The sequence below is a fragment of the Campylobacter sp. JMF_06 NA1 genome (assembly GCF_027737785.1).
GTDB lineage: Bacteria > Campylobacterota > Campylobacteria > Campylobacterales > Campylobacteraceae > Campylobacter_B.
In genome coordinates this window covers 1-161,626 of the sequence record NZ_JAOVUA010000003.1, presented here as the reverse complement: position 1 = coordinate 161,626, position 161,626 = coordinate 1, and the positions used below count along the sequence as shown (strand labels likewise).

Here is a 161,626-nt window from a genome sequence, read left to right as displayed (position 1 = left end):
GGGGTTGGTAAGGGGGAGGGTAGCGTCTCCTAAAAAGCGCGCCCTCCCCCTTACAGAGAATTTCAAATTTCGCTTAAAATTTAAAAAATCGTTCAATGCAAAATTTAAGTAGAATTTTGCTTTAAATTTCTCTGGATTGCTTCGCTTTCTGCGAAAGCTCGCAATGACAGAGAATTTAGCGTTTTGGTGGTTTTTGCTCGTAGATTACTTCGGCGATAAAATCGCCTCGCAATGACAAATTTGGCAAATTTAAAATTTAAATCACATGCCTTAAAACTATAAACATCACCGCGGCTAAAAGCGATGAGGCAGGAAGTGTGATAATCCACGCTAGCCCTATTGGCTTCATCAAAGACCAGTTTGTGTTGCCATTGACCACGCCGATTCCCAAAATCGCGCCGATTAGCACATGCGTCGATGAAATCGGAAGCCCTAGCACAGAGGCTACCATGACTACGATTGCGCTGGCTAGCTCTGCGCTAAATCCAGAGGCAGGGTGTATCTCGGTCAGATTCGTCCCCACGGTGGCGATTACCTCTTTTCCCACAAACCAAAGCCCCACGATAAGCGCTACGGCAAACATTACCATGATTTGCGGCGGCACAGGGCTATCGCCGTTAATCGAACCACTCGCAAGCGTATCAAGTATCGCAGCAAAGGGCCCTACGGCGTTTGCGATATCGTTCGAGCCGTGCGAAAAGGCAAATCCGCACGCTGTTAAAACCTGCAACCAACTAAACATCAAAAATGTCGATTTATGCAGATCTGACCTGCGCAAAGTCTTGGCGAAAATAAACATCAAAAGCCAAGTTACCACCGTAACCATGCCGATAATTAGGTAATTGTGAATATCGCTTAGCCCTAAATCTAAATTTTGAAGTCCCTTAAAAATCAGCATCGATGAGATTACAAACGCGCCAATCCCTGCTACGGCTGGAATTCCAAATTCTAGCGCTCTATGCGATTTTAAGCCCTCTTTTTTCCTATCCAAATTTACGATTTTTTTATAATAATCGCTATCTAGCTCGCTCGGATCGAAATCAGGGTCTTTCATAGCGTAGATATCGTGATTGACAGCCTCTGCGTAGGCGATTTTTTGGATATCATCAAGCGTTTCAAATGTTTTTTTGTGTAGTTTGCGAAGTGCCTTTTTTTCGCGTTTTATGCGGTCAATGCGAATTTGCGCGTATTTGTTATAATCCAAAATATAGTGCTTAATCAGCCAAAACACCCCATACGAAATGAGCCCCCCAAGAAGTGGCGATAGCACCCATGAGCTGGCGATTTTGCCGATTTTGCCCCATTGCACTAAGCCTAGGGCTGAAATTTCAGGATTATTCATCAAAAACCCAAGCGTTACGCCAGAGCCGACAATTCCGCCTACAATCGCATGTGTGGTCGAAACCGGAAGTCCGTGCTTGCTAGCGAAAAGCAGCCACGCCCCAGCCGCAAAAAGCGCACTCATCATAATATAAATAAAATCGCTCGGGTGTATGTGAGAGCCGCCAAAATCAATAATCCCGCTTCTAATCGACGCCGTAACCTCGCCACCAGCGATGATTGCGCCACTTGCTTCAAACACAGCCGCGATACATAGGGCTTGCGTGATAGTCAGCGTCCCGCTTCCCACGCTTGTGCCAAAGCTATTTGCCACATCGTTTCCGCCGATGTTAAACGCCATAAAAACGCCCAAAAATACGGAGGTTACGAAGATCAGTTTATTAGCATTTCCTATAAATCCAAAACCCCAAATAAAAAAATAAATCAGTGCGCCAAGAGTTATGCCGATTAAAAGGAGGTTGATTTTTTGTGTTTTCAAAATTTATCCCCAAAAATTTAAAAATAACCTTTCAATTCTACCCTTTATCCATTTAAAAAAAACTAAAAAACAGGGGCAAAATTTATATTGACATTTTTTATCTTTTTTCTTAAATTTTTATGAAAAAGCTTATTTAAAACGCGAAGTAAGATTTTATAAATCATAAAATGATAAAATTAAGCCAAATTTTCAAATTTAAGGTAAAAAATGTCAAGACTTCCAAACGATTCGTCATATTTAGGCATTTTTATTATGTTTATTTTGGCGTTTTGCGTGTTTTCACTCACCGTGAAATTAAGCTCGGTCATCAGCAAAAAACTCGCCAATCGCAATGATGAGAGATTGAAAAATGATTTTTACGAAGCAGGCCCAGAAGCCGTAAAACAGCCAAATTCGATAAATTCACACTTTTACATAGTCGCGGTTTTGTTTATACTTTTTGATGTTGAGATTATCTTTATGTTTCCGTGGGCTGTGAATTTCAAACTCTTAGGCGCGTTTGGATTTGCCGAGATGATTTTATTCATCGCATTGCTTGGCGTAGGATTTGTTTATGCGTGGAAAAAAGGAGCGCTTTCATGGCAGAGCACAAAATAGACTACACCAAAGAAAATGGCCTTCCTATCGTGCTTACCACTGCCGATAAGCTGATAAATTGGGGCAGGTCAAATTCGCTGTGGGCTATGACCTATGGGCTAGCGTGTTGCGCGATAGAGATGATGGCCGCAGGCGCTGGCAGGTATGATTTCGACAGGTTTGGGACGATTTTTCGCGCCTCAGCCAAACAAGCCGATGTGATGATAATCGCAGGCACGCTTACGAAAAAACACGCCGAATTCACCCGCAGACTATATGATGCGATGCCTGAGCCAAAATGGGTGATTTCAATGGGTTCTTGCGCCAATACAGGCGGTATGTTTAACACATACGCCACGGTTCAGGGCTGCGATAGAGTGGTGCCTGTGGATATCTATCTGCCGGGCTGTGCGCCCAGACCAGAGACATTGCAGTTTGCGCTGATGATTTTGCAGAAAAAAATCCGCCGCGAAAGAGCAAACAGAACGCAAAAACCAAAAAGGCTGATTTGATGAGAAAATACACACCAAAGGGCGATAAAAGCGCGAAAAACTACTACAACGATAGATTTTTTGTCCCCAAAAAAAGCGAAAAATTTGACCCGAAAAATTCCAAATTTAGCGATGATTTTGAAAATTTATCAAATTTAGCCAAATTTGAAATTTTAAACGCTTATGTCGAATTTGACACCCTTGTAATTTACATACAAAAAGATGAAATTTTGCCAGCACTTAAAGCATGCAAAGAGCTAGGATATGAAATTTTATGCGAGCTAAGCGGGGTTGATTTCATAGCTAAAAGTGGCGGAATCGAGGTCTTTTATCAGTTGCTTGACATACACAGAGCGCGCCGTATGAGAGCCAAATGCTTCGTCCAAACCGGCGAGTATCTGCCAAGCGCGACAGGTATTTTTAAAAGCGCGAACTGGGCGGAGCGTGAATTATACGATATGATGGGGGTATGGATTGCGGGCCACCCAAATTTAGGGCGAATTTTAATGCCAAATGACTGGTTTGGCCACCCGCTTTTAAAATCATATCCGCTCCAAGGCGACGAATTTGCCAAATGGTATGAGGTGGATAAAATTTTCGGGCGCGAAAAGCGAGAATTAATCGGCGAGGAAAACCGCGATTCGGCTATGGTTGATGACAAAGATACCTTTAATTTCTCGCGCATAAATCACGAGACCCCTTACGGCGAGGCTAGACCGAGCAAAGCTAGCGCGCAAGAATACCAAGAATCTGGCGGAGTGCGCTTCATCAAAAAGGCCAAACGCGGCGCACACAAAATCATAACAGAGAGAAAATAATGCAAAAACCGACCAAACTTAGACCATTTTTCGAAAATGCCGAATTTACGCGCGTTGGAGGCAATATGATACTAAATTTCGGCCCCCAACACCCTAGCGCGCATGGTCAGCTAAAATTAGTCTTAGAACTCGACGGCGAGCTAATCGTGCGCGCACGCCCAGAGGTTGGCTTCATGCACCGAGGCGTGGAAAAAATGGCAGAAAATATGATTTATAGCGAGTTCGTGCCAGTAACTGATCGCATGGATTATATCGCAGCAAGCGCGAATAACTACGGATTTTGCGCTACTGTGGAGAAGCTATGTGGTATCGAGGTGCCACGCAGAGCCCAGATTATTCGCACGATTTTATTAGAGCTAAATCGCATTAGCTCTCACCTGCTTTTTTTGGGCACGCACGCCCTAGATATCGGGGCTATGAGCGTGTTTTTATACTGCTTTCGCTCGCGCGAGCATGTATTGGATCTCATAGAAAAATACTGCGGCGCAAGGCTAACGCACAATAGTATAAAAATCGGTGGCGTTTTTGTGGATTTGCCTGAGCTTTGGTGCGAGGAAATGCTTAGCTTTTGCGATGATTTCCCAAATGATATTAAAGAATTTGAAGATTTGCTAGATAATAATAGAATTTGGCTTTTGCGCACCCAAGATGTCGGTGTAATCTCCAAAGAAGACGCCCTAAATTTGGGCTGTTCTGGCGTCATGCTAAGGGCTAGCGGGCATAAATGGGATATCAGAAAAGAGGAGCCTTATCTCATCTACGATGAGTTAGACTTCGATGTGCCTTACGCGAACGCTGGGGATTGCTACGCTAGGTATAAATGCTATATCGCCGAAATGAAGGAAAGTCTAAAAATTTTGCGCCAGTGTGCGGGGCTGTATAAAAGCTCGCCAGCTGGAATTTTAGCCGATAATCCGGAATTCATAAGCCCTAGCAAAGAGCAGATTATGACGCAAAACTACTCGCTAATGCAACATTTTGTCCTAATTACACAAGGGCTAAAACCCCCTGCTGGCGAGATTTATCACGCTACCGAGACCCCAAAGGGCGAGCTTGGATACTACATTTACTCCACAGGGGATTCGCGCCCGTATCGGCTCAAAGTGCGCACGCCTAGCTTTTGGCACTGCGCGCTCTATGAAGAGATACTGCCAGGCCACTACCTAGCCGATGCAGCCGCGATAATCGGTAGTTCAAACATACTTCTTGGCGAGGTGGATCGATGAAACGATACGATTTGCGCCATTTACGGGGAAATTTCCTAAACCGCATGGGGGAAATTTTGAAAAACTCTGCCCCAAACGAGACTATGATTTTTATCTTTGAAATGGGCGAATTCGACCAAATCAAAGCCAGTGCAAACCTCGTGGAAGGGCTAAATTCGACACTTTTAAACTCACTTAGATACAACCAAGCCGACTGGATGATAGTCGCTAGAAAAGGAAAAAAATGAAAATACTAAATTGCGCTTCGTTGCTAAGATTGCAAGCACCAAATTTATGGGAAAAATTTAAAAATGATGAAATTTTAACCCTTTCTGCCCTGCAAGATGAGGGCTATGAAAATTTAATCAAATGCGAAATCGGCGCACAGGGCTATGTTTTGGCGCTTTTGTGTATGAGTTTGCCAAATTTGGACGCCACACAAAAGGCGTTTTTTGAGGATTTAGACGACGCGTTTATGAGCGCAGAGAGCAATGTCGGAGACGAGGAAATCGAGGTTTTGAGCGAATTTTTAAGCGGTTGCGAAATCCTCATTATAGATGACGCTCTTATCGACACTCACAGCGATAGAGCAAATATCCAAACATTTTTATCGCTTTTGCAAGATGAGTATAAATTTAAAATTTTGCGCCTAAATGGCGAGGAATTTTGCCCGCAAAAGCAAAATTTAACCGAGCTAAAAGAGCTAGAAAACTTTGACGGCGCCGTGGTTTTCAAACACAGCCTCGATGATAAATTCGTCGGTGGGGCGTATTTTAGCATGGTCGCAAAGATCAAAGACGGCGATATGTGTGAAATAAGCACGCCAAATTTTAGCGTAAAACGCAAATTTGAGTTAGACGCAAATTTAAAAGGCACGGTCGCAAGACTTGGTTTTGGGGGAGAAAATTTCAGTGGCTATGACTTCGAAATAGCCAAAATAAGCAGGGTTTAATGGCAAAAATTACAATTGACGGGCAAATTTGCGAATTTAGCGAAGGGCAGAGCATTTTAGAAATCGCGCGCGAAAACGGGATTTATATCCCGACTCTATGCTACCTGCATGGCGCATCGCCCACGCTAGCGTGCAGGCTGTGTATGGTCGAAGCCGATGAAAAGGTGGTTTATAGCTGTAACGCCAAGGCAAAAGAGGGCATGAGCGTGATCACAAACTCGCCAAATTTAAGCAAAGAGCGCAACGCCATAATGCAGGTTTATTGCATAAATCACCCGTTAGAATGCGGTGTATGCGATAAAAGTGGCGAGTGCGAATTGCAAAACCTAACCCAGCAAATGCGCGTTAGCACTCAATCCTTCGCCGTGGTTGATAGCGCGAAAAAAGTAGAGGATTGGGGGTTTTTGAGCTACGATCCTAGCCTTTGCATTGTGTGTGAGCGCTGCATAAAAACCGCCAAAGATCGCCTAGGATTTGACGCCTTTAAACTAGTAGCACGCCAGGGCGAGCCACTAAGTCCAAATTTAAAAGATAGCATGCCAAAAGACGCCTACGCCGTGCTAAATAAAATGCAAAAAAGCCTAATCGCGCGCGTTAGCGATGATGATGATTGCGTAAATTACGGCGAGTGCGCGGCCGCATGCCCTACTGGCGCGCTAAGCGTGAGTGCCTTTAAATACAGCTCAAATGCTTGGGAGCTTCGCAAAATACCAGCCTCCAACCCGCACACGAGCGATTGCGAACTGCTTTTTTACGAGGTAAAACGCACTTCAATTTCCGAGCCAAAAGAGAAAATTTACAGAGTTACTAGCGATATAAATTTTGCCCCTCTTCACGCTGGGGCGCGCTTTGGCTGGGATTTTTCAAACGGAAACGCGGTTAAAAATGAAGCCAAATTTAATGAAATTGTAGAAAAAATAAAAACTGGCGAGATAAAAAATATCAAATTTAATAGCTTCATTACAAACGAGGAAGCACGAATTTTAGAGCTTTTGCGCAAAAAATTTGACCTAAATTTGATAAACTTTGAAGCAAAAAGATATCAAAATTTTTTGCGAAATTTTAGCGAATATAGCGGTATGAAATTATACAGCGGGAGCGAACAAGCCGTGCGAAATAGCGATTTTATCGTGTGTGCGGGCAGTTTTTTGCGCTCGGACGCGCCGAATTTGGCTTACGCGCTAAATAACGCCCTAAAAGTGCGAAAATCGCGCGCTCTGTATTTTCACGCCGTGCGCGATAGCGGGCTAGACGCATTTGGCAAAAATCTCATCTCATGCCAGCACAAGGCGGGTTTGGAAGCGCAAATTCTGCTATGGATTTTGCAAAATTTCGGCGCGCAAATGCCAGAGTGGCTGGATAAAAAACTGGGCGCAAATTTTGAAATTTCAGGCGAAAATAAAGTTTCAAATTTCGCAAAAAACCTAAATTTAGACGAAAACACCCTCCGCGAAATTTGCCAAAACGCCCAAAATCCCGCCCTAATCATCGGCGAGGATTTTATCAAACACCCGCGCGCTGGCACCCTTGCGAAACTGCTTGGCATGGTTGAGCGATACACGAATTTTAGCGTCTTAATCATACCGCCTCGCACAAATAGCCTTGGCGTGGCGCTAATCTGCAATCTTGGCGAGAAGGGAGCTGGCGAGATTTTAGGATACAACGAGGACGGCGATTTTAAATTTGGCGTGAGTGAAGCAGATTTACACGCGCCCAGCCTAGTGCAACAAGAGGGCACATTTACTAACTACGACAAGCGCGTAGTGCCGACAAATGCGGCATTGGCATACGGCGGATACGAGCTAAACGATATCGCAAACGCCCTTGGCATTAATGCCCCTTTCGCGATTTCATACACGCCAAATTTGGGCGAGTATTTCGAAAAGATCAAATTTGATGATTTAGAGAATTTTTACGACAACTGCGGGGAAAATCACCGCGGATACGCTCTGCAAAACCGCCAAATTTCGCCAAATGCTGATAAATTTGACATTTTTGTTTCAGATGAGATTTGCGCTAAAAATGGCGAAATTTTAATCTATGAAGCAAACCCACTTCACCAATTTAACGCATTTACCGGCATTAGCGCAGCTCTTGGCGAAAATGGCGCGATATTTATGCACCCAAGCATTGCAAAAGAGCTAAATTTAAGCCAAAACGATATGGTAAAAATCGAGTGCGAGGGCGAAAAAATCGTAATTAAAGTCAAATTTGATGATAAATTTCACGGGATTTATCTAGGATATTTTGACGCAAAAATCTCTACGCAAAATATTTTTGTAAATTCGCGCTACAAAGCCGTAAAAATCGAAAAAATCGGAGGCAATAATGAGTGAGTTTACCCTAAATTTCGCATTTTCCTTTGCCAAATGTCTAATCATCATCGCTCTAATCGCCACAATGGCGGGCTTTGCGACATATATCGAGCGCAAGGTCATTGCCTATATGCAGCGCCGCTTAGGTCCTGCTATCGTTGGACCTGCTGGCGTGCTTCAAGTCGTAGCCGATATGATTAAACTAATCACCAAGGAAGATACGATTCCAACGCATGCAAATAAGTTTCTTTATAAAATTTCGCCGATTATCTCAGCTGCCGCTGCGCTTGTGGCTATTAGCGTGGTGCCACTTTTGCCCGAATTTAGCCTTTTTGGGCACACTATTCGCCCGATTATCGCTGATATAAATGTCGCGCTTTTGTTTTTGCTTGGAGCTAGTGCTGCTGGCGTTTATGGGCTAGTAATCGGAGGTTTGGCAAGCTATAATAAATACGGCCTAATCGGCTCATTTCGCGCGTTTTTACAGCTAATTAGCTTTGAGGTTATTAATGCTTTAAGCCTAATTCCGATTATTATGATTGTAGGCTCACTCTCGCTAATTGATATCGTAAATACCCAAAGTGGCGGGATTGAGAAGTGGTTTGTGTGGAAAGAGCCAGTATGCTTCGCGCTATTTTTAATCGCTTCGTTTGTGGAGTGTAACCGCACGCCACTTTGCCTTACAGAGAACGAAACCGAGCTTTTAGCAGGGGCTAGCACGGCGTATTCTGGGCTAAGGGGCGGTATGTTTTTTATCGGCGAATACGCCAATATGATAACCTACTCTATCGTAATCTCGCTCATATTTTTTGGCGGATACAATAGCTTTTGGTTTATTCCTGGCTGGGTGATGATAGCCTTTAAAGCGGGCTTTTTCTTCTTTTTGTTTTTATGGAGCAGAGCAGCATTTCCGCACCTGCGCCCAGACCAGCTAATGGCGCTTTGTTGGAAGGTTTGCATGCCACTAGCGCTACTTAGCATTTTAATCACTGGCATTGTGATTTTATAGGAAAGATTATGGGAATTTACAAAGAAATCGACAAACGAAAACCACTTTTAAACAACAAAGATAAATTTAGAGAATTTTTAATTCGCACATTTAGGGGCGAGCTTTTTGTGGGGCTTTGGGTCGTGCTTCGCCAAATGCTTACCAGAGGCAATACACACACTCTAATCTATCCGCAAGAAAAATTTGATTTGGGATTAAGGTATCGTGGTGTGCATAGGCTAATGAGATTGCTAGAAAGCGGAAATGAGCGCTGCATAGGCTGTGGGCTATGCGAAAAAATCTGCGTCTCAAACTGTATCGCCATGCAAACCAGCCTTGGAAGCGACGGACGCAAAAAGGTCGAAAACTACTCCATAAATTTAGGCAGGTGCGTGTATTGTGGGCTGTGTGCTGATGTCTGCCCAGAAATCGCAATCGTGCATAGTAGCGAATATGAGCTAGCAAGCGAACAGCGAGCATATTATGGATTTAAAGAGGATTTTTTAAGCAGGGGCGAGGATTTGTGCTTGGTAGAATCAAATAAAGAATTTGAGGGCTATGGAAGCTTAGATGCGGACGCAGGAGCGCGCGTGAAGCGCACGCCTACTGCGTATTTTAGCGATGAAAAGGAGAGCTTATGATAGAGGCTTTTGCGTTTTATTTTTTCGCAATCCTTACCTTGGGACTTTTTAGCGTGAGCGTGTTTTCGCGAAATTTGCTTTATGCTATGAGCGCGCTAGCTGGTGGCATGATATTTTTGAGCGGATTTTTCTTTTTGCTAGGGGCTGAATTTTTAGGCGTAGTGCAAATCATAGTCTATACGGGCGCTGTAATGGTGCTGTATGGATTTTCGCTTATGTTTTTTGACGCTAGCAAAAATGTTAAAGAGAGCGCAAAACATGCCAAAATTTTCTACACCTTAGCCGTTTTTATCGCGCTTTTGCTAGTGCTAATCATCTCAGGTGCGCTCATCGCAAATGATGCGCCAAGCCTAAAAATCCCAAATAGCGACAATATCCAAGCTATCGGAACTCTGCTTTTTACGAAATATTTACTGATTTTCGAGGTGGTCGCCATAATGCTACTTGTGGCGATGATTTGCGCCATCGTGCTAACTCACAAACAAATGGATATTTGCCAAAGCTACGAAGAGAGCGCGATAAAGGAGGAAGCATGAGCCTAAATCACTATTTAATCGTGGCAAGTCTTATGTTTGTTTTGGGGCTTGTGGGGGTTATGAAAAGACAAAATTTAATAATGCTATTTTTCTCAACCGAAATTTTGCTAAATTCGGCAAATTTAGCCCTTGTGGCAATCGCTAAATTTCACCAAAATTTAAATGGCGAAATTTTTGCCCTTTTTATCATCGCAATCGCTGCTAGCGAGATTGCCGTGGGACTAGCGCTTTTGATTTTGTGGTATAAAAAAACAGGCAGTATCGAAATAGATAGTTTTGTAAATTTTAAAATTCCACGCGGAGAAAAAAATGCTTGATACTATGTTTTTTTGGCTATTAATCGCACTTTTTGCCCCGCTAGTTTCGGCGATTTTCGCTGGGATTTTTATCAAATTAAAAGATAAATTATTCGTAGGCGTCATCTGCTCGTGCCTAATAGTGCTTGGCACAATCGCCTCTTTGTGGCTGGTGGAATTTGTCCTGCAAAACGGCGGTATGGACATTGCGCTAGCAAATTTCATAAGTGTGGGCGAACTAAATATAAAATACGGCGTGATGATTGACGCTCTTAGCACGATTATGGCGATTACCGTGGGGATTGTAAGCTCCGTGGTGCATATTTATTCGATTTATTATATGCAAAAAGACCCGGGCTTTGCCAAATTTTTCGCTTACCTTGGGCTTTTTGTCTTTTCAATGCTAGTTTTGGTGCTAAGCGATAATTTTATCGGGCTTTTTATCGGCTGGGAAGGCGTGGGGCTTTGCTCGTGGCTACTAATCGGCTTTTGGCACGATAAGGATAATAACGCCTGGTGCGCGAACGAAGCCTTTATCATGAACCGCGTAGCCGACCTTGCCATGCTACTTGGAATTTTTGCGATTTATCTAAATTTCGGCTCATTTGCCTATGATGATGTCCTAGCAAACGCTAGCAGTGCCGACAGGGGCGCACTTGCGCTCATTGCGGCCTTGCTTTTCATCGGTGCCATGGGCAAAAGCGCGCAGTTTCCATTTCACACATGGCTAGCTGACGCTATGGCAGGACCGACGCCGGTTTCTGCGCTAATTCATGCTGCGACTATGGTTACGGCTGGCGTTTATTTGGTGATTAGGGCAAATTCTATCTTTGCGCTCGCCCCTGATGTGGCGCAAGCTATCACCTATCTTGGGGCATTTGTAGCGATTTTTGCCGCCTCAATGGCGTGCGTGCATAATGATCTTAAAAAAATCATAGCCTACTCTACGCTCTCGCAACTTGGCTATATGTTCGTAGCAGCAGGGCTTGGGGCGTATGCTATCGCGCTTTTTCACCTTGTAACTCACGCGTTTTTTAAATCGCTTCTTTTCCTTGGGGCTGGAAATGTAATGCACGCTATGGCGGGCAAACTAAATATCCAAAAAATGGGCGCGCTGGCTAAATTTATGAAACCTAGCCTTGCGCTTATGAGTATCGGCTCGCTAGCACTTTGCGGATTTTATCCATTTTCTGGATTTTTCTCAAAGGATAAAATTTTAGAAACTGCCTTTGCTAGCGGGGCGCACTTTATCTGGGCGGTTTTGTTTTTTGGCGCGATTTTGACTACATTTTATAGTTTTAGGCTTTTAATGCTTGTCTTTTTTGGCGAGAAAAAATACGACCACCACCCGCACGAGGCGAAGTCTTATGCCCTGCTTGCAATGAGCGTTTTGGCGGTTTTAGCCATAATTTCTGGCTTTTTTGCGGCTGAGTTTTACGGCTTTGTGGGCTATGTCTTGCCAAGCTTTCATAATGAGATTTCGCACAACACTGAAATTTTGCTAATCGCTTTGACGCTAGGTGCTATTAGCGTCGTGGCAATCGCTACAATTTTTGCGTATAAAAACGCAAAATTTAGCCCAAATTTGAAAAATTCTAAAATTTACAAAATTTTAAGCGCGCAGTATTTCATACCGCAATTTTACGACATTTTCATAGTGGGAAGCTATAAAATCATAAGCCAAATTTGTGCCAAAATAGATAGCGCGATCATTGATAGCATTGTAGATCTAATCGCCAAAGCGCTACTAAAAATGGGCTTTGCGCTCCAAGGCGCAAACGACGGGACAAATTTGAGCGTAAATTTGAGATTGATGATTTTTGGCTTTTTTGCGCTTTTGGTTTTAGTATTTTTGATTTAAGGTAGATTATGGAGCATTTTTTAAGTTTAATTATATTTTTCCCAGCCGTCGCTGGGGTGCTTGGGGTTTTTATCGATGAGCGGAGCATAAAAACTTATGCTGTGATGATGAGCCTGATAGAATTTGCGCTTTCGCTCTTTTTGCTGGCTTTTTATGAGGGCGGGACCTCGTTTAGCACCTCGGCAAGTATCATTAGCGCGTATGGGATAAGCTATTTTATCGGCGTAGATGGGATTAGCCTATTTTTGGTGATTTTAAGCACGCTAATGACATTTTTGGCCCTAATTAGCCTAAGCATAAGAGAGAGGGTTAAAAATTTAATCATCTCGGTTTTGTTTTTAGAAATGACGATGATTGGGGTTTTTGTCGCGCTTGATGCGATATTATTTTATATATTTTGGGAGCTCTCTCTTATCCCAATGCTCTATATCATCGGCGCGTGGGGAAGCGGGCGCAGGATTTATGCTGGGGTGAAATTTTTTATCTACACATTTTTTGGCTCTATGTTTTTACTCGTGGGGCTAATCGCAATGGCGTATTTATACTACAAATCCACGGGCGAGTTTAGCTTTAATCTCATCGCGTGGCAGGGGCTAAATTTGCCAATAAATGCGCAAAATTTGCTATTTTTGGCTTTTGGAATTGCTTTTGCGATAAAAACGCCAATGTTTCCATTTCACACTTGGCTACCTTACGCGCACGGACAGGCCCCTACAATCGGCTCTGTTTTGCTAGCGGCTGTCTTGCTAAAAATGGGAACTTACGGCTTCGTGCGATTTTCATTGCCACTTTTCCCTGATGCGTGCATGCATTTCGCCCCTTTAATGTGCGTTTTAGCGATAATTATGGTGATTTATACTAGCTTCATCGCATTTGCGCAAAAAGACATAAAACAAGTCGTCGCTTACAGCTCTATCGCTCACATGGGCGTGATAATACTAGGCATTTTCTCGCTTGGAAGCGAGGGCGTTAGCGGGGCAATATTTTTGATGATTAGCCACGGAATCACCTCTGGCGGGCTTTTTATGCTTGTGGGATTTATCTATGATAGACGCCACACAAAGCTGCTAAGCGAGTTTGGCGGACTTGCCAAAATTATGCCAGTTTATGCCTTTTGCTTTGGCGTGGTTTTATTTAGTGGGATTGGACTTCCGCTTACGATTGGATTTGTGGGCGAGTTTTTAAGCTTGCTTGGCATTTATAAAATCAGCTTTTCGTATGCGCTTTTTGGCGGATTTGGTATAGTTATGGGGGCGATTTATAGCTTAAATTTATACAAAAAAACATTTTTTGGCAAAATTTGCGTCGAACAAAACAGAAGCTTAAAAGATTTGAAATTTAGCGAAATTTCAAGCATTGTTCCGATTTGTGTTTTGTGCATTTTCCTAGGTGTCGCGCCAAATTTTATGCTTAGTCGCATTTCGCAAAGTGTGAGCGAAAATATCGCTCTCATGGCGCACAACGCCCAAAATTTAGCCACCAAAAACTACATAGAAAAAGCAAATTTCAAGGCGGTGATAAATGCAAAATAGTCTTTTAAATTTAGCCGTAATCGTGCCAATGGCGATTTTGTGCGTGTTTGCGCTACTGATTTTAGCACTTTGCCTTTTTGGGCGCAAATTACCCCAAAACTTCTACGCCATAATCACACTTTTAGCCCTTATTTTGGACTTTGGCTTCGTTTTTGGATACAGTGGCGGCGCAAGAGGCTTTTTTGATATTATGCTAGTTGATAATCTAGCAATTCTTGCAACCCTCATAATTTTGGGTTGTAGCGTGTTTTATATCTGGCTAAGCCTTGGGGCTAAAAGCGCGCACGAATACAGCGTGGCGGAGTTTTTCGCCATTTTTCTTTTTATGATTTTAGGGTATGAATTTATGGTATCAAGCGAAAATTTAATGATGATTTTCGTTGGATTAGAGACCTCATCGCTAGCACTTTATACACTCATTGCCATGCACAACCGCGCGCGCTCTGCTGAGGCTGCGCTCAAATACTTCGTAATGGGCGCGCTGGGTTCAGCGTTTTACGCATTTGGCGCGGCGCTATTTTTCCTAATCACAGGCTCGTTTGAAATTTCGCAAATCGCTATGATTGCGCAAAATTCAGGCCTTAGCACGAGCGCGGCTCTGTTTGGCGCAAGCGCATTTATGATAGCTTCTATCGGCTTTAAGCTATCATTTATCCCATTTCACGCATGGATTATGGACGCTTACGAGGGCGCCAGCTCGGCCCTTAGTGGCTTTATGTCCGTCGCGCCCAAAATCGCAGCCTTCATTGTAGCCATTAGACTTTTTGAAGCATTGCAAAACATAGGCGTAGCGTGGCTTAACTCGGTTTTATACGCAATCGCCGTGCTTACAATTAGCGTGGCAAATGTCATGGCACTAGTCCAGCACGATGTCAAACGCATGCTATCTTACAGCGCGATTAGCCACGCTGGATTTGGGCTTTGCGCCATAGTTATCGGCACGACGGAAGCAAATTTAAGCCTTTTTGTTTATTGGGTTTTATACGCAATGGCGAATTTAGGCGCATTTGCCGTGCTTTGGAGCGCAAGAGAAAAAAGGGATTTGCACGGCGTCGGTAGCGAGATTTGGAGCCGTTTCGAGTATCCATACGAGAAATTTAACGGCCTTATCCACACATTTCCACTGCGCGCGATTGCTCTGGCTATTTTTATGCTGAGCCTTGCTGGGATTCCGCCGTTTGGGCTGTTTTGGGGTAAATTATATTTGCTTGGCTCTGCTATTAGGGGCGAATTTTACGGCTTGGCTGTGATAATGGCGGTAAATAGCGCGGTTGCGCTGTATTATTATCTGCGTTTAATCCTGTGTATGTTTTTGTGCGAGGCGGACTTTCGCTCGGCTAAATTTCGCGCCGCACTGCGCCAAAGTAGCGCGCCGATAAATTTCGCCGTGGCTTTGTGCGCGGTTTTGTGCGCTATAATGCCGTTTCTTGTGGATTTTATAAGTAGTAGTATGGGTAAGGTTTTGCTTTAAGATTAAAATTTTGGCTCAAATTTGAGCCAAAATTTAGTGAATTTGTGGGCAAATTTTACTCTGCCACCCTAGTTTCGTTTGGATCCATTTCGATGATTTCCCATGGTAAGCCTTGGCGATTTAGCTCGTCCATAAATGGCTTGGCGTCAAATTCTTCCATATTAAATACGCCTTTTCCGCTCCATTTGCCAGTTGCTATCATCATCGAGCCTATCATCGCAGGCACGCCTGTGGTGTAGCTAACAGCCTGTGCGCCAGTCTCTGCGTAGCACTCTTCGTGGTCGCAGACATTGTAAATATAAACTTTTCGCGCTTTGCCATCTTTAAAGCCCTTGATAACGCAGCCGATATTTGTTTTGCCTTTTGTGCGTGGTCCTAAACTTGCCGGGTCAGGAAGCAAAGTCTTTAAAAACTGAATCGGCACGATTTTCATGCCGTTATGCTCGACTTCGTCAATGCGAAGCATACCGACATTTTCTAGGCAACGCATGTGCGTTAGATAGCTTTGCCCAAAGGTCATAAAAAAGCGAATTCGCTTTAAGCCCTTGATATTTTTAACCAAACTTTCCATTTCTTCGTGATAAAGCAAATAGCTATCTTTCACGCCGACACGCGGGTAGTCCCATTTCATCATTATTTCAAGCGGTTTTGTGGTGATCCACGAGCCATTTTCCCAGTATCTGCCATTAGCTGAAACTTCACGCAAATTAATTTCTGGGTTAAAATTTGTCGCAAACGCGTATCCGTGGTCGCCTGCGTTGCAATCAAGTATATCAATCTCATTTATTTCATCAAATAAATTTTGCTGCGCGTAGGCGCAAAATACATTTGTAACGCCCGGATCAAATCCGCTTCCTAGAAGTGCGGGAATTCCTGCGTTTTTAAAATCATCATTTTTCGCCCATTGAAGTTTGTATTCAAAGTGCGCTGTGTCTGGGTGCTCGTAGTTTGCGGTATCGATGTATGGGATTCCCGCTTTCAAACAAGCGTCCATTAGTGTGAGATCTTGATACGGCAAAGCCACATTTAAAAGCAAATCTGCTCCGATTTCTTTGGCAAATTTTGCCACGGCTTCGGTATCGTCGGCGTCGATTTTGGCTGTATCGATTTCTACGCCAAGTCGTTCTTTGATAAATTTAGCGATTTCATCGCATTTGCTTTTGGTTCTACTAGCAAGAGTTATTTTGGTAAAAACTTGCGAGTTCATCGCGCATTTCACGGTTGCCACACGGCTTACTCCACCTGCTCCGATAATCAAAATATGGCTCATTTTTCTTCCTTTAAACAAAATTTGCAAATTTTATCAAAAACGCACTTAAAAGCTAAATTTTAAACAAAAATTCCGCTATCAAATACGCCATATAGACCATTATCACACCCACCACGCTATCTATGATCCGCCATGCTTTTTCGTTCGCAAACAGCCCAGCAAGCGCCCTAGCAGCGTATCCTAAGCTAAAAAACCACGCAAATGATACCAAAACCGCCCCGCAAAAAAACCAAATTTTTAGCTCGCTTGGCACGGGTGCTGATGTCGAGCCGATAACGACGATAGTATCCAAATAAACATGCGGATTTAGCACGGTTACGGCTAGGGTTTTTAAAACCACCGGAAGCAGTGAGGCGTTTTTAGCGTTTTTAATTTTGGCGAAGTGCGAGCCCTTGTATGCGCTACGAAATGAGGCCAGCGCGTAAGCAAGCAAAAACAAAATTCCACTCACACCCAAAATCAGCGTCAAAAGCTCGTTTTTAGCGAAACTCTCGCCCACGACAAAGACGCCAAAGCCCGTAAAAACGATATCAAGCAGGGTGCAAAGCGCGCAAACGACGAAAATATAGCTTTTGGCTAGGCCTTGCGAGATGACAAAGATATTTTGTGCGCCAATCGCCACAATCATCGATAGCATGAGCCCAGCCCCGCGCAAAAATGCGCTGGTGATGGCTGGGTCTATCATTTGCGTTTGCCGTGTTTTTTAGAATTTGCGCTAGGCTCTTCGGGTTCGTTTTCAAAGCCCATTTTAGCGCGCAAAATTTTATTTATTTCATAGATTGAGGTTTCGTAGATATCGGGCATCGTAGCCTCTTTATCAGTATAGAAATGCAAGAAATTATAAGTATCGTCCAAATTCAGAGCGCACTTGAATTCGAAATTTAAAAGTTTAACCTGCTTTTTGCCAGCGGTGAAAGTTTTGACATTGATATTTTTAATATCGGCGAATTTAAACTCCTGTTCGCGCTCATTTATAACGATTTTTAGAGCATCATCGGTGATTTCGATATGTTTTTTACTAAACATTTTTTTCAGACAAAACAGCGCACTCACAGCACAAGTCGCCGACATAAAAAGCGCGATCCCGCCATATCCGATATGATACAAATATCCGCCACAAACTGCCAAAATAATGGCAGCGACTAAGGTTGCTCTAACTGGTTTTTTATTTTCGTTTATTATCATTTTTACCTACTTAAAATTTGTTTTATATGTTCGTAAATTTTATAATTAAATGCGTCGATTGCGCGAGATTTTGACAAATTTGAGCTACTATTTTGATAGGTCAAATTCGTAGTGTAATCCTGCCAAGCTTTGCCCTCTTTCACGCTGATTAGCAAGCCAACCTGCGCGTCATAGAGCCTTTCAGGGACATCGTCATACCATGGATCATAAAACATCGGAAATCCCATACCTACGCCCCAGTGGCTGTGTCTATGACCTCTGCCACCACCAAAACCAAAGCCAAAACTAAACCTAGGTCTTGCATAATAATCCCCACCAACGCTTAGCAAGCGAAAATAATTTATATTTCCACCCACCTTAATCGTGGCGTCTTTTTCGTTTTTTACTACCACAAATCCGTCTTTTACCAGATACTCGCTCACAGCCGAGGTTAGATTTAAATCACTCGTGCTGGTGTTTGTAAAACTCACGCTGATGAATTTTTTCTCTGGCATTTTGGTGATAAAAATCGGCTCGCTCGTGCGCACGATCCCGCTATTTACCGGCGCTTTTGCGCAACCTGTAAAAAACGCAAAAATACAAATCGTAAAAACGCTTAAAATTTTAATTTTCATCAAATTTCTCCGAAAAAATTTCAGAGATTGTAGCAAATTTAGGATTAAGAATTTATAGAATTAAGAAATTTTGGGAGATTTCTCTCCCAAAATTTTATAAATTTGTGCCCCGAGTAAGCACGCGTTTGCGATAAACTTCCGAAACTTTCGTGCTATCGCCGACTAAAAGCGCATTTGTGCAACAAATCGCCGCGCACATTGGCACCTTGCCCTCAGCTATGCGGTTTTGGCCGTATTTGTGAAGCTCGGCACTAGAAAATGTCTCCTCAGGACCTCCTGCACACATTGTGCATTTATCCATTGCGCCTTTTATGCCAAAAGCTCCGTCTCGTGGGAACTGCGGCGCACCAAACGGACACGCATACAAGCAGTATCCGCAGCCGATACATTTATCTTTATCATGCAAGACAATCCCGTCAGCCCTGATGTAAAAGCACTGCACCGGACAAACCTGCGCACATGGCGCGTCTGTGCAGTGCTGACATGCGATCGAGCTAGCCACCTCTTTGCCAGGAACACCCTCATTTAGGATTAAAACCTTGCGTCTATTAATACCCACAGGGACTTCGTGCGCATTAGAGCAGGCCACTTGACAGCCGTAGCATGCGATACATCTTTGAACATCTACATAAAATTTCATTCTTCCCATTATCTACTCCTTACGCTTTTTCCAAACGGCAAAGTCCGGCGTTAAATTCCGAAATTTGCGTATTTATATCAAAGCCGTAATTCGTGATAGTGTTCGAACTCTCACCGATGACATAAGGTTTCGCCCCCTCTGGATAGCGCGAGCTTAGATCCACGCCCTGCATAATTCCAGCGAAGTTATACGGCAACACTATGCGATCTGGCGTAACAGAGTGCGAATATATACATTTGACCTTGATTTTCGTGCCTTGTGGCGAGTGTATCCACATCATCGCCCCGTCAGCTATACCATAATCTGCCGCTAGTTTTGGATTGACATGAGCAAACATCTCTGGCGTGATTGCTGCAAGGTATTTGCTAGTGCGCTCTAACATACCAGCACCGCTTAAATTTACAAGTCTCATTGAGCTCATAATCGTAGGGAAATCCTTGCTCCAATCCTGCTTTTTCTGCTCGCTGATAAATTTAACCTCGACACGGAAATTTTTAGCCTGATCGTCAAATGTAGGGTATTTTTCTACCAAATCCCAGCGCGGAGAGTGCAACGGCTCTCTGTGTTTAGGGATAGGATCGGCAAACTCCCAAACTTTCGCCCTAGCCCTTGCGTTTCCACAAGGACAAATTCCAAATTCGCGCGCTTTTTGGTTGATGATTCCGCTATAATCATCACTCCAACTAGGCCCCATTTTCGCCTTTTCTTCCTCGCTAAGCGTGATTCCTAACATTTCTTCGATATTATCTTTTAGCAAATGTGCATGTCCGCCAGAAATCTTCGCTCCTGGCAGAGTTATGCCCTCGCCTGCTAGCTGCGAAACGCCGTCGTGCTCTAAGCCAAAGCGATTTCTAAATCCCATACCGCCCTTTTCATAAGGTTTGCTTAAATCATACAAAATAGGCGTGCCTGGGTGCTTAATATCCCAGCAAGGCCACGGAAGTCCGAAGTATTCGCCCTCGACTTCGCCACCAATTCCCATTAGCGTATCAGGATCGAAAAATTCCCAGTTTCTTTGGTGTCGTCTTAATCTCTCTGCGGTTCTACCTTGTGCGCCGATACTATGACCGCACCTTGCGATCTCGTTTGTAGCGTCATCTGGCCAGATGAAAGGCTCATTATCGGCTTTTACCTGCTTGATTTCGCCATTTACGACTTCCATTTTCATACCGCGAGTGTATTCATCATAAAAGCCAAATTTTTTGGCGAACATAAACATTACCTCGTGGTCTTCCTTGCTCTCATAGATTGGTTTGATGACCTGAGTGCGCCACTGACCAGTTCTGTTTGTAGCCTGCAAATGCCCCTCTGTCTCAAACTGCGTGCAAGTAGGAAGGACATAAATGCCGTCCTTTCTATCGCTTAAAATCGCAACTTCGTTTAAGAAAGGCTCGGCTACGACGAGCATATCTAGCTTATCAACAGCTTGTTGAATTTTAGTCAAATGCGCCATAGAGGTGATTCCTGTGCCTTGAACCCAAAGCACGCGTAAATTTCCGCTCGAATATGTCTTTTCCTCTTTTAACACGCCTTGCCACCATTTAGAGAGCGAATAGCCTTTTTCATTGCGCCAAGTTATCTCTTTCTCGGCGTTTGGATCGACATGGAAATACTCATCAAAATTTGTTCCAGCAACTTTTCCGCCTTGTTTTGGCTCTTTAATGGTCGTAGCGAAGCGTTTGACAAATGTATCAAAATCCACGCCCCAGCCCTTGCAGTAGTGTTTCCACGCCGCGTCGCCTAGTCCATAATACATTGGCAGTGTATCAGCCAAATCGCCCATATCGGTTGAACCTTGAACATTATCATGACCACGAATAATATTCGTTCCACCGCCCGGTTTGCCCATATTTCCTAAAACTAATTGCAAAATCGAAAGAATTCTAGTATTCGAGCTACCCACAGAGTGCTGAGTGATACCAAGAGCCCAAATCAGCGTAGCTGGCTTGGTCGTAGCAAACATTTTTGTAAATTCGAGCAACTCTTCGATCTTACAGCCTGTAACATTTGCTGTCTCTTCTGGCGTCCATTTTTCAGCCTCCGCGCGAATTTCATCAATTGCATAAGATTGATTTGCGATGACATCTTTATCTTCCCAGCCGTTTTTGAAAATCAGATGAAGCATACCATAAATAAAAGCTATGTCCGTTCCTGGGCGGATTCTGATATACATATCAGCCTTGGCCGCAGTTCTAGTAAATGCAGGATCTACGACGACGATTTTCGCGCCGTTTCTATCTTTGGCTTGCAGAGCGTGTTTCATGCCACCAACTGGGTTTGCCACGGCTGAATTTGCACCGATGAAAAGTATCATTTTTGAGTTTGCTGCCATATCACCGAAGTGATTTGTCATAGCGCCATAACCCCATGTATTCGCCACACCGGCGACTGTTGCGCTATGTCAAATTCTAGCAACATGGTCTATATTATTAGAACCCCAAAATGCTGCAAATTTTCTAAAATAAAATGCCTGTTCGTTGCAAAATTTAGCTGAACCTAGAAATTCTACGCTATCTGGACCATCTTCTTTTCGCACTTCTAGCATTTTTGCTGAAATTTCATTAACTGCTTGCTCCCAGCTTATGCGCTCCCATTTGCCACCAACTTTTTTAAGTGGGTATTTTAAACGCATTTTTGACTTGGTTAAATCGATTTGATCGATTCCCTTACAGCAATGGCTTCCTTGCGAAATCGGGTGATCTACCGCCATGTCTTGGCGAATCCAAGTGTTTGTGCTCTCATCGACCTGTGCGATAATACCGCACCCTGCCGAACAAATCGAGCAAACCGTCTTTTTATAAACCGAATTTGGAAAAGGGTTTTTAATCTCTTGCTCTGTCGCCTCGCGAAGTGTGTCGTTAGCTCCAAACGCACTTACGCTAGCACCGCCCAAAGCAGCGAGTTTTAAAAACGACCTTCTGCCGATCGTATTTTCACTCATAATCTACTCCTAATACGCTACTTTGTAGTATTTTTGCCACGCTTCACTTTCAGAGTAAAGCACCTCTTTTTTTGGTGATTTTCCGCGAACTGTGTTTGGTTGGGGAGTGTCTTTATCACCGTTTGCACTAGCCACGCTAGCAGCTATACCTACGGCACCGACGGCGCCGACTTTTAGAGATTTTTTGAGAAAATCTCTGCGTTTGCTTTGCATAATCTCTCCTTTAAAAGGAAATTTTATTTTAATCTTTGTCGTAACGCCTGCTACATATCTTAAAATAGCTGATATTAGCGAAAAGTTAATAATAAAGCGGTTAAAAATAAAATTATAATTTAAGATTAATTTTATTTTAAGAAAGGCTAAAATTCGGCGAATTTAGCCAAATTTCGCCAAAATTTTAGCGAATTTACTCGTCAAATTCAAAATTGTGCTTCGCGTTTTTGAAATTTCCGCGATAAAGCTTGGCATTAATTGATTCTTTGGCGATATTTTTATCTTTTTGCGGTTTTGGCAGGGCCAAAAGCGAACGCTCCAAAGCAAAAAAACTCTCCATAATCCCAGCCAACGCCTTAAAAAATTTCGAGCTTTTGTGCTCCTTTAAAAGTCCCATAAAATGGTCGCAAAACTCATTTATCACGCTTGCAAAAAGCTCGGTTGAAAGGAAAATATTTCCATTTTGCGCCTCCGCCTCATCGCGCAAAAGCGAAGATTGCAGATAAAAAATAAATCCCACGAAATCCTCGCTATCCTTGCAAAGCTCGCTGTTACGGCGAAATTTGCTCTTTTTAAGGGTGTTTGTGATGAGGATTTTCATTCTGCCCTCGTCCCTGCCCTCGTCGTAAAAACTAGCTGTCGTTGGGACATTGACAAAGGAAAAATCAAACAAAACATCGTTTTGCTCGCGCCTAAACTCCTCAAAACTAAAATTTTGCAAAATTTCAAAATTCTTAGCGTCTGCTTCGCTAATCGGCGATGATTTTAGAAATTCGAGTTGCTCTTTCCACAGGCTAAATTTAGCCCCGTTTTCGTAGAAAAAAAACGGAATTGCGAAAAATTCATAATAATACGACCTAGCCTTAATCAAATTTAAATCCATTTTCAAATCTCCTCTTGCATTTGCTTTAAAATCATAATTTTCGCCTTGCAATCAGCGCAACAAAACAGCGTTTTTGCCTTATCTGCATCGTCCGCGAAGTGCGCGCTCATCAAATTTGCGATTTTCATAATCGCCTTTTTTGTGGCAAATTTTTTGCCGCACTCAATACACTCAAACAGCTCGTCGCGGGCTAAAATTTGATACTCGAAAAACTCTTTTTTAAGCTCTACGCCACACAAATCAAGCGCCATAGTATCTTTTTCGGCGCAACTTCGCACGCAGTAATCGCACCCCACGCAAAGCGAAGCGTTAAATTTGAGCGAATTATCGCTTTTATCGGCAAAAAGTGCGCCTGTGTTGCACGCGCCCGCGCACGATAGGCACAGCGTGCAGGTTTGCTCGTTTATGCTGATTTTAGCGTGGCTTTGCGACGCGCCGTTTGCGACCACGCCGTAATCGCCCTCGCCCACCATAAATGCCATGCGAGCTGAGAAAATTTCAATTTTGCTTAAATTTGTCTCATTTAGGCTAAATTTCCATTTTTGCCCGCTTTTAGCCAAATTTAGCGCAGTTTTTAGCTGGGCTTCATTGCTAGCCACAAACACTCCCTGCACGCCATAAATCGCCATTGTAACGCTATTTATGAGATTTATCGCATCTTTTGTGGCTTCGCAAATCTCGCCCTCAAAAAGCACAACCTGCGAGCCTGTTTCTTGCATTATGCTAAGCAAAGAAATCTCATCAAGCTGAAATTTAGCAAAAATTCCAAATAGAAGCACCCCACAGGGCAAACTCACGCCCGAAATCTCGCCAAGGCTCGCCTCATGGGCAAGAAGCGGAATTTTGCCGGCGTAGAGTTTTGCCATTTGGCTAATCGCGATTGGTGGCTGTTTTGCCGAGCTAATCGCACCTGTGGGGCAGACGCTCACACACCTACCACAGGCTATGCAATCAATATGCGAAATTTCAAGCTTGCGATTTTGCTCATCTTTCAAAAGTGCCACGCTAGGGCAAACCTCCACGCATTTGGCGCACAGCTCCACTCTCCTGCCCTCGTATTGACAGAGATTTGCGTTAAATGAAATGTTGTTTTTGTAAGTGTAAATCGGCGATTTTTCGGATACGAGAGCTAGAATTTCATCATCATTTAACCCTGCGATTTCATAGCAACCACTTTGGCGAAGTTGATAGCTTTTTGCATTTTCTACTAAGAAAAAATCGGCCTCGACCTCGTATTCATCGGTGTTACTTAGCACGCTTACACTCAAATCCCCAATCCCACCATAGACAAATTTCACCTCAGCGTGAGTTAGGCAAATCACCTTAAATCCAGCGTTTTTGAGCGCATTTACACTGCTTTTGCGCTCATTATCGCTTACGAAAATTATATTTTTTCCCACTGGTTTTTGATAGGCATTATCCGCGCCATAATCAAACATCACCGCCTTTGCTTCGTATAAAATTTCGACATTTCTAGCGATTTGAAGCATTTCATCGTTTGTGGAATTTATATAAAAATTTATCTCTGGCGCGTAAATTTCAGCCTTTAAGCTAGGCGAATTTGCCACGACAAAGTGTTTTTCGCTATCAGTGCAAACCTCTATGCTATCGCCTAAAATAGCCTCTTTTACGCCCACTGGGCTAAATCCGTATTCGCTCATTTTCTATCCTAAAAACAAAATTCGCATTTTTTACACTCATTTTCTAAACAATCGTTAAATGTAAATTTAAACTAAACATAAGTTAAATTTGTAATTTTTTTGGCATGTTAAATTTTAATAAAAATAGTGATAAAAATGGTCCGTAAAAACAAAATTTATAGGATTTTTTAAATGCAAATCAAACTTCCCAAAGTCGATAAAATCGCAAATAGCGCGGAATTTCACGGACTTTTGAAGCCTGTGGTTTTGCGGATCGCAAAAGAGGTAATCGCCGAATTTAGAACCAGCCTAGTAAATGGCGAAAATTCGTGCGCTAGCGAAGAGCAAATCATCGCGCAAATCAAATCTCGCTACGAAAAATTCGCAAATCTCGCACTTCGTCCGCTCATCAACGCAACTGGCGTCGTGCTTCACACCAATCTCGGTCGTAGCGTGATTTCGCCTGAAATTTTATCTCGCGCGCAGGGGGCGATTTGCGCCTATTCTAACCTCGAATTCGACCTAGATAGCGGAACGCGCGCCAATCGCTACGATTATACTAGCGCGCTTTTGGCTGAGCTTTTTGGTTGCGAGAGCGCACTTGCGGTAAATAACAACGCAGCGGCTGTATTTTTGGTGCTAAATACCTTTGCTAGGGGGCGCGAAGTCGTGGTAAGTCGTGGCGAGCTAGTCGAAATCGGCGGGAGTTTTAGGGTAAGCGAGGTCATGGCGAACTCTGGGGCGATTTTGCGCGAGGTTGGCACCACGAATAAGACTAAAATTTCGGATTATCAAAATGCCATAAACGAAAATACGGCAGTTTTGATGAAAATTCATCGTTCAAATTTTGAAATTTCAGGTTTCACACAAAGTGTGGAAATAGACGAAATTTCGCGTTTAGCAAAATTTGCGAGCGAGAAAAAGGCTGAATTTTACGAGAAAAAAGAGCTGGAATTTAAAATTTGCGAAGAGGAAAAATTTAGCGAAATCATTGATTATTACGATCTTGGAAGTGGGAGCGTAAATGATTTAGGCGCGAATTTAGCTAAAAACGAGCCAAAAATTGGCGAAATTTTAGCCTCCGGGGCTAGGCTGATTAGTTTTAGCGGGGATAAACTTTTTGGAAGTGTGCAGTGCGGAATTATACTAGGTGAGAAATCCTTAATCGAAAAATTGCGCAAAAATCAGCTTTTGCGTATGCTTCGGGCTGATAAAATCACCCTTGCGATTTTAAACGAAACGATTAAGGCTTACATTAATAAAGAATTTTCGCTAATTCCTACGATTGATCAAATTCATCTGCCCCTTAGCGAGCTTGAAAGGCGCGCGCAGGGTGTTTTGGACGCGCTAAAAAATACTAAATTTCAAGCAAGCCTTATTCGCACAAAAACCTTTGTGGGCGGCGGGAGTCTGCCTTGCAAAAACTACGATAGCGTCGCTTTGGTGCTTAGCCAAAACGCTAGCCCAGAGGAAATTTCGGCGAAATTTAGGGCGCGCGGGATTATCGGGCGCATTGAAAACGATAAATTTTTGCTTGATTTTCGCGCCATTTTAAAACACGATTTACAAAAACTAATAAAAATTTTAAAGGAAATGTATGAATAGCGTCATAATCGGCACAGCAGGGCATATCGATCATGGCAAAACCGCACTCATAAAGGCGCTAAATGGCGTCGATGGAGATAGATTGGCAAGCGAGATTAAGCGCGGAATCACGATTGATTTAAGCTTTTCAAATTTAAAATCAAAAAGCGCAAATATCGCATTTATCGATGTTCCGGGACACGAAAATTTAGTAAAAACCATGATTAGTGGGGCGTATGCGTTTGACTGCGCGCTTTTAATCGTCGCTAGCGATGACGGGCTAATGCCCCAAAGCAGGGAGCATATCGAAATTTTATCGCTTTTAGATGTAAAAAGCGTGGTTTTGTGTATCACAAAGTGCGATCTCACGGACTCTGCGCGCCAAAGCAAAGTTAAAAAAGAGTGCGAGGAATTTATAGCCAAATTTTCAAATTTGCAAATTTTAAATACTTTTTTCCTAAGCGCAAAGACAAATTTAGGCGTTGATGAGCTTAAATCTTATCTATTTAATATAAAGCCAAAACCGCGCAAAAATGGGGGAATTCTGCACTATTATATAGATAGAATTTTCACTTTAAAAGGCATTGGCACGGTGGTAACTGGCTCGCTTATTAGCGGTGCGATTTCGCGTGGTGAAAAGCTTCTTTGCGCAGATTGTGGCAAAATTTTAACCGCTAAAAGCCTGCAAATCCACGACACTGACACGCAGGTTGCGTATGCGCCAAACCGCGTAGCAATCGCGCTTGATGCTAAAACTAGCGAGTTAGAGCGAGGCTATATCCTTACTAAAAAGGGCTTTTTTAGGGGATTTAACGAAGCCGATACGCTCTTTCGTGGCAAAATAGCGCATGGGGAGGATGTGAGCTTTTGTGTGGGCTCAAAGCAAACGCCAGCAAAAGCGCGCATTATCAAAGAGCTTGATAGTGGCGAATTTTTGATAAATTTCAAATTTGAAAAAACTATGTTTTTGAAATTTGACGAGCCATTTGTATGCTTGGCAAACTCTCGCGTATGTGGGGGCGGAAGGGCGCTAAATGCGGTCATCGAGCCACTAAAAAAGGCAAATAAGGCAGAGTTTTTAACAGCGCTTTTGCACAAAAATTTCAAAAAAGCCTTTGAAATTTTAAGCAAATTTCACCGCCACGGATTTGGGCTGTTTTCGGCGTATCAGAGATTTGATATGGATTATGATAGCGCAAAAGCGATTGCTAAGACGATACCAAATACATATTTTGACGAAGCGACGCTGTGCGTGTATGATAATAGCGCGATTGGCGATATCAAAGAGCTGATTAAATTTATCATAGCAAAAAACCCGCACGCTGTATTTTCCCCAACCTCAATCGCCCTAAAACTCTCTTGGGCTAGCGAAAGCTTAGCCTCCCTCGTGCTTAGCGAGCTAGAAAGGGCTGGCGTGATAGAAAAAACCGGTGGCGTGTATATCAAAAAAGGGGCAAATTTACAGGATTTAAAACAGAGCTTGGAGGGCAAAATTTTTGACATCATCAAAAAAGGCGGAATTGCCCCGCTTGCGCCATATAATATCTACGAAATGCTCGATATCGACCGTGTCAGTGGCGATGACGCTCTGAAAAAACTAACATATTCTAAAAAGGTAGTTCGCCTAGCGCACAATCTCTTTGTGGAGGCTGGGAATTTAAGCCAGATTATCAAAAAGCTTTATGATTTGATAAAAGAAGCTGGTTTTGCCGATGTAGCAAATGTCAAAGAGAGCCTAAATTTAAGCAGGAAATTTGCGATTTCTTACCTAGAATACCTCGATAATCTAGGCGATATCATCACAATCGATAATAAACGCTACTTAAAAAAATAAGTTATTTACAAATTTTGGCTAAAATCGTTGGATTTTTTAAAAAAGGAAGAAAATGAAAAAAGTTTTACTTTTCTCGCTTGCGGGCGCGCTAAGCCTAAATGCCGCGCTTAGCGATAGCGAAATTTTATCTATGTATGGCGGTTTGCCAGCAAATTTAAAAATCAGCGTGGCTGAGCGTATGCCAGTAGAGGGGCTAAAAGATATCCAAGCTGTGATTTTGAAAATTTCAAATGGCGAAATTTCACAAGAAGAGGTGATTTTCACTAGTGGAGATTTGGTTTTGATGGATGTAATCGACCCTAAAAAACAGATTCTTTACAAAGATCAAATCAAACAATCTAGACTTTCAAAAGGGGTAGCAAGCGTCTATAAAAGCGAAAGCAAAGACAATATCATTACCCTTGGAAATGACCCTAAAAAGCCAACTTTACTAATGCTAACTGACGCTGAGTGTCCGTTTTGTCGTAGAGAGCTAGCCGAAATCGAGCGAACGCTTAAAAGCAACAATGTCGAGATCGTAATGACATCAGTGCATGGAGATAGCGGTCATGCCAAATCAGCGCTGATTTACAAAGAGGTCAAATCAGCCAAAACTGACGCCGAAAAAATCGCTGTTTTGCGCAAATACTACGCCGAAGATAACAAAGCAAACGCTTCAAGCGTAAGCCCTGAGGAACTAAAAAGCGCAAAAGCTATCGCCGATAAATACTTCTCATCTGGCCTAAATTCAGTGCCATTTATCATCGAAACTTCAAAATTAAAATAAATTTCAAAATTTATACTTCAAATTCCACGCTAAATTTATGAATTTAGCGTGGAGCAAATTTCAAAATTTCATTAAAACAAAAATTTTGGAAATTTTAAAATTTCCAAAATTTTTGGTAGGTTATTTAGATTTTTTTGTAGAATTTGTAGGGTTTAGGTTGCGGTCAATTATGCGGACATTTGCATTAGAGCGGATTCTATCGTTAAATTCCTCGACCATTTTTTTGCGTTTGTTAGTAACATAGGCCTCGATTGCCTTTTCTTGCACGCTTTCGAAATCAGCCGTTTGCACGCCCTTTTTATCATTGACATAAAACATCTCATATCCATTTGCCGTAGGGATAACTGGCGAGAATTTGCCCTTATCCACGCTTGTGACGATGTATTTTAGCCCTGCGTCCATTTGGCTAGATTTTAGTGTGCCACGCATGACATATACATTGCCAGGGCGGGCATTTGGATTGCGTTTGATAGGATTAAGAGCGCTCTCGGTTTTAGCGATATAGCGAGTTAGCGTAATGCTATCAAAGGTCGTGAATAAAGACGGATTTTGCTCATAAAATCTACGCACATTTTGTGGCGTTACGGTGCGTTGCACATCGGCAAAAAGCGGTCCATAGAGCTTTTCTTCTAAAATTCCGCGACGCACATTTTCTCTAAACGCCTCTTCTGACATTTTTTGCTGTTTTAGCGCCTTTTGTAGCTGTTCTAGGCTGAGTTTGTTCTGCTCGGCAATCATTTTTATGCGGTTATCTATTTCGGCTGGGCTTACGGTAATTCCCCTGCGCTTAATCTCAGAATCTTGCAATTTTTGTTTGATTAAAATTTCCATTGCAGCTTGCGGGCTGGCACCTGTGGCCTTTTGGACTCTGGCTAATTCGTAATTCGTAATCGGCTCATTTTCTACGACAGCCACGACGCTATTTACGACATTTGCGTTTAACGCGCCAAAACCTAAAAGTGCAACAACGGCTAGTTTTTTTATCATTTTCAACCTTTATTTAGTCTTTTTGCTTTATAATCCCACGATTATAACATTAAAAAGTAAAATTTTAAAAAGGAAATTTATGATTGTAACTCGTTTCGCACCAAGCCCGACAGGGTATTTGCACATCGGCGGATTAAGAACTGCGCTGTTTTCATACCTATACGCAAGAGCAAATAACGGCAAATTCTTGCTTCGCATTGAAGATACGGATTTAAAAAGAAATTCAGTAGAGGCCGCAAAGGCTATCGAAGAGGCGTTTAAATGGTGCAGTCTAGACTACGACGGCGAAATCGTCTATCAAAGCTCACGATTTGATTTATACAAAGAATATGTCCAAAAGCTCCTTGATGAGGGCAAAGCATATAAATGCTATATGAGCAAGGCTGAGCTAGACGCGCTAAGAGCCGAGCAAGAAGCCAGAAAAGAGCGCCCAAAATACGATAATAGATATCGCGATTTCACAGGCACTCCGCCGGTTGGTATCGAGCCAGTAATCCGCATAAAATCGCCACTTGACGGCACGATTGAGTTTAGCGACGGAATTAAGGGCGATATGAAATTCGAAGCCAAAGACATTTTAGACGATTTTATCATCGCTAGAAGCGACGGCACGCCGACTTATAATTTCACGGTCGTTATAGATGACGCGCTAATGGGCGTTACAGATATCATCAGAGGCGATGATCACCTATCAAATACCCCAAAACAAATCGTGCTTTATAACGCACTTGGATTTAAAGTGCCTAAATTTTACCATGTTGCTATGATAAATGGCTCTGACGGCTCAAAACTCTCTAAACGCCACGGCGCGACAGATGTCATGGAATACAAAAAAATGGGCTATTTGCCACAAGCTCTGCTAAATTTCTTAGTCCGCCTTGGCTGGTCGCATGGGGACGATGAAATTTTTAGCATGGACGATATGAAAAAACTCTTTAATCCTAATAATATCGGCAAAAGTGCAAGCACATTTAACCAAACCAAACTTGATTGGCTAAATGCGCATTACATTAAAAATTTAAGCGTTACCGAAGCCTGCGCCCACCTGCTAGAATTTGGCGTAGATATAGTCCAACACCCTAAAAAAGAGCTTATCATCGATCAATACAAAGAGAGGGCAAAAACCCTAGCCGAAATGGCGAACGGAATCGCAACCTTAATCAATCCTTTAAAAATTTATGATGAAAAAGCGTATAAAAAGTTTATCAACGAAAATTCGATAGCCTTACTCGCAAAATTCCAAGAAATTTTAACCTCAAATTTCGTTGCAAGCGAAATCGAGGCGAAGACAATGGAATTTTTGGAGGCAAACGAAGTGAAGCTAAAAGATTTAGCCCAACCTTTGCGAGTCGCCATAACAGGAACAAGCGTAAGTCCGTCGATATTTGAGATGATTGAAATTTTAGGTAGCGACGAGGTTAAAGCTAGAATTTCTAGCTTATTACAGAAAGGAATTTAAATGGCACAAAATGATTTGAAAGAAAGGGCATTAGAGTATCATATCGGTGGAAAAATCGGCATAAATGTCAAAACCCCATGCGCTAAACCAGAGGATTTGACCCTAGCATACACACCAGGTGTGGCCGAGCCTTGCAAGGTGATTGAGGCCGATAATGAGCTAGCATACAAATACACCAACAAATCAAATCTTGTCGCAGTTATCACAAATGGAACGGCCGTTTTAGGGCTAGGAGATATAGGTGCAATCGCAGGAAAGCCAGTAATGGAGGGAAAAGCAGTTTTGTTTAAAAAATTTGCTGGCGTAGATGCTTTTGATATCGAGATCAACGAAACAGACCCTAAAAAAATAGTCGAAATTTGCAAGGCTATCTCGCCGACATTTGGTGGAATAAATTTAGAGGACATTAAAGCTCCTGAGTGCTTTGAGATCGAAAAAGAGCTACAAAATGCCGTCGATATCCCTGTCATGCACGATGATCAGCACGGCACGGCGATGATTACAGGTGCTGGATTAATCAACGCAGCCTACATCAGCGGCAAAAAAATAGAAGATATGAAAATCGTAGTATCTGGTGCTGGCGCAGCAGGTATCGCGTGCGCGAAACTCTATAAAAGTCTTGGCGCAAAAAATGTAATTATGCTTGATTCAAAGGGCGTAATTCATACTGGCAGAAGCGATTTGAACCCGCAAAAAATGGAATTTGCTATCGACACAAACGATAGAAGCCTAGCAGATGCGATGAGGGGGGCTGATATGTTTCTTGGCCTTAGCAAACCAGGCGTCGTAACAGCCGAAATGGTAAAATCAATGGCGCCAACGCCGATAATCTTCGCTCTGGCTAACCCTGTGCCTGAAATCTACCCAGATGAGGTGCATGCCGTGAGGGACGATGCGATCGTAGGCACTGGCAGAAGCGACTTTGCTAACCAAATCAATAATGTCTTGGGCTTCCCTTACATTTTCCGTGGCGCACTAGATGTAAAAGCCAAAAAAATCACCGAAAATATGAAACTAGCCGCTTCTCGCGCTATGGCGGAGCTAGCCCGTGAGCCAATCCATCCAGATGTGCTAAAAATGCTAGGCAAAAAGGATTTGAAATTTGGGCGAGATTATATTATCCCAAATCCATTTGATCCGCGCGTGTTTGCTATCATTTCAGCCGCTGTGGCAAAGGCTGCGATCGATGATGGCGTCGCGAGAGTAAGCAATTTCGATTTCGAGGCTTACAAAAAATCTTTACAATCAAAATAATCGAAATTTCCCGTTTTCGGGAAATTTCAAAATTTAAGGTATCAAAAAAATGCAAAATTTCGAAAATTCATCAAATTTAGCCCTACTTACTGACTTTTATCAACTCACAATGATGCAAGGGTATTTTTTCTTAAAACCGCACGAAGTCGCAGTTTTTGATATGTATTACCGCAAAAACCCATGTGGTGGCGGTTATGCGATATTTTGTGGTATGAGCGAAGTGGTGGATTATATAGAGAATTTGCATTTTAGCAGTGATGATATAGAGTATTTGCGCTCGCTTGGGAGTTTTAAGGAGGAATTTCTAACCTACCTTGAAAATTTCAAATTTAGTGGCGAAATTTACGCTGTCGATGAGGGCGAGGTCGTATTTCCGCACGAGCCACTAATCCGCGTCAAAGCAAATATCATCGAGGCGCAGTTAATCGAAACTGCGATTTTAAACACCATAAATTTCCAAACCCTAATCGCTACCAAAAGCTCGCGCATAAATTTCAGCGCAGGAGAGGGTAGCGTAATGGAGTTTGGACTTCGCAGAGCGCAGGATAAAAGTGCTGCGATTTTTGGCGCAAAGGCCGCTATAATCGGCGGTTGCGTGGCTACTTCAAATGTTTTGGCTGCCAAAATTTTTGACATACCAGCTATCGGCACGCACTCTCATGCGTGGATAGGAAGCTTTCCTAGCGAAATCGAGGCCTTTCGCGCTTACGCCAAAATTTACCCAGATTCCGCGCTTTTGCTCGTCGATACCTACGATACGCTAAATTCCGGCGTGCCAAATGCGATTAAGGTTTTTGAAGAACTTCGCGAACAAGGCCACAAACCGCTTGGAATCCGCATTGATTCTGGCGATTTGGAATATCTGACCAAACAATCTCGCAAAATGCTTGATAACGCTGGATTTAAGGACGCCAAAATCACAGCCAGCAACGATTTGGACGAATACGCAATCGATCAACTCAAACTTTTCGACGCTAAAATCGATAGTTGGGGCATTGGCACGAGATTAATCACAGGTGGCGATAGTTCAAGCCTTGGCGGCGTTTATAAGCTAAGTGGTATCGAAAAAGAGGGCGAAATTTTGCCAAAGATTAAAATTTCAAACGACCCGCGCAAGATAAACAACCCCGGCTACAAGCAGTTTTTCAGGCTCTATGACAAAGATAGTGGCATGGCGCTAGCGGATTTAATCACGCTTGAAAATGAAAGTATCGATGAAGGCGCACCGCTTGAAATCTTCCACCCACTCTACACCTACAAACGCAAAAAACTCGAAAATTTCAGCGCAAAGGCTATGTTAAAGCCTGTGTTTGTAAATGGTAAATTTGTCGGCGAGAAAAAATCCGTCATGCAAATCGCCGAATTTTCGCGCAAGGCTAAGGCGAAATTTTGGTGCGAATACCTGCGAAATATCCACCCACAAACCTACAAAGTAGATTTATCGGCTAGACTTTGGGAGACGCGAAAATCGCTGATTGATGAAATCAATGCAAATTTAGGCAAATCGTAGAAAATAGTAAATTTTTATTTACTTTTGAAATAAAAATTTTGACTATAATTGCGCGTTTGCAAGATTTCTTGCGTAAAATTTCATTTTAAAAGGATAGAAAATGAGCAAAATTCTCTCATGCATGACTGCACTTTTACTTTTGGCAGGTTGCGCCTCAAAGCAGCTTCGCCAATCCCCAGAGGACGCGATTAACGAGCAAAACCACACCGCAGCAACTGCCAAAATGGAAGTGCTAAATTTCAAAACCGAAAATGGCAAAAAACTAAGCCTAGCTTCAAACGATTTGTTTGACACAGCGGTTTTAACTGATAGCGAGGGCAAAACTCACAACCTAACTCGCCAACGCTCAGCTAGCGGAATTTACATGGAAAATGACAAAGGTGTGAGTATCCACTTCAAAGAAGGCGGCGAGGGCATAGTCGAGTTTAGCAAATACAACTCACTCTCAATCTCACAAGTCAATTAATCCAAATTTTGCCACTTCCTTGGTGGCAAAATTTATTAGTTTTATTAATTTTAAAATTTTAACTTTTTCTTACAAAAATAGTAATATAATTTACGAATTTTAAAATAGGAATATGGATGCGATTTGGCAAGATAGATTATTTAAATTTACTCCCTTTTCATGTGTATTTAAAATCTCTACCTTTACCAGCGCATACCAAAAAATTCATAGAACTCAAAAAAGGTGTCCCTAGCAAGCTCTGTCGCGATTTGCGCGCAATGCGTGTCGATGCGGCCGTGATTTCTAGCATAGAATCCCGCCACAAAAAATACTCCACCCACCCTCTTGGCATAGTCGCCCAAAAAAAGGTAAAAAGCGTGCTCGTGCGCAAAGCTAGCACCCCGCGCCTAGATCCAGCCTCGATGAGCTCAAATATGCTCTCGCGAATTTTAGGCATTAGTGGCGAGGTCATCATCGGCGATAACGCTCTGCGCGCGATTTTATCGCAAGGGGAGGAGAAATTTTACGATTTGGGCGAAATTTGGCACAAAAACACAAATTTGCCATTTGTTTTTGGAATTTTATGCTCGGTTAAAAATCACGAAATTTACGCCAAACTTACCGAGGCGTTTTTACGCACTAAGGTCAAAATCCCGCAATATATCCTCATCAAATACGCTAGAAGCAGAGGAATTGCTGAAAAAGACATCTTAGAATACCTCCAACTCATAAGCTACAAAGTCGGCGCGCGCGAGAGGCGCGCACTTAAAATTTTCCTAAGAAAAGCAAGCAAATTTAATTATAAACCAATTTAAGGAGGAGATATGAACAGTTATGTGGCAGGGTTGTTAAACAACCTAAAAGAGCAAAATCCGGGCGAAGAAGTTTTTATACAAGCAGCGACTGAAATTTTTAACTCTCTTGCTCCCCTAATCGAGCGCGAAGAAAAATACACAAAACACAGAATTTTAGAGCGAATCACCGTGCCAGAGAGAAGCCTGAGCTTTCGCGTAGTCTATACAAACGATCGTGGCGAGCCTTGCGTGCATACGGGATACCGCGTCGAGTTTAACTCAGCGCTTGGCCCATACAAAGGCGGTCTTAGATTTCACCCTAGCGTAAATATGGGTGTTTTGAAATTTTTAGGTTTCGAGCAAATTTTCAAAAATTCACTCACAGGCGTTAATATCGGCGGCGGCAAAGGTGGCGCAAATTTCGATCCAAAAGGCAAAAGCGACGGCGAGATTATGAGATTTTGCCAAGCATTTATGTTAGAGCTTCACAGGCTTATTAGCGAAAATACAGATGTCCCAGCTGGCGATATCGGCGTGGGCGGTAGAGAGATCGGCTATATGTATGGCGCATACAAAAAAATCACTCGCAGATTTGATGGCGCACTTACTGGCAAAGGCCTAGCATGGGGCGGAAGCCTAGCTCGCACGCAAGCCACAGGATATGGCTCAGTGTATTTCGCACAAGAAATGCTAGCTAAAAAAGGCGAAGCACTTCGTGGCAAAGTCTGCGCAATCTCAGGCGCAGGAAATGTCGCAATCTACACAGTCGAAAAACTATATCAACTAGAAGCCAAACCAGTTACTATTAGCGATTCTACCGGCTTTATCTACGATCCAGATGGCATTGATTTAGCACTTCTAAAAAAGCTAAAAGAGGAGCTTAGAGTAAGCCTTGCAGAATACACCAAAGAGCGCAAAAACGCTAAATTTACCCCAGTTAGCGAGTATCCAGAGGGCAGAAACGGCGTATGGAGCGTCAAATGCGACGCAGCCTTCCCAAGCGCTACACAAAATGAGCTAAGCTTAGAGGACGCCAAAACCCTATACGCAAACGGATGTCGCCTTGTATGCGAGGGCGCAAACATGCCTAGCACGCTAGCTGCGATTGATTTTATGCTAAGCCAAAAAGACTTTTTATTTGGCCCTGCAAAGGCAGCAAATGCTGGTGGCGTGGCGACAAGTGGCTTAGAAATGATGCAAAATGCGCAACTTGAATCATGGAGTTTCGAGGAGGTCGATGGTCGCCTTCACGAGATTATGAGACATATCTTCCGCACCAGTTACGAGACTTCGAAAGAATTCGGCGATGAGGGCAACCTTGTGCTTGGCTCAAATATCGCAGGTTTCCGCAAAGTAGCCGATGCGATGATAGATCAAGGCTATGTTTAATAGCTAAATTTCGCTAGGATTTCCCTAGCGAAATTTTAAAATTTTAAAAATTTAATGCTCAATTTTATTGCTTAAAAGCGTGGCGATAGATTTCGTGCGTTCGTTCGAATTTAGCGCGATTTGTATGCTCATAGTAAGTGGCACAGCCAAAAACATACCCCCCACACCAAAGACAAATCCCCAAAGAAGAAGACCGCCTAGCACGCTTAGTGTCGAAAGCCCCAGTCCCTCGCCCATGAAGCGTGGTTCGATGATATTTCCAATGACGACATTTACAATGAGATAGATCGCCACAACCCAAATACTCACGCTTAAATCCATTGTCGCCAAGGTTACAAAAAGTGTCGGAAAAACGGCGATTATGGAGCCGATTGTAGGGATATAATTTAGCATAAAGGCTACAATCCCCCAAAGCGCAGCATAAGGCACTCCAAGCAACCATAAACAAAGCCCGATTAGCGCACCTGTCGTGGCACTTGAAATCGTTTTTATAAGTAGATATTTTTTCAGGCTTGGGGCAAATTTTTTCATAAATTTATGCATACCGCGGTTGCGAGCGGAAAAATATTTGATTTTCGCATCGATTACCGAGCTTTCAAAAACCATGAAAGAGACCAAAATAAAGACAAAAAACCCGGTGCTGACAATTCCGCCTGTTTTTTTCGCCACAGCTGTCGCGCGAGATACCATTTCAGAGGGCTCAGCACCGAGGCTAGCTAGATCAAAATCAATGCCGTAATTATTCAACCGCTCTTGCGCGCCACCTAGGACCTGGTTAAATTTCGCCCCCAGCTCTGGTAACTGCGCCGAAAACTCTCTGACCGCCTTAAATACGATATCGCCCATAAATCCCATAACGCCAAGAAATCCCAAAACCACAATCAAAAAGCTAAATAATCGCCCAACGCGCAGTTTTTGGATAGATAGCATTAGTGGCGAAATCAAAACCGTGATAAAAATCGCTAGCAAAAACGGCACTATAATCGAGCCAGCAGCTTTAAGTCCTGCTATGATTATTACCACGCAAGCAGCCGAAATTAGGGACATTTGAAGTTTCATTGTAATCCTAAATTTTGAAATTTGTTCTATATTTTAATAAAAATTTGTAAATTTTAGATTTTTTGCAAAGTGGAATTTACCCGTAAATTTCACGGGTAAATTCGGCTAAATTTAATCAGCGCACACCGCGTTTGGCTGGATTCTCGTCTCGCCAGAGTATGATGAAATCATCAACGCCTCGCCATTAGCATACTGGCACACGCGACCTGCTTGTGTTGAGCTTTTAAGCGATTTGCCCTCTTTGTATGTGATTGTCACAGCATCAATTACCTTGGTATCGCTTACCATCGATCCCGCTCCTGCTCCTAGCACGCCACCTATCGCGCCACCAGCCACAGCTCCGCCTGTTTCGTGGCGACCGCCCATTTTATGACCTAGCACAGCTCCGCCCACAGCGCCTACTACGCCACCTGCGGCTTGGGCTAGGCGTTTGTTTTCGGTATTATCGACCCTGACCTTAGCTGGGACGATTGAGAGAATTTGGATAGTTTTGGCGTTTTGTTCTTGGTTTAATCCATGCTCGTCATAGACATCAGGGCCCAAAGTTTCTGATTTGTTAGAGCAACCACTAAGCGCAATCATCGCAACTACGCTAAGGCTAAGTAGAGATTTTTTCATTAAAACTCCTTAAAATGAGATAAAATGTGAGGATTATACACTCCCGTGGTAAATTTATTTTAATCATATATTAAATTTGGCTAAATTTTGCTATTACAAATTTAAGCCTAAATCGTTATAATTCTTGCAAAATTTAAAAAAAGGAAATTTATGAGAAAATTTCTAGTTTTGGCTAGTCTTTTGGTGCTTTTAGCGGGGTGCGGGGAGGAGAAAAAAAGAGGAAAACAGCGCTTAGCTAACACGAAAAAAAATGATTCCATAGAGCTAGAAATTTCGCGCGAATTTGACAAAATCGCTGCCACAAACTCCGCAACACCGACAAAACCTATAAATTCTACCACGCTAGCCATGCCCGATACGCCAGCTGTTTTTGATGCGAGCAAAGATGGCTTGGGTGAAATTGCAAGCGCGCCAGAGAGGCTAGAAGCGCCAAATTTCGCGCAAGAAAAAAGCGCGCCAAGTGTTTCAAACAAGCCAAATACAAAAAATCTCGCGCCAAGTGAGCCTGAGATGGCAGAGGCGCCAGCCACTTCCACGCAAACGATAATTTTATCGGCTCCAAATCAAGCTAAAAGCGCACAAGAAAACGCCGATAAATGCCAAAACGCCGAAACTATCGCGCTAATCAAGGCTAGCAAAAAGGATTTGCCATACAAAAACGGCGTTGTGATTTATAGCGACATAACCTGCCAAGACAACCTACTAACGCACTACTATGAATTCGACCTTCCGCCAGAGGCAATGGAAAAAATCAGCCAAATCGAGGATAAATTGCGCTCGAATTTGGTTTTAAAAAGTGGCGAGCTTTTGGAGCTTTACTGCAAGGCCGAGGAGCTAGCCGAATACAGAGATAACGAAATCGCCATGGAGTGGCGCTACACCCTGCCCGGGATTGATGCTAACCTAGCTTCTATCGTAATTTCTCCGAGCGATTGCAAGTAAAATTTAATAAAATTTAAAAGAAATTTAGCCAAATTTTGAAATTTGGCTAAATTTTGGATTATCTGTTTAGAAGTTTTTTGGCTTCATTAGCGACATTTACATCACTAAAACCGAAAAGTTTGAATAGCTCGCCAGCTGGTGCGCTCTCGCCAAAGCTCTTCATGCCTAAAATTTCATCGGCGAATTTATACCATTCTAGCGCACTTGCGGCCTCTACGGCTAGGACTTTGCCTTTGAAAATTCTAGCCCTATATTCATCGCTTTGTTCGCACAAAAGCTCGAAACAAGGCGCACTAACGACATTTGCTCTGATATTTTCGCTTTGCAAAAGCGCGGCGGCTTTTAGGCAGATTCCTACTTCGCTACCGCTAGCCACTAGCGTAATATCGGCGTTTTCGCACTCTTTGATCAAATACGCGCCATTTTTTGCCTCGCCAAATACAGCCTTTGGCAAAGCCTCCAAGCCTTGGCGTGAGCAAACAAAGGCAGCAGGGGCGTTTATGGCCAGTGCTGCGCGCCAGCACTCTACATTTTCGTTGCCGTCAGCCGGACGGAAGGTGTAGAAATTCGGCATTGCGCGGAAGGTTGATAGTTGCTCGATTGGCTCGTGAGTAGGGCCGTCCTCGCCCACACCGATACTATCGTGAGTGAAAACAAAATAGTGCCTTAGACTCATAAGCGCCGCCATTCTAGCGCTATTTTTAAGATAGTCGCTAAAAATAAAAAATGTCGCAGAAAATGGGATAAACAGCCCGTATCTAGCGATTGCGTTGTTTATCGCAGCCATTGAGTGTTCGCGAATCCCGAAGTGGAAATTTTTGCCATACGGGAAGTCGCCAAAGCCCTTTAATTCGGTCTTGTTAGAGGCCGCAAGGTCTGCGCTTCCGCCTATGAAGCTAGGAAGCGCGGCCGCAATTGCGTTTAAAATTTTGCCATTGCTATCGCGCGTAGCGACCTTTTGACCGCTAAAATCAGGGAATTGTATAGCGTCAAAATTTGGATTTTGAAGTGAATTTAATAAATTTTTCTTCTCTGCGCTTAAATTTGCGATTTTTTCGTTCCATAGTTTCTCAGCCAAATCGCCCTTTTCTACGGCTGCGCGAGTAGCGAAAAGCACATCTTCGCTCACGCTAAAACTCTCATCAGGGTTAAAGCCCAATGCCTCTTTGGCTCTTTTTATGAGATCCTCGCCCAAAGGTGCGCCGTGAGTTTTGTGGCTACCTTCTAGCTCTAATGCGCCCTTGCCGATAGCGGTATTTGCGATGATTAGGTATGGTTTGGTTTTGTTTTTGGCCTCATCTAGGGCAAATTCGATTTGGTCGAAATTGTGTCCGTCTATGCGAGCTACCTCGAAGCCTTGGGCTTCGAAGCGAACCTTGATATCCTCGTCCCACGCAATCGAAGTTGAGCCGTCAATCGTGATTTTGTTGCTATCGTAGATAATGACGAGATTATCTAGGCTGTGGCAACCTGCTAGCGCGCATGCTTCGTAGCTGATACCTTCCTCTAAATCGCCGTCCCCGCAAAGGCAGTAAATTTTATGATCGATTACCTTTGTATTTTCGTCATTTAGCAAATTTGCAGCGTATTTTGCCGCCATTGCGAAGCCCACAGCGTTTGCTACGCCTTGTCCTAGCGGACCTGTGGCGATTTCTACGCCTGGGGTTGTGATTTCTGGGTGACCTGGGGTTTTGGAGTGGAGCTGACGGAAATTTTTCAAATCTTCCAGCGCGATATCATAGCCACTAAGATAGAGATAGCTATACACCAAAGCACTTGCATGACCGCCGGAAAATACGAGGCGATCGCGGTTTAGCCAGTTTGGGTTTTTTGGATTATGCACTAGCTTTTCCATAAGCACGCTCATCACATCGCTTAGCCCCATAGGAGTGCCTGGGTGGCCAGAATTAGCCTTTTGGATCATATCCGCACTCAAAAATTTAATGGTGTTTGAAATTTTACTTCTCATTTTTATCCTTTCAGATATTTGTTTATCAAATTTGATACTAAATTTTGCAAATTTTCACTCTCATCGCTCATGCTTTCTTCGATTTGCGAAATGAGTGAGTTTTTATACTCTTTGGCGCGTTCGACGCCGAGTAAATTTGTAAAAGAATTTTTATCCGTGTCGTGCATAGTAGGCTTTCCTGCGATTTGGGAGCTTTGCGTAGCGTCGATGATGTCATCTTGTATCTGAAAAGCTAGTCCTAAATTTAGCCCGACGCCATAAAATTTCCTTGCCTTTTCATCGCCCAAACCCGCTATAACAGCGCCTAGCTCAAACGAAGCGGCTATTAGGGCGCCTGTTTTGTGAAGGTGCAAAAATTTTAAATCTGATATTTCTAGGTGTTTTTTCTCAAAATAACAATCAATCGCTTGACCCAAAACCATGCCCGCTGAACCAGCATTTTTGGCTAAAATTTCAACGCATTTTACCTTAATATCTGCGCTTAAATTTGACTTAGAAATCACCAAAAACGCGTCAGTATTTAACGCGTCGCCCACGAGTATCGCTGTAACCTCATCGTATTTTTTGTGTATGGTTTGATGAGAGCGCCTAAAATCAGCATTGTCCATAGCGGGTAAATCATCGTGGATTAGCGAGTATGTATGCACCATTTCTAGGGCTTTTGCGACAGGCAGGGCGTCTGCAAATTTATTTTTATTTATAGCAGCGACCACGCCAAGAAGCAGTTGAGCGCGAAAATGCTTCCCACCAGCACCCAACATATAATTTAACGCCTCTTCGAAATATGGGTGAAAACTAGGCGCGTGAAGCGGGTTTTCGCGCAAATACTCTTTAAATTCCTTTAAAATTTCCATTTTTATTCCTAATTCGCGCCAAATCCGCCTAGTCCGCCAAGACCACCTAGCATGGCAGTTGCGGCGTTTTTCTTTTCGTTTTCTATGAGTTTTACGGCGTCATTTATCGCTGAGATTAGCAAAATTTGCAAGCTGTCTTTATCCTCCAAAAGGCTATCGTCGATCTCCACATCCAAAACCTCGCCAGCACCGTTGATTTTGATAGCGACCATACCAGCGCCGACTTTGACGCTAAATTCTTTTTTGGCGTTTTCTTCTTGGATCTGCTTTGCTTTTTCTTGCATTTGCTCGATCATTTCGCCCATTTTAGAAAAATCCATTCCCTCAAACATCTCTTACTCCACAATCTCATTTTTTTCATTTACATGCACGATTTTTGGCTTAAATTTTTTCGCCTCGTCTGGCTTCATTTGTGCATAACTTACGATGATTACCACATCGCCCACACAAACCTTGCGCGCAGCCGCGCCATTTAGGCAAATCTCGCCCTTTTTCTCGCCCTCGATGATATATGTGCTAAATCGCTCGCCGTTGTTGATATTTAAAATTTCAACCTTTTGAAACTCTATCATACCGCTAGCTTTTAAAAGCTCCCTATCAATCGTAATCGAGCCGACATAATTTAGATTTGCGTCCGTTACACGGGCTCTGTGAATTTTGCTTTGAAGCATTGTTATTTTCATTTTTGCTCCTTTAAAATCTCTAAAACGACATCTTTATCGCTAAATGGGTATTTTACGCCCTTTATCTCTTGGTATGTTTCATCGCCCTTGCCCAAAATCACGACCGCTTCGCCATTTTGCGCCAAATTTATCGCTTTTTTAATCGCCTCTTTGCGATCTGCGATTTTTGTGATTTTTTCTTTATCTCGCATACCCTCTTCGATTTGCGCTATGATTTTTTCAGGGTCTTCGCTTCGTGGATTATCGCTAGTGATGATTGCAAATTTAGCGAAATGCTCCACCATAGCCCCCATTAATGGGCGTTTTAGAGGATCTCTGTCGCCACCTGCGCCAAAAACCACGATTAGTTCGTTATCTTTGAGCGCATTTAGCACCTTTTCGATCCCATCTGGCGTGTGTGCAAAATCCACAATGACAAGGGGATTTTTGGCTACTACTTGCACCCTGCCCTCAACACCTGCGAAATTCGACATTGCTTTTGCGATATCTTTTTCATTTTTATTAGTTAGCATTTTAACTGCGCCAAACGCTGCTAGGGCGTTGTAAAGGTTAAATTCGCCGATTAATTCGCTAGAAATTTCAAACTCGCCATTTGGAGTTTTTATCATAGCGTCGATTGCGCCTTTTACGCTGTAAGCTAGCACGCTAAAAGTGGCTGGATTTTTCACGCCATAAGTTAGAGCATTTTTTAGATTAAATTCGATATGGCCGTCGTCTTTGTTGATAAGCTTTGCGCTTTCATCGGCGAAAAACGAGCTTTTTACCGCGGCGTATTCACTCATAGTTTTATGATAATCCAAATGATCTTGGCTTAAATTTGTAAAAATTTTAAGCGCGAAATTTAGCCCCTCAATGCGGTTTTGCGCGATTGCGTGAGAGCTAACCTCCATAACGAAAAATTCGCACTTTTGCTTGCTAGCCTCCCATAAATAACTCATCGTTTTAAAAACAGAGCTAGTAGTAAGCCCCTTTTCATCGATTCTTTTATCGTTTATGAAAGCCCCTCTGGTGCCACACAGCCCCACAGAATACCCCAAATCCAAAAGCATAGAATAAATCAGTGCGGCGGTCGTGGTCTTGCCGTTGGTGCCGGTAATGCCTACGATTTTGATACCCTCATCAATCCCTAAAAGCGCCTTTGCTTCACCAATAGAAATGATTTGTGCGCCGTTTTGCTCGGCTTGTGCGCTAAATTTGGAATTTGCGCTAGTTTGCACAAAATAGCACCCGCTCTCGCACTCGCCCGAATTATCGGTGATAAAATTATCTTTAATCTCTATTTTCATTTTTTATCTTTTTTATAATCTCATCTAGGCGCAAATCCCCAGCGAAATGCTCCGAACTCGCCTCGATATAATTAATGCAAATTTCATCAAATCCATTTGCAAGCAAATTTTGCAAAAACTCAATCATCTCGTCTTTGTTCTCAACCGCGATTTTTGACGAGAAAATCACGCTCTCAAAGACATTTTTGAAGCTTCCGCTCTCCTTTACAGCGCGCATGAAATCTTTGTATAAAATCGCGTCTATCCCCTCTGCCTCATCTGAAAATTTCTTTGAAATTTCAGCATTTTTCTTAGCGATTTTTTCGTTAATTGAGTTTAAAATTCGAAACAAAACGCTAGGTTTTGGCTTAGGTTTTAGGGTGTAAAATTCATACAGCATCAAGGCCTCTTCTGGCTCGCTAAGCCCCAAATCGCAAAGCTCGATTAAAAACAAAAGCTCATCGCTTGGTTTTTGCTCTTGCGCTAGGGCAAAAAATGTTTTAGCAAACTCAAATTTGCCAGATTTTAGGGCGTTTAGCCCTTTTGATTTATAGCTCAAAATTCTCGCCTTGTGGGATATTTACGACGCTAAGTTCTGGGTGGATATCCATACGAAGCTGTCTTTCTACGCCAAATTTCAGCGTCTGTCCGCTAGCAGCGCAACCATGACAATGTCCTGTTAGCGTAACATACACAACGCCGTTTTTAATGCCACGAAGCTCCATATCACCGCCGTCGTTTTGTAGCATTGGGCGGATAGTATCGAGGCTAGCCTTGACAGGATTTAAAAGCTCTTCATCGCTAAATGGTATCATTAAATTTCCTTTAAATTTGCTCTTTAATTGCTTTTTGGCGCGTCTTTTGCCATGATTTTATCGCCTAGGGTTTGTAGATTGCTTAGGCTTTTTAGGTGGAAAAACGCTAGCTCCAAATAGCCTTTGCGCGCAAATTCGGCTAGTTTTTTATCATCTAGGCTCAAAAGTTTTTCGCGGTTTAGTATCAAAAAGCCGTTTAATAGCGTAATCGTCTCGCCATCTCTTTGGATATTTAGCTCTTTTGCCTCCAAAACGCCAGCCTCTTTTAGCTCTTTTGCAGCCTCGCTAGTAATGGCGTTTAGCTCCCAGTAGTTTTTCATCACGCTTTTCAAATTTTCCAAAAACTGCGTTGGTTTGCCGTCTTCAAACAGCGCCTCGCCCTCGCCTTTGATTTGTTTGGCGTCCTCATCGAAGCAAATCACCATGCGATCTTCGATTTTGGCTAGGAAAAATGGATAATTTTGGATAGCTGATGGCACCATGCCTTTGTAGCTTTTGTCGATTAAAAGGTTTTTTGAACGGCCTAGAAGTGCTACCATTTTTGGCTCAGGTTCGTTTGTAAAAACGATGACTAATTTATCAGAACACGCTGGAACCTCAGGCGCAATTACAGGCACAAACGGCTCGTTTGGAATCGCGTCTGCGTGGTATTTTAGGTCTGCGTGTTTTACGCTATCGAGTATAACTGGTCTCATGATTTGTCCTTAAATAAAAAATATCCCGCGATTATACTAAATTTAGGATTAGAATAAAATTTATTATGGCGCGAAATTTGCGAATTTAGCGTTTAAATTTTAAGCAAGGCGATTTATCGCCAAAACAATCTGTGAATTTAAAATTTAAAAGCAAGTGTTTTTAGGGTATTAAATTTGGCTAAATTTGAAGCAAAAGCTCAAATTTAGCCTGCGTATCATCAAATCGGCATTACGCGGATATTTTCGCTTAGATTATCCTTTAAAACCGCCTCGATCGCATATAGCGTCGCGCCTGCACCACTAGCGCACCCTGAGCACGCACCCAAATAGCGAATATAAATGTCAGTTTTGCCGTCATCGCTTGGTTTGATGTCGATGACATCGAGATTTCCGCCGTCCATTTGAAGCATTGGGCGAATATCGCTATCAAGTATCGCTTCGACCGCTTTAAATTTGCCGATTAAATTTAGCTCTTCAAAGCTTAGTTTCGCCTCTGGCGCCGTGCCAGAGCTAGCACACGCACCGGCTTGGGCTTGGAGTTTTTCTAGCTCCATTTCCTCTCTTGTTTGAGCTAAAATATCCTCTAAATAATACTCCCTAGCCTCGTGTCCGCCGGGCTTAATGCAAGATTTACAAAACGCGCCAGCCTTTGTGTATTGTGTGATTTGCTCTACGGTTTTTAAATCATTTAGCTTAATCACCTCTTTTATCGTGCCAAGGCTCACCCTAGCGCACTCGCACACGATAATCTCATCTTCGAAATGCTCAGGATCTATGCCTTTGTATTTTGCCGCAGCTGCTTTGATGACATCATACGCCATTACTGAGCAGTGCATTTTTTGTGGTGGGACAGCCGGCTCGTCAGGGGTATCGCGCATATCGCGCTCGACATCTAAATTTGTAATCTTTACAGCTTGATCGACGGTTTTGCCGATACAAAGCGCTGCCATAGTGTCGCTACTAGCGATTGCCGTGCCACAGCCAAAGCTTTTAAATTTAGCGTCGATGATAATGTCAGTGGCAGGGTCGATGAGCCAGTATAATCTCACAGCGTCCCCGCAGCTCTCTGCGCCAAAATCAGCCACAATTAGCTTCGCACCACGCGCAGCGGCTTCTTCCTCTGTGATTTCGCCCATAAATTTAGGGTTGTTCATGCGATCTTGAACCTTGTTTGAGTATTGCTCCCAAATCGAACCATTTATTAAATCGTTTTTTGCCATTTTAAATCCTTATTTTTGATAACCTTGTGGGGCGTAAGCAAATGTGCTAGAAATCCCGCGAAGTCTGGTGATTGCCTTGCTGATATGCTCTATGGCATAATCAATCTCGGCCTCTGTATTAAAGCGAGAAAGTGAGAGGCGAAGCGCTGTGTGAGCTAGCTCTTTATCTGCGCCGATTGCTTCCATGATTGGGTTATTTTCTAGTGCTTCGCTAGCGCATGCTGAGCCCGTGCTAGCAGCGATTCCTGCTTTGTTCAAATCCCAAAGCATAGCCTCGCCCTCTACGCCTTGAATCGAGGCTAAAATCGTATTTGGCACACGAATTTCGCGCTCTCCCACGACATAGACATGTGGGATTGCAAGCAAAGCGTCCTCTAATTTATCGCGTAGCCTTTTGACATGCGAATTTTCAAAAGCCATAAATTTATTCGCTAACTCCATTGCCTTGCCAAGTCCTACTATGCTAGCGACATTTAGCGTGCCAGATCTGCGCCCACCCATGTGTTCGCCACCGTGAAGCAGGCTAGTAAGCGGTTTGCTATCTTTGATATATAGCGCGCCAACGCCCTTTGGAGCGTGAAATTTATGCCCAGAAAGGCTTAAAAAATCCACGCCTGCTGCGCGCACATTTACAGGGATTTTTCCCATTGCTTGCACAGCGTCTGTGTGATAAAGTGCGCCAAATTCGTGCGCAATATCTGCGATTTGCTTTACAGGGAAAATCGTGCCTGTTTCGTTGTTTGCCCACATTACGCTAACAAGGGCTGTTTTGTCGTTGATTTTCTCTCTTAGTTCATCTAGGCTGATTAAGCCGTTGCTATCCACGCCTAGCCTGATGATTTTGACCCCGCACACTCGCTCCAAAAACTCACAGGTCGCGCTGATAGCTGGGTGCTCGACAGAGCTGATTATGATATTGTCCTTTTCGCCTGATAAAATTTTGTCGTAATAAATCCCTTTTAAAACCCAGTTGTTGCTCTCTGTCGCACAGCTTGTGATGACGATATCGTCCGCGTCTGCTGCGCCAATCCCCTCGTATAGCTCGTCCATAGCCCGCCTTAGAGCTGGGTGGGTTTCGCTACCGAAGCTATGTAGTGAATTTGGGTTTCCAAATTTTTCACAAAAATATGGCTTCATCGCCTCAAAAACTTCGGGATCGACCATAGTTGTAGCGTTATTGTCTAAATAAACACGCTCCATAAATTTCCTTTCTTAAATTTTTATTAATGAGATATATTTAATCTTTTGAAAGCTAGTTTGATAATATAATCATTAGACTAAATTTCACCTTAACTTACCGACGCTAAAATCCAAATGTTTTTGGCGAATTTATCAAATCAAAAAACTCTTTTCTAGTGTCGTTTCGGCTGATAAATAGCCCGCGCAAAGCCGAAGTTGTCGTGGTGGAGTTGATTTTTTGCACGCCACGCATTTCCATACACATGTGGCGGGCTTGGATTACGACGCCCACGCCAAGGGGCTTGATGACCTCTTGGAGCGCATTTGCGATTTGTTCTGTGAGTTGTTCTTGGATTTGTAATCTTCGCGCGAAAATATTTACCATACGCGGAATTTTGGATAGTCCAACGACCTTTTTATTAGGTATATACGCCACATGCGCCCGCCCAATAATAGGCAAAAGGTGGTGTTCGCAAAGGCTGTAAAATTCAATATCCTTAATAAGCACCATTTCATTATTTGAGCTCTCAAAAAGCGCGTCATTTAGCACATCTTTGGGGTCTTGCTCGTATCCGCTAGTAAGAAATTCATACGCTTTTGCCACACGCATTGGCGTTTTTATTAACCCTTCGCGCTTAGGGTCTTCGCCGAGCAAAGTTAGCATTTTAGCGACACAAGAAGCAAATTCTTCTCTGCTTTTTTCGTCCATATTTTTCCTTTAAAATTTTTCGCGCATATTACTTAAACTCCCCTTTTATAACGCTAAAATTTAAAAGCAAAATTTAGCCCCAAACAATAAAATTTGCCAAATTTTAAAATTATTAAGCAAAATTTTGGTATATTCTGCGCTTTAATTTTAAAATTTTTTAAAAGGAAATTTATGGAAATCAATGCAAAGCTAACAAACTCTGCTAACGCAGTAGCAAGCACAAAAATCGATGCAGACACTATCGCTAAAAAAGTAGATGATCTTGCTAAAAAAGCCGCCAAAAACCTTAAAATCGACGGTTTCAGAAAGGGCAAAGTCCCAGTAGCAGTCGTGATGAAACGATACGGCGCGCAGTTAGAACAAGACGCAAAACAAGAGATTTTTAAAAATATCATCGACGAATCAATCAAAAGCGTAAATAAAAAAGCCGATGAAGTAATCGGCGAGCCAATTTTTTCTAAATACGATGAAAAAGACGGAAATATCGATGTAGAGATGGAAATTTCTTTCCGCCCAGAAGTCAATATCGACGGATACGAGGAGCTAATCCCTGAGTTTTCGACACCTCGCGTAACCAAAAAAGAGATTGAGGACGAGATAAATAAAATTTTACTAATGGTCGCTCCACTAGAAAAATCAGATAAAACAGAGCTTGAAAAGGGCGATTTTGCCAAATTTGACTTCAAAGGTTTCGTTGATAATGAGGCTTTCGAGGGTGGCGAGGCAAAAGATTATGTGCTTGAAATCGGCTCAAATCAATTTATCCCGGGTTTCGAGGATGGTATGATTGGTCTAAAAGTCGGCGAGGAGCGCGATGTAAGCGTGAAATTCCCAGCTGAATACGGCGCGAAACACCTTGCAGGAAAAGACGCGATTTTTAAAGTAAAACTACATGAAATTCAGTGCAAAAAACCAGCCACTGAACTTGATGAGGATATGCTAAAACGCATACTTCCAGGCGAGGAAAAACCTACAAAAGAAAAGGTTGAAAGCACGATTAAAGAACAGCTTAAAAACGACAAACTTCGCAAAAAAATCGAAGAAGAGTTAAAACCAAAAATGGCTGATGCTTTGGCTGAGAAATTTAACTTTGATTTGCCAAAATCAATCGTCGAGCAAGAGATAAATTTACAATTCAACAACGCTTGGCGTTCATTTGATGAGGCTACAATCGAGGAATTTAAAAAAGATCAAAAAGCAATCGAGAAAAAACGCGATGAATTTAGAGCCGGCGCAGAAAAAAGCGTAAAAATCACATTTTTGATCGACGCTTTGGCTAAAAAACGCGGTATTGATGTAAGTGATCAAGAGCTAATCCAAGCTATTTACTTCGAAGCCTATTCAAACGGCCTAGATCCGAAAGCTCACCTTGAAGAATATCGCAAAAGAGGCGTTTTGCCAGCTGTTAAAATGGCGCTAATCGAGGAAAAACTTTTCAACAATATTTTTAGCAAAAACAAAGACGACAAAGAAGGCGAATAATGTTTTTACCTTATGTAATCGAGCAAACAAGCAGGGGCGAGAGAAGCTATGATATCTACTCTCGCTTGCTTAAAGATCGCATTGTAATGCTAAGTGGCGAAATCAACGACGATGTAGCCAGCGCAATCGTAGCCCAACTGCTATTTTTAGAGGCAGAAGATCCAGACAAAGATATCTATATGTATATCAACAGCCCTGGTGGCGTGGTTACGAGCGGATTTAGCATTTATGATACTATGAATTACATCAAACCAGATGTCAGCACGATCTGCATAGGTCAGGCTGCTTCAATGGGCGCATTTTTGCTTAGTTGTGGCACCAAGGGCAAACGATACGCCCTACCAAATGCGCGCATTATGATTCACCAACCTCTCGGCGGAGCGCAAGGCCAAGCCACTGATATCGAAATCCAAGCAAAAGAAATTTTGCGTATGAAATCGCAACTAAATCAAATTTTAGCCCAAAACACAGGCAAAAATTTAAGCGATATCGAAAAAGACTGCGAGAGAGATTTTTTCATGAGCGCGAAAGAGGCCAGCGAATATGGACTAATCGACAAGGTATTGGAAAAGAGCTTTAAATAATGGTTTTAGAAATTCTTACATATCCGAACAAAAAACTCCATGTTCGCTCCAAAGAAGTCGTCAAATTTGACGATGAGCTGGCGAAATTTTTAGACGATATGTATGAAACCATGATAAGCAAAAACGGCATTGGACTAGCTGCTATCCAAGTGGCTAATCCAATCAGAGCCGTTGTGATAAATTTAGTCAACGAAGAGGGCGTGCAAGACAAAGCCGATTTGCTCGAACTCATAAACCCCGTAATCACACAAAAAGAAGATGAAATCATCTACCAAGAAGGTTGCCTTAGCGTGCCAGGATACTACGAAGAGGTCAAAAGAGCGCGCAAAATCATGCTAAATTACCAAGATAGAAATGGCGAAAAACACGAGCTAAGCGCCGATGAGCTTTTGGCTGTGTGTATCCAGCACGAGCTAGACCACCTAGACGGGCACCTTTTTATCGAGCGCATAGGCTACAACAACCGCAAAAAATTTGACAAAGAATACCGCAAAAACAAAAAAGAAAAATCAAAATGAAATCTCTAAAATGCGCTGTTTTTACCGATACTTTAATCAGTGTCAGTGTAGAAAGCACATTTGTAAGAGGCCTTCCTGGCTTTAATATCGTTGGCCTTGCCGGAACCACGATTAAAGAGAGCGAAAGCAGAGTAAAAGCTGCTTTGCTAAGCCTAAATTTCAAATTCCCAGCCTCTAAAATCATTATAAATCTCTCCCCCTCTGATGTGCCCAAAAACGGCTCGCACTTCGACCTTGCAATCGCGCTTTTAATCGCTTTGCAAAAAGAGAGCTTTGGAGACGATTTTTTCGTATTTGGCGAGCTTGGACTTGACGGGGCGCTCAAATCCACGGCCTCTTTGTTTTCGACGCTGCTGTTTTTAAGCGCGCATGTGAAAAATGCTAAAATTTTAGTCCCAAAAGAAATCGCGCTTAGAGCCTGCACAATCCCAAATTATGAGGTTTATGCGGTCGAAAATTTAGCAGAAGCGATTAGATTTTTTAGCGATGATGAATTTGCCGCAACCTGCCTTATAAGCGAAACTCACCCGATTTTTAAAGATGTTATCAAAATCGGCGATGAAATTTATGTCCCAAACCGAAATTTCACCCTAAATTTCAAAGACATAAAAGGCCAAGAAAGAGCCAAAAGAGCGAGCCTAATCGCCGCTAGCGGTATGCATAACATACTCTTTGAGGGTAGCCCAGGGTGTGGCAAATCAATGTGCGCTAAACGCATAGCCCAAATTTTGCCACCTCAAAGCGTGAGTGAGATTTTGCTTTCGTGCGCTTACGAGTCATTAAACAACAAAAATGTCGATTTTAGCGCACTCAGAGCCTTTCGCTCGCCTCATCACACAAGCACTAGAAGCTCGATTTTCGGCGGTGGTTCGCTTGGAGCGCGTATCGGCGAGGTGGCTTTGGCAAACGGCGGCGAGCTGTTTTTCGATGAGCTTCCGCACTTTGGAAAGCAAATTTTAGAAAGCCTGCGAGAACCACTCGAAGATAATAAAATTTTAATCTCACGGGTAAATTCCAAAACAGAGTATGAGACGAAATTTATCTTTGTCGCAGCGCAAAACCCCTGCCCGTGCGGACATTTGTTTTCGCAATCGACCTCATGCTCGTGCTCGGCAAACGAAATCAAAAAATACAAAAGCGTGATTTCTGGGCCACTGCTTGATAGGATTGATCTATATGTGGCTATGGACGAGGTCAGCAAGGATGATAGAGCGAGCATATCTAGCGAGGAGATGTATGAGAGGGTGGTGTGCGCCTTTCGTGCGCAAAAGCTAAGAGGGCAAAACGAGCTAAACGCGAAATTAAGCGATAAGGATGTGGAGAAGTTTTGCGTTTTGGAATCAAGTGCGCAAAATATCCTAGAAAGCGCGATTAGCAGGTATAATCTAAGCCAAAGAGGGATTATAAAAACCAAAAAAGTAGCGCGAAGTATCGCCGATCTAAGCGATAGCGAGGTCATCGCAAAGGCCCATTTACTCGAAGCCCTGAGCTTTCGAACTAGGAGCGAGATATGAAAAATTTGTATTTTAGCACAGCCGAATTTGACAAAAACGCAAGCCAAAATTTAGGCATTGATGAGAAAATTTTAATGGAAAACGCCGCTAGTGGCGTAGAAATTTTAATCCGCAAAAAGCTGAAAAAGGGGGCAAAAATTTTAGCCCTATGTGGGGCAGGAAATAACGCAAACGACGCTATTTGCGTGCTTCGCAGGCTAAGCGGGGATTATTTGTGCGAGGCGTTTTTAATCTTTGGCGAGCCAAAAAACGAAGCGTTTAAATTTCAAAGCGAAATTGCCAAAAAAGTCGGCGTGAAATTTAGCCAAAATTTGGAAAATTTCAAATTTGATTGCATAATCGACGGCGTTTTTGGAAGCGGTTTATCGCGCGATATGGATAAAAAAGTATGCGAGATACTAGGGCGTGCTAACCATGCCAAAGCCCTAAAAATCGCCATTGATATCCCAAGCGGAATTGATTTGGCTGGCGTGCCAAGACCTATGGCGTTCGAGGCGGATTACACGGTGTGCATGGGAGCGCTGAAAATCTCGCTTTTTAGCGATTTGGCAAAAGATTTTACCGGCAAGATAAAACTGGCAAATTTAGGCATTTGCGAGGATAAATTTGCCACTTCGCCTGATGCGTTTTTGCTAGAAAAATCTGATTTACGCCTGCCATTTCGAAAGAAAAAAAACACAAACAAAGGCGAATTTGGCCATGCCTTTATCGCCTCTGGCGAAATGAGTGGCGCAGCCCAAATCGCCGCCCTTAGCGCACACGCAATCGGCGCAGGGTTGGTAAGCGTCGTAGGCAAGGTAAAAAATCTAAATCCGATTTTAATGCGCAAAAACGAGTTTTTGGGCGCTAGCGCAATCGGGGCTGGTATGGGGCTAGGAGGGGCGAAATTTGACACGCAAATCCTAGCTAACACGCCTTGCGTCATCGACGCGGATTTGTGCTACTCTGACTCAATCATTGAAATTTTGCAAACCAACGAAAACGCCGTTATCACGCCACACCCGAAGGAATTTTCCGCCTTGCTAAACTTGGCAAAAATCGCAAATTTAAGCGTGGGAGAAGTGCAAAAAGACCGCTTTGCCTTAGCGCGCAAATTTTCGCTTGCTACCAAATCTGTGCTCGTGCTAAAAGGCGCAAACACCATTATAGCGCACCGTGGCGAGCTTTTTGTGTGTGAGAGGGGAGTTAGCGCGCTAGCCAAAGCAGGCAGTGGCGATGTGCTCTCAGGCCTAATCACAGGACTTTTAGCCCAAGGTTATAGCTCGCGCGAAGCCGCGATAAATGGCGTTTTGGCCCATGCCTTAGCTGGGCGAAATTTTAGGAAAAACTCATATTCACTAAACCCATTTGACATCATCGAGGAGATAAAATGGTTACGAAAAAAATAGCCGTGCTTTTTAGCGGCAGCGGAAGTAATTTAGAGGCGATTTTAGAAAAGCTTCATGGCAAAATTTTTGGCGATATTAAAATCGAAGTCGTGCTAACACTAACTAACAAACCTAACGCGTTAGGTATCCAAAAAGCCGAAAAATACGGACTAACAAGCGTTGTTATTGATCATAAAGCGTTTGTTAGTAGAGAAGAATTTGACGCAAAAGTAGTAGAAGTTATCAAAAAAAGTGGCGCCGAGCTAACTGTGCTAGCGGGCTTTATGAGAGTGCTTACGCCGGTATTTTGCGAGCAAATCAGAGCGATCAACCTGCATCCGTCGCTTTTGCCACTTTTCAAGGGCGCACACGCAATCGACGAGAGCTTTGCAAGCGATATGCAAGTAGGCGGTGTGAGCGTGCACCTAGTCAGCGCAGAGCTTGACGGAGGCAAAATCATAGCCCAAGAGGCTTTTGCCAGAGAGGGTAAGACGCGCGATGAGTGGGAAGCCAAAATCCACGAAATCGAGCATGAAATACTGCCTCGCACAATAGTTAAAATTTTAAAAGGTGAGATTTAAAATTTGGTTTTGATTGAAATTTACACCGCTAAATTTCAATCAAATTTCATTAAATTTGTTCGGTTTTTCCAAGCATTTCTTTGATTTTTTCTTTTACACTTTCTAACCCCGATTTTAATGGGAAAATTTTGTTTGGATTTGGAAAATTATTACTCATTTTTTTCCTTTAAACTGACCCTTTTATTTTTTAAAATTTTTTTCCAAAATATAAACTCAGCAATAGTTTCAATAAAGAATACAAATAGAAAAAACATTGGAATAATAATTATAATACCAGCCAACCCAGCCGCCATAATAGCGTGTTCAATTGGCTCACTATCAAGCAAAGCCAATAGTCCCAATAAAATGGACAAAAGATAAAAAAAATGCAATAATGCCGAAAGTTTGAAATCAATATAATCTGTCATCAAATATGCTTTTACAATCAGCAAAAAACCTAAAATTGGCAAAATAGCTATAAATTTCGCATACTCTTTAATATAATCCAAATAACCAAACGAAATCCAATATAATGAAATTAGCGTAATTCCTACGATAAGTATTTTAAAAAGATTTGCTTTGTTGCTGTTTTTTAAAAATATTTTAAATTTAAAAGCCCTTATCGAATAAATCACAAAATAAGACAAGGCAAAATAAAATTCAAATTTGCTAGAAAACGAAAGAAAAAACGGAATAAATGCCATAGCAAAAAATAATGAAACAAAAATTTGTAAAATTGACAAATTTTTAATCACTTTTGAATTTTTTAATTCTAATGGGCAAATTTCATTTGGATTTGGAATAATTTTCATATTTATTTCTCTCAAATTTATAAATCAAAAATCCTGAAACCTGCGAGATTTTTCTTTTATGACAACTTGTGTGATATTTTGCTCCGATAATCTTACAAATTCAGAAAAATCTACTTCTTTAAATTTGCCGTCTTGTTTATAAAGATAATATTTGCATGGGATAATAGAACCAGTCGGATTAAAAAAGCATTTTATATCTTTTATAATTCCATTTATTTCATCAGCATCTATAATTACAAGCAAATTTTCTTTATTTTTATCTGAAAGAATACTTGTAAGTTTGCTTTGTTCAAAATTTCGTATATAAAATTCATAACTGTGCAATGGTAAAGTACTAGTGTTTTTGCTATTATTAGCAAACCTAATAAGATGTATCGTCCCAGTATGCAATCTAGGTGTAAAAAGCGCAATTCCTATAAATACCAAAATAACCACCAAAAAAGCGTTGAAAATTTTCCTTTTTTTGCTTATTTTTGTTCCCATTTACGACCTCAAATTTTACCCATAAATTTTCTTTAAATTCCCCAAATTTGCACTTGCATTTAGTAGAAGTAAATCGGCTAAAATCAGCCGTAAAAGTGCCGTGCAGACGACACTGCCACGCACTCCGATACAAGGATCGTGGCGACCACGAAGCGAACAAATCGTTTCATCGCCGTTTTTATCAATCGTCGGCTGGTCAGCAAAAATGCTAGGCGTTGGCTTAAAATGCGTTTTTATGATGATTTGCTCTCCCGTTGTGATACCGCCTAGAATGCCCCCTGCGTGGTTTGATTTAAAGCCATTTTTATCCATAAAATCATTATTTTGTGAGCCAAATTTGCTTGAAGTTTCCACGCCGTCGCCGATTTCTACGGCTTTTACGCCATTTAGCCCCATGAACGCCCCGCCGATTAACGCGTCAGCCTTAGCATAAAGTGGCTCTCCAAGCCCCTTTGGCACGCCATTTGCGATTGTTAGCACACTCGCACCCACGCTCTCGCCCTTTTTCTTTAAATTTGCTATAAGCTCTTTTTGCGAATTCTCCGCGCCCTTATCCAGTGCGAAAATCTCGCTATTTTGGGCATTTGCGAAGTCTAAATTCTCAGCCTTTATCTCGCCTACGCTTAAAACTCCGCTTTTCACGCTCACGCCAAATTCATTTAAAAGCATTTGTGCAAACGCGCCACCTGCGACCCTTATCGCCGTTTCTCTTGCCGAGCTTCTTCCCCCGCCTCTGTGATCCCTAATGCCGTATTTAGCAAAATAGCCAAAATCAGCGTGTCCCGGGCGAAAAAGCTCTTTTAAATTTTCATAGTCTTTTGAGTGCTGATTTGCGTTGTAAATCACAAAAGCTATCGGCGTTCCCGTGCTAAGCCCGTCAAACACTCCGCTTAAAATCTGCACTTCATCGGCTTCTTTGCGAGAAGTGGCAAATTTACCGCCCGGTTTGCGTCTGTCTAGTTCGGCTTGTAAAAATTTAGTATCGATTTTCACGCCCGCTGGAAAACCGTCCAAAACCCCACCAATCGCCACGCCGTGGCTCTCCCCAAAAGTCGAAAGCCTGAGTTTTATACCTAGTGTGTTCATTTTTTATCCTAATTTTTTTCTAAAATCTCAATCGCAATCTTTGCTGCCTTTTGCTCGGCCTCTTTTTTGCTGTTTCCGATGTCCCTAGCAAACTCCTTGCCACCCACGAAAACCGCCATTTCAAAGCTTTTTTTATGATCAGGTCCAGTTGAGCCTAGCAAGCGATACTCGGGCGTAACGCCGAATTTTGCCTGCGTGATTTCTTGAAGTGAGGTTTTATAATCCTTCACAAGTTCGTTAAATTCGATCTTTGGATAAATTTTTTCTAGCAGAGTGGTTACGATTTTGGCCGTTTTTTCTAGCCCCACCTCCAAATACAGCGCGCCAATCGTCGCCTCAAAAGCGTCTGAAAGTAGCGAGTTTTTCTCCCTGCCGCCGTTTTTTTCCTCGGAAGCCGACATATTCAGACACGCCCCAATCCCCAAAAACCTAGCAAATTTTGAAAAACTCGTCTCATTGACAAGTGCCGCGCGCAGTTTGCTGAGATCGCCCTCATTTGAGTTAAATTTCACAAACAAATACTCCCCCACTATCAAATCCATAACTGCATCGCCCAAAAACTCCAATCTCTCGTTGTTTGCGCCATTTTTGGCGCTTCTGTGCGTTAGCGCGACTGCAAGCCTTGCTTTATCCTTAAATTTATAACCAAGTTTTTCTTCTAAATTTGATAAATTTTGCATTTTTTTCCTTTATTAAATTTGCAAAAATTCTTAAATTTAGCAACGCTCATTGCAAAATTTAAGCCTTTTTATACTTTTGCGCCTCGCCCCTAGCTAGGCTGTCGCAAGCCTCATTTTGCGGGTGTCCAGCATGCCCTTTGATCCATACGGCCGTGATTTTATGGCCGTTTGCCACTCTGATATACTCCCTCCACAAATCCTCATTTTTTTTGTTTTTAAAATCCGTTTTTATCCACTTATGAAGCCACGAATTTATCGCATTTACCACATACTGACTATCTGTGATAAGCTCCACTTCGCATGGCTCTTTAAGCGCCTTTAAGCCCATAATCGCCGCGGTTAGCTCCATTTGGTTGTTTGTAGCGCACGCATTGCCGCCACACTCGCATTTTTTAGCGCCCTTGTATTCTAAAATATACGCCCAGCCCCCAGCTCCTGGGTTTCCAAGACTGCTACCGTCGCTAAAAAGTCTGACTGATTTCATTGTTTGCTTCCGAGATTTTCGCGCCAACACCCACGCTAGCCATTTCGTAGCACACAGGACAACGATGAGAAAATATCCCCACCTGGCTTTTGCATTTCGCGCACGAATACGAAAACGCTAAACTAGCCCCCGCAAATCCCGCTTCCTTCATCGCTACAAGGGCGTTTATTTCGAAATTTTGGCTAGGTTTTTCTGGCTTTTTCTCGCTTCTACCAAGCGCGTAAAACAGCGCATTATAGTCGCTATCGCCCAAATTTACGGCTGTTTTTAGTGGATAGATTAGATCAATCACTTCGCTTAAATTTGGAAATTCGCTAAATTCGCCAAATGGCTCTTTGTTTTTGATAAAAAGCTCTATGCAAAATCTCTTTGCACCCTTGAAATTTAGGGCTAAAATTTGCCTTATTTTCTCGCTAAATGGCGTGTTTGCGTCATTTGCTATGATTTGAGCTCTGATATATTGCGCGCCTTGCCAGACATCTACGCCTTGTTCTTGCAGCGCGTCTAAGACCTGCAACGCCTCGTCAAACCTGCGAAGCCTCTCATAAATCACGGTTAGGTGATTTAGCGCGGTTTGATTGCGTGGGCGCAGACGCAAAGCCTCCAAAAACACCTCCTCAGCCCTGCCCATAAATCCAGCTTTAAAATACACAATGCCTAAATTTGTCAGCACAAACTCCCTTTGTGCGCCGTTTGTGGTTTTATTTAGCGCGATTAGATAAATTTCAATCGCCCGCTCATAATCCCCGCTTTTGACAAAAGAATTCGCTAACACCCCAAGGGTAGGTTGATCGATTTGCGGGCTTGATAAAAGCTCGCGGTGAGCGTCGCTAAGCGCGTCTAGGGTGTCAAATTTTTTGATAAAATTCTCTAAATTTGTCCTTTCGTTTTTTTTATGAAAAATCCCCCAAACATAGCTTAAAACGCTAACTAACAAAATAATGCTGATTAAAACAATTAGCCCAAAAATCGGATCGCGATCATCAAGAAAAAAATTGTCCAAATTTCGCCTCGTGGTATAAAATAAAGGGCGATTATAGCAAAGTGTGGGTATAATTTGCAAATGATTAAAAATGAAAGTATTGAAAGGCTTTTAGCCGTCGCTGATATCGTAGATGTCGTAGAAAGATATGTCCCGCTCAAACGCTCTGGCTCAAATTTCGTTGGAATTTGCCCATTTCACGATGATTCGCACCCTAGTATGAGCGTGAGCTCACGGCTTGGGATTTTTCACTGCTTTTCGTGCAAGGCTGGTGGAAATGCTATAAAATTCGTCCAAGACTACGAAAAGCTAAATTTCAAAGAAGCCGTAGAAAAGCTAGCCTCGATGTATGGTTTCGAGCTCGAATACACAAATGAGCGCAATTTTCAACGCGAAGATAAAAAAATTTTAGAAATTCTAAATGCTTTTTACCAAAGCCAGCTTTATAACAATCCTAGCGCGGTAGAGTATCTGCACTCGCGCGGTCTTAGCGATGAGACGATACAGAAATTTGGCCTTGGCTGGGCTGGGCCTAGTGCGCAGACAATCCGTGTTTTGCAAAACGAGCAAATCGAAGCGCGCGACGCCTTTAATGTGGGCGCGATTAAGCAAAACGAGCGTGGAAGTTATGCTAGCTTTATCGAGCGCATTACATTTCCGATTCACAACCACACGGGCAAAATCGTGGGCTTTGGCGGGCGCACGATTAGTGGAAATCCCGCCAAATATGTAAATTCGCCCCAGTGCGCGGTTTTTGATAAATCGCGGATTTTTTACGCTTACAATCTAGCCAAAAAAAGCGCGTATGATAAAAAAACCCTCATCATCACAGAGGGCTATATGGATGTCATAATGCTTCACCAAGCAGGTATCGACAACGCAGTAGCCGTGCTCGGCACAGCTTTGACGCCACTACATTTGCCACTGATTAAACGCGGGGATTTGCGCGTGATTTTAAGCTTCGACGGAGATAGCGCAGGAATCAACGCTGCGATAAAAAGCGCTAGACTCTTATGCGCAAACGGCATTGATAATAGCGTGGTTATCATAGGCGGTGGCGCAGATCCAGCCGATATGGTGCAAGCTGGCAAAGTGCGCGAACTAGCCCAAATTTACGCTAATGGCATGGAGGGCGGAGAGTTTTTGATCCGTGAAATCGCCAGAAAATACGACCTAACTCGCCCTGTGCAAAAAGAGCAGGCTCTAAATGAAATCAAAGAATTTACTAACGCGCTAAATCCCGTGGTGGCGCAGTCATATACGAGTTTGGTAGCGCAAATTTTAGATGTTTCGCCTAGTGCGTTTTCGCTAAGTTCAAATTCGGGTGTGAGCGCAAATTTCGCGCCAAAGCAAAATTTAAAACCGCAAGAAAACGCGCCAAAACCAGATGGCTCAAATTTAAAAGACATAACCGAGCTTCAAGTCATAAAATCCATGCTTTTAAACGAAAATTTCATGGCAAACGGCCTAAACTGCCTTAGCGTGCAGGATTTCCGTATGCATGGCAGGGTGTATGAAGCCCTAATATCAGCGCAAAAAAGCGAAGATGACGAGCAAAGTCTGCGCGCGCTTGCCTTGGATAATAAAATTTTAGCCATTACAAATGAGACAAATTTTATCAAGGCCTGCATGCTTCTTCGTCGCAGGGTTTTAGAGGAGCAAATGCAAAAATTGCTTGTTTCAAACGACCCTGATAGGCTCGATAAAATCCTCGAATATCAAAAAAAAATAAACGAATTAAAAGGAAAAAAATGAAGGCACTCGCACTTTTTAGCGGTGGGCTAGATTCAATGCTAGCCATAAAATTAATAACTATGCAAAATATCGGTGTTACGGCACTTTATATGGATATTGGCTTTGGTGGTAAAGATGATAAAAGCGAGATTATGAGCGAGCGAGCGCGCATGGCTGGGGCTGAGTTTTTGCGCGTAGATATCAGAGATGAGTATTTGCAAAATGTGCTTTTTAGCCCAAAATACGGCTATGGCAAGCAGTTTAATCCCTGCATAGACTGCCACGGATATATGTTTAAAACTGCGCTTTCTATGCTTGGTGCAATGGGGGCTAGTTTTGTGATTTCTGGCGAGGTGCTAGGACAGCGCCCGATGAGCCAAAGAGCCGCTGCAATGGCGCAGGTGCGCAAACTAAGTAGCGATGAAAATAACCTAATCTTGCGCCCGCTAAGCGCGAAACTAATGGCACCAAGCGCACCTGAAATCAACGGCTGGGTCGATCGCGAAAAACTGCTAGATATCAGCGGCAGGGGGCGAACGCGCCAAATGGAGTTAGCGGGGGAATTTGGCTTCGATGATTACGAAACGCCAGCTGGCGGGTGTTTGCTTACGATCCAAAGCTACGCTGATAAAATCAAAGATATGATGAAATTTGAAAAATTGCAGACTTCGCAGGACGCTGAAATTTTAAAATTTGGCCGTCATTTGCGCCTAAGTGGTGGTGCAAAAATGATAATCGGACGCAACGAAGATGATAATGCGCGCCTAAGAAATATCCAAAATCCAAAATTTGTGCGCATTAAATTTATCGAGCCACTCGTAGGTGCATACTCGCTCATTTCGCGTGGTGCTAGTCGCGATGACATGGAGTTAGCGGCGAAATTTGCACTAACTTATATGAAATTTCAACCGAGCAAAAGCTATGAAGTCATCATTGAAAACGAAAAATTTATGGCCACGCCGTTTGAGGATAAGGCCGAAGCGCAAAAATATTTTATTAATTAAATTGTTATATAATAGTAATAAACTATATAAGCTTTAAGAAAGAGAGGTATAGACTATGGAAGATATTGTAAGGCGCAAATTTGTGAAAATGGCAGGAGCCGCAGCGGCACTTGGAGCTCTCTCAAACTATGCTAGCGCAGCAGAGAAAAAAGAGGAAACAAACGCGCCTAAAACCCCAGTCGCTGGTGTCGGCGGAGAACGCTATGTCCCGTATGACCAGCGAAAAGGGCCTGAGTCTTATGTGTATTTTACAAGGGATCTCTCTCCCGCAGGACTAGCCAAAATATTTGATAAAATCAAAGGCGTATTAGTCGGCAAAGTCGCGGTTAAACTCCATACCGGAGAACCACACGGTCCAAATATTATTCCACGCCCATGGGTAAAGGAGCTTATGAGCTCTCGTCTTCCTAACGCCTCTATTGTAGAGACAAACACATATTACGCAGGTGCAAGGTATAACACAGAAGATCATCGCAAAACTCTCGAAACAAATGGCTGGACCTTTTCTAGGGTAGATATAATAGACGAAGCTGGCACCACATTGCTACCAGTACCACATGGCAAATGGTTTAGCGAAATGTCTATGGGAAAAAATATTCTTGATTATGATTCGTTTCTTGCCCTTACTCACTTCAAGGGACACATGATGGGGGGATTTGGAGGCTCGAATAAAAATATCGGTATCGGTTGCGCTGACGGACGAATAGGCAAAAAATGGATCCACTCCGCAGAGGGTAAAGATCAGTGGAGCATCAGCGAAGAAGAGCTTATGGAGCGCATGAGCGAATCTAGTAAAGCAATAACGACATATTTCGCTCACAAAATCGCCTTTATAAATGTATTGCGCAATATGAGCGTTTCTTGCGACTGCGAAGGAACTGGCGCAGATCCTGTCGTGACTCCTGATATCGGCATTGTCGCCTCGCTTGATATCCTAGCAGCAGATCAGGCTTCGGTTGATCTCGTCTATGCCTTGCCAAAGTCATCAAAGCACGATCTCGTCGAGCGCATAGAAACTCGCCATGGGCTTAGACAGCTTTCGTATATGAAGGAAATGGATATGGGCAACGACCGCTATCACCTGATAGATATAGATAACGGCGATGTGGAAATCAAAGTAGCAGACGCCGTAAAGGGTATCAGCGGAAAATGGGTCTCTGATGGTCAGTAAATAAAACTATCAGTAAAATTCATTGGGCATAAATTTAAAATTTTATGCCCAATCTGTCATTGCGAGAAGCGATAGCGACGAAGCAATCTACGAATTTAAAATTTAAGGTTAGTGTTTTTGCAAAATTTCAAAATTTTGCCTAAAATTTAAGAAATCGTTCAATGTTAAATTTCGCGCGAATTTAACACAAATTTCAACTCCACTCTGGCTGAAATGTGCAGTGTGCGATACGCAAATTTTGCATTAAATTTTGCGATAATTCACCGATGATTTGCGAAAATTTATCCAAATTTTCCCTCTCTATGACGATATGAGCCGTCAAAACATAAAAATTATGCGTAATTTCGCTGAGGTGAATATCGTGCGTATCCAGCACAAACTCATGCGATAAAATTTCATTTTTTATGCTTTGTATAGGTATCGGCGAAGTCTCTAAAAGCACATTTACGCTATCTTTCGCCAAAGAATATGACCATTTTCCAATCACAAAGGCAATCATCATAGCCAAAACGCAATCCACCCAAAACGCACCCGTAAAATACACAATCACAGCACCCAAAATGACGCCAACCGAGCTTAGCAAATCGCTCATCATGTGTATGAAGCTTGATTTTATATTTATATTTTGCATATCAGCTTTGATTAGCAAAAGTCCGCTCATCGCATTTGCTACAAGCCCGATAAAAGCAGCTACCAAAAGCGTTTTTGCGTCTATGCTTTCAGGGTTTATCAGTTTGCACACAGCCTCATACACGATAAAAATAGCAAATCCAAAACTCAAAAGCGAATTTACAAAAGCCACCAAAATCTCAGCTCTAAAAAATCCAAATGTCCGCTCGCTCCCACCGCTAAATTCCGAAATTTTCACCGCAAAATAGCTTAGGCTTAGGGCAAAAGCGTGGCTAAACATGTGCAAAGTATCGCTTAAAAGCGCGAGAGAATTTGTAATGATAGAATAAACGAATTGAAAAATCATCGCAAAAATCGTAATAGCAATACAAATTTTAAGCATTTTTTTGTTTGTGTTCGCCCACACTGCGTGGCTGTGATCGTGGTGCGAGTGAGCGTGGTCGCGAAAATGCTCGTGGCTATGCGAGTTGCCATGAGAGTGGCTGTGCGAGTGCGACGCTTGGCTTGGGATAATAGGTTTATGGCTATAAAAATCGTGTTTGCAAGTCATAAAAAACTCCGTGATTGATTTGGCTAGCCTATATCGCAAATTCGCTTAAAATTTATTTATCAGCAAGCGCGCAAGGAAACTTGACGCTATAAAATCACCACTTCTTCGTGTAAATCCACGCCGAATTCGGCTTTTACGCGCATTTTGGCTAAATTTATGAGCGTGATTGCCTCAAAATATGTAGCCCCGCCGTAGTTGATGAGAAAATTTGCGTGAGCCTCGCTAAATCCGCACCCGCCGACACGAAAGCCCTTTAAGCCTACTGCTTCGATGAGCCTGCCAGCGCTATCGCCCCCTGGGTTTTTAAAACAGCTTCCAAAACTTGCACCACGCGGCTGATTTGCTCGTTTTTTTGCGATTTCGTCGCTTAAAAGGGCGTTAAATCCGTGCGAAACTCTAAATTTAGCTTCTAAAATAATACCCTTAATTTCGCTGTGGCGATAGGCGAAATTTAACTCGTCTTTGCCAAATTCGCCCTTGTTTGTGCAAACGCTAATGAGATTTTGCGAAATTTCAAAGCCCATAAGTCCTGCGTTCATCGTAAGAAGTCCGCCAAGTGTGCCCGGGATATTTTTTAAAAACTCGAAATTTGCGAGATTTTGCTGTTTTGCAAAGTTGTAAATTTTAGCGCTTTTTGTTTTTGCACCGATTTTTAAAATGTCGCCGTCAAGCGAAATAAAGTCAAATTTATCGCTTAAAATTCCTAATTGTGGCGGATTTGGCGAGATTAAAAGATTATTTGCCCCACCCACGACAAAGCCGTTAAATTCGCTGTTTTCGTCTAAAATTTCAACTTTTTCCACACCACCGATTTTCACCGAACTATATTTCGAAAAGTCAATTTCCTTATAAATTTTCGCCATAACTATGCCTTAAAATTTTTGCGTTATTATACAATATTTTTAAATTTGAAATTATTTTTCTTGCGACGGCAACTCAATTTTTTGTTCCACATGAATGGCATTATTTAGTAAATCCAACATTTCTATCATATTATAGTTTTTTGCAAAATTTATAAAGATATTTTTTGCTTTTTCATTTTCTAAAATTCCATTGTCAATCAAAATTTTTAAGGCGTTTAGATTATTTGTAAAGGCGACATATTTAACCGAAGAAATTAAAGTTTTTTCTATTTCTTCATTTAATTTTCTATATTTTAGATATTCTTGCAAATATTTTATTCCATTATTTTGTGCTTGTTTAAATTCCAATGAATTTATAAGTTTTTCATAGTTTTCGTCAATTCCATTCTTCCAATATAAACTCAATTCATCACTATATTTATACATAGGATGTGAAAAAATAAAAAATAGCACTACATCATCAATTGCTCCGTTTTTTAAATAATATGAAAACATTTCGAAATTATCAGACATTAAAGCTATACTTAGCACATTGCTTTCTGGATATTTATGTTTTTTTCCTAGATATACACTTTGTTTATTTATATTAAGACCGTTTTTTAAAAGCATATCTGAAATTTTAATTCTATCTTTATTTTCAAATGGATATACGATTAAAGAACCGAACAATGTGTGTTTTTCATTTTTTATTCCACTATTTAAATCTGGCTTATAACTTAAAAGCAAATTTAAAACATTATACAAATGCTCTGCATCGTAAGATTGTGTAGCCCACATTTGAGCTAGTGGGACTTTTGTTGTATCAAGAAATAAATCTTGATTTATTAAATTTGGATTTTTATCAAGCATAGATTTTAGGTTTGAAAAATCCTTTGTAACAAAAGATTTTTCAAGCTCTAAGCAAACTTTATCTTCATCGTCAATATCTAAATTTGCAATATCTACTTCTAAAATTTCATCATAAGAATTTTGTAATTCTTGCTTTCTTTTTTCGCATTCTTCTTTTTCACAACTAACAATAAAATTCCAAAGACATTGAGAATTTTTGCAATTTGTATAATCTGCTGATTGCAGTTTATTTAACATCATTTCGTCTAATTTATGTGCAAAAATAAAATTTGTTAAAAAAATATTAAAACTAAAATAATTTTTTTCATTAAATTCCTTTGAATTTTGTATAAACGCTTGCTCTATTTTATTAAAAAAGCATAAATTCTCAAATTTTTAATTATTTTAACGATATATCAAATAAAAAATTTACAACCCAAAAAGACGCCAATAGCGTCGTTAGCCTACCACGCAATACTTCGCATTTCTAACAATGAGAAATTCAACTATTCCTAATTTCCTTATATTCCGTCGGTATCAGCATATCTCTCGCGCAAATTTGTTCGCTGTAAAAGCCATTTTCAAAGCCCAAATCAAAAAGCTTTTGCACTGCTTTTAATTGCGTTTCGTTCATCGTAATCGAATTTTCGTTTGCGTAAAGTCCTAAATATTTTTCTAGCTTTTTATCATCAACTCGCACCAAATTTCGCTCAATCAACATTTTTGAAAGCAAAGATTTATTTGCGTGAGCGACCCGCACGGCGTCAGTCAGCACCCTTTCACATTCAATCGCGTCAGTTAGTGGCAGAGATCTGCGAAGCGCCATACCGCCAAGCGGAAGCGGTAAATTTTCGCCGTTTAACTCGCTCCAAATGTCCCAAATTTCGCGCTCCACGCAAAGCTCATTAGAAAAATCCAAAATGCTCTCGTGTATCAGCACCCCGGCATCGACTTCTCCGCTAAGCACGGCATTTTCAATCTCTAAGAAATTTTTATACACAATTCTAGCGTTTGGGTAAGCAATGCGAAAAATCATCGCATTTGTCGTGTGTTCGCCACTTAGGGCGACTTTGAAATTCGGTTTTAGCTTCACGCCTTTTTTCTTTATCAGTTTTGGACCATATCCTTCGCCAAAGCTCACAGCTGTGCGAAGTAGAGCATAATCAGCGTAAATTTTTGGATACAATGCAAAAGAGATAGCACAAACATCATAAGTCCCAGCAAGACTTGCCAAATTTAGCGTCTGAATATCGTCTGCTTTATTAGAAAATCTCAGCCACGAAGAACCAACCCAGCCAAATTTTATCGCCATATACATAAAAATATCGTCCGCATCGGGCGAGTGAGCAACGCTAATGTTTTTCATAATCTTACCTTAAATTTGATTTTGTGCAATCATAACAAAAAAGGGTTAAATTTCGCCATATCACACAACCTATTATTAAAGTTATTTTGCTAAAATCAGCGGTAAATTTTTTTTAAGGAACACTATGGACGAAGGAAAGAAAAAAACCCTTGACGCCGCGCTAAAATCGATTGACAAAGCGTTTGGCAAAGGCACTTTGGTTCGCCTTGGCGATAAACAAGTCGAGGCAATCGACGCGATATCCACAGGCTCAGTCGGCCTTGATATCGCCCTTGGAATCGGTGGCGTGCCAAAGGGCAGAATTATCGAAATTTACGGACCAGAAAGCTCTGGTAAAACTACTTTGACACTTCATATCATCGCCGAGTGCCAAAAGGCTGGCGGAATTTGCGCATTTGTCGATGCCGAGCACGCGCTAGATGTCAAATACGCCGCAAATTTGGGCGTGGATACAGACAATCTATATGTAAGCCAACCAGACTTTGGCGAGCAGGCCCTTGATATCGTCGAAACCCTAGCCAAAAGTGGCGCAATTGATTTGATTATCGTTGATAGCGTCGCGGCGCTTACGCCAAAGAGCGAAATCGACGGCGATATGGGCGATCAGCATGTAGGACTTCAAGCAAGGTTAATGAGCCAAGCACTTCGCAAACTCACAGGCGTCGTGCATAAAATGGGAACAACAGTGATTTTCATCAACCAAATTCGTATGAAAATCGGTATGACAGGATACGGCTCGCCAGAGACCACCACAGGCGGAAATGCGCTGAAATTTTACTCATCAGTGCGTATTGATATTCGCAAAATCGCCACACTCAAACAAAACGAGGAACCAATCGGCAACCGCGCGAAGGTAAAAGTGGTCAAAAATAAGGTCGCTCCGCCGTTTAAAGTGGCAGAATTTGACATTATGTTTGGCAAGGGCGTTTCCAAAGTCGGCGAATTGATTGATTATGGCGTCAAACTAGATATTATCGATAAAAGTGGCGCGTGGTTTAGCTATGGCGATACGAAGCTTGGTCAAGGCAGAGAAAATGCCAAAATTTACCTAGAAAATAATCCGAGCGTGGCCGATGAAATTCTAGGCAAAATAAAAGAACAAATGGGAAGCGAAGGCGTGAATTTAAGCGATTCTAGCGATGATGATAAAGGAGAAGAATAATGGTATTTGTAGAAAATGTGTATGCAATCGAGGTTTTAGATAGCAGAGGTAATCCGACGGTCAAAGCCACAGTCGAGCTAAGCGACGGCACGGTAGCGAGCGCAGTAGTGCCAAGTGGGGCAAGCACAGGCAAAAGAGAGGCTTTGGAGTTACGCGATAAAGACGCAAGATTTGGCGGAAAAGGCGTGCTAAAAGCGGTCGCTAATGTAAATGAAGCAATCGCTGAGGCAATTGTGGGAGCCGATGCGTATAATCAAAAATTTATCGATGATACTATGTTGGAACTTGACGGCACTGAGAATTACTCAAATTTAGGCGCAAATGCTGTTTTGGGCGTCTCTATGGCGGTTGCGAGAGCGGCTGCAAAAAGCCTAAATATGCCACTATATCGCTATTTAGGTGGCGCAAACGCTAGCATTTTGCCTGTGCCAATGTTTAATATCATAAACGGTGGCGCACACGCAAACAACAGCGTGGATTTCCAAGAATTTATGATTATGCCGTTTGGTTTCGATAATTTCAGCGACGCTTTGCGCGCAGCAGCTGAGATTTATCAAACTTTAAAGAAAATACTAAACGACGCAGGTCATAGCACAGCTGTGGGCGATGAGGGCGGTTTCGCACCAAATTTAAAAGACAACGAAGAGCCGATTAAAATCATTATGAGCGCAATCGAAAAGGCTGGATACAAACCAGGCGAGCAGATTAAAATCGCCCTAGATGTCGCTTCTAGCGAGCTTTACGAGGACGGAAAATACAAATTAGAAGGCAGAGAATTCACAAGCGAAGAGTTGATTGAATACTACGCGAATTTGTGCGAAAAATACCCAATTTTCTCAATCGAAGATGGTCTAAGCGAAGATGACTGGGACGGCTGGAAAAAGCTAACCGAGCGCCTTGGCAAAAAAGTGCAACTCGTGGGCGATGATTTGTTTGTAACAAACGAGAAAATTTTGCTAGAAGGTATCAAAAAAGGCGTGGCAAATGCGATTTTGATTAAACCAAATCAAATTGGCTCTGTGTCGCAAACCATGCAAACCGTGCGCCTAGCGCAACGCAACGGCTATCGCTGCATTATGAGCCACAGAAGCGGCGAGAGCGAAGATGCGTTTATCGCTGATTTTGCGGTCGCGCTAAATACAGGCGAAATCAAAACAGGCGCTACTTCAAGAAGCGAGCGCAACGCAAAATACAACCGCTTGCTTGAAATCGAGTGCGAAAGCGACGAATTTTTGGGCAACAAACTATAATGCTTTTTAAAAAAAAGGGTAGTGGTGCGCGCGAGCTTGGCTCTTACGCCCAGCGCGCACAATTTGGCGACGATAGCGAAATTTTAAGCCAAATCGGGGCTAAATTTTACGATGAGCAAGAGGGCAAAAGTGAAAATTTAGCCCGGGATTTCTACGAGCAAGAATTCGGCGCAAATTCGGCGCAAAAGCCAAATTCGGGCGCAAATTTTACGCCAAATTCTAGCCAAAATTCAGGCGCGAAAACGCGCGCCCCGCAAAGCCCAAATTCGCAAAATTCTCAAAATTCGCCAAAATTTAGCAAACCTAGAAATTTCAGAAAAATCGAATCGCCATTTAAAAAAATCGCCATTGCGCTTTGCGGGCTAGTGGCTATCGCTTATGCTGGATTTTTCTTATACGATGTGCTTTTTGGCAAGCGCTCGTTGGAGGTTTTGCGCGATTTGCAAAAGCAAAAGGCGTTTTTGTTTTCGGATATCGAGAGGCTAAAAAGCGAAAACGCCGAGCTTCAAAAGACATATTTGGAGCGCAGATTGCTGGATCCGGATTTGGTTAAATGAAAATTTTACTACCCCTTTTATGCGCAGTTTTACTGCTAGGCGATACGAATTCTAGCGCGGATTTAGACGCCAATTCCACAAACAAAGACAAAAATTCAAGCGCAGAGCAAAATTTAAGTGCGCCTAAATTTCAAGTTATAAAACCCATAATCCCGCCAGATGACTTTACCTCGCAGCTCTTTTCGCTACCCTCAAACGCCAAGGTAATCACACAAATCATAGTGCGTTACAGCGACGAAAATGGCGCAATACAGGAAAAAATCATCGACATAAATCGCTCTGTGGATTGGCGAGATGATTTTATGCTAAGCGCGCGAGCTAAACCTGCACTTTCTAAAATTTTAGATGTTTCTGTCACTTCAAACGACCCAAATTTGGAGCAAAACGGCGGTATTTCTATGCCTAAGCCATATTTTACGCCACGCCTTGATTTGCCGTTAGAGACGATTAAATTTGATGATAAATTGCAGTTCGTTATCAAAAATCATAGCCTTGAAATCATCACAAAAGATGAGATTAAATCCCTCGACACAAACAAAAGCAAATTTGCAAAAATCGAGCTTTTTAGGGACGAAATGAAGCTTAGTCAGGCTGGATTTATGGTAAATGTGGGCGGGTTTTATGACATTAATATCACCAGAGATGAGGGATTTTACAGCCTCGAAATCAGCGGCGAATCAAACGCTAGCTTTGAAAATTTCGCCAATGGCTACATAATCAAACTAAAATAAGGAGAGAGTATGACACATACAGAAATTTTAAATTTTCGCCACGCATGCAAAATTTTTGACGAAAACAAAAAAATATCAGACGAGGATTTCAGAGCAATCCTAGAAGCTGGAATTTTAGCTCCAAGCTCGACTGGGCTTGAACAATGGGATTTTTTGGTTATACAAAATGATGAAATGAAGCAAAAAATTTGCAATCTTTGCTGGAAACAGCCTCAAATCACCACCTCAGCGCGCCTTGTCGTAATCATGGCGAAAATTTCTGAGCTCAAAAACGGTAGCGAATACATCGCCAAAATGATTTCTCGCCGTGAGGACAAAAGCGCAGAAGAGCGCGAGGCAAGGGTAAAATTCTACGATGAATTTTTAAATGCAAATTTCAAAAATAACGATGAATTGCTATTTGGCTGGTCGCACGCTCAATGTATGTTCGCAGCGATGACTATGATGAACGAGGCCGCAAGCCGCGGGATCGATAGCTGCGCAATCGAGGGTATTGATGATAGGCTTGAACTAACAAGAGCGCTAGGATACGAGCCAAACGACCGCCGCGTGGCACTCGTGCTTCCGTTTGGATACCGCGTAAATCCGCAGCCTAAAAAACTACGCCGTGCATTTGACGATGTCGTAAAAGTGATAAAATAAAGGAAATTTCGTGAAAAAGCTTTTTTCTTTTGCCCTTGTTTGCGCACTTTTTGCTGGTTGTGCGCACAAGGCCGAGTTCAAAAACGGCGCAGATGTCGCCCCGTATGATGAAAATATCCTAGTCGCAAACGCCATGAGGGAAACTCAAATTTATATCCCGGCTGATATTATGAGCGAGCAAACTTTCGTCTCTTCAACTAGCCTTGGCAAAAAAAAGGATCTAACCCTTAGCCTTGGCGAGTTTGTCGGGGGCGAGACGAAGCGATTTATCGGCTCGTATTTGCTCCGCGCAAATCTCGTAAATGATGAAAAACTCATAAGCCAGACAGCGCTTTTAATCGTCCCACAAATCAGCGATTTTAAATTTGGCTTTTATAGCGCAGACGGCTTTGATGTGACAGCAAAGCCATTTATCAGCTACGATTTGAAGCTTAAAATTCTAAAAAACGGCAAGCCGATTTATAATAAAACAATCTCTACAAACGAGAGAAATTTCGGCGACAGCGAGTTTTTCGGCGGAGGTGATGGCTCGTATGAGCAACTAGCCGAAATTTTCCAAAAAGCCCTTGCCAACGACTACGCAATCCATGCCAGAGAGATTATCGATACGATAAATTTGGCAGATTAATCCAAATGCCCCTTTACCAAAAGGGGCTAAATTTGGTGCAAATCTAAAATAGCAAATTCGCGCAAAAGTAAAATTTCATGCAAAAGCAAAATTTTATAAAAGCGAAATTTCACACCTCTTTTGGGCGCAGATTATCGCGAATAATTTCAAAATCATCGTTTTCTTTGCCGTAATTAAATGTAATTTCCACGATTTTTAAAAGCCTTGAAGTGATTTCATTGACGATTTCCATATCGTTCATCAGCGAGGTCGCCATTTTGTTTGAAATGAGCTTCTCAGCTAGAAGTTTATCGGGTGCAAGCGCGCTTTTGCGGTATTCTTCAAAAAGCGCCCTAAGCTCCTTCATACCCTCTTTGCTATCAATTTCGAAATCGCGCAAACTCTCCATAATGCGGAGCATTTTTACGATTTTTGCGCGCAGTTTGTCGTATTCGGCGCGGATATGTTCGTTCGATGAGCTCATAAATTTAAAGATATTTGGCTGGATTAGTTTGACATCTTTTAGTGTTTCGGCTAGAAGTAGGCTAGCTCTGCGGATATTCATAAAGCGCGTCAAATCGCTATCTTTGGCGTTTGCGCTAGCGCCGATGAGGTAGTCTGTGATTTGTGAGTAAAGCTCTTTGAAGCGGTTTTCGTAAAGCTCGTCGAAATTTATCTCCTTTGGCTTCGAGCGTTTGGCGATAATCTCAGCCGAGCCAAGCTCCGAGCTAAGGTCATTTTTGCTAATGCTGATTGATTTTGCCACGATTGAGACGGTGTTAGAATACAACCTGCCCATTTCTTTGATAAGCAGGATAAATGCGGTATTTGGCACCTTTTGCGCGTTTTCGTCGAGAAATTTTGCCTTGATGATTTTGGCGCGTTTGACCTTGCCGGTGATGATTTTGTTTAGTAAAATTTCAAGTTTTGAGATTAGCGGATAAAAAATCATGCACCCAAAAGTATTAAAAATCGTGTGAAAAACAGCGAGTTTGAGCGCGTAATCATCGCTTTTTATCCCCACATACGCACTCACCCAGTCTGTGGCAAGCACAAAGTATTTTATCAGCGCAATCACCAAAACAGCCGTGGCGACATTGAAAATCACATGGCCAAGCATTAGCTTTTTTCCGTCGAAATTCGCCGAAAGTGAGCCGATGACTGCCACGATTGTGCTTCCGATATTTGAGCCAATGGCGATTGCGATTGCGTTTTCGTAGCTTATCTGCGACGCGCCAAGAGCTGCGATGACAAGGGCGAGCGTGGCGTGCGAGCTCTGGGTCAGTATCGTAATGACAATACCCACAAATGTGTAAATCAAAAGCCCGCCAAACCCGCTCATAGCGTATTTTGCTAGATCGACCGTGTCTTTGATCTCCTCAAATCCGCCCTTCATATAGTGGATTCCTAAAAATAAAAGCCCTAAACTAAATAAAAAATAGCCAAAACTTTTGGAATTTTGGTTTTTGGTGAATAAAAACAGCGAGCCTAGGATTATCAGAGGCATTGCGTAGTATGCGATTTGGGTTTTTAGCCCCAGGGCAAAGAGCCAACCACCAGAAACCGTGCCCAAATTTGCCCCACAAATGATAGCTAGCCCAGCGCTAAGCCCGATTAACCCCGCGCTTAAAAACGATATCGCAAGCACGCTAACTAGGCCGCTTGATTGCATAATAAAGGTCGTGATAAACCCAAAAAGAAAGCTTTTAAATTTGCTAGAAGTTACGCTGTGTAAAAAATTTTCGATTATGCTTAGACCGCTTAGGGCCCTATTTAGCAAATTTATCGCAAAGATAAAAATGCAAATTCCAAAGGCGATTGTCATAAAGCTTTTCGAATACGCCATTAGCGCACAGGCGATGATAAGGATAAGGCCAAAGGCGATTTTGTGCCTTAAATCAATTAGTTTTTTTAAAAAATCATTTTGGATTTGCAACTTTTTCCTTTTTTTATTTTTGAGGCTTTTAAAAGTCGAAATATTACAATATTTTGCGTAAATTTGGGATTAAAATCTAAATTTAAAGGTTGAAATTTAAAGGGAAATTTGAAGAATTTTAAAATTTAAAATTCGGGATTTCTCCCGAATTTTGATTATTTGCTAATTAGCTCGATGTATGCCATCTCAGCTGCGTCGCCACGGCGAACGCGAGTTTTGATGATACGAGTATAGCCACCATTTACGCCCTCGTATTTTGGAGCGATTTCGGTAACTAATTTGTTTGTTGCGCCTTTGTCTTGTAATGCAGCGAAAACAAATCTATGAGCTTCGCTATCGCCTTTTCTAGCTCTTGTGATTAGTTTTTCAGCATAACTTCTAAGCTCTTTTGCCTTAGGAAGCGTTGTCTCGATTTTGCCGCTATTTACTAATGCGATAGTTAAATTTTTTAGCAGTGCAGCACGATGAGACGAAGTGCGACCTAGCTTTCTATATCCGTGATTGTGTCTCATTTATTATCCTTAATTTTTTGATTGTGCTTTAAGCTCTTCAAGCTTTTGTTTAAGGCTATCTTTTTTGCTTAAAAATTCTGGTTTATCATTACTTAATGGATAACCGATTTCTTCCATAATGCCTTTAATCTCTTCAAGAGATTTTTTACCTAAATTTTTAAGGTCTTTTAGCTCTGATTCGCTCATAATAGCGATTTCACCGACAAATTTAATATCGGCTTTTTCTAAGCAGTTAAAGCTTCTTGCGCTTAAATTCAAACTATTAATGCTTTCAAATAATTTAGCAAATTCTGAATTTGTAGGGATTTGTTTTCCCAAAGTATCAGAAATATTGATATTTACTATGCCTTTGAAAACGCTTAGTTGTTGATACATAGCCTCTAACGCATTTTTAAATGCGTCGATTGCGCTTACTTGTCCGTCAGTTGTGATCGTAAATACTACTCTTTCAAAGTCTGGGTTATCCTCGACTAGGACATTTTCGATATCATACACTGCTTTTGTAACAGGCGTAAAGAAAGCGTCAAGCGCGATATAATCGCTATCAAGAGTGTCTCTTATCTCTTCGCTTGGAACATAACCAATGCCCTTTTCTACGATTAGAGTAAATTTCAAATCGGCATCTTCGTTAATAGTAGCCAAATATGCGCTAGGATTTACTACATCGACCAAATCGTTGCCAAGATCGCTTCCGCAAATCTCTTTTGGTCCTTTGAAGCTGTATTCTACAACCTCTCTTTTTGAATCGCCTTTGATTTTAAATCTTAGGCTTTTCAAATTTATGATAAATGCAGCAACATCTTCGAGCATACCTCTCATACTATCAAATTCGTGGGTTACACCATCGATTTTGACAGCAGTCGGAGCGAATCCGACGGTGCTAGTATATAGCAATCTTCTTAAAGGGTGAGCCAGAGTGACGCCGTATCCTGTCTCAAAAGGATATGCTACGATTTTAGCAACATTTTCGCTGACATTTTCAACCTTTAATTCAGTTGGCATATGAGCTGATGTTGTAATTTTTCTCATGTTTCACCTACTATTTAGAGTAAAGCTCTACGATAAATCTTTCCTCGACAGGAATAACTATTTCATCTCTTTCTGGAACGCGTGAGAAAATTCCATATCTTTTCTCTTTCTCTACATCGACCCAAGCAACGATACCTGTTTGAGCTGTCAAATCAACCGCTCTTGAAATTTGAGGATTGTTTTTGCTTTTTTCGATAACTTCGATTTTTTGTCCAGCTTTTACATTGTATGATGGGATATCTAGTCTTTTTCCATCGACTAAAATATGTCCGTGAGTTACAAGTTGTCTTGCAAAACGGCGAGTTGTAGCAAAGCCCATTCTATAAACTACATTATCAAGTCTTTGCTCTAATAGTTGGATTAAAATCGCACCTGTGTTTCCATCGCGACGAGCAGCTTCTGCGAATAGTTTGCGGAATTGTTTTTCGCTAACGCCATACATAAATTTAGCTTTTTGTTTTTCTCTTAATTGTGAGCCGTATTCGCTAAGTTTAGCGCGTCTTTGTCCGTGTTGGCCTGGCGCATAAGGTCTTTTTAGAAGAGCGCTTTTTCCAGCTAGTCTTCTTTCGCCTTTCATAAATAAATCAACGCCTAGTCTTCTTTCTAATTTTTCAACTGGTCCTGTATATCTAGCCATTATATTCTCCTAAATTTATTATACGCGGCGGCGTTTTGGTGGTCTGCAACCATTGTGGGCCAAAGGAGTAATGTCTTTGAAATATGTAACTTTAATACCCTCAATAGCACCCACGCTCTTTACAGCAGTTTCTCTACCGCTACCTGGACCTTGAACTTTGATACCAACTTCTTTAATGCCATGCTCTTTTGCTTTGCCAAGCGCATCTTCTACTGCTTGTTGAGCTGCGTATGGAGTTGATTTTTTGCTGCCTTTAAATCCTAGTCCGCCAGCACTGCTCCATGCGATAGCATTTCCCATTTCGTCTGTAACTGTAATCATTGTGTTATTAAATGTAGCAGAGATATAAACGATACCTTTTGCTATATTTTTTCTAACGGTTTTTTTCTTAACAACTTTTCTTTTTGCCATTTCTCAATCCTTATTTAGTTGCCGCGCCGACAGTTTTGCGTTTGCCCTTGCGGGTTCTAGCATTTGTCTTTGTTTTTTGACCGCGAACAGGAAGACCTTTTCTGTGTCTTAAACCTCTATAACCACCCAAATCCATCAAAGCTTTGATATTCATCGCAACTTCTTTTCTAAGATCACCCTCAACCATATAGTTTTCTTGGATCTCTTTGCGGATTGTAGCAGCCTCATCTTCGCTTAGATCAGCAACTCTTTTGTCGTAAGAAATGCCAGTGGCATCAAGAATTTTTCTTGAAGTAAAAAGACCTATACCATAGATATAAGTTAGGCCATACTCAATTCTTTTTTTCTTTGGTAAATCAACACCTGCGATACGAGCCATAACTTATCCTTGTCTTTGTTTATGTTTTGGATTGTCACAAATTACATGGACAACACCTTTGCGTTTGACGACTTTACATTTGTCGCACATCTTCTTAACAGAAGGACGAACTTTCATCCTACACTCCTAAAATTTTATTCCGCTTAATGCAACTTGCACTTAGGTTTAACGAATTTCAGGCGAAAGTATCAAACCAACTGTTTTCAAAATAGCGGTGATTTTGAAAACACTTCTTCACGCAGTTAGTTGCAAAAAATGGCAAATTTATCCAAATTTAGCTTTAAATTTACTTATTTAACACGCAAAATTTAAATTAAATTTTTGCAAATTTTGATAAAATAACCAAATTTTATTTCAGGGGGCAGGTATGAATTTCGACAAAATAACCAAAAATTTGGAAAAATTAGGTTACAAGGTCAGCGCTTTTGAGAGCAAAGAAAAGGCTGTGGAGTATCTAAATATCTATATCCACGATGTCAGCGTGGGCTTTGGCGGTTCGATGAGCGTAAAGGAAATGGGGCTGTATGAGAGCCTCAGAGAGCACAACGAAACCTACTGGCACTGGCTACTTGACAAAAATCTTAGCGTCGATGAAACGCGCAAAAAAGCCCTTACGACCGATGTTTATATCTCATCTGTCAATGGCATTTCAGAAGACGGCGAAATCATCAACATCGACGGCACCGGCAACCGCATAGCAGCGATTTGCTACGGGCACAAAAAGGTCTATTTCATCGTGGGCAAAAACAAAATCGCGCCAGATTTTGATAGTGCGATGAGCAGGGCTAGAAACATAGCCGCCGTGAAAAATACAAATCGCTTTAAATCAAAAACCCCATGTGTCGCAAACGGGGATAAATGCTACGACTGCAAGAGCAAAGAGCGCATGTGCAGGGGGTTTAGCATATTTTACTATCCGCCGTATGGCTGTGAATACGAAGTGATTTTGATTAACGAAAATTTAGGATTTTAAGCAAATTTCGCTGTTTTGCCATTGCGGGCACACCTTGCTCGCAATGACAATCTACGAGTGGAAAATTTAAAAGCCCATAGCTTAAAATTTTCAAAATTTATTCGAATTTCCTTAGATTACAACACTTTGCCCATAATGACAACAAATTCGCAGGATTTTATTTTTCCTGCCTTGAATTTTTCTCCTCTATCCCGCTGATACCCTCACGGCGTGCAAGCTCGCGCAAAATCGTCTCAGGGTGGATTCCATGATCCCCCAAGGCTACAAGCATGTGAAAAATAATATCCGCGCCCTCGTAAATCGCGTCGTATTCTGGCTCGCCCGCTCTATGCTCGCCAAAACGCGCCCGCTGGCTACTTGGCGCAGATTTTGCACGGGTTAGATCCTTGCACGCAAGCGCGAACTCGCATGCCTCTTCGGCGATTTTTTTGAGATAGCTATTTTCGCCCTTTTTATACAGGCTTGCGACATACGATTTCGCAGGGTCAGCGTTAAATTTCCTATCCAAGCAAACATGGTAAATTTCATCTAAAATATCATAAGGCGAAATTTTGCGAGCAGTTTTGGGCGCAGTATTTCCACCGCCCAAATTTTGCGAATTTTGCTCCGAATTTTGCGCCAAATTTGCCAAATTCTCGCCAAATTTTACTTCGTTAAAAAAACAACTCTTCGCTCCCGTATGGCACGCCGCACCGCCCTTTTGCTCGACTTTAAGAAGCAGAGTGTCGTTATCGCAGTCTAAAAACGCAGATTTTATGATTTGCTCATTTCCGCTTGTTTCGCCCTTTTTCCAAATGCGATTTTTTGTGCGCGAAAAATAGTGCGCTAGCCCCGTTTCTAGCGAGAGCGCAAGCGCTTCTTCATTCATATAGCCAAGCATCAAAACAGCCCCGTCGCTGTAATCTTGCACCACCACTGGAAGCAAGCCAGCGACCTTTTGCCAATCAACCTTAATCATAAAATCTCCGTTTTTGTAAAATTTGCAAAATTTGCAATCCCGCAAAATGGGGATTGCAAAAATTATTGTTCGCTAATCGCCGATTGTTGCGGTTTGTTTTTGGTATCGACCCAGATATTTGGCACCGCACCGCCTGGGGTTAGGAAAATCTGCGCGTCTTTGTTTTCACGCAAAGCCTCGTTGAATTTCGCCTGAGTTTCGATTTGCTTTAAATTTAGCAAATTTTGATTTAGGCTTTTTGCGATTTCTGTATTTGCATACGCCTGCGCGTCAGCCTCGATCTTCACAGCGTCCGCCTTGCCTTGGGCTTCAATTTTTACAGCATCAGCGTTACCTTTGGCAAGGGCTGCTTTTTTAAGAGCCTCTTGGTTAGCGCGCTCGACCTCGTATTTGGTGCGCTCTGCCTCTTGTTTAGCGATTTGCACGCGCTCGATTTGCTCTTTGATTTTTGGCGGAAGTATAATCTCACGAAGTTGCACCGCTCTTAGCTCCACAGGAGAATTCGATAGAGCGTCTATATTTGAGCGGATTCCTTGATCGATTGCCTTAGCGATTTCCTCGCGTTTGGTCGGAAGCTCCTCGGCTGGGTAGTTTCCTATGACGCTACGCACGACATCTTTGACGCGAGGATCGATGATTTTATCCTCCCATAAAAGCCCCCACTCCGCAATCGTCGCAGGCGCGGTGCTCTCGTTTAGTTTATACTGCACGGTGATATCCACGCTTACTGGCAGGTTGCGAGAGTCTAGCACCGAAAGCGAGTTTTTGCGAATAATTCCACCGATACTTCCGCCACTTGCCCTGCTTGTAGCCATATCCTCGTTGCTAGTGTAGTTGATGATTCTCACGCGCGTATCAATCACAAAAATATCTTGAATAAACGGCACGAAAAAGTGGATTCCAGCGCCCAGCGGTGTGGGGTCGTATTTACCCAAATTTGACTTAATACCAACCTCGCCTGATTGGATAGTGGCAAATGGTTTTGCGATGATAAAAAGCGCGATAATAGCGATTAAAAAGTAGAAAAATCCGCCGAATTTAAAGCCACCTAAATTCTGCAAATTTGGCCCCTTAAAGCTAAATCCGCCATTTTCATTGCCACCATTTTTTTTATTTTTGTTGAAATAATCATTTAAATCTGCCGGCATAATTATCCTTATTTGATATATGTGAGCCAGTGCTCAAATTTAGGGTCTTTGCCAGTAACGACCGCGAAATACGCTTTTTGCAATTTGCTTGTGATCTCGCCCATTTCGCCCTTGCCGATAATGCGTCCGTCGATATTGCTAATCGGCGTAACCTCAGCAGCTGTGCCTGTGAAAAACGCCTCATCAGCCGCATAGACTTGATCGCGCGAAATGCGTTGGCGAAGGACTTTTATGCCCAAACTCTCGGCGATTTGGATAACTGAGTTTTGAGTGATTGACTCCAAGCTAGTATCGTTTGGCGGAGTGATTAGTGCGCCGTCTTTTACGATAAACAAGCACTCTCCTGGACCTTCTGCTACAAATCCTTGCGGATCAAGTAGTAGCGCCTCATCGTATCCAGCATCGACAGCCTCGAAGTTTGCCATTTGTGAGTTGAAATAATTCGCACTCGCTTTTGCCTTTGCCATCATTGAGTGTTGAGCAGGTTTCGCCCAAGATGAAATTTTCACCTTAATGCCCGCTCTTAGGGCTTCCTCGCCCATATACGCGCCCCATTGCCACGCAGCTACGATTGTATCGACTGGGACATCTTTTAGTGAAACGCCCATAGAGCCGTATCCTAGGTAGATTAGTGGGCGGATATAGACGGTTTGATCGAAGTCGTTTTTGGCTACGACATCGATTTGCGCCTGACGCAACTCATCGAAGCCATAAGGGGTTTTGATTAGGCAGAGTTTGGCTGAAACTAAAAGTCTTTTTGTATGCTCATCAAGGCGAAAAATCGCATAACCCTTGTCTGTTTTGTAGGCTCTTACGCCCTCAAATACTGCGTTACCATAGTGAAGCGAGTGGCTTAAAACATGCGTTGTAGCCTCAGCCCATGGGATTAGCGAGCCGTTTTTCCAAATTAAATTTGCCGGTTGAACCTTTGCCATTTTACATCCTTTTTTGAAATTTAAATCTGTGATTTTATCTAAAATTTTATAAATTTTGACTTTTCGAAATTTGGGCTTTTTTAAATTTATTTAATCTGTCATTGCGAGCTTTCGCAGAAAGTGAAGCAATCTACGAGTTTTAAATTTCTTACGCTAAATTTGCTGTCATTGCGAGAATTTGCGTAGCAAATTCGAAGCAATCCAGTAAAATTTAAATTCAAAATTCTACTTAAATTTTACATTGAACGATTTTGTGAATTTAACCTGCGCCGTGAAATTCTCTGTAAGGGGGAGGGCGCGCTTTTTAGGAGACGCTACCCTCCCCCTTACCAACCCCCACCCCTGTAAAACCTTAGAAGTGGCTAAATTTAGAAAAACGAAGTTTTTCTAAATTTAGCTGGTTTTATTTTTCGGAAATGCTTCGCATTTCCTTGCAAATATAGCTTACACGGCGATTTTTGATGGTTCCATTGGTTTGCTGTAAAAAAATCCTTGCATGTATTTTATACCCATGCTCTCCAAAATCGTCGAAATTTGGTGATTTTCGACATATTCTGCGATGATTTCGTAATTTCTGTTTTTCGCAAAGGCTGTGATAGTTTCCACGATCGCGCGCGAGCTTTCATCAGCTACGATATCTTTGATAAGTGCGCCATCGATTTTGATGAAATCCACATCGAGCGTCAAAACTCGGTAGTAGTTTGAATACCCTGAGCCAAAGTCGTCGATAGCTATCTTGCAGCCGCGGTTTTTGGCTGTGGCGATAAACTTTCGCAGGCTATCGTAATCGTCGAATTCCTCGCTCTCTAAAATTTCGATAAAGAGATTTTTCGCGTTTTTTGCCTTTGCTAATTTTTCTTCCAAAAGTGCGCGAATTTCGTTGTTTGCGATATCGAAAAACGACAAATTTATACTAAATTTCGAATTTGGGAAATTTTCGATTAGCCTAAATGCCTCCTCGATTACGATTTTTGTCAGCGAAGTGTAAAGTGAGGCCTGTTTTGCGACATCCATAAACTCGCCCGGGTGCCTAACCCTGCCAGAATCATCGATTAGACGGATTAAAATTTCATAGACAAGAGGGACGAAATTTGTCCTTTGCGTGCCGTATTCTCTGCCGTTTGGATCTGATTTTGAGATATCGAAAATCGGCTGGACTAGCACGAAGACATGGTTTGTTTTGATCGCTTGCTGGATTGTATTTATCATCAGTTGGTTTTGGGCGTATTTTAGCTCGATTGGGTTGTTTGGGCGGTAATACTCCAAATTTTCGTTTTTTTGCTGTGCTTCATACATCGCCATGACCGCTTGAAACACCCTTGTAGCGCGATTATTGTCTTTATTGCTACTTACGCCAGCCACGACATTTATCGTTACGCTTATGTCGCCAGCTTTGGTTGCGATTTTGGTCTGTTGGTTTGTAAATTTTGCGATGATTTTGCGCACATGATTTGCGACAATAATTCTATTATCGATATTTTCTTTGCTAGCTTTATGAACGGGATAAAATAGGCAAAATTCATCGCCTTGCATACGAAATGGCTGGGCTGGGATTTTTTCTGTGACCAAAAACAAATCAAGCGACCTTGCAAATACCTTTATGATTTGGCTAGTAATATCGCTAGAATAAAATAGTCTAAGATTATCAAAATTCGCGATTGTTAGGTAGATGATATAGCCTTCTATCTCTGGTTTGATTATCCTTTCATTTAGGGCTAGTTCGCTACCGAAATTTGTCATTTTATCGACATAGCCTTGTTCGAGCAGGGTTTGCTCTGCTGCTGCTAGGCTAGCTTGCATAGCTTCATTTGGGCGCATATCTTTGATAAAAACGCCATAGTGTGGGTATTTGGACTTTTCGTCTAATTTTGAGAGCTTTATTTTGGAGTTAATCGGCGTGCCATTTTTATCTAGCAAACGCAGCTGCTGCGTGAAATATCCAATCTTATCGCTTTCTTCTTTAAGTTTTTTTTCGAATTTGGCATGGTCCTCGCTAGCTGCGATTATGCCGATATCCTTGCCTTTTAGCTCGTCTAGTTTGTAGCCAAACATTTCGGTTACTTGTTTGTTAGCGTAGGTGATTTGAAATTTATGATTTAGCAAAAACACGGCGTTTTCGTCCCTATCGACTAGGGCTTTGTATGGGCGGAGTTTTTGTTTTTTGCTGATTGCGTCTGAATTTACCATGTAAGTGATGAGCAAAAATGTCAAAAATATCGCGGTAAAAACCATAGTCATTTCGGAAAACGAGTTGTAAAATTCGGCGTTGAAATTCGCAAATTTTTCCCTTAAATCCTTGAATTTGCCGTTGATTGCGCTTTCATTTCGGGTGATAATCAAATTTAGCTTAGTGAGATTATCAAGCACCAAATTTGCGTTTTTTAAGAAATTTTGCTCGGTTAAATTTTGCGGAGTTATGTATTTTATTTTTTCTTTTATGGCGTAAATTTCGGTGTAGTTATTGTAGTTTAGCTGCGTGATTTGCGAGAAAATATTTACCACTTCGTAGCGTGAGTTTGGGTTGATGTATTTTTGCTCTATCGCGTGCAAAATGACGCTATTTTGCGAATTTAGCGCGCCTAGCTCGTCGATGAGTTTGATTTTTTCGGCAAAGGCTGTTTTTAGATACTCGACATCATTGCTAAATGAATTATCCAAAATCAGCGGATTTTGCCCAAGCGTATCTAGGGTGTTATACACGACTTTCATATTTTCGTTAATCGAGCTAAAATCGCGGCTAGGTTTATCAGAGGTAAAGAGCGTATTTAGCCTAGTATTCGCGTCATAAATCATCGTCATTTGGCGTGTTACGGCGTTGTAGTCGGAGACATTTTTTAGCGAGATAAAGTAACTTAGCGCGAAGCTAAGGCTTATTATCATGATAATACTCATGATTATCCAGTTTATGGTGTCTTTACTAATTTGGTTAAAATTTGAAAATAATTTTTTCATCATAACTCCTTATAATGTCGCCAAAAAATCCAGCAAATTTTGCAAATCATCATCATCTAAGCTGTAATCAAACACATCGCGGAACAAAAATTTAATCGAGCGCGCTAGCGAATACTCGCCGTTTATGTAAGGGGCTGTTTTGGTGATATTTCGCAGGGTCGGCACTCTTTTGTAAGTGTGGCTTCGATAGTTGTAAGTGTGGCTTCGATGGTTTGAAATCCTTGTGTTTGGGTTGAAATTCAGGTTTTTATTAGGCACTTTGGCGTATGAGTTGGTGCCTAAATTCGCGCCATTGTGGCAATACGAACACAGCTCGATAAAGAGCAAATAGCCCTTAAATTCGCTTTCGCTGAATTTTTCCTCATTGCGCAAAACGCGGTCAAATTTAGAATTTATCGTGGTTTTTGATTTCAGATACTCGCCTAGGGCATCGACGAAATTTTCGAAATTTGCCTTGCCATAGAGCTTTTTAAATTCGCGTTTGTAGGCTATATTTTGGGTGATTATTAGCTCGATTTTCTCTTTTGATGAGGCTAACTCTTTGGGGCTTAAAACCGAGGTTTTAATGCGCTCATTTAGGCTAGGGAAAAAGTTTCCGCCCGAGTATCGCTCGATATAATAAGCGTTTAGGATTGTGGGGATTTCGCCATTTCGCACGCTAGCACCCGTTGAGTTTAGGTATAGATTGTGGCAGCTATCGCAAGAGCGCTTTTGCTCGCTAAATTTAGCGTCGCGGTAAAGCTTCATGCCAAGGCTAGCTTTTTCGGGGCTAAACGCTGGCATTTTTAGCGGTGTGAAAATATCATCGCAAATGCCTAAAATAGGGACAATACTAAATAATAAAAGCTTTGAAAGTAGCGTTGATTTCATCTGTGATAATCCCATTTTTTACCTGTTTTTCCAAAAGATTTTCTAGCGCCTTTTCGCTGATATTTGCGCCATTTACCCCCAAATGCCACAGCGCATTTTGCACCGCTTGGCTTAAATTTCGCCTTTGTATGCGCCTTTCGTTAATCTCGCGCGATTTGTAAGGGATATTTTTGTTTTTTAAATTTAACTCGAAATTTTGCGTGGTTAAATTTAGACTAGATTTTTTTATCCCAAAATGCGCGAAAATCGGCGCTAACATCGAGGAATTTCGCTCGCTCGCCCAATTTACATAAATTTTGCGTTTTGCTAGGTTTAAAAACATATCAAAGTCCTGCCCATTTCGCAATGCAGGGCTCATACTCAAAAACGCAATGTCAAATTTAAGCTCATTTTTCTGGGTAAAATTTGCAAAATCATCGTTTATGATTTGCTCGACTTTAATGCCGTATTTTTGCGCGCTGTTTTTAAGAGCGCTAAGCATTGCCTTTGCGCTATCAAGAGCGTAAAGCCTAGCGCCCAAAGTAGCGATATATAGTGAATACACGCCGGTTCCTGCGCCTATGTCGATGACGCTTTTGCCTGCGAAATTTATGCCCTCATCTTCAATAAATTTAAATAAATTTTGTCCAAATTCATTTAAATTTGTATCGAATTTAGCGTAAGTTTCGGCTTTTTTGTCCCAGATATTTTCCATAACGACCTCAAATTCTCGCAATAATACCAAAATTTCTATTATAAATGATATAATCGTCAGTTTTACAAGGAGAATTTATGAAAATTTTGCCCAAATTTTTGATAATCCCATTTTTATTTAGCGCAAATTTCGCCCAAGATTTGGCGCAAATTAGCGTAACAATCGAGCCTGTGAGATATTTCGCGCAAAAAATCGCAGATGATGATTTTGTGATAAAAAGCGTCGTGGATAAGGGCGCAGATCCTCACACATACGAGCCCAAACCCGCCACAATGCGTGATATCGCAAAGAGCGTGGCGTATTTTGGCATAGGCACGGAGTTTGATGAGGTGTGGTTAAAAAGGTTTAGCGCAAACGCTAGCGGGGTGAAATTTTACGATTTAAGCGCAGGGATAGAGAAGGTAAATTTTGAAAATTTGGGCGAAGAGGGCGAAAAACACGAGCACGCCCACGACGGAGCCGATCCACACATTTGGCTAGATCCGATTTTGGTAAAACAAATTTCGCAAAATATCGCTAAAAATTTATGCGAATTAAACAGCGCAAACTGCGCCAAATACGAGCAAAATTTGGCTAAATTTGAGGCAGAATTAGACGAGCTTCACGCTTACGCGAAGCAGAATTTATCAAATTTAGCTGGGGCGAAATTTATCATCTATCACCCCACACTTGGGTATTTCGCGCGCAGGTATAATCTCACGCAAATTGCAGTCGAGCAAGGCGGTGGCGAGCCAAAACCGGCTGATTTGGCGGATTTGATAAAGCTAGCAAATGATGAAAAAATCGGCGTGATTTTCACTAGTCCGCAGTTTGCAAGCAAGGCAGCGCAAATCCTAGCCGCCCAAACAGGCGCAAAGCTCACACAAATCGATTTTTTAAGCTATGAGTGGCAAAGCGAACTTAAAAAATTAATAGATGAAATCTCGGCTGCGGGGGCGCAAAAATGAGCGCCGTAAAGCTTAGCAACCTTTCGTTTTCTTACGAAAAGCGCCAAATTTTAAATTCGATAAATTTAGAGTATGAAATCAACGATTTTTTATCAATTTTTGGCCCTAATGGCAGTGGCAAAAGCACGCTTTTGCGCCTGATTTTGGGACTTTTAAGGCCAGATAGTGGCAAAATCGAGGTGCTTGGCAAATCCCCGGTCGCAGCTAGGAAGCAAATCGGCTATGTGCCCCAATTCATCGCTATTAACAAAAGCTTTCCAATCAGCGTGGCTGATGTGGTTTTAATGGGGCTAATAGATAAAAAAATTTTTGGATTTTACACCAAAAAAGATCGCCTAAAAGCCTTTGAAGCCTTGGAGCGAGTGGGTATGAGAGATCTTGGCGAGGCAAAAATCAGCGAGCTAAGTGGGGGGCAGAGACAGCGGGTCTATATCGCGCGCGCTCTGTGCGCAAATGCGAAAATTTTGCTTTTGGACGAACCTTTGGCTAGTATCGATACTATGGGGCAGGTGCAGATTTATGAGCTATTAAAAAGCCTAAATTCAGAGGGCACGGGCATTATTATGATTAGTCATGATTTGAATTTGGCGTTAAATTACGCAAACCGCGCTGTTTATGTCAGTGGTGGTTCGCTTCACATGCACAGCGTGCATCCGAGTGGGAGGGCGAAGTTTTTAAAGCACCTGCGCGAGGAGCATGGGCATTTTTGCTCGGTTGAGCTTGCGCTAAATGATTGCCACTGTGGGGACGAGCATGAGTGAAATTTTGGCTTTGGAATTTATGCGAAATGCCCTAATAGGCGCACTTTTAGTCAGCGTGATTTGTGGCGTGATAGGTTCGCTGATCGTCATAAATAAAATGAGCTTCATCGCCGGTGGAATCGCGCACGGGGCGTATGGCGGGGTCGGTATGGCGATATATTTTGGATTTTCGCCACTTTTGGGCGCGAGCGTGTTTTCGCTACTTTTGGCTCTGATAATCGCTTATATCACGGCTAGAAATAATGAACGATTTGACGCCATAATCGGCGCAATTTGGGCTTTTGGTATGGCTCTGGGGATTATTTTTGCTGACCTTGCGCCGGGTTATAAAAGCGATTTGATGAGCTTTTTGTTTGGCTCGATTTTGGCTATTGATAGCGCGACCTTGAATTTCACTCTCATTTGCGACGCTGTTTTTGTGCTGATTATAATCTGCTTTTATAGGCAGTTTTTGGCAATTAGCTTCGATAGGGAGTTTGCCACGCTTCGTGGGGTAAATACGAGCGTGTTTTATTATGTTTTGGTGATAATGGCGAGCTTTGCGATTGTGAGCGCGATCCAGATTGTGGGGCTGATACTAGTCATTTCGCTGATGACGATCCCGCCATTTATCGCGGAGAAAATTTCGAAAAATTTAGGCATTATGATGATAAGTGCTGTGATAATTTCTGCGATTTTTTGCCTTAGCGGGCTAGCGCTAAGCTATTTTTACAATCTCACAAGCGGTGCGGCGATAATTTTAATCGCTTCGGTCTGCTTTTTCGCCAGTGCGCTTATTGCTAAATTTCGCGCTTAAAATCCCGCCAAGTTCGCTTAGTAAAATTCCACCTAGTATGAGCCCTGCGCCCGTGATTTGAAGCGGGCTTAACTTTTCGCCAAAAATGTATCCCAGCACGCCAGCGCCAAGGGGTTCGAGTGTGAAAATAAGCACCGTTTTGATCTCGCTGACGCCCTTTTCTTGGGCTAGTGTTTGGATAAAAAACGCAAAAACAGTGGCGAAAATCGAGGTTAAAATCAGGGCGAAAATGAAGTCAAATTTGAAGGAAAATGTCAAATTTCCGATTAAATTTATGGAATTTGCGAAATTTTCGTGTGGCGTGGAAATCGCGGCAAAAAGTGTGCAAACACTCACGCAAACAAACTGCATCACCACAAAGCCGTGCAGGTTGCACCTCCTAGCGCAAACACCGGTAAATACGATGTGTAGGGCATACATAAAGGCAGAAATCAGCGTGAGTTGCTCGCCAAGGTTAAAGCCAACATTGCTAGCCCCACTTAGAAAAAATAGCCCCAAAACTGCCACGCCAGCGCCCAAAAAAGCGAAAATTCCGACACTTTTGCGAAAAAACGCATACATCATAAATGGCACCATAATGACATTAAGCCCCAAAATAAAGGCCACCGATGATGATAGAGTGTAGCGCAGGGCAAAGGTCTGGCAGGTAAAGTCAAAAAATAGCATTAGCCCGCAAAAAATGCCGAAAAATATGGTTTTTGTGTCGAATTTAGGCTTAAATTTCAGGCTTGCTAGATACATAAAAACGCTAGCGAGCAAAAATCTCCAAAACAAAAAGCTAAAAATATCAGCGTTTGCAGTGGCGCGCTGAACGGGGATAAATGTGCTACCCCAAATCAGTGCGACGCAAATTAGGGCAAGCTCCCAAATAAGGGTTGAATTTGGCTGGTTAAATTTAGAGCGCATAAGCTAGCGAATAGTTTTTAGGATATTAAACATCGCCTCTGTGCTGTTGCGAAATTCGCGCTCGTGGGCGACTAGTTTATCAAAGGCGTCGTTTAAAAATTCGCTTGTAAATTCGTTCGCAAAATCATCGCCGATCTCGCTTCCTGTGGCGTTTTTGTAGCTTTTGGCAAAGCTTGTGTCGCTGGCAAGGTTTTCGATATTTGGGCGCAGGGCGGCGTAAATTTCATTAAAGGCATTAACTCTCATATAATGCGCTAAGCTTAGCTCGCCACGCATTATGGCCTGCGTGGAGTTTTCGTCCATAGCTGAGATTTTGGTTTGCAAAATTTGCTTTAAATTTGGGATTGCAGGGGTTAGGCTTTGGGTTAGCGAGCGACGCATGGTGCGCGCAGCAGGGGAGTTTGAGCTCGTTTTTTTGGCGATGAAATTTGGCAAATCCAGCTCGTATTGCGTTATGCCTGATTTGGCGTATTCTCTCGCGGCGCGCTCGATGAGCGAAGAAAGAGAGCGTTTGAAATTTTCGCTGTCGCCGACATTGGCGCTTATCATCACATCTAGTCCCTTTACAGCGACCTCTTCCCAACTAGCCATTAAAAAAAATGGCGCGAAAATCAAAATAATTTTTTTAAGCAAAATTTGCCCCCATAAAAAATTTCGCTATTTTATGGCAAAAAATTTAATGTTTATTCAATACGATTTAAAATTTTAATCAAAAAGTGTCGGCTCTAAGGCTTTGAGACGGTATGATTTGCGGTGAAATTCTGTGTAGCCAAATTTTTTAATCGCCTCGATATGGGCTTTTGCGCCGTATCCTTTGTTTTTTGCAAAGCCGTATTGTGGGCAAACTTTTGCGATCTCTCTCATTTTGCGATCGCGCGTAACCTTCGCTAAAATCGAGGCTGCACTTACCTCTGCGATTTTAGCATCGGCTTTAACCATAGTGCGAAATCCACTTGCGCCAAATTTGGAATTTCCGTCAAAAATAATGTCAAAATTTTGCCCCCCAAAATGCGCCACAATCTCTTCAAGCGCAGTTTTTAAACACGCGCTAAGCCCCATTTCATCGATATTAGCGCTAGAAAATTCGACTATTTTAAAATTTGAGTTTTTAATGATTTTTTCAAATAGTTCTTCGCGTTTTTTTTCGCTTAGTTTTTTGCTGTCATTTAGCCCTGAAATTTGGGCATGCAAAACACAGCCTGCCACGCACAAAGGCCCTGCGATACAGCCTCTGCCAGCCTCGTCGATACCGCAAATCTCAGCCATTATCGCTTTTTCTCACAGCTGCTGTGTGGGTTAGGATATCGTGCAGACAGAGCATGTCTTTGCGAAAAAAGCAGATTAATAACCCAATCATGCTAAATCCAGCCAAAATAAAGCACAAAAAACGCAAAAACGCGCGAAAAAATGAAATTTTGCGCCCCGAGCGAAGATCGATAAGATAGATATTTGAAAATTTATAGCCAGGGCTTTGGGCTGATTTGGCGTAAAAAACCGCGCAGATTGCCCCGTAAGCTAGCCAGATTAGTGCGATTGCGATTTGGTTACTTTGAAATGCCTCTTTCGAGCCCAAAACAAGGTAGGTCGTGATATAAAAAAGTGGCATTGCGATGAAAAACATATCGACGATAAAGGCCTTTACGCGTAAAAACACTGGCGCGATTACCGCTTTTTGCTTTGCCACTTAAATTTCCTTGAATAATTTGCATTTCGCGCGAAATTTAGTTTCCGCGCGAACCAGGTTTGATCGCCACGCTTCCGTTTTTGCAAAGCGGACAGGAATTTGGCTCGTAAATTTCAAAGCTGAAATTTCCAAGCGTAAAAAGTGGTTTATCAAATGGAAGTTTGCAACTTTCATGGCGCGAGTTGCCTAAATTTGCCACTGCGCAAAATCCGCGGTTTGCAAGGGCTGCAAAAGCTACAACCTCGCCACCAAGGCTTTCGATGATTTTGGCACTCTCTAAGGCAGAGCCGCCTGTGGTGATGATATCTTCGCAGATTACAAATTTTTCGCCCTTTTTGACTTCAAAACCGCGTCTTAGGCTCATAATCTTTTCGACGCGCTCAGTGAAAATAAAGCGTTTGCCAGCTTGCTTGGCTAGCTCGTAACCAGCCAAAATTCCGCCAAGGGCTGGCGAGCAGACGCTATCATAGCTAATGCCAGCATCTTTTATGACGCCCGCTAGCTGGCTTGCTAACTCCCCGGCTAGGGCAGGGTTTTCTAAAACTTTCGCGCTTTGGAGGTAGTATTCGGAGTGGTTTCCGCTACTGAGCAAAAAATGCCCGTGCAAATACGCGCCGTTTTCTTTGTAAATTTTTTCGATTTCCATTATCAAACCTTCAATAACTCTGCCTCTTTGGCTTTTACGGTTTCATCGATTTTGGCTGAGTAGTTATCGGTGATTTTTTGCACTTCATCGTAGCCTTTTTTAGCGTCATCTTCGCTAATAGCTTTGTCTTTTTCTAGTTTTTTAACCTCGTCGTTTGCGTCTTTTCTGATATTTCTAATGCTGATTTTTGCCTTTTCGCCCATTGCTTTGGCTTTTTTGGCGTTTTCTTGTCTTTGTTCTACCGTCATCGGTGGGAAAAACAGCTTCACAGCCTCGCCGTCGTTGTTCGGATTAACCCCGATATTTGCCGCTGCAATCGCGCTTTCAATCGTTTTTAGCATTGGTTTTTCCCAAGGCGTGATAGTAATCGTAACAGCGTCTGTTGCCAAAACGGTAGCGACTTGATTGAGTGGAGTTTGGCTTCCGTAGTAATCAACCGTGATATGGTCTAGGATATTTATATTTACCTTGCCGGTGCGAAGTGTCCCAAAGTCCTTTTTAAGGGCTTCAATAGCTTTGTCGCAGTGCGATTTCTGGTCTTTATAAATAGAGTCTAACATTAAAATCCTTTGTAAGAAAAATTTGTGAATTGTAGCGTAAAAAAAATAAGAGTTGCATTTAAAAATGCGAAATTTGACATTTTTAAATGCAAAAATTTAGAATTATTTTGATTGATTTTGATCGCTTAGAGTTTTGAGAGCCTCTGTGGCGTTGCCCTCGATTGCTGCGCCAAGCTCGCTAGCTTTTTGTTCGATTTTTTCGCTAGCTTGTGAGATATTGTTTTCTACGCCCTCTATGCTTTGTTTCACAGCTTCTACTGCCGCGCTAGCGTTGTTTTCAACTGCTTCTGAAATTTTTTCTGCTCCACTTTGCAAAGCATTAGCGGCGTTATCAAACGAAGGTTTTATATTTAAGCTATTTGCCTTTGGTGCGCTTGGCACGGCTGGAACGGCATTTTTCGGCGCTTCGCTTTGTTTTTGTTCTACTTTGACGCGGTCGATTACTGATGATTTTGCGTCTTGTTGATAAAAATATGCCAAAGCAAGAGTGTTTGCCACAAATAAAATTCCCATAAACGCTGTAAATTTAGCCAAAAATCCAGCAGGTCCCTTTGCGCCAAATAGGCTTTCGTTGCTTCCGCTATATGCGCCAAGACCGATAGATGAGCTTTTTTGTAACAACACGGCGATTGTTATTACGATAGCAAAAATTACTTGTAAAACCAAAAATAAAGTAGTCACAATATTAACCTTTGAAAAAAATTGAATTTGGCATTATAATGAAAAAAATATAAATTTTAAGTTAAGGGCGCCAAATTTGCGCCCTAAATTTTAATCCCTGTTTGCAAAGCCAAGGATATTTAGAAGCGACATAAAAAGGTTGTAGATATTTAGATACATACCCACAGCTGCCATGATTGGTGAAGTATAGACGCCGTTGATGATGTTTTTGGTATCATAGATGATATAAAACGAAAACAAAAGCGCGCTAAAACCAGAAATTCCTAGGCTCACAAGCGAACTTTTGAAGAAAAAGTAGTTCAAAAATCCGATGATAATCACTGCGATTAGTGAGATAAATAGCGGTTTGCCCCAGCTATCGACATTGACTTTTGAGTTCATCGCATATATGGTAAGTGCGCCAAATGTAACCGCAGTAGCCACGAAAGCTTGCGTTACCACGCTACCCATACCAGCACCGATATAAAGCGATAAAACCTTACCTAGCGTAAGACCTGTGATAAATGTAAAGGCAAAAAGCAAAACCAATGCAAGGCTGTTAGCTCCGCGATTGACGGCAAATTGCATTGCAAAAATCAAACCAATCATCAAAATAAAATATAGCAACGGATTTAGTCCCATTGCTACGCCTGTGCTCATCGCTACATACGCACCAGCGGCGGCTGCGACCATAGAAGCTGTTAAAAGTGCATAAGTTTCTTTGATGAGTTTGCTAACTCTGCCTTGCTCTAATGGCGCATCGTAGCTCGCGTCGTATTCGCTAGTAAGATGATTTCTATCGTAAAGACTCATTTTTTCTCCTTTTTTTAATTTTGGGTAGGGAGTTTAGCAAAATTTTACCAAATATATAATAAATAGCTAAAATTTTTTCTATTTAAAAAAGCAATATATAATCAGCCGTTTTTAAAAAAGGAGAGAATTTTGGCTGAACAATTAATCAATGGTGCAATTAAATTTATGGAAGAAAACTACGCCGAGCACGCCGAGCTTTTTAGCTCTTTGGCAAATACGCAGACCCCGCACACGCTTTTTATCGGGTGTTCGGATTCGCGCGTGGTGCCAGGGCTCATAACTTCGACAAAACCGGGAGAGATGTTTGTAGTGCGAAATATCGCAAACATTGTCCCACCATATCGCGTTAGTGATGATTTCGTCGCTACCACAGCGGCTATCGAATACGCGCTGTATGCCTTAAAAATCAAGCAAATCATCGTTTGCGGACACAGCAACTGCGGTGGTTGCGCGGCGCTGTTTTATGACGAGGCAAAACTACAAAAAACTCCAAATGTGAAAAAATGGATAAATTTGATGTCTGGGGTAAAAGATCAAATTTCAAAGCACTGCGCCAACGATAAAGCTAAAAGAGAGTGGCTAGCCGAACGCCTAAATATCGTAAATTCGATACGAAATCTGCTAACCTACCCAAATGTCAAAGAGGGTTATATGGCAGGCGAGATTAAAATTTTTGGCTGGCACTATATCATCGAAACGGGCGAAATTTTCAACTACGACCCGCACAATGACCATTTTGCGCTATTAAACAAGGATTATGACTATGAAAAAATTTCTCATCAGCTTTTTGATTAGTGCGCTTTGCCTAAATTTTATTTTCGCAGAAGCGAATAAAAGCGAAGCAAATCTAACCGAGCAAAATTCGAGCCAAAGCGCAGTTCCTGCGCCAAATTTAGAAGAGAAAAAAAAGGAAGTCGAGGAGTTTTTGAGCGAGGTTTCAGGGGGCGATGCGAACAAAAGCGAAGTCTATGATATGATCGTAAATAAGGTCGCACAAAACGAACTTAACGCAAACGAAACAAACGGCGCAAATTCCTTTTACCGCGTGGTAAATGAGATCAAAGAGATAAATAAAAAAATCCTTGCTATCTCGCCAAAAGGCGAAGCCAACGCCACAGATAGCTCGCTAAAAACTCTCAAAGAAAACAAAGCAAGGCTTTTAGAGAGCGTTCCTATGGCGATTACGAATAATACACTAAGTAGGGAAGGGCTTTTAAAATACGCTGAGATTAAGAAAAATATCGAGGATACGCTGGCGAAATTTGCGAAAAAGCAAAATTCGATTGAGTATGTAAGCGCGGCGGTTAGTGCCGATAGAATGGCGCTTGGGGATATTTTTTATCAAGAAATTTTAAAACTTGATAATCTTTTTGTAAATGGTGCGAGCAAAGATGAGCTAAAAATGAGCTTAGAGGACGCGCTTAGTAGGATTTCGGAGTATTCGCTAGATAAAACTTCCAAGCTCAAAGAAGCCCTAAAATCGCAAGAAGATGCCGAAAATTTCGCGACTAAATTTAGCGAGCTTAAAAATGATAAAGCAACTTACGAGGAAATTTTATCCTATCTGCACTCAAATGCCGATTTGCTCGCATCCAGCGTGATTTTTACTAGCCTAAATTTCAAATCCGCAATTGATAGCATAAATGAAATTTCCCCTATCAAAGATAGACGCATAAATTTCGGCAAAATCGTGCTAATTAGCGTGATAATGCTCTTTTTCTACTCGCTTAGGCGGGTGCTAGCGAATTTGATTTATTTCGTCTTTAAAATCATCAATCGCTCCACAGCCATTGATAAAGAAACCATAAAAGAGCAGGTCGTAGCCACGATAAAACGCCCGCTTGGCGTGCTTTTGATAGCGTATTCGATAGATATTTCGCTGGTGATATTTTTCTATCCAGCCCCTGTGCCGATAAGGTTTGCAAGTATTTTGTCGATAATTTATGTCATTTTGTGGGCGTGGGTAATCATCGAAATCATCGACGGATACGGCATAATAGTGCTAGGAAATATCGCTAAAAAGGGCGTTAGAAAAGATGTTATAAATTTGGTCATCAAAATTTTATATATCATCGTCGTCATAATCGCGCTTTTACTTATCCTAAAACGGCTAGGTTTCGATGTCAGCGCGATACTAGCCTCGCTTGGAATCGGAGGTTTGGCGATTGCGTTTGCGACCAAGGATATTATCGCAAATTTCTTCCAATCAATCATGCTTTTGTTTGATAATTCATTTTCACAAGGCGATCATGTCGTAGTGGGCGACATAGAGGGCACGGTCGTGGAGACTGGGTTTAGAAAAACCACGATTAGAACCTTTGATAATGCCCTTGTTTTCGTGCCAAATGCAAACATTATGGCGCAAAATATCAAAAACTGGAATCGCCGCAAGGTCGGCCGCCATATCAATATCATCGTGGGTGTGACATACTCTGCTAAATCAGAACAGCTTAGAAAGTGTATCGAAGATATCAAAGAAATGCTAAAAGCGCACCCGCGAATCGCTCAATCTGGCGATAGTGCGACAAATTCGCGCGATTTTCGTATGCGCTCGCGCCAAAACATGGTCTCGATCGACGATCTAGCGGGCTATAAAAGCACGATGAATGTGGTGCTCGATAGCTTCGGCGATAGCTCGGTAAATATCCTAGTGTATTGTTTCACAAAAACCGTTATGAGAGATGATTATTTGCAGATTAAAGAGGATATTTTGTTTAAAATCATGCAGATTGTCGAGAACAACGGGCTAGAATTTGCCTTCCCGTCGCAGAGTTTGTATGTTGAAAAATTACCAAAATTTGATTATGATAACCCGAAATTTAGTGAAGGAGGAGAAGATGAGAGAGTTTGACGAAGACTTCGAAGAATACGAGGATTTAGACGATTACGATGAGGATATAATCGAGGGCGAAGAGGGCTATAACTACGCTTACGACGAGGACGATTATAGCTATGATGATGGCGAGGGGCTAAACTACAACAACATCGACGGAGATGATTACTAATGAGAAAAATCGCTTTAATTTGCGCGTTTTGCGCCTGCGTTTTTGGCGCGGAATTTACGCCGATGAAGGTTTCGCCCCAAAAGACAGAACAAATCATGCAAGATTTGCATAAATCGCTCGAAGCTTGCAAGGACGGCGCGCGCATAAAGGCTTTAAGTAAGGAGCTTGAAAAGGCGCTATTTCCGTTAGAAGACCTTGATTTTGCGCACGAATACGATCCGGCTCAAATCGACGAGCTTCGCAGGATCGATCGCGAAAACAAGGCATTTTTGACCAAATTTGCGATAACTTCTGGTTGCAAACTAGCGGATTTGTAAATTTGAAAAAATAAGAATTTGAGTGTTTTCATCGCTATTTGCGCTCAAATTCGTTAAGTTTATTCTTTTTGGAATTTTAGAATTTTTAATAACCTCACCACCTTGGGATTTGCAAAATTTTCACCACAGAATTTGCACTTAAATTTTGCTCTGCGATTAGTAGGGCAGAATTTGGGCCAAAATTATTCAAAATCGCGCTAGATCCTTGCTTTTTACCCGCAGTAGAGATAAAAATTTGCCCATTTTGGACGCTGATATCGCCAAGAGCAAACTCCAAAAACGGCGATTTTTTCGCATAATCGTTGCTTAAAATCGCGCTACTCTCGCACCCGTCATCAAGCCCAAATTTCGCGCTCAAAAACGCACGCAAAAACAAAAATCCAGTTACAATGCTAGAAAGCGGAAATCCAGGAAGTGCAAAGATAAATTTCTCGCCAAATTTGGCGATTTTGACATGGCGACCTGGTTTTATGGCGACTTTATCGACTAGGATTTCGAAATTCTCCCTCACCAAAGCCTTTATAAAATCATAATCCCCCATGCTCACCCCGCCACTGGTGATTACGATATCAGCGCGCGAGAGTGCGCCAAAGAGCGCGCTTTTTATGGCGTCTTTATCGTCGCTGATGATTTGCTCGCTCACCACTTCAAACCCCATTGCACGCGCCAAATTTAAAAGTGCGAAGTTGTTTGAGCTATAAATTTGCGCCTCGTTTTCTAAGCTCTCGCCCGGGCGTTTGATTTCGCTTCCAGTGGCGATTATAGCGACTTTTGGGCGCGCAAACACTGCCACGCTAGCCATGCCTAGCTCAGCCAAAAGCGCAATGCTTGCAAAATTTAGCCGTGAGTTTGCGCTTAATAAAACCTCGCCCTTTTCGTAGCTCTCGCCGATTTTTCGCACGGCAAAGCCAGCAGGCACTGGTTTATTGATTATGATTTCATTGCCGCGTACGCTGACATTTTCCACAGGCACGAGAGTATCCGCGCCCTCCGCCATAATCGCTCCTGTGAAGGTTTTGACGCACTCGCTAGATTTCGGGGAAGACATTGGCATGCTTCCAGCAGGGGTTTGCGAGATGACCTTAAACCTCGCCCCGCACGCCAAATTCGCGCTATTTAGCGCGTATCCGTCCATGGAGGCGGTAGGGCGCTCTGGCTTGGCAAATGGCGCGCGAATTTCATCGGCTAAAATTCTCCCCAAAGCCTCGTTTAGGGGCAAAATTTCGCTCTTTTTCTCGGGCGCGATGCTGGCTTTAAACCTCGCAACCGCGCTTTGCAAACTCTCAAACTGCATCGGTGGCTCCTAGCAAATTTTTAATTTCTTCTGTGCTTATGATTTTTGAATTGTATTTGACGACGAAATTCTCGCCGTTTTCGTAAATTTCGACAATCCCAGCCTGCCCGCTAATGGCGCTAAAATCGAAATTTAGTGCTTTATCAAAATATAAATTTTTAAAAATTTTCGGATTTGGCAGGGCTAAAATCATCGCAAACCACACCGCCCCAAGCACTGCCACGACCAGCCCGATACCTAAAATACCGACCCAGCCATACGCCACTCCGCCACACACGCCTCCGATAAAACTGCCAAAAAACCCAAACGAAGTGAAAATTCCAAGTGCTTCGCCGCGGTTTGCGGTTTTGGCGAATTTCGACGCGAGGCTCTGCATAATGGGCTCGTGCGCGTTAAATCCGGCGAAAAATACAATCACGCCAAAAATAAAAAAATAAGGGTTGTTTGCAAAGGCAAAAATCAAATACGAAACAATAAAAAATAAAATTCCAAGAAGCAAAATTTGCTTTGAAAGTCCGCGTTTTTCGCCCATTGCGCCACTTGCGCCCATAGCCAAAAAGCCAAAAATCATAGCTACGCCATAGACTTTGATAAATTCGTCTTGCGCGAAGCCAAATTTAGAGTGAAGCATTATGGGGATTAGGAAAAATGCGGTCGTCATAAAGGCTTTTTGGAAAAAATTGCTTAAATTTAGCAAGGATAAATTTTTATCTCGCAAAAGCGCGAGTGAGGATTTTTTGGGCATTTTGGAGTGAATTTTGGGTTCAGCTGGCACGAGAGAAAATAGCAAAATCAGGCAAAAAATCGTCAAAATGACACTTAGCCAAAAAAGGCTTGCTAGCCCAAATTTCGCGCTCAAAACCGGGCTTAAAATCATCGCCGCGCCAAAGGCACAGCCTATCATCGCGCCCATTATCGCCATTGCCTTGCCTCTGTTTTCTTCCGTGGTAAAATCGCTAATCAGCGCCGTAGCCACAGCTCCGATAGCCCCACAACCCTGCACAAATCGCCCCAAAATCATAGTGTAAATGTCGCTAGCAAAGGCGCAAATCACAGATCCTGCGATAAAAATCACAAGGCCGATTGCGATAGTGTTTTTGCGCCCAATTTTATCGCTAAGCGCGCCAAATGGGGTCTGCAAGAGCATTTGCATGATCGCATACACGCCGATTAAAACGCCGACTAGTTTTTCATTGGCACCGCGAAGCTCCAAAGCATAGTAGCTAAGCACTGGAAGCAGGATAAAAAGCCCAAAAAAGCGGGTCGCTGCGATAAAACTAAGTGGCAAAATTGTATTTAACATCGAAAGCCTTAAAGATTATTTTTGTCCGTGATTGTAGCTAAAATTTTGTCAAATTTGGATAAAATAAGCGTTTTTACGCAAGGATTTGATATGAAAATTTTAGTAGCCACTGGCAACAAAGATAAGCTTAACGAGATTAAAGAATTTTTCAAAAATGACGAAATTTACGGGCTTGGCGAGGTTTTGGAGCCTTTTAAAATCATTGAAGACGGCGAGAGTTTCAAAGAAAATGCGCTGATAAAGGTGCGCGCGGTCTATGAGAGGCTACTAGCGCGAGACCTGCACCGCGAATATCTCGTGATGAGCGATGATAGCGGGATTTGCGTGGATATTTTAGGTGGCGCGCCTGGGATTTATTCGGCCAGATTTAGTGGCGAGGGCGCGACGGACGCTAGCAACCGCGCGAAACTAGCCAGCGAGCTAATCGCGCGTGGCGTGCGTAGCTCGGGCGCACACTATGTGGCTGCAATCGCGCTGAAATCGCACTTTGGCGAATACTGCACGCACGGATTTATGCACGGCGAAGTGATTTGCGAAGAGCGCGGGGAAAATGGGTTTGGGTATGATTTTATGTTTATTCCGCGTCGCTACGAAGAGCTTGGAGATGGCGATTTGGGCAAAACCATAGGCGAGCTTCCAGCACGGATTAAGGGCGAGATTTCGCACCGCTCGCGAGGACTTGCGCTAATGAAAATTTTGATAAATTCTTTTAAAAACATCTGATTTATAAAATTTAAAATTTCAGTATCGTAGATACTGACCGAGATTTTATAAAAGGATTAAATTTGGAAAATTTTGAGAATAAAAATTTAAACAATAAACCAAATGTTAAAAAATCAAATTTGCGAAATTATGATGAAAATCCGATTGTTATAAAAGATGAATTATCAAATGCGAAATTTTTAAGTATCGTTTTTTTAGTTTTATTAGGACTTGCTTTAATAATCAGAAAAATATTTTTTTCTCAATATGACACTGTTTATAGTAATGGTAGTTCGCTTTTTATTATCCCATTTCTTACCTACATGACCCTAAAAAATACTTTTAGAAACCTTGAAAAAGACGCACAAATTTATTTTTATAATGACTATGTAGTTAAAAAATTAGAAAACGGTATTGAAAAAAGAATTGCAATATCTCACTTGAAAAATATAACAAAAAGCATTTCATCAATGTTGCCAAATGGTTTTATTAGTGAAAAAATAGAAAAAGCTATTCTTATTTATTGTGGATTATTTTTCGTTTTTGTTTTAGCTTTGATTATATATAGAGGCGAATTTAAAATACTGATTTTTATATCACTTTTTACTTTTATAGTCTTATATCTGCCACAATTTATAATTCATCACAAATATGGTGGTTTGCAAGATAGTTTTTATGATGTCATTTGGCTACAAGATAAAGACGGCAAATTTTTTAATTTTATGATTAGTTCAGATAAACAATACAATGAAATCAAAAAATATTTATTGGTTAAAACAGGCAAGAGTTTAGATAAGGTAGAAAAGAAATTTTTTCTATCTGTATCTTGGTTTAAAGATAAAGATTTATTAAATTAAACTTTTGTTAAATGAGACAATATGAGTAGAGAAAGTATTGCGAAAGCAGAACTAGACAAGGCAGAAGCTAGACTTCTAAAAAATTCAAAATTGACAAAGAAAATGTTGCAGATATTTTTATCATCGCATTACTTGAAATTTACCCATAAATTCGCCATAAATAAAATTCTTTCTAAATTTTAAATTTTTAAGCTAAATTTCATTGACAAAATTTTAAAAATTATATATAATCAAGTTTCCTTTTTCAATCCACATCATTTATCGGAGCGTAGCGCAGTCTGGTAGCGCATCTGGTTTGGGACCAGAGGGTCGAAGGTTCGAATCCTTTCGCTCCGACCATTGTGGTGAGTTTAGCTCAGTTGGTTAGAGCATCAGATTGTGGTCCTGAGGGTCGTGGGTTCGATTCCCACAATTCACCCCACTTTCGCGCTCGTAGCTCAATTGGATAGAGCAACAGACTTCGGATCTGTAGGTTGAAGGTTCGACTCCTTTCGGGCGTACCACTGATTTGTTTTTTATGCGCTCATAGCTCAGCTGGATAGAGCAACGGCCTTCTAAGCCGTAGGCCTCAGGTTCGAATCCTGATGGGCGTACCATTTAAGCTAGCATTAAGAGCTTTTGGCTATAATGCGCTTTCTTTTTTGCGGATGTGGTGAAATTGGCAGACACGCCAGACTTAGGATCTGGTGCTTTACGGCGTGAAGGTTCAAGTCCTTTCATCCGCACCATTTAATACTCGTTCCGGATTAGCTCAGCGGTAGAGTAGGCGGCTGTTAACCGCTTGGTCGCTGGTTCGAATCCAGCATCCGGAGCCACTTTTTCTTATGAAATCCCCATTTTATCGTAGTTTGTGAAGTTTAAGGAAACCAATTGACCTCTAATTTGACCCTTTTTAAAAATTTATTTTCGCTCACGCATAATATTATTAAAATTTGCATTTAAATTTAGATAAGAAATAAAATTGAAATACTTGAAGCTAAGTCTCTATTAAATGGTGGTCCCGATTGGACTCGAACCAACGACTTCCACCATGTCAAGGTGACACTCTACCAACTGAGTTACGGGGCCAAAAATAAGAGTTTGCATTATAGCAAAAAAAGCTAATATAAAATTTAAAAAATGTAAAATTTAATCAAATTTGCCAAAATTTTTTAAATTTTGCACTAAATTTTGCGCCAAATTTTCCAAATTTAGCGCAAAAGCTCATTTGCATAGGCTCGCACGCTTCGGTCGATTTCGATTAGAGCGTGCGTGTCTGGGGTGTTTGGCGAGTGAAATTTCTCCACGGATTTTAGCACTACGCGCGAAATATCGCTAAATCTCGCCCGCCCTTCTAAAAACGCATAAACGCCAACTTCGTTTGCCGCATTTATCACCACGCCAAAATTTGGATTATCCAAAAGCGCGTCTTTGAGCCCAAAAATAGGGTATTTTAGCGTATCTATTGGAGCGAATTTAATCGGTTTTAAATCCAGCAAATTCACGGGCTTTACGATTTGCTCGCTAATCGCGCCCTCTAAAACAGCGTGCGCTATGGCTAGGCGCATGTCAGTCTCGCTAATGTGCGCTGTGGTCGAGCCGTCGATGAACTCGACTAGGGCGTGGATTTGCGATGTGCGCTCAATCACGGCGTCGATATTTTTCGTGCCGTATAGCCAAAACGCCTCGATTACCTCGAAAAGCTTGTTTGCCATGCTCGCGCTATCAATTGTGATTTTTGCGCCCATTTGCCAGTTTGGGTGCCTTAGCGCGTCTTTGGCGCTGACACTTCCAAGCTCGGTTAGTGGCGTATCGTAAAACGCCCCGCCACTGGCTGTTATGATGAGCCTAGAAATAGGAGTTTTTGCGTTTTGGATTAGAAATTTTAGCCCGAAATGCTCGCTGTCAATGGCGTGAATTTTTGAAATTTCAAGGAATTTCCCGCCCACGACTAGGCTTTCTTTATTTGCTAGGCATAGCGTTTTGCCAAGTTCTTGCGTTTTTAGGCTAGGGAGCATGCCAGCAAAGCCCACTAGGGCATTGACGACGGTGCTAGATTTGCACTCTTCAAGCATTGCCAAAATCCCCTCCATACCGACAAAAACCTTGTCGTGTTTGACGGCTGATTTTAGGCTCTCTTCGCCGATAGCGACGAATTTAGGGTGAAATTTAGCAATCTGCTCGTTTAGCAAACTCACATTTTTCCCGCACGCCAAAGCCTCGATTAAAATTCCCTTTTTGTGCGCGATATCTAGGGTGTTTGTGCCAATCGAGCCAGTGGAGCCTAGCACTACCATGAATACACGACCACCATAGCCACTGCGCCAAACATATACCCGTCAATGCGGTCTAGCACGCCGCCGTGTCCTGGGAATAAACTGCCGCTGTCTTTGACGCCTGCGCTTCGTTTGAGATAGCTTTCAAACAGATCGCCAAAAATGCTAAAAATCACGATAACTAGGGTCTTGCATAAAATTTCAAGCGGCGGCAGGTTTGTGAAAATACGCGCGTAAATGAAGCTTGTGATAAATGCAAAAATAATTCCGCCGATAATGCCTTCAATGGTTTTGTTTGGCGAGCTAGGGCTAAATGGGGTTTTGCCAAAGCTTTTACCAGCGAAATACGCACCGCTATCGCAGGCGATTATGGTGATGATAAGCCAGACGAAGTGGAAAATCCCCAAATCATCATAAACCGCCCACATTAGGCAAATCGGAGCGAAAGGGTAGATAAAAGGCAGGATAATTTTCGCGTTTTCAAGCTTTTTAAAAGCCACAATCGAAGCCGCCACGACTACCGAGGCGATACAGACTTTAACCGCGCTGATAAATGGCTCGTCGTCTTGGGCAAGCGGAATTAGCGCGAAAAATGCGAGCGCAAGGGCTAGCCATTTGAGGCTGACATTTTTTAGCCCATAGAGCTTGTAGCTTTCCAAAAGCCCTATGCTAAGCATTATGGCAAATACGAAAAAGTTGATAAATCTGCTATTTATCAGGATTAAAACAGAAAAAACAGCAAGCAAAATTCCGCCAGTTACTAGTCTTTGTTTCATAAAATTTCCTTAGATTTGATTTCGCGAGATTATATAAAATTTCGCCTTATCACGGCTTTAAAACGCCGATAGTTTTATAATCCACATAATGCACAAACGAGCCTTTCACGGGGCTTACATTTAGGCGTTTGGTGTAATCAACGAGGTAATTTCCAGCCTCTTTGACGCTAAAATTTACGCAAATTTTAGCAGCAAATTTCGCTATTTCTTCGCTTAAATTTTGTTTGTTTGTTTGGACGATGACATGTGCGCTGGCGCGGTCTTTTAGGTGAAACCAAAAGTCATTTTTGGCGCTGTTTTTTAGCAAAAATTCGTTGCCTTTCTCGTTTTTTCCGACACTGATTTTAAATTCGCCTATATAAAAACTCTGCACGAATTCGGCGTTTTTTTCCTTTAAATTCGCGCTAATTCGCTTTTTGGGGAGCAAAATTTCAAGCTCTTCGACGCTTTTTGCGTTTGCGATTAAATTTTTCAAATTTTTATAAAATTCGATTTTTTCGTTTAAATTTGCGATTTGGATATGCGAATTTGCGGCCTTTTGGCGCAATTTTTTTGCTTCGTTAAAAAATTCGTTCATTGCGATTTTTGGCGGATTTTCTAGGCGAAATTCCACGCTTTTGCCGTTTTTATCGTTTAGGCAAAATTCCCTTTGCCAATCGCTTAAATTATACAAATTTGCCGATAATACCTGTCCGAGATTTGCCAAATTTTCGGCTTTTGCTAAAATTTCGCTCTCTTTTGGCACGGCATTTAAATTCGCATGCAAAATTTCGATTTTTTTATCAATTTGGGTGAATTTTGAATTTCGAATTTGGGCCAAATTTGCCAAATTTAGCTTTTCAAACTCGCCTTTGAAAAATTCATCGAAATTCTCTATTTTTGCTACATCTTTTTCTTTGATTTTATATGGCGGAAGTGGCGCTAAAATTCGCCCCACGCGCACGCTTCGCACATCGTTATCTAGGTGCCTGAGCGCTTCTAGGATTACTCCATTTTCATCGGTGATGATGACATTTGTAAATCGCCCTGTAAATTCAAAGTATAAATTTGTGATAAACGCCTTGTAACTGGCTTTGAGTTCGGTTTTGATATGCAAAATTCTATTATTTTCCACTACGCAAATTTGCAAAATTTTCGATTTTACAAGCCGTTTAGCCAAAACCCCGTCAAATGGTGCTTTGTAAATTTTATTTTCCACGAAAGAGCCGTTTTTGTGGATATTGCACGCGGTTTTATTCATATCAAAAAACAGCTCGTAAGCGTCGAAATTTAGCTTAAAAAGGTTATCGCCGACGCGCTTTATGTGGCTTAGAGTTTTGAAATTTTGCAAAAATTCGCAAATTTGGATTAGGTGCTGGTATTTCATGAACGCTATTTTAGCAAAAAATTTAGCAAAAATTTTAAATTCCATTTTTACTTTAAAAAAATGATATACTCTGGGTTTATTTTTAAGGAGAGATTATGAAATTTAAAATTTTAGTGCTGTTAGCATTATCAGCGTTTGTATTAAGTGGCTGTTTGCAAGGGCTAGGACGCGATACTTACATTGTTATGCCTTCAAACGAAGCCAGTCCGCACTCTATCGATAAAATGCTAAATTTGCCACAAAACATCACATTTGAGAAGCAATCCTACGCGCTAGGACACAAAAGCTCCATGGGCGTCGAGTATTTTTTAGATGGCGAAAGGGGCTTTGGCTGGACGAAGCTGATTACGATTTCGTATGGGCATGGCGTGTATGATATGGAGCGTTTGCTCAGCGCCATGGAACATGAGTTAGAAAAACAAAAAAGCTCTGGCACAAAAAATGAGTATAAATTCGAAAAATTAAGCGACAAAAAGGCGATTTCTACCGAAATTTTCTACCCTACAAATAATCCAAATTTAAACAAATTTGAAGCAAATTTGAAAATTTATGAAATCAAAGATTGCGGGGCTGTAAATGTGCATTATGCGATGAATTTCGACAAAGATACGCCGATAGATACCGTGCGAAAGCAAATACAGAGCAAAAAGGCAAATTTTTTGAAAAACTATCCTAGAATCGAGTGCGCGCAGGACCTTAGCATAAAAAGTTCGAAGCTAAATCACCCGCAAAGCCTAGAATATATGCAAACAAACTTTGAGAAATTCAAAGAATATCCACGAGTTTATGGCTCGGATACTAGCGCGGTTACTTACTTTTCAGCCCAAAATCCTACATACGGGCAAATCGATGTGCTTTTTAGCGAAGGTTTGAAGAAAAAAGATTTTGATAAATTTTTAAGCGACACCAAAAAAGATATTGCGAAATTCGATAAAAAACACGAAGCAAAAATTGAAAAACTAGCCGAAAACAAGGCGCTTCAAACCATGCTTTGGTATCCAAATCAACGCAGGGGCGAAAAAGATTATGAGATGAATTTTGCTATCATCGAACTAAAATCTTGCGGTATGACTCAAACTATCTATAAACAAAGATTATTAGCTAGCAGCGGCAGCGAAGATGAGGTAAAAAATCTCTTTGGCAAAACCAAAACTTACTTTTTGGCAAATTATCCAAAACTTAGTTGCAAATAAATTCATTGCCGAATTTGGGTAAAATTCGGCAAATTTGGTTGTCTCTGATTTTTACACTTAAAATTTCTCTTTGTGAATTTTGCTAAATTCTAGCTTTTCTAGCTTGTGTGGAGCGGGCGTGGAGATTAGATTTCCAAGTGATAAAATCGCTAAGGCTCTGTAATTCCCCTCAAAACCCAAAATTTCGCGCAGGTATTCCTCGCTACTCGCGCCATTTTGCGCCTCGCGTAGTCTGCATTGTATCCAGCAGCTTCCCACGCCTAGCGCGCTCGCGCACAGGTGCATGTAGGCCATAGCGATAGAGGCGTCCTCGATCCAGACATCTTGCGCGCTCTCATCGGCGATTACGACCACAGCGGCATTTGCGCCTTTTAGCATATCGGCTGCGCCCGTGCGTGCAAGGCTTAGTTTGGCGAGGTTTGCTTCATCTTTGACTACGATAAACTCCCAAGATTTCCTTGCATGTCCGCTAGGGCTTAGCAAACCAGCCTTCAAGATTGTGTCTAAAATTTCATCGCTAATCTCGCTGGGAGCGTATTTTCGCACACTGCGCCTGGCTTTTAAAATCTCTAAAATTTCCATGATTTTTCCTTTCCAAAAGCAAAATTATACCTTTTATTATAAAGTTTTATGGTTAGATTTGATAGAATTTAACCCAAATTTTTTAAGGACAGGTTATGAAACAGACAATCACAGAAAAAATTTTCAGCGAACATGTGGGCGAAGCTGTCAGCGCAGGGCAAATCGTAGAAAGCAAAATCGATATGGTTATCGGCAACGACATCACAACGCCGATTTCGATAAAGCAGTTTGAGCTAAGTGGCGCAAAGGCTTTGGCAAATCCAGACGGCTTTGCGATCGTAATGGATCACTATATCCCTACAAAGGACATTTTAAGCGCAAATCAAGCCAAAATTTCACGCGAATTTGCCTACAAACACAACCTAAAAAACTATTTTGACGAAAAAGATATGGGAATAGAACACGCCCTAATGCCTGAAAAAGGGCTAGTCGTTCCAGGCGATGTCATCATCGGAGCAGACTCGCACACCTGCACGCACGGCGCACTTGGTGCGTTTTCTACCGGTATGGGAAGCACCGATTTAGCGTATGCGATGATTACGGGCAAAAACTGGTTTAAGGTGCCAGAAAGCATAAAAGTTGTTTTCAAAGGAAAGCCAGGCGCGCACATTTACGGCAAGGATTTGATACTTGAAGTTATCCGCCAAATCGGCGTTGATGGCGCACGCTACAAGGCATTAGAATTTGTTGGCGAGGCGATTGCACACCTTGATATGGATAGTAGATTTTCGCTTTGTAATATGGCGATCGAGGCTGGCGGAAAGAGCGGAATCGTGGCGTGCGATGAGGTAACAAAAGAATTTTTGGCCGCTAGAACGCTACGAAGCGAGCCGAAATTTCACTACTCAGACGAGGGGGCAAACTACGAGCGCGTCCTAGAAATCGACACTGCAAACCTAGATCCTGTGATAGCGTATCCATTTTTGCCAAGTAATGGCAAAAGCGTGAGAGAGGCGGTAAAAGATAGTATCGCAGTCGATCAAGTCTTCATCGGAAGCTGCACAAATGGGCGACTAAGTGATCTTCGCATAGCAGCGCAGATTTTAAAAGGCAGAAAAGTAGCTCGCAAAACTCGCCTTATCATCACACCAGCTACGCAAAAAATCGCCCTACAAGCGCAAAAAGAGGGCTTGTGGGATATTTTCGTCGAAGCAGGTGCTGTTGTGAGCAATCCGACCTGTGGCGCGTGCCTTGGCGGATATATGGGTATTTTGGGCGATGGCGAGAGATGTGTGAGCACGACAAATCGCAACTTCGTAGGCCGCATGGGCGATCGCACGAGCGAGGTGTATCTAGCAAACTCAGCCGTCGCAGCAGCTAGCGCAATCGCTGGTAAAATCGCAGATCCAAGGGATTTGTAACCTAAAATTTTGCCATTTTTTAATGGCAAAATTTACCCAAATTTTAAATTTCAAATGAACAAATCCAAAGCTTGTTTTCTTTTTATAATTTATCTTTGTGCGCTCTTTAAAATCACGATTTTTAGGGCGAATTTTAGGCTCGATCAAATTTGGCGTGTCGGCGAATACAATCTCGTGCCATTTAGCGATTACGCAAATATTTTGAAATTTGGCGCGATAAAATTTATCTATCTTTTTGCGGGAAACATAGTCTGGTTTGTGCCGTTTGGGCTTTTTGCGCGATATTTTTTCCCAAATTTTAGCATGCGAAAAATTTTGATTTTTGGCCTTTTGCTCTCGCTAATAATCGAAATTTCACAATTTGTCTTTAAAAGCGGAATTTTCGAGCTTGACGATTTGATTTTAAATGTTTTTGGCGTATTTTTGGGGGTAAAATTTGGCGAAATTTTAAAATTCCGCCAAATTTAGATTTAAAACATCTCTGGGATTCGAAAATAGTGATTTATCGCGCCGTTGCCCCTGCCAATGTGCAAATCCTGCATTAGCGCAGTGCGGACGAATTCTTTCGCACTACCAACCGCTTCTTTTACGCCAAGCCCCGCCGCTAGGGCGCAAGCTATGGCTGATGAGAGTGTGCAACCTGTGCCGTGAGTGTTTTTGGTGATGATTTTGGGTGCGCTAAACTCGCTAAATTCGCCATTTTCGTAGAGTATATCGCGCGCTTCGCCCACGCCTGCTAAATCTCCGCCTTTGACCAAAATCGCTCCGCCGTAAAATTCGGCGATTTTTAGCGCGGCTGTTTTCATATCGTCGAAATTCGCGATTTTAACGCCACTTAGCGCGCTTGCTTCTTTGATATTTGGCGTGATAATCGCTGAAATGCTAAAAAGGTCGAATTTTAGCGCGTTCATTGCGCTATCTTGCATTAGCACGCCACCGCTTGTAGCGACCATGACAGGGTCTGTGACGACATTTCGCGCGCCAAATTTTTTCAACGCTTTGGCTATGGTTTGCGCAATTTCGGCAGTAGAAATCATGCCGATTTTCACAGCGTCTGGGACGATGTCGCAAAATACGCTTTCTAGCTGGGCTTCGACAAATTTGGGCTCGATATTTAGCACGCCTTGCACGCCAAGCGTATTTTGGGCGGTGAGGGCTGTGATGACATTTTCGCCATACATTTTATGGGCGGTTATGGTCTTGATATCGGCTGAAATACCTGCACCGCCGCTACTATCGACACCCGCGATTGTAAGAACCTTTTTCATGGCTTTCCTTTAACTCAAAAATTTATTAATTATACTTTACAAAATTTACCGCTTGGAAATTTTTTAGTCTAATCCTTTTTATGTGGGGGCGGCGCTCAGAGTTGCGAGGGTCGCCCGCCCCCACACCCCCACCCGACCGACGCTAGCGGTGGCGCACTTCGTGCGCAAATTTTTTAAATTTCATACAATTTCACCTTGCTAAAAATTAAATTTTCATCGCTATAATAGCGAGTTTATTTTAAATTTAAGGATTAAAATGTTTGATTGGATCAGCTCGCCTGAGGCGTGGATAAGCCTAGCCACGCTAACTGGGCTAGAAATCGTTCTTGGCATAGACAATATAATTTTCATAGCGATTTTGTGTTCGCGCCTGCCTCAGGAAAACCGCGACAAAGCTCGCATTATGGGGCTAGCTCTTGCGATGATTACGCGAATTTTGCTTCTACTTAGCCTTAGCTGGGTAATGGGGCTGACAAAAGAGCTATTTAGCGTGTTTGGGCATGGTTTTAGTGGGCGAGATTTGGTGCTAATCGGCGGTGGTTTGTTTTTGCTGGTAAAATCCACGCTCGAAATCCACTCTTCTGCTGTGGGCGAGAGCCATGAAGAGCGAGTAAATGAGAAAAAAGCCAGCTTTGGTGGCACGCTAATTCAAATCGCTTTGCTTGATATAATTTTCTCGCTTGATAGCGTGATTACGGCTGTGGGTATGGCACAGCACCTACCTGTAATGATACTAGCTGTCATCATCGCCGTGGCTGTGATGATGTTTGCTAGTGGGGCGATTGCGAAATTTGTCGATGATAATCCTACGATAAAAATTCTTGCGCTTTCGTTTTTGATTTTGGTCGGTGTTTCGCTCATAGCAGACGGACTTGGGTTTCATATTCCAAAGGGTTATATTTATTTTTCTATGTTTTTCTCGCTGGTTGTCGAGCTCATCAATATCCAAGTGCGCAAAAAATCTGAGAAAAACTAGGTTACCTTCGGTTAGATTCGGGCGATTTTGGGGTTAAAATTTTAGCCTAAAATCGCCTTTAAATTTTACAAAAGGAGCTATTTTGAAACCGCTTAGATTTGTAGGAACCGGGCTTTTAATCGCTGTTTTTGGCTTTGTCGCATTTAGTGGGGCTGGTATGTTTTTTGGGCTAAAAAGTGGTGTTATGAAAAATTTCCACGAATACTTTGGCGTGGCTATGCTAGCCCTTGCGCTAGTGCATATTTTCATAAATTTCAAACCTTTTAAACTCTATTTTAAAGGTTGGCAGGGGCTTGTAATCTGCGCTATTATCGTGCTTAGCTGTGGATACGCTGGATACAGCCTCAAAAGCGCTAGCGGGGCTGGAAACCCAGCTAGGGCTGTGTATATGCAGGCTCTAAATTTGGAAATTAGCAAATTTAAAGGCGCATTTGGCACGGATAATGCGAAATTTAGCGCGTTTTTAGAGAGCAAGGGTATAGCGAATTTCGACGAAAGTCTAAATTTGCGCGAAGCGTGTGCGAAATATAATCTCAAAGAGGGCGAAATCCTAAACGCACTTTTGCCAGCTCGTGCGCCAAAAGGCGAGGCGGGCGGCGCGCAAAAAGGCAAAAATTCTCACTAATAAATTTTGGCAAATTTCAAATTTGCCAAAATTCAGCCATTATTTTTTAAGTCAAATTTTAATAAAATCCCAAATTTAAAATTTCAGGGAAGGGTCAAATTTAGCAAGGCTAAATTTTAAAAATGTTAAAAGGTATCGCTTTATCGCTGTTTTCTTCTATCGGGTTTGCGAGCATTTATTATATGTCGGTTTTCATGCAGCCTCTTGGCGGGCAGGAGTTGCTGGGATACCGCATGCTAGTTACATTTCCGATAGTAGCGCTGTTTTTGGTGCTAGGCGGCAAAAAAACAGAGATGAAAAAATTGCTCGTTCGCTTGATAAAAAAGCCGTTTTTGCTCATCGTTTTACTCGCGACTTCCGCTACAATGGGAATTCAGATGTGGTTGTATCTGTGGGCGCCAAGTAACGGCTACGCACTGCAAGTCTCGATCGGATACCTCATAATGCCCATTTCCATGGTGATTTTTGGCAATCTTGTTTTTGGCGAGAAAATTTCACGCCTAAAAGCTCTGTGCGTGGGCTTTGCGGTGATTGGAGTGTTTTCAAAAATCCTAATCGGAGGCGCGCCATCGTGGCATAGTGCGATTGTTTTTATAGGATTTCCGCTATATTTTTGCCTAAGGCGGTATTTCAGGCTAGAAGGGGCTAGCAGTTTCGCCCTAGAAATCGCGCTTTTGTTGCCGTTTTGTTTGTGGTTTGTAAGCAGCACTGACCTTGGCGCAGTCGCAGTGCAAAATCCAAACATTTACACGCTTTTATCGGTTTTGGCACTATTAAGTGCGACTGCGCTTTTGGCTCAAATTTTATCAAGTGCGCTAATTCCGATAAATTTCTTTGGATTATTAATCTATGTCGAGCCACTTTTGATGTTAGGCGTTTCTTTGCTTTTGGGCGAAAAAATCGAGCCTGATTCGTATATTTTGATGATTTGCCTATTTATGGCTATTTGCTTTTTGGTGGCTGATACGATTATCTCTATAAAACGCGCAAAAAGGGCTAAATTTTACATTAAGGCAAAATAACTGTAAAATGGCGCAAAAATTTAATCAAGGAAGTAGATGAAAAGAGTTCTTAGTGTTCAAGATATTTCGTGCGTGGGTAAGGTCTCGCTTAGCGCTGCTTTGCCAGTGATTAGCGCAATGGGGCTAAGTGTTAGCGTTTTGCCTACGGCGGTGCTTTCTATGCATACTGGATTTAGTGGTTTTACATTTCGCGATCTCACCAAAGATTTGCGCCCTATAATGTCGCATTGGCACGAGCAGGGGGTGGAATTTGACGGAATTTATACTGGATTTTTGGGCTCGCAAGAACAAATCGCGCTTATTAGCGAACTTTTTATGGAATTTGGCGGAAGCGGAAAGACGATATTAGTCGATCCGTGTATGGGCGATAATGGCGAATTTTACCCCGGATTTGATAGCGACTTTGCCCGTATGATGGCGCTTTTGTGCGCTAGTGCTGATGTGATTACGCCAAATATCACGGAAGCTTGCGCAATGGTTGGGGTGAAATACCGAGAAAAGGCCGAGAGGGAATTTATCTTTGATTTGCTCGAAGGACTAAAAGATTTAGGCGCGTCAAAGGTGATTTTAAAGGGGATTAATTACATAAGCGAGCAGTGTGGTGTGTTTAGCTACGACGCCAAGGACGGGCGTGTGAGCGAGTATTTCCACGAGCTACTACCTGTGAAATACAACGGCACAGGCGATATTTTTGCCTCGGTTGCATTTGGTGCGTTAATGCGTGGCAAATCCCTCCAAACCGCAATCCGCATAGCTGCTGATTTCGTCGTAAGCGCGATGAAAGAGACTATGAGCGATAGCGAGTGGAGGCGCAGCGACGGAGTGAAATTCGAGCTTGTAATTCCTGAGCTTGTAAGGAAAATTTAAAGGCTAAATTTTAAAATTTCGGCTTTGAAATTTATTTTTAAAAATTAAATGCATAAATTTATACTATTTTAAGTGGTTGCTAAATTTGAAAAAGGTATAATCTTCAATCACTATTTTTTGGGAGAATACAATGAGAACAATCCAAGCAAGTGAAATCTCTAAAACAGTTGCAGAGCTTTGCAAAAAAGCCTGTTATGTAGTAACGCCAGATATGAGAAAAGCGTTTGAAAAAGCAAAAGAGACTGAGGTTTCTTCAATCGGTAAAGAAATCCTTGGCAAATTGCTTCAAAATGCCGATCTTGCAGAAAAAGGCGTAGCTCCAATCTGCCAAGACACAGGTATGACGGTAGTTTTCGTAGAACTTGGTCAAGATGTGCATATCGAGGGCGGATATATCGAGGACGCTATCAACGAGGGCGTTAAAAACGGCTATGTTGATAACTACCTAAGAAAATCAGTTGTAGCTGAGCCACTATTTGAGCGCAAAAACACCACAAACAACACTCCTGCTGTTATTAACATGCGCATGGTCCCAGGCGAAAAACTAAAAATCACAGTTGCTCCAAAAGGCTTTGGTAGCGAGAATAAATCTGTGCTAAAAATGCTTGTTCCAGCTGACGGCGTAGAGGGTGTGAAAAAAGTATTCCTTGAAGCTGTAAAATATGCTGGTCCAAACTCATGCCCTCCAATGGTTCTTGGCGTAGGAATCGGTGGCACAATGGACAAAGCAGCGCTTCTTGCAAAACAAGCAGCTGTTCGCTCAGTAGATAGCAGAAACCCAGATGAAAGATACGCAAAACTAGAAGATGAGCTATTAGAGCTTGCTAGACAAACAGGCGTTGGACCACAAGGTCTAGGCGGTCTAAACACTGCTGTTAAAGTAAATGTAGAGTGGTATCCAACTCACATCGCAGGTCTTCCAGTAGCTATTAATGTCAATTGCCACGCAGCACGCCACGCAAGTGCTGAACTTTAAGGAGATAATTATGTCAGAAGTAAAAAGAATAACAGCTCCATTTGATAAAGATGTAGTAAAAAGCCTAAAAGCTGGTGATAATGTCCTAATCACAGGCACAATCATCGCAGCACGCGACGCTGCTCACAAGGCTTTGACTGAGACTTTGGCTCGTGGCGAGAAACTGCCTGTAAATTTAGCTGGCGAGACTATTTATTATCTTGGCCCAACACCTGCAAAACCGGGTCAAGCAGTAGGCGCAGCGGGTCCAACTACAAGTGGTCGTATGGATAAATACACTCCAACAATGATTAACGAAGTGGGTATCAACGGCATGATTGGTAAGGGTTATAGAAGCGACGCAGTAGTTGAAGCTATGAAAAAATCAGGTTGTGTTTATATGGTAGCTATCGGCGGAGCCGGCGCGCTAATTAGCCAAAGTATCAAAAAATACGAAGTTCTAGCTTACCCTGAGCTTGGACCAGAAGCTGTTGCAAGACTAACAGTCGAGGATTTCCCAGCGATTGTCGCAATTGATTGCGAGGGAAACAACTTCTACGAAGTCGGTCAAGCACCATACAAAAAAATCTAATCCATCTAGGGCAAATTTGCCCTAGAATTTTAAAATTTAACCCTAAAATTTAAATCTCAAATTTATCGCTCTTACGCCTAGCATAACAGCTGCAAAAATCGCCAAATATTCGGCACTACTGAATAAAAATGTATTTTTGTTTTCTAATCCAAAACCGGTTTTAAAAAACAGATATTCGTAAAAATGCAGATCCACAAACGAATAAATTCCAAAAGCTAAAAGCGCCAAAAATAGGCAAAATTTCAAAATTTTACCAAATTTCACGCTAAGCAAATTTGCAAAAATTCTAAAATTTAGCCCCAAATGCGTAGCGCTTAGCAAAAACAGCGCGTGCGTGGCAAACATGTGGATATTTTTGGCTGCGTCCGAGCCAAAGCCAAAATCAATAAACGAAAAAATATGCTCGCTAAGAAAAACAGCGCTTATTAGTGTTGCCAAAAATGAGCCTAAAAGGGCGAAATTTATGGCGTTTCGCACCCTAAATTTGGCTAAGTATTTACGCCTCGAAAAGGCGTGAAAAAGGGCGAAAACGATTAAGATTAAGCCCAAAATTTCATGCGCTATCTCGCCAAATTTTTTGTAATTCATGCACAAAACTAGGGCGAAAATCGCGCCCCAGTAAAATGATTTTTTATTAAATTTCATTGCAAAATTTATTTTGAAATCTCATCAAACCACGCTTTTAGCTCGGTTTTGGCTTTCTCTCTTTGATTTTGCGCCACGCTTCCATATAGGCTAAAATAGCCCAAAACCTTGGCTTTTGTCGCTTTTTCGACCGAGCCGATAGTCCTATCTAGCCCACTTCCTTCGTGCGTGTTAAAGACGAAAATTGGCTTGCCCGCGAAATTTTGTCCCTCTAAAAATGTGAAAACGCCCATTGGCAAATCGCCCCACCAAGTAGGAAAGCCCAAAAACACGGCGTCAAAATCAGCTAAATTTTTATCAAATGGCTTAATCTCTGGTCTTGCTTTTTGTTTTTGTTCGCTTTTTGCAAAATCTATCGCGGCTTGATACTCTTTGGCATAGGGCGTTAGAGTTTCGATTTTAAAGAGTTTGCCACCGCTAAACTCAGCCAAATACTCAGCCAAAATTTCAGTATTTCCCTTCTCGATATAGCCCACCTGATAATTCTCATCTGCGCGCGAAAAATATGCGATTAACACCTTTTTACCACTCATATTAAATCCTTGTGAAACCTTTGTGTCAGCGGCATTTCCCGCACAGCCAAAGAAAAATAAAAGAAAAAAAAGTAGGATTTTTTTCATACTTGCCCCTTAGTTAAAATTTCAAAGATTATATAAAAAAAGCGAAAATTTCGTTAGAAAAATTCTCTAAATTCATTGCCTAATCCTGCAAAATTTGCCAGAATTTAAAATTCGGCGCAGTATCCTAGGCTTGCGTAAGCAAAATATAAAATTTATCTATATGTATCGCAGCGTTTTAGCCAGCCGGCCAGCCAGCGCGCTTCATCGCGGTTTGTGGGCGCGTTAGCCACCCTGCGCTCCAAAAGAGATTTCGCGCACCTGCGAAACTCGCTCATTGCCTCTTTTTGCGCGCTCATGCACTCCAAAACCTGCATTAGCCCCCAACCATCGCCTCTGTATCGCTCACTCTCTTTTATGCCCTCGCCTTTGAAATTGACATAATCAATGAGCGCGTAAAGCCCGTTTGGCGAGCTTGCGACGCGGTAAAACTGCGATTTGATATGCTCTTTTTTATCACTTAAATTTTGCATTTTTTCTAGGGAGTTTTGAAGCCTTTCATAGATAAATTCTACCTGCAAATTTTTGGTTTGATACAAAAAATTTTCTAGCTCTATCAGATCCGCGTCGCCTGATTTTTTTAGCGCATCAAGCGCGGTTTTGCTCTGCCAAGGCGCGTGAGAGTGCAGGCGCAGTATTTTTGGAAGTTTAACGCCGCGAATTTTATAAAATTTCACTAAATTTGGAAAACTCTCTTCGAATTTATCTTTTTCGTCTTTTTTATACCAGATAAAGTGTCCGATACCCAAGGACGGGAAATTTTCGCCACTATTCCAGTGGATTAAATTTGACTTTTTCGCCCCTGTTTCGTTGGCGTAAATTTTCTCTGCCACGCTAGATAAATCCACGCCAAACGCGCCCGCGCACAAAAACGCCAAAAGGCTAAATTTCGCTAAATTTTGCATAAATTTATTGCTTTTTCACGCCGTGCAAAAAGATTTTAATGCGGTCTTTTATGAAATTTTCTTTGTCTAAATTTGGCTCTTCGCCGAAAAATATAAGGCGGTTGAAGTGCGGTTCGCGAAGCAAAAAGCAAAAATAGCGTGCCAAATACTCAGGATCTGCGCTATCAAACTCATCAATATGCGCCCTAAAATAATTGCTAAGCCCCGCTGGAAATGCAAGCGTGCTGGTATCCAAGAAGATTTTGGAGACATTTTTTAGCATGGAACCAAAGGTTTTTGAGGTTCCAAGCAAGATATTTTTTAGAAATTTTTGATTTTCGGCACTATAAATAAAGTCAAAATAAATCGGGGCAAATTCGCTCAAATACTCCTGTGGCGCAAGGTTTTCGTCTAAGCTAAGCAGATTATCTAGCTTTTTATCAAGCCTTTGGGTGTGAAATTCGACCACATGCAAAAACAAATTTTCCTTGCTTTCGAAATATTTGTAAATCGAGGCAAGCGAGCCACCGCTGATAGCGACGATATCATTTAGGCTGACGCTGTCATATCCTCGCTGTAAAAACAGCTCTGTGGCCACCTCGAAAATCTTTTCTATACGAATTTGCGATTTATAATACCTTGATTTTTGTGCCATTAATCCTTCCTATCAATAAATTTTTGTTGCGGATAGACAAACACACTCTCGCGCGTAATGCTGATTTTTTCATCATCAACCGCGTAAGCTTTTATGATTAGCGGTAAAACGACATTATCGTGTTCGTTTTCTAGGCTCAAATTTGCCTTGCTTGTGAGCGAGACTATGATTTTTGCCTTTTTGCCAGGGCTTACCTTTACAGGCTCGTCTGGGCGAGAAATGCTGATATTTTCGTTATCTATGCTAAAAAAGAAGCTGTGCGGTTCGCTATGGGTGTTTTCGAATAAAAATGTATAGCTGTTTTTGACGATTTTTTCGCCGTTATCATCGAAATCTATTTTATAGAGCTGGGTGTTGCGATTGATGTTTAAAAGCATGCTCTCTTTCGTGCCACTCATCACCACTAGCCCGATTAGCGCAGCGGCTAGCACGCCGATATAGCCAATCGTGCGAAATCGCATAAATTTGACCTTGCTTTGCGATTTTTGCGCATTTAGGCTCGTCCAGTTGATAAGTGGGGCTTTGCCAAGCTTACTCATTATATTTGAGCATGCGTCGGCGCATTCTAGGCAGTTTATACACTCTAACTGCATGCCTTTGCGAATATCGATATGTGTCGGACAGATCCTCACGCACGCCTGACAGCCGGTGCAATCCCCGCTGGAAGGCTTGTTTGAGATTAAATTTTTATGCTCGTCATAAATCGCGCCACCTCTGATATCATCGTAAATCACGCCAAGCGAGTCTTCGTCGAGCATGGTTGATTGAATCCTTGCGTAAGGGCAGATGAAAACGCAGAAATTCTCGCCCAAAAATGTGATATCAAATGTCAAAAACGCTGCAAATCCTAGCACTATGCCAAAGAGAAGTTTATGCTCGCCAGCCTCGCCTAGATAGGCAAAAAAGCTTTGTGGTGGCACGAAAAACCAGAGCAAATTTGAGGCTGCAATCAGCGCAACAATGGCAAAAAGCGCAACCGCGATAACGCCCTTTGCGCCGCCTTTTTCGCCCTTTTGTTTGTTTGTGATAGAGCCACGAATTTTAAGAATTTTAGTGCAGATTAAATCTCTATAAATCACGCGAAAAATCGTTTGCGGACAGGCCCAGCCACACCACACGCGCCCGCCAAGCGTGGTTAGGAAAAATATCGAAATGAAAAAGAAAATTATCAAAAACGGCATTAAGAAAAATTCTTGCGTCGAGAAGGTGTTGAAAAAAAGGTGGATTTCTTTTTTTTCAAAACTGATTAAAAACAGGTGTTTGCCGCCTATGTGAAGCCACGGCATGATGAAAAGCCACAGCGAAGCGATAGTGTAAAAAAAGTAGCGCTTCTGCCTGAATTTCGAGATTTTACTCTCCATGAAATGTCCTTTTTGTATAAATGCACGATTTTACTCTTAAAAGATTAATTACATATTAAAATTATAGAATTTGGATATTTTTTCACGAAAAAAATCTGAATTTGTCTGTGAAATTTGATATTTAAAGCCCATTTTTAGGCAAAATTCGCCATAATACCCAGTTTTAAAATTTCAACGCGGATAAGGCGAATTATGAGAGAGGTTTCTATAAGCGAAGCGTCCGAAATTTTGGGTGTTTCAAAAGAGGCGATTTACAATAGAATCAGGCGAAATTCTATTCGCACGACAGAGATTAATGGCGTAAAATATGTCGTTTTAGAAGACGAAAATGACGAAATTTCAAATTCTAGCGCGCAAGGAGCTAGCGCAAAGGTGCGCCCCTCAAAACCTGCCCCGCAAAATTCGAACCAAAATTTTATTGATTATTTAATCAAAGAAATCGCCGAGCTAAAAGAACAAATCCAAACCTTACAAAGCGACAAAGATAGGCTCCACCGCGAAAAAGAGGAAATTTTAATCTCATCAAAAGAAGAAATCAAGCTCATGTATAAAGAGCGAGATGAGAAGCTTGGGTATTTTCTCTCGTTTTTCGAAAAACCGCTAATCGGCGAGAGCGCGCGTGATAAAAAACCATACGATGTCGAGGTAAAAGAGCAAATTTTCGATGAAAACGAGTGGCTAAGCCTAGCGAAATTTATCAAAAGCCTAGATTTAGGGCGCAAAAAACGGATGAAAGCCCAAAGTCTAATCATCGAAAATATCGGCGCAAACGAGCTAATCAGGGTCATTGGCGATGAGCTTTTGGTGCATAAGAGTTTAGATATCAAAAATTTAAAAGGAAAAAAATGAAAATTAGAAAAATTGCAAGTTATGCGATTGTAGGCGGTTTCGGACTGATTTTATCTGGCAGCTTAGCAGGCTGCGAGCGCGAAAATACAGGCTCGGAGCTTCGTATCCAAGAGGGCGCGCTAGTTAGAATCGAGGAAGTAGCGCCCGGAAAATATAAAATTTTAGAGGAATTTCCTAGCGAAAAAACGCAAATTATCTTAAAAAGCTTGGACGGAAGCGAGAGAATTTTAAGCGAGGCTGAGACAAACGCGCTTTTAGCCGAGGAAAACGCCAAAATAGAGGCTGGAACTTCAAATTTAACCAACCAAAACGCCGAAATTTCGAGTGGCGGATACAGCCTTGGCGAGGCGATTTTAGCAAGCGCAGCAGGCGCGATAATCGGCTCGTGGATAGGTTCGAAACTCTTTGGCTCGCCAGCGTATCAAGCGCACAGACAAACAGCCTTTAAAAACCCTAGCGCGTATTCAAGGAGCGTAAATAGCTTCAAAGAGGCTAGGGCAAACAACGCCAAAGCAAAAAGTGGCAAAAGCGGGTTTTTTGGCTCAAAATCAGGCGAGAAAAGCGCGCCCACAAAAAGTGGCGGTAGTGCATTTGGTGGCTAAATTTGCCTCGAATTTGCCCAAATTTAGGCTAAATTTTAAAATTCAAGGAAATAGATGAAACTCAAAAAACTAACCCCGCTAAGCAATGAATTTTTAGAAAAACTTGGCTTTTCGTGGCACACTGACGCGGATTTATCAGCATACATAGCAGATGAGGTCGTAAGCGTGAGCGCAGAGGAGGCAAACGCCTACTACGAGGCGGCAAACGAGCTGTATGATATGTTTATCACAGCGGCGCAGTATGTGATAGATAATGACCTTTTCCACGAGCTTGGAATTCCCTTTAATCTAGTAGAAATTATCAAAATGAGCTGGGAAAACGATGTGCATTGGCACCTTTATGGCAGGTTTGATTTCGCTGGCGGATTAGATGGCGAACCGATAAAACTGCTCGAATTTAACGCCGATACCCCAACGGCTGTGTTTGAAACAGCGATTATCCAGTGGGCGCTACTTAAAGAAAATGGACTTGATGAAATGGCGCAGTTTAACGAGCTTTTCGCCGCGATTAGCGATAATTTCAAACGCCTTGTCGTTTTGGGCGGAGAGTTGGAGGAATTTGATAAATTTTACGAGGGGTGGAAAATTCTTTTTAGCTCGGTCGCTGGAAGCGATGAGGACGAGAAAACAATCAGGCTTTTGCAAACAGTTGCCGATGAAGCGGGCTTTAAGACAGCCTTTGCATACGCGCACGAGGTCGAGTTTGACGACGAGAAGGGTGTATTTTTTGGTGGCGAAAATTACGAGTATTGGTGCAAACTAATCCCGTGGGAGGCGATTGCTATCGAGGAGGGCGAGCTAGCCTTGATACTAAAAAACATAATGAAAAACCAAAAAGCAATTATCCTAAACCCCGCATACACGCTACTTTTCCAAAGCAAGGGAATAATGAAAATTTTATGGGATTTATACCCAAATCACCCGCTTTTGCTAGAAAGCGCGTGCGAGCCACTAATCGGCAAAAAAATGGTCAAAAAGCCATTTTTTGGGCGCGAGGGAGCAAATGTGAGTATTTTTGACGAAGACGGCAAAAAAATCAAAGAAAATGGTGGTGAATACGCAAACCAAAATTTCTTATACCAAGAATTTGCAAATCTAAACACTGATAAAAGCGGCGCAAAATACCAAGCTGGGGTGTTTTACGCCTTTGAAGGCTGTGCGCTTGGATTTAGGAAGGGCGCAGATATCATCGACAATTATTCTAAATTTGTCGGTCACTACATCGAAGGGGTGGAGTAATGAAACCAAAAATTGTTTTACTTGACGCTGATACACTAGGAAGCGACGCAAATTTCAGCGAATTTGAGGCCTTGGGCGAGCTTGTAACATACCCAAAAACCAAGCCAGAGCAGACAATCGAGCGTTTAGCGGGTGCTGATATTGTTATCACAAACAAGGTTTTAATCACAAAAGAGGTGCTCGAAAAGACAAATTTAAAGCTAATTTGCGTAAGCGCAACCGGCACGAACAATATCGACTCCGAAGCGGCAGCAGCGCATGGCGTGCCTGTGAAAAATGTCGCTGGGTATTCGACCAAAAGCGTATCGCAACAAGCCTTTGCTACGCTTCTAGCACTTTTAAACGATGTGAGATACTACGCCGAATACGGCGAGAAAAAATGGTGTGAGAGTGAAATTTTCACACATTTAAACGCGCCAATTGATCAAATTTCTGGCAAGAATTTCGGCATAATCGGCCTTGGCGAAATCGGTCGCGAAGTAGGGCGCATAGCAAAAGCCTTTGGCGCAAATGTCTGCTACTACTCTACGAGCGGGGCGCACGATGACGCTGAGTTTAAAAGGGTGGATTTAGATACTATGCTTAAAGAGTGCGATATCATCTCAGTTCATGCGCCATTAAACGAAAAAACAAAAGGGCTAATCGGCAAAGATGAAATCGCTAAAATGAAAAAGGGTGCTGTGTTTATGAACTTTGGTCGTGGCGGAATCGCTGATGAGAGTGCATTGGCGCGAGCTATCGATGAAATGGGACTTCGCGTGGGTCTTGATGTGGTCGAAAAAGAGCCGATTAACGCTGATAATCCGCTTTTGCGCGTGAAAAATAGGGCAAATCTAATTCTTACTCCGCACATTGCGTGGGCGAGCGTGGAAGCGCGCAAACTGCTAATCTCCAAAATCGCAGGAAATATCAAAGAATTTTTAAATGCGTAAATTTAAAGGGCAAATTGCCCTTTAAATTTTAAAATTTTGCAAAATTTATAAAGTCTAAATTTAACTATTTTAAAACCCTTTTTAAAATTTAAAAAAGGGTTTTAAATTTAAATCTACGCTTCTAGTATTGCGCCACTGCTGGCGTTGGTTACTAGTTTTTGGTATTGGCGAAGCCATCTGCCCTCGACTTTTTTGCCCTCGTATTTCCATGCGGCACGGCGAGCGGCGATTTCTGTGTCGCTTAGACGGACATTAATGCTAAAATTATCCACATCGATATCGATTATATCGCCGTCTTTGAGTAGCCCTATCATGCCACCTTCTGCTGCTTCTGGGCTTACATGACCGATACTTAGCCCCCTTGTAGCACCGCTAAAACGCCCGTCTGTGATGAGCGCGACATCTGCACCAAGGCCACGGCCTACGATTAGGCTAGTTGGGCTTAGCATTTCTTGCATACCAGGACCGCCTCTTGGGCCCTCGTAGCGTATGACGACTACATTTCCTTTTTGCACTTTTCCGCCAGAAATCCCCTCGATTGCCTCGTCTTGGCTGTTAAAGCAAATCGCTTTACCGCTAAATTTGCGCTCGCCGATGATTCCAGCGGCTTTTATAACACAGCCTTGCTCGGCCAAATTTCCAAACAAAATCGCTAGACCGCCACGCTTAGAATACGCGTTTGCTACGGTGTGGATTATGTTTTCGTCCTTGATATCGTCGTTTTGGATACGCTCACCTAGGCTTTCGCCACTGATTGTGAGTAAATTTAAATCAAGCAAAGAGCTATCAAATTTGCTTATTTCCTTCATTATAGCACCTAGCCCGCCTGCTTTTTGCACATCTTGCATATGAACTCCTGGTAGGCTTGGGCTTACTTTGGCTATGTGAGGCACACTGCGCGAAATTTCGTTTAATTCCGCGATATCAAGCGGTGCGCCCGCTTCGCGCGAGATTGCGAGCATGTGTAAAATCGTATTTGAGCTACCGCCCATTGCCATATCCATAACCATGGCGTTGCGGATTGATTTTTCGTTGATTAAATTTCGGATTTTAAATCTCTCATCGAGCGCAATTTCGCAAATTCTTCTAGCAGCTGCGCGTAATAATTCCTCGCGCTCAGGCGTAAGGGCTAGAATCGTTCCGTTGCCTTTAAGTGCGATTCCAAGAGCTTCGCATAGGGTATTCATTGAGTTTGCAGTAAACATACCAGAGCAACTTCCCCCACCAGGACACGCCGCGCACTCGATAGCTTTGAGTTCTTTTTCGTTAATCTTGCCGGTCTCATACGCGCCAACAGCCTCAAATGCGGTATTTAAATCGATTTGTTCGCCACCTAGCCCCTTGCCAGCGGCCATTGGACCACCACTAGCAAAAATCGTAGGCACATTTACTCTTAGCGCTCCCATTATCATACCAGGCACGATTTTATCGCAGTTTGGTATGCAAAGCAGGGCGTCAAGTTTGTGAGCGTTCATCACGGTTTCTATCGAATTTGCGATGATTTCGCGACTTGGTAGCGAGTAGAGCATTCCGCTATGCCCCATTGCGATACCATCATCAACGCCGATTGTATTAAATTCAAACGGCACACAGCCATTTTTACGAATTTCGTCTTTTACGATTTTTGCATATTCGTTTAGATAAAAATGCCCCGGAATACACTCGATAAAGCTATTTGCCACGCCGATAAACGGCTTATCAAAGTCCTCGTCCTTTAATCCTGTCGCGCGAAAAAGTGAGCGGTGCGGTGTGCGTGTGTAGCCCTTTTTTACGATATCGCTTCTCATAAAAATCCTTTGAAATGAAATTTGGTGATTTTATCAAAATTTTAATAAATTTTAGCAGGTGAAATTTGACAGAATTTAGTAGTTGCGAGAAAATCTCGCAACTAAATTTTATGCAAAAAATAGATAAACATAAAGCGATACTATCACCGCACCAGCAAAGGCTAGGTAAGCACCTGCTTTAATCATATCCATTTGTTTAATCATGCCAGTGCCAAAAACTAGGGCATTTGGTGGAGTTGCTACTGGCATTACAAATGCACAACTTGCGCCGATACCAATTACGATTGTAAGTGTTTCTTTTGGCAAGCCCATGTGAGCTGCTACACCCGCAAATACAGGCACCAAAAGCGCAGCTGAGGCAGTGTTGCTAGTAAATTCTGTAAGGCAGATGATAAACACAGCAGTTACAAGCAATACCAAATACACAGGCGCGTCTTTGAAGGTATCAGCTACTAGGTTTCCTAGCACGCTAGAAGCCCCTGACATGCCTAGCACCGCACTTAGCGTCAAACCGCCACCAAATAGCATCAAAACACCCCACTCTGTGTTTTCAGCCACATCGTGCCATTTAGCAAGACCTAGCATTACCACAGCGATTGCAGCGCACACAGCGACATACGAGTCATCGATTTTAAAGCCGATTACCTTGCTAATGTCTTTTGAGAAAATCCACGCAAACGCAGTGATTACGAAAACTATGACGGTAAGTATGCGCTTGTTGTTCCATGGAATTTCTTCGAGTTCGATCTCTACTTTGTGATTTAAATTTGGGCGGAATACCAAATATAGCACCACTAACATTAATGGAAGCATTAAAAGCATTACCGGAAGTCCTACCTTCATCCAATCAGCGAAATTCCAGCCCAAAGCCTCAGCTGCGATGATGTTTGGCGGTGAGCCAACAATCGTGCCAAGTCCTCCGATACTAGCTGAATAGGCAATTCCTAAGAGTAAAAAGACGATTGTGCCACGATCTTCTTTTTTCTTTGCGTCCAAATTTGCGCAAATTCCAAGCGCAAGCGGTAACATCATCGCAGCGGTTGCGGTGTTTGAAACCCACATTGATAAAAGCGCGGTTGTGATACATATCAAAATCGCAGCCACACCAAGGCGTCCGCCAGCTTTTTGGATAAGCCATGTTGCGATTTTTTTGTCAAGTTTTTGCATGTGAAGTGCCGTAGCTAGGGCAAATCCACCGAAAAATGTAAAAATCGTAGGGTTTGCGAAATTTGCCAAGGCATTTTTTAGCGTCAAAGCCGTAAATTCGCCGTCTTTGCTAAATTTACCAATCCCAATCGCCACAGCCAAAACTGGCACCATAAGCGCTGTAATCGTGATATGCACAGCCTCAGTTAGCCACATAATCGCGATAAATGCCAAAAGCGCCAAGCCCTTTTTGACATTTGGCTCAAACGGCAAGACATTGTAAAGCGCAAATGCGATCAACGCCGCTACTATCGCAATGATAATGCCACGCTTCGGAAACGAATCAACATCGGTTAGTTGCGCTACTTCCGCAACTTCTTCCGAGTTTTGCGGTTCTAGGTCTGGGAAGTTGTGCCCACGCACCTTGATTTGATCAGGCATGTTACTCCTTTTTTGTAAGATTTTATGAATAATACAAAATTAGGTTGGAAATTTATTAAAATTGCGTTAAATAAAATTTGAAAATTTTTTTGTGCGTTACTTATGGTAACAAAATTTTAAAATTTGGCGAAATTTTAAAATTTTTATAAAATAATATTAATAAATTTTATCCTTTAAATTTGATTTAAATTACAAATTTTCACAAATTTAAAATGTGTAATGGTCAAATTTAAACGCTCTGCGCGCATAAATTTGACCTAAAAATTATTGAAGCGGGATATTTTCGCCGTTTAGTTGCAATAAATTTGAAGCCTTATCGTAGCTAAAATCAAGCTTTACGCCATTTCCCTCAGGGCGTAAAAACTGCGCCGAATACAGCTCGATTAGCGGTGCGAACGGGCGCAGGCTATCGTAATCAGAGATAAACTCGCCAAGGCTTGTGTCGATTTTAGCGTTGCCGCTGGCACTCATTTTCGCAAACAGTGTCTCCTCATCGACGAAATCGCCCACGACGCCCTTTGCGCTAAGGCTAAATTTTTTGCCGACGCTATTTTCAAAAGATAAATTTTTCAAATTTAGCGAAATATCATCTTTGAGCAGATCTCTTAAAATTTGCGGATTTTTCGCTAGTTCTTCTGCTTTGTTTTGGTTCGCAAATGCAAGCTCGCGGTAAAGTTTCTCGCTCATAGCGAAGTCGCTATCGATCGCGACATTTCGCACTAGCACATCTGCGACTTTGAGGCTTGCTATGCGCGATTTATCGTCCATAAAGTATTTTCCGCCACTAATCTTAGTCTCGCCCTCGCTAGAAGCGTCATTTGCGACGATAAATCTATCGCCCTCCACGGTGATTAGGGCGTTTTTAAGGCTGGAAGTATAGCTCATATCAGCTAAGAAATAATCCACTAGCTCTGCGCCATTTTTGACGCCGTTTTTGTATTTCATATCGTAGTTAAGGCCCTGCATTTCGATATCCACACCCTCTACGCCATAAACGAAAAATTTATCCAAACTCAAATTTAGGGTTTTAAAAATTTCGCCATTTAAATCGCTAACTCCGCCAAAATTTAGCCCGCTTAAATTTATCATCACCCCCTCGTTTGAGTATTCGGCGTCTGCTACTTGGGTGATAAATTTAATATCGGTTGCGATTGTGACGCGGTTTGTAACGATTTCCTCGGTTTTGAAAAATTGTTTTAAAATTTCAGCATAGTGTGGGGTTAAAACTTTGATTTTGCCCTCGATTTGCGCGCCATCAGCGATATTTGCGACACTGTGTGCGATAGTATAATTATACCTAAACTCCAAATCCTGCGGGAAAATTTCATCCATTTCAGAATTTAGCTTTTGCAAATCCTTAGCTTCTGTCTCGCCATGCACGCTAGCTACGACTGCGACTAGCTGATCTTTTAGGGTTTGTTTTTTAATCACGCCGGTAAAATATCCAGCAGACGAGCTGTCGCCTCGGTCGAATTTACGCTCTTTAACCTCGAAAAACTGGCTATTTTCTAGCATTTGGTTAATGTATTTTTCGGCTAGCTCGCCTGCTTTGTTGCCAACTACGCTATCAATAGCCTTAGCGATAGGGTTTGCGGGTGCGCTTTGCTCTACTTTTGGCTCGTTTTGGCTCTCGCCCTTATCTTTGCTTGGCAAAAAGGCAAAACCCAAAATTAGCACGATTACAGCCACTATGGGAACAAGAAATTTTTTCACAGCTTCTCCTTAAAATTTGGATTAAATTCAAAAAGACATTGTAACCAAAAATAATAAAATTTTAAATTATCTATCTTTAACCAAAACAAAGATATAATTTCGCCATTAATCAAAATCAAAATTTAGGATATTTCTATGTCAAAACAAACAAAGTATATTTTTGTGACGGGTGGCGTGTTAAGCTCCCTTGGCAAGGGTATTGCGGCGGCATCGATTGCGACACTTTTGAAGCACTCAGGGCTCAAAGTTCGCATGCTAAAAGCAGATCCATACATCAATGTCGATCCAGGCACTATGAGCCCGCTAGAACACGGAGAGGTTTTTGTCACTGATGACGGGGCTGAAACTGACCTTGATTTGGGACATTATGAGAGATTTTTGGACGAAAATTTAAGCCAAGATAACAACTTCACCACAGGTAGAGTTTATAGCGCAGTAATCGAGCGTGAGCGCAGGGGGGATTATCTAGGCAAGACTATTCAAGTAATCCCGCATATCGTGGGCGAAATCGTGCGCCGTATCAAAAAAGCGGGCGAAGACAATGACATTTTAATCGTCGAAATCGGCGGAACCGTGGGCGATATCGAGGGTTTGCCGTTTTTGGAGGCGATAAGGGCTATGAGAGTGGAGCTTGGGCGCGCAAACACTATGAATATCCACCTAACGCTAGTTCCTTATATCAAGGTCGCTGGCGAGCTAAAAACCAAACCAACCCAGCATAGTGTGGGCGAGTTGCGCCGTATCGGTATCAGTCCTGATATGATAATCTGCCGTTCGGAAATGCCTTTAAATCGAAATTTAAAGGACAAAATCGCGCTAAGTTGTGGCGTGGATAAAAACTGCGTCATCGAAAGCCCAGATAGCCAAAGCATATATCAAATTCCACTCGCATTTATGAACCAAGGAATTTTAGAGCCGATTGCAAGCTTCCTAAATTTGGGCGTTTTAAAGCCAGATATGAGCAAATGGGACAGCCTAGTCAAGCGCGTAATCGCTCCGACTAATGAGACTACAATCGCATTTGTAGGCAAATATATCGACCTTAAAGAGAGCTACAAATCCCTAACCGAGGGCATTATCCATGCAGGTGCTACTCTGGATACTAGGGTAAATTTAAAATGGATTGATAGCGAAAAAATAGAAGAGTCAAATTTAGATGAAATGCTAAGCGATGTAAATGGCGTGCTAGTAGCCGGGGGATTTGGCGTGCGTGGCGTAGAGGGCAAAATTTTAGCCATAAATTACGCTAGGACACACAAAGTGCCGTTTTTAGGCATTTGTCTTGGTATGCAATTATGTATAATCGAATTTGCACGAAATGTGCTAGGCATAAAAGATGCAAATTCAATCGAATTTGACGAAAATACCAAAAGTCCGCTTATTTATCTCATTGATAGCTTTATCGACGCAAGCGGCAAAAAACAAATCCGCACGCACAAAAGCCCGCTAGGTGGGACTATGCGCCTTGGCGGATACGACTGCGATACCAAAAAAGGCTCACTGCTAGCTAAAATTTACGATGGCGCAAAGACCATTAGAGAGCGCCATAGACACAGATACGAGGCAAACCCTGAATATAGAGCCAAATTTGAAAAAGAGGGTTTGATTGTATGTGGCGAATCAAACGGCCTAATCGAGGCGGTGGAGTTAAAGAATCATCCGTTTTTTCTAGGTGTGCAGTTTCACCCAGAATTTACTAGTCGCTTAGTGCGCCCAAATCCTGCGATTTTGGGCTTTATCGAAGCTTCTATTAAAAATGTTAGGTAAAAACGAAGTAAGGGAAATTTTACAATCGAGGTTTGCAAATGATAAACACACAAAGCTTAGTGAAATTCCCTTGCCAAGCCAGCTCAAAGATATCTATAAGGCTGCATTGCGTATAAAAACTGCCATTGATGAAAATGAACGCATAGCAGTCGTGGGTGATTACGATGTCGATGGTATCGTAAGCACCGTGATTATGAGCGACTTTTTTAACCAAATCGGCGCAGATTATGTCATAAAAATCCCGAACCGCTTCACTGACGGATACGGGCTAAATAACGAAATAATCGACGAATTAGAGGGTATCGGGCTGATTGTTACCGTTGATAACGGCACTTCGGCGATAGAAGCAGCGCAAATTTGCGCTAAAAAGGGCATTGATTTAATCATTACAGATCACCACATGCCACCACCAATCCTGCCAGAAGCCTACGCTATCGTCAATCCAAAACAACCAGACTGCACCTTTCCAAATGTCGAAATTTGCGGGGCGCAGGTCGCGTGGTATCTAGTGGGCGCGCTCAAAGAAACCCTTGGCGTGAATTACGATATGTCTAGCCTAATGGATATCCTAATCATCGCCATAATCGCCGATATGATGGAGCTTAGAGATATGAATAGGGCACTTTTGCGCTATGGTATCAAAAAGCTAAACAACTCAAATCGGGCTTGTTTTAAGGCGATTAAAGAGCATTATTTCAAAAAACATTTCGAATTCGACGATATTAGCTACACGATTGCTCCATTGATTAACTGCACGGGGCGCATGGACGATGCGACGATGTCGTATAAATTTTTGTGTGCGCGCGATATCAGAGAGGCAAATCAATACCTAAAAATGATAGATCACATCAACAACTCTCGCAAAGAGGAGGAAAAGGCCCTTTACGAGCAAATCGCGCAAAGTATCAACGAAGACGACAATATTATCGTGGTTTGGGGTGATGAGTGGCACGAGGGGATTATCGGAATCGTGGCTTCGCGCCTAAGCAAAACTTACAAAAAACCAGCGATTGTTTTTAGTGTGCATGAGGACCGCGCCAAGGGAAGCGCTAGAAGCGTGGGGAAATTTGATATTTTAAATTTAATTTCATCGCAGGCTGAAATTTTAACCACTTACGGCGGGCATAAGGGTGCAGCTGGCGTGGGGATAGAGCCTGCGAATTTAGAGGAATTTAGGCGCAGGGTAAATGCGAAAATCACGCCTGATGATTTGGAGGATTTTAGGGCGGCGGACGATTTGCTAGGCGAGCTAGAAGTTTCGCAAATCGACTTTGAACTGCTTGAAATTTTGGAATTTTTCGAGCCTTACGGGCAGAAAAATCCAAAGCCTGTGTTTAATATCTGTGGCGCGAGTGTGGGCAATGTGCGCCAAATCGGCAAAGAGGGCAAACATATCAAAATGAGTATCCAAAAAAACGGCGCCAGTGTCGAGGCGTTGTGGTTTAACTATGATTTTTTGCCACGCGAAAACCAGAGAGTGGATTTGATTTTTAGCATAAATAAAAATAATTTCAGAAGTGTAATCTCGCCAGAACTTGTGATAAAGCAGATGAGCCCGGCTGAGTAAGGCATGAAATTTGGGTTAAATTTAGCGTGAATTTAGCCCAAATTTAGGATTTTTTTCCATTATACCTCTCTTTTATTCGCCCCATTATGCTTTTATCTCCATCGAATTCATCTAACCACTCCCACTCTTTCACATTATCAATAAACCACTCACAATCAATTAAATATGTATAGCAAAATTTACCAAGCTCACCTAGGCTATATTCGCCCTTTACAGCGTAATATGTGTTTTTATCCGCCTTTTGCATATTGCACTCTTTGGCGATTTTGTCAATCTGTGCGTAAAGCGTTTCTGGGCGGTATTTGCCCTCGCGCAGGATTTTTTCCTCGTCAAGGACAAATCTCGTTCCCATTAGCGGATAGGTGCTATTTTCGCCCCTCATTTGCTCTCGCCTTTGTTTTTCATCTTCGCAAGTGCATCAAGTGCGCTTTCATAGGCTTTTTTGCTGATTTCGCGCGCTTTTTGGCTCATATTTTTCGCCATATCTGTTTTGATTTCGCTAAGCTTTTCGCTCATTTCCTTTTTAAAGCTACCAAATTTCTCATCAAGCTCGAAATTTTCGATAATCCTCTCGCCCTTTTCCTTCCATTGCGCGCTTAGATCCTTGGCTTTTTCGCCAAATTTCATTTCGCTGATTTTATCACTTAGCACCTCGCCAAGCTCGCCATAAATTTTCTTAAATTTCGACAAATACCCGCCAAATTCCTCTTGCGCTAATTTTTCGATTTCGCTTTTGGCTGGCTCGCCAGCGCGAGAGATTGCGTCGCTTAAAACAGCTGTGAAAATGTCGCTAGTCTGGGCGATTTGCGCCTTTTTTTGCTCCAAGGTCTGCACGCTCTCATCGGGGCTCACGCTCATATCGTCTAGGTATTTTTCAGCCACTTTGGTGATCGCATCATATACGCCAAGCACAGCTCCTCGGATTAGTGCTGGGGCAGTGTTTTTGCTCTCGTTTGCCACGAAAATCGCGCTTTCGATGATGAGCTTGGCTATCTCTTTTAGGCGGAAGCGGGTAAATTCGCCCTCGCTAATAGCGTAAAATGCGATATTTTTCGCCGTATAATGCGCCGTATCCTCGATATCATCGCCGTTTTCTAGCACGCTGATAAACGCCATTTCGCTAGCTTCTTTTAAAACATCGGCAAGCAAAAGCGAGTTTTTGCTAAGCTCGCCAAGAGCGTCAGAGACTATGATTTTTTCGTTTTCGCCCAAATTTGGGAGCAAATTTTCGATTTTTTCGTAGCCGTTTTCGACTAAATTTAAAAGCTCTCTTTGTGAGGCTAGGATTTTTTTGCGCAAATCGTCGTATTCGTAAAACAGGTTATAAAGCTCCTTTTCGCCCTCTTCGCAAAGTGCCTTTTTTGCGCCGTTTATGACAGATTTGGCGTTTGATTTGTTTAAAATTTCAAGCTCGCCCAGCTCGGCGCAAAGTGCGCTAGTAAGGGTTGCAAATTTAGCGGTTTTCTCATCTTTGCTTAAATTTTCAAATTCGCTTTCGCACGCTAAAAATGCCAAATTTTCGATACTTTCAGTAATTTGCGCCTCGCTTGCGCTGCGTAAATTCTCGCCAAATTTCGCTACTAATTCCTCTTTCATACTCTCTCCTATAATACAAATTTAAAATTTTTCTTTAATTTCTCAAAAACGCCCAGCCTGTGAGCCTCGTTAGCCACCAAGACCGAAATATCGAAACTTGCGTATTTTCCGCCATTTGAAAATTTCGAAAATTTCAGGCTGTATTCCTCGCTAGCTAAAACCTCGTCAATCTTTTCTTTTTTTTGCGTGGCGCACTCGATGATGACCTTGTATTTCCACTGCGCCGGATAGGCGATTACAGGCTTACTCTCTAACATACACGCCACTTTTGCCACCCTCTTTGCGCTCTAAGATTATGTCTGAAATGCGCATTGATTTATCCACGGCCTTAACCATATCATAAATGGCTAGTAAGCCCACGCTCACGCCAGTTAGAGCCTCCATTTCGACCCCTGTTTTGCCGGTGATTTTCACGCTTACTGATAATTTAAACGCATTTTTTAGCTCTGTTATTTGCGTTTTTACCGAATTTATCATTAGTGGGTGGCACATTGGGATTAGTTCGCTTGTCTTTTTTGCCCCCATGATAGCCGCTACAACGGCGGTTTGAAGCACGGGGCCTTTTTTGCCATCGCCCTCTTTGACTGCGCGAAACGCAGCCTCGTTTAGGTGGATTATACCGCTAGCTGTGGCGGAGCGCTGGGTGTCGTCTTTGGCGCTGACATCGACCATGCGTGGCATATTGTTTTCGTCTATGTGTGTTAGCATTGATTTTCCTTGGAATTTGATTTGGCGGGATTATAGCAAATTTTTGGGCATAAAAAAAGCCTAGACCCGAAAGCCTAGGCAAATACAAAAAGGAGGTTTTTATCTTGTCGGACAGGGGGATTATACTACTAGTTTGGTAAATAAATGATTAATATGTGATATAAAAATGATAATTTAAGTATATTTTAATATGCGAAATTTGGGAATTTCGCATATTTTTTTATTTTCAGACTTTGAACATTTTCATCAATGTGCCAAGATCAAGCCCAGATTGTCCGCCGTTATCTGCGCCAAAACCAGCCTTGTTTCCGCCACCGATGATATTGCCGAGTATCCCGCCTAGATCGTTCATATCGATTTTGCCGTCGCCGTTTGTGTCAAATTTCGCCACAGCAAGCTTGCCGATAAGCGCGGTAAAATCTACGCCTGATTTATCTACTGAGTTTGCGTTTGCTCTCTCTCCGCCGCCTAAAAGTCCGCCTAGCACAGCTCCAATCATATCGCTGCCGCCACCATTTCCCATAGCATTTGCAGTGTTGCCTTTTAAAAAGTTATTGCTAACGCCAGCAATTAGGGCATTTACTTGATCATCAGGCAGATCGACACCTAAAAATTTCTCGATAAATGCAACTGGGTTTGCTTGGAAATTGCTGACATTTCCCTCGTCGCTTTTTAGCGCAGAAACCATTTTCATAAGTGCGTTTAAATCCATAATAGCTCTCCTATCGTTAAAAATTTGGCTGATATTTTAGCAAAATTTTAATAACAATCATTAAAATTTACCTTTTTTACCTAAAATTACGCAAAAATTTTCAAGGAGAAAAAATGAAAAAATTTTATCTTGTTTTGGCGATTTTATGCGGTTTAACTCACGCAAATGAGGATAGCGACAAGCTATTTGGGGATACTAAAATTTCCTTGCCGTGCGATTTAAATACAGCCTCGTGCATTAGCAATGCAGGCGGCGAGAGTGTGAGCTTTACAATCACGCCAGCGCCGATTGTAGCGATGAGCGAGAGCGAGGTTGTGGTTAGCGGGATTTTGCGTGAGCTAAAAAATCCAACCCTAAAAATCAAAGGAATTAGCATGAATATGGGAAATTTCGAAAACCCGCTTACCCGCTTTAACGACGGCTCATACCATGCTCAAATCATGGTCGCAGCCTGCCACAGCCCTATCATGCGCTACAAACTCGAAATTTTCGAAAATGGCGAAAGCACAGGACATTTTATCTATTTTGATTTGCGCAAAACGCCAAAACACAAATAAATCAAATTTTGCATAATTAGGCAAGAAATTTGCAATATTGTTCTATTAAAATTTTAAAAATTTTGGTATAAAAAGAGAAATTTATCACAAGGAAAATTTATGCAAACATTAAAACAAATGCGATTTAGTGGCGAAAGAGCACTTTTTGGCGCGAAAAATTTAAAAATAGAAAATTCCGTTTTTTGCGACGGCGAATCACCGCTGAAAGAGAGCTCTGACATAATCGTGCAAAACTCAAAATTTGAGTGGAAATATCCGTTTTGGTATGCGAAAAATATCGAAATCTCAAACTGCCTTTTCGATGAAATCGCGCGCGCAGGTATCTGGTATAGTCAAAATTTAAGGCTAAGCGATTGCGTTTATGGCGCGCCAAAGGGGCTTCGCAGAGTGAAAAATGCGCGATTAGAAAATATTCAATTCACTGACGCGCTAGAAACCCTGTGGCATTGCGAGGATATCGTGCTTAAAAATATCAGCGCAAAAGGCCCTTATTTCGGGCTTGATTGCCAAAATTTAGAAATACAAAATTTAAATCTTTTTGGCGATTATTGCTTTGACGGCTGCAAAAATGTGAAAATCAAAAATTCAAAACTTCTTAGCAAAGATGCGTTTTGGAACTGCGAAAATATCCTAATCGAGGATTGTTTCATCGCGGGCGAGTATTTTGGCTGGAATTCCAAAAATGTCACTCTGAAAAACTGCAAAATCGAAAGCCTGCAAGGATTTTGCTATATGCAAAATTTGCGCCTAGAAAACTGCGAGCTCATAAACACGACCTTGGCGTTTGAATTTAGCGATGTGCATGCCGAAATCATCGGCGAAATCGACAGCGTGAAAAACCCGCGCTCAGGGCTAATCAAAGCCGCTAAAATCCGCGAGCTGATCCAAGACGGCGCGACAGACGCGAGCAAAACAGAGATTATCACTGAATTAAGGGCGTAAAATGGCGTATGAATTTGACAATCTGCCAAACCGCGCTGGCACAAAATCGCTAAAATGGGAAGTAGGCGAGGGCGAGCTTGCAATGTGGGTTGCGGATATGGATTTTGCCGTCGCACCAGAGATTTACGAGGCATTAAAAACCCGCTTGGAAGAGCGCGTGTATGGATATAGCGTGCTAGATGAGCAGTGGGAAAACGCCTATACTTCGTGGTGGAAAAGGCGCCATAATTACGAAATCAAAAAAGGCTCTCTAACTTACGCTGGTGGCACGCTAGCAGCGATAAATTCGCTAATTCGCAAGCTTAGCGCGCCCGGAGAAAATATCGTAATTCTAACCCCTGTTTATAACTGCTTTTTTTACTGCATTAAAAATATGGGTAGAAATACCCTTTCTTGCGAGCTTAGATACGAAGAGGGGGAGTATTTCATCGACTGGGGAAATTTGGAATTTTGCCTAAAAGAGGCGCAAACATCGCTACTTTTGCTCTGCAATCCGCACAATCCTATCGGCAGGACCTTGCGCAAGGACGAGCTAATGAGAATCGGCGAGCTGTGCGAAAAATACGGCGTTATCGTCATCAGCGATGAGGTGCATTGTGATATCACTGAGCCTGGCGTAAATTACACTCCATTTGCCGCTGCTAGCGAGGTTTGTGCGAATTTAAGCGCAAATATCATAGCTCCGACAAAGGCGTTTAATATCGCTGGTTTGCAAACAGCGGCCGTTTTTACCCCAAATCCAAAACTGCATAAAAAAGTCAGTCGCGCGCTAAATGGTGATGATATCGCAGAGCCTAGCTTTTTTGGGCTAATTGCGGCGATTTGTGCGTTTGAGCGGGGCGAAGCGTGGTTGGAAGAGATGAGAGCGTATGTGAGCGCAAACCGAGCTTTTGCCAATGAATTTATCGCGCGCGAACTGCCAAAAGCGCGTAGCGTAGCGCAAAATGCGACATATTTAATGTGGCTTGATGTAAGCGAGTATTGCGATGAGGGCACGAAATTAGCCAATTTTATCCGCCAAAAAACAGGGCTTTTCCTAAGCCATGGCGCGCAATACGGCAAGGGCGGAGAGAAATTTTTGCGATTAAATATCGCAACTTCGCGCAAAAATGTGATTGATGGTCTATCTAGGCTAAAAACTGCGCTTGATTTGTGGGAAGGACAAATTTAAATTTCGACATAATATGTCAAAATTTTGCGTTAAAATAGTGGAAATTTTAGGAAAGGAGCGCGAAATGAAAAAGATTTATTTCACAATCACTGGGCTGAATTTCTACTATGGGTGGGAATTTTTGAAGGAAAATATGGTCGTAAATCTCGAAAAAGAGCTAGATAACAAATACGACCGCGAGGCAATCGCCGTGAAATTGGAGGGTTTTGGCAAAATCGGCTATGTCGCAAACAGCACCAAAACTGTCATCGGCGAGAGCATGAGTGCAGGTAGGCTTTACGATAAATTTAAGAAAAAGGCAAAAGGTAAAGTTTTATTTGCGAGTGAGCGGGGCGTGATTTGCCGTTTTAAGGGCTAAAATTTAGGCTTAAAATTTGGTGAAATTTTGAAATTTGGTAGAATTTTGAAATTTAAAGAAATCTGGTAAATTTGGGGCGAATTTGCCCCAAATTTTAACTTAGAACTAAAATCGGCACAAGAGCGTTGTGCAAGATATCCTCTGAAACGCTTCCTACAAAAAGCTTTTTGAAAAAACTCTTCGTAAATGCGCCAGTCGCGATTAAATCGAGGTTGTTGGCGCGACGATATTTGATAATCTCATCGCCCGGAACATCGCCTGAGACGCTTACAAATTCGGCGTTTTCGCCTTTTAAAATCTCTCTTGCGATTTCAAGCGTTTTTTGCGATTCCTCGGTGTCGTTATTTACATTTATGACATATTTTTTCGCGTCTTTTAGAAGCTTGGCCTCTTTTGTGAAATTTAGAGTTTTTTGCGCAGCCTCTGTGCCGTCAAACGCCACAAGCACGGAGTTTATTGGGCTGAAATCTTTATTTACCAAAAGGGCCGGAACTTTCATCTCTTTAATCAGCATAGTTGCGTTAAAGCCCACATCTTCGCTGTTTGTGCCTTTTATGCCTAGCACAAAAATTCTAGCTTCGTCTTTGTATTCTTCGATGATTTCGATAAAATCGCCGTCGCGCAAAATCGCGCTAGCACTCACGCCCTGAGCCTTTGCCTCATCTACGCATTTATCTAGCCATGCTTTGATTTTGCTCTCATCTACTTCGTTGTCTTTGCCGTCAAATGCCCCATACTGTGACATTACCATATCATTTTCGCCCAAAACTATCCCGCCAGCTGCAAGTCCGTAAAAATTTTGACCAAGCTCTGGGGTTTCGATTACATGGATAAACACAGCCTCGGCGTCAAGACGCTTTGCAGTGTAGATTCCATAATCGCAAACAGGTTTTAAAAGCGCATTTTCATCAACGCAGATAAATACTTTTTTGCTCATAGCTATCCTTTTGATTAAAATTCGAAAGAGAATAGCAAAATTTAGAATAAATTTCGTTTAAATTTTGCTATTTTTTATTTTTCGTCGCCTTTTTCGATAAATTCAAAATAATCGCTTGAATTTTCATCAAAAGTGCGGTTTTTTGTGTGATAGTAGTATAGATACGCTAGGCCAACGGGTGCGATGATGATAGAAAACGCAAAAAGCACTATCATAACTACAAGTTTCCAAATGAGCAAAAACACGGCATTTACGATAAAAAAGTTGTTTCCGATGATGAAATTTACGATACTTTCATACACAAATCTTGCATATGGATACAAAAGCGCGCAAATCGCATAAAATATATAGATGAAAAAATCCATGCCAGCGAATTCCTTGCCAGTCCTTGCTGCCATACTCTCTGCTGAGTAGCTTTGCGCCCAGATCAAAATCACAGCCAAAACTGCGCCAAAGATAAAATGTCTAAAATAATACGCCTTGTCTAATCCGCCAAAAGTTTTTTGCCAAATTCCCATGAATTTTCCTTTTTTTAAAATTTAAAAAGGGGATTATAGTTCCCCATTAAAAACAGATAAAATTTTGATTAAATTCGATTTATAGATAAAATTTAGCTTTACAGCCCTGCGTTTGCAATCGCTTCGGCTTGTGCGTTTGTGATGAGCGGATCGATTATTTCATCAAAAAGTCCGCCAGCCATTATCGCGTCTAAGCGATAAAGTGTTAAATTTATGCGGTGGTCGCTAATGCGGTTTTGCGGGTAGTTGTATGTGCGAATTCGACCGCTTCTATCGCCGGTGCCTACTTGATCTTTTCGTTCGGCGCGCTCTTTTTCTAGGCGTTCTTGCTCTTGCAAGTCATAAAGCCTAGCTTTTAGCACTTTCATCGCAGCTTCTTTGTTTTTGTGTTGGCTTTTGCCGTCTTGGTTGGTTACGACTAGACCTGTTGGTATATGCGTGATACGAACGGCGCTATCAGTGGTATTTACGGATTGTCCGCCATGCCCTGAGCTACGCATGACATCGATACGCAAATCGCTATCTTTGATTTCGATTTCGCTATCTTCGATTTCTGGCATCACAGCAACCGTGATAGCAGAGGTATGCACGCGCCCTTGACTTTCGGTTTCAGGCACCCTTTGGACTCTGTGTGTGCCGCCTTCGAATTTAAGCCTTGAATACGCCCCGTCGCCCTTAACAAGCAAAATAACTTCTTTAAAACCGCCCACGCTTCCTTCGCTTTGGCTTACGATTTCGCATTTATAGCCGCGAAGTTCAGCGTATCGCAAATACGCCCCTAGCAAATCTCCCGCAAAAAGCGCAGCCTCGTCGCCACCGGTTCCGGCGCGAATTTCAAGGAAGATATTTTTATCATCATTTGGATCTTTTGGAAGAAGTAAAATTTTGATTTGCTCTTCGAGTTCGTCTTTTTCGAGTTCTAAATTTTTAAGCTCCTCTTTGGCAAGCTCGCCAAGCTCAGGATCGCCTAATAAATTTTTGTTTTCCTCGATATCAGCGACAACCTTTATATACCTATCTGCGGCGTTTTTTATCGGCTCGATACCTCTTTGCTCTTTGGAAAGCTTTGTCATATTTGAAATATCGCTTGCGATACCTGGATCACTAAGGAGCCGTGAAAGCTCCTCGTATCGGTCTAAAAAGGGTTGTAATTTTTGGGCTAACATTTAATGATAATTATGCGACTTTTAGTGTATTTACTAGTTTTGCCAAGCGGCTAACTTTTCTGCTTGCAGTTTCTTTTTTCAAAAATCCACGGCTAACGAAAGCGTGGAAGCTTTGATTAACTACTTTTAGTGCTGCCTCGGCTGCTGCTAGGTCTTTACTATCTACTGCTTCTCTTACCGCTCTTGTCATGTTTTTTACTCTTGTGCGGTAAAATCTATTGCGCTCTGTTTTTTTCACAGTTTGTCTAGCGCGTTTTTCGGCTGATTTGTGATTTGCCATTTTTATCCCTTTAAATGAAAATATTAAACTCGTGATTATACTACAAAAATTTTAAGCGTTGCTGAAATTAAGCAATTTTTAAAAGAAATTCGATTATTAAACTTTTTTTGCTAATATTGCGAGAATTTTGATTTATAAAGGATTAAATTTATGAAACTTTTCGGAACTGACGGCGTCAGGGGCAGAGCGGGCGAGTTTTTGACAGCTGAACTTGCTATGAGATTAGCCATGGCAGCTGGAATTTATTTTAGGAAAAATTCCGTTACAAATATGATTTTAGTCGGCAAAGACACTAGGCGAAGTGGCTATATGATAGAAACTGCGATTGTGGCTGGACTTACTAGCGTGGGATACAATGTCCGCCAAATCGGCCCTATGCCGACCCCAGCAATCGCGTTTTTGACAGAGGATATGCGCTGTGATGGCGGAATTATGATAAGTGCTTCACACAATCCATACTATGATAACGGCATTAAATTTTTCGATCACACAGGCTTTAAACTCGACGAAAAAGAGGAAGCTGAAATCGAAAAAATCTATTTTAGTGACGAGCTAATCGCCGAGGCTAGAAAACAAATGATGGAAATCGGCGTGGCAAGGCGCGTCGATGATGTCATCGGCAGATACATCGTCCAGCTTAAAAATTCTTTTCCAAAAAACAAAACATTGCACGGACTTCGCATTGTGCTTGATTGCGCAAATGGCGCAAGCTACAAGGTCGCTCCGACGGTGTTTAGCGAGCTTGGTGCAGAAGTGATAGTCCTAGGCGATGAGCCAAATGGAAAAAATATCAACGAAAATTGTGGCGCCTTGGCTCCGCAAAATTTGGCAAGCGAAGTAAAAAGATTGCGCGCTGATGTTGGATTTGCCTTTGACGGGGACGCTGATAGATTGGTCGTCGTCGATGATAGCGGTCAAATTTTACACGGAGATATTTTGCTTGGCGTTTTGGCGCTGTATTTAAAAGAGCTTGGCAAGCTTCAAAACGACCAAATCATCGCAACCGTGATGAGTAACGGCGCGCTTGATGATTTTTTGGCAAAACACAAAATTTCCGTGCATAGATGCAGTGTGGGCGATAAATTTGTGCTAGAAATGATGAAAGAGAAAAAGGCGAATTTCGGTGGCGAGCAAAGCGGACATGTGATTTTTGGCGATTATGCTAAAACAGGCGATGGAATCGCCTCTGCGCTTCAATTTGCAGCGTGTATGCTCGGTATGAATAAAAAAGCGAGCGAGCTAGCAAATTTAATCAAGCCTTATCCGCAAATTTTGCGAAATTTAAAGATTACAAATAAAAAACCGCTTGAAAAAATTGCTGGGCTAAAAGAGCTTGAAGAAGAGATCAAAAAAGATAAAATTCGCACGCTGTTTCGCTACTCTGGCACGGAAAATTTGATCCGTTTGCTTTTTGAGGGCAAAAACGCAAAAGCTCTGGAAAAATGGGCGAACGAAGCGGAGAAATTTTTCAAAAAAGCGTTAAATGACTAGAAAATTTATTAAATTTGTCCTGATTTTTACGCTTGTTTTGGCACTTGATCAATTTATAAAATTTATATTTTTAAATGGTTTTTCGTGGGAGGGCGAGTATTTTTCGCTGATACTGACCTTTAATAGAGGCGTGGCGTTTTCGATGTTAGCTTTTTTGGGCGAGAGTTTGAAATTTATCCAGCTTGGGCTAATCGCGCTTTTGGCTTGGTATGTTTTTAGCCAAAAAGAGCTTTTTAACGCTCACTGGCTTCCTTTTGGCATTTTGCTTGGAGGCGGGATTTCAAATGTGCTAGATCGCTTTATCCACGGCGGAGTTGTGGATTATGTGGCGTGGCACAAATGGTTTGAATTTGCGGTTTTTAACTTTGCTGATGTGATGATTGATTTAGCGATTGTCATATTTTTGTGGCAAAATTTGAAAATTTCAAAGAAAGGCAAAATTTGAAAAGAAACAATTATATCGCGTATGCGCTGTGGTTTGCCGGAGCTTTTTCGTGGGCTGTGGGATTGCCGATTGGTGGCGGTTTGCACCGAATTTATTGTGGTAAATTTGTCAGTGGATTTGCGCAAATCGGGCTGTATTGGGCTGGGATTTTTACGCTGTATTTTTTGCTAGGGCTTGTGATTTTGCCGATTTGGCTTCTTTGGGTGCTTTTTGATCTATTTTTCGTAGGAATTTGGGTTGAGGATATCAACGAAGAAGCTGGCGAAGGCGTGGCTGAGGATTATTCACAGCGTCTTAAAAAGGTAGAGGTCCTATACGAGCTTTTCCAAAAAGGGGCGATTAGCAAGGAAGAATTTGAGGCTAGAAAAGATATTTTAATGAGAGATTGAAAGGAAGAAAAATGAGTTATTATTGGTTTAAATTTATCCACTTTGTGGGCTTTATTTCGTGGATGGCGATGCTGTTTTATCTGCCACGCCTATATGTTTATCACGCTGAGAATTTGGACAATCCAAATTTTGTCAAAGTTGTGAAAAAAATGGAAAAAATGCTCTATCATGCTATCGGCTGGATAGCTTTGGCGGTTACGATTTTTAGCGCGGTTATGCTGATTTTGCTAAATCCGGGACTTATGAAAATGGGCTATTTCCACCTAAAATTACTTTGCGCTGTTTTAATGGTGGCTTATCATTTTTGGCTTCATTATTATTTGATTAAATTCGAAAAAGACGCCTGTAAAAAAAGTGGAAAGTATTTCCGTGCGCTAAATGAAATTCCAACGATTCTGATGATAGGCATACTTTATGCTATGTTAATCATGCCAAATCAATGAGAATTTAATGAAATTTATACTAAAATAGACAAATTTGTTCAAAGGGAGAATCATGCAACGCATAATCAAAAAAATCCTATCCAGCGAAAGTAGTGCTGGCGTAATCCTCCTTTTATCCGCAGTATTTGCTATCATCGCACAAAATGTCGATATTTTATCTCCGTATTATCGCGAGTTTATCCACACGCACATCGTCATGGGTATCGGCAAACTAAAACTCGATGAGGATATGCACTTTTGGATAAACGACTTTTTAATGGCGATATTTTTCTTCGCTATCGGTTTGGAGCTAAAACGCGAAAAAATCGAAGGTCAGCTTCGCCATTTTTCTCAAATTTTGCTTCCTAGCTTTGCCGCTCTTGGCGGTGTTATGGCGCCTGCGATTATCTTTACGGTGCTTAACTGGGGCGATAGCGAGGCTTTGAAGGGCTGGGCGATTCCTACGGCTACTGATATCGCCTTTGCCGTGGGCGTAATGGCGCTACTTGGCAAACGAATTCCAGCAAGTCTTAAAATTTTCGTCTTAACACTAGCGATTATGGACGATTTGTGCGCGATTTTGATTATTGCGCTTTTCTACTCATCTACGATAAATATCTCTTATCTAATCGGCGCAGGAATTTGCGTGGCGATTATGTTTATAATGAATAAAATGAAGGTAGATAAAAAACTGCTTTTCGTCATTATGTCGCTTATTTTGTGGGTAATGGTGCTAAATTCAGGTATCCACGCGACAATCGCTGGCGTTGTGGCTGGATTTTGTATCCCATTGCAAACTCGCTCTGGCTCAATGCTAAAAGATATGGAGCACGGACTTGCATATCCTGTGAATTTTTTCATTTTGCCGATTTTTGCCTTTGCAAATGCGGGCGTAAGCCTAGCTGGTATGAGCCCTAGCTATCTATTTGGTCCAGTTCCAATGGGTATCGCACTTGGCCTATTTTTCGGCAAACAATTTGGAATTTTCGCATTTAGCTGGCTACTTATCAAGGGCAAAATCGCCTACTTGCCAGAAAACGCAAACTGGGCGCAACTATACGCTGTAAGCATAATTTGCGGTATTGGATTTACAATGGCGCTATTTGTCGATGGCTTAGCTTATGGCGGAAGCGACATTTATCATCACACAGACAAACTCGCTGTTTTCATCGGCTCTATCGTCTCAGGTCTGGTCGGATACATCGTGGCTAAGGCCGTAGGACCAAAACCAGCTTAAATTTAAGGGCAAAATTTAGTGCTAAATTTAGCCTCATTTCTTAGTGCGCGCGAGTGGAGAGATCTACTGCGCGCCGAATTTCAAAGCGAAAATTTCAAAAATTTAGAGCGAAATTTAGCTCAAATTTCACAAACTACCCAAATTTACCCACCGCTAAATTTAATCTTTAACGCCCTAAATTTGACCCCATTATCAAATTTAAAAGTCGTAATCATAGGTCAAGACCCCTACCACGGCGCAGGCGAGGCTATGGGGCTAGCATTTAGCGTGCCAGAGGGGGTAAAAATCCCGCCAAGCCTAAAAAATATTTTCAAAGAAATCATCGCAGATATCGGCTCGTGCGCCATAAGTGGGGGCGATTTGACCCCGTGGGCGAGGCAGGGCGTGCTACTACTAAACTCCACTCTAAGCGTGAGTGCAGGTGCTCCAAATTCGCACGCTAAGCTTGGCTGGGGCGAATTCACAGACGCCATAATCGCCAAAATCAGCGAAAACTGCGAAAATTTAGTCTTTATGCTCTGGGGAAATTTCGCCATAAAAAAGGCAAATTTGATCGACGCAAATCGCCATTTGATTCTTACAGCCCCGCACCCTAGCCCATTAGCGCGCGGTGGGTTTTTTGGGTGCAGACATTTTAGCAAATGCAATGAATATTTAGCTTTAAAAGGTAAAAATACAATACTTTGGTAAATTTATCAAAATACTATGTATTTTAAAATTTAATTAAACAATTTAAGTATATAATCAGCGCCTAAATTTTTATCTATCTAAAAAAAGGAAAAAAATGAATAAATTTTTATTTGCGTTTGCTTCTAGTGCGCTACTTTTTAGCGGAGTTTGCGCCAAAAGCCTAGCAGAAATCAAATCTAGCGGAACAATTCTAATAGCCGTCCATGATGACGAGGCTCCATTTGGTAAGCTAAATGGCGACAAATACGAGGGTTTTGAAATAACCTTAGCCGAGGCTGTGGCTGCGAAAATTTTCGCAGGCGGCGAGGGAAAGGTGGAGTTCGTAGCGTCTGCGAACGATGAGACCTCTTATAGATTGTTGCAAGATGGCGCTGTGGATATGGCTGTCTCGACCCTAGTCCCTACCGCTGAGACCGAGAAGCTCGCTGATTTTTCTAGCCCATATTTTAGCGTAAATGTCGGTATCCTAACCCGCAAAGCAGACGCGATAACAAGCATAAAAGATCTAAAAGACAAAACAATCCTAGCCATGCCAGGAAGTATCGGCGAAAAGTATTTCCAAAAACAAGGCTATACTATCAAAGAGTGCGATAGTGCTGGTGCCTGTGCTAGGGCGCTACTTGAAAATCAAGGCGACGCTTATGCTGATGAAAACATCATCGTAATGGCGTTTCCAGTGATAAATAGAGAAGTTGAAGTCCCACAAAAAAACCTCGGAGCCTCTGAATTTAACTCAATCGGCGTGCAAAAGGGCAACACAGATTTGCTAAAAGCAATCGACGCTGCGCTTGTGGAGCTATCTAAAACCGGCTTTTTTGAAACAGAGTTTAACAACCACATTTCCCCATATTACAAGGGCACAGCCGAGAAAAAATACTTCTTGCTAGATGACATTTATAATCTACTTTAAGCTTTAAATTTTTAAAATTTCGCCTTGCTAAATTTGCGTTTAGCAAGGTTTTTATCGCTAAAAAACCTTAAATTTTGATAATTAAGTTAAATTTTTGTGACATAAATCTCTTTTAAATAAAATTTTTGATACAATCGAAAAATTCAATTTTAATTAAGGGGTGAAAAATGCAAGTTCCAATTCGTTATGGCAAAGATGATGTTTTAAACATAAATTTTGACGAAAAAAATCTTTTGGGGATTTTCAATCCGAATAAGGTTGAGAAATTTGACGAGGCCGAGCTTATCAAAAAAGCAATGCAAAATCCGATAAATCAAAAAACTTTTGATGAGTTCATAAGTGGTGATGAAGAGATCGTAATCATCGTAAATGACGGCACACGCCCAACTCCGACATCTAAAATTTTAAAAGAAATTTATCCAAAAATCAGGGACAAAAAGAAAACCTTTATCATCGCAAATGGCTGCCACAGAGATCCGACCGAAGATGAGTATGAGATGATTTTTTCAAAAGAAATTTGGGCTGAGGTCAAGGCCAAAGGCGAGGCTCACAGCCATGATTCTAAAAACGATGAAATGGTCTATTTGGGCGAGAGTAGCAACAAAACCCAAATGTATCTAAACAAAATCGTAGCAAACGCTAAAAAAGTTATCCCAATCGGCTCAGTCGAACCGCACTATTTCGCGGGTTACACAGGCGGTAGGAAGGCGTTTTTGCCAGGCGTTGCCAAATACGAAACTATCGAGCAAAACCACAAACTAGCCCTTAGCCACGATGCGCAGGCTTTGCGATTAGAGGGCAATCCTGTGCATGAGGATATGGTCGATGCGATGAAGGTGCTAACTCATATCGATGTATTTGCGATTATGACGGTGCTAGATAGCGACCATAATATTTATTATGTAAATAGTGGCGATTTAAACGATACATTTTATGATTGTATTGAAAAAGCAGAAGAGGTATTTTGCGTCAAAATCCCTCAAAAAGCTGATATCGTAATCTCAGTAGCACCATATCCTATGGATGTGGATCTATACCAAGCGCAAAAAGCGCTAGATAACGGCAAACTAGCCCTAGCCCAGGGTGGCGTGCTTATCATGGTAGCCAAATGTCGCACAGGAATCGGCCCTAAGCCGTTTTTTAACCTCATGGCATCAGCCGATACGCCACAAAAAGTGCTAGAAAAAATCCAAGAGGAATTTCACCTAGGCTATCACAAAGCTGGCAAAATGGCTGAAATTGGGCTTTGGGCGCAGACTTGGGCGGTTAGCGATCTAAGCGACGATGAGATGAGAGCTGTGCATTTAAAGCCATATCATGATTTGCAAAAAGCCCTAGATGACGCGCTTGGTGAGAAGGGTAAAGACGCTAAGATTGTGATTTTACCATTTGGTTCAATGACGGTTCCAAAAATTTGAGTAAATTTATCTATTTAGACTGCGCCAGTGGCATTAGCGGAGATATGTGCCTTGGCGCATTTATCGACCTTGGCGTAGATTTTGGCTTCTTAAAACACAGCCTTGCAAAGCTAGGAATTTCTAATGAGTATGAAATTTGCGCCAAAAAGGTTTTAAAATCTGGCATAAGTGCTACGAAGGTAGATGTGATTTTAAAGCGCAAATGGAGCACGACACCCCATTTCTATGAGCATGGACGCACTTTTAAAGACATTGTAAATTTAATAAATTCTTCAAATTTAAGCGAATTTGTAAAAGAAAAATCAATCGAAATTTTTACTATCATCGGCGAAGCGGAGGCAAAAATCCACCAAAGTAGCCTAGAAAATGTCCATTTCCACGAGGTTGGCTGCACAGATAGCATAGTCGATATCGTAGGAAGCGCAATTTGCTTCGAATCGCTTGGGATTTCGCGAGTGCTTTGCTCGCCACTTGCCCTTGGCGGGGGATTTGTGAGGTGCGCTCACGGAATTTTAAGCGTGCCAGCACCCGCGGTGAGTGAAATTTTATCTGGCGTGCCTGTGAAATTTGGCGGTGATTTTGAGCAGACGACACCTACTGGCGCAGGTATCGCAAAGGCTCTAACGAGCGAATTTTGCGCCGAATTTAGCGCTAAAATTTTGCGCACTGGATACGGGGCTGGAAGCAAGGAAGCCAAATTTGCAAATTTGCTTAAAATTATGATTTGTGAAGATGAGGGCATGAGGCAATCAGGGCAGGTTTTAATCGAGACAAATATCGATGATATGGACGCTGAGGGCTTGGCGCTAGCGAGCGAAATTTTACTAAATGCTGGCGCGCTTGATGTGTTTAGTGAGGCTGTGAATATGAAAAAATCACGCCTTGGCACGAAGCTTAGCGTGCTAGCTAAATCTTGCGACGCGCCTGCGCTAAAAGAGCTGATTTTTCGCCATACCACGGCGATTGGGGTGCGTGAAATTTCTGTGCAAAAAACAGAACTTCCGCGTCAAATTCGCGCTGTGAATACGAAATTTGGCGAGGTTAGGATTAAAATTTGCAAATTTGAGGGCGGAGAGAAAATCAAACCTGAATTTGATGATTGCAAAAATTTGGCACAAAAATTTGGCACAAATATCGCTACGGTGCGAGCTGCGGCGATCAAAGAGTATGAAAATGGAAACTTTAAAGGAAGAGATTAGAGGGCTTAAAAATCTCGCCCTGGCCTTTTCTGGCGGGGTGGATAGCTCGTTTTTAGCCTGCGTGGCGGGCGAAATTTTGGGGGAAAATTTCATCGCGCTCACCATAAAAACGCCATATATGAGCGAACGAGAAATTTCGCAGGCTATAAATTTTGCTAAAATTCACAAATTTCGCCACGAAATTTTAGAACTCCAAACCCCACAAGAAATCGCGAATAATCCGCAAAATCGCTGTTATTTATGCAAGAAAAATTTATTCGAAAATTTAATTAAATTTGGGCGAAATTTGGGATTTTCAAATTTCGCAGACGGCACAAACAAAGATGATTTGGGCGAAGATCGCCCGGGACTTCGCGCCGTGCGCGAGCTTGGCGTCATTTCGCCACTGATAAATTTAACCAAAGCCCAAATTAGGGAGTATTCGCACGCCCTGCGCCTAGAAAGTGCCACTTTGCCTAGCTTTGCGTGCTTGCTAACTCGTTTGCCTCACGGGCGCGAATTTAGCGCAGATGATTTGAGATTAATCGAGCGTGTGGAAAATTTACTCATACAAAACGGCTTTGCAAACATCAGAGCGCGCTTTAATGGGCGAAATTTAAAAATCGAAATGCCAAGAGCGCTGATGAGCGAATTTGTGGCGAGTGAAAATTTTGCAAAAATTATTCAAAAAATAGATGAAATTTCGCAAATTGATGAAATTTTGCTCGATTTAAAGGGTTTTAGAAAGGAAGTTTTAAATGAAAAAGGCTGAAATTTTGGACTTAATCGCCCAAATCAAGGGTGGCAAAATTTCTGATGAAAAGGTCGTCGAGTATTTCGCAAACTACCCATTTTCCGATATCGGCTGCGCTAAGGTCGATATGCAAAGAGAGCTTAGAAGTGGCGTGGGAGAGGTGATTTACGGCGAGGGCAAACGCCCAGAAGCTATCCTAGCAATCGCGCGCGAGTGTGTGAAAAACGGCAACAATGTCCTAATCACGCGCACAAATTCGCAGGTGGCTGAAATTTTGCAAAAAGACTTCCCGCTTGCCAAATTTAACGAGGTCGGCCGCACGATAAGCATTATCATAAACGAGCCAAAACTTACCGAAAGTTATATCGGTATCATTTCGGCTGGCACATCTGATTCTTACGCTGTGGAAGAGGCATACGAGACGGCGAAATTTTTGGGTAATGATGTGCGCAAAATCACCGATGTGGGCGTGGCTGGGATAAATAGGCTGTTTTTGAAGCTTGATGAAATCCAAAAAGCCAAAGTCCTAATCGTCATAGCAGGCATGGAAGGAGCCCTTCCTAGCGTGATTGCAGGCCTTGTCAAAGCCCCAGTCATCGCCGTGCCTACGAGCGTGGGATATGGGGCGAGTTTTGGTGGAGTGGCAGCCTTGCTTGGTATGCTAAATTCGTGCGCAAATGGCATTAGTGTCGTAAATATCGACAACGGATACGGCGCAGCGTATAATGCGAGTATAATCAACCATTTATAAGGAGAGAGCGTGGAAAATGTAGAGAAAATGACCGCCGTCATGGCTAGTCTCGTCGGATACAGTGGCAAAATTTTGCCAGATGATGTCACGGCGAAATTAAAGGAGCTAGCGAGCAAAGAAAATGCGCCGTTAGCAAAGACGATTTATGAGACGATGTTTAAAAACCAAGAGCTTGCCAAAGAGCTAAATCGCCCCTCTTGTCAAGATACTGGCGCGATTCAGTTTTTCGTAAAATGTGGCGCGAAATTTCCGTTAATTGGCGAATTAGAGCAAATTTTAAGGGAAAGCGTCTTACGAGCGACAAAAGAAGCCCCGCTTCGCCACAACAGCGTCGAGACCTTTGATGAATACAACACCGGCAAAAATGTCGGAAAAGATGTGCCTTCGATCTTTTGGGAAATAGTCCCTGGTAGCGATAAATGCGAGATTGATACATACATGGCAGGAGGTGGCTGCACGCTTCCTGGAAAAGCCGGCGTGCTAATGCCTGGTATGGGCTATGAGGGCGTGGTGAAATTCGTAATGGATATAATGACAAGCTATGGACTAAACGCCTGTCCGCCGCTAGTCGTGGGCGTGGGCGTGGCAACCTCGATAGATGTGGCGTCGCTACTTTCGAAAAAGGCTTTGTTTCGCCCGCTTGGAAAGCATAATCCAAACGAGCGCGCCGCAAAAACCGAAAAATTGCTAGAAGATGGCATTAATAAAATCGGCCTTGGCCCGCAAGGTATGGGCGGAGCTAGCTCGGTGCTTGGCGTGCATATCGAAAACTCAGCTCGTCACCCCTCAGTCATCGCTGTGGCTGTAAATACAGGCTGCTGGTCGCACAGACGCGCGAATATCGTTTGGAACGGCGATTTAAGCTTTACCGTGACATCTCATAAGGACTATAAATATGAATAAGAAAATTTTGCAAACTCCGATTTCTAGGGAGGATTTAGAGGATATTAAAATTGGCGATATCATTTATCTAAGCGGAAATATCGTAACTTGTCGCGATGTGGCTCACAGGCGCGTAGTCGAAAAAAATATGCCTTTGCCACTTGATATCCGCGGTGGGGCGATACTGCACGCAGGCCCTATTATCAAAAAAACAAGCGCTGATGGCGAGGATAGATACGAAATCGTCTCAGTAGGACCTACGACAAGCATGCGTATGGAGAAATTCGAGTATGAATTTATCGAAAAAACAGGCGTTAGAGTAATCGTAGGCAAGGGAGGAATGGCTAGCAATACAGAAAATGGTTGCAAGGATTTTGGCGCATTGCACTGCGTTTTCCCAGCAGGGTGCGCAGTAATCGCTGCTATGGAGGTCGAGGAGATACAAAGTGCCGATTGGATGGAGCTTGGTATGCCAGAGACCTTGTGGAATTGCAAAGTCAAAGAATTTGGCCCACTAATCGTATCAATCGACGCGAAAGGCAATAATCTTTTTGAGAAAAATAAGGTCGAATTTAACAAGAAAAAAGATGAGGCGTTAGCGGAAATTTTGCCAGAAGTTAGCTTCATAAAATAAGGAAAAATTATGAAAAAAACAGCTTTTATTACAGGTGCGACGAGTGGATTTGGTGAGGCGATAGCTAGAATTTTAAGCAAAGAGGGCTATAAAATCATCGCTCTTGGGCGCAGAAAAGAGAGATTAGAAAATTTGGCCAAAGAGCTAGGAAATACCCATATAATCGTAGCTGATGTGCGAAATAAAGATGAAATTTTTAAAGCTGTGGAGAATTTGCCGAGTGAGTATAGAGATGTCGAAATTTTGGTAAATAATGCTGGTCTTGCCCTTGGTCTAGATGGCATTAAAGACGCTCAAATCGAGGATTTAGAGACTATGGTCGATACGAATATCAAGGGCGTTATTTACACTACAAAGGCAGTTTTACCACTACTTTTGCAAAGTGGTAATGGCTATATTTTCAATATCGGCTCTACTGCTGGTGCGTGGCCGTATCCTGGAAGCCATGTCTATGGCGCAAGCAAGGCGTTTGTGAAGCAATTCAGCAGAAATATCAGAAACGACTTAATCGGCACTGGTATTCGCGTAACAGAGATCGCGCCGGGTATTTGCGAGACTGAATTTAGCGATGTGAGATTTAAAGGCGATAAAGCAAGAGCGAAAAAGGTCTATGAAAACACGGATCCGATTAAGGCAGAGGATATAGCACAAATCGTGCTAAATTGCATAAATATGCCTCATCATGTCAATATAAATATCGTCGAGGCTATGGCGACAGCGCAAACTTGGGCTGGATTGCATGTAGAGAAAAGATAACTCTAAATTTTGAATAAGTATTATAAATAAATTTTTAACACTTATTCTATAAAAATTCAATATTTGAATTTTATTTATATTTCTTTAAAAGAAATATTGATATAATAAAATAAGTATTTTTTAAGGAAAGGAAGAAGCGATGGAGTTTCTTACAGGTTTGTCTGAGAGCGTCCAATTTACTATTCAGTTGATAATAGTTTTGGCGTGTCTGTTTTATGGTGCCAAAAAGGGTGGTATGGCCCTTGGTATTTTAGGTGGTATAGGTTTAGTTATACTCGTATTTTTATTCAAAATGTCTCCGGGCAAACCAGCCGTTGATGTTATTTTGACAATCCTTGCGGTTGTTGTCGCCTCAGCTACATTGCAGGCTGCGGGTGGTTTGGATGTTATGCTTCAACTTGCTGAAAAAGCGTTGAGAAAAAATCCAAAATTAGTTTGTTATGTTGCACCAATGTGTGCTTGGACTTTGACAGTTCTTTGCGGTACTGGTCACACAGTTTATACACTTTTGCCGATTATCTACGATGTATCTATGAAAAGTGGTGTGCGCCCAGAGCGTCCAATGGCGGCTACTACCGTTTCATCACAATTAGCAATCATCGCTAGCCCAGTTTCAGTTGCTGGTGTTTCTATCGTGGCTGTATTGCTAGGCGCTGGTGCTCAAATCGAGGGATTTTCTAGCTACCTTGACCTTCTTAAAGTAACTATTCCTTCTACTTTCTTCGGTATGCTATGTATCAGCACATACTCAGTATTCCGCGGTAAAAGCCTTGAAAAAGATGAGGAATTCCAAGCTAAACTTAAAGATCCAGAGCAAAGAAAAATCATCTATGGTTCTGACGATGCTAAATCACTTATCGGCGTTAAACTTCCACAAAAACAATGGAATGTTATGTATATCTTCCTTTCAGCAATCGTTGTTGTTGCGGTTTTGGGTTATTACAAACAACTTCGCCCGACATGGTCTATCTCAAAAGACGCTGCTATCGTTAATATCGTAGATGCAGGCGATAGCTCAAAAGTCCTAGACAAAGTAAAAATCAGCGACGGAACTATGATGTTAAGCGGTGCTGAGACAAAAATGAGCGTTAAAAAAGATAAATCTAAACTATCTCAAACTGCACAAGGTGTCGAGGTTAAAGATAAAGACGGTAAAACTTACAAAGTTAGCCAAGACGGCGCAAATGTAACTTATGTAAATGCAAAAGGCGAAACTAAAACTTACGAAAACGCAAAAATTGATGTAGCTACAAGCACAAAAGGCTCAAAAACTCTTGGTATGGTTGATACTATCCAAATGTTTATGCTTCTTGCAGCTGCTATTATGATGATTTATTCAGGTATCAAAGCCGGCACAATCGCTCAAAACGAAATCTTCCACAGCGGTATGATTGCGCTTGTTGCGATTTATGGTATCTCATGGATGGCCGATACTATGTTCCACGCTCATATCGATATGTTAGCTGGCTCACTTGGTAAGGTAATGCAAGCATATCCATTTACATACATTGTAGTTGGTATGTTGATTTCAAAATTCCTTAACTCACAAGCTGCTGCTGCTGCGACTTTCGTTCCACTAGCGATTGCTATCGGTGTAAATCCAGGAACAATCATTGCGTTCGCAACTGCATGCTATGGTTATTTCATCTTACCTACATACCCAAGCGACCTTGCTGCGATCCAATTCGACCGCTCAGGCACAACAAAAATCGGTAAATATGTTATCAACCACAGCTTCATTATCCCTGGTTTCATCGGCGTATTCAGCTCATGCTTCCTAGGCTATATCCTAGCTCACTTCTACGGATATATGTAATAGCTCTTGTCTGCGAGTTTCCTCGCAGACAAATTCTTCTAAATTTCTAAATTTTATTTCAAATATTTATTAAGTCAAATTATGCAAAACACCGATATTGACATACAGGCATTAGAGGAAGAATTTAAAAAATTCAATGCCAAAAATTATACAAACAATGGAGTGTGTATGTATTGCACACTTTCAAATATTGTGCTTTTAAATCAATTAAAAAATCAATTACAAAAGAAAGGATAAAAATAGATTTTTATATTTTTCGCACCTTTCTCGCATAAAATTTCTTATAAATAATTTTTATTAATAAACATAAGCTAAAATCCAAATTTTAAATTTTTCAAAAGGAGAGAAAATGAAATTTTTGTCAATTTTAAGTGCATGCGCGCTTGGCGCAATGCTAGCAAACGCTGCCCCTTACGAGGTCGATAACACCCATTCTAGCGTAGGTTTTAAGATCAAACACATGAGCATTAGCAATGTGGTCGGAAACTTCAAGGATTTTAGCGCAGAGATTGACGCCGAGAACGGCAAGCTAAACAAACTAAGTGCCGTGGTCAAAACCGCCTCAGTTTTCACTGACAACGAAAAACGCGACGCGCACTTGCAAGCGGACGATTTTTTCGGCTCAGAAAAGTTCCCTGATATGAAATTTGAAATGAAAGAGTTCGCGCCTGATAAGGTCAAAGGCGAGCTAACGATCCGCGATGTGAGCAAAGAGGTCGAGTTTGACTATGATTTTGGCGGCGAGGCAAAACAAGGCGACAAAGACAAAATCGGATTTAGTTTAGAGGGCAAAATCAAACGCTCTGATTTTAATTTCGCCCCAGGTAGCGGCACTGCGATGCTAGGCGATGATATAAAAATTTCTATCGAAATCGAAGCCGTAGCGAAGTAAAATTTTACGCAAATTTCATTGCAAATTTTGGGAAATTTAGCAAATCGCTAAATTTCCCTTTTTTATTTAAATTTTAAATTTTCGCTACGCAACTCTGCAATACTGCGCCAGAAATTTCGGCGCAGTATTTAAAAACTTGCGGTAGCGGAATTTGGCTAAATTTAGCGCACAAACGAGCGTAGTAGCGCGATTTCTTCTGCCCAAATACTCTCATCAATCGTCTCTAAAATGAGCGGAATTTCATCGATATTTTTGTCGTTCATAATGTTTTCGAAGCTTGCCAGCCCCAAAAATCCGCGTCCAAGGCTCTCGTGGCGGTCTTTGCGCACGCCAAGGTCGTTTTTGGTGTCGTTTAGGTGCATGCCTGATAAAAATTTATAGCCGATGACGCGGTCAAATTCGGCCATTGTTTTTTCGTAAGATTCTTTCGTGCGAAAGTCGTATCCGCCGGCGAACGCGTGGCAGGTGTCGATACAAACGCCAATGCGGGTCTTGTCGCTTACGCGCGCGATTATGTAGGCGATTTGGGCGAATTCAAAGCCTAAATTTGAGCCTTGGCCTGCTGTGTTTTCGATGACGAGTTTGACTCCGCTAGTGTTTGCGATAGCGAAATTTAGGCACTCTGCGATATTTTGCAGACACTGCTGGGGCGAAATTTCATTTAAATGCGAGCCTGGGTGGAAATTTAGCAGTTTTATGCCAAGCTTTTCGCAACGATTTATCTCGTCGATAAAGGCGTCAAGGCTTTTTTGGCGAAGCGTGGGGTCTGGGTGGCCTAGATTTATGAGATAGCTATCGTGGGCTAGGATATGCTCTGCGCGTATGCCAGTGGCGGCGAGATTTGCGCGAAATTGCGCTATATCGCTATCGCTAAGTGGTTTTGCGCTCCACTGGCGCTGATTTTTGACAAAAAGCGCAAACGCATCTGCGCCGATTTTTTGCGCGTTAAGCGGAGCGTTAAAAACCCCACCAGCTGCGCTTACATGGGCTCCGACACGCTTCATAAAAGCTCTCTTACGCTGATTTTTACCCCGGCTTTTTTGTCGCTAAATTTGATAATTTTACCGCTATCATCGCAGACGCTGTATGAAATTTCGCCCAAATTTTGCTCGAATCCGCAATCTGTTTTGGCTAAATTTTTCGCGCCATAGATTGCCTTCGCACCCAAGATTTCGCCCAAAAATCCCTTGTAATGGGCGTTTTTGAAAAATTTCTCATTGAAAGTCAGCTCATCATCGCAGGCATTATTCATGCACACGCTTTCGTTTTTTGCGACCAAGGAAAGCACGCTAACCCCGCTAGAATAGACTTGCAACTCGGTTTGGTTTTTAAAACTTCTAATAAATCCCGTGTCGTTTAGGCGCAAATTTGGCGAAATTATCGAAAACGCCACCGCTTGCGTCTTTTGCGGGGTGAGCTTGGCGCAACCACAAAACACTGCCCCGATTCCCAAAAATCCAGCAAAAATCAAATTTATTTTTTTCATTTTTGTCCTTTTTTAAATTTTAATATTTTCATTTTAGCGAAATTTATAAAAATTCCAGCTTTATTAAGTGAAAATTAAGCGCAATTTATATAAAATAATCGTTCCTTTTAATTTAACCGAATTAAGTGGCCCCTTCGTCTAACGGTTAGGACATCGCCCTTTCACGGCGGTAACACGAGTTCGAATCTCGTAGGGGTCACCACTAAAATACAAAATCCAAAAAATTAAATTTCAAATCAAAATTTAATGAAAATTCAAAATTCGCTTAAAATTTCTTAAAATTTAGCCAAATTTAAATTTACGGTTAAGGTTGTATTGGCTAAAATTACAGCTTATTCTTTTATTGTAGAAAAGATAAATTTGGTAAAAAAGGAAAAAAATGAGCGACATTATCGCATACAAATTTAATGGTGAAATTTATGATACTCAAAGTATCGGCGAGGGCGCAGATGGCGCAGAACCGATATTTTTCGATAACTCTGCTGACGCGCTAAAAGTGCTTCGCCACTCATGCGCGCATTTGTTAGCACAAGCTGTCAAATCACTCTACCCAGACGCGAAATTTTTCGTGGGTCCTGCGATTGAAGATGGATTTTATTATGATATGCGCGTGAGCAAAAACGGCGGTGAGAAGCTTGGCGAGGACGATTTAAAGGCGATTGAGAAAAAAATGAAAGAGCTAGCCGAAGCCAAGCAAGATATAGTTAAAATTTGCTCTACCAAAGGCGCTGTTAGCGCAAAATACGCCGAGGACGACCTAAAAGTCGAGGTTTTAAAACGAATCCCAGAGGGCGAAGTGAGTTTGTATGCGCAAGGCGATTTTGAAGATATTTGTCGCGGACCGCATGTGCTAAATACCAAATTTTTGCGAAATTTCGCCTTAACTAGGATTGCGGGTGCGTATTTGGGTGGCGATGAGACACGCGAAATGCTAACTCGAATTTACGGCGTGGTTTTTGCTGACAAAGAGAGCCTAAAAAATCACCTAACAATGCTCGAAGAGGCTAAAAAGCGCGATCACCGCAAGCTTGGTGCGGAGATGAAATTTTTCACATTTGATGAAGAAATCGGCGCTGGACTTCCGATTTGGTTGCCAGCGGGTGCGAAAATGCGTGTCAAACTCGAAGAAAGGCTATATCGACAGCTTCGCCGCCGCGGCTACGAGCCAGTCAGAGGCCCTGAAATCCTAAAATCTGACGCATGGAAAATCAGCGGACACTACACAAATTACAAAGAAAATATGTATTTTACGATGATCGAAGAGCAAGAATACGGCATTAAGCCGATGAACTGCGTGGGTCATATCAAAGTTTATCAAAGCGAAATTCGCTCATACCGCGATTTGCCACTTAAATTTTGCGAATACGGCGTGGTGCATAGACACGAAAAAAGCGGAGTTTTGCACGGATTATTTAGGGTGCGTGAATTCACCCAAGATGACGCTCATATCTTTTGTATGCCAAGCCAAATCAAAGAAAATGTTTATGAAATTTTGGATTTCGTCGATGTGCTAATGGGCGCGTTTGATTTCAACTACGAAATGGAAATTTCAACCAAACCTGCCAAGGCTGTGGGTGATGATGAAGTGTGGGAAATCGCTACAAAAGCGCTTAAAGACGCACTTGATGAAAAGGGCTTTAAATACGGTATCGACGAGGGTGGCGGTGCGTTTTATGGTCCGAAAATTGACATAAAAATCACAGATGCTTTGGGTCGAAAATGGCAGTGTGGCACCGTGCAGGTGGATTTCAACCTGCCAAATCGCTTCGAGCTAGGCTATATTGACGAAAACAATGAGAAAAAACAGCCTGTCATGCTTCACAGGGCAATTTTGGGAAGCTTTGAGAGATTTATAGGAATTTTGATCGAACACACAGCCGGCGAGCTTCCGTTTTGGATCTGCCCGACACAAGTGGCGATTATCCCGATTGGCGAAGCGCACAGCGCGTATGCAAAAGAGATTTCAGAGAGCTTGCGCGATTTGGGCATAGACAGCGAAATTTTAACCAAAAACGAAACTTTAAATAAAAAAATCAGAACAGCCGAAAAGCAAAAGGTGCCATTAATCATCGTTCTTGGCGATAACGAAGTGGCTAATCGTAGCGTCGCATTGCGTGATAGGCGTGCGCGCGAACAGCGAAATTTAGGGCTTAGCGAGTTCTTGGATTTCGTGCAAAACAAATTAAATGAGGTGAATTTTTGAGCAGCAAAAAAGAAGTTTTTCTAAACGAAGAAATCGAGGCTGATGAAGTTAGGTGTATCGGCGAAGATGGTGAAGCATACGGCGTAATCTCGCTAGATGAGGCGTTGCAAATCGCAAGCAAACAAGGTGTCGATCTCGTGCTAATCGCGCCAGATGCGAAACCGCCAGTGTGCAAGGTAATGGATTATAGTAAATTCCGTTATCAACAAGAAAAAAAGCTAAAAGAGACCAAGAAAAAACAGAAAATCATCGAGATTAAAGAGATAAAATTTTCGGCAAAAATCGCTCAAAACGATGTGAATTACAAGGTAAAACACGCAAAAGAATTTTTAGATTCTGGCAAACATGTCAAACTTCGCGTGTTTTTGAAGGGTCGCGAGATGAGCACTCCTGAGATTGGTGTAAATTTGCTAAACAAAATTTGGGAAGAGAATTTCGCAGGTAGCGCAGAACGCGACAAAGCCCCGATTTTAGAGGGAAGATATGTGAGTATGCTAATTACGCCGAAAAAGTCTTAAATTTCGGCGTAGCTTAAATATTTTTAAATTTCAGCAGAAATTTAAAATTTTATTATATAATCACAGCTTATCTTAAAAAAAAGGATAAACATGCCAAAGATGAAAAGTGTGCGTGGCGCAGCAAAACGCTTTAAAGTAGGCAAAAACAAGATTAAACGCGGTTCAGCTTTCCGCAGCCATATCTTGACTAAAAAGTCTAGCGAGTGTAAAAGAGATTTGCGCGGCCCACATTATGTAGATTCTACAAATGTTAGAGCTGTTAAGCTTATGCTTTGTAAATAATTTTAGTTTTTGACCTAGTCATTCAAACTCCCCTAAGATAGGGAAAGACCCAAAAATGGGCGCCATTTAAGAAAGGATTAATATGGCAAGAGTAAAAACAGGCGTTGTTAGAAGACGCAGACACAATAAAGTTTTAAAACTTGCTCGCGGTTTTTATAGCGCAAGAAGAAAACATTTCAGAAAAGCCAAAGAACAATTAGAAAGAAGTTTGGTTTATGCTTACCGCGACAGACGCGCGAAAAAACGCGACTTCCGCAGACTATGGATTGTTAGAATTAACGCTGCTTGCAGAATCAACGATATTAGTTATTCTAAATTTATGCACGGTCTTAAACTTGCAAACATCGAATTAGATAGAAAAATCCTAGCAAACCTTGCTATGAACGATGCTAAGGCTTTCGCTGCATTAGCTGATAAAGCAAAGGCTGCTTTAAAATAATTTTTTGAATTTCAAGATTTTTTCTTGAAATTCTCCCTTTTAAATTTTGTATTCTGGCTCGTTTAAATAGATTTTAAGCGGGGTTTGAATACAATGCCCCCTTTATTTCGTGGTTGGATAGCTCAGTCGGTAGAGCAGCAGACTGAAAATCTGCGTGTCGGCAGTTCGATTCTGCCTCTAACCACCATTTAAGCTTTTTTTAGCTCTTTTTATTCGCTTTTACTTATTCGTTTTAAAATTTTGAAAATCAAAAATTTGGCTATGACGAATTTAGTCGCAGAAACTAAATTCATCTTTTTGTAATTATCTTTAAATTCGGCATTTCTTGTAGAATTTCTTGGTTTTGTATTGGTAGATCCAAAATGTTTATACGGAATAAATTTTTTAAATTTACTATGCTAGGTGGTAGCTTTTTTATGCCAGTAAAACCTATGTTTAAATATTCTAAATTTGTTAATTCTCCGATATTTTCAGGCAGAGCAGACAGATCTTTATTATCATAAATCAAAAGCGTTTCTAAATTTTTTAAATTTGCAATTTTTGGCGAAATTGTTTTTAGGCTTCCTCTGGTGTATTCAAATCGCCTTAAATTTGCTAAATTTTCAATTTCATCTGGTATAGTAGTAATGTTGCTATCATTTAGTTGCAAATCCTCTAAATTGTGTAGTTTAAGTATCTCCATAAAGTTTTCTTGGGTTACATTGCTGATACTTAAAACTTTTAAGTTTTGTAAATTTGAGAAATTTTGTGGAAAATTTTTAAAACTAGTAGATAAATACTCTAAATTTTGCAGATTTATTATCCACTTTGGGAATTCTTTTTGGGCAATTAAACTCAAATTTAATAGTTGTAAATTTTTTAAATTTGCCATTTCGTCAGGTATAGATTTTAACTTTCTACACATATCACAATTAAATTGTTTTAAGTTTATAAGATTTCCAAATTCAGGCGAAATTTCAGATATATCAGTGCTCGAAATGTCTAACGCTTCTAAATTTTTCATATTTGATATATGTTTTCCTAGATTTTCTATCTTAGAATAACTTAAATTTAAGGCCTTTAAATTTGGAATTTTGCTTATGATTTCTGTGATTTCTTTTATTTGTGTTTCTCTAAGATTTAATATAGAAAGTTTTGTCAAATTAGCAACGCAAGGCGGTAAATCTGTAATATTTGTTTCGCGGACATCGATTGTTTCTAGGTTACTAAGCAGACAAATTTCGCTAGGTAATTCATTTGTATTGTCTGTATCGATTGTAAAATACACTCCGCATGGTGAAGGTCTTTCTATTGATATTTCAGTAAAATATTCTAGACTATCATAGAAATCTTTTGTAGTTTCGACTTTTAAATTTTCAACAGCTTTATCAAATTCTACTATATTTATCTCATTATTTGCCAATTTTTTAGACAACTTGTCGTATCTTAGGTCAGATTGAACCGGTCTAGAATAATCTACAAATTTGGATAGAATTTGCATTTGCTCATTTGTTTTACTATCAAGTTCCGGTGAATTTATTAATTCATTATCGCTTTGGTTGGCATTTAGAAAAATTTGCCCTATTATAAGTAGTGCTAAAATTATCTTTTTCATAAAATCTCCAAATTTAAAGAATTTAATAGGATAGATTATAACAAAAAAGTGAATTTTTAGCTATTTTGGCGAGTTTTGCAAAATTTCTACAATTCCCCATCCATTTAATCTCTTTTTAAGCAACCCTTGAATATAATCCACTTTCCGTTTTTGAAATCTAACTTCTGTTATTTTCCAATGCGTGTTATTTTATTTATTATTG

General features: G+C 41.9%; 168 protein-coding genes, 9 tRNA genes and 3 pseudogenes. 97 read left to right on the top strand and 83 right to left on the bottom strand.

Annotation, left to right across the window (positions count from 1 at the left end; all coding sequences use genetic code 11):
• Positions 1-256: 256 nt before the first annotated feature.
• Complete coding sequence (locus OFO07_RS05215) at positions 257-1,819, bottom strand: inorganic phosphate transporter (protein WP_270865850.1); 1,563 nt, start codon at positions 1,817-1,819, stop codon at positions 257-259.
• 207 nt (positions 1,820-2,026) lie between these two features.
• Between OFO07_RS05215 and OFO07_RS05210 the strand changes: the two genes are divergently transcribed.
• Genes OFO07_RS05210 through nuoN form a run of 14 tightly spaced genes read left to right on the top strand, consistent with a single transcriptional unit; the run spans position 2,027 to position 15,501 of the window.
• Complete coding sequence (locus OFO07_RS05210) at positions 2,027-2,416, top strand: NAD(P)H-quinone oxidoreductase subunit 3 (protein WP_270871186.1); 390 nt, start codon at positions 2,027-2,029, stop codon at positions 2,414-2,416.
• On the top strand, positions 2,398-2,907 hold the full coding sequence (locus tag OFO07_RS05205; protein WP_270865849.1) for a NuoB/complex I 20 kDa subunit family protein: 510 nt from the start codon (positions 2,398-2,400) through the stop codon (positions 2,905-2,907). Before OFO07_RS05210 ends, OFO07_RS05205 begins: the two co-directional genes overlap by 19 nt.
• Entirely contained in the window at positions 2,907-3,704 is a 798-nt protein-coding gene (locus tag OFO07_RS05200; RefSeq protein ID WP_270865848.1) for an NADH-quinone oxidoreductase subunit C, read from the top strand. Before OFO07_RS05205 ends, OFO07_RS05200 begins: the two co-directional genes overlap by 1 nt.
• Positions 3,704-4,930: an NADH dehydrogenase (quinone) subunit D gene (gene nuoD / locus OFO07_RS05195; protein ID WP_270871185.1), complete on the top strand. Its 1,227-nt coding sequence runs from the start codon at positions 3,704-3,706 to the stop codon at positions 4,928-4,930. Before OFO07_RS05200 ends, nuoD begins: the two co-directional genes overlap by 1 nt.
• Complete coding sequence (locus tag OFO07_RS05190; protein WP_270858441.1) at positions 4,927-5,157, top strand: NADH-ubiquinone oxidoreductase subunit E family protein; 231 nt, start codon at positions 4,927-4,929, stop codon at positions 5,155-5,157. The genes nuoD and OFO07_RS05190 overlap by 4 nt, the downstream gene beginning before the upstream one ends.
• Positions 5,154-5,861 carry a hypothetical protein gene (locus OFO07_RS05185; RefSeq protein ID WP_270862940.1) on the top strand — a complete coding sequence of 236 codons (708 nt, stop codon included), beginning with the start codon at positions 5,154-5,156 and terminating at the stop codon, positions 5,859-5,861. The genes OFO07_RS05190 and OFO07_RS05185 overlap by 4 nt, the downstream gene beginning before the upstream one ends.
• The gene (locus OFO07_RS05180) at positions 5,861-8,197 is read left to right on the top strand and encodes an NADH-quinone oxidoreductase subunit G (RefSeq protein WP_270871184.1); all 2,337 of its coding nucleotides are present in this window, start codon (positions 5,861-5,863) and stop codon (positions 8,195-8,197) included. Before OFO07_RS05185 ends, OFO07_RS05180 begins: the two co-directional genes overlap by 1 nt.
• A complete protein-coding gene (nuoH, locus tag OFO07_RS05175) occupies positions 8,190-9,185 on the top strand; it encodes an NADH-quinone oxidoreductase subunit NuoH (protein ID WP_270871183.1) in 996 nt (331 codons plus the stop codon). Before OFO07_RS05180 ends, nuoH begins: the two co-directional genes overlap by 8 nt.
• Before the next feature lie 8 nt (positions 9,186-9,193).
• Positions 9,194-9,805 carry an NADH-quinone oxidoreductase subunit NuoI gene (nuoI, locus tag OFO07_RS05170; RefSeq protein WP_270871182.1) on the top strand — a complete coding sequence of 204 codons (612 nt, stop codon included), beginning with the start codon at positions 9,194-9,196 and terminating at the stop codon, positions 9,803-9,805.
• On the top strand, positions 9,802-10,341 hold the full coding sequence (locus OFO07_RS05165; RefSeq protein ID WP_270862936.1) for an NADH-quinone oxidoreductase subunit J: 540 nt from the start codon (positions 9,802-9,804) through the stop codon (positions 10,339-10,341). Before nuoI ends, OFO07_RS05165 begins: the two co-directional genes overlap by 4 nt.
• On the top strand, positions 10,338-10,658 hold the full coding sequence (nuoK, locus tag OFO07_RS05160; protein ID WP_270858447.1) for an NADH-quinone oxidoreductase subunit NuoK: 321 nt from the start codon (positions 10,338-10,340) through the stop codon (positions 10,656-10,658). Before OFO07_RS05165 ends, nuoK begins: the two co-directional genes overlap by 4 nt.
• A 4-nt stretch (positions 10,659-10,662) precedes the next feature.
• Positions 10,663-12,498, top strand: coding sequence for an NADH-quinone oxidoreductase subunit L (gene nuoL, locus OFO07_RS05155; RefSeq protein ID WP_270871181.1), 1,836 nt, complete (start codon positions 10,663-10,665; stop codon positions 12,496-12,498).
• Between the two features lie 8 nt (positions 12,499-12,506).
• Complete coding sequence (locus OFO07_RS05150; protein WP_270871180.1) at positions 12,507-14,030, top strand: NADH-quinone oxidoreductase subunit M; 1,524 nt, start codon at positions 12,507-12,509, stop codon at positions 14,028-14,030.
• Positions 14,020-15,501 carry an NADH-quinone oxidoreductase subunit NuoN gene (gene nuoN / locus OFO07_RS05145; protein ID WP_270871179.1) on the top strand — a complete coding sequence of 494 codons (1,482 nt, stop codon included), beginning with the start codon at positions 14,020-14,022 and terminating at the stop codon, positions 15,499-15,501. Before OFO07_RS05150 ends, nuoN begins: the two co-directional genes overlap by 11 nt.
• Before the next feature lie 55 nt (positions 15,502-15,556).
• On the opposite strand, the gene OFO07_RS05140 is transcribed toward nuoN, so the two are convergent.
• From OFO07_RS05140 to OFO07_RS05100, 9 genes are all read right to left on the bottom strand, one after another.
• On the bottom strand, positions 15,557-16,771 hold the full coding sequence (locus tag OFO07_RS05140; protein WP_270871178.1) for a saccharopine dehydrogenase family protein: 1,215 nt from the start codon (positions 16,769-16,771) through the stop codon (positions 15,557-15,559).
• 52 nt (positions 16,772-16,823) lie between these two features.
• Positions 16,824-17,456: a LysE/ArgO family amino acid transporter gene (locus OFO07_RS05135; RefSeq protein WP_270871177.1), complete on the bottom strand. Its 633-nt coding sequence runs from the start codon at positions 17,454-17,456 to the stop codon at positions 16,824-16,826.
• Positions 17,453-17,956: a hypothetical protein gene (locus OFO07_RS05130; protein WP_270871176.1), complete on the bottom strand. Its 504-nt coding sequence runs from the start codon at positions 17,954-17,956 to the stop codon at positions 17,453-17,455. Before OFO07_RS05130 ends, OFO07_RS05135 begins: the two co-directional genes overlap by 4 nt.
• Positions 17,957-17,958: 2 nt before the next feature.
• On the bottom strand, positions 17,959-18,570 hold the full coding sequence (locus OFO07_RS05125) for a hypothetical protein (RefSeq protein WP_270871175.1): 612 nt from the start codon (positions 18,568-18,570) through the stop codon (positions 17,959-17,961).
• A 94-nt stretch (positions 18,571-18,664) separates the two neighbouring features.
• Entirely contained in the window at positions 18,665-19,219 is a 555-nt protein-coding gene (gene fdh3B / locus OFO07_RS05120) for a formate dehydrogenase FDH3 subunit beta (protein ID WP_270862929.1), read from the bottom strand.
• A gap of 10 nt (positions 19,220-19,229) precedes the next feature.
• Positions 19,230-22,151, bottom strand: coding sequence for a formate dehydrogenase subunit alpha (locus tag OFO07_RS05115; protein ID WP_270871174.1), 2,922 nt, complete (start codon positions 22,149-22,151; stop codon positions 19,230-19,232).
• A 9-nt stretch (positions 22,152-22,160) separates the two neighbouring features.
• Entirely contained in the window at positions 22,161-22,364 is a 204-nt protein-coding gene (locus OFO07_RS05110; RefSeq protein WP_270871173.1) for a twin-arginine translocation signal domain-containing protein, read from the bottom strand.
• Between the two features lie 193 nt (positions 22,365-22,557).
• A complete protein-coding gene (locus tag OFO07_RS05105; protein ID WP_270871172.1) occupies positions 22,558-23,247 on the bottom strand; it encodes a hypothetical protein in 690 nt (229 codons plus the stop codon).
• A gap of 2 nt (positions 23,248-23,249) precedes the next feature.
• Positions 23,250-24,908 carry a 4Fe-4S binding protein gene (locus OFO07_RS05100; protein WP_270871171.1) on the bottom strand — a complete coding sequence of 553 codons (1,659 nt, stop codon included), beginning with the start codon at positions 24,906-24,908 and terminating at the stop codon, positions 23,250-23,252.
• Positions 24,909-25,079: 171 nt separating this feature from the next.
• Between OFO07_RS05100 and selA the strand changes: the two genes are divergently transcribed.
• Genes selA through OFO07_RS05085 form a run of 3 tightly spaced genes read left to right on the top strand, consistent with a single transcriptional unit; the run spans position 25,080 to position 29,071 of the window.
• Positions 25,080-26,492 (top strand): L-seryl-tRNA(Sec) selenium transferase, encoded by a 1,413-nt coding sequence (selA, locus tag OFO07_RS05095; protein ID WP_270871170.1) that lies wholly within the window; start codon positions 25,080-25,082, stop codon positions 26,490-26,492.
• Positions 26,485-28,305, top strand: a complete 1,821-nt coding sequence (gene selB / locus OFO07_RS05090) for a selenocysteine-specific translation elongation factor (protein ID WP_270871169.1) — start codon at positions 26,485-26,487, stop codon at positions 28,303-28,305. The genes selA and selB overlap by 8 nt, the downstream gene beginning before the upstream one ends.
• A gap of 52 nt (positions 28,306-28,357) precedes the next feature.
• A complete protein-coding gene (locus tag OFO07_RS05085; RefSeq protein ID WP_270858462.1) occupies positions 28,358-29,071 on the top strand; it encodes a histidine kinase in 714 nt (237 codons plus the stop codon).
• 120 nt (positions 29,072-29,191) lie between these two features.
• Here OFO07_RS05085 and OFO07_RS05080 read toward each other — a convergent pair whose 3' ends face one another.
• Positions 29,192-30,058, bottom strand: coding sequence for a SurA N-terminal domain-containing protein (locus tag OFO07_RS05080; RefSeq protein WP_270862921.1), 867 nt, complete (start codon positions 30,056-30,058; stop codon positions 29,192-29,194).
• A 79-nt stretch (positions 30,059-30,137) separates the two neighbouring features.
• Here OFO07_RS05080 and gltX point away from each other — a divergent pair, with 79 nt between their 5' ends.
• The 6 genes from gltX to gdhA all read left to right on the top strand — a co-directional run bounded on the left by gltX (position 30,138) and on the right by gdhA (position 36,909).
• A complete protein-coding gene (gene gltX, locus OFO07_RS05075; RefSeq protein ID WP_270858464.1) occupies positions 30,138-31,517 on the top strand; it encodes a glutamate--tRNA ligase in 1,380 nt (459 codons plus the stop codon).
• Positions 31,518-32,771, top strand: a complete 1,254-nt coding sequence (locus OFO07_RS05070) for a malic enzyme-like NAD(P)-binding protein (RefSeq protein WP_270871168.1) — start codon at positions 31,518-31,520, stop codon at positions 32,769-32,771. It abuts the gene before it with no gap.
• Positions 32,772-32,820: 49 nt separating this feature from the next.
• Entirely contained in the window at positions 32,821-34,281 is a 1,461-nt protein-coding gene (locus tag OFO07_RS05065; protein ID WP_270871167.1) for a nicotinate phosphoribosyltransferase, read from the top strand.
• Between the two features lie 100 nt (positions 34,282-34,381).
• Positions 34,382-34,747, top strand: coding sequence for a hypothetical protein (locus OFO07_RS05060; RefSeq protein WP_270871166.1), 366 nt, complete (start codon positions 34,382-34,384; stop codon positions 34,745-34,747).
• A gap of 116 nt (positions 34,748-34,863) precedes the next feature.
• Positions 34,864-35,541, top strand: coding sequence for an MqnA/MqnD/SBP family protein (locus OFO07_RS05055; protein WP_270871165.1), 678 nt, complete (start codon positions 34,864-34,866; stop codon positions 35,539-35,541).
• A gap of 9 nt (positions 35,542-35,550) precedes the next feature.
• A complete protein-coding gene (gene gdhA / locus OFO07_RS05050) occupies positions 35,551-36,909 on the top strand; it encodes an NADP-specific glutamate dehydrogenase (protein WP_270871164.1) in 1,359 nt (452 codons plus the stop codon).
• A 51-nt stretch (positions 36,910-36,960) separates the two neighbouring features.
• Here the strand turns inward: gdhA and OFO07_RS05045 are convergent, their stop codons facing one another.
• Both OFO07_RS05045 and OFO07_RS05040 read right to left on the bottom strand, forming a co-directional pair.
• A complete protein-coding gene (locus OFO07_RS05045) occupies positions 36,961-37,968 on the bottom strand; it encodes an AI-2E family transporter (RefSeq protein WP_270858470.1) in 1,008 nt (335 codons plus the stop codon).
• A 111-nt stretch (positions 37,969-38,079) separates the two neighbouring features.
• On the bottom strand, positions 38,080-38,586 hold the full coding sequence (locus OFO07_RS05040) for a glycine zipper 2TM domain-containing protein (protein ID WP_270871163.1): 507 nt from the start codon (positions 38,584-38,586) through the stop codon (positions 38,080-38,082).
• Between the two features lie 150 nt (positions 38,587-38,736).
• On the opposite strand from OFO07_RS05040, the gene OFO07_RS05035 reads away from it, so the two are divergent.
• Positions 38,737-39,528 (top strand): hypothetical protein, encoded by a 792-nt coding sequence (locus OFO07_RS05035; protein WP_270871162.1) that lies wholly within the window; start codon positions 38,737-38,739, stop codon positions 39,526-39,528.
• A gap of 58 nt (positions 39,529-39,586) precedes the next feature.
• Here OFO07_RS05035 and tkt read toward each other — a convergent pair whose 3' ends face one another.
• The 11 genes from tkt to folE all read right to left on the bottom strand — a co-directional run bounded on the left by tkt (position 39,587) and on the right by folE (position 48,917).
• A complete protein-coding gene (gene tkt / locus OFO07_RS05030; protein ID WP_270871161.1) occupies positions 39,587-41,497 on the bottom strand; it encodes a transketolase in 1,911 nt (636 codons plus the stop codon).
• Between the two features lie 2 nt (positions 41,498-41,499).
• The gene (locus OFO07_RS05025) at positions 41,500-42,351 is read right to left on the bottom strand and encodes a polyprenyl synthetase family protein (protein WP_270871160.1); all 852 of its coding nucleotides are present in this window, start codon (positions 42,349-42,351) and stop codon (positions 41,500-41,502) included.
• A gap of 8 nt (positions 42,352-42,359) precedes the next feature.
• Positions 42,360-42,683, bottom strand: coding sequence for a YbaB/EbfC family nucleoid-associated protein (locus tag OFO07_RS05020; RefSeq protein WP_270858475.1), 324 nt, complete (start codon positions 42,681-42,683; stop codon positions 42,360-42,362).
• Positions 42,684-42,686: 3 nt separating this feature from the next.
• Positions 42,687-43,034 carry an aspartate 1-decarboxylase gene (panD, locus tag OFO07_RS05015; protein ID WP_270871159.1) on the bottom strand — a complete coding sequence of 116 codons (348 nt, stop codon included), beginning with the start codon at positions 43,032-43,034 and terminating at the stop codon, positions 42,687-42,689.
• Complete coding sequence (locus OFO07_RS05010; RefSeq protein WP_270871158.1) at positions 43,031-44,320, bottom strand: UDP-N-acetylmuramoyl-L-alanyl-D-glutamate--2,6-diaminopimelate ligase; 1,290 nt, start codon at positions 44,318-44,320, stop codon at positions 43,031-43,033. The genes panD and OFO07_RS05010 overlap by 4 nt, the downstream gene beginning before the upstream one ends.
• Positions 44,304-44,858 (bottom strand): histidine kinase, encoded by a 555-nt coding sequence (locus OFO07_RS05005; RefSeq protein ID WP_270858478.1) that lies wholly within the window; start codon positions 44,856-44,858, stop codon positions 44,304-44,306. The genes OFO07_RS05010 and OFO07_RS05005 overlap by 17 nt, the downstream gene beginning before the upstream one ends.
• On the bottom strand, positions 44,848-45,114 hold the full coding sequence (locus OFO07_RS05000) for a NifU family protein (RefSeq protein WP_270858479.1): 267 nt from the start codon (positions 45,112-45,114) through the stop codon (positions 44,848-44,850). The genes OFO07_RS05005 and OFO07_RS05000 overlap by 11 nt, the downstream gene beginning before the upstream one ends.
• 23 nt (positions 45,115-45,137) lie before the next feature.
• Complete coding sequence (locus OFO07_RS04995; protein WP_270868508.1) at positions 45,138-45,809, bottom strand: SapC family protein; 672 nt, start codon at positions 45,807-45,809, stop codon at positions 45,138-45,140.
• Between the two features lie 218 nt (positions 45,810-46,027).
• Positions 46,028-47,029 carry an iron-sulfur cluster assembly scaffold protein gene (locus OFO07_RS04990; RefSeq protein WP_270871157.1) on the bottom strand — a complete coding sequence of 334 codons (1,002 nt, stop codon included), beginning with the start codon at positions 47,027-47,029 and terminating at the stop codon, positions 46,028-46,030.
• Between the two features lie 9 nt (positions 47,030-47,038).
• Positions 47,039-48,229, bottom strand: a complete 1,191-nt coding sequence (locus OFO07_RS04985) for a NifS family cysteine desulfurase (protein ID WP_270871156.1) — start codon at positions 48,227-48,229, stop codon at positions 47,039-47,041.
• 103 nt (positions 48,230-48,332) lie between these two features.
• Positions 48,333-48,917, bottom strand: a complete 585-nt coding sequence (gene folE, locus OFO07_RS04980; protein ID WP_270862978.1) for a GTP cyclohydrolase I FolE — start codon at positions 48,915-48,917, stop codon at positions 48,333-48,335.
• A gap of 171 nt (positions 48,918-49,088) precedes the next feature.
• Between folE and tig the strand changes: the two genes are divergently transcribed.
• The 6 genes from tig to purN are packed head-to-tail and all read left to right on the top strand — an operon-like array spanning position 49,089 to position 54,963.
• Positions 49,089-50,399, top strand: coding sequence for a trigger factor (gene tig / locus OFO07_RS04975; protein WP_270868512.1), 1,311 nt, complete (start codon positions 49,089-49,091; stop codon positions 50,397-50,399).
• Positions 50,399-50,983 (top strand): ATP-dependent Clp endopeptidase proteolytic subunit ClpP, encoded by a 585-nt coding sequence (gene clpP / locus OFO07_RS04970; RefSeq protein ID WP_270858485.1) that lies wholly within the window; start codon positions 50,399-50,401, stop codon positions 50,981-50,983. The genes tig and clpP overlap by 1 nt, the downstream gene beginning before the upstream one ends.
• Entirely contained in the window at positions 50,983-51,501 is a 519-nt protein-coding gene (def, locus tag OFO07_RS04965; protein ID WP_270871155.1) for a peptide deformylase, read from the top strand. Before clpP ends, def begins: the two co-directional genes overlap by 1 nt.
• Positions 51,498-53,015 carry a YifB family Mg chelatase-like AAA ATPase gene (locus tag OFO07_RS04960; protein ID WP_270871154.1) on the top strand — a complete coding sequence of 506 codons (1,518 nt, stop codon included), beginning with the start codon at positions 51,498-51,500 and terminating at the stop codon, positions 53,013-53,015. The genes def and OFO07_RS04960 overlap by 4 nt, the downstream gene beginning before the upstream one ends.
• Positions 53,012-54,403 (top strand): NAD(P)H-hydrate dehydratase, encoded by a 1,392-nt coding sequence (locus OFO07_RS04955; protein WP_270871153.1) that lies wholly within the window; start codon positions 53,012-53,014, stop codon positions 54,401-54,403. The genes OFO07_RS04960 and OFO07_RS04955 overlap by 4 nt, the downstream gene beginning before the upstream one ends.
• Entirely contained in the window at positions 54,385-54,963 is a 579-nt protein-coding gene (gene purN / locus OFO07_RS04950) for a phosphoribosylglycinamide formyltransferase (protein WP_270858489.1), read from the top strand. The genes OFO07_RS04955 and purN overlap by 19 nt, the downstream gene beginning before the upstream one ends.
• 149 nt (positions 54,964-55,112) lie before the next feature.
• Here the strand turns inward: purN and OFO07_RS04945 are convergent, their stop codons facing one another.
• Genes OFO07_RS04945 through OFO07_RS04920 form a run of 6 tightly spaced genes read right to left on the bottom strand, consistent with a single transcriptional unit; the run spans position 55,113 to position 59,490 of the window.
• On the bottom strand, positions 55,113-55,769 hold the full coding sequence (locus OFO07_RS04945; protein WP_270871152.1) for a hypothetical protein: 657 nt from the start codon (positions 55,767-55,769) through the stop codon (positions 55,113-55,115).
• Positions 55,770-55,778: 9 nt separating this feature from the next.
• A complete protein-coding gene (locus tag OFO07_RS04940) occupies positions 55,779-56,237 on the bottom strand; it encodes a hypothetical protein (protein ID WP_270871151.1) in 459 nt (152 codons plus the stop codon).
• Between the two features lie 15 nt (positions 56,238-56,252).
• A complete protein-coding gene (gene aroC, locus OFO07_RS04935; protein WP_270871150.1) occupies positions 56,253-57,323 on the bottom strand; it encodes a chorismate synthase in 1,071 nt (356 codons plus the stop codon).
• 8 nt (positions 57,324-57,331) lie between these two features.
• A complete protein-coding gene (rnc, locus tag OFO07_RS04930) occupies positions 57,332-58,003 on the bottom strand; it encodes a ribonuclease III (protein WP_270864748.1) in 672 nt (223 codons plus the stop codon).
• A 58-nt stretch (positions 58,004-58,061) separates the two neighbouring features.
• Positions 58,062-58,487, bottom strand: coding sequence for a ribonuclease HI (gene rnhA / locus OFO07_RS04925; protein ID WP_270871149.1), 426 nt, complete (start codon positions 58,485-58,487; stop codon positions 58,062-58,064).
• On the bottom strand, positions 58,465-59,490 hold the full coding sequence (locus OFO07_RS04920) for a tetratricopeptide repeat protein (protein WP_270871148.1): 1,026 nt from the start codon (positions 59,488-59,490) through the stop codon (positions 58,465-58,467). Before OFO07_RS04920 ends, rnhA begins: the two co-directional genes overlap by 23 nt.
• A 60-nt stretch (positions 59,491-59,550) precedes the next feature.
• On the opposite strand from OFO07_RS04920, the gene dnaG reads away from it, so the two are divergent.
• The 3 genes from dnaG to OFO07_RS04905 are packed head-to-tail and all read left to right on the top strand — an operon-like array spanning position 59,551 to position 63,378.
• The gene (gene dnaG / locus OFO07_RS04915; protein ID WP_270871147.1) at positions 59,551-61,224 is read left to right on the top strand and encodes a DNA primase; all 1,674 of its coding nucleotides are present in this window, start codon (positions 59,551-59,553) and stop codon (positions 61,222-61,224) included.
• Entirely contained in the window at positions 61,221-62,207 is a 987-nt protein-coding gene (locus OFO07_RS04910) for an argininosuccinate synthase domain-containing protein (protein WP_270871146.1), read from the top strand. The genes dnaG and OFO07_RS04910 overlap by 4 nt, the downstream gene beginning before the upstream one ends.
• A gap of 55 nt (positions 62,208-62,262) precedes the next feature.
• Positions 62,263-63,378 carry a DUF362 domain-containing protein gene (locus OFO07_RS04905; RefSeq protein WP_270871145.1) on the top strand — a complete coding sequence of 372 codons (1,116 nt, stop codon included), beginning with the start codon at positions 62,263-62,265 and terminating at the stop codon, positions 63,376-63,378.
• Positions 63,379-63,571: 193 nt separating this feature from the next.
• On the opposite strand, the gene OFO07_RS04900 is transcribed toward OFO07_RS04905, so the two are convergent.
• From OFO07_RS04900 to OFO07_RS04885, 4 genes are all read right to left on the bottom strand, one after another.
• Positions 63,572-64,558 (bottom strand): cation diffusion facilitator family transporter, encoded by a 987-nt coding sequence (locus OFO07_RS04900; RefSeq protein WP_270871144.1) that lies wholly within the window; start codon positions 64,556-64,558, stop codon positions 63,572-63,574.
• Positions 64,559-64,644: 86 nt separating this feature from the next.
• Positions 64,645-65,421 (bottom strand): UDP-N-acetylmuramate dehydrogenase, encoded by a 777-nt coding sequence (locus OFO07_RS04895; protein WP_270871143.1) that lies wholly within the window; start codon positions 65,419-65,421, stop codon positions 64,645-64,647.
• A 51-nt stretch (positions 65,422-65,472) separates the two neighbouring features.
• Positions 65,473-66,507, bottom strand: coding sequence for a hypothetical protein (locus tag OFO07_RS04890; RefSeq protein WP_270871142.1), 1,035 nt, complete (start codon positions 66,505-66,507; stop codon positions 65,473-65,475).
• Positions 66,508-66,751: 244 nt separating this feature from the next.
• Complete coding sequence (locus OFO07_RS04885; protein WP_270871141.1) at positions 66,752-67,615, bottom strand: menaquinone biosynthesis family protein; 864 nt, start codon at positions 67,613-67,615, stop codon at positions 66,752-66,754.
• Between the two features lie 124 nt (positions 67,616-67,739).
• Here OFO07_RS04885 and recA point away from each other — a divergent pair, with 124 nt between their 5' ends.
• Genes recA through OFO07_RS04855 form a run of 6 tightly spaced genes read left to right on the top strand, consistent with a single transcriptional unit; the run spans position 67,740 to position 72,585 of the window.
• Positions 67,740-68,777 carry a recombinase RecA gene (recA, locus tag OFO07_RS04880; protein WP_270871140.1) on the top strand — a complete coding sequence of 346 codons (1,038 nt, stop codon included), beginning with the start codon at positions 67,740-67,742 and terminating at the stop codon, positions 68,775-68,777.
• Positions 68,777-70,027 carry a phosphopyruvate hydratase gene (eno, locus tag OFO07_RS04875; protein ID WP_270862959.1) on the top strand — a complete coding sequence of 417 codons (1,251 nt, stop codon included), beginning with the start codon at positions 68,777-68,779 and terminating at the stop codon, positions 70,025-70,027. The genes recA and eno overlap by 1 nt, the downstream gene beginning before the upstream one ends.
• Positions 70,027-70,584 (top strand): FtsB family cell division protein, encoded by a 558-nt coding sequence (locus OFO07_RS04870; protein WP_270871139.1) that lies wholly within the window; start codon positions 70,027-70,029, stop codon positions 70,582-70,584. The genes eno and OFO07_RS04870 overlap by 1 nt, the downstream gene beginning before the upstream one ends.
• On the top strand, positions 70,581-71,315 hold the full coding sequence (locus OFO07_RS04865) for a hypothetical protein (protein WP_270871138.1): 735 nt from the start codon (positions 70,581-70,583) through the stop codon (positions 71,313-71,315). The genes OFO07_RS04870 and OFO07_RS04865 overlap by 4 nt, the downstream gene beginning before the upstream one ends.
• A gap of 9 nt (positions 71,316-71,324) precedes the next feature.
• A complete protein-coding gene (locus tag OFO07_RS04860; protein WP_270871137.1) occupies positions 71,325-71,957 on the top strand; it encodes an NAD(P)H-dependent oxidoreductase in 633 nt (210 codons plus the stop codon).
• 10 nt (positions 71,958-71,967) lie between these two features.
• Positions 71,968-72,585 (top strand): hypothetical protein, encoded by a 618-nt coding sequence (locus tag OFO07_RS04855; protein WP_270871136.1) that lies wholly within the window; start codon positions 71,968-71,970, stop codon positions 72,583-72,585.
• 109 nt (positions 72,586-72,694) lie between these two features.
• Here OFO07_RS04855 and OFO07_RS04850 read toward each other — a convergent pair whose 3' ends face one another.
• From OFO07_RS04850 to rpmJ, 7 genes are all read right to left on the bottom strand, one after another.
• Positions 72,695-74,500: a Na/Pi cotransporter family protein gene (locus OFO07_RS04850; protein ID WP_270871135.1), complete on the bottom strand. Its 1,806-nt coding sequence runs from the start codon at positions 74,498-74,500 to the stop codon at positions 72,695-72,697.
• A gap of 155 nt (positions 74,501-74,655) precedes the next feature.
• A complete protein-coding gene (rplQ, locus tag OFO07_RS04845) occupies positions 74,656-75,012 on the bottom strand; it encodes a 50S ribosomal protein L17 (protein ID WP_270858509.1) in 357 nt (118 codons plus the stop codon).
• Positions 75,013-75,021: 9 nt separating this feature from the next.
• The gene (locus OFO07_RS04840; RefSeq protein WP_270871134.1) at positions 75,022-76,041 is read right to left on the bottom strand and encodes a DNA-directed RNA polymerase subunit alpha; all 1,020 of its coding nucleotides are present in this window, start codon (positions 76,039-76,041) and stop codon (positions 75,022-75,024) included.
• 10 nt (positions 76,042-76,051) lie between these two features.
• On the bottom strand, positions 76,052-76,678 hold the full coding sequence (gene rpsD / locus OFO07_RS04835; protein ID WP_270858511.1) for a 30S ribosomal protein S4: 627 nt from the start codon (positions 76,676-76,678) through the stop codon (positions 76,052-76,054).
• Positions 76,679-76,696: 18 nt separating this feature from the next.
• Positions 76,697-77,089 carry a 30S ribosomal protein S11 gene (gene rpsK / locus OFO07_RS04830; RefSeq protein WP_270858512.1) on the bottom strand — a complete coding sequence of 131 codons (393 nt, stop codon included), beginning with the start codon at positions 77,087-77,089 and terminating at the stop codon, positions 76,697-76,699.
• 10 nt (positions 77,090-77,099) lie between these two features.
• Positions 77,100-77,468 carry a 30S ribosomal protein S13 gene (gene rpsM, locus OFO07_RS04825; protein ID WP_270858513.1) on the bottom strand — a complete coding sequence of 123 codons (369 nt, stop codon included), beginning with the start codon at positions 77,466-77,468 and terminating at the stop codon, positions 77,100-77,102.
• Positions 77,469-77,471: 3 nt separating this feature from the next.
• Positions 77,472-77,585, bottom strand: coding sequence for a 50S ribosomal protein L36 (gene rpmJ, locus OFO07_RS04820; protein ID WP_270858514.1), 114 nt, complete (start codon positions 77,583-77,585; stop codon positions 77,472-77,474).
• Between the two features lie 250 nt (positions 77,586-77,835).
• On the opposite strand from rpmJ, the gene OFO07_RS04815 reads away from it, so the two are divergent.
• Positions 77,836-78,441 carry a lactate utilization protein gene (locus OFO07_RS04815; protein WP_270862949.1) on the top strand — a complete coding sequence of 202 codons (606 nt, stop codon included), beginning with the start codon at positions 77,836-77,838 and terminating at the stop codon, positions 78,439-78,441.
• A 157-nt stretch (positions 78,442-78,598) separates the two neighbouring features.
• Here the strand turns inward: OFO07_RS04815 and hisIE are convergent, their stop codons facing one another.
• From hisIE to OFO07_RS04785, 6 genes are all read right to left on the bottom strand, one after another.
• Positions 78,599-79,399 (bottom strand): bifunctional phosphoribosyl-AMP cyclohydrolase/phosphoribosyl-ATP diphosphatase HisIE, encoded by an 801-nt coding sequence (hisIE, locus tag OFO07_RS04810; protein ID WP_270871133.1) that lies wholly within the window; start codon positions 79,397-79,399, stop codon positions 78,599-78,601.
• Positions 79,400-79,461: 62 nt separating this feature from the next.
• Positions 79,462-80,547 (bottom strand): SPFH domain-containing protein, encoded by a 1,086-nt coding sequence (locus OFO07_RS04805; protein ID WP_270871132.1) that lies wholly within the window; start codon positions 80,545-80,547, stop codon positions 79,462-79,464.
• Positions 80,548-80,555: 8 nt separating this feature from the next.
• Positions 80,556-81,482 carry a branched-chain amino acid transaminase gene (locus OFO07_RS04800; RefSeq protein ID WP_270871131.1) on the bottom strand — a complete coding sequence of 309 codons (927 nt, stop codon included), beginning with the start codon at positions 81,480-81,482 and terminating at the stop codon, positions 80,556-80,558.
• A 444-nt stretch (positions 81,483-81,926) separates the two neighbouring features.
• Positions 81,927-84,434, bottom strand: a complete 2,508-nt coding sequence (locus tag OFO07_RS04795) for a sensor domain-containing phosphodiesterase (RefSeq protein WP_270871130.1) — start codon at positions 84,432-84,434, stop codon at positions 81,927-81,929.
• A gap of 9 nt (positions 84,435-84,443) precedes the next feature.
• A complete protein-coding gene (locus OFO07_RS04790; RefSeq protein WP_270871129.1) occupies positions 84,444-85,304 on the bottom strand; it encodes a cytochrome-c peroxidase in 861 nt (286 codons plus the stop codon).
• Positions 85,267-85,998 carry a class I SAM-dependent methyltransferase gene (locus OFO07_RS04785; protein ID WP_270871128.1) on the bottom strand — a complete coding sequence of 244 codons (732 nt, stop codon included), beginning with the start codon at positions 85,996-85,998 and terminating at the stop codon, positions 85,267-85,269. The genes OFO07_RS04790 and OFO07_RS04785 overlap by 38 nt, the downstream gene beginning before the upstream one ends.
• Before the next feature lie 77 nt (positions 85,999-86,075).
• On the opposite strand from OFO07_RS04785, the gene OFO07_RS04780 reads away from it, so the two are divergent.
• The 3 genes from OFO07_RS04780 to OFO07_RS04770 are packed head-to-tail and all read left to right on the top strand — an operon-like array spanning position 86,076 to position 88,502.
• Entirely contained in the window at positions 86,076-86,945 is an 870-nt protein-coding gene (locus tag OFO07_RS04780; RefSeq protein WP_270871127.1) for a metal ABC transporter solute-binding protein, Zn/Mn family, read from the top strand.
• The gene (locus tag OFO07_RS04775) at positions 86,942-87,706 is read left to right on the top strand and encodes a metal ABC transporter ATP-binding protein (protein ID WP_270871126.1); all 765 of its coding nucleotides are present in this window, start codon (positions 86,942-86,944) and stop codon (positions 87,704-87,706) included. Before OFO07_RS04780 ends, OFO07_RS04775 begins: the two co-directional genes overlap by 4 nt.
• Positions 87,699-88,502: a metal ABC transporter permease gene (locus OFO07_RS04770; RefSeq protein ID WP_270871125.1), complete on the top strand. Its 804-nt coding sequence runs from the start codon at positions 87,699-87,701 to the stop codon at positions 88,500-88,502. The genes OFO07_RS04775 and OFO07_RS04770 overlap by 8 nt, the downstream gene beginning before the upstream one ends.
• Here the strand turns inward: OFO07_RS04770 and OFO07_RS04765 are convergent.
• The 8 genes and pseudogenes from OFO07_RS04765 to OFO07_RS04730 form a co-directional block, all read right to left on the bottom strand.
• On the bottom strand, positions 88,446-89,408 hold the full coding sequence (locus OFO07_RS04765) for a DMT family transporter (protein WP_270871124.1): 963 nt from the start codon (positions 89,406-89,408) through the stop codon (positions 88,446-88,448). The two genes, OFO07_RS04770 and OFO07_RS04765, sit on opposite strands and share 57 nt — an antisense overlap.
• A gap of 3 nt (positions 89,409-89,411) precedes the next feature.
• Positions 89,412-89,999: a DUF4197 family protein gene (locus OFO07_RS04760; protein WP_270871123.1), complete on the bottom strand. Its 588-nt coding sequence runs from the start codon at positions 89,997-89,999 to the stop codon at positions 89,412-89,414.
• 114 nt (positions 90,000-90,113) lie between these two features.
• Complete coding sequence (locus OFO07_RS04755) at positions 90,114-90,674, bottom strand: ribonuclease HII (RefSeq protein ID WP_270871122.1); 561 nt, start codon at positions 90,672-90,674, stop codon at positions 90,114-90,116.
• The gene (locus OFO07_RS04750) at positions 90,667-91,092 is read right to left on the bottom strand and encodes an RDD family protein (RefSeq protein ID WP_270871121.1); all 426 of its coding nucleotides are present in this window, start codon (positions 91,090-91,092) and stop codon (positions 90,667-90,669) included. Before OFO07_RS04750 ends, OFO07_RS04755 begins: the two co-directional genes overlap by 8 nt.
• 37 nt (positions 91,093-91,129) lie before the next feature.
• Entirely contained in the window at positions 91,130-91,738 is a 609-nt protein-coding gene (pyrE, locus tag OFO07_RS04745) for an orotate phosphoribosyltransferase (RefSeq protein ID WP_270871120.1), read from the bottom strand.
• A gap of 2 nt (positions 91,739-91,740) precedes the next feature.
• On the bottom strand, positions 91,741-92,298 hold the full coding sequence (frr, locus tag OFO07_RS04740) for a ribosome recycling factor (protein ID WP_270858664.1): 558 nt from the start codon (positions 92,296-92,298) through the stop codon (positions 91,741-91,743).
• Between the two features lie 360 nt (positions 92,299-92,658).
• A pseudogene (gene secG, locus OFO07_RS04735) lies at positions 92,659-92,979 on the bottom strand (preprotein translocase subunit SecG); the annotation flags it as partial.
• Between the two features lie 90 nt (positions 92,980-93,069).
• Positions 93,070-93,771: a Bax inhibitor-1/YccA family protein gene (locus OFO07_RS04730; protein ID WP_270871119.1), complete on the bottom strand. Its 702-nt coding sequence runs from the start codon at positions 93,769-93,771 to the stop codon at positions 93,070-93,072.
• Positions 93,772-93,936: 165 nt separating this feature from the next.
• Here OFO07_RS04730 and OFO07_RS04725 point away from each other — a divergent pair, with 165 nt between their 5' ends.
• The 4 genes from OFO07_RS04725 to OFO07_RS04710 are packed head-to-tail and all read left to right on the top strand — an operon-like array spanning position 93,937 to position 97,093.
• Positions 93,937-94,566, top strand: a complete 630-nt coding sequence (locus OFO07_RS04725) for a carbonic anhydrase (RefSeq protein WP_270871187.1) — start codon at positions 93,937-93,939, stop codon at positions 94,564-94,566.
• Entirely contained in the window at positions 94,535-96,622 is a 2,088-nt protein-coding gene (locus OFO07_RS04720) for a mechanosensitive ion channel family protein (protein WP_270871118.1), read from the top strand. The genes OFO07_RS04725 and OFO07_RS04720 overlap by 32 nt, the downstream gene beginning before the upstream one ends.
• Positions 96,609-96,776: a hypothetical protein gene (locus OFO07_RS04715; RefSeq protein ID WP_270858667.1), complete on the top strand. Its 168-nt coding sequence runs from the start codon at positions 96,609-96,611 to the stop codon at positions 96,774-96,776. Before OFO07_RS04720 ends, OFO07_RS04715 begins: the two co-directional genes overlap by 14 nt.
• Entirely contained in the window at positions 96,776-97,093 is a 318-nt protein-coding gene (locus OFO07_RS04710) for a hypothetical protein (RefSeq protein ID WP_270871117.1), read from the top strand. Before OFO07_RS04715 ends, OFO07_RS04710 begins: the two co-directional genes overlap by 1 nt.
• A 94-nt stretch (positions 97,094-97,187) precedes the next feature.
• Here the strand turns inward: OFO07_RS04710 and OFO07_RS04705 are convergent, their stop codons facing one another.
• Both OFO07_RS04705 and OFO07_RS04700 read right to left on the bottom strand, forming a co-directional pair.
• Positions 97,188-98,387: a molybdopterin molybdotransferase MoeA gene (locus OFO07_RS04705; RefSeq protein WP_270871116.1), complete on the bottom strand. Its 1,200-nt coding sequence runs from the start codon at positions 98,385-98,387 to the stop codon at positions 97,188-97,190.
• On the bottom strand, positions 98,377-99,690 hold the full coding sequence (locus OFO07_RS04700; RefSeq protein ID WP_270871115.1) for an MFS transporter: 1,314 nt from the start codon (positions 99,688-99,690) through the stop codon (positions 98,377-98,379). Before OFO07_RS04700 ends, OFO07_RS04705 begins: the two co-directional genes overlap by 11 nt.
• 90 nt (positions 99,691-99,780) lie before the next feature.
• Here OFO07_RS04700 and OFO07_RS04695 point away from each other — a divergent pair, with 90 nt between their 5' ends.
• From OFO07_RS04695 to OFO07_RS04660, 8 genes are all read left to right on the top strand, one after another.
• A complete protein-coding gene (locus OFO07_RS04695; RefSeq protein ID WP_270871114.1) occupies positions 99,781-100,413 on the top strand; it encodes a non-canonical purine NTP pyrophosphatase in 633 nt (210 codons plus the stop codon).
• A gap of 62 nt (positions 100,414-100,475) precedes the next feature.
• Positions 100,476-101,249 carry a hypothetical protein gene (locus OFO07_RS04690; RefSeq protein WP_270862890.1) on the top strand — a complete coding sequence of 258 codons (774 nt, stop codon included), beginning with the start codon at positions 100,476-100,478 and terminating at the stop codon, positions 101,247-101,249.
• Between the two features lie 262 nt (positions 101,250-101,511).
• Positions 101,512-101,588, top strand: a tRNA-Pro gene (locus OFO07_RS04685).
• Positions 101,589-101,593: 5 nt separating this feature from the next.
• Positions 101,594-101,670, top strand: a tRNA-His gene (locus tag OFO07_RS04680).
• Between the two features lie 5 nt (positions 101,671-101,675).
• A tRNA-Arg gene (locus OFO07_RS04675) sits at positions 101,676-101,752 on the top strand.
• Positions 101,753-101,768: 16 nt separating this feature from the next.
• Positions 101,769-101,845: transfer RNA gene (locus OFO07_RS04670), tRNA-Arg, on the top strand.
• 47 nt (positions 101,846-101,892) lie between these two features.
• A tRNA-Leu gene (locus OFO07_RS04665) sits at positions 101,893-101,977 on the top strand.
• Between the two features lie 12 nt (positions 101,978-101,989).
• Positions 101,990-102,064, top strand: a tRNA-Asn gene (locus OFO07_RS04660).
• A 177-nt stretch (positions 102,065-102,241) separates the two neighbouring features.
• Here OFO07_RS04660 and OFO07_RS04655 read toward each other — a convergent pair.
• The 4 genes from OFO07_RS04655 to OFO07_RS04640 all read right to left on the bottom strand — a co-directional run bounded on the left by OFO07_RS04655 (position 102,242) and on the right by OFO07_RS04640 (position 105,646).
• Positions 102,242-102,317, bottom strand: a tRNA-Val gene (locus OFO07_RS04655).
• 122 nt (positions 102,318-102,439) lie between these two features.
• Positions 102,440-103,525, bottom strand: coding sequence for a 1-deoxy-D-xylulose-5-phosphate reductoisomerase (gene dxr, locus OFO07_RS04650; RefSeq protein ID WP_270871113.1), 1,086 nt, complete (start codon positions 103,523-103,525; stop codon positions 102,440-102,442).
• Complete coding sequence (locus OFO07_RS04645; RefSeq protein ID WP_270871112.1) at positions 103,519-104,280, bottom strand: phosphatidate cytidylyltransferase; 762 nt, start codon at positions 104,278-104,280, stop codon at positions 103,519-103,521. Before OFO07_RS04645 ends, dxr begins: the two co-directional genes overlap by 7 nt.
• 49 nt (positions 104,281-104,329) lie before the next feature.
• Complete coding sequence (locus tag OFO07_RS04640) at positions 104,330-105,646, bottom strand: NFACT RNA binding domain-containing protein (RefSeq protein WP_270871111.1); 1,317 nt, start codon at positions 105,644-105,646, stop codon at positions 104,330-104,332.
• A gap of 95 nt (positions 105,647-105,741) precedes the next feature.
• Between OFO07_RS04640 and OFO07_RS04635 the strand changes: the two genes are divergently transcribed.
• The gene (locus tag OFO07_RS04635) at positions 105,742-106,839 is read left to right on the top strand and encodes a hypothetical protein (protein WP_270871110.1); all 1,098 of its coding nucleotides are present in this window, start codon (positions 105,742-105,744) and stop codon (positions 106,837-106,839) included.
• 57 nt (positions 106,840-106,896) lie between these two features.
• Here the strand turns inward: OFO07_RS04635 and OFO07_RS04630 are convergent, their stop codons facing one another.
• Positions 106,897-107,421 carry a nitroreductase family protein gene (locus OFO07_RS04630; protein WP_270871109.1) on the bottom strand — a complete coding sequence of 175 codons (525 nt, stop codon included), beginning with the start codon at positions 107,419-107,421 and terminating at the stop codon, positions 106,897-106,899.
• Between the two features lie 95 nt (positions 107,422-107,516).
• Here OFO07_RS04630 and OFO07_RS04625 point away from each other — a divergent pair, with 95 nt between their 5' ends.
• Positions 107,517-108,782 (top strand): 3-isopropylmalate dehydratase large subunit, encoded by a 1,266-nt coding sequence (locus OFO07_RS04625; RefSeq protein WP_270868606.1) that lies wholly within the window; start codon positions 107,517-107,519, stop codon positions 108,780-108,782.
• Between the two features lie 54 nt (positions 108,783-108,836).
• Positions 108,837-109,250: a VanZ family protein gene (locus tag OFO07_RS04620; RefSeq protein ID WP_270871108.1), complete on the top strand. Its 414-nt coding sequence runs from the start codon at positions 108,837-108,839 to the stop codon at positions 109,248-109,250.
• A 2-nt stretch (positions 109,251-109,252) separates the two neighbouring features.
• Here OFO07_RS04620 and thiD read toward each other — a convergent pair whose 3' ends face one another.
• Positions 109,253-110,050: a bifunctional hydroxymethylpyrimidine kinase/phosphomethylpyrimidine kinase gene (thiD, locus tag OFO07_RS04615; protein ID WP_270871107.1), complete on the bottom strand. Its 798-nt coding sequence runs from the start codon at positions 110,048-110,050 to the stop codon at positions 109,253-109,255.
• Between the two features lie 256 nt (positions 110,051-110,306).
• Here thiD and OFO07_RS04610 point away from each other — a divergent pair, with 256 nt between their 5' ends.
• The 6 genes from OFO07_RS04610 to OFO07_RS04585 all read left to right on the top strand — a co-directional run bounded on the left by OFO07_RS04610 (position 110,307) and on the right by OFO07_RS04585 (position 115,087).
• Positions 110,307-111,026 (top strand): TerC family protein, encoded by a 720-nt coding sequence (locus tag OFO07_RS04610; RefSeq protein ID WP_270871106.1) that lies wholly within the window; start codon positions 110,307-110,309, stop codon positions 111,024-111,026.
• 82 nt (positions 111,027-111,108) lie between these two features.
• Positions 111,109-111,651, top strand: coding sequence for a DUF4405 domain-containing protein (locus OFO07_RS04605; RefSeq protein ID WP_270871105.1), 543 nt, complete (start codon positions 111,109-111,111; stop codon positions 111,649-111,651).
• Positions 111,652-111,773: 122 nt separating this feature from the next.
• Positions 111,774-112,673: an EamA family transporter RarD gene (gene rarD / locus OFO07_RS04600; protein WP_270871104.1), complete on the top strand. Its 900-nt coding sequence runs from the start codon at positions 111,774-111,776 to the stop codon at positions 112,671-112,673.
• Positions 112,674-112,709: 36 nt separating this feature from the next.
• On the top strand, positions 112,710-113,540 hold the full coding sequence (locus tag OFO07_RS04595; RefSeq protein ID WP_270865455.1) for a pyridoxamine kinase: 831 nt from the start codon (positions 112,710-112,712) through the stop codon (positions 113,538-113,540).
• 130 nt (positions 113,541-113,670) lie between these two features.
• Positions 113,671-114,516, top strand: coding sequence for a fumarate hydratase (locus OFO07_RS04590; RefSeq protein WP_270871103.1), 846 nt, complete (start codon positions 113,671-113,673; stop codon positions 114,514-114,516).
• A 10-nt stretch (positions 114,517-114,526) separates the two neighbouring features.
• Positions 114,527-115,087 (top strand): Fe-S-containing hydro-lyase, encoded by a 561-nt coding sequence (locus tag OFO07_RS04585; RefSeq protein WP_270858686.1) that lies wholly within the window; start codon positions 114,527-114,529, stop codon positions 115,085-115,087.
• Positions 115,088-115,129: 42 nt separating this feature from the next.
• On the opposite strand, the gene OFO07_RS04580 is transcribed toward OFO07_RS04585, so the two are convergent.
• The 5 genes from OFO07_RS04580 to ccoG all read right to left on the bottom strand — a co-directional run bounded on the left by OFO07_RS04580 (position 115,130) and on the right by ccoG (position 119,249).
• Positions 115,130-115,732: a DUF4405 domain-containing protein gene (locus OFO07_RS04580; protein ID WP_270871102.1), complete on the bottom strand. Its 603-nt coding sequence runs from the start codon at positions 115,730-115,732 to the stop codon at positions 115,130-115,132.
• Between the two features lie 8 nt (positions 115,733-115,740).
• Positions 115,741-116,352: a flavodoxin gene (locus OFO07_RS04575; protein ID WP_270871101.1), complete on the bottom strand. Its 612-nt coding sequence runs from the start codon at positions 116,350-116,352 to the stop codon at positions 115,741-115,743.
• A gap of 152 nt (positions 116,353-116,504) precedes the next feature.
• Complete coding sequence (locus OFO07_RS04570; protein WP_270871100.1) at positions 116,505-117,254, bottom strand: hypothetical protein; 750 nt, start codon at positions 117,252-117,254, stop codon at positions 116,505-116,507.
• Between the two features lie 4 nt (positions 117,255-117,258).
• Positions 117,259-117,888 (bottom strand): TetR/AcrR family transcriptional regulator, encoded by a 630-nt coding sequence (locus OFO07_RS04565; protein WP_270868596.1) that lies wholly within the window; start codon positions 117,886-117,888, stop codon positions 117,259-117,261.
• Positions 117,888-119,249 carry a cytochrome c oxidase accessory protein CcoG gene (gene ccoG, locus OFO07_RS04560; protein WP_270871099.1) on the bottom strand — a complete coding sequence of 454 codons (1,362 nt, stop codon included), beginning with the start codon at positions 119,247-119,249 and terminating at the stop codon, positions 117,888-117,890. The genes OFO07_RS04565 and ccoG overlap by 1 nt, the downstream gene beginning before the upstream one ends.
• Before the next feature lie 192 nt (positions 119,250-119,441).
• Here ccoG and OFO07_RS04555 point away from each other — a divergent pair, with 192 nt between their 5' ends.
• From OFO07_RS04555 to OFO07_RS04540, 4 genes are read left to right on the top strand one after another with little or no spacing between them, the layout of a single operon-like run.
• Positions 119,442-120,098, top strand: a complete 657-nt coding sequence (locus tag OFO07_RS04555; RefSeq protein ID WP_270865447.1) for a DNA-binding protein — start codon at positions 119,442-119,444, stop codon at positions 120,096-120,098.
• A complete protein-coding gene (locus OFO07_RS04550) occupies positions 120,095-120,700 on the top strand; it encodes a UPF0323 family lipoprotein (RefSeq protein ID WP_270871098.1) in 606 nt (201 codons plus the stop codon). The genes OFO07_RS04555 and OFO07_RS04550 overlap by 4 nt, the downstream gene beginning before the upstream one ends.
• 54 nt (positions 120,701-120,754) lie before the next feature.
• The gene (locus tag OFO07_RS04545; protein ID WP_270871097.1) at positions 120,755-121,939 is read left to right on the top strand and encodes a glutathionylspermidine synthase family protein; all 1,185 of its coding nucleotides are present in this window, start codon (positions 120,755-120,757) and stop codon (positions 121,937-121,939) included.
• Complete coding sequence (locus tag OFO07_RS04540; protein WP_270871096.1) at positions 121,939-122,871, top strand: D-2-hydroxyacid dehydrogenase; 933 nt, start codon at positions 121,939-121,941, stop codon at positions 122,869-122,871. The genes OFO07_RS04545 and OFO07_RS04540 overlap by 1 nt, the downstream gene beginning before the upstream one ends.
• Positions 122,872-122,984: 113 nt before the next feature.
• Here the strand turns inward: OFO07_RS04540 and ilvD are convergent, their stop codons facing one another.
• The 3 genes from ilvD to OFO07_RS04525 all read right to left on the bottom strand — a co-directional run bounded on the left by ilvD (position 122,985) and on the right by OFO07_RS04525 (position 127,958).
• Positions 122,985-124,658 (bottom strand): dihydroxy-acid dehydratase, encoded by a 1,674-nt coding sequence (gene ilvD / locus OFO07_RS04535; RefSeq protein ID WP_270871095.1) that lies wholly within the window; start codon positions 124,656-124,658, stop codon positions 122,985-122,987.
• 108 nt (positions 124,659-124,766) lie between these two features.
• Entirely contained in the window at positions 124,767-126,245 is a 1,479-nt protein-coding gene (locus OFO07_RS04530; RefSeq protein WP_270862863.1) for an SLC13 family permease, read from the bottom strand.
• Positions 126,246-126,509: 264 nt separating this feature from the next.
• Positions 126,510-127,958, bottom strand: coding sequence for a hypothetical protein (locus tag OFO07_RS04525; protein WP_270871094.1), 1,449 nt, complete (start codon positions 127,956-127,958; stop codon positions 126,510-126,512).
• 135 nt (positions 127,959-128,093) lie between these two features.
• On the opposite strand from OFO07_RS04525, the gene OFO07_RS04520 reads away from it, so the two are divergent.
• Positions 128,094-129,725, top strand: coding sequence for a CTP synthase (locus OFO07_RS04520; RefSeq protein WP_270871093.1), 1,632 nt, complete (start codon positions 128,094-128,096; stop codon positions 129,723-129,725).
• Positions 129,715-131,292: a single-stranded-DNA-specific exonuclease RecJ gene (recJ, locus tag OFO07_RS04515; RefSeq protein WP_270871092.1), complete on the top strand. Its 1,578-nt coding sequence runs from the start codon at positions 129,715-129,717 to the stop codon at positions 131,290-131,292. The genes OFO07_RS04520 and recJ overlap by 11 nt, the downstream gene beginning before the upstream one ends.
• A 43-nt stretch (positions 131,293-131,335) precedes the next feature.
• On the opposite strand, the gene OFO07_RS04510 is transcribed toward recJ, so the two are convergent.
• The 5 genes from OFO07_RS04510 to OFO07_RS04490 form a co-directional block, all read right to left on the bottom strand.
• Positions 131,336-131,674: a hypothetical protein gene (locus OFO07_RS04510; protein ID WP_270871091.1), complete on the bottom strand. Its 339-nt coding sequence runs from the start codon at positions 131,672-131,674 to the stop codon at positions 131,336-131,338.
• Positions 131,671-132,888 carry a hypothetical protein gene (locus OFO07_RS04505; RefSeq protein ID WP_270871090.1) on the bottom strand — a complete coding sequence of 406 codons (1,218 nt, stop codon included), beginning with the start codon at positions 132,886-132,888 and terminating at the stop codon, positions 131,671-131,673. Before OFO07_RS04505 ends, OFO07_RS04510 begins: the two co-directional genes overlap by 4 nt.
• Positions 132,889-132,896: 8 nt before the next feature.
• The gene (locus tag OFO07_RS04500; protein ID WP_270868583.1) at positions 132,897-133,145 is read right to left on the bottom strand and encodes an HP0495 family protein; all 249 of its coding nucleotides are present in this window, start codon (positions 133,143-133,145) and stop codon (positions 132,897-132,899) included.
• Entirely contained in the window at positions 133,132-133,596 is a 465-nt protein-coding gene (moaC, locus tag OFO07_RS04495; RefSeq protein ID WP_270871089.1) for a cyclic pyranopterin monophosphate synthase MoaC, read from the bottom strand. The genes OFO07_RS04500 and moaC overlap by 14 nt, the downstream gene beginning before the upstream one ends.
• A gap of 226 nt (positions 133,597-133,822) precedes the next feature.
• On the bottom strand, positions 133,823-134,308 hold the full coding sequence (locus tag OFO07_RS04490; protein WP_270871088.1) for a hypothetical protein: 486 nt from the start codon (positions 134,306-134,308) through the stop codon (positions 133,823-133,825).
• Between the two features lie 113 nt (positions 134,309-134,421).
• Between OFO07_RS04490 and OFO07_RS04485 the strand changes: the two genes are divergently transcribed.
• From OFO07_RS04485 to OFO07_RS04470, 4 genes are all read left to right on the top strand, one after another.
• A complete protein-coding gene (locus tag OFO07_RS04485) occupies positions 134,422-134,865 on the top strand; it encodes a hypothetical protein (protein ID WP_270871087.1) in 444 nt (147 codons plus the stop codon).
• Between the two features lie 99 nt (positions 134,866-134,964).
• Positions 134,965-135,807: a DUF3737 family protein gene (locus OFO07_RS04480; RefSeq protein WP_270871086.1), complete on the top strand. Its 843-nt coding sequence runs from the start codon at positions 134,965-134,967 to the stop codon at positions 135,805-135,807.
• A 1-nt stretch (position 135,808) separates the two neighbouring features.
• Complete coding sequence (locus tag OFO07_RS04475; protein WP_270871085.1) at positions 135,809-136,978, top strand: MalY/PatB family protein; 1,170 nt, start codon at positions 135,809-135,811, stop codon at positions 136,976-136,978.
• A gap of 64 nt (positions 136,979-137,042) precedes the next feature.
• Positions 137,043-137,336, top strand: a complete 294-nt coding sequence (locus tag OFO07_RS04470; RefSeq protein ID WP_270871084.1) for an HIRAN domain-containing protein — start codon at positions 137,043-137,045, stop codon at positions 137,334-137,336.
• Between the two features lie 94 nt (positions 137,337-137,430).
• Here OFO07_RS04470 and OFO07_RS04465 read toward each other — a convergent pair whose 3' ends face one another.
• The 4 genes from OFO07_RS04465 to rpsT all read right to left on the bottom strand — a co-directional run bounded on the left by OFO07_RS04465 (position 137,431) and on the right by rpsT (position 140,237).
• Complete coding sequence (locus OFO07_RS04465) at positions 137,431-138,273, bottom strand: universal stress protein (RefSeq protein WP_270871083.1); 843 nt, start codon at positions 138,271-138,273, stop codon at positions 137,431-137,433.
• Positions 138,274-138,347: 74 nt separating this feature from the next.
• Positions 138,348-138,791 (bottom strand): hypothetical protein, encoded by a 444-nt coding sequence (locus OFO07_RS04460; protein ID WP_270871082.1) that lies wholly within the window; start codon positions 138,789-138,791, stop codon positions 138,348-138,350.
• A gap of 98 nt (positions 138,792-138,889) precedes the next feature.
• Entirely contained in the window at positions 138,890-139,957 is a 1,068-nt protein-coding gene (gene prfA, locus OFO07_RS04455) for a peptide chain release factor 1 (RefSeq protein ID WP_270858712.1), read from the bottom strand.
• 10 nt (positions 139,958-139,967) lie between these two features.
• Positions 139,968-140,237: a 30S ribosomal protein S20 gene (gene rpsT, locus OFO07_RS04450; RefSeq protein ID WP_270858713.1), complete on the bottom strand. Its 270-nt coding sequence runs from the start codon at positions 140,235-140,237 to the stop codon at positions 139,968-139,970.
• Positions 140,238-140,387: 150 nt separating this feature from the next.
• On the opposite strand from rpsT, the gene glmM reads away from it, so the two are divergent.
• The 17 genes and pseudogenes from glmM to OFO07_RS04370 all read left to right on the top strand — a co-directional run bounded on the left by glmM (position 140,388) and on the right by OFO07_RS04370 (position 154,902).
• A complete protein-coding gene (glmM, locus tag OFO07_RS04445; protein WP_270858714.1) occupies positions 140,388-141,728 on the top strand; it encodes a phosphoglucosamine mutase in 1,341 nt (446 codons plus the stop codon).
• Complete coding sequence (lspA, locus tag OFO07_RS04440; RefSeq protein WP_270865430.1) at positions 141,721-142,173, top strand: signal peptidase II; 453 nt, start codon at positions 141,721-141,723, stop codon at positions 142,171-142,173. The genes glmM and lspA overlap by 8 nt, the downstream gene beginning before the upstream one ends.
• Positions 142,170-142,562, top strand: a complete 393-nt coding sequence (locus OFO07_RS04435) for an SHOCT domain-containing protein (RefSeq protein ID WP_270865429.1) — start codon at positions 142,170-142,172, stop codon at positions 142,560-142,562. Before lspA ends, OFO07_RS04435 begins: the two co-directional genes overlap by 4 nt.
• Positions 142,563-142,573: 11 nt before the next feature.
• Positions 142,574-143,005 (top strand): CopD family protein, encoded by a 432-nt coding sequence (locus OFO07_RS04430; protein WP_270858717.1) that lies wholly within the window; start codon positions 142,574-142,576, stop codon positions 143,003-143,005.
• 52 nt (positions 143,006-143,057) lie between these two features.
• Complete coding sequence (gene nhaA / locus OFO07_RS04425) at positions 143,058-144,221, top strand: Na+/H+ antiporter NhaA (protein ID WP_270871081.1); 1,164 nt, start codon at positions 143,058-143,060, stop codon at positions 144,219-144,221.
• 18 nt (positions 144,222-144,239) lie between these two features.
• Positions 144,240-144,911 (top strand): uracil-DNA glycosylase, encoded by a 672-nt coding sequence (gene ung / locus OFO07_RS04420; protein WP_270869920.1) that lies wholly within the window; start codon positions 144,240-144,242, stop codon positions 144,909-144,911.
• A 94-nt stretch (positions 144,912-145,005) separates the two neighbouring features.
• Positions 145,006-145,821 carry a transporter substrate-binding domain-containing protein gene (locus OFO07_RS04415; protein ID WP_270871080.1) on the top strand — a complete coding sequence of 272 codons (816 nt, stop codon included), beginning with the start codon at positions 145,006-145,008 and terminating at the stop codon, positions 145,819-145,821.
• A gap of 167 nt (positions 145,822-145,988) precedes the next feature.
• On the top strand, positions 145,989-147,239 hold the full coding sequence (gene larA / locus OFO07_RS04410; protein ID WP_270858721.1) for a nickel-dependent lactate racemase: 1,251 nt from the start codon (positions 145,989-145,991) through the stop codon (positions 147,237-147,239).
• Positions 147,236-148,438, top strand: coding sequence for a nickel pincer cofactor biosynthesis protein LarC (gene larC / locus OFO07_RS04405; protein ID WP_270871079.1), 1,203 nt, complete (start codon positions 147,236-147,238; stop codon positions 148,436-148,438). The genes larA and larC overlap by 4 nt, the downstream gene beginning before the upstream one ends.
• Positions 148,413-149,189, top strand: coding sequence for an ATP-dependent sacrificial sulfur transferase LarE (gene larE / locus OFO07_RS04400; RefSeq protein WP_333720485.1), 777 nt, complete (start codon positions 148,413-148,415; stop codon positions 149,187-149,189). The genes larC and larE overlap by 26 nt, the downstream gene beginning before the upstream one ends.
• Positions 149,176-149,922: a nickel pincer cofactor biosynthesis protein LarB gene (gene larB / locus OFO07_RS04395; protein ID WP_270871077.1), complete on the top strand. Its 747-nt coding sequence runs from the start codon at positions 149,176-149,178 to the stop codon at positions 149,920-149,922. The genes larE and larB overlap by 14 nt, the downstream gene beginning before the upstream one ends.
• A gap of 9 nt (positions 149,923-149,931) precedes the next feature.
• Positions 149,932-150,825, top strand: coding sequence for a L(+)-tartrate dehydratase subunit alpha (gene ttdA, locus OFO07_RS04390; protein ID WP_270858725.1), 894 nt, complete (start codon positions 149,932-149,934; stop codon positions 150,823-150,825).
• Positions 150,818-151,438 (top strand): L(+)-tartrate dehydratase subunit beta, encoded by a 621-nt coding sequence (ttdB, locus tag OFO07_RS04385; RefSeq protein WP_270871076.1) that lies wholly within the window; start codon positions 150,818-150,820, stop codon positions 151,436-151,438. Before ttdA ends, ttdB begins: the two co-directional genes overlap by 8 nt.
• 9 nt (positions 151,439-151,447) lie before the next feature.
• A complete protein-coding gene (locus tag OFO07_RS04380; RefSeq protein WP_270871075.1) occupies positions 151,448-152,194 on the top strand; it encodes an SDR family NAD(P)-dependent oxidoreductase in 747 nt (248 codons plus the stop codon).
• A 139-nt stretch (positions 152,195-152,333) separates the two neighbouring features.
• Positions 152,334-153,239, top strand: a pseudogene (locus tag OFO07_RS07870) (anaerobic C4-dicarboxylate transporter family protein); the annotation flags it as partial.
• A gap of 183 nt (positions 153,240-153,422) precedes the next feature.
• A pseudogene (locus OFO07_RS07865) lies at positions 153,423-154,010 on the top strand (anaerobic C4-dicarboxylate transporter family protein); the annotation flags it as partial.
• Positions 154,011-154,359: 349 nt separating this feature from the next.
• Positions 154,360-154,902, top strand: coding sequence for a YceI family protein (locus tag OFO07_RS04370; RefSeq protein WP_270871073.1), 543 nt, complete (start codon positions 154,360-154,362; stop codon positions 154,900-154,902).
• A gap of 161 nt (positions 154,903-155,063) precedes the next feature.
• On the opposite strand, the gene nfo is transcribed toward OFO07_RS04370, so the two are convergent.
• Positions 155,064-155,906 (bottom strand): deoxyribonuclease IV, encoded by an 843-nt coding sequence (nfo, locus tag OFO07_RS04365; RefSeq protein WP_270871072.1) that lies wholly within the window; start codon positions 155,904-155,906, stop codon positions 155,064-155,066.
• Complete coding sequence (locus tag OFO07_RS04360; RefSeq protein WP_270871071.1) at positions 155,903-156,388, bottom strand: hypothetical protein; 486 nt, start codon at positions 156,386-156,388, stop codon at positions 155,903-155,905. The genes nfo and OFO07_RS04360 overlap by 4 nt, the downstream gene beginning before the upstream one ends.
• Positions 156,389-156,515: 127 nt before the next feature.
• On the opposite strand from OFO07_RS04360, the gene OFO07_RS04355 reads away from it, so the two are divergent.
• The 6 genes from OFO07_RS04355 to OFO07_RS04330 all read left to right on the top strand — a co-directional run bounded on the left by OFO07_RS04355 (position 156,516) and on the right by OFO07_RS04330 (position 160,017).
• Positions 156,516-156,590 (top strand) — tRNA-Glu (locus OFO07_RS04355).
• A 177-nt stretch (positions 156,591-156,767) separates the two neighbouring features.
• Positions 156,768-158,591 (top strand): threonine--tRNA ligase, encoded by a 1,824-nt coding sequence (gene thrS, locus OFO07_RS04350; RefSeq protein WP_270871070.1) that lies wholly within the window; start codon positions 156,768-156,770, stop codon positions 158,589-158,591.
• A complete protein-coding gene (gene infC / locus OFO07_RS04345) occupies positions 158,588-159,109 on the top strand; it encodes a translation initiation factor IF-3 (RefSeq protein WP_270858734.1) in 522 nt (173 codons plus the stop codon). Before thrS ends, infC begins: the two co-directional genes overlap by 4 nt.
• Positions 159,110-159,199: 90 nt before the next feature.
• Positions 159,200-159,391, top strand: coding sequence for a 50S ribosomal protein L35 (gene rpmI, locus OFO07_RS04340; RefSeq protein ID WP_270858735.1), 192 nt, complete (start codon positions 159,200-159,202; stop codon positions 159,389-159,391).
• Positions 159,392-159,473: 82 nt separating this feature from the next.
• Entirely contained in the window at positions 159,474-159,830 is a 357-nt protein-coding gene (gene rplT, locus OFO07_RS04335) for a 50S ribosomal protein L20 (protein WP_270858736.1), read from the top strand.
• 111 nt (positions 159,831-159,941) lie between these two features.
• Positions 159,942-160,017: transfer RNA gene (locus tag OFO07_RS04330), tRNA-Phe, on the top strand.
• Between the two features lie 102 nt (positions 160,018-160,119).
• On the opposite strand, the gene OFO07_RS04325 is transcribed toward OFO07_RS04330, so the two are convergent.
• Positions 160,120-161,424, bottom strand: a complete 1,305-nt coding sequence (locus OFO07_RS04325) for a leucine-rich repeat domain-containing protein (protein WP_270871069.1) — start codon at positions 161,422-161,424, stop codon at positions 160,120-160,122.
• Positions 161,425-161,626: the final 202 nt, after the last annotated feature.

Excerpts from the sequence above, each read along its gene's own strand:
- OFO07_RS05210 (WP_270871186.1), top strand. The coding sequence starts at position 2,027 with ATGTCAAGACTTCCAAACGATTCGTCATATTTAGGCATTTTTATTATG.
- OFO07_RS05205 (WP_270865849.1), top strand. The coding sequence starts at position 2,398 with ATGGCAGAGCACAAAATAGACTACACCAAAGAAAATGGCCTTCCTATC.
- OFO07_RS05200 (WP_270865848.1), top strand. The coding sequence starts at position 2,907 with ATGAGAAAATACACACCAAAGGGCGATAAAAGCGCGAAAAACTACTAC.
- nuoD (WP_270871185.1), top strand. The coding sequence starts at position 3,704 with ATGCAAAAACCGACCAAACTTAGACCATTTTTCGAAAATGCCGAATTT.
- OFO07_RS05190 (WP_270858441.1), top strand. The coding sequence starts at position 4,927 with ATGAAACGATACGATTTGCGCCATTTACGGGGAAATTTCCTAAACCGC.
- OFO07_RS05185 (WP_270862940.1), top strand. The coding sequence starts at position 5,154 with ATGAAAATACTAAATTGCGCTTCGTTGCTAAGATTGCAAGCACCAAAT.
- OFO07_RS05180 (WP_270871184.1), top strand. The coding sequence starts at position 5,861 with ATGGCAAAAATTACAATTGACGGGCAAATTTGCGAATTTAGCGAAGGG.
- nuoH (WP_270871183.1), top strand. The coding sequence starts at position 8,190 with ATGAGTGAGTTTACCCTAAATTTCGCATTTTCCTTTGCCAAATGTCTA.
- nuoI (WP_270871182.1), top strand. The coding sequence starts at position 9,194 with ATGGGAATTTACAAAGAAATCGACAAACGAAAACCACTTTTAAACAAC.
- OFO07_RS05165 (WP_270862936.1), top strand. The coding sequence starts at position 9,802 with ATGATAGAGGCTTTTGCGTTTTATTTTTTCGCAATCCTTACCTTGGGA.
- nuoK (WP_270858447.1), top strand. The coding sequence starts at position 10,338 with ATGAGCCTAAATCACTATTTAATCGTGGCAAGTCTTATGTTTGTTTTG.
- nuoL (WP_270871181.1), top strand. The coding sequence starts at position 10,663 with ATGTTTTTTTGGCTATTAATCGCACTTTTTGCCCCGCTAGTTTCGGCG.
- OFO07_RS05150 (WP_270871180.1), top strand. The coding sequence starts at position 12,507 with ATGGAGCATTTTTTAAGTTTAATTATATTTTTCCCAGCCGTCGCTGGG.
- nuoN (WP_270871179.1), top strand. The coding sequence starts at position 14,020 with ATGCAAAATAGTCTTTTAAATTTAGCCGTAATCGTGCCAATGGCGATT.
- OFO07_RS05140 (WP_270871178.1), bottom strand. The coding sequence starts at position 16,771 with ATGAGCCATATTTTGATTATCGGAGCAGGTGGAGTAAGCCGTGTGGCA.
- OFO07_RS05135 (WP_270871177.1), bottom strand. The coding sequence starts at position 17,456 with ATGATAGACCCAGCCATCACCAGCGCATTTTTGCGCGGGGCTGGGCTC.
- OFO07_RS05130 (WP_270871176.1), bottom strand. The coding sequence starts at position 17,956 with ATGATAATAAACGAAAATAAAAAACCAGTTAGAGCAACCTTAGTCGCT.
- OFO07_RS05125 (WP_270871175.1), bottom strand. The coding sequence starts at position 18,570 with ATGAAAATTAAAATTTTAAGCGTTTTTACGATTTGTATTTTTGCGTTT.
- fdh3B (WP_270862929.1), bottom strand. The coding sequence starts at position 19,219 with ATGGGAAGAATGAAATTTTATGTAGATGTTCAAAGATGTATCGCATGC.
- OFO07_RS05110 (WP_270871173.1), bottom strand. The coding sequence starts at position 22,364 with ATGCAAAGCAAACGCAGAGATTTTCTCAAAAAATCTCTAAAAGTCGGC.
- OFO07_RS05105 (WP_270871172.1), bottom strand. The coding sequence starts at position 23,247 with ATGGATTTAAATTTGATTAAGGCTAGGTCGTATTATTATGAATTTTTC.
- OFO07_RS05100 (WP_270871171.1), bottom strand. The coding sequence starts at position 24,908 with ATGAGCGAATACGGATTTAGCCCAGTGGGCGTAAAAGAGGCTATTTTA.
- selA (WP_270871170.1), top strand. The coding sequence starts at position 25,080 with ATGCAAATCAAACTTCCCAAAGTCGATAAAATCGCAAATAGCGCGGAA.
- selB (WP_270871169.1), top strand. The coding sequence starts at position 26,485 with ATGAATAGCGTCATAATCGGCACAGCAGGGCATATCGATCATGGCAAA.
- OFO07_RS05085 (WP_270858462.1), top strand. The coding sequence starts at position 28,358 with ATGAAAAAAGTTTTACTTTTCTCGCTTGCGGGCGCGCTAAGCCTAAAT.
- OFO07_RS05080 (WP_270862921.1), bottom strand. The coding sequence starts at position 30,058 with ATGATAAAAAAACTAGCCGTTGTTGCACTTTTAGGTTTTGGCGCGTTA.
- gltX (WP_270858464.1), top strand. The coding sequence starts at position 30,138 with ATGATTGTAACTCGTTTCGCACCAAGCCCGACAGGGTATTTGCACATC.
- OFO07_RS05070 (WP_270871168.1), top strand. The coding sequence starts at position 31,518 with ATGGCACAAAATGATTTGAAAGAAAGGGCATTAGAGTATCATATCGGT.
- OFO07_RS05065 (WP_270871167.1), top strand. The coding sequence starts at position 32,821 with ATGCAAAATTTCGAAAATTCATCAAATTTAGCCCTACTTACTGACTTT.
- OFO07_RS05060 (WP_270871166.1), top strand. The coding sequence starts at position 34,382 with ATGAGCAAAATTCTCTCATGCATGACTGCACTTTTACTTTTGGCAGGT.
- OFO07_RS05055 (WP_270871165.1), top strand. The coding sequence starts at position 34,864 with ATGCGATTTGGCAAGATAGATTATTTAAATTTACTCCCTTTTCATGTG.
- gdhA (WP_270871164.1), top strand. The coding sequence starts at position 35,551 with ATGAACAGTTATGTGGCAGGGTTGTTAAACAACCTAAAAGAGCAAAAT.
- OFO07_RS05045 (WP_270858470.1), bottom strand. The coding sequence starts at position 37,968 with ATGAAACTTCAAATGTCCCTAATTTCGGCTGCTTGCGTGGTAATAATC.
- OFO07_RS05040 (WP_270871163.1), bottom strand. The coding sequence starts at position 38,586 with ATGAAAAAATCTCTACTTAGCCTTAGCGTAGTTGCGATGATTGCGCTT.
- OFO07_RS05035 (WP_270871162.1), top strand. The coding sequence starts at position 38,737 with ATGAGAAAATTTCTAGTTTTGGCTAGTCTTTTGGTGCTTTTAGCGGGG.
- tkt (WP_270871161.1), bottom strand. The coding sequence starts at position 41,497 with ATGAGAAGTAAAATTTCAAACACCATTAAATTTTTGAGTGCGGATATG.
- OFO07_RS05025 (WP_270871160.1), bottom strand. The coding sequence starts at position 42,351 with ATGGAAATTTTAAAGGAATTTAAAGAGTATTTGCGCGAAAACCCGCTT.
- OFO07_RS05020 (WP_270858475.1), bottom strand. The coding sequence starts at position 42,683 with ATGTTTGAGGGAATGGATTTTTCTAAAATGGGCGAAATGATCGAGCAA.
- panD (WP_270871159.1), bottom strand. The coding sequence starts at position 43,034 with ATGAAAATAACAATGCTTCAAAGCAAAATTCACAGAGCCCGTGTAACG.
- OFO07_RS05010 (WP_270871158.1), bottom strand. The coding sequence starts at position 44,320 with ATGAAAATAGAGATTAAAGATAATTTTATCACCGATAATTCGGGCGAG.
- OFO07_RS05000 (WP_270858479.1), bottom strand. The coding sequence starts at position 45,114 with ATGATACCATTTAGCGATGAAGAGCTTTTAAATCCTGTCAAGGCTAGC.
- OFO07_RS04995 (WP_270868508.1), bottom strand. The coding sequence starts at position 45,809 with ATGAGACCAGTTATACTCGATAGCGTAAAACACGCAGACCTAAAATAC.
- OFO07_RS04990 (WP_270871157.1), bottom strand. The coding sequence starts at position 47,029 with ATGGCAAAAAACGATTTAATAAATGGTTCGATTTGGGAGCAATACTCA.
- OFO07_RS04985 (WP_270871156.1), bottom strand. The coding sequence starts at position 48,229 with ATGGAGCGTGTTTATTTAGACAATAACGCTACAACTATGGTCGATCCC.
- folE (WP_270862978.1), bottom strand. The coding sequence starts at position 48,917 with ATGGACGAAAAAAGCAGAGAAGAATTTGCTTCTTGTGTCGCTAAAATG.
- tig (WP_270868512.1), top strand. The coding sequence starts at position 49,089 with ATGGAAATCAATGCAAAGCTAACAAACTCTGCTAACGCAGTAGCAAGC.
- clpP (WP_270858485.1), top strand. The coding sequence starts at position 50,399 with ATGTTTTTACCTTATGTAATCGAGCAAACAAGCAGGGGCGAGAGAAGC.
- def (WP_270871155.1), top strand. The coding sequence starts at position 50,983 with ATGGTTTTAGAAATTCTTACATATCCGAACAAAAAACTCCATGTTCGC.
- OFO07_RS04960 (WP_270871154.1), top strand. The coding sequence starts at position 51,498 with ATGAAATCTCTAAAATGCGCTGTTTTTACCGATACTTTAATCAGTGTC.
- OFO07_RS04955 (WP_270871153.1), top strand. The coding sequence starts at position 53,012 with ATGAAAAATTTGTATTTTAGCACAGCCGAATTTGACAAAAACGCAAGC.
- purN (WP_270858489.1), top strand. The coding sequence starts at position 54,385 with ATGGTTACGAAAAAAATAGCCGTGCTTTTTAGCGGCAGCGGAAGTAAT.
- OFO07_RS04940 (WP_270871151.1), bottom strand. The coding sequence starts at position 56,237 with ATGGGAACAAAAATAAGCAAAAAAAGGAAAATTTTCAACGCTTTTTTG.
- aroC (WP_270871150.1), bottom strand. The coding sequence starts at position 57,323 with ATGAACACACTAGGTATAAAACTCAGGCTTTCGACTTTTGGGGAGAGC.
- rnc (WP_270864748.1), bottom strand. The coding sequence starts at position 58,003 with ATGCAAAATTTATCAAATTTAGAAGAAAAACTTGGTTATAAATTTAAG.
- rnhA (WP_270871149.1), bottom strand. The coding sequence starts at position 58,487 with ATGAAATCAGTCAGACTTTTTAGCGACGGTAGCAGTCTTGGAAACCCA.
- dnaG (WP_270871147.1), top strand. The coding sequence starts at position 59,551 with ATGATTAAAAATGAAAGTATTGAAAGGCTTTTAGCCGTCGCTGATATC.
- OFO07_RS04910 (WP_270871146.1), top strand. The coding sequence starts at position 61,221 with ATGAAGGCACTCGCACTTTTTAGCGGTGGGCTAGATTCAATGCTAGCC.
- OFO07_RS04905 (WP_270871145.1), top strand. The coding sequence starts at position 62,263 with ATGGAAGATATTGTAAGGCGCAAATTTGTGAAAATGGCAGGAGCCGCA.
- OFO07_RS04900 (WP_270871144.1), bottom strand. The coding sequence starts at position 64,558 with ATGACTTGCAAACACGATTTTTATAGCCATAAACCTATTATCCCAAGC.
- OFO07_RS04895 (WP_270871143.1), bottom strand. The coding sequence starts at position 65,421 with ATGGCGAAAATTTATAAGGAAATTGACTTTTCGAAATATAGTTCGGTG.
- OFO07_RS04890 (WP_270871142.1), bottom strand. The coding sequence starts at position 66,507 with ATGTTAAATAAACTGCAATCAGCAGATTATACAAATTGCAAAAATTCT.
- OFO07_RS04885 (WP_270871141.1), bottom strand. The coding sequence starts at position 67,615 with ATGAAAAACATTAGCGTTGCTCACTCGCCCGATGCGGACGATATTTTT.
- recA (WP_270871140.1), top strand. The coding sequence starts at position 67,740 with ATGGACGAAGGAAAGAAAAAAACCCTTGACGCCGCGCTAAAATCGATT.
- eno (WP_270862959.1), top strand. The coding sequence starts at position 68,777 with ATGGTATTTGTAGAAAATGTGTATGCAATCGAGGTTTTAGATAGCAGA.
- OFO07_RS04870 (WP_270871139.1), top strand. The coding sequence starts at position 70,027 with ATGCTTTTTAAAAAAAAGGGTAGTGGTGCGCGCGAGCTTGGCTCTTAC.
- OFO07_RS04865 (WP_270871138.1), top strand. The coding sequence starts at position 70,581 with ATGAAAATTTTACTACCCCTTTTATGCGCAGTTTTACTGCTAGGCGAT.
- OFO07_RS04860 (WP_270871137.1), top strand. The coding sequence starts at position 71,325 with ATGACACATACAGAAATTTTAAATTTTCGCCACGCATGCAAAATTTTT.
- rplQ (WP_270858509.1), bottom strand. The coding sequence starts at position 75,012 with ATGAGACACAATCACGGATATAGAAAGCTAGGTCGCACTTCGTCTCAT.
- OFO07_RS04840 (WP_270871134.1), bottom strand. The coding sequence starts at position 76,041 with ATGAGAAAAATTACAACATCAGCTCATATGCCAACTGAATTAAAGGTT.
- rpsD (WP_270858511.1), bottom strand. The coding sequence starts at position 76,678 with ATGGCTAGATATACAGGACCAGTTGAAAAATTAGAAAGAAGACTAGGC.
- rpsK (WP_270858512.1), bottom strand. The coding sequence starts at position 77,089 with ATGGCAAAAAGAAAAGTTGTTAAGAAAAAAACCGTTAGAAAAAATATA.
- rpsM (WP_270858513.1), bottom strand. The coding sequence starts at position 77,468 with ATGGCTCGTATCGCAGGTGTTGATTTACCAAAGAAAAAAAGAATTGAG.
- rpmJ (WP_270858514.1), bottom strand. The coding sequence starts at position 77,585 with ATGAAAGTTCGTCCTTCTGTTAAGAAGATGTGCGACAAATGTAAAGTC.
- OFO07_RS04815 (WP_270862949.1), top strand. The coding sequence starts at position 77,836 with ATGAATTTCGACAAAATAACCAAAAATTTGGAAAAATTAGGTTACAAG.
- hisIE (WP_270871133.1), bottom strand. The coding sequence starts at position 79,399 with ATGATTAAGGTTGATTGGCAAAAGGTCGCTGGCTTGCTTCCAGTGGTG.
- OFO07_RS04805 (WP_270871132.1), bottom strand. The coding sequence starts at position 80,547 with ATGCCGGCAGATTTAAATGATTATTTCAACAAAAATAAAAAAAATGGT.
- OFO07_RS04800 (WP_270871131.1), bottom strand. The coding sequence starts at position 81,482 with ATGGCAAAGGTTCAACCGGCAAATTTAATTTGGAAAAACGGCTCGCTA.
- OFO07_RS04795 (WP_270871130.1), bottom strand. The coding sequence starts at position 84,434 with ATGAAAAAATTATTTTCAAATTTTAACCAAATTAGTAAAGACACCATA.
- OFO07_RS04790 (WP_270871129.1), bottom strand. The coding sequence starts at position 85,304 with ATGAAATCAACGCTACTTTCAAAGCTTTTATTATTTAGTATTGTCCCT.
- OFO07_RS04785 (WP_270871128.1), bottom strand. The coding sequence starts at position 85,998 with ATGGAAAATATCTGGGACAAAAAAGCCGAAACTTACGCTAAATTCGAT.
- OFO07_RS04780 (WP_270871127.1), top strand. The coding sequence starts at position 86,076 with ATGAAAATTTTGCCCAAATTTTTGATAATCCCATTTTTATTTAGCGCA.
- OFO07_RS04775 (WP_270871126.1), top strand. The coding sequence starts at position 86,942 with ATGAGCGCCGTAAAGCTTAGCAACCTTTCGTTTTCTTACGAAAAGCGC.
- OFO07_RS04770 (WP_270871125.1), top strand. The coding sequence starts at position 87,699 with ATGAGTGAAATTTTGGCTTTGGAATTTATGCGAAATGCCCTAATAGGC.
- OFO07_RS04765 (WP_270871124.1), bottom strand. The coding sequence starts at position 89,408 with ATGCGCTCTAAATTTAACCAGCCAAATTCAACCCTTATTTGGGAGCTT.
- OFO07_RS04760 (WP_270871123.1), bottom strand. The coding sequence starts at position 89,999 with ATGGCTAGTTGGGAAGAGGTCGCTGTAAAGGGACTAGATGTGATGATA.
- OFO07_RS04755 (WP_270871122.1), bottom strand. The coding sequence starts at position 90,674 with ATGGCTGAGATTTGCGGTATCGACGAGGCTGGCAGAGGCTGTATCGCA.
- pyrE (WP_270871120.1), bottom strand. The coding sequence starts at position 91,738 with ATGGAAATCGAAAAAATTTACAAAGAAAACGGCGCGTATTTGCACGGG.
- frr (WP_270858664.1), bottom strand. The coding sequence starts at position 92,298 with ATGTTAGACTCTATTTATAAAGACCAGAAATCGCACTGCGACAAAGCT.
- OFO07_RS04730 (WP_270871119.1), bottom strand. The coding sequence starts at position 93,771 with ATGAGTCTTTACGATAGAAATCATCTTACTAGCGAATACGACGCGAGC.
- OFO07_RS04725 (WP_270871187.1), top strand. The coding sequence starts at position 93,937 with ATGGAAGAAAACTACGCCGAGCACGCCGAGCTTTTTAGCTCTTTGGCA.
- OFO07_RS04720 (WP_270871118.1), top strand. The coding sequence starts at position 94,535 with ATGAAAAAATTTCTCATCAGCTTTTTGATTAGTGCGCTTTGCCTAAAT.
- OFO07_RS04715 (WP_270858667.1), top strand. The coding sequence starts at position 96,609 with ATGAGAGAGTTTGACGAAGACTTCGAAGAATACGAGGATTTAGACGAT.
- OFO07_RS04710 (WP_270871117.1), top strand. The coding sequence starts at position 96,776 with ATGAGAAAAATCGCTTTAATTTGCGCGTTTTGCGCCTGCGTTTTTGGC.
- OFO07_RS04705 (WP_270871116.1), bottom strand. The coding sequence starts at position 98,387 with ATGCAGTTTGAGAGTTTGCAAAGCGCGGTTGCGAGGTTTAAAGCCAGC.
- OFO07_RS04700 (WP_270871115.1), bottom strand. The coding sequence starts at position 99,690 with ATGTTAAATACAATTTTGCCACTTAGTTTTATCGCAGCGACCCGCTTT.
- OFO07_RS04695 (WP_270871114.1), top strand. The coding sequence starts at position 99,781 with ATGAAAATTTTAGTAGCCACTGGCAACAAAGATAAGCTTAACGAGATT.
- dxr (WP_270871113.1), bottom strand. The coding sequence starts at position 103,525 with ATGGTAGTGCTAGGCTCCACTGGCTCGATTGGCACAAACACCCTAGAT.
- OFO07_RS04645 (WP_270871112.1), bottom strand. The coding sequence starts at position 104,280 with ATGAAACAAAGACTAGTAACTGGCGGAATTTTGCTTGCTGTTTTTTCT.
- OFO07_RS04640 (WP_270871111.1), bottom strand. The coding sequence starts at position 105,646 with ATGAAATACCAGCACCTAATCCAAATTTGCGAATTTTTGCAAAATTTC.
- OFO07_RS04635 (WP_270871110.1), top strand. The coding sequence starts at position 105,742 with ATGAAATTTAAAATTTTAGTGCTGTTAGCATTATCAGCGTTTGTATTA.
- OFO07_RS04630 (WP_270871109.1), bottom strand. The coding sequence starts at position 107,421 with ATGGAAATTTTAGAGATTTTAAAAGCCAGGCGCAGTGTGCGAAAATAC.
- OFO07_RS04625 (WP_270868606.1), top strand. The coding sequence starts at position 107,517 with ATGAAACAGACAATCACAGAAAAAATTTTCAGCGAACATGTGGGCGAA.
- OFO07_RS04620 (WP_270871108.1), top strand. The coding sequence starts at position 108,837 with ATGAACAAATCCAAAGCTTGTTTTCTTTTTATAATTTATCTTTGTGCG.
- thiD (WP_270871107.1), bottom strand. The coding sequence starts at position 110,050 with ATGAAAAAGGTTCTTACAATCGCGGGTGTCGATAGTAGCGGCGGTGCA.
- OFO07_RS04610 (WP_270871106.1), top strand. The coding sequence starts at position 110,307 with ATGTTTGATTGGATCAGCTCGCCTGAGGCGTGGATAAGCCTAGCCACG.
- rarD (WP_270871104.1), top strand. The coding sequence starts at position 111,774 with ATGTTAAAAGGTATCGCTTTATCGCTGTTTTCTTCTATCGGGTTTGCG.
- OFO07_RS04595 (WP_270865455.1), top strand. The coding sequence starts at position 112,710 with ATGAAAAGAGTTCTTAGTGTTCAAGATATTTCGTGCGTGGGTAAGGTC.
- OFO07_RS04590 (WP_270871103.1), top strand. The coding sequence starts at position 113,671 with ATGAGAACAATCCAAGCAAGTGAAATCTCTAAAACAGTTGCAGAGCTT.
- OFO07_RS04585 (WP_270858686.1), top strand. The coding sequence starts at position 114,527 with ATGTCAGAAGTAAAAAGAATAACAGCTCCATTTGATAAAGATGTAGTA.
- OFO07_RS04580 (WP_270871102.1), bottom strand. The coding sequence starts at position 115,732 with ATGAAATTTAATAAAAAATCATTTTACTGGGGCGCGATTTTCGCCCTA.
- OFO07_RS04575 (WP_270871101.1), bottom strand. The coding sequence starts at position 116,352 with ATGAAAAAAATCCTACTTTTTTTTCTTTTATTTTTCTTTGGCTGTGCG.
- OFO07_RS04570 (WP_270871100.1), bottom strand. The coding sequence starts at position 117,254 with ATGCAAAATTTAGCGAAATTTAGCCTTTTGGCGTTTTTGTGCGCGGGC.
- OFO07_RS04565 (WP_270868596.1), bottom strand. The coding sequence starts at position 117,888 with ATGGCACAAAAATCAAGGTATTATAAATCGCAAATTCGTATAGAAAAG.
- ccoG (WP_270871099.1), bottom strand. The coding sequence starts at position 119,249 with ATGGAGAGTAAAATCTCGAAATTCAGGCAGAAGCGCTACTTTTTTTAC.
- OFO07_RS04555 (WP_270865447.1), top strand. The coding sequence starts at position 119,442 with ATGAGAGAGGTTTCTATAAGCGAAGCGTCCGAAATTTTGGGTGTTTCA.
- OFO07_RS04550 (WP_270871098.1), top strand. The coding sequence starts at position 120,095 with ATGAAAATTAGAAAAATTGCAAGTTATGCGATTGTAGGCGGTTTCGGA.
- OFO07_RS04545 (WP_270871097.1), top strand. The coding sequence starts at position 120,755 with ATGAAACTCAAAAAACTAACCCCGCTAAGCAATGAATTTTTAGAAAAA.
- OFO07_RS04540 (WP_270871096.1), top strand. The coding sequence starts at position 121,939 with ATGAAACCAAAAATTGTTTTACTTGACGCTGATACACTAGGAAGCGAC.
- ilvD (WP_270871095.1), bottom strand. The coding sequence starts at position 124,658 with ATGAGAAGCGATATCGTAAAAAAGGGCTACACACGCACACCGCACCGC.
- OFO07_RS04530 (WP_270862863.1), bottom strand. The coding sequence starts at position 126,245 with ATGCCTGATCAAATCAAGGTGCGTGGGCACAACTTCCCAGACCTAGAA.
- OFO07_RS04520 (WP_270871093.1), top strand. The coding sequence starts at position 128,094 with ATGTCAAAACAAACAAAGTATATTTTTGTGACGGGTGGCGTGTTAAGC.
- recJ (WP_270871092.1), top strand. The coding sequence starts at position 129,715 with ATGTTAGGTAAAAACGAAGTAAGGGAAATTTTACAATCGAGGTTTGCA.
- OFO07_RS04510 (WP_270871091.1), bottom strand. The coding sequence starts at position 131,674 with ATGAGGGGCGAAAATAGCACCTATCCGCTAATGGGAACGAGATTTGTC.
- OFO07_RS04505 (WP_270871090.1), bottom strand. The coding sequence starts at position 132,888 with ATGAAAGAGGAATTAGTAGCGAAATTTGGCGAGAATTTACGCAGCGCA.
- OFO07_RS04500 (WP_270868583.1), bottom strand. The coding sequence starts at position 133,145 with ATGTTAGAGAGTAAGCCTGTAATCGCCTATCCGGCGCAGTGGAAATAC.
- moaC (WP_270871089.1), bottom strand. The coding sequence starts at position 133,596 with ATGCTAACACACATAGACGAAAACAATATGCCACGCATGGTCGATGTC.
- OFO07_RS04490 (WP_270871088.1), bottom strand. The coding sequence starts at position 134,308 with ATGGATTTAAACGCACTTATGAAAATGGTTTCTGCGCTAAAAAGCGAC.
- OFO07_RS04485 (WP_270871087.1), top strand. The coding sequence starts at position 134,422 with ATGAAAAAATTTTATCTTGTTTTGGCGATTTTATGCGGTTTAACTCAC.
- OFO07_RS04480 (WP_270871086.1), top strand. The coding sequence starts at position 134,965 with ATGCAAACATTAAAACAAATGCGATTTAGTGGCGAAAGAGCACTTTTT.
- OFO07_RS04475 (WP_270871085.1), top strand. The coding sequence starts at position 135,809 with ATGGCGTATGAATTTGACAATCTGCCAAACCGCGCTGGCACAAAATCG.
- OFO07_RS04470 (WP_270871084.1), top strand. The coding sequence starts at position 137,043 with ATGAAAAAGATTTATTTCACAATCACTGGGCTGAATTTCTACTATGGG.
- OFO07_RS04465 (WP_270871083.1), bottom strand. The coding sequence starts at position 138,273 with ATGAGCAAAAAAGTATTTATCTGCGTTGATGAAAATGCGCTTTTAAAA.
- OFO07_RS04460 (WP_270871082.1), bottom strand. The coding sequence starts at position 138,791 with ATGGGAATTTGGCAAAAAACTTTTGGCGGATTAGACAAGGCGTATTAT.
- prfA (WP_270858712.1), bottom strand. The coding sequence starts at position 139,957 with ATGTTAGCCCAAAAATTACAACCCTTTTTAGACCGATACGAGGAGCTT.
- rpsT (WP_270858713.1), bottom strand. The coding sequence starts at position 140,237 with ATGGCAAATCACAAATCAGCCGAAAAACGCGCTAGACAAACTGTGAAA.
- glmM (WP_270858714.1), top strand. The coding sequence starts at position 140,388 with ATGAAACTTTTCGGAACTGACGGCGTCAGGGGCAGAGCGGGCGAGTTT.
- lspA (WP_270865430.1), top strand. The coding sequence starts at position 141,721 with ATGACTAGAAAATTTATTAAATTTGTCCTGATTTTTACGCTTGTTTTG.
- OFO07_RS04430 (WP_270858717.1), top strand. The coding sequence starts at position 142,574 with ATGAGTTATTATTGGTTTAAATTTATCCACTTTGTGGGCTTTATTTCG.
- nhaA (WP_270871081.1), top strand. The coding sequence starts at position 143,058 with ATGCAACGCATAATCAAAAAAATCCTATCCAGCGAAAGTAGTGCTGGC.
- OFO07_RS04415 (WP_270871080.1), top strand. The coding sequence starts at position 145,006 with ATGAATAAATTTTTATTTGCGTTTGCTTCTAGTGCGCTACTTTTTAGC.
- larA (WP_270858721.1), top strand. The coding sequence starts at position 145,989 with ATGCAAGTTCCAATTCGTTATGGCAAAGATGATGTTTTAAACATAAAT.
- larE (WP_333720485.1), top strand. The coding sequence starts at position 148,413 with ATGGAAACTTTAAAGGAAGAGATTAGAGGGCTTAAAAATCTCGCCCTG.
- larB (WP_270871077.1), top strand. The coding sequence starts at position 149,176 with ATGAAAAAGGCTGAAATTTTGGACTTAATCGCCCAAATCAAGGGTGGC.
- ttdB (WP_270871076.1), top strand. The coding sequence starts at position 150,818 with ATGAATAAGAAAATTTTGCAAACTCCGATTTCTAGGGAGGATTTAGAG.
- OFO07_RS04380 (WP_270871075.1), top strand. The coding sequence starts at position 151,448 with ATGAAAAAAACAGCTTTTATTACAGGTGCGACGAGTGGATTTGGTGAG.
- OFO07_RS04370 (WP_270871073.1), top strand. The coding sequence starts at position 154,360 with ATGAAATTTTTGTCAATTTTAAGTGCATGCGCGCTTGGCGCAATGCTA.
- nfo (WP_270871072.1), bottom strand. The coding sequence starts at position 155,906 with ATGAAGCGTGTCGGAGCCCATGTAAGCGCAGCTGGTGGGGTTTTTAAC.
- OFO07_RS04360 (WP_270871071.1), bottom strand. The coding sequence starts at position 156,388 with ATGAAAAAAATAAATTTGATTTTTGCTGGATTTTTGGGAATCGGGGCA.
- thrS (WP_270871070.1), top strand. The coding sequence starts at position 156,768 with ATGAGCGACATTATCGCATACAAATTTAATGGTGAAATTTATGATACT.
- rpmI (WP_270858735.1), top strand. The coding sequence starts at position 159,200 with ATGCCAAAGATGAAAAGTGTGCGTGGCGCAGCAAAACGCTTTAAAGTA.
- rplT (WP_270858736.1), top strand. The coding sequence starts at position 159,474 with ATGGCAAGAGTAAAAACAGGCGTTGTTAGAAGACGCAGACACAATAAA.
- OFO07_RS04325 (WP_270871069.1), bottom strand. The coding sequence starts at position 161,424 with ATGAAAAAGATAATTTTAGCACTACTTATAATAGGGCAAATTTTTCTA.